This is a genomic window from Ignavigranum ruoffiae (assembly GCF_900110675.1).
Lineage (GTDB): Bacteria > Bacillota > Bacilli > Lactobacillales > Aerococcaceae > Ignavigranum > Ignavigranum ruoffiae.
On sequence record NZ_FOEN01000001.1, the window covers coordinates 1 to 230,686 of the forward strand.

Sequence of the window (230,686 nt, forward strand, 5' to 3'; positions counted from 1 at the left end):
ACTTCAATATCGGATTCCGAATCATTGAGTACATCAATCTCAGATTCTGAATCATTAAGTACTTCAGTATCCGATTCTGAATCATTAAGTACTTCAGTATCCGATTCTGAATCATTAAGTACCTCAGTATCTGACTCTGAATCAATAAGTACCTCAGTATCTAGCTCTGAATCATTAAGTACTTCAGTATCCGACTCTGAATCGTTGAGTACGTCAATTTCTGACTCTGAATCATTAAGTACCTCAGTATCGGATTCTGAATCGTTGAGCACATCGATTTCCGACTCTGAATCATTAAGTACCTCAGTATCGGATTCTGAATCGTTGAGCACATCGATTTCCGACTCTGAATCAGTAAGTACTTCAGTGTCCGACTCTGAATCGTTGAGTACGTCCATCTCAGATTCTGAATCATTAAGTACTTCAGTGTCCGACTCTGAATCATTAAGTACTTCAGTGTCCGACTCTGAATCGTTAAGTACTTCAGTATCCGACTCTGAATCATTAAGTACCTCAGTATCGGATTCTGAATCGTTGAGCACATCGATTTCCGACTCTGAATCATTAAGTACCTCAGTATCGGATTCTGAATCGTTGAGCACATCGATTTCCGACTCTGAATCAGTAAGTACTTCAGTATCCGACTCTGAATCATTAAGTACGTCAATCTCAGACTCTGAATCATTAAGTACATCAATCTCCGACTCTGAATCAGTAAGTACTTCAGTGTCCGACTCTGAATCGTTAAGTACGTCAATTTCTGACTCTGAATCATTGAGTACATCCATCTCCGACTCTGAATCATTAAGTACTTCAGTATCAGATTCAGAATCGTTGAGTACCTCACTCTCCGACTCTGAATCAATAAGTACTTCAGTGTCCGACTCTGAATCGTTAAGTACGTCAATTTCTGACTCTGAATCATTGAGTACATCCATCTCCGACTCTGAATCATTAAGTACTTCAGTATCAGATTCAGAATCGTTGAGTACCTCACTCTCCGACTCTGAATCAATAAGTACCTCAGTATCTAACTCTGAATCGTTGAGTACGTCCATCTCAGATTCAGAATCGTTGAGTACCTCACTCTCCGACTCTGAATCATTAAGTACTTCAGTGTCCGACTCTGAATCGTTAAGTACGTCAATCTCTTATTCGACATCAACGAGCTTGTCAGAATCAGCCAGCACCTCACTATCTAATAGTGTAGTTGTCTCTGAATCAGCGAGCACCTCATTATCTAATAGTGTAGTTGCGTCTGAGTCAGCTAGCACTTCACTATCTAACAGTGTAGTCGCATCTGAGTCAGCGAGCACCTCATTATCTAATAGTGTAGTTGCGTCTGAGTCAGCTAGCACTTCACTATCTAATAGTGTTGTCGCCTCTGAATCACTAAGTATCTCATTATCCAATAGTGTGGTGGCTTCAGAATACTTAAGTACTTCGATTGAAAATTCTGAATCGTTAAGCACATCAATCTCAGCTTCGACATCAACGAGCCTATCAGACTCAGCGAGCATTTCACTATCCAATAGTGTAGTCGCATCTGAGTCAGTGAGCACCTCATTATCAAACAGTGTCGTAGCTTCTGAATCAGCCAGCACCTCATTGTCTAATAGCGTGATAGCCTCCGAGTCAGCGAGCATCTCTGAATCAAACAGCTTGATCGCCTCAGAAATCGCGAGTGCATCAGCGTCAATGAGCCTGTCTGAGTCTATCAGTACATCGTTAAGTCAATCGGCTTCTACTACACCAAGTGAATCAAATAGTCAGTCAGTAAGCCTATCTGAATCTGAATCCATGAGTGCGTCAATCTCAGCGTCCTTAAGTAATTCAGTTTCAGATAATCCGAACCCATCAATGAGTGAATCAGCATCGCTAAGTTTATCAGCCAGCAATTCGCTTTCCGTATCTCTCAGTGATTCTGCTTCAATAAGCCTGTCACTTAATGAGTCTAATTCCGTTAAACCAAGCGAATCAATCAGTAGCTCAACCTCTGAGCTGCCTAGCGAATCTAATACAGAATCAGCGAGTCTCTCTGATTCTCAATCTCTAAGTGAGTCAGCTAGTCTGATCGACTCCACCTCAAATAGCTACTTTGAATCCAATTCTTTACCATCAGTGGAATACCAAGGTATGGCCTTACCATATACGGGTGAAGATAATGGAAACTTAGGACTTTACGGAGCAATATTGACTGGATTAGGATCTTATGCACTTCTCTCAAAGAAAAGGAAAGATTTAAATCGTGGTGAAGAAGGACAACGTTAGTCATTAAGCTTTAATAAATACACGAAGAGACTATCTTAATTAATAAGACAGTCTCTTTGTGTTTATTATGATTGGAATGAATGTTTGCTATGAAAAAGAACCAAATAACTTTGAATTCAGCTTTAAAAAAGAGATTTATTTGTTTATTGACCATTGTTATGATCTACCGCCTAGGCCAAAAAATTCCCTTGCCTTTGTTAGATGTTCAACAGCTGAATCAGAATAATGCCAATAATGATATTTTCTCTATATTTGTAATATTAACCGGGGGGAATATGGATAATTATTCCTTGTTTTCGGTGGGATTAGCTCCTTGGATGACGGCCATGATATTATGGCAAATCTACTCACAGAATAAAAAGAATCAATTAAAAAGATATCCAAAAGATAAAATTGATTTAATTAAATATATCATTTGTTTGCTGATTTCAACGTTTCAATCGGTCGGTGTATATATCATGATTGAAAAAAATAAACTATTGATTGATACTGATTATCCATCGATTTGTACTTTATTGATCCTAGTCATTGTTCTAACTAGTGGTACCTTTCTCTTAGTCTGGTTGGCTAATATCAATACAGAATATGGCTTTGGTGGTATTTCAAGTTTAATTGGAGTCAATGTCATAGTTAGATTTGCAAATAATATTTTTCATATGTTGGTGCAAGTCTCTACATCACAGGACTTATATTTTCAAGTTTCAATAATTCTGATAGCTCTTTTGTTAACCTTACTTTTTCCTGTCTGGATTTTTATTCATTTAATTGAACGCAGATATCCATTAAAAAGGCCAATGATAAATAATAAATATGCCCAGCGAGCCTATATTCCAATTAAGTTGAATACAGCGGGAGCCATGCCGATTATGTTTTCGATATCTTTCTTCATGATTCCCCAATATTTATTAACCATCCTGAATTATATTTTCCCCAAAAATCAAGGGTTGCAATATGCGATGGAACAGATGCGTTTAACAAAACCGTTAGGAATTGTAGTCTACCTATTACTGTTATTTATTCTTTCAATGGGATTTTCGTTTCTGAATTATAATCTGTCAGATTTAGTTGAATCATTGCAAAAAAATGGTGATTATCTATTGGATATCAAACCGGGTCGAATGACTTATCAATTTTTATCTAAGCGATTGCTTAAGTATTCCCTGATTGGTAGTGTATTGCTCATTTTGATATCAGGACTGCCTTTATTGATTTCGCTGGAGAATCCTGACTTATTGAATTTTACCATGTTGCCTGGTTCGCTATTAATTTTAGTTTCAATATTATTCAATTTAATCCAAGAATACGAATTATATCAAATGTCCAATTTATACCAGCCTTTATTTACTTTTTCTAAATTATAAAAGAGGGATAATATGTATATCTTTGTACCGGCACCTGATCAAGAAAATCCTTGGCATTCACCGAGTTTGCCTCATTTTGAGCCAAATAATAGTATGATCTTTGACTCTGTTTTAGGTCGTGCCCAGATGTTTCATCAGTTAGGGGAGGACACTTTACTGTTAATACTGAATTATGCGCCACACTTACGATTGTCCTTGAATAATTACCGTATGACTGGGGTCAAATATATATCATTCTTTGATTGGTTACAAGGATTTGAAGATCGATTGAGTCAGCCGATTCAGCTTGAAGACTTGTCATGGCCTCCAGAATCAGAACTAATTTATACACCTTATCATCTCTTAATTAAGTCTTGCGGACAGATTTATGCTCAAGTCAATTTTAGTCATCAAGGCACCATCATTTATATTGATTTTTTTAGTCAGGGAAATCTAGAGCAGAGAGTTTATCTGGATGATCGTGGTTATTACTCAATGACTGAGGACTATCGAGCGGGAGAAGCAATTCGACGTGTCTACGTTGATCATGCCGGTAAAGAAGTTCTCGTTCATCATCTAGAGAATGATTCTTGTGAATTGACTAAGCCTTATTTGCCATTAGGGTTTCATCGACACTATGCACACTTGAAAGATTTATTAGCAGACTATTTAGATTATGTTATGGCTGAAGCGTTTAGTGTCGAAGATATATTGATTGTTAGTTCACATCAGGCTCACAATGATTTGTTTATCCCATTCTCTCAGCACCGTAAACTCGTTTTCGCTTTTTCATCTTTTGATAGGCAGGCGATTAAAGATTTGTCTGACATAGCCGGAAATCATAAAATCTTGTTCCTAGTTGATAATCAGTCGCTAAAATCGCAATTAGAAGCAGAGTTTTCTCAGTTAGCACAAGCTGACTCGACCAATGAATGCTTAGTCATCCCAGCTTTTGATAGTCGTTTTGAATTAGGAAAGAGCTCACAAATCAGAGAAAACGAGATCATTGTTATTGTTGATAATATGCCTGAACAAGCCGTTCAAGAAATGATTCGATTGCTCAAAACGTGGTTACCTGATGAGAAATATGTATTAAATTTTATTAGCTTTTCAACGAAGCCTAAGTTCAAGCAACTCATAAATCAATGGCAAGCAGAGCATTCAGCGGAGCAGGAAATTAACGAACTGGTCTTAGAAGAAAGTGAAGAAATCATTCATTGGCATGAGATCAGGGATGACGCTGTCTTTATGAAATTAATGGCTACAGCGCGCATGATGATTGATGTCGGAACGGTGCCCCAAGCTTATGCCCAAATGGCCGCTATCAGCGTGGGAATTCCTCAGGTGAATCGACAGTCTAGCGAATTTGTCCATCATGGTAAAAATGGCTATCTCATTGATGATCTAGGTCAGCTTCCTCGGGCAATTAGTTATTTTACGGATGACTTAGAGAAATGGAACCAAGCTTTAATCTATAATGTCCGCTTGATTGAGACCTACGGCAGTCATCAGCTTGTCCCAGCCTTAAAGCAGAAATTCGAGGAGTATTTCTATGATTACACCCATTAACGTATTACAGATTGGCGAGGGAATTTGGTCTGTCCCGATATCTTATCAAGAAGTATTAAAATGGACCCAATGTGGTTCAGATGATTTGACCAATTTAGTGGCCGAGGATCGCCAGTTTGATTTAATTATTCTTGAAGAAGCTCTTGAAGATCAGACTTTTGCCATCTTACCCTTGTTAGCCAGTCCTTACCGAGTTTGGATAGATCGGCAAATTGTTAGTGATCTATCGATAGCTGGTCAGCTTTTTTGCCAGAAAATGCAGGCACGTATTGAGGATTTTCGCGCTAAGGATACCTTAATCGAGCAAATCGTTCACTCTTATTTTCCCCGTCCATACGGTGAAAAATTAAAAATGAATACCATCTTCTTTAATGAGCAGTTGGTGGGTAGCAAAGTTTACTATGGCAATAATTACATCAATATCTCAGGGATTCAAACCAAAGATTATGTACAGATTGCAGGGTGGAAACAAACAATCTATAAAGATCCCAATCGTAACTTAGAATTTTGGCTAGAGTATATTGGACCTGCTGGCTTATCTCTTCAACTGAAAGTTTATGAATGGGATCAATATGGCCATCTCTTACAAGAAATTAATTTAGCTCTTTCAGGTCGAGATCCTCTCATCGTCGAGAGCAAACGATATCAAGACGGAACCTATCTTACGGTGAATTTATGGGGTCAAGGGCAGGGCGACCTCTGCTTGGGTGTCCTCCACTGGCGTCATAGTTTAGAGAATGGTTATGCTTTTATTCCAGGAGGTCAGCGGTTTGTGGCAAAAGACCGAAGTGAATTTTTTTATTACTTTTCTCCTGGAAACCTAAAACCTCCTTTAAATGTTTATTTCTCTGGATACCGGCCTCAGGAGGGTTTTGAAGGTTACTTTATGATGAAAGATTTAGAGCATCCTTTTATTCTTTTCAGTGATCCAAGGGTTGAAGGGGGGGCTTTCTACCTTGGCTGTTCAGATTATGAACAAGCTATCTTGCAAGTCATTCAAGGCCAGCTCAATCAATTAGGCTTCAAAGCCAATGATCTAATTCTTTCTGGATTATCGATGGGAACGTTCGCTGCCCTTTATTATGGTTGTCAACTTCAACCACACGCGATTATTATTGGGAAACCTTTAGTGCATATTGATCTAATAGCTCGGCGCACGGCTTTAGAAAGACCCAATGACTTTCTTACGATTCTGGATATTGTGCAAAGAAATCAAGACTTCATTGCTGACGAGTTAGATCCAGATTTAGATCAGAAATTGTTTGAGAAATTAGATCAGGCGCAATTGAGCCAGACAATCGTTGCCATCGCTTATATGTTACAAGATGATTATGATAATCAGGCCCGAAACCAATTGTTGGCCCATCTATCTAAACAGGGAAGCCATATCATCACCAAAGCGTTAGAAGGACGGCATAATGATGATTCTCCTGGTATCTTTGAATGGTTTATTAGCCAATACCGGCGTATACTCGCTAATGATTTTAGAGAGGAGGAGGCAGATGACTAGGGTACAGATTCCTTGGGGGAGTTTGCATCGATCTTCTTTATTATATGGCAGTCAAATTCAGTATGTGGCAGAGAACAAGGTTATCTTCCAGAATACTAATTTACCTTCAGGGATAGCCATTCATCAATGGCATTCTTCCTCGACCTATTATGTTGATAAAAAGGTTGCCAGCTTGCCTTTATTAATTCCTGGTCAACTTTATCGAATAGGTTTACAAGCTCAAAGCCAACCAAATCATAGTGCTTATCTTCGCCTGAAATTCTTCGATATGAGCGGTGACCTCATTGAAGAAAGCTATTTACGTCAAGATTCATCGGAATTTACTTATCCAGAACAAGCCAGTTTTTATCAGATAGACTTATTAGCAGCGGGTTTGCAGCGATTAGAGTTTCATTATTTGTGGATCGAAACAACAGACTCAGTAATGAAGCAAACTAATCAATTCTGGTCACTCGATCAAGAATTGACCGGCTTTGGAGAAAGGTTTGATGACATAGAATGGCAGCGACCTGTGCGTCTAATCTTTCTAGAACCGTCTCATTCAGTGAATCAGAAGTCGATTCATCCAATTATGATCAAATCAATCAATGGGATAGGACTGTCTTTCTCAGAAAATCAATGGTACAGTGATCAGATGTTTGAGCACTTGATGAAATTGGTTTTATTTATCCGGCAACATCAAGCTAAGCTTCGATTTGTGGGTTATGGACCTTATAGTAATTGGTTGGCAGTTTATTATGCGACGATGATTGAGCATGATGGATTAGAAATTAGTTTTGACCGCTTTTCTTGGCAAGAAAATGCTAATTTATACCAGCAAATACACCATCACCCTAAACCTGACTTTGACCATATTCAAAAGAGCTATCAGTTTGCACATTTCTTTGGTTATCAAGGACAAACATCGATTTCCAAACAATATGTTTTTAGTCGCTTGCTTGATTATTCAGTGAATTTAATCTTTATGTTAGAGGATGAGGCGAATCATGGCTAGAAATCAAAATATATTGAGTTTTAATTATTTTCGCTTACAGAAAGTTAGGCGCAGATTAAAGCAAGTGAACCGCTGGCAAAAAAAGATGCGGGATTGTTCAGATACAGAGCTTCAGCAACAGACTAAAGATTACCAAGCAAGGATTCAAGCGGGCGAGAGCTTAGATGATTTATTACCTGAAGCCTTTGCAACAATGCGCGAAGCGGCTTATCGTATATTGGGGATGTTTGCTTATGATGAACAAATTTTAGGTGGCATCGTCATGCACCAAGGTCAAGTAGCAGAAATGTTAACCGGTGAGGGCAAGACTTTGACAGCTTTATTCCCACTTTATCTCCATGCCTTATCTGGCAAGGGGGCCATATTAGTTACGGCCAATGAATATTTGGCCGTGCGTGATGGCAAGGAAATGAGTCCCGTCTTTCGATGGCTGGGGTTAACGACAGCTATCGGTGTGAAAGAAGATAGCAAAGAACCTGATTTTACCGCTGTTCAAAAGAAGAATATTTATAGCGCTGATGTCGTCTATACAACATACAGTACCTTAGGTTTCGACTATTTAATCGAGAATTTAGCCAGTGAACAAGAAGATCAATACATGCGTCCCTTAAATTTTTGTCATCATCGATGAAATCGATTCGGTTCTTTTGGATTCTGCTCAGATGCCTTTAATTATTTCGGGTTCCCCTAGGGTTCAATCCAACTTATATCAACTCTCGGATCAATTTGTCAGAATGTTAGAAGAAGGTCCAGATTTTCGCTTAGATGAAGAACGGGAATCCGTATGGTTGACGGGTCGGGGAATTCAACAAGCCGAAGAATATTTTCAAATCGATAATTTATATCAAAGTAAATATAGCGAACTAAATCGCCATATTCTTCTAGCACTCAAAGCCCATCACTTATTCGAAGAGCATCGAAAATATATTATTGATCAAGGGGAAATTACCTTATTGAATGAAAGTTCTGGTCGTTCCTTACCCGGGACTCGGCTTCAGGCTGGTCAACATCAAGCCATTGAGACCAAAGAATCAGTCAAGTTAACCCAAGAGAAACGAGCCATGGCCTCGATTACTTATCAGAATCTATTCAAAAAATTTAATAGAATGTCGGGCATGTCGGGGACGGTCAAGGTCAGTGAACAAGAATTTAATGAGGTGTATGGTATGGAAGTGATAGCGGTTCCCACCCATCGACCTGTTCAACGTATTGATTATCCTGATCGTATCTATCCAAATTTAGAAGAGAAGATTCTGGCCTCCGTCAAGTTATTGGAAGAAGAACATCACACCGGACGGCCAATTCTGTTAGCCGTCGGCTCTGTTGCCATGTCGAGACTTTATTCTAATATTTTATTACAGAAGGGCATCCCCCATAATGTCCTGAATGCCTATCACATCGCGAAGGAAGCTGAAATCATCGCCATGGCCGGCCACAAAGATGCCGTAACCATTGCGACACCGATGGCTGGTCGGGGCACTGATATTAAGTTAGGACCAGGGGTCGCTGAACTGGGAGGCTTGCTGGTTATCGGCACAGAGAAGATGGTTTCTCAGCGGATAGATTTACAATTAAGAGGCCGGTCAGGTCGTCAAGGCGATCCAGGAGCCAGTGTCTTCTTTGCCTCTTTGGAAGATGACCTGATTCAAAAATGGGGCCTGGTTTCGGATAAAATTCTGTCGAGAAATATTCAGCGAATGAGCCGGTTTAAACGTGGAAAGTATCAGCGACTACTCAACCAAGCTCAAGCGGCCAGTGATTCACATGCTAAAGAAATTCGTCAACAAGCTACGTATATGGATGAAAGTCTTTCGCTTCAACGCGATATGATTTATCGAGAGCGAGAGATTTTGTTAAATGAAGATCATCCGATTCCTTCTCATCAATTACAAGCGATGGCTGAACAGGTGTTTCTAAATTTCCTTGAGAATTCAGTTATTAATCGGCAGACGGTTCAAAATTTTATCGCGTCACATTTAACCTATGAATGGCTAGATCTTGCTGATGAAATTGATTTTAGTGATCAGCTCAGTGTCAAAAATTACTTAATCGAGATTTTTCAATCTGAGTTAACTAAGAAACGCAAAGACCTAAAATCTGACCATGAATATCATGATTTCGTTCGCAAGGCTCTACTTAAAGCGATTGATGTGGGTTGGATTGAGCAAGTAGACTATTTACAACAATTTAAACAAGTTGTAGGTACACGACAATTGGCCCAGAAAAACATTCTCTATGAATATCACTCTGAAGCCTTGAAAAGCTATGAATGGATGTGTGATTATATTTATCAGAAGGCGGTTCGTTATCTATGTTTGAGCTATATCGATACCAATCCACTCGGTGAGATTGTTGTACATTTTGCTTAATTATAGGAGGAGTTATGACAGTCTATAATTTTAATATGGGAATTGGCTGGGCCAGTTCCGGGGTTGAATACGCCCAATATTATCGGAGTTTAGCTTTTGATTATTTAGATGTTGATGCAAAGTTTATTTTCACTGATTTAATATTAAACGAGAATATTCAAACCTTGACAAGCAATATGGGGTTTAAAGACCAACAGGTGATTTGGTTATATCAAGCCTTTTCAGATCTGCCGATTGAAGCCTCATCTTACCGGCTTGATCAGGTTTTGGCCCAATATGTTCAACAACCGATTCGTTTTGAAAGAGCCGCAAATATAATCCGTTATTATTTTAATGAACAGGGAGACTTTCTGACTTGTTATCTTAAGAAGGGCACGAAAGATATTGTGGATCGGGCCGAATTCGTTTCCCGAAATTGTTTAATTCGAAAAGATTATTATGCCAGCCAACTTTATTTGAGTGAATATTATGTTCCTAAAGATAATCAAGCTAAAGTGCGTTGTCGTCAATTTTATAATCAGGATGGCTCGATATCTTTGACTGAAATCATTGATGAAGATAAATCAATTTATCGAATTGATCAAGAGATTTTCTATTCGAAGGCAGAATTAGTGGGCTATTTTATCCTAAATTTATCGTTAACCGAACAAGATATCTTGCTGATTGACCGCAGTGCTGATATTGCTGAACCGATCTTTAGATATCATGGGCCGGCCAAGGTTGGCGTAATTGTCCATGCAGACCATTTTAGCGAACCGAATACAACGGACCAACGAATATTATGGAATAATTATTATGAATATCAATTTATGAATGTGGAAGAGGTTGATTTTATCGTGTGTGCCACTCGGCCTCAAAGTCAACTCTTAGCCAATCAGTTCTGGCATTATTATCAGAAAAAGCCGCTGATCTACACGATTCCGGTAGGAAATTTATTGACAATTAAATCAAATCATAATACGCGTCAACCTTATGCTCTGATCACAGCTTCAAGACTTGCTAAGGAAAAACATATTGATTTAATCATCGAAGCGGTGGTCCAAGCTCGTCGACAGATTCCTCAACTTCGCCTAGATATTTATGGAGAAGGTGGCGAAAGGAGTTCGCTCGAAGAGTTAATTAAAGCTAAGCATGGGCAAGATTATATCCATCTCAAAGGGCATCAAGATTTAAATGACATATATCAGTATTATCAAGCCTATGTTTCAGCTTCCATGTCTGAAGGCTTTGGCTTGACCCTGATGGAGGCGATTGGATCAGGCTTAGCCATGATTGGGTTTGATGTTCGTTATGGTAATCAGAATTTTATTCGTCCGCAGGAGAACGGATATTTATTAGCCTTGGGTGATAAATCCAGACCATATTTTATCGACCAGTTGAGCCAAGCGATCATTCAGTTGTTCTCTGTTGATTTACCACAGATGCAAGCGCGATCTTATCAGTTGGCGGAAGAATTTACCTTAGAAAGAGTCGCAGGAATGTGGCAAGACTTAATCAAGGAGGTTATTCATGCTTAATATTGTAGATCAATTTGGAACGGCCTCGCGTATCTTCTTGACGAGTATGTGGCAAGCTGGATTTAACCATCCCACTTTAGTTCTTGAAGATGATGGTTACCTGCCGGAGAATGTATTCTCTGTTTATCAGTATTTTATGGGTGAGATTGATCAAAACTTTAATTTGAATCAGCAGATACGTACAGCTCGACCTCTTTATTTTAACGAAGTACCGGTTCCTCGTTTCTGGGAAATTTCGGCCGACAACCACTCAGGGCAAATTCATGAGGGACATCATTTGCGAGGCAAAATATTTTATGCTGAACCCTTGCACTTACGCCTAGTTAAACGGGTCGACTGGTATGACGAGACTGGAAATGTACGCTTAGTCGATTGTTATAACAAATTTGGCCGTAAGTTTGGTGAAATGATTTTTGATGCCGATCAAAAACCGGTTCACACGATTTATTATCATCTCGATGGATTCGAGGTGATCGTCTTCAACCATGTGACACAAGATGTCATTTTGAATTACCAGGGGCAAACCTATAAATTTAACGATTATCTTGCATTAGTTCGCTTCTTCTTAGATGAATGTGCAATTAATCAAGAAGAAATTATCTTTAATAGTTTAAGTTATTGTTTCTTTGTCGCCCATACACGAAAACAAGCCAAGCGCAATATCTTATTCTGGCAAGAAGGGATTGGCGACCATTTACCGGGCAATATGCTTACCATGCTGGCCAGTAATCACTATCAAAGCGATATTATTATAGCAAATCCTGTAACTTATCAGAAGATTTTGTCTTTAGTCGATCCAGCGTATCAGCGGAATATTCACTTATTAGGCTATTGTTACCCTCATGCTATCAAGGTCAAAAAAGGACAAAACATCTTAATTTTCACCAATTCGGATCAGATTGAACAGCTTGATAAGATTGTTCATGCTCTCCCTCAATTAGAATTCCAGATCGGAGCCATTACCGAAATGTCTAGTAAACTAATGGCCTTGGAACAAATTGAGAATGTCCAACTCCATCCTAATCTAACTCAGGATAAGATTAACGAGCTATGGGAGCATGGTGATATTTATTTAGATATCAATCGAGGCAATGAAATTTTAGCCGCTGTTGAAACGGCTTATTTACAGAATTTAGTGATTTTTGCTTTTGAGGAAACCATGCATAATGGTGATTATATAGCTGGTCAACATCGATTTAGACTTGACCAGGTGGATCAACTAATCGAAAGATTAGATCAAGTAAGTCAGGATGATCAACAAGCCCAACTAGCCCGTGACAGACAAAGAGTTCATGCCAATGAGATTTCAGTCAAAGAATTCCAGACTGGATTGAAAGGAGTCTTGCAGCGTGAAGAAGCCTAAAAGTCAGCTGGATCATATTATTCAAGAACAGTTAAATGATTTAAAAAGTAAAAAAGTTAAACCTGAAGAAAAGAATTCCCACTATTTTATCAAAATTTTTGGTGGTTTAATTTTTCTAGTGGTGGTTGTTAATTTACTATTGAATATTTTGTAGGCAGGGCTCATGATCGTAGCGATAAGTTTCTGACGATTTAACGGTGTATACGATTTAGCCAGAAAATATGCTAAAAATTATTTGTGATTCGTTAAAATTCATCTTATAATAAGAGACTGTGATAATAAGTCAGGGCTCCACTAGCAATTTTTGCTCGGGATTTGTTATAATAAAACGGTATAGTTATTAGGAGGGAGTTGAATCATGTCAATATTTTCTAAACAACGGATGGGAATCGATTTGGGGACAGCTCAGACGATAATCTATTTGGAAAATAAGGGGATTGTTCTTCGTGAACCAACTGTCTTAGCTCGCAAAACTGATAATCAAGAGATTGTCGCTTTTGGCAAAGAAGCCCAAGACTTGCTTGGCCGGACTTCCGATAAAATTGAATTAGTCCATCCGATTCAGAACGGTACGATTCACTCTTTCAGCTTAACGAAGGAACTCTTGGCCTACTTTATTAAGAAAATGGCTATCCGCCGGATTGGTCGACCTGAAGTCGTGATTGGGGCGCCTGGTCAGATTAGTAAGGTTGAACGCAAAGCCTTGGTCGATGCTCTTCGTGAACTTGGTGTGCATCGAGCTATGATTGTTGATGAGACTTTCGCAGCTGCCTTAGGGGCTAACCTGGCAATTTATGAGCCTAGAGGGCATATGATTGTCGATATTGGGGCTGGCACGACGGATATTGCTAGTATTTCCTATGGGGAAATTATTGCAAATCAAACACTTATGGTGGCGGGTCAACAAATGAACGATAATATTATTTCTTATATTCGTGAACGGACGAATGTCTTGATTGGTCAGCAAACTGCCGAAAGGATAAAACAAGAATTAGGAAATGCGTATTACCAGAATCAGGAAATTGAGCAGACTATGATCATTTCAGGTCAAGGACTGGCTTCGGGAATTCCTGCCGAAATAGAGGTTAAAGAATCTTTGATTGCTTCAGCTTTAGATGAAATCATTCATCAAGTTGTTCTTGCTATGAAAGAGGTGCTCAGCCATACACCTCCGGAGTTATCGGCAGATATCTTTGCCGAAGGCATATATTTATGTGGCGGAGGCGCCCTGTTGAACCGTCTTCCTGAACGTTTACAAACTGAGATTGGCGTACCTGTCAACCTGGTGGATAACCCGCTTGATGTGGTGGCAATTGGGGCGGGAGAACTGGTTAAGAGAATTCATGACTATGCCAGTTTAGCAGAACGATATCAGGCTTAGAAAGAGGTATATAGATGTTTGATAATAAGAAGATCATCGGCTTGCTACTATCTGGGATAGCGATTGTAAGTTTGATTGCATATAGTATGACCACACCGACCAATAATGTTGTTCTATCAGCAGTAAATGATACGGGTGCTTGGGTTGGACGACTCTTCTCTGAACCCGTGAATGTGGTTGTTCGCTTTGTTAATTCTGTTGATACATTGATTAATACATTTGAGGAAAATCAGCAATTAAAGCGAAGTATTGATCAAGTCGATCAATTACAAGTTCGTTTGTCAGATTTAGAAGCCGAAAATGAAAAACTCATCCAAGAGTTGGACTTAAAGAAAGTCTTAAGTCAATTTGATACTGTTTCGGCCACGGTAATCACTCGTAATCCTGATCAATGGATGGAAACCCTTGTCATCAATGTCGGATCGAATGAAGGTGTCAAGACCGACATGGCTGTAATGTCAGGTAAAGGGATGATTGGACGAATTGTTGAAGTCAATCCTAATAGTTCAAAAGTTCTTTTATTAACTTCACAGCAACAGAATGCGGGCAAAGTATCTGCTCGCGTTCAAATTGGTGATGGCAAATCGGCCAATGGGATTGTATCGAGTTTTGATACTAAGACTGGTTACTTCAAGATGACCCAGATTGATCCTAATGCACAGATTAAAGTTGGCGACCGCGTTATTTCTTCTGGATTGGGTGGAATTATCCCTTCAACGCTCTTAATTGGTGAAGTGGCTTCGACCAAGAAAGATGATTATGGTCTATTCCAAGAGGTAGAGATTAAGCCAGCAGGGGAGATGACTGATATTCGCTTTGTTACTGTCATTATCGGCTCTGGAAATCGTGGTGAAGAATAATGGCAAAGAGAAAAGGACAAGGCTTGAAATGGACCGTTCCCTTAGTTTTGTTTTTAGCTATTATTATTGATGCCGCTTTACCCGGTATCTTTCCGACAGCTTTTTTAGGCCAACAACAGATCATTAGCTCTCACTTATTTTTATATTTTGTCGTGACCTTTGCTTTTTATTTCCGTGATGCCAATATTTTGATTAATAGTTTTATTATGGGTTTGTTCTATGATGCGTATAATACAACACTTTTGGGTCTAAATGCGCCTCTCTATCTTATTTGTGCTTATTTGATTCTTAAAGTCAAAAAGTATTTTCCCAAACAAGCTTACATTCATTATATGTTATTTGCGATTACAATTACGCTACTGGATACCTTGTTATATTTCTTCTATCTAGAAATGAATGTGGCAGCCATTTCATTAATTGATTTCTTGGTCAGAAGATTAACCCCGACTTTAATTTTTAATACCGTCCTAGCTATTATTGCCTATTTCCCAACTAAACAATTAATTCGCTGGCTCGGTTATCAAGATTTTATTATTGTTTAATAACCGGCTTTGCCGGTTAATTTTGTATCTTAGCGCTTTTAATGAATGAATTGCTGTAATAAACTCAGCTTTAATATAGGAAAGTAGATGACTATGAAGAAATTAATTGATAACATCTTAGGAACTGAAGCAAAGAAAATTGCGTTTAGTTTTTTTATAGTAATATTCACCGGAAGTGTCTTACTATCTTTGCCTATTTCTAATCAGGTAGGCTCACAAGCCAGCTATTTCGATCATTTATTTATGGCAACTTCTATGGTCTGTGTAACTGGACTCTCGACGGTAGCTGTCGTAGATACCTATACGATTTTTGGTCAGATTGTCTCCATGTTTCTGATGCAAATTGGTGGACTGTCCTTAATGACTTTTGTCTCCATTAGTTTTTATTATTTAAGGCATCATGTCTCCTTGAAGAATCAATATTTGGTTCAGAGCACCATTAACCGTAAGTCGAATTATGACTTGAAGGATTTTGTTCTGACAATGTTGAAATTCACTTTTATGATTGAGGGGGGACTCGCGGTCATTCTAGCTACCCAGTTGATTCCAATTTATGGTGTGTTTAAGGGAATTTTTTCCAGTATTTATATTGCAATTTCAGCTTTTAACAATGCTGGTTTTGATAATTTAGGGTCAACCAGTCTGTTACAATTCAAAGATAATCCAATCGTGCTCTTACCCATAGCGATTACGATTGTTTTTGCCGGTCTTGGCTTTTCGGTCTGGTATGAATTGAAGATTTTGAAGCGCAAATTCTTTACTGCCAGACCGATGTCATTAAAATTATTTTTACGTCGGATTAGTATCCACAGTCGAACGGTAATTTTAACGACATTCTATATTTTGTTAATTGGTACAATTTCTTCTTGGTTATTAGAGTTTAATAATCCTGAAACGATCGGTAATATGTCAATATTGAACCAAGGAGTTAATTCTTTCTTTCAAACTGTGACCATGCGGACTGCTGGCTTTGCTTCTTTAAATTATCAAGAAACTCACCGAGCCACTAATTTAATCTATATTATTCAAATGGTCATTGGGGGCGGTCCTGGGGGAACTGCTGGGGGAATCAAAGTGACCACCTTTGCCATTCTATTTACTTATCTAAGGGCAGAATTGACCGGACGGACTTATCTCACTATCTTTAAACGGTCATTGACCCACGATATTTTCCGGCGAGCTATGAGTGTCTTCTTCTTCTATAGCTTCGCCTTATTAATTGGTTGGTTCCTCTTACTCTTGTCCAATCCGCGCCTAGATTCATTCGATTTACTCTTCGAAGGGGTCAGTGCCTTAAGTACAGTGGGAGTCAGTGCCAATCTGACCGGATTGTTAAATCGATTCGGTCAGGCAGTGATCGTGATGATGATGTTCTTGGGACGGGTAGGTCCATTAACGGTCTTTATGAGTCTTTCACTCCGTCAGCATCAGAATTCAGATATTAAATATGCAGATGCTGATTTGTTAATTGGTTAATTTCTTTAGTTTTTTGGACATTTAGGATTGACCGTCTGCCAGTATTCTGCTATATTATTAATGTTGTATTTGTGCACCCAACTGCAACCGCTCATGTTAAGTTTTAAGTGTTTGGTTGAACCACTTACCATGGCGAGTCTCGGTGTAGGAATTTTTTCCGAAAATTTATATTATAGGAGGTGCGTGAATGTACGCAATTATTAAAACAGGCGGCAAGCAAATCAGAGTTGAAGAAGGACAAACCATCTTCGTCGAAAAACTTGATGTTGCTGAAGGTGACAAGGTTGTTTTTGATCAAGTAGTCTTTGTAGGAGGAGAAACGCCAAAAATTGGTGCTCCTTTAGTCGAAGGTGCTTCTGTTGAAGCTACGGTTGAGAAACAAGGACGTGGTAAGAAAGTGGTAACTTTCAAATACAAACGTCGTAAAGATACTCATCGTAAACAAGGTCATCGTCAACCTTATACTAAACTTACGGTTAACGCAATCAAAGCTTAATGATCAAGATTTGTTTCTCATTAAGGGATAATCAGCAAATTAAACGGGTTGTGATAACGGGTCATGCGGGTTATGCTGATAGTGGCGAGGATATCGTCTGTGCAGCAGTTTCCAGCCAAGCAATCTCAGTAGAGAATTCGCTAGATCAAATTTTACAAATTCCGATGGACATTGAAATTAATGACCAACAGGGGGGCTATCTATCATTGGCCTTACCTGAAATCGATCAAAAGCATAAGATGGATCAAGCCCAACTGTTGTTACGGCATTTAAATCTAGCTTTTGAAGTCCTTGCTGAGAATTATCCTGAATATATAAAGATTAACTATGATAAATTTCAACCTTAAGGAGGTGCCAGGATATGTTAAAGTTAAATTTACAACTATTTGCAACTAAAAAAGGTGGAGGTTCTACTCAAAACGGTCGTGACTCCATCGCTAAACGTTTAGGCGCTAAAGCTGCTGATGGTCAAGCGATTCACGGAGGCTCAATTATTTACCGTCAACGTGGAACTAAAGTTCATGCTGGTAAAAATGTAGGCCGCGGTGGTGACGATACTCTATTCGCTCTAATCGACGGCGTAGTTCGCTTCGAACGTAAAGGTAAGAAAAAAACTCAAGTATCTGTTTATCCTGTAGAAGCTTAAGCTAAAGCATTGGCTGATATCGTTTCAGATCAGTCTGTAAGAACAATAGATTGAAAAGGGGCAAAGCTAGATGATCTGATGATCTAGCCTTGCCTCTTATTTTTTTGAAGAGTATGAAATAGAGAGGCAGAAAAGGCAAATCTGAATAAGTCCAAGCTGCTATCGCTTCAATAGGATTTTTCTGGCTAATTTGACCTACTGTCTTTATAGCAAGAGTTCATTTTGTCGTTGATAAGAATTAGCTAACTTAATAACTTTATTAGTTTTAGTTCGTGAAATTTTTTGGATTTATCGGTATAATATACCTATATTATTATGATTAAGGAGAATGAATGCATGTCAAAAACATTTGCAATTAATGCAGGAAGTTCTAGTTTGAAATTTCAATTGTATGCAATGCCTGAGGAAGAAATTCTGGCAAAAGGCGCGGTTGAACGAATCGGTTTGAATGATTCAATCTTTACCTTGAAATTTAACGGTGAAAAGTTTGAATTGGTTGAAGATATTCCTAACCATAAACGGGCTGTTGAAATCCTCTTTGAACAACTCGAAGCGAACCATATTGTCAATGATTTAAGTGAGATTACCGGTGTAGGCCATCGCGTGGCTGCTGGTGGCGAAATCTTTAAAGATTCAACTGTAATCAACGAAGAAGTTATTGAACAAATTGAAGCGTTGGGCGATTTTGCACCCCTTCACAATCCAGCAGAAGCTGAGGTCATCCGCATTATGAAAGAAAAATTACCTCAGGCTCATATGGTCGCTGTTTTTGACACTTCATTCCACAAAACACTTCCTCCAGTAAACTTCCTTTATAGTTTACCATATGAATATTATACAGATTTCTCTGTACGTAAATATGGAGCACACGGGACCAGCCATCGTTATGTATCCCGTCGTGCTGCTGAAATGTTAGGTAAGAATGTTGAAGACTTGAAGATTATTACTTGCCATTTAGGCAATGGCGCTTCAATTACCGCCGTCGATGGGGGTAAATCTGTTGATACTTCTATGGGATTCACTCCTTTAGCGGGGGTCCAAATGGGAACCCGTTCAGGAGATATTGACGTTTCAATTCTTCCTTTCTTAATGGATAAATTAAATCTGAAATCGATTGATGAAATGATTAATATTCTAAATAAAAAATCTGGAACTTTAGGGATTTCAGGGGTATCTTCTGATATGCGTAACGTTGAAGAAGCTGCTGCTGAGGGTAATGAACGTGCACAATTAGCTTTAGATATGTTCAATAATCGGGTACAAAAATACATTGGTGAATATATTGCAGTGATGAATGGTGTCGATGCGATTGTCTTCACTGCCGGTATTGGTGAGAATTCACCAGAAACCAGAGCGGCTATCATGGATGGTATCAGCTGGTTTGGCGGAACGATTGATTCTGAGAAGAACCAAACACGCGATGAAGCAATTATCTCTACCGACGATTCTAAGATTGCAATCTTAAATATTCCTACCGATGAAGAAGTTGAAATCGCCCGGGATGTAGAACGTTTGAAATAGGCTTATTTTGTTTGAGTCCCAAGGCTCAAAGTAAAGTTAATTAAATTCAAAAATCTTAAACAAGCAAATAATCCGAGTACTTTACTGGTGTCACGTTTTGACGGATACCAGTAAAGTACTCGGATTTTTTTATTTTAGTAGACAGGCGATCTTAATGTTTATCATCTTCTATTCTTGTAAACTATCAAGACTTTATTTTTACCGTTCATGCTTGAAAATATCGGTTATTTGTTTAAATTTAAACTAAGCTTTCAATTTGGTCTAAGAGTTGACTCACATATTGAATGGCTTGCTTAAGCGGTTCAGTCGTCGTCAAGTCTACACCGGCTAATTTAGCTAATTCGATTGGCATTTGACTGCCGCCTAATTTCAATACATTCAACCAGGCGTCTATCGCTGCTTGGTCATAATTTGCAATGCGTTGGCCGACTTGGGTACCGATGGCTAAACCAGCTGAATAGGTATAGGAGTACAGTCCATCAAAGTAATGTGGTTGACGCATCCAAGTTAATTCAGCACCTTCATTAATTTCAACGGCACCAGCCCAGAATTCTTCCAAGCTTTCACGGAAGAATTGATTCAAGCGGTCTGCATTCAGTAATTCACCACGATCTACTGCCTGATAGACTTTTCGTTGATATACTGCTTCGAGTAAGTGAGTGACCATATTGTGGTAGTAAGTGCTTTGAATAAAACTTGCGATTAAGGCCCGTTTTTCTTTATTATTGAGTGGCTGGTTTAATAAGTATTGACAGGTAATCACTTCATTACAAGTTGAAGGAGCTTCGACAAAGAACATGCTTGGTTCATTGACCAGATGAGCTTGATGCTGAGCACTTAAACTAAAATGACCGGCATGGCCGAGCTCATGAGCTAAGACAAGCGCTTCATTTAGCAAACCAGTCCAGTTCAATAAGATATAGGATGGTTTTTGATAAGGAGAAGCACAGAAGCCACCGGTAGATTTAGTTTGATTCATTGGATAGTCAATCCATCGATCAGCAAAAGCCTGGCTAATAATTTGATTGTGAGTTTGGCCCAATGGTTTCAGCGCATTCTGAACCAGTTGACGAGCCTTTTCAACAGTAACTTCGGCTACTTCATCCTGAGAGAACGAAGCCTTAATATCTGCTAAAGATATTTTTGCCAAACCATGTTCTTTGGCCATCATTTTGGCAAAGCGACGCATTACCGGCGCCCATTCATCCATTAAGGTATCAATAATTCGATGATAGGTTGCTTGAGAGACTTGTTGATTATCTAATAAATAGTCAAATACCGAATCAAAACCTCGGAGTGTCGCCATTTTTTTATGGGTTTGAACTAAGTTAATGTAGTTTCTAGCAGCGGTGTGTTGATATTTGGCTAGACCTTGATGAAAGGATTTCCAGGATTGATGACGTACTTCAATGCTTGAATGTGTTTCAAAGTTTCCTTCAAAGGCTGGGAAGGAATTTTGATAACTTTGTCCATCTGCTTGGAAATCTTCGAAGGTCAAATCTTCAAATTTGATGCTGGAGAAGATTTTTTCTTGGCCAAAGAGGGTTCCGGACAGGGCACCGAGGATACTTTCGGTATGGGCATCAAACAAATGTGGCCGTTGTCGTTCTAACTGATCGATATAAGCAACAAAAGGTTTCATTTCGGGCAGTAGTCTTAATTCTTGAAGAATATTTGAATTTTGGCTTAATAATTCTGGCATAAAGAAGGCAGTCTTCTGTTGGAATAGTTCTCCAAGCTCATCAGCCAGAATAACATTTTTTTCATTAATTTCTTGGGTGCGATCCACTGAATAAGCTAAGAAGCCATAAGATTGGGTCCAATTCGAAAGAATCGTTAATTGTTCCAAATCTAAAATAGCTTGACTTGCTACCAGACTTGAATCAATCTTTCCTTGGTACTTATTCTGAAAGTCATTTAAGCCGTTTTTTAAGCGAGCGACATCAGTTTCAAAGGCATTTTGGTCTGGATACAAATGACTGAGGTCCCAGGTAAGTTCAATGGGTAAATCTTCACGTTTTGCTAAAGCCATAATTATCTCCTTATCTCTATAAATCTTATACAAAGTATACCTGTTTTTGTGATCGCTTACAAGATTCTAAATAATCTAGCTGAGATCAGTTTTTAAGAAGACGACTATTGCTATTCAATAAAGTAATCCGTATACTTGCAATGGAAGCGTTTCATATAAAGAGTCACTGAATTTTTACATTAGGGTTTATATAAGGAGGATTATTGTGGATAAGAACTTAGAACGATTTTTTAGATATGTGGGTGTGGATACGCAAGCAAATCCAGCTGCTCGGACTTGTCCCTCATCACCAGGGCAGTTAACTTTAGCAAAGATGGTTGTTGAAGATTTGAAAGAGATTGGCATACAAGATATTAATTTAGATGAACATGGTTATTTATTTGCAACCATTCCGGCCAATGTTGAAGGGGTGCCGACTTTCGGTTTAATTTGTCATTTGGATACCGCACTGGAATTAGGCGGAAAATGTGATCATCCGCAAATCGTCGAATATAGTGGGGGAGATATTCGCTTAAATGATCAGTTCTCTATTAGCGAGAAGGAATTTCCTCAACTCAAAAATGTACTCGGACACACCCTGATTACTACCGATGGAACGAGTTTATTGGGAGCAGATAACAAAGCTGGGATTGTCATCTTATTAGCCGTGGCCGAACATTTATTAAGGCATCCCGAAATTCCTCATGGGGATATTCGTTTAGCGATTACTCCCGATGAAGAAATTGGTCGGGGACCTGAACGCTTCAATGTCGAGAAATTCGCCGCTGATTTTGCATACACTGTTGATGGTGGAGCGATTGGTGGGATGGAATATGAGAACTTTAATGCCGCTTCAGCCCATATTTCGATTCAAGGTAAGAGTGTCCATCCAGGTTCAGCTAAAAACATATTAATTAATGCATTGAGAGTAGCTTTAGAAATTGAAAGTATGTTGCCAGTTGAACAGAAGCCTGAGTATACGGAGAATTATGAAGGTTTCTTTATGTTAGACATTATTCAAGGGTCTGTGGATTCCGCTGAGATGGACTACATTATTCGCGACCATGATTTAAATAAATTTAAGGCAAAGAAAGACTTTTTACAATCGATCGTAGACTTCCTCAATAATAAATACGGTGACATTATTGAATTGGAATTTGAAGATTCTTATTATAATATGCGCGAGAAAATTGAACCGATGATGGGAATTATTGATATGTTAGCTCAATCGATGCGTGATGTCGGTGTTGAACCTGACATTAAACCGATCCGAGGAGGATCTGATGGGGCTCAATTATCCTATATGGGACTACCTTGTCCTAATATGTTTACCGGTGGCTATAATTTCCATGGTCGCTATGAATTCCTCTCAGTCGATGAAATGAATAAAGCGATTGAAGTCATTATCAAACTGGCAGAAAATAATGTTCACTGGCCGCACAAGATTTAGCGCAGTAATCTGCCTGGATGTAAGAATTTGATGAGGAATTATAATTAACCTGAAACAAAGCCAATGAAATAGGCATTTGATTATGAGAGGAAACATCATAATTGTTTTCTCTCTATAAGCCTATTGACACGCTAATGAAAACGCTTTATATTGAAGTTAGTTCATTAGAAAGAGGTAGTTTCATGGAAAAGACCAAAAAGAAAAAATTTAGGATTCCCTCCGCATTTTCGATCTTATTTATTCTTATTATTATTGTGGCTATTGTCACTTGGCTCATTCCAGCAGGAAAATATGATGTCAATGAGAGTGGTCAATATATAGCGGGAACTTATCAGGTCATTGAGTCAAATCCTCAGAGTATATGGGATATTTTCTTGTCACCAGTTTATGGGATGGTCGGCGGCGAGAAGAATCCTCTACCAGCCATTGGGGTAGCGTTCTTTATTTTGATGATCGGTGGTTTCCTCGGGATTGTCAATAAAACAGGGGCGATCAATGCCGGCATTAAATCAATTATTACCAAATACGAAGGCAAAGAGCAATATCTGATTCCGATTTTGATGATTCTTTTCGCCCTTGGCGGATCTACATATGGGATGGCAGAAGAAACCATGGTCTTTTATCCATTATTAATTCCAGTTATGGTCAGTGTGGGCTTCGATAGCCTTACAGCGATTGCGGTCATCTTACTGGGATCAGGCATCGGCTGTCTGGCTTCGACGGTCAATCCATTTGCTGTCGGTATTGCATCCGATATTGCTGGCATTAACATGGCCGAAGGGATCGGTTGGCGGGTCTTAATCTTTATTCTAACCGTGGGTTATACGATTTGGTTTGTCTATGATTATGCTGGAAAAGTTAAGAAGGATCCGAAAAATTCCTTAGTCTATGATAATTTGGCCAATGATTTAGAAGAGTTTAAAGTTCCAGAAGATATCAAACCGATGAATGCCAAACAAAAGGTTGTAATTCGCATCTTTATGGTAACGTTTGTTTTAATGATTGTCGGATTGATTCCTTGGGAGAAATTTGGCATTACTATTTTTACCGATATTAACAATGTGCTAGCCAATACCCCAGGTTTAGAAATTATCTTTAAACATATGACGCCAATTGGACAATGGTATTTGGATGAAATTACGGCCTTATTCTTTGTGTCAGCCTTAATTATTGGCGTTTATTACCGCTTTAGTGAAGATGAATTTATTAGCGCATTTATTGCTGGATGTAATGATATGACAGGAGTAGCTATTATCTGTGCGGTATCTCGGGGAATTCAAGTGGTGATGAATAATGGTCAAATCACTGCGACGGTGCTTCACTGGGGTGAAGGAGCCTTACAAGGACTTTCGCAACAAGTCTTTATTACCATTACATATTTCTTCTATTGTGGGATGTCCTTCTTGATTTCAGGTTCTTCAAGTTTGGCGGGTTCAACCATGGGACTCTTAGGCCCGCTTGGTGAATTTGCCGGTGTAGGTGCGGATACAGTGATTACTGCTTATCATACTGCTTTAGGGATTATCGGTTTAATTACTCCTTCTAGTGTCATCATGATGGCAGCTCTTTCTTTAGCCCATATTGATGTCACCGTCTGGTGGAAATTCTTAAGAAAATTTGTGGTAGTGATTATTGCCATCTGTCTGGGTGTCCTAATTCTTTCTACATATTTCTAATTACTTATATTAAGCCAAGGCTGAACGTGAGCGTTAACTATTTTGCTGGACAAAACAGCTCAGATAGCTCATTGTTTAGCCTTGTTTTTTTGGTATAATGGGGAAAGAATATGAGGTGAATTTATGGGAGCAAATGAATTAATGGACGCGAGTGCCATGGATCGGACGCTGAAACGGATTGCTCATGAGATACTCGAAAGAAATAAATCAGCTGACGATTTGGTCTTATTAGGTGTGAAAACACGGGGAGAATATTTGGCTCAACGTTTACAAAATAAAATCTTCGATATTGATGGGGTAAAAGTTCCTATTGAAGTAGTGGATATCACTTTTTATCGGGATGACTTAACTAAGAAGTCGGCAGATCCTCTAGTTAAACCAGTTCATTGGGATACTCGATTGACTGGCAAGAAGACCGTCATCGTGGATGATGTCCTATTTACTGGCCGAACGGTAAGAGCAGCGATGGATGCGATACTAGAACATTCACGTCCGGATTTAATTCAACTAGCAGTCTTGGTCGATCGGGGGCATCGTGAATTGCCAATCCGAGCTGACTTTGTCGGTAAGAATATTCCGACTTCACAATCTGAACGTGTTCAAGTTGAATTAGTAGAAGTAGATCAAGAGGATCGCGTGTTGATTATTAATTAAAGTTTATTCAAAATGCGCAGAAAGTCAGCGAATTAAAGTCATATAATAGAGAAAAACCTCAGGAAAACCAAATATTTTCCCGAGGTTTATTATTCGTTCATAGATATCTATACTTCTATGTATAAATCATCAAACCGATTTGAAATTAATTTTGCATCAGTATTATTAAAATTGTCGACAGGATGAATTATTGATGCTCATTCTTTTGATTTTGCTGATGTTCTAAGTGTAATTTTTTGAATACATAATAAATAAAGCCAAGTAATAGAAGCATAAATAGCAACCATATGAGTAAGAAAATAAGTTGCTGGTAAAAGAAAATAGCTAGACCAAGTAGGCCATAGATAAATAAGGTTACTGAAAAAAGCAGGATCACTTGAAAATGCTGGGCACCGACATAATCCATCAATGTTTTTTTGTAAAGAAAGAGACTCGCTGATATTATTAAACAGGTCAATGGAAGGGCAATCCAGATGATATTCATATGTTCCTACCTTTCAGGGATATTCTACTAATTATTTTAGACTTTAATCCTAAAAATTCAATGGATATTGGCCTTATTTAGTCTTAAATTACTTGAAGTTGCTTGGTATAGGAATCGTAAATTCCGTTAATTTACGTTAATTTCTTCAAATCAGTCTAAGTGATTCGGAGAATTTAGACAAACAAGCAAAAAAGTCGGCCGAAGCCGACTAGTAAAGTTATCCGGTAGTGCCGTTTCTTAACACATATGTCTTGAACCTGTATGTATATACAGGTGGGCTCCCCACAAGTAGTTTCTGACGTCCAAGTGTAAAAGGCTTGTCATAGTTACTCGATCATAGGATCCCAAGATAAGAATAATTGTTCGGTCCACACAATACGTGTCTCTCGTACACCGCAGACAACTTTCTATGGTTGTATTATAGCACAATTTGTCTGCTTTGCAAGTTTTTTTGCTCAAGCAAGTAGAACAAAGATTGATAGTGTCGCCTTGTAAGGGCTATCATTACGTTTGGTCTTTGGCTTGTTTCTGTTGAATATTCTGATAAATCTTTAGCAGAGCCGCCTCATAATTAGCCGTGGGATCAGCTTTAAAATATTGTTTATCTTTTAAAGCATCTGGCAAATATTGTTGATCTACATAGTGGCCAGGATAATCATGGGGATATTTATAATCAATGCCTCGTCCCAATTTTTTGGCTCCTTGATAGGAAGCATCTCGCAGGTGTTCCGGTACGGGGCCATAGTGACCCGCTTGAATATCTGCCATGGCGGTGTTAATGGCCCGATAGCTGGTATTTGATTTGGGACTTAAAGCCAGTTCCACTGTCGCAAAAGCTAGAGGGATTCTAGCTTCTGGGAGACCTAATTTTTCTGCGGTTTCTACTGCGGCCACAGTTCGCTGAGCGGCTGCTGGATTAGCTAAACCAATGTCTTCAAAGGCGATGACTAATAAGCGTCGACAGGCAATTAATAATTCTCCAGCTTCAAGGAGGACTGCCAGGTAATAAATAGCTGCATCGACATCACTACCGCGAATCGACTTTTGTAAAGCCGAAATCACATCATAATGAGCATCGCCATCTTTATCGTGGGCCATCCGCTTATGTTGCAAACTTTCTTCAGCCACTTCTTGATCAATGACAATCATTCCTTGGTCATTGGCTTGGGTCGAGAGAATCGCTAATTCAAGGGCATTCAAAGCCGAACGTAGATCACCTTGACTGACATGGGCGAAATGATTCAGCACTTCTTCAGAAATATCCACCGAATATTGCCCCATACCTCTTTCTGAATCGGCCAAAGCTCTTTGCAATCCAATCTTAATATCTTCAGGGCTAAGAGGATGAACTTGAAATATTTGTAGCCGACTACGAATAGCAGGATTGATGGCGATATAGGGATTTTCAGTGGTAGCGCCAATTAAGATAATCCGTCCGTTCTCGAGATGGGGGAGAAGATAATCTTGTTTAACCTTATTAAGCCGATGGATTTCATCTAAGAGTAGGATGACACTCCCCGACATTTTGGCTTCTTCGACTACAATTTCAATATCTTTCTTCGAATCGGTGGCAGCGTTTAAAGTTCTAAAAGCGAGGTGAGTGGACCCAGCAATAGCGGCAGCGATGCTGGTTTTACCAGTCCCAGGAGGACCATAGAGAATCATCGATGAGAGACGGTTGGCATCGACCATCCGACGAATGATCTTACCTGATCCGACCAGATGTTGTTGACCAATGACTTGATCAATATTCTGAGGACGCATACGATATGCTAAGGGTTCTTGCACTTAATCCCTCCTTGATTAGCAAGTTTCATTTCTTTCAATAATAAATTATAGCATAGAATTTCTGAACACGATAAAAAGTCAAACACGATTAAAACACCATTTAACTGAATAAGCAGAAATATCCGCACATTCGTTCGTAATTTTCACAAAAGACTAGTATTTAATTGATAAAGATGATATACTATGTCGATTCAAACGAGTAAAGGTCCTTTTGGATCTTTTTTCTACTAAATATATTTCAAATTTATGGTAGGATAGGCTTAGTAATCACGGAGGAGGCTATTATGATATATTTAGATTACGCGGCAACCAATCCGATTCGACCAGAAGTCATCGAATTGATTCAACATAGTTTACAAGAAGAATATGGAAATCCTTCTTCAATTTATCAAATTGGTAAAAAAAGCAAACAAAAATTAAGGCAAGCTCGCGAAGAGATGGCTCAGCTATTAGGTGTCTCAGCGAATGAAATATATTTCACCTCTGGAGCAACAGAAGCTAATAATTGGGCCCTCCGTCAACAAGCTGAACAAGCACGGCAATTAGGTTTTGGCCAACACATTGTAGCGACAGCTATTGAGCATCCTTCCGTTTCTGAAGTACTAAAGCATTTAGAACAGGATGGATTTCGCGTGACCTATTTGAAGCCTAATACAGCAGGAAATTATACAGTCAATGATTTTATCGCTGCGAGTAGCTCAGATACGATTGGCTGGGTTGCTATGGCAATTAACAATGAATTAGGGACTCGCTTACCGATTAAAGATCTTGGTTTAGCGGCTCGCGAACACAATATACCTTGGTTTCATGTCGATACGGTTCAGATGATGGGGCATCTGTCAACAGAGGATGTAGCAGAGTACTGTACGAGTTTTGTTGGCTCTGCTCATAAATTTGCCGGTCCTAAGGGCATCGGCTTCTTAGTTTATCGGCCATGGGATGAACGGATGATCTTAAAACCCTTATTGTTCGGTGGCGGTCAAGAAGCAAAATTACGTTCTGGAACCGAAAATTTACCCTATATACGAGGGATGGTGCACGCTCTTTCCTTATCTACAAAGGAACAAGACCAGGCCAATAAACAGGCCCACACCTATTCTACATATATCGTTGACACCTTGACGGAACAGGGTATTCTCTTTGAAGTGAATGGGGTGGAGACAGATAAAGTTGATCATATTTTGAATCTTTGGTTGCCTGGACGTGAAGCTAGTCAAATTTTGATCCAATTAGATTTAAAGGACATTTATGTTTCAGCTGGATCTGCTTGTTCAGCTGGCTCAGTATCCGATAGCCCAGTTTTACAAGCTTATTATCCCGATCAGAGTGATCGCTGGCATCAAAGCATTCGCATCTCTTATGGTTATCAAACAACGATGGAAGATATTAAAACTTTTACCAAGATATTATTAGAAATACTGGAAAGGAAGTAAAACGTCATGTCATTTCAACAAGAAGCAGAGCTGAAAGGTTTCGATCGAGTATTTAAAGTGAGTCCAGCATGTAAGGCATATACTCTAAGAGATAATGGTTTTATGAAGACAAATTCAGGAAATCATGTCTATAAAAGAGATATGAATGTGGACCATAAACAAGGTTTGATTCTTAAAGTGATGGTTAACAAGGACCTAGATGGCTTATCAATTGCCACAGTGAGCCATAATGAATTGAAGCGCATTGATGTGAGTAAATTAGATAATAATGCCATGTTAGTCGAAAAGATTAATTTTATCTTTGATGGCTTTATCGATCGCAATGTACTCGTAGAAGTGAAGTAAAAGGCGTAGTTTAAGAAAGGAGGGAACCATGTCAGAAAATCAACATAAAAGAGTCGTCGTCGGCATGAGTGGTGGCGTGGATTCTTCTGTGGCGGCATTGTTACTGAAACAAGCAGGCTATGATGTAATTGGTCTGTTTATGAAGAATTGGGACGATACCGATGAGAATGGTTTTTGTACGGCCACTGAGGATTATAATGATGTGGCCTTAGTTGCTGATAAAATCGGTATACCTTATTATAGTGTCAATTTTGAGAAAGAATATTGGAATCGTGTTTTTGAGTATTTTTTGAGTGAATATCGCGCGGGGCGGACCCCTAATCCTGATGTGATGTGTAATAAGGAGATCAAATTCAAAGCCTTCTTAGATTATGCTATGGATTTAGGCGCAGATTATATTGCCATGGGTCACTATGCTCAAGTTCGAAGAGATAATGAGGGTCAAGTCCATTTGTTACGGGGTAGTGACGATAATAAAGATCAGACTTATTTCCTCAATCAATTATCGCAAGAACAATTACAGAAAGTACTGTTCCCCCTAGGTCATCTTGAAAAGAAAGAAGTACGCCAAATTGCTGAAGAAGCAGGCTTAGCGACCGCCCACAAGAAAGATTCAACAGGAATCTGTTTTATCGGTGAACGTAATTTCAATGAATTTCTTGCTGATTACCTCCCAAATCAACCCGGAGAAATGAAGACTCTGGATGGAGAAGTGAAGGGCCATCATATGGGCTTGATGTATTATACAATTGGTCAACGTCACGGCTTAGGCATTGGCGGCGGGACTAAATCGAATGAACCTTGGTTTGTAATCGGCAAAGATTTAGCCTCACGGACGCTCTATGTTGGCCAAGGCTATCATCATGATCATTTATATGCGAATAAATTAACCGCTTCAAATCTTCATTTTACTCAAAATCAGGCTATGCCTAGCGGTTTTACTTGTACTGCAAAATTCCGCTATCGGCAAAAAGATGTACCGGTTCGAGTTGAACTTTCAACCAATCAGACGGAAGCCGTGGTCTACATTGATTCACCGGCTCGGGCGGTAACACCTGGACAAGCCGTTGTCTTCTATGACGGCGAAGAATGTTTGGGCGGAGGTATGATTGATGCGGCCTTTATGCACAATGAACAACGTCAATATGTATAATAGATTATTAAATTCTTAGAACCTTGATTGAGCTGGACGCTCGTCGAGGTTTTTTCATAGTCTTCAAAATATTTGAATATATGAAATGTTGTAAATATAACACAGTTTGCGACCGGCTAAATATTTTGGCCTAAGCTTATTGTTAAATAATCGATGTTTGTTCTGAACCTTTGACTTTGATAGAATAGAGAAATGAAGAGCGGATAGAGGGGTGACGATGGTGGAAAGTGAATTAATCCAAATGATTGGTCAAGTGGATGCTATCTATTTTGAAAATCCAAATAATTTTTATAAAGTAATTCGGGTTCTACTAGATCAATCGGCGAATCCTTCCTGGTCTGCTGATGAAATTGTGATGACGGGACAATTTGCTGCTTTACATTTGGATACCCGTTACGAATTCTGGGGTCGCTTGATTGTCCATCCTAAATACGGAGAACAATTTCAAGTGGTTCGATATCAACAAGTTTCGCCTACGAGTAAGGCTGGTCTGATTGAATATTTATCAAGTGATCGTTTTAAGGGCGTGGGTCAAGTTCTGGCTGAAAGAATTGTCGATCAGTTAGGGATGGATGCCATTGATAAAATCCTCGACGATGCCAGCTGCCTCACAAATATTCAAGGTCTGTCTGAGAAGACAGCGACGAATCTCTTTGAAGTACTTAAAACTTACAAAGGGACTGAACGAATTTTCATTCAATTAAGTCAATGGGGCTTTGGCTCCACGCTCGCTGAGCGGATTTATCAACGTTGGACGGTGGATACCCTAAATGTTATTAAAGAAAATCCATATGAATTGGCGCAAGAAATTGAAGGGATCAGTTTCAATCGGGCTGATGCGATTGCTGAACAATTAGGGGTTGAGGCTTTGTCCTTGCAACGAGTAGTTGCGGGGCTGTATACCGTAGTGGCCGAAAAATGCCTGAGTGAAGGAGATACTTTCGTTGACCAAGCAGAAGCGCTTGAACTGGCGCGTCAACGTCTAGAGAATAGTCGACCGGCTTTAATCCATTCAGACCTACTTGAACAAGCGCTAAATTCGGCCTTGGATCAGGAGCGCTTATTCCGTTATCAAGCGGGTTTGAGTATCGCCAGTTTATATTTGGCTGAGAAGGGGATTGCTCATCGTTTGAAAGATTATATTTCTTATAACGATGTTGAAATATACTCAGAAGCCGAAGTTGATCAGTGTTTAAATCAAGTGAAAGAATTAACCGGGATTGATTATGATTCATCTCAGTTAGCAGCGCTCAAGTTAGCTATCCATTCCCCGTGTTCGATTATTACGGGTGGACCTGGTACCGGAAAGACTACCCTGATTAAAGGGTTGATTCTCTTACATAGTTTATTACACGATTACCCCTTAGAAAAATATATTGCCAAAAAAGAAGCCCTTCCCATCCTCCTCGCTGCGCCTACTGGCCGAGCAGCTCAGCGGATGTCAGAAACCACCGGCTTACCGGCGATGACGATTCATCGGATGTTAGGCTATACCCGTGAGGTACGTCGAGATGATGCCCCAATGACAGAGGAATTAGAGGGGAGTCTATTAATTATTGACGAGATGTCCATGGTGGATACCTGGTTAATGCATTGGTTGATGCAAGCGGTGCCTTATCAGATGCAAATTGTTCTCGTTGGTGATCGTGACCAGTTACCTTCAGTCGGACCAGGTAAGGTTTTCGAAGATCTCATTGAAAGTGATCAGATTCCGACGATTGCGCTACAAAAAATCTATCGCCAAGCCGAAGATTCTTCAATTATCCACCTGGCCCATCAGGTTCGTCAGGGCAAATTACCTGATAATTTCTTAGTCAAACAAACAGACCGGGCTTTTATTCAAGCTTCCAGTCAACAAGTCAGTTTCGTCATCGAACAAGTGGTAGCCAACGCTTATGTGAAAGGGTTCGATAGTCATAATCTGCAAGTATTAGCACCGATGTATAAAGGACCGGCGGGCATTAACGCCTTAAATATAATGTTACAGAACCTTTTAAATCCTGCCCAAGAAAAAAAGCGCCAAATCGAACATTTCGAGCATATATATCGGCGCGGGGATAAAGTGATTCAATTGATTAATAATACCGAAGAAGGGGTCTTCAACGGGGATATCGGCCATATCACGGCAATCTTTACTGAAAAAGAAACAGAATCCAAACAGCCAGAAATTCTAGTTGAGTTTGATGATGATCGTGAGCTAGTCTATCGTAAATCTGATTTAGACCAACTGGCCCTGGCATACTGTACTTCAATTCATAAGGCCCAAGGCTCGGAATATGATTTAGTCATCCTACCCTTAGTGGACCTATACTCACGATTGTTACGAAAAGATATTCTCTATACGGCGATAACTCGAGCGCAGAAGTCTTTAGTGATGATTGGTAATCCTCAATCTTTCTTTAAAGCCGTTCAACAAGAGCAAGAAAAACGTCACACCCATTTACAAACTTGGTTAAAAGAAGTCTTTATAAACCGGACAACTCAGGCGAATTCAATCGCATTCGAGCAAGATGATGTAGAAACTGTGGAGTCAAATTCAGCACCAAGCTCGGCGGAGATAAATTTGCGACTGACCTTGGATAATTATCAAGAGATAGATCCAATGATTGGCATGGGCGATTGCTGTCCGCAAGATTTCTTGGTAGAAACTTTACCTAATAAGCAGAACGAGGAGTAGGTAGGATAAAGGGATAAGTCGCTAAATTGAAAGTCATATCAATTTCAGGAAAGATAAAACTTTCGCCATCTACTTGACCTTGAATGGGTTCTTTAATGATTAAACGCAAGTAATCAGCCACATAGCGCGTCACATGCTTTGAACGATCTTGGTTCTTATGGATGAATACCTTGGCTAAGAGTTCTTTAATCGCCGAAAAATCAATATCATGGTAGAGAATGGTAACCAATTCTGCTCGGTCAGCGCGGGAAAGATTGTCAATTTGGATGCCGCCCCCTAGCATAGGGTTGTTGACGACTGTCGCAATGGAGACATCTTTGTGTGCAATCGATTTGCCGTCGATGATTAAGTGTAGAGGAAATTTCGGAACCGATGATAGGCTCAAAACTAAACCACAAAGATAGGCTAATTTTAGTTTATGGACCAATCGTTTAAGAAAGGGATTCAGTGTAGCCATAAATTCACCCGTTTTTCGGTTAGTGACGGCATCAAAACCAAAGCCCATGGAATTCAGAATAATTCCTGTATGATGATCTAGATGATTTTCATAGGTAAAAATCGGTACATTAACAATCTGCGGATGGAACAACATATTTTCTAGAACATCTTGATAGGTTTGATCTTTTAGCCAAGCCCGGGCAAAATCATTGCCGGTCCCGGTGGGGATATAGTTTACCGGGATGATTCGCTCAATTTCCCATAATGCCTGAACCACGTCATGTAAGGTCCCGTCACCGCCGATAATTAATAGATGATTGTTGTCCGATAAATCAACTTGACAGGCGATTTGTTTAGCCATCAGTCCAGCTTGGTTAACAGCGGTTGTTTGGTGAACTTGGTAGAAAATTTGATAGTGGTCTAGGTACGCTAGAACTTTGCTGAGAATATACTTTCCTTGGCCTTGACCCGAGTTTGGGTGGCATATAATATGGACACGGTTGATCATGAAAAGCCTCTTTTCTTTGAAGTCATCAGCCTTTATTATACGTATTTTCAGCTTATTGTAAAATGAACTTCATAAAAGAGAATGCGACCAATCGAAGTAACAACATGGAGGGGTAAAACTTGTATAAAATGTTAGTCACTGATCTCGATGATACCTTATTAAATTCGGATAATGTCATTTCAGAGCAGAATATTCGTGCCATTCAACAGATGACATCTGCCGGATTCCATTTTGTGATGGCTAGTGGACGCCCCTTAGCTTCTGTCTATCAATTAGCTAAAGAGACAGGATGTAAAGAACAATTATCCTATATCATCGCCTACAATGGGGGAGTGATTTATGATTTAAAGAGAGAGAAAGTTGTTTATCAACAGGGACTCAATCCAGAAGACCAGGAAACATTAATTTCCTTTCTAAATCGTAGCCCTTTAGCTAGCTTAACTTATGACCAGCAGGAGATTGTGATTAATTGGAAGAATGACTATACCCAGATTGAATCCGAATTAACGGGTTTGCCTTGTCGTTATGATGCAGAATTTTTTGAGCAATTGAACGACGTCTTGCCTAAGATGATGGGCGTTGGCGATCCCAAAATTGTTCAACAAATTTATCAAGACTACTCAGGACGCTTTGGTCAGGCAACTCGTTTGACGATTTCCAAACCCTTCTATTTAGAAATTGTCCATCAAGAAGTATCGAAAGGGCGGGCAATCGAGGAAATTGCTCAATTGCTAAACTTAGAGCTTTCAGAAATTATTGGCATGGGTGACAGCTACAATGATTTAGAGATGTTACAGACCAGTGGCAAAGCGGTAGTAGTGGAAAATGGTCATCCAGAGCTTAAGAAAATAGCTGCTGAGATTGCTCCAAGCAATAATCATAATGGTGTGGCTTATATCATCAAAAAATACTTTATTAAAGATTGACAGCAAGGGATTTGCTTGCGTATAATGCAGAGTAAGAGGACATGTTTAATTTACGATTAGAGACGTTTTGTTAGGTGAAAGAAACGATGAATTAAATGCTACCTCACCATTTCTCTTTGAAAAAAGAGCGCCTATCTGCGATATAGAATTGAGATATAATTGACAGGAGTCGTTATAAGCAAGGTGGTACCGCGGTCATCGCCCTTGCGTATAACGGTTCTATTTTTTTGGAGGGATACAATGAAAAAATTAACCAGTGCTCAGATTCGTGATTTGTGGTTGAAATTCTTCGAAAGCAAGGGCCATGAGGTCCGACCAAGTGCGTCATTAATTCCAATAAATGACCCTACTTTGCTTTGGATTAATTCGGGCGTCGCTACACTAAAGAAATATTTTGATGGTAGTGAAGTTCCAGAGAATCCACGGATTACCAATTCACAAAAATCAATCCGGACCAACGATATTGAAAATGTAGGGGTTACCGCGCGTCACCATACTTTATTTGAAATGCTAGGGAATTTCTCTGTCGGTGATTATTTCAAAGAAGAAGCCATTCCTTGGGCTTGGGAATTTCTAACGGGTAAAGAATGGTTAGCCTTTGAACCTGAACGCTTGTATGTGACCTACTATCCAGAAGATGTCGAAACTAAGGCTTTGTGGGAAGCGATAGAAGGTTTTGATCCGAGCCATTTAGTGCCGGTAGAGGACAATTTCTGGGATATTGGTGCCGGTCCTTGTGGTCCCGATACTGAAATTTTCTACGATCGGGGGGCGAAGTATAGCAATCTAGCAGAAGAAGATCCAGAAAATTATCCCGGCGGGGAGAATGAGCGTTGGTTAGAAATTTGGAACTTAGTCTTCTCAGAATTCAATCATATGCCTGATGATACTTATCAACCTTTACCTCATAAGAACGTCGATACTGGGGCAGGTCTTGAACGGTTAACTTCAGTGATTCAAGATACACCTACCAATTTTGAGACGGATCTCTTTATGCCAATTATTCAGGCATTAGAATCCATGGCTGATCACCATCAGTATGCTGAAGCGAGTGAGAAGATTAAAACAAGTTTTAAAGTTATTGCTGACCACATTCGTGCGGTGGCCTTTGCTATTAGCGATGGGGCCCTTCCATCTAATGAAGGACGAGGCTACATTATTCGTCGCTTAATTCGTCGCTCAGTGATGCATGGTCGCCGTTTAGGCATTCAAGGTCTATTCCTGGCGAAATTGGTACCCGTCATTAGCGATATTATGGGAAGCTATTATCAAGAGCTGCATGATAAGATTGAATTTGTTCAAGAGGTCTTAACGTCCGAAGAAGAACGATTCCATGAAACCATTGAAGAAGGTGAAATGCAACTCGAAGAGTTAATGACAGAGTTAAAAGAGAATGGTATTCAAGAAATTCCTGGTGATCAAGCTTTCACACTTTATGATACTTTTGGTTTTCCATTGGAATTAACCCAAGAAATGGCGGTGGACCATGGTTTTACTGTCGATGTGGAAGGTTTCGAAGCGGAGATGGAACAACAAAGAGAACGTGCCCGCAATGCCCGCAGTCAAGAATCAAGTATGAATATTCAATCGGCTATATTAACTGAAATTGATTCTGATTTTGATTTTGTGGGTTATCATCAATTGGAAACGGATGCGTCTATTTTATATATTATTCAAGAAGATCAATTATTGGATAAGTATGAAGGACCTCAAGGGGCGTGGTTGGTATTTAATCGTTCACCATTCTATGCAGAAATGGGTGGACAAATTGCAGATCAGGGTGGTCTTTATGATGGCTTTGATTTAATTGCATCGATTAAAGATGTCAAAAAGATGCCAAATGGTCAATTTATGCACAAAGTTGAAGAGACCAGCATGCCTTTACTAAAGAATCAATCCTATACTTTACGTGTAGATCCGACAGCTCGTCAAAAAACCAATCAAAATCATACAGCGACTCACTTATTACACCAAGGACTTAAACAAATCTTGGGACCTCATGCCAACCAAGCGGGCTCTTATGTAGGACCTGATCGACTTCGTTTCGACTTCTCGCACTTTGGTAAGGTTACTAAAGAAGAATTGGATGCCATCAGTGAATATGTTAACCAGATGATTAACCAAGCTATTCCGGTAGATATTAGTGAAATGCCAATTGATGAAGCTAAAGCCTTAGGAGCGATGGCCCTCTTCGGCGAAAAATATGGCGATATCGTTCGTGTTGTGAATATCGGTGGCGAATCGATTGAATTATGTGGGGGAACTCATGTTAATAATACCCAACAAATCGCGACCTTTAAGATCCTTTCTGAATCAGGAATTGGCGCGGGAATTCGAAGAATCGAAGCTTTGACAGGTCAGGCTGCTATTGATTATTACCGTGCTGAAGAAACTATCTTGGAGCAAATCCAAGAACAACTTAAAGTGGGACAAACCGATCAAATTCTGTATCGGTTGAGCCAATTACAAGAACAAATTAAAGATCAAGATCATGAAATTCAAAGCTTAATGGCCAAACTTCTTCAACAAGAATCAAACAAAATCTTTGACCAAGTAGAAACAGTCGGAGAATTGACCTATATTGCCGCTCGAGTAGATAATCAAAGTAGTGAATCCCTACGTAATTTAGGCGATCAATGGCGCCAAAAAAACGTATCTAACCTGCTCATTCTGGTATCTAATAACGAAGGTAAAGTCGTCTTAAATGTCTTTGCTGATGATATGGCCATTGACCAAGGTGTCAAGGCTGGTGATCTAATCAAGCCGTTGGCTAAGATGGTCGGCGGAGGCGGAGGTGGCCGTCCTCAAATGGCTCAAGCCGGTGGTAAATCACCCGAAAAGATTGACAGTATGTTAGACCAAGTGGCCGAGACAATTGCTAGCTTTACAGAAGAATAAATTGAAAAATGTTTTCTTATGGGCTTAAATCGTGTATGATATAGTCTAGAGAAAGGTGCGGTGAGCTTATGAAGTCTTTGGACGAAACAATATTATTTAAATTAGATGATTTAAATCAACACACCGTTCGAGAAACTCTCGAAATTGTATATCAAGCCTTGGAAGAAAAAGGTTACGATCCAGTGAATCAAATTGTGGGTTACCTAATGTCTGGTGATCCAGCTTATATTCCGCGTCATAATGATGCGCGTAATTTGATTCGTCGTCATGAACGCGATGAAATTATGGAAAAATTAATTGAATTCTACATAAATAAAGAGGAGAAATAATGGCCTATCGTCGAATTATGGGCCTAGATGTGGGATCGGTGACGATTGGTGTCGCTTTGTCTGATTTAATGGGCTGGACGGCCCAAGGATTAGAGACCATCCGTATTAATGAAAGCCAAAATGATTTTGGCTTTGACCGGTTGGCAGAAATTATACAAACAGAAAATATTGAAACGGTAGTCATTGGGCTGCCGAAGAATATGAATAACACGATTGGTCCCCGTGCTGAAGCCTCGCTGGCTTTTGGCCAAAGATTGAAGCAACGTTTCCCTCAGTTAACGATTGAGTATCAAGATGAGCGATTGACCACTGTACAAGCCGAGCGCTTTCTGATTCAAGAAGGAAATGTTCGTCGGCGTAAACGAAAGCAAGTAATCGATAAAATGGCGGCAGTAATGATTCTACAAAATTATCTAGACCGACAAACAAAATAAAGGAGTAGCGAAGATGACAGAACATAATCACCATAATCACGAAGAAGCAGAATACATTACCCTGGTTGACGAAGAAGGTAATGAAACCCTTTATGAAATTCTCTTTACTTTTGAATCAGATGAATTCAATAAACAATATGTCTTGCTTTATCCAGCAGGTACGCTGGATGAAGAAGATGTTGAATTGCAAGCCTTCGCTTATGAAGAGGATGAAGAAGGACTCTCTGGTAATCTCATCCCGATTGAAAGCGACGCTGAATGGGATATGGTGGAAGAAGTCCTTAATACTTTCCTAGCAGAAGACGAAGAGGCATAATTGTCAAATCTATCCTGATAGAATCCGATCTAGCTTTGCCTAGGTCGGATTCTTGATATTCTAAAAGGAAGCCTTGGAGAAATAAAAACAAAGCAACTAGCCAGTTTCCTCAAAGTTTGATATAATCTTCAAATAAATTAATGTACGATAAAGGAGGCACTATGACGAGAAAGAATCTAAAGATCATTCGTCAGCAGGCCAAGGAAAACGAGAACAACTTGGTCAAAGAACGTCTGTGGACCGACCGAATTGTACGTTGGGTCATTGTTTCACTCGTAGTGATTACATTAAGCCTGATCTTATTTGGCTATTTTTATATTCATAATAGTTTGCAAGCAGTCAATAAGAAACAAGACAGCCCGATAGAAGTTACTATTCCAATGGGGTCTGGTTCAGCCGATGTCGCAAAGATTTTGGCGGACAACAATATTATTAGAAATGCTGATATCTTTACATATTATTTGAAGTTTAATAATGATCAGGAATTACAAGCAGGTCATTATAAATTTACACAAGCCATGGATGCTGACCAAGTTATTGCTACTTTACAAGCAGGCGGCGAGCCAATCTTTGTCGATGCGGATACCAAACTGACCGTAATCGAAGGGATGCAATTAGAAGAAATTGCCAAAATGGTTGGAGAACAAACAGCCATTAGTCAAGAAGAATTTCTAAAGAAAGCTAATGATCCAGCTTTTATTAAGCAATTACAAGGAAAATATCCATCTTTCCTCGAGGGATTACTGGATTATGAAGATCTTAAATATCCTTTAGAAGGCTACATCTTTCCAGCGACCTATGATTATTTTGCGGGGATGTCAGTTGATGATTTAATTACGGATATGGTGGGTTCAGCTAATCTTGTCTATCAATCTTATGTAGAAGATTTAGTGAATACTAATTTGACTTACCATGAAGTATTGACCTTGGCTTCGATTATTGAAAAAGAGGCTAATACGGTTGAAGACCGGGGTCTGGTTTCAGGCGTTTTTTATAATCGTTTAGCTGCTGAAATGCCTTTGGAAAGTGATATTACTGTACTTTATGCTTTAGGTGAACATAAAGAATTCGTTAGCTTAAAAGATATTGAAGTGGATTCGCCTTATAATCTTTATCAGCATACTGGCTTAGGTCCAGGGCCTTTTAATACACCAAGTAGAACTTCCATCGAAGCAGCTATCTATCCAACTTGGAATGACTATTATTATTTCGTCGCTGACCTAGATACTGGCGATATTTATTATTCAGTGACCCTAGAAGAACATCAAGCTTTGGTGGAAGAATATGTGAACAGCAGACAGACGACGGAATCAACTGCTTCTGAGTCGGAAGAAGAAAGTCAAGAATAGCCGAGCTAATTTTCGGCTTGAGTTTGAATAGGTCTAAACTCGAATTCACTCGCTATAATCTACTCACAGATTATGGTGAGTGAATTCCTTATGATAACTAGGAATAATGTATGTTTGGAGGAGAACGATGCCGAAAAAACCTATTGTAATTGGAGTCACCGGAGGATCAGGAAGTGGAAAATCTTCGGTAAGTCAACAAATTTTAGCACAATTTTCTGATGTTTCAGTCATGCTCCTTCAACAAGATTATTATTATAAAGACCAAAGTCAGATTCCCTTCGAAGAACGACTTCGGACAAATTATGACCATCCACTAGCTTTTGATCGTGATTTGTTCTATAATCACTTAGTTCATTTGATTTCAGGGCAATCGATTGAGAAACCAGTTTATGATTATGCCCTCCATACGCGTAGTGATCAAGTGATTCATGAAGAACCTCGGGATGTGATTATCGTTGAAGGCATTCTAGTGTTGGAAGATGAACGTCTCCGAGATTTGATGGACATTAAAGTATACGTTGATACGGATGATGATGTCCGCTTAGCCCGCCGGATCGTTCGTGATATTAAAGAAAGAGGGCGGACCGTTGATTCGGTAGTCAATCAATATTTAGAAGTCGTTAAACCGATGCACCATCAGTTTATCGAACCAACCAAACGTTATGCGGATATTATTGTCCCTGAAGGTGGTTACAATCAAGTAGCCATTGATTTACTCACTACAAAAATAGCAACAATTTTAAGTTAATTTAAAGGAGATAATGTAAGATGGATCAAAAAGTTTACCCAATGACACTTGAAGGCAAAGAAAAACTCGAAGCTGAGTTAGAAGATTTAAAAGTAAATAAACGTAAAGAAATTATTGAGCGCATTAAGATTGCCCGCTCATTTGGCGATTTATCAGAAAATTCAGAATATGAATCAGCTAAAGATGAACAAGCTTTTGTTGAAGGTCGAATTTCTAATCTTGAAAATATGATTCGTTTTGCTGAAATTATTGATGACCGCCACGTCGCTTCCGATGAAGTGACCCTCGGACGGAAAATTACTTTTATGGAATTACCAGATGGTGATGAAGAATCATACACCATTGTTGGTAGTGCCGAAGCCGATCCGATGGAATTTAAAATCTCAAATGATTCACCGATTGCTCAAGCCCTACTCGGGAAAAAAATTGGTGATAAAGTAACCATTGAAACGCCAGGTGGAAGCTTTGATGTAGAAATTACCAAAGTCGAACAAGCCTTATAATTGAACTGATAAAGATGTTGATGATTCGTTCATTAACATCTTTTTTTATTAATCATGGTTATCATGGTTTAAAAGCATGGTATAATGAGGATAATTAGGGGTGAAAATATGCACTATTTAAAAAAGAATATTTTTATGGTGGTCGCTTTTTGCCTGATTTTAATATTGTTTGAAATATTCACCCAGTATTCATATTTAGCCCTCTTTGCGACCGGATTTTTAACCATCATTATTTCTTTATTTATAAAAAGTAAAATCATTCAGCGGACTTTATTACTGTTTGGCGCCTTTCTCTCTCTTTTAGCTATCTTCATTACGCATTCGATCTGGCTTTTAATATTAGCGATTGTCCTAATTTGGATTTTGTTTCAAACAGAGGATGGCCATGAATTTGTTTACTCTGGTGATCGCTGGATTCATCCCTTTCAAGGGGAGATGACCTATCACGATGTTGTTGTACGCCGCCAAAGTCAACAAAGAACCTTGATGACTCGCAAGCCTCTCAATATGTGGTTGAAAGAACAACAGGGTGACAGCTATTATGATCAGGACATCAACCTGGTCTTTCTGGGTGGAAATACCATTCTAGATTTCGCCAATAGTTTTATGGCGGATGGAGAGCACACCGTGGTGATTCGTCGAATTTATGGGCGAACTAGGATAATACTACCTAAAGATGTCGCTTTAAAAATTAATGTCAGTGTGGTATCAGGCCGGGTAGTCTTTGAACAACAGAGCTATCAATTACAAGCTGAGAATTTTCAATGGTTAAGTCCGCAATATTCGACTGCGAGCCGACGGATTAATCTGATTGCTTCTCTTGTTTTTGGCGATATCGAGGTGATTATCTTATGAATCTGCGTTTATGGTTCCACATTTTTCTAACTCAGCTTGTTTTCACGGTAAGTATTTTATGTGTCTGTATCGGTTTAGCCATCTATGCTTTTGATTGCTTTACACTCACAGAATTTATAGCTTTTAAAGTGTTTGATCTCAATGTTTTTGGATTAATGTTAGCTGCGTTGATTGCTATTTCAGCGATTTATTCATTTCTCTTAAGCATTCAACTGATGACACCCTATGAAGAACTTCGGGCCAAGATTAACTGGTTAGCTTTAGGAAAGTATCATCATGCTATTTTCAATCGGCCGACCGATCGTCATTCTTGGTACGAACCTTATGATTCTTTACAAGAAGAAATTCTCGAATTAAGAGATAAGATGCTCCAGTATTCAAAAGACTTACAAGAGTTATCAGCAGCCCCTATCTTTGTTGGCGAAGAGACGCGAGAAGAAATTGTGGAGCATGAGCGACACCGGATTGCTCGAGAGCTTCATGATTCGGTCAGCCAGCAACTATTTGCGGCCACGATGATGATTTCGGCGGTCCATGAACAATTAGGTCAGGATGACTCGAATACTATGCTTTCGCAAATTTCCTTGATTGAAGAAGTGATTGGCAATGCTCAAACTGAAATGCGTGCCTTACTCCTCCATCTTCGACCTGTCGAGCTTTCCAATAAATCCCTTAAAGAAGGGATCGAACAGTTACTGGTTGAATTACAAACGAAAGTTCCCTTGGAAATTCATTGGGAATTAGACAATGTTCGTCTAGAAACCGGGATTGAAGACCACCTCTTTCGGATTTGCCAAGAGGCTATTTCAAATACCTTAAGACATGCTAAAGCACAGTCGATGGAAGTATATCTCTCACAAAATTTAGATGCAGTCCATTTGAAAATTCGTGATGATGGTCAGGGCTTTGATCCAGAGGCTAACCATCAACATGGAAGATATGGCTTAATGAATATTAAAGAACGGGTAACCAATATGGGTGGGACCTTAAAGATTATCAGTCGTAAGCAACAAGGAACTGTCATAGATATTAGTGTGCCAAACTCAAGTAAAGAATCTCAATCAGGAGGTAGCAGATGATTAGTGTATTATTAGTAGATGATCATGAAATGGTTCGTTTAGGAGTCTCTGCCTATTTAGCGGCTCAAGCGGATATTGAAGTCGTTGCTGAAGCAGAGAATGGACTGATGGGCTATCACAAAGCGCTGGAATTAAGACCGGATATCATTCTAATGGATTTAGTCATGGATGTGATGGATGGCGTTGAAGCCACACAAAAGATTCTTGCCGAATGGCCTGAAGCAAAGATTATTATTGTCACTTCATTTATTGATGATGAGAAAGTTTATCCGGCCATGGAAGCAGGCGCCAAGTCCTATTTATTGAAGACTTCTTCAGCACAAGAAATCGCACAAGCGATTCGTTCGACATTCCAGGGTGAACAGGTTATCGGCCCTGAAGTCAGTCAGAAGATGATTGCCAAACAAGATGCGGAGAATCAGCATCATCTTCATGATGATTTAACCCGGCGAGAAATCGAAGTCCTGCAGTTAATTGCCCAAGGAAAGAGCAATCAGGAAATCGCCGATGAATTGTTTATCACCCTTAAGACTGTAAAGACACACGTATCCAATATTCTGGCTAAATTGGAAGTGAGCGATCGGACTCAAGCCACCATTTATGCCTTTCACCATCATTTAGTTGAAGAAGTCAAATAATATGAGGAGGAATTTCCATGAAGATTTCGATTGTACCCCGTGCTGCTCAATGGTTTGAAGAGGAAGTTGGCTTACCTGAAGGATGTGGGATTCGCTTTAAAGCTCGGCTCTATGGGAATTCACAAATTATGAAAGGTTATGCCTTAGGTTTCGAACCGAATCAACCGAGTCCAGATACCCAGACCGTCTTGCGAACGGACCATGGCTTGTTATTATTCATTGAAGATGATGATTTATGGTTTTTTGATGGCCACGATTTGTTGATTGATTTTGATGAGGAATTGAAAGAACCTAAGTATATTTACCAACTTCCAACAGATCAGCAATAGATTCTTTGCTGATAAATCCACAAAATTCTCATTTTTCATTGACATTCTAATTATTTTATAATATATTGAAAAAGTAATAAAAAAGAAAGGAGAAATAATCATGAGCACATTTGTTTTTAGCCAAAATAATATAGTAATATTTCTTCTTTCAGCCTTTCAGACTTTCTCTTTGTTCAAATAAGTTGAATAAAGGAGACCTAGTGAATGCTTTTTGAAGGAGTATTTAACTAGGTCTTTTTTCTATGGAAATTTTGCTTAGGTTGAAGAAATAGATTGAGAAGGAAAGGAAAGCCAAATGATAAACAGTTTGTGGAAATTTATCAAAGAAAATCCTAAGGTCTATTTATTAGGGGTCTTTCTTGCCGTTATTGGTGCAGGATTTTATGTGACTAATAATTATATGATTCAGTTGTTTGTGGATGGGATTGTTGCTGCCAGTTTAACTTGGCCTCAATTAAAACTTTATGCCAGTATCTTTGCCTTGGTTGCTTTAGCGAATTATGTGAATGATTTGGTACTGGTTCGAATATTATTCAAACAATCGTATTTATTTCAGAATGCCTTGCGCATGAAAACCTTTGAACGCTTATTAACTTTTAAGAAGCCTTTTTTTCAAAGTTTTCGTTCCGGGGATTTGATGACCCGATTAACGTCAGATGTCGATCAGCTAGGTAATACGATGACTTATGGTGTATTATTAATTATTGTTGACGGGCTTTGGATGCTTATGTTATTAACTTATTTAATTGTTATGGTCTCTTGGCGATTGACCCTGATTAGTGTGTTTCCATTAGTGTTTTTTGGTTTAGGTGTTTTCTTTTTGGGGAAAGTCGTCGACCAGCGATACACTGAAAGTCGGGATGCTGTCGCCGAGTTATCAAATCAAGTTTTAGAAGTGGTTGAAGGGGTCCGGGTAATGCGGGCATACGGACGGCGAGACTTGGAGCAAGCCAAATTTCAAGAGAAAACCCAGGCAGTGACCGATAAATTTAATCATCTCTATTTGGCCAATGCCCTATATACACCATTGATACGTTTCTTCTCGGGATTGAGTGTGCTGGTAAGTATTGGCTATGGTAGTCAATTAGTCAGCCAAGCGGATATGAGCGTAGGCCAACTGGTAGCATTTCAAATTTATTTAGGCATGTTTTTATATACTATCTGGGGGATTTCCGATATTTTTGCCTTGTATCAAACGGGCAAGGTATCTTTTAGGAAGATTCAAGAAATTATTGAGCATGATAATCCAGTTGAGGCTTCAGGTCAGCAAGCGCTAGAAACTTTCGACAAAATCACCTTCGATGATTATTACTTTACTTATCCGAGCGAAGCGGAACCCACTTTAAAAGGAATCAGTCTAGCCTTGAAGAAAGGCCAAACCCTAGGTATTGTGGGTAAAACGGGGTCCGGGAAAACAACCTTAATCGCTCAGTTCTTACGCCAGTATCCGGTCGATCAAGAAGGACGAATTATGATTAATGACCAGGCGATTCAGTCTTATCGTATCCAAGAGATTGAAGGCTTAATTGGTTATGTTCCTCAAGATCACGTGCTCTTCTCAAAGACGGTTCGCGAAAATATCTTATTTGGTAATGACCAGGCTGGAGAAGAAGAATTTAATCAAGCGGTCGCCGGGGCTGACTTCCAGAAAGATATATCCCACTTGTCCCAAGGGTTTGACACCTTAATTGGAGAAAAGGGGGTTGCCATCTCGGGAGGACAAAAGCAACGGGTTTCGATTGCTCGCGCTTTGATTCGTCAACCTGAATTACTGATCCTCGATGATTCATTATCGGCTGTCGATGCGAAGACAGAACAGGCCATTATTCACCAAATTCAGAATATTCGCCGGGGTAAGACCAATATCATCGTCACCCACCGACTTTCTGCGGTGATGGAAGCCGATAGTATCATTGTCTTGGACGATGGAAGAATTATTGAACAGGGCAGTGCACAAGAGCTGTTAATGCATCATGGTTGGTTTAAAGAACAGTTTGACCGCCAACAAATGGAGGGCAAATCATGAAAGTTTTTATAAGATTAATTAAATATATCCGTTATCGTTGGGGGCAGTTCTTGATTGGGACAATCTTGTCAGTTGCCTCAGCAGGCTTAGCTATTTATGGACCGATGATTGCCAGTCGCTTAATTGACCGCGTAGCTGATGGAGCCAAAAGTGGCCAGATGCTATCCTTGAAAGCCCTCTGGCCAGATTTATTCTTTTATTTCATGATTATGAGTGTAGGTATTCTGTTGGCCTATGCTTCTTTCCTGATTCTGGCGAGATCTTCTAATGCTATTTCCAAGATGATTCGCGATCAAGCCCATCAACATATGCAGCGCTTACCGATTTCTTTCTTTGACGATAAGCCCGCAGGTAAAATTTCGGCCCGAATTGTTAATGATACCGAAACTCTGTTACAAAATTTCTATATGAATTTTATGAATCAAATTCTTCTAAATTTAGTCATGGTGGTGGGAACTTATATTGCCCTATATTCAGTGAGTCCACAAATTGGTCTGACCCTATTGGTACTCTTGCCGATCATTGTCATTTGGCAATGGTTATATATTAAGTGGGTTCAGCCAATTAATTTAAAATGGCGGGAGATTATTAGTCAACAAAATAGTCAGATAGCCGAGATGATTCATGGAATTTCAATTGTCCAACTCTTTCAAAGACAAGCAACGGTTCGCGAAGAATTCGCGCAAACAAATCAAGCTTGGTTAAAGACACGCTATGACCAGATTAATATTGAAACCTTACTTTCCTGGAATTTTTCTGAGTTATTAAGGAATCTAGTGATTTTTGCCATAATGTTCTATCTAGGTCGGCAATTTACTGAAGGGATCTTTGGCTATAGTGTTGGGACACTCTACTTACTCATTGAATATACTACGAGATTATTCGATCCGATTACCATGATTGTCCGTTTAAGTTCCTTTGTCCAACTGGCTTTAGCCGCTGGGACTCGAATCTTTGAATTATTAGATACGCCATTAGAGGAAGATGCTGACCAAGAAATTAGGGTAGATGACGGTCATATCCGATTCGATTCAGTTTCATTCGCCTATAACGACGATTGGGTCTTACAAGATTTAAACTTTGAGGTTCAGCCCGGGCAAACCGTGGGTTTAGTGGGCCATACCGGTTCAGGCAAGTCTTCAATTATTAACTTACTCTTTCGCTTTTATGATCCGCAAAAGGGTCAGATTCTAATTGATGGACAAGCGATTGATCAATATCGTCGTGAGAGTTTACGTCAATCGATGGGGATTGTCTTGCAAGAGCCTTATTTATTCTCAGGAACGATTGCTTCTAATGTCTCAATGAACGATCCAGAAATTGGTCCTGAGAAAGTTGTAGAAGCCCTCCAACAGGTGGGGGCGATTCCTTTAATTGATAAATTGGAGAAGGGGATTGAAGAGCCAGTCGTTGAAAAGGGCCAAAGCCTATCCTCAGGAGAACGTCAATTGATTTCATTTGCGCGAGCGCTAGCCTGTGATCCTAAGATTCTAATCTTGGATGAAGCGACTTCTCATATTGATTCGGAAACGGAAGATGTGATTCAACACGCGATGGAAGTAGTGAAGGCGGGCCGGACGACCTTGATTGTGGCTCACCGCTTATCAACGATTCAACAAGCAGATTTAATCCTGGTCTTAGACCAAGGTCGAATTATTGAGCGGGGCAACCATCAAGAATTATTGGCACAAGGTGGCCAATATGCTGAGATGTATCACATGCAGGCTCAGGTATAAGTCTCTCAGCGCTAATAATTTACTGGATTAAATTTAACCCTAAGCAATAAATTTTGGATGATTTAGGGTGAGAGTATTGATAATTAATCATTAAAGTTGTTCGTAAAATCCGCCAAAAGAATCACAGGGTATGAGTATTGGAAATTAGCAAGCAAAAAAGGACTAGTCACATTGCTAGTCCTTTTGTTAATTAATCTGTGTACGATTATTATCAAAAGTATCTTATGGTAACATGAAAAATTCATGGTTTCCATGACACTTTTAGCTTTGATTAGGGATCATATTTCCTATAAACATGATTATATCAAGCTTTATGAGATGTTTTCAAACTTAACAAATTCAAAAAATGGAGATGAGGAGAGTCGAACTCCTGTCCAAATATTCCGCCACTTACAACTCTACGCCAATAGTTTATTCTTTACTTTAGCATCAAGCTAGCTGATAAACACGCATCACTTGTAGCGAGTCTGGTCGTCTCTTTTCTATGAAGCAGACGGATTCATAGAACGTATCCCACTGAATTTGAGACCGGGAACTAACACATGGGCGATGCTAGGCCGATCTTTGCCCGCAGTTTTTAGGCTGCTAAAGCAAAATTGTTGTTTGTTGTTTTTGCAGTTATATTTAACTGTAACGTTTTTAGGAAGACGTAACCTTCCTGACGCATCATAAGCTCGAAAATACCTGTCGAAACCATGACATCCCCGAGATTATATTCTCCATTATATGGTAGAATTCAATATTTGTCAAAATTCAAGCACTGCTGACCGGTACTTTTAAAATAGCGGACCCATTTTCATCGTTATTTAATCGTGAGCGAATGTTAAGTCATTATTCACTTAGTTATATTAGAGATGATTTAACCTGACTCTGATTTTCTGTCTTGCTTAATTTTCTATTTTTGCGATAATATAGCAATAGACATATTCACCAAATGAAAGGGGGGCCCATTATTAAAGATTATTGGACGATTTCAGAACTTGCTGATGAATTTGAGGTAACTCGTCGAACGATCCGCTACCATCTGCAACAAATTGGTGGAGGGCAAGAAAAGAATGCCTCAGGAATGATTATTATTTCGGCAGATGAAAGGCAAGCCCTCCTCCTAAGGATTAAGGGAGAAGAAATTAAAGAAGATATTAGTCGGAAAATGGACACAAAAAATGAGCGTATCAAGAAATTAAATGAAGCCGTTCATTATTTAAAACAATTATTAGAAGCAGAAAAAATCTCGACTCAACAGAAGACTCAAGAATTAGATCGATTGACTAGTATCCTGGAAGAAAAAGATCAACAATTGGCTCAGTATAAGCAACAACAGCAATTTCTGCAAGAACAATTGACGAGTCAGTTGCAATTGCTCGATCAAGAACAGCAATTGCATCTACATACTAAGTCAGAGTTAGATCGAAGCCGCCAGTCCCAATTAGCCCTAGAAGAAGAAATTCAAAGTAAGGATGATCGATCTTGGTGGCAGCGTTTATTCTTACCTTGAGAGCTGATTAATCAGTATGGGTTCTTGATAACCGACTGAGCAGAAAATCAGAATTATTGCATCTTATTATAAATTTAGTTTTATTGGGCGGATGCTAGGTCAAATAATATTTATTCGCTAATATTTTCACTTTTTTGATCGGCTTTTATAGCCTTTGAAGGAGGCAATTCGTTATTTTCAAAGAAATGCTGATGGTTCAATCAAATCTTGAATCTTGCGCCAAGGAAACAAAGAAAGCATAAAATATTTAGTCGATAGTGACAAATCATGAAGAATCCAAAATAGGAAGCCTCAGTAGGGCTTCCTTTTTGAATATAGTTTATTTAAAATGATTCGGCTTCAATAAATTCTTGGTGTTGAGCAACATCATCCGTATGATAGATGACTAAGCGAATCTCTTCTTCAGAAAGCACTGGTAATTCTGCTAAGGCATCATTTAAAGCATGATCATCAGCAAAGTCTTCTACTTTTAAGCCTGCTTTTGCTAATTGTTTAGCTTGATAAGGACTTAGATCATCATAGTTGATAACCCCTTTATCAATTAGGATGTGATATAGTTCTTTGTAATTGTCGGCAGAAGCTGTCCAGCACATCCGTTTTGTAGCGTCTTTACCTACCCATTTAATCATTGTATCTTCCTTTCAGTCGGTCTTATTGATAATTATTGTAACATTATTTTATAAAAAATAAAGACTTTTCGCAATTATGTTGCATTATTTATTTTTAAATGTTTTGTAAGTTGTGGAATGGGCCTTTAGACGGACGGCAGAATCGTTGTGATCTAGTATGATTTTATCGTAAAATGAACCAGGAGGGATTTGATGAGCGAATGGATCAATGATTTTAAAAAACTCGGAAAGTTTTTGCTTTACTTTTTAGCGAGTGTTTTCACTATATTTATCATCAATCAATTTATTACTTTGTATAATTTCTTACGCTACTTGCATCCGCTTCTCGCTGTAATCGTCACAATCATCGGATTGGGAATCTTGATTTATTATGGTGTCAGGTTGTATCAGCAGCTGGCCAATAATCAAGCTATTATCGATATCGACCAAGATTCTACGGCTGAAGAAGTTGAAGAGTATTATCGTCAAATGCGCTTACACCTGGAGAAATATATCCAAACAGATGCGGAAACTGAATCTTTAAGTGATGAAGAGGCAGTGGCTATCTATCTGCAAGAATTAGACCAGTTAACTACCCCGATGATCTTAGAGAATGCCAATGCCATTTTCCTTTCAACTGCTATTTCTCAAAATGGGGTATTGGATAGTTTCGTGGTCCTTTTCTCCATGATTCGTATGGTTTGGCAGTTAGCCAATGTCTATCATACTCGTCCTTCACTCATTAGCTTATTGAAGCTTTATGTCGAAGTCGCTTCAGTGGTATTGATGGCGCGGACGATCGAAGATGCTGATTTAATTGAGTATCAAATTGAGCCACTGATGACTTCGATTATTGGGGAATCAATTGCTTCGGCGATTCCAGGTATGGTGCCTATTTCTAATTTAATTGTCAGCTCCTTAATGGAGGGAGCGGTCAACGCTTTCCTAACGTTGAGGGTCGGTATTATTAGCCAAGATTATCTTAAAGGAGCCCATAGTAGCAGTCGACAAGGAATCCGCCGCTCAGCTTCGATGCAGGCTGTTAAATATATGGGCAGTATCCTAAAAACAAATAGTAAAATCGTGATAGAAAGTATAGGTCGGACGATTAAAAGAGCAGGTGTAGATAGTACAAAAAAATGGTTTAAATGAGGCAGTGGGACCTCAACGAGCAACCATTAAGTCATCAGAGCAAATATTTTTCAACATTGACGCATTCAACGCCATCCTCTAAATAGATCTCTGAGCAAATTTGGTAACCTAGGGATTGATAAAAGGGGAGGGCAGTGCAATCTGCATGAATCAGACAATGTTTAAGACCATGTTCTCGGCCAAGTTGTTCGATAGCTTGGACTATTTGAGTAGCTAGTCCTTGTCCTCGATAAGATTTAAGCGTGGCTAATCGAGAAACTCGAAATGTCTGTTCATCATCTTGAAGATAGCGTCCGGTTGCGACAGGAAGATTCTGGTCGTAGATGACAATATAGGGAGGGCGATCGAGGTCAATTTGATCAAATTCTTCCTCCGCCTTGATGCCTTGCTCGAGTACAAAGACTTGGTAACGAATGAAGAATGCGGCAGCTTGTTGCCAGCGCTCTGAATTAATTCTAAGTTCCATTTGAACACCTTTCTTTGCTATAATACAGTTTGAATGAAATAAATTTGTTTTTATCTTAGCATATTTTATGAGATAAGGTATAGAAGGAGAATATTATGTTCCAGAAAAAGAATCGTCCACCTATGAGTTCTAAAGAGAAGAAGTGGTGGATTTTTGGTTTAATTCTATTAACGATTTTTGTGTTTTTAAATCGCTGTCAACTCGCTCAACATCAAAATTCAAGTCATGCAGTGAGTGACTATCGTTGGCTTACCGAGTAACTGTCAAACTATGCTATTCTAGAAATCTTTGTGATTTTGAGAATTTCGTTATCTTTCATAAATTAAAAAAAGCCGAATACTTAAGTAAGAAAGTTTCTCAAAAAGAGGGTTAACTTTCTACTGAGTATTCGGCTTAATATTTTCCTGAACAATAATTATTTGATGTTTTGAATATGATGGATGAATCCTAATTATATCGTAACCATCGGCTTAACACGTTTTACCCCGTCAAAAAATAAGGTTCGCGATTAAGACGATAATTGGTAAGGAAATCAAGGTTCGTTCAATAAAAATAACAAAAATTTCCCAAAGGTTAACGGGTAATTTAGAACCAAGAATCACTGCACCTGTTTCGGAAAGATAGATGAGTTGAACAACAGATAGGCTGGCAATTATAAAACGGGTCATCGGATTTTGAATTTCTGCAGCCATGATTGAAGGCACCACCATGTCGGCAAAACCAACAATCACAGTTTGACTCGCTGCCTGAGCTTCTGGGACTTGTAAGAGTTGGAGCAGAGGGAGAAATGGTTTACCCAACCAGGTAAAGATTTCTGTATTTTCCGATAGGATTAAAGCCATGGTACCTACAGCCATAATAATTGGAATCACACTCAACCATAAATTAACGATAGTTTTGATAGCCCGATTGAAATAAGCCCAGACACTGCCATTTTTTTTGGCTTTGCGGATAGCTAATCTTAAGGCCCATTGAGAACGACTATATCCATCCGGAATGACATCACCATCTAAATCTTCGGGATGAGCAAGTCTTTGTTCAGATTTTCTCGATAAGGGTGGCAGGTGGGGAATAATTAAAGCACAGCAAATGCCGGATAATACGACGGTCAAATAGTAAAAACCAAAATAATCTGTCAGGTCAACGTTTTGTAAGACGACTAAACAGAATGTGATCGATACCGCAGAGAAAGTTGTCGCAATAATCGAAGCTTCTTTCTCAGTATAATATCCTTGTTCATATTGACTGCTCGTTAAGGTGACGCCAATGGTTCCGTCACCCACCCAGGAAGCTACACAATCCACGGCTGAACGACCGGGAAGATCAAACAAGGGGCGCATAATTTTGGTCAAGTATACACCAACAAATTCGAGTAAACCAAACTCGGTCAGAAATGGTAGGATAAAAGCGGCTACTAAGAAAATAGTAAAGAGACCACCAATTAAGTCGTTTAAGATGAGACCGCCGGTGCTTTCAGACCAAATAACTTCGGGTCCTAATTTAAAAGCAGTCAGCCAAGCGAAGAGCATACCAATCGCTCTGACAACCATCCAAAACCATGAAATATGCCCGACTTCATTTAAGAGTGGATGTTCTTTCAAGAATTTAGGTTTAAATTGACTCCCTACGATAGAAATCAAAAAAGAAAGTGTAATAATACACAATATCAGATAGGGAATAGGAACCACTCGGTCGATTCCTTGATAAATCCAATTTGAAAGCACAGAGACGGCAACGGTCGTACTTCCTTCATAAGTAAACGGGGTCATTAACAACAATATACCAACGAGAGATGGGATAACAAATTGAAACACATCCTGGTTAGTATAGTCTTCTTTATTCATACATACCTCCATATTTATTTTAGACTGTGAATCAATGCATTATATTTTAGACCAATAAGAAAACAATTACAAATGGAATCCAATGAGAACGTGTTCATCGGAATTAAATTCAGATGAACTTTATCTTAAAAGCTGACCAAGTAAAATATAGAAGAATTTAAGAAAGTAAAGCTTGCATTCGCTATCCAGGATGGTAACATAAATGTAACAAATTATGCGGGGGAATAATGGTGGATGCTTGGATAAAAATAAATAAGAAAAGAATTTGGTATGGTTTTGCACTTTTTCTTACGACAATATTGGTTATTTTATATTTTGTTCCAATGAACTTTCCGAGTCGAGTTCAACGAGCCCAGGCTTTAATGAATGAAATATATCAAGATGAGCAAGAAATTTATTTAGCAGAGAATGTAACCATCCACAAAATTCAAGATTTAATGAATGTAACCAATCGCTTAGCTGGGGATGTTGGTCAGGATTTACAGACCAAAGCCAATCTAGCTCTATGTAAATTTCGTAATCTACAGAAGATTAAATATTTTGTTGATAGTCAACACACTGATATCAATAATCCTAAACTAGAGCAGGTTAGCCTGAATGCCGAGTTGAGTCCAGAATTATGGGCTAAACATAAAGACTTGTATGTCTGGCCTGTTCAGGATGCTTTCACTCAACAAATTGATCATATCTATGAATTAGTTGAAGAGGCTTGGTTACCCTTGAATCAAGCTCATCAATTGGTTAATGATTTGGCAGACCTGCCAGCCAAAGACAATCAACAAGTCCTCAAGCAAGTGCAAACCATGCTAAATATAGAAGAATTGTTGAATCAAGCTGCTGACCAAGGTCTAAAAGAAAAAATTAACCAACAGTATCTGCAAAAAGTTGACCACTATATGCAATCGATGTTGCAAGATCCCGACAAATTTTCAGATCAGATTTTAAGTAATCTTTATCAAGCGGATGCGGTGCTTCCTTATATAATGGATACTCCTCTTGACTATCGACCTAAAGTGGCGGTTACTTTTGATGATGGTCCTAATGAAGATTTTACGCCACAAATTCTAGATATCTTGGATAAGTACCAAATTAAAGCAACTTTCTTTGTCGTCGGACGGAATGTCGATCAAGTCCCCCAAGTAGCTCAAGAAATCATCGCGCGGGGTCATGATATCGGCAATCATTCTTATAGTCATCCTACTTTTCTAGAAATGACTGATGATGAAATTTTATGGGAAATTAATGCTACTCAGGATATTATCGAAAATCATACCGGCTATCGGCCTAAATTATATCGGATGCCGTTTGGTGATGGGGGCCGTCATGTTTATGAATTAATCGATAATATGACTTCGACCATGTGGAATACGGATACCAATGACTGGTATTTCGAGACACCTGAGGAAATCTATGAATATACCTTGCCTCAATTTGATCGGGATATGCTGATGTTAATGCATGATACCTCACAAAAATCTGTCGATGCTTTTGAACAAATCCTTCAAGCTTTGGTTGATCAGAATTATAAATTTGTTAGTCCTAACGAATTAGAATTTAATGAACGGTATCGGGAAATTGGAAATTATGCCCAGTACGAGTAAGTTTGTTTAGCAAAAAGGCTAGTGTTACAAGCAATCATCAGTAAAAAGCACACTCAAAATCTCTTTCTCTAAGAGTATTGAGTGTGCTAATTTGTTATTCTTGATTAGAATCATTCAGGACATCCTTAAAATGGTCAGTTCGACCATAGGCTTTGAGTCGGAATTGCCCATCACGGTATTCGACAATTGATACCGAAGCATTATCGAGGGGCTCTTTTTTATTAAAATCGGCAATCAGACCATTGAGGAGGTTACGAATGGTCATCCCGTGACAAACGACTAATATAGTCTGATTTGTTCCTGCATGCTTATTGAGTAATTGCAGTAGGCCAGACTCAACCCGTTGCCAGAATTCGACATAATTCTCAGCATGATGATAAGGGTCTAATTCTTTAATGGTGTTTAATATATATTGAATTTCAGCTTCTGAACCTTGAGGTAAATCATATTTAATCGAAGTAGACTTAATTAATTGGGGCCAGACATCTTTGGCAATTTGTCCTTCAAAGCTGCCAAAGAACACTTCACGAAATTCTTTCATCGGTACAATTTTTAACCCTTCATTGAACTGGTTTTCTTCTAAGAGGATTAAAGCTGTATCAATGGTTCGTTGAAGGTCACTGGTATAAACCGCATCGAATTTAACATCAGCTAAACCTCGACCACTACGGTGTACATTCTCAATGCCTTTAGGGGTTAAGGGAGCATTGGACCAACCCTGCATCCGATCATAAAAATTAAAATAGGTCTCTCCATGTCTTACAAAATAAAAAGTAACTCCATTTGACATAATTCTGCCTCCTCATTTCTCTTAGATTTATTATAACGATGTTTTGAACTTAAGTCTAAAGAAAGTCGCTTGTTTTAAGATGAAATCAATTCGGCTTTGTGATAATCTTAGTAAATAAAAGGGGGGCAATTAAGTGGAGAAAAGTCAGAATATTTGGTCGAGACTCTTAAAAACTTACCGAGATAATAGCGAACAACTTCGCTTCGGCTCCTATGCAGCAGAAATGTCATTCTATGTCATTTGGGCCATGGTACCAATTCTTTTGGCCTTAGCGAATGTGATTGCCATTCTTCCAATCAAGACAGCGGACATTTTAGCCATGATGCGGAATTTCGTACCGGCGGAAGTTCAATCAATTTTATTGCCAATTTTACAAGGTTATTTGGAGAATACTTCACCTGGTGTTTTTTCTTTGGGGTTAATTATTTCACTGTGGCCGGCCTCCAATGTCTTCAATACTTTACAGCGTGTCTTTAATGAAATTTATAAAGTAGAACCCCGCAAGAATTTACTGATTTCTCGTGGCTTTGCTTATCTTTTTACGATTTTTATGGTATTATTAATTTTTGCAGTGACCTCTTTATTAGTGTTTGGCGAGAGTATTTTACATTTAGTTGAACAAAGATTGCCAGATTATTCTGGCTTAGTTTCCTTAATTGTTCAACAGGGTTGGATATTTGGGGTCATCCTCGTCTTTTGTTTGTTAGTCTTGATGTACTATATCATTCCGAATGTCCACCGACCACTGAAATACGCTTTGCCGGGAGCCATTTTTTCTTTTGTAGGAATCTTTTTGATTTCGCAATTATTTACAATATATCTTTCTTTTGCGGGCAACAGTATCTCGAATCAAACACTAGGGATTTTTATTATTTTAATGATTTGGCTCTATTTCAACTCGATGGTATTATGTGTGGGGGCTTATTTAAATGTATTCTATTACGATTTCAAAAATCCGAAAGCTGATCCATTTGCCCCATATCAAGGTGAGATTATAATCGATAAGAGTGACGGGTTTATCAGTCATCAGCCGGTGCTCAAAGATCAGATAAGTATTGTAAAGACTGACAGTGATAGGAGTAAAATAAATGAAGGCAACTAGACAAATGGTGCGACAACAAGAGTCTCGCATCGACTATGGGATTATTCTTAGTGTATTAATATTGGCGATTATTGGCATTGTCAGTGTCTATGCCACTACCCATTTAATTCAGGGACAAGATTTACGTCCGACCTTAATGCATGCCTTGTGGTATGGGGTGGGAGCCCTAGTCATTATCTTCACCATACAATTAGATAGTGAACAATATTGGAAGATAGCCAGGTTGCTCTATGGCTTTGGCATTTTGCTGCTGATTCTTGTACTTTTATTCCATGATCGCCAGTTGGCCTTGGAGACTGGAGCGAAATCATGGTTTAGAGTGGGAAATGTTTCTTTCCAACCTTCGGAAGTTTTTAAACCTGCTTATACCGTGTTTCTGGCTCGTTTGGTCACTGAACATAATGCGTCAAATCTGCATCGCAGCCTGCGGTCCGATTTTATCCTCTTAGGAAAAATTGCCTTATGTGCGCTCCCGCCGATGGTCTTAATTCAAATTCAGAATGACTTAGGGACTAATTTGGTTATCATCTCAATCACTGCTGGAATTATATTAATTTCAGGGATTAGTTGGAAGATATTGTTACCGATTATCTTAATTGCTGTTATTGGTGGCGGTAGTTTGATTATTCTAGCCGGATTTTACCCTCATATCTTAGTGGATTCTGGTTTATTTGATACTTATCAGATGGCCCGGATTCAAAACTGGTTGAATCCATTTGGCGATACCCAGGGTTCAGGCTATCAATTGGCTCAAAGTATTAAGGCTGTCGGTTCAGGTCAACTCAGTGGCAAGGGCTTTGGTTTTTCGGAAGTTTCTGTGCCGGTTCGAGAATCTGACTTTATCTTTACGACGATAGCTGAGAATTTTGGCTTTTTGGGCGCCTCAGTCCTCTTATTTGTTTATTTTGTTTTGATTTACCAGATGGTACAAACCTGCTTTGAGACAAAAAATGAATTTTATGCTTATATTTCTACTGGAATTATTTCGATGATTCTGTTCCATATTTTTGAGAATATAGGCATGACTATTGGTTTATTACCGATTACTGGGATCCCGCTTCCTTTTGTATCACAAGGGGGATCAGCCTTGTTAAGTAATATGATTGGTGTAGGCTTAATTCTGTCAATGCGCTATCACCATCGAAATTATAAATTTGCCCTAACAGAAGATTATTTTTGAGGTGTATGATGAAAAAAGATAAAGAGTTATTATATAAATTGATTGAAGGAAAATTAAATCGAGTTTATTTGCATCCAGATACTCTTGCGGAGATTGGAGAAGTTGAATATATAAATTTACATGCTGCAGGTCCCGTCGAAGCGGGTCAGGTGGTGGCTAATATTGAAGCGGAGAAAGCTGCCATTGAAATCCCGATTGAAAAAACGGGAGCGATTGTCAAGACGAATGCTTCAGTGGAGGCCATGCCCCAAATATTATCTTTAAATAAGGCCGATGAGAATTGGTTGTTTGAATTTGAAGAAGCATAAAATAAAGCATCCTGGCCAGGTTATCGCTGAAGTGTCCGCTTAAGACAACTTCATGAACGGGTCATGGATGCTTTGTTTGTTAATTATTGGGCCGATTTTCGACTGCGACAGACTAAATCTTCAAACAATTTAGCTTGTTCTTGGTTAACCGCTAGCTGGATTTCAGGATGCCATTGGACGGCTAGTAGGCTATGATCTTGATCGATATATTCAATCGCTTCAATAATATGATCAGAACTATAAGCGGTTGCCTTTAGCGGACTAGCTAGTTGGTCAATGGCTTGGTGATGATAGGAGTTGACCAAGGAAGTCGACCCGATAAGGGTTGACAGATATGATGATGCGTCAATGCGAACCAAGTGATGCCCCTGTCTTAAATCACTTTTTTGCCGATGTTGTAGATGGATCTGGTCAAGTTGTTGAATCTCTTGATGGAGGCTGCCGCCGAAGTAGACATTAATAAGTTGAAATCCACGACAAACACCCAAGATTGCTTTCTGTTGTTGAATGGCTTGATCCAGTAAAGATAATTCGAAACGGTCTCGCTCCATATTGACGGGACCCAGATTTGGTTGAACCTCTTGCTTGTAAAGTAAAGGGTGAATATCTTCACCACCACTGAAGATGATGCCATCAACTTTATTGATCAATTCTTGAGCAATACTCTGGTCGAGAAGTGGAAGAGTGACCGGAATGCCACCGGCTTGATATACCGCCTGACTGAAATCTTGTAAACTATAGCTATAATGCCATTGAATGTTAGAATTTTTTTCAGTTTCTTGCATGATGTTTCCAGTAATACCAATCAAAGGTTTCATCATTTTTCTCCTTTTTGTTAAATCATAGCTAAGCTAAAAGAAGAGGTCAACCTAGCTAAACGGATTGAGATTATTTATACTTAAAGAGAGGTGACAGGATGGATTATCAGAGAGTCATGACAGAATTGCATCAGGGTAAGCTGGCTCCGGTGTATTACTTACAAGGAAGTGAGAAGTACTTAATTGATCAGTTCTTAAAGCAATTATTTAATACTTTAGAGAAGGATCAAGCACTAGATATTATGCAAATCGATTTAGAAGAAGAGTCAATCCAGTCAGTCATCGATGAAGCTAATATGTTTTCCTTCTTTGCTGATCAGCGGATTATCATTGTCGATAATGCCTCTTTCTTAGCTAACCAAAGTCCGCTTAAACTTAATAAGACAGAAGAGAAAAACTTATCAGAATATATCAGCTCACCAAATTCAGCGACGGTTGTCGTCTTTTTGTCCCGGCAGGATCAGATTGACCGTAGACGTAAATTAAGTCAGCTATTTACTAAGCAGACGCTCTTAGTGGATGTGACCCCATTAGATGAACGCCAGGTAGATCGTTTTGTGCGGGAATATTTAAGGTCCAGTGAAATAAAACTTGGCAAGCATGCCCTTGATGAATTGCTAATTCGTGTCAATTACCAATTAAGTTTGGCGATGATTGAATTAGAGAAATTACATACATTTGCCTTATCAGGACAGGAACTTTCGGTCGAGAATGTCCGTCAATTAGTGCCTAGAAGTCTTGAAACGGATGTCTTTGAACTTTCAACTGCAGTCAGCCAAGGAAAAGTCAACCAAGCCATCCAAATCTATCAAGACCTACTGCTGATGAAGAATGAACCCATTGCCTTGCATGCTTTGTTGGTCAGTCAATTTCGCTTAATTTTACAAGTCAAGTTATTGAAAGAGCGGGGCATGATGCCTGGTCAAATGGCAGAATATTTGAGTGTCCATCCTTATCGGGTTAAACTGGCCTATCAGACAAGCCAGCGCAAAACCTTGCCAGCTTTGTTAGCTTTGTATGATGATTTTGCTGAGATAGATTATCAGATGAAGATGGGAATCGGCCAGGCAGAAAATCATTTCTATCTCTTGTTAACTAAAATTGTCTCTAGCTGAGGATAGAACCTAGTAAAAGAAGGTATAAAAAAAGGTTGAAAGCCAACTTTCAACCTAAATGCCTTTATTTATTCAATTTAGCTAATTTTGAAATATCACGAGCAGCTTTATTTGCGTGAATTAAACCTTTATTCGCAGAATTTTCAATTTGTTTCACAGCTGCTTTAAATAAATCAGCTTGATTTCCTTCACCAGATTCAACCGCAAGTTTGAAGTTTTTAATCGCCCGACGCATGCGAGAAATTTGAGCAGTGTTGCGATCTGATTTAACAGCCGTTTGACGAACACGTTTAATGGTTTGGACAGTATTTGCCAAGGAATTCACCTCTTTCATAATTATTGCGTTTTGTAACTCTATCAGAATTATTAAAGCGAGTCAACAGACATTATTATAACTTATTCAAAAGTACAAAAGCAATCATAAATTTTCGGATTTTATAGCATTATATTGGATGAAGCGTTATACTAAGATGCGAACGCTTGTTCTAGAGAGGAAAGGGTCCATGGATCAATTTAAATTAAAATTACCTTTTCAACCGAGTGGGGATCAACCCCAGGCAATTGATAGTTTGACTCAGGGAATTGAAGACGGCCAGCGCGAGCAGATTCTTTTAGGGGCAACGGGGACAGGAAAGACCTTTACCATTGCTAATGTTATTCAGAATGTTAACAAACCGACCTTGGTTTTAGCCCATAATAAAACTTTGGCTGGTCAATTATATTCTGAATTGCTAGAATTTTTCCCCGATAATGCGGTCGAATACTTTGTGTCATACTATGATTATTATCAACCTGAGGCGTATGTACCTTCTTCGGATTCTTATATCGAGAAGGAAGCCAGTGTTAACGATGAAATTGATCGATTACGCCATTCAGCTTCTTCCGCTTTAATCGAAAGACGCGATGTGATTGTGGTGGCTTCTGTTTCCTGTATTTATGGTTTAGTCGATCCACAAATGTATCGCGACCAAGTCTTGTCTTTGCGCAAGGGTCAAGAAATTGCTCGAGAAGATGTGATTGCTCGTCTGGTCGATATGCAATTTGTTCGCAATGATTTTGATTTCCAACGGGGGACCTTCCGCGTTCGTGGTGATGTGGTTGAAATTTTCTTAGCTTCTAGGGAGAGTCAGGTGCTACGCATTGAATGGTTTGGTAATGAAATTGAACGCATCCGCGAAGTGGATGTTTTAACCGGTGAAATTAAATCTGAAGTGGATCATTTTCCTATTTTTCCAGCGACTCACTTTGTGGCCAATACCCAACAAATTGTCCGCGCGGTCGAATCGATTCGTGCGGAGCTTGAAGAGCAGTTAGCCTACTTAAGGGGAGAGAATAAACTTCTTGAAGCCCAACGTTTGGAACAACGAACTAATTATGATATTGAGATGCTGCTTGAAATGGGTTATACCAATGGTATAGAGAATTATTCACGTCATATGGATGGACGTAAGCCCGGGGAACAGCCTTTCACCTTGCTAGATTTCTTCCCGGACGATTATTTAATTGTAGTAGATGAATCGCATATGACCATGCCTCAGATTCGCGGTATGTATAATGGTGACCGCGCACGTAAGCAACAGTTGATTGACTATGGTTTCAGATTACCGAGTGCCCTAGATAACCGGCCATTAAGGTTAGAAGAATTTGAGGAACATGTGAATCAGATTGTCTATATTTCAGCAACTCCGGGTCCTTATGAGTTAGAACATACTAACGGAGAATATGTTGAACAAATCATTCGACCCACTGGCTTGTTGGATCCTCTAGTTGAAGTTCGGCCGATAAAAGGGCAGATTGATGATATCGTTGGCGAAATTAATCAACGAGTGGAGAAGGGTGAGCGGGTCTTTATCACTACTTTAACTAAGAAGATGTCGGAGGATTTGACCGATTACTTAAAAGAACTTGATATTAAAGTGAAATACTTGCATAGTGATATCAAAACCCTGGAACGGACTGAAATTATTCGTGATCTGCGTTTAGGCGTTTTTGATGTATTGGTCGGGATTAATTTATTGAGAGAGGGTCTCGATGTACCTGAAGTTTCATTAGTAGTCATTCTTGATGCAGACAAAGAAGGTTTCTTGCGCAGTGAACGAGCTTTAGTCCAAACGATTGGTCGAGCTGCTCGGAATGCTGAAGGAAGGGTCATTATGTATGCTGATACCATGACTGATTCAATGCAGCGAGCCATCGATGAAACTAATCGACGTCGCAGTATTCAGCTGGAATATAACCGGGTACACCATATCACGCCCAAGACAATTAAGAAAGAAGTGCGTGATCTCATTCGGATTACCCATGAAGTTGAGCCTGAGAATAAAGAGCAAGATCTGCTTGGTCAGTTCCGTAAAATGTCTGCTCAACAAAGAGAAGAACAATTGGAAGTGTTACAATTACAAATGCGCCAATATGCTAAAGATTTAAACTTTGAGGCAGCGGCTGACTTGCGCGATATTATTATTGAATTACAAACAATTTACAAAAAAAATAAGCGCAAGTAAGGGATTTGTGTTAGTATAAGTGTCTAAGTTTTGATATGAAATTTGTGGGGGTGTTATTTTGGCTCAATTTCCGTCCAGGATAAAAAGTTTTGAAGGATTAAAAGGCTTCGCTGTGGCGATGGTAATTTTCTATCATCTATTTCCAAATTATGTTCCAGGCGGGTTCTTAATGGTAAATACCTTCTTGGTGCTTGGTGGTTATTTCTTCGCCTATAAAATGGAGAAGCACCAGCCAGTCGACCAGAAAACAAATTACCCGGCCATTGGTCGCTATCTTTTAAAAACTTTTGAGCGTTTATTCCTGCCACTTTTATGGATGATGATGATAATTGTTCTGGGCTTTGTACTATTTAAACCGATTGAATTGCATTATATCCGCAATGATATGCTTTCTGCGCTAGCATTTGTGAGTAATTGGTATCAAATTTTCTCAGATCAATCTTATTTTGTCCAAATGACCAATGCGACACCATTTACTCATCTCTGGTACAATGCCATCTATCTTCAATCCTTCATTCTGGCAATTCCTTTATTTTTACTGACCAAGCGCTTTAAGTTCTCTTTGCCTGCCAAGGGAATTTTTTGGGCGATCATAGTTATTCTAAGTCATAGTCTGATGTTGTTTCTTTATAAGCCAGGAGATGATCCGACTAGGGTTTATTATGGTTTAGACACTCGGTTTTCATCTTTTGCTTTAGGGATGGCAACGGCCTATAGTTTGCCGACCATCTTAAATTATTTACAGAACTTGAAACATCGCAAAAGTTTTTATTCAATCTTTGCCGTGTTGGTTACAGGATTGACCCTGTTCTTTGTCTTGACCACGAAAGATAATTCGGCATGGACCTATGAATTAGTGATGACTTATTTTAATTTGATTTCCATGTTTCTTCTATGGTTAATTACGATTAATCCACCGATTACACGTTTTTTCTGGGGCAATCCGATTTTTGATGTTATTGGTAAGCGGTCCTATTCGTATTATCTCTGGTATTATCCAGTGATTGTCATCATGATGGGGCAATTCCGCCGTTTCAATGGTAATATGCTAATGATTAATAGTCTCAGTATTTTAGGGATTATTTTCTTCGGCGAAGTGACTTATCGCTTGGCAGAGAGACCGATTTGGCAGATTCCTTTCGCCAATCAATGGGATTGGCATAAGAATTTGGCTCTGTTAAAAGATCGGACCCAACCGAAAAAATGGTTTGCTCGCTGTGTGTTTTCAGGACTATTCTGTCTAGCTTTGATTGGCTTCGGCTTTGCCGTGTTTAATAGTCGCAATGATAAACGGGTTGCTTTGTTCGAACTAGAGTATCAAACCTATCGCTTTGCGCCAAACATGCTCAAAGAGGCCTATCCGGCTGAAAAACCGCTAATCAAAGTCAAAGATGAGATCAAGGATTTAGACCAGCATTTTGCGACTCGGGTCAGCCGTCAAGCTGATCAAGAAGATACGGTCAAATCGTTGACGGATCATTATATTAAGAATCGAGAAAATGAACGTTTGGTCAATTATCTGGTAAATGTGAAACAAGATCAGATTCAAGCTTTTCTTGATCGACTCAATGAGAATCAGGGACTCTTTGATGAATTAGAAGCTTTTCATCCAACTGTCGTTGAAAACTTAAGTAAAGAAGAGCTACTTTTCGCCACTGAAGTACCAATGACATTATTTGGTGATTCGATTGTCAGCATTAATGGTATAAATACCTTAGAAATTTTCTTGAATGGGAATTATTATGGTCAGGGTAGTTTACAAATTTGGGATGCAATTCCTATTTATAAACAAATGCTTGCCGATGGTGAGGTTCAAGAAAATGTGGTCATTAATTTGGGCACCAATGCCAGTTTAGACCGACCAGCCTTAGACGAGATGATTGAATTATCTGGTGACCGTCAGGTATTCTTTATTAATACAAATTCTCGTGTTCAACATATTGATGAAGTCAATCGATTAATTAAGGAAGTGGCTGAGGACTATCCAAATGTCCACGAAATTGATTGGCATAGTTATCAAGAGGGTCACCCTGATTGGTATGGCGAGGATGAGATCCACCATTCACCATTAGGTATGGAACACTTTACCATTATTATTGCGAAGACCCTTTATAAAGTTTTGCAAGAAAGTCACTAAAAAGACTTGATTATTAAATTTAAGTAGGTTACACTATTTGAGTGGCTGTTTGTTGCTATCTTTTGCATCGACGAACGAAGCTGCGAAGCAATTATTAAGCCCCATGCTCAGATTAACGAATCACCAACGTTTTTCTTAGCATTGGGACTATTTTTAAAAAGAAAGAGGTGAAATGAGATGGCATTGACTAAAGAAATGAAACAACAAATTATTGCTGATTATGCTACTCATGAAGGAGATACTGGTTCTCCAGAAGTACAAATTGCATTGTTAACACATGATATTAATTCATTAAATGAACATATTCATACCCATAAGAAAGATTTCCATTCTTATCGTGGGCTTATGAAGAAAATCGGTCATCGTCGTAACTTGTTAGCATACTTACGTGAGAACGATGTACAACGTTACCGTGAATTAATCCAACGTTTAGGATTACGTCGCTAATCAACATCATCAGGACAGCTTTTGTCCTGATTTTTTTGCGTCTTGAGATATTATTATGTTAAAATGTTTGTTGGGAGTTCGTTAGCTTAGCTAGCTTGCTACTATACAAGTATGAGTTTTTTATCCGATTAAAAGATTGATATTTGTTTAGTAGTCTCCCAATTCATAACAAAGGAGAACTAGAATGACAAAACATGTATTTGAAACAGAATGGGGCGGGCGTAAATTGGTTGTAGAAACCGGTCATGTAGCTCAACAAGCCAATGCAGCCGTCTTAGTTCGCTATGGTGATACAGTAGTTCTAACTGCTGTAGTCGGTGAGAAAGAAGCTAAAGAAAATCAAGACTTCTTTCCTTTGACCGTAAATTATGAGGAAAAAATGTACGCTGTCGGAAAAATTCCAGGTGGCTACATTAAACGAGAAGGGCGTCCTTCTGAACATGCTACCTTGACTGCCAGATTGATTGACCGGCCGATTCGTCCGATGTTCCCAGAAGGTTTCTTTAATGAAGTCCAAGTCATTAATACTGTCCTATCAGTGGATCAAGATAATACGCCGGAAATGGCCGCCATGCTAGGATCATCCTTAGCCTTAACCATTTCTGATATTCCTTTTGATGGTCCCATTGCCGGTGTTCATGTTGGCCGTGTTGATGGTAAATTTGTGATTAATCCTTCTGTTGAACAAAAAGCAGCCTCAGATCTAGATTTAACCGTGGCTGGTTCTAAAACAGCCATTAACATGGTGGAATCATCCGCTCAAGAATTATCAGAAGAAGTGATGCTTGGAGCCTTATTATTTGGCCACCAAGCAATTCAAGAATTATGTCGCTTCCAAGAAGATATCCGGTCAGCGATTGGCCAAGAGAAGATGGCAGTGGATCTCAGACAAATTGATCCGATCCTGTTAGCTGAGATTCAAGAGCAATACAATCCGCTGATGACCGAAGCTATTCAAACCTTTGATAAATTGGAGCGGGAAGCCAATATTCAAGCCGTCAAAGAAAAAATTCATGATGATTATCAAGCTCGCTGGTCTGAGGAAGAAGAGCTTGACCAAAAATTGCAACAAATTATTGCAATTGCTGATCAATTAGAATTCGATGAAGTACGTCGCTTAATTACAGATGATAAGGTTCGTCCGGATGGTCGACGAATCGATGAAATTCGTCCTTTATCTTCTGAAGTGGCTTTCCTACCTCGGGCTCATGGGTCAGCTTTATTTACTCGAGGACAAACTCAAGCTTTATCAGCACTAACGCTCGCGCCATTAAGTGAACAACAATCTTTAGACGGTCTAGGCTTAGAAGAATCACGTCGCTTTATGCATCATTATAATTTCCCTCAATATTCAGTCGGGTCAACCGGCCGCTATGGTTCACCTGGTCGACGTGAGATTGGTCATGGGGCATTAGGACATCGCGCCATTGAACCGATCCTTCCGAGCGAAGAAGACTTTCCATATGCCATTCGTTTGGTTGCTGAAGTTTTAGAATCGAATGGGTCTTCTTCTCAGGCTTCCATTTGTGCGGGAATCTTAGCCTTAATGGATGGCGGTGTGCCCATTAAAGCACCGGTTGCTGGAATTGCTATGGGCTTAATGATGAATCCAAATGATGAAAGTAAGTATACTATTTTAACAGATATCCAAGGATTGGAAGATCATTTGGGTGATATGGACTTTAAGGTTGCAGGTAGCCGCCAAGGGATTACGGCCTTACAGATGGATATTAAGATTAAGGGCATTACTGAACAAATCTTGCGTGAATCGCTGGCACAAGCTCGGATCGCCCGGATGCAATTATTAGACCATCTTGCTTCAACGATTGCTGCTCCTCGTCCAGATTTAAGTCCTTATGCACCGAAGATAGAAATGATGAAGATTGACCCGGACCAAATTAAAGTGGTAATTGGTAAGGGTGGTGAAACCATCAATAAAATTATTGATGAAACAGGTGTCAAGATTGATATCGACGATGATGGCAACCTATCAATCGCTTCAAGTGATCAAGCGATGATTGATCGGGCCAAAGAAATAATTGAAATCTTAACGCATGAAATCGTTGCTGGTGAAGTCTATGAAGGGGTCGTTAAACGGATTGAGAAGTTCGGTGCTTTTGTAGAAATCCTGCCGAAAAAAGAAGGCATGATTCATATCTCTGAACTAGAACATCATCGGGTAGCTAAAGTTGAAGACGTGTTAGCGATTGGTGATCGGGTTAAAGTCAAGGTCATGGAAATTGATCCACGAGGCCGAATTAATCTTTCCCGTAAAGCCTTACTAGAAAGAGAAAAATAGGAATCTATCAAGACATACTCTAGTATGTTGATATCGTTGATTGTTTTTAGGACCTGGAAATCTGATTTATTAGACAGCAAAAAGATTTATAGAGACAAAAATGCCCCCCTAAAGTTGGCTGCATGGTTCAACTTTAGGGGGCATTCGATTTTATAAAAATTTTCTGGTTTCTGTCTATTTATCGCTGAATTTTCGTTTGAACAACCATAACAATAGCTTATTAGGTCATAGCAGACAGCCCTTCTACTAATTTTGTACTTCAAACTTCTGCGTAAAGCCATAATATATGCCGATTAAAATCAGAGAGGCAGATAGATAAATTTCAGTTAAATGATCTGTTACAAAATTAAAGATATTCATTAATTTATTAATATCTAATAATTGAAATTGTTCTGAAGTAAGAATCATCGTTGATAGGCCAGAAATAATTGGAACTAAAATTAGCGGTATTAATATTTTCCAACCAATTTTATAAAAGCTGTAAGATAGAATCGCATAAAAGAGCATTTTGGCTAACATAATGAAGTAATCTTGCCAGTTTAAGCTTTGGAAAGCCAATTGAAATAGATTTGCTGAGGAATCCGTCGTAGCAATATCCCCGAACTTATTCAAATAAAGAGATAGACCGGCAATGATTAAATAAATCGGTATATTAATTAGAAAATAATAACGCCGGCTAATCCCTAGACGTAAGGCCGAATCGTAGTATGAAAGGCCATCGAAAATTGGTATTAAGAAACTCAAAAAGTAAACAAATAACATGAAAATGACTGCTAGATCGTAAATATCAGGCATTGTACTAAAGATAAATCCGCTCCCAGGCGCCTTTAAGAAAAAGTCAATTACTAAGCCTAAAAGTAGCAAAAATAAAGTAAAGTAGCTTCCATATTTAAAAGATTCTAAGAGTTGTATTTTTCTAAGTGTGAGTGCACGTTTCATATTATCCCTCCATTAAATAATTAAAGAGTGCTTGCAAACCCAGTGAATCGACCTTGCCACCCGCTTGGTGAATCTGTTCGATTTCATCTTTGCTTAAATCATCATAGATATCAATAGTTTCTAAACCAGATAAGTTTTCTTGGTGAATAATATTCTTGTTGTTAAGCTGATAATTGATGACTCGATAAGCTTTGTTTTGAATCTCGCTTAAGGGCTGATGCATTAATATTTTGGCATCTTTTAACATAATGACATCGGTTAAGTAAGGTTCAATTTCTTGGATTAGATGAGTTGATAGAATAAACATGCGCGGATGTTGTTGATGGTCTTCAATTAGATGCCGGAAGAATATTTGCCGGTTGACTGAATCCAATCCGTTCGTTGGTTCATCGAGAATGGTAATGGCCGAGCGGCTAGCTAAACCTAGTATATTTTGTATCAGGGTTTTATTACCGGTAGATAGTTTGCTAAATTTACTTTTCTGGTCTAAGTGAAAGTCGGCTAACATCTTCTTGGCGAAATCCAGATCGAAATTAGCAAACAATTGTTGATATACTTTTAATAGTTTATTGATTTTACCTTGGAAAAGATGATTGTTTTTGTAAATATCCCCACCGACATAGATGAGCTGACTTAAAGCTTCAGGATTATCTTTGAGATTTTGTCCATTGAGCTCAATTCGTCCCCGATATGTCGGGATCATGTTATAGAGCATACGCATCATCGTGGTTTTGCCGGCTCCGTTACGACCCAATAGACCATAAATTCCTTCTTGATTATTTAACTCGAGATTAATATTATATAAAACCATGTTTTTACCATAAGCTTTCTCCAACTCAATCATTTTTAGCATGGTATTCCTCCTTAATCATTTGTTCTAATTCTGTCATTGAAATATCTAACTGCTGGGCTTCAAGGATAAATTCAGGTAACAAAGTGTGCATGAAACGCTTTTTTCGTTCTTGGCGAATAATCGCCAGAGCTTCTTCACTAACAAACATACCTAAACCTCTTTTCTTAAATAGGATTCCCTGATCGACAAGGGCATTAAGTCCCTTACCAGCCGTTGCCGGATTGACTTGCATAATTCTAGAAAAATCATTCATCGAAGGAACTTGATCTTCCGCCTTTAGGTGACCTTGAAGAATTTCGTTCTCTATGTATCTCGAAATTTGCAGATAGATGGGGATATCCTTAATCATTGCTTCACCTCGCTCTACTAGATAACTGGCTAGTTACTTAACCAACTAACCGCTGGAGCTATCATAACTGAGGTTTTTTAATTTTGCAAGGGATTTTTAACTTTTAGTCATAATTTTATATTTATCCGCTAATTATGCTATAATGAATAAGTGTTTAAACAAGTGACAGTTATTAAAATATATATTATGAGGTGAATTATGAGTTTGATTAGAGTGATCCCGCTTGGCGGCATCCGCGAAGAAGGGAAGAATATGTATGTTATCGAGGTGAATGAATCGATCTTTATTCTGGACTGTGGTTTAGTCTATCCAGAAGATGAGATGCTGGGGATTGATGCAGTGATTCCCGACTTTTCTTATATTGAAGAGAACAAGGATCGGGTGCTAGGTATTTTCTTAACCCATGGCCATGAAGATGCCGTGGGTGCTTTATCTTATTTATTAAAGAAAGTAGACGCACCGGTCTTCGGTACGGAATTGACCATTGAATTGGCAACCATCTCAGCCAAAAATAAAGGATTACAAGATCGGGTCGAAAATTTCTTTATTATCGATGAAGACACTGAAATTGAATTTGAAGATGCAACGATTTCTTTCTTTAAGACCACCCATACTATTCCAGATTCTGTGGGAATCGTCTTGAAGACCGATGAAGGATCGATTGTGTATACAGGTGATTTTAAATTTGATCCCAATGCCTCACCTTTATACCAGACTGATTTCTCCCGCCTGACAAAAATTGGTGACGATCAAGTCTTGCTTTTATTAAGTGATTCAGCGAATGCTGAGAACCAAGAATTGAACGTCAATGATTTGAAGATAGTTGAAGAATTAGAGTCGGTTTTTTATAATGCTGAAGGTCGGGTTATTGTTGCTTGTATAGGTTCCAATATTTCGCGAATTCAACAAGTCTTTGATGCTGCTCAACGCAGTCAGCGCCGGGTCTTTATTACTGGAGATAATTTAATTGATATTGTGGATACATCCATTCAACTTGGCAAAATTTATTTACCAAGTAAGGACGTCATCGGCCAAATGAAAGACCTTAAGAAGACAGATGATGATGAGATTGTGGTCTTAGAGACAGGCGATATTGGTGAACCCATCAAGGCATTAGAGATGATGGCTCGGCATAAACATAAGCAAGTCAACTTAAAAGAAGGGGATCTGGTTTATATCGCCACCACCCCATCCATTAGTGTCGAGACCACCTTAGCTAAAACCAAGGACCTGATTTATCGGGCCGGGGCTGAAGTGAAGACGATTACGGATCATTATCGGGTTTCCGGTCATGCGAGTCAGAATGATTTGAAACTGATGCTGAACTTTCTTAAACCACAATATTTGTTGCCAGTGAATGGCGAGTCACGGATGTTGGCTGCCCATGCTAAATTAGCGAAAGAACTGGGTTATGACGATTTCCATATCTTTTTACCTCAAAATGGAGATATCTTAGAGTATAAAAAAGGAAATATTAGTCTAGCCGGTCAAGTTCCTGCCGGGGATGTCTTGGTGGATGGATTAGGAGTCGGTGATATTGGCAACGTAGTTCTCCGCGATCGCAGAGTCTTGAGTGAAGATGGTATTTTTATCGTAGTAGCAACTATTTCCCGTCGTTTAAAACGGGTCCTAGTCGGTCCCCAAATTTCTTCTCGTGGCTTTGTTTATATGAAAACCTCGATTGATTTGATTCAAATGTGTTCAGATATGACTTTAGATGTTCTAGAAGACCATTTAGCTCGATCTGATTTTGATTGGGGCGAGTTAAAGGCTGATTTAAGAGAAAAGTTAGGAAAATTCTTGTTCAAAGAAACTCAACGACGCCCTGTAGTTCTACCAATCATTATGGAAGCTTCGAGTTATCAACCTAAAGATGAGTAAGGAGAGTCGAATGAATAGAAGAATATTTCGTCAACTTATTGAGTTGCTAATCGCAAGTATCTTAAGTTTAGTCATTGTTTGGCTGACCCGCCAATCTTTGGAGATGGATGGGGTTTATTTTGAAGCTTTGGGGCTAATACCTTTAATCTGGTTGACCTTGAGGTATGGAGCTCCTTTGGGAATTCTTTCTGGAGCCTTAACCGGCTTTGTCCTCGGTTCAATAGATTATGGATTCAATCACTTGGCTGTTATTTTTGTCTATGCGGTATTACCTTTACTTTTTGTCGGTTTAGCGGGCTTTTTCAGCAAATATACGCAAAAGACTTTGAATAATCGTCGTTTGTCTTCGACTTATTTAAATATCTCCACCGCTACCTTCATTGTGACTGTGGTCTTTAGCCTACTGAAGGCCAACATACTTGCTAAGGTGGTTGAATTTCCGATCTTAGCGAATTTGACTCAAGTATCATTTTGGCTGGGTCTACTGGCTTTGGTCGCCTTGATGAGTCTTATTTTGTGTCTGTTAGCAAAGTTCCAACCAAAACTGATAATTCCCAAACGCAGTAAATTCTTGAATCGTCATGAGACGAGTTCACTCTTAAATGACTAGAAACAGAAAAAACGCTTCACCTAGGAAGTCCTATGGGACACATTTTCTAGGGAAGCGTATTTTTATTTCAATATGCCTTATTTGTTTGGTTCAATAAAAATTTAAGATTTTTTAAAGCAAACTTATTCGCTAACAAATCCAGCATGTTACTGGGTTAGTATGAGTCGATGGTTTTGACGGAAAGAATCTGTTCGGTAAAAATGTTAAAACTTTCTTCAGTGTAGGCTTCACGCAAAAGAATACTGCGATCTGCCGAAATTGGAGCCTCAACATAAACCAAGCTGGTTTCTTCTTGAATCTGCTCTTGTCCATCATAATATTCGTAGGTAATCCAAATCGGTTCGAGAGAAACGAAATGTTCATGGAGTAGATGCTCGATTAACAAGAGATTCATAATGGTAGGTTGAGGATATCCTTGAGGTTGACTCAGAAAAGGGGCCATCCATTGATGGAATTGTTTTTTTAATGTATAGGTTAATTTTTCTTGTGAGAGTTCCATGTTATTCCTCCTGTATAATCACGAACATGTGTTTGCATTTATAGTATACGAACACATGTTCTTGTTGTCAAGTAGTTTTATTTGTTGGGCTTAATTTAGCTTAGGTGTTTTTATTTATTAATAGGATTTGTTATAATCAACTATGGATTAATTTGCGGAGGTGAAATCATGGTTAATAAAACGTTGGAAATCATTAAAAATATTGAAGACGAAGCTCAGGCGATCCAAGAAAGTTACCAAAAACAAGTTGCTGAATTTCAGCAAAAATTAGACCTGAAACTTCAGAATCAATCCGAAACGTTTCAAACCGATATTCAAAAAGAAGCCCTGACTTTAGAGGACAGTCTGAAGAAAGAATCAGAACAAGCCCAGCTTGATTTAGAAAAAACTATTGAACACTATCAAAAACGTAGTCAAGAAGCGATTCAAGAGAAGAAGGATACTTTGACTGACTACATTATCGATCGAATAATTCAAAGATATTCTTAATACTAGAAGAAGAGGTGATTGAATGGACGAATTTGATAAATTAAAACGTTCCGTCATTGAACAAGCCGAACAAAAGGGAAAAGAATATTATCAACGAGAAGTTCGGAAATTAGAACAAAGCTATAAGGAAAAGTTCAATGATTTGAATCGGTCTTATGAAGAGAATCGTCAACAAGCCTTGGCTAAGGTAAGACATCATCATGACCGTCTCATCCAACAAATTCAGAACAAAGAGCGTCAAACTTCCTTAGTATCTAAACAAGAAATTTTGACTAGCCTATTTGAAGAAACAGTGCATAAAATGACTCAGTGGACAGTTGAAGATGAGACCCGTTTTATTCAAAGAATACTTAATAAATATCAAGGACAACCTTTGACTTTGCTTTTAGGCCAAAAGACATTAGCTAAATTCTCTCAGAGAGATCTTGATCAACTGCAAAAAGAATTTCCCAATATTCAGATAAGCCAGGAATCGATTTCTGGTCAAGCTGGTTTTAAATTGGTTATGAACCAAATTGACTATAATTATTTATATGCTGATTTAGTGAAGGATAGTCAAAGAGAGATTAGCAGTGATATTGCTCAGCGAATCTTTGTAGAATCTGATGCAGAGTAAAGAAAGTAGGTGACTTCAATGGCAACAACCTATAAAATTGGGATCATTGGAAATAAGGATGCCATTTTACCGTTTCGTATCATTGGCTTCGATATATATCCGGTATTGACTGCCAGTGAAGCGAAAGAAACGATTAAACAATTAGCAGAGGAGAATTATGGTATTATCTATCTTACCGAAGACTTTGCCCAACAGATTCCTGATACCATAAAATATTACGATACACAAGTAACCCCTGCGATTATTCTCTTGCCGAGTCATCGGGGGAATTTAGGGATTGGTTTACAAAGAATTCAGGATAATGTTGAAAAAGCTGTTGGTGCAAATATATTGTAGGGAGGAACTATATTGAGTAAAGGTACAATCATAAAAGTTTCTGGACCATTGATCGAAGCTTCTGGAATGGCTGATGCTAATATTCAGGACATTTGTCGGGTCGGAGACCTCGGACTCATTGGTGAAATTATTCAAATGCACGGGGACGTAGCTTCCATTCAAGTTTATGAAGAAACATCAGGAGTAGGGCCGGGAGAATCGGTCGAATCGACACATAAACCATTGTCGGTTGAATTAGGCCCTGGCTTGATGTCGCAAATGTTCGATGGAATTCAACGACCGTTAAATACTTTCAAAGAAAAAACTCAATCAGACTACTTGGAAAGAGGGGTCGTTGTTCCGGTCCTTGACCAAGATAAGTTTTGGGAATTCACGGCCCAGAAGAAGGTTGGCGATCAAGTGTCGGCTGGAGATATTCTTGGGGTTGTCCAAGAAACTGAAGTTGTTGAACACCGGATAATGGTTCCTTATGGTATTGAAGGAACCGTAGCTTCTATTCAGTCCGGTAGTTTTACAGTCAAAGATAATGTTTATCAAATTGAACTCGCCAACGGTGAAGTGTACGAAGGCAGTCTGGTTCAAACTTGGCCAGTTCGACGAGGTCGTCCCTATGCTCGCAAATTAAAACCTTTGAAACCACTGGTAACCGGTCAACGGGTTATCGACACCTTCTTCCCCGTTGCTAAAGGTGGGGCAGCAGCGATCCCTGGACCTTTTGGGGCAGGGAAGACGGTTATTCAACACCAGGTTGCCAAATTCTCCGATGTGGATATTGTGGTCTATGTTGGGTGTGGTGAACGGGGAAATGAAATGACTGAAGTATTAAACGAGTTTCCTTCTTTAATTGACCCAAACACAGGGAAATCTTTGATGGAGCGGACCATTCTGATTGCTAATACTTCCAATATGCCGGTGGCAGCGCGGGAGGCCTCGATCTATACTGGGATTACCATTGCTGAATATTTCCGTGATATGGGCTATTCAGTAGCCATCATGGCCGATTCAACCTCTCGTTGGGCTGAAGCCTTGCGGGAAATGTCAGGACGTTTAGAAGAAATGCCAGGGGACGAAGGATATCCTGCTTATCTAGGCTCCCGTTTGGCTGAATATTATGAACGATCTGGACTCATTGAAACCCTGGGTTCACCGGGCCGGGTAGGTTCAGTCACAGCAATCTCAGCCGTATCACCTCCAGGCGGAGATACCTCTGAACCGGTAACCCAAAATACCTTACGCGTATGTAAAGTATTCTGGGGATTAGATGCTAAGTTAGCTCAAAAACGTCACTTCCCATCTGTCCACTGGCTAGATTCTTATTCATTATATAGTGACGAGATTGGTCGCTATATTGACGAACAAACCAATTCCAATTGGTCAGTTAAAGTTCGTAAAGCAATGAATATCTTACAAAAAGAAAATGAATTAGAAGAAATTGTGCGCTTGGTAGGGATTGAGTCTTTATCAGACCGTGACCGAATTACCATGAATACAGCGCGGATGTTACGTGAAGACTACTTACAACAAAATGCCTATGATACGGTGGATACCTTTACTTCGTTCAATAAACAAACTGCTTTATTAACTAATATTTTATATTTCGATGAAAAAGCTCAAGAAGCGATTCAATTAGGGGCCTACTTACAAGACGTTATGGGTGGAACCGTTGAGTTGCGTGACCGGATTGCTCGTAGCAAGTTTATTGAAGAAGAGCGCTTAAATGACATTGAAAATCTGAAAAATGAGATTGAAACAACCTTAAGAGATATTCTCCAATCTGGAGGTGACCAAGCATGACAGAAATTAAAGAATATCGTACAGTTAGTCAAATCGAAGGACCTTTGATGCAAGTTGAAGGGGTCAAAGGAGCCAAATATAATGAACTGGTTGAAGTTCAAATGCATGATGGCCAAAGAAGGCAAGGTCAAGTCTTAGAAGTCAACGGCGATTATGCGACCGTTCAATTATTTGAAGGGTCAGCCGGGGTAAACTTACGAGATACTCGTGTTCGCTTTACTGGTAGACCCCAACATCTAGCCGTATCTGAAGATATGGTGGGTCGTATCTTTAATGGGATGGGTAAAGTAATTGATGATGGTCCGGAAATTATCGCTGAGAAAGAATTAAATATTGAGGGCGAAGCAATCAATCCAGTTGCTCGCGAATACCCTGATGAATTTATTCAAACTGGAATTTCAACGATTGATCATTTGAATACCTTAGTTCGGGGTCAAAAGCTACCTATTTTCTCTGGTTCAGGACTTCCTCATAAAGAATTAGCTGCCCAAATTGCCCGGCAAGCAGCGGTGTTGAACTCTGATGATAATTTTGCCGTGGTCTTCGCCGCCATGGGAGTAACCTTTGAAGAGGCGGACTACTTTATGGAGAATCTTCGTGAGTCAGGGGCTTTAGATCGGTCTGTACTATTTATTAACTTGGCAGATGATCCTTCCATTGAACGACTAGCCACTCCAAAGATTGCTTTGACCACAGCGGAATATTTGGCTTTTGAAAAGGATATGCACGTGTTGGTAATTATGACCGATATCACGAACTATTGCGAGGCGCTGCGTGAAGTTTCTGCAGCTCGCCGAGAAGTCCCAGGCCGTCGTGGTTATCCAGGTTATCTGTATACCAATCTGGCAACCCTATATGAGCGAGCCGGGCGAATTGTCGGTAAGGAAGGTTCGGTTACCCAGTTACCTATTTTGACCATGCCAGAGGATGATATTACCCATCCGATTCCCGACTTAACCGGTTATATTACTGAGGGTCAAATTATCCTTTCCCGTGAATTGTATAACAACGGTTTCCGGCCACCGATTGATGTCTTACCTTCCCTATCGCGGTTAAAAGACGACGGAATTGGCGAAGGAAAGACACGCAAGGACCATGAGCCAACCATGAACCAAGTTTTCGCAGCTTATGCTGAAGGTAAACAAGCCAAAGAGCTTTCAGCAGTATTAGGTGAAGCAGCCTTGTCGGAAACTGATAAGAAATACTTGGAGTTTGCGACTCAATTTGAAGAACGTTATGTTGACCAAGGCTTTACCACCAATCGGTCTATCTTTGACACACTGGAATTAGCCTGGGAACTCTTAAATATTCTGCCACGAACCGAATTAAAACGGATTAAAGATCCGATGATTGACGAATTCCTTCCTGGTAAGGAGTGATAATATGGCCAGACTGAATGTCAAACCGACTCGAGGTGAGTTGGCAAAGCTCAAGCAACGATTAAAATTGGCGAGTCGCGGACATAAATTATTAAAGGATAAGCAAGATGAGTTGATGCGTCAATTTATTTTATTAATCCGCCAAAATAATGAAATCCGCAAGCAAGTCGAAGGTCAGCTACTAGATGTCATGCAAGATTTTGTGTTATCAAAAGCCACGCAAAACCAGTTAGCGATTGATGAATTGTTTGCAATACCGGCTAAAAGCACCCAACTTATTATTGAACAAGAAAATATCATGAGTGTGAAGGTTCCTAAGATGTTCACGGATATTCATGAAGAAGATCGGTCAGGAGAGATTGACTATTCTTTCCTAACCTCAAATGCCGGAATGGATGGGGCGATGGCGGCGATTGAAGAAAGTTTGGATGCTTTGCTGAAATTAGCCGAAACAGAAAAAACCTGTCAATTGATGGCGGATGAAATTGAGAAAACTAGACGACGAGTCAATGCTTTAGAATATCGGACCATTCCCGAATTGGAAGAAACAATTTATTTTATTGAAATGAAACTAGAAGAAGCTGAAAGATCAGCCTTAATTCGCATGATGAAAGTCAAAGATATGCGATAAATTATCGTTGAGTAAGTAAGAAATTCAATTTGATAAAGGCATTGGGCAATTTAGAGTGTACTTTCCTTTGATAAAGGTAAGTCCCTTGAATACCCAATGCTTTTTGCTTATTCACTTAAATTCTGATTAAGATTTGAAAAAAGCTGGTTCTTAGGTTTTATCTCAAGATAAAATATGATAGAATGAGTCACTAAGAAGTATTCGCAAAACAAAGGGAGGTCAATATGTCAGATACTCGAGGATTGTTAATCGTTTTATCAGGCCCCTCAGGAGTTGGCAAAGGCACTGTACGTGCTGCAATCTTTGAGGATAATCCCTACGGCTATGTATATTCAGTATCGGCTACTACCAGGCAACAACGACCCGGTGAAATCGATGGTAAAGACTATCATTTTATGAGTAGAGAAGCCTTTGAAGCCTTAATTGAGCAAGAAGCCCTCTTAGAGTATGCTCAGTACGTTGGTAATTATTATGGAACGCCGATGGCAAAAATCGAAGAAGATTTAGCAGCAGGGCACGATGTTTTCTTAGAAATTGAAGTGCAAGGTGCCTTAAAAGTCCGTGAACGGGTAAATCGCGAGGATGCCGTCTTTATTTTCTTAGCACCGCCGAATCTTACTGAACTCGAAGGGCGCTTGGTTGAACGCGGTACAGATGCTCAATCAGTCATCTATGAAAGAATGCAACGCGCGTGTGAAGAAATTGATATGATGCAATATTATGATTATGTTGTTGTTAATGACCAAGTCCCTAAAGCTGTAGCCAAAATTAATGCGATTATTCAGAGTGAACATTTGAAAGTCGAACGTGTTGTCGATCGAATCCATGCTGAAATCCATCAATATTTACAAGGAGGAAATGATTAATATGATGCTATATCCCTCAATTGACCGACTTATCGAGCAAGAGAATTCGGTATATAGTCTCATTATGTTAGCTAGCAAGCGAGCTCGTGAGATGTATGTTGATAAGAATCCACAATTAGAATCCTACCAATCTGTTAAACCGATTGGACAGGCCTTGGAAGAAGTTCAAGCTGGTTTATTATACGTAAAGAGAGACTGAAAATTGTAGACTACTATGTCGGATAATTTATCTGCATGGTAGTTTTCATTTTATTATTGGAGAGTGAGACAATGTTCGCCCAGTTATGTATTGATATTCCAGCTTCGAAAGTTGACCATTTATATACTTATAAAGTTCCAGAAAAATTTTTGGGTGTCATCGAAATTGGCATGCGGGTCCAAGTTCCTTTTGGACCGCGTCAATTAATGGGAATTGTTGTTGAATTAGTCGATCAGATTGAGTTAGACTATGCACTAAAATCAATTAGCAGACTGCTTGATTATCGAGCTTATCTTAACCAAGAACTCATAGATTTAAGTGCTGTCTTAGCTGAAGATTTGCAAACATTTCGAATTGCTGTCCTTAAAGCGATGTTACCTGCCATGTTTAAGGTCAAGTATCAGACTGCTTTTGATATACAAAATAAAGAAGCTATTTATGAATATATGAATACTCAGCAAATCACTACAGACAAAGATTTAACGGCGTTGATGACGCAAGATGATATGGAATCGATTTTTACGAGTCAACAAATTGCTTATTTTCTTAAACAATCTTGGATCGGTCAGAAATATCAAGTGATCGATCAACAAAAAAACTTAAAGCAAACGATTCTTGTACCTAGATTACAAGTTGACCAATATCAGCAGCTTCTCGATCAACTCCCACAAAGCTATCATAAGCAACGTAGAATTCTGGATTACTTGATCAAACGAACGGATAAGGGGCCTATGATTCAGAGCGAGGTCTATGATCAAATTGAGGTCAATCGACAGGATATTCGCAATGCCATTGATAAAGGGTGGCTACTTGAAAGGCAAGAAGAAATCTTTCGCAATCCTTTAGAACAATTGAAGCTCAATCGCAGCTATCCGTTGCCTTTGAAAAAGCAACAACAACAGGCATTTGATCAAATTGTTCCCTTAATAAAAGGAAAAAAAGCAGAAACGATCTTACTCCAAGGGGTAACCGGTTCGGGCAAGACTGAAGTTTATCTACAACTCTTGGATCATGTGATTCAGATGAAAGAGTCAGCCATCTTATTAGTACCAGAAATCGCTTTGACACCACAGATGATTCGCCAAGTTCAAAGTCGATTTCAAGAAGGAGTTGCCGTGCTTCATTCAGGGCTATCCGCCGCCGAAAAGTATGATGAATGGCGGCGGATTGTTGATGGTGAAGTTAACATTGTCGTTGGCGCACGATCATCAATATTTGCACCTTTGAAGCGGCTCGGTTTAATGATTATTGACGAGGAACATGAAACTACTTATAAACAAGGGGATAATCCCCGTTATCATGCTCGAGACATCGCTTTATGGCGGAGTCAATACCATTCTTGTCCCGTGATTCTGGGGTCAGCAACGCCTTCACTTGAATCGAGAGCTCGGGCTCAAAAAGGCAACTATCGCTTGGTTGAGATTACTGAACGAGTCAATCAACGGCCCTTACCTCCGGTTCAGGTTGTTGATATGACCCAGTTAGCCTTGACCGCCCATGCATTAGAAATTTCTCCCTTACTCGAAGAGAAGATTCAAGACCGGCTAAATAAACATCAACAAGTGATCTTATTATTAAATCGACGTGGCTACGCTTCTTATCTCTTGTGTCGCCATTGTGGGTATGTTCTCCAATGTCCAAATTGTGATATTTCATTAACTTACCACAAGGCTGATCAACAGATGAAATGTCATTATTGTGATTATCAAATGAATGTTCCTGATGCTTGTCCTCAATGCCACAGTAATCAATGGACGAGTCAAGGGATGGGAACGCAAAAGATTGTCGAAGTGCTCCAAGAAATCTATCCGCAAGCGAGAATTATCCGTATGGATAATGATACAACCCGTCGAAAAGGAGCCCACGACCGACTTCTTCAACAATTTCGTCAAAGACAAGCCGATATCCTAGTGGGTACGCAGATGATTGCCAAGGGTTTGGATTTCGCCAATGTCAGTTTGGTTGGGGTGATTAATGCAGACGCTTCGCTGAATATTCCTGATTTTCGTGCCAGTGAGCGAACTTTTCAATTATTAACTCAAGTCAGTGGTCGTTCTGGAAGGGGGGAGATCCCCGGCGAAGTCATCATCCAAACTTATAATCCAGACCATTATGTGATTCAGATGGCTCAACAACAGGATTATAATCATTTCTTCCAATTTGAGATGAAATATCGCCATTTAGGTAATTATCCACCATATTACTACTTAACCCTGGTAAAAGTGACTAGTAGTCATCAAGGTCAAGCTTTGTCAGCAATCCATCAAATAAAGCAAAACTTGGCTAAGGCCTTTAAACAGTCTCAGCTTCCCGTCATTATTTTGGGACCGAGCCAGGGCCCAATTGCTCGGCTAAATAATCAATATCATTATCAAATCATCTTAAAATATAAGGCACAAAAAGATTTCAAAAAGTTGCTCAATCAAACCTTGCCTTTATTGGAAGAAAATTTGCCTAAAGAAACCTATTTATCGATCGACCATGAACCCCAATATTTTATTTAAGGAGTGTCTACCATGCGAATTATTTTTATGGGTACCCCTGATTTTGCAGCCGAAATCTTTGATGGCCTATTGACCACGGATCATGAAATTTTAGCTGTAGTTACTCAACCGGATCGACCTAAAGGTCGGAAAAGGATATTAACCCCTTCACCCGTCAAAGTCCTCGCTCAAAAGTATCATTTACCTGTCTTTCAACCAGAAAACATAAAAGGATCTAGTGAAGCTGAGGAACTGACCGCGATGGCGGCTGATTTAATTATTACTGCTGCCTATGGGCAATTTGTGCCAAATTCATTACTAGCTTCAGTTAAGTATTATGCTATTAATGTGCATGCCTCTTTATTGCCTAAATATCGCGGAGGAGCTCCAATTCATTACGCGATTTGGCAAGGAGAAGAGGAGACCGGAATATCCATTATTGAAATGGTCTCACAAATGGATGCGGGAGATATCTTCTATCAACAGGCGATTCCAATTTTGCCAAGTGATGATGTTGGACAACAATTCGCTAAATTGGCGAAATTAGGTCGACAGGCTTTAATAGACTTTTTGCCGAAGTTAGCTTCAGGTGATTTTGAACGACAGCCACAAAATCCAGAACAAGTCAGCTTTGCGCCGATTATTGGCAAAGAAGCTGAACAAATCAACTGGTTCCAGAGTAGCCAGGAGATTGACCAACATATCCGTGCTTTTAGACCTTTTCCTTCTACCTATACTCTTTTAAAGGGTCAGCGGATTAAGATTTGGGCGGGACGGCCGGTAAATTATGCAAACAAATATCAAGCAAGCCCAGGTCAAATAGTAGCCAGTACGGACGATCAATTAATTGTTGCTTGCGGACAGTATACCTTTTTTGCCATTGAAGAATGGCAAGAAAATGGCCGTAAGCGGGTACAGATTAAAGATTACCTTAACGGCAATCCTGCCGATGACTTGATTGGACAGACTTTTAGTTCACCCAAGGAAGGGGCGAGCTCGTGAAGATAAAAAAATCAAGTCAAAAACTGTTTAAGAATAATCCGCGCTTTCAAGCTGTTCTGCTACTTGAGAAAATTTTAATTCAGGGTGGCTATTCCAATGTTCTGTTAAATAAGCAACTGGGTCAAAATTATCTTACAGGGCCCGATAAAACCTTACTGGTTCAATTAGTATATGGTGTGATACAACATTGGCGGACGCTAGAATACTATCTTTCTCCTTATTTGAAAGATAGAAAGCTTGATGACTGGGTTCGTTTACTGTTAGATGTATCCGTCTTTCAATTAGAATATCTTAATCGGATTCCCACCCATGCTGTAGTTAATGAAGCGGTCAAGATTGCTAAGATTCAAGGACATCAGGGATTAGCTAATTTTGTCAACGGTGTCTTAAGAAATTATTTGAGAAAAGGCAAGGCAAGGCTAGAAGTTTTAGATCCAGCGCAAAGATTATCGATCCAATATAGTATGGATCCTTCGATTATCGAAGTTTTGGCCGATTTACTGAATCTGACTGAGTTAGAGAATTTCTTAGCATCATTGTTGGGCCAACCGGCCTTATCCCTACGTATTAATCCCAAGAAGGCGACTCGTCAGCAAATCATGGATGATTTAGCTGAAGAAGGCATTCAAACCCAAGTAAGTTCCTTATCGCCTTATGGAATTAAGGTCTTGAGCGGGGATATTTTCCGTAGTCATGCCTTTGACCAGGGGTTAGTCACTGTACAAGATGAATCTTCCATGCTGGTTGCTCCACTAGGTCAATTGACCGGTCAAGAAATTGTCTTAGATCCGTGTAGCGCTCCTGGTGGCAAAGCGACCCATATTGCGAGTTTGCTAGATACGGGTCATCTGACTGCCTTGGATATTTCTGCTCACAAATTAGACTTGGTCGAACAACATGCTGTCCGTCTTGGCTTGAAGTCGTTAATCGATTGTCAAGTAGCTGATGGACGAAAATTTTATCCACCTGAGGGTTTGATGTATGATAGAATGTATCTAGATGCACCCTGTTCTGGCTTGGGCTTGATGCGCAGAAAACCTGAAATAAAATATCATCAAATTGACGATATTGTCTCAGAATTAAGTCGAATTCAAGCCGAATTAATCGATCATTTAGCACAATTTTTAAAACCGGGTGGAATCTTTATATATAGCACATGCACGTTAACCCGAGCTGAGAATGAACGAATCATTGAAGAATTTCTAGCCAAGCATGATGAATTTGAAATCATGCCGATTGATCCAGATGAAGTTCCTTTAGATAATTTGATTACAGCTGAAGGCTTTGTCCGTATCTGGCCTCATATCAGTGCGACAGATGGCTTCTTTATAGCTCGGTTAACAAAAAATTGATTAAGGAACCATAGAGGTGAAGGAATGAAGATTTCCATAAAATCTAATATTGGGAAGCGACGAGTTTCCAACCAAGATTATGCAGATTATTTTGTCAATGACTATCAACAGGTTTTGTTGGTCCTTTGTGATGGCGTTGGTGGCAACCAAGCAGGAGATGTGGCTAGTCGGATGACCACTGAATTTATCGGAGAGCAGTTTACATCTGGTCAAAACTTGTCTTTGGAAGAAGTGGAAAACTGGTTAGGTAAAGTCATTACTCAGGCTAATCTCCATATTTATCAAGCATCGATGGAATCCGCTAAGTTAGAAGGGATGAGTACCACCTTAGTCTTAGTCTTGATCATTGAAGATCAGCTTTTTATTGCCCATGTAGGTGATTCTAGAGCATATATTTATCGACGAGATGAACTTAAACAAATGACTGAAGACCATTCTTTAGTCAATGAATTAATTCGCTCAGGTGAGATTACTGCTGAAGAAGGGCAATATCACCCGATCCGTAATGTAGTGACTCAATCGATTGGGGGTACAGATACCGTTGCTTATGAAATTAGTCAATTAGCCATTGTCCAAGTTGAGACACTGCTAATCTGTTCAGATGGATTGACCAATATGGTTAGTTTTGAGCAATTAAAGGATAATTTTGACCGTCCACAAGCATCTTTGGATCAACTGGCCCAAGATTTGATTGATCAAGCCAACCAAGCGGGTGGTTTAGATAATATTACAGTGATTTTAGTGCGCGAATTGGAGCAAAAGCGCCTCGAGGAGGTGCCAAATCATGATTGAAATTGGCGATAAATTGTCAGGACGTTATACCATTACCCAGTCTATCGGGCAGGGTGGAATGGCTAATGTCTATTTAGCTCGCGATTTAATTCTAGATCGCGATGTGGCTGTTAAAGTCTTGCGTTATGACTTTCAAGATAATTGCGAGGCGATTCAACGCTTCCAACGTGAGGCGATGGCAGCCAGTCAATTACTTCATCACAATATTGTTGAAGTCTATGATGTTGATCAAGAAGATGGTCAACAATACATTGTGATGGAATATGTCAAAGGAACCGATTTAAAGAAATTTATAAAGAATAATGCCCCTATCTCGCTAGAATTAGTGGTTTCAATTATGAGTCAGATTCTTTCAGCCATTGAGTTGGCTCATAAACATGGAATCATTCACCGAGATATTAAACCACAGAATATTCTGATTACTGAGGACAACCAGGTAAAAATTACCGATTTTGGGATTGCTATTGCCTTGACCGATACATCCATTACTCAAACCAATACCCTTTTGGGCTCTGTCCATTATTTATCACCCGAGCAAGCACGGGGCGGTAATGCTACTATGAAATCGGATATTTATGCCCTTGGTGTTGTCTTATATGAGCTTATTACAGGTTCCGTGCCCTTTGACGGTGAATCCGCTGTCTCAATTGCTTTGAAACACTTTCAAGAGGAATTTCCGCGGATTAAAAGTCGCTTGGATTATGTACCCCAAAGTCTGGAAAATGTAGTTTTAAAAGCTACAGCTAAAGAAGCCCCGAACCGTTATGAATCAGTTAGTGGTATGTTGGCAGATTTAAGCACCAGCTTGTCGACCAGTCGCATGTTTGAAGAACCTTTTCAAGCCCGTGAACTGTTAGAACAAACTCGAGTAGTAGCGCCCCTCAAACCAAGTGAAGCTGAGAAGGTGTTGGCGGAAGTAAGTGCGGAAGTCGAACCTCTCGACGAAAGTAGCTATCAAACTTTTGATACTGTACCACCTATTTCCAAACCCCATCGTAAACGTCATTTCTTACGTGCTGTATTGGTCGCGATCATTCTCATCGCTTTAGCGGTCGGCGCTTACTTTATCTATGATCAAACTGTTCGTTATGTCTCTGTGCCAGATGTTTCTGGATTGTCATTGAGCGAAGCGAACAAAGCCTTAGCTGAAAAAAATCTTAAAGCAGGGCAAGAAAAAAAGACTTGGGATGATAGTTTGCCGGTGGGTACCGTGATTAAAAGTCAACCTGAATCAGGCGAACGTGTCGAGAAAAATCAAACCGTTGACTTAATTGTTAGCAGTGGTAAGCAACAGGTAGAACTTGGCAATTATGTTGGACAACAATATGAACCGATTCGACGTATGTTAACGGAATCGGATTTCATTGTTGACCGCCGAGATTGGGCGACTAGTAATCCGGATGAAGCGGGTATGATTCTTGAACAAAGTATTGCACCAGGGACTCATGTCATTCCAAGTGAGAACCCGATAACAATGTTTGTGGGCAATTATTCAGAATCCACCACCATGCAAGACTTTGAAAATCCTAGCCTATCTTTAGATATGGTTTATCGATTCGCTGAAGGTTATGGTTTAAATGTTGAAGAAGTTTATGAATATAATGACTATTTACCGAAAGACCAAGTCATCAGTCAATCACCTGCTAGTGGGACTCCTTTAGCGCCGGGAGATACGATTCAGGTAGTGGTGTCCCAAGGACCTGAGCAAGAAGAAGTCGTCACAACAAGTCTAGAAGTGTTTCTTGAGTATATACCAACTTATGCCGAGAATGATAAAAATAAAGAAAAACCGCTAGCAAACAAAATTCAAGTCTATATTGGCGATAATAATAACGATATTACAACGGTCGCTCGTGAGTTTGAAATCACTGAATCACAAACCATTAAGATTACTCTCTATATTCCATCCAATGGAACAGGACAGTATCGCGTTTTAAGAGATGGTGAAGTCGTAGAAGAGAGTAATGAGGTTTACCCTCAATAAGTCGTTGATGTCTTGAGGTAAATAAATAGATGTCAGCCACTTAAAATATTTCTAGATATTTAAGTTAAATAGTGTGAACAATTTTGTGTTCTAGGAGATTAGCCCTTGGTTCAGTAATGATGCTGGACCAAGGGCTTAATAGTTTTTCTGATAATCTATCTAAGAATTATGTTATAATTATCTGTGAAAACGGACCGAGGAGGGAGTTTAATGCCGAATCAAGCCATAGAACAAGTGAATATTCAAGAACATATGGGCGTCATTTATCAATCTTTAAGTGGTTTTTATTATGTGTGGGCTGATGGTCGCGAATTTGTGACTAAGGCTAAGGGAGTTTTTCGTCATCAGAATGTAAAACCCATTGTCGGTGATCGTGTTGTCATTGAAGAAAACCTTGACGATCCTGAGTCAGAAAGTCGCTTAATCCATATCCTACCACGAACAAATAGTCTCGTCCGTCCACCGGTGGCTAATGTTGACTATGTGATTTTAGTGATGGCTCTAGTTGAGCCAGATTTTAGTTTTACTCTGTTAGATCAATATTTGGTAAATCTTGAATGGCAAGAAATTAAGGTAAATATCCTCTTAACAAAATATGATTTACTTGTCGATAAATTAGGTCAAGAACAAGCTCAAGCATATGTTAATCAAATTAAGACCATTTATGAAGCGTTAGGCTACAAAGTCTGGATTAAGAGCAAAGAGCAAAGCTTCGTTGAACAATTTAAAGAAAGTCTGCAAAAAGGGATTTATGTGGTAATGGGTCAGTCTGGGGCTGGTAAGTCAACCTTTCTAAACCAGCTCCTGCCTGACGTGAACATCTCGACAGCTGAAATCAGTTCTGCGCTGAATCGGGGACGACATACAACCCGTAAGGTGACCCTTTATCCGGTTGAACAGGCCTTTTTAGCCGATACGCCAGGTTTTTCGGCGATGGACTTACCTTTAATGGGAGCGGCTGACTTGCGATTAACCTTCCCTGAGATAAGATCGTTTGGTCAAGAGTGTCGCTTTAGATCATGTGTCCATGATCAGGAACCAGGCTGTCGGGTTAAAGAGGCGGTTGCCGCTGAAGAAATTGCCGCCAGTCGTTATCAATCCTACTTGATTTTACTGAAACGCATCCGTGATAATCAAGTCAATTATTGAATACTAGAAAGGTGATTCAATGAAAATAGCTCCCTCTATTTTAAGTGCAGATTTTGCTCATTTAGTTCAAGATGTTTCGGCCATGGTCGAAACTGGTGCTGACTATCTCCATATTGACATTATGGATGGTCAATTTGTGCCGAATATTTCTTTTGGACCGATGATTATTTCAACCTTGAGGCCTTATTTTGATTTGACCTTCGATATTCATCTAATGATCGCCCATCCTGAACAATATATTGAAGCGGTGGCTCAAGCAGGTGCCGATATCATTTCGGTTCATGTCGAAGCCAGTCGACACATCCATCGTTTAATTCAAAAGATTAAAGATTTAGGCGTTCAGGCTGGGATTGTGATCAATCCTGGAACACCGGTAAATCAAATTGAGCCAGTCTTGGCTATGGTTGACTTAGTTCTTGTGATGTCAGTAAATCCTGGTTTTGGGGGTCAGCAGTTTATTAAAGCCAGTCTCGATAAAATTGCCACATTGAAAGAATTACGTCAACAACATGATTATCACTACGAGATAGAAGTGGATGGTGGAATCAATCGTGAAACAATCCAAGCGGTTCGTCAGGCTGGTGCAGATGTGGCTGTGGCTGGTTCCTACTTATTTAAAGCTGCCTCCTATGCGCAAGCCATGGCAAGTTTGAAGGAGTGATATTGATGAATAACACTTATCCTTTGATCATAGTTTGTGCTGGGGCCCATCAACCTTCCTTGTACCGCTTGCCGGAAATATTAGCTGAATATTCGGAACATTTTTTTATTGGGGTAGACCGCGGTGCCTTAGAACTGGTTCGAGCTAACTTTCCAATAGATTTGGGGATCGGTGATTTTGATTCTCTGGCTCACCGAGAGAAATTGGAACTCCAAGAGAAGAGCAAAGCTTGGCTAGAGTACCCTTCGGCGAAAGATGATACAGATACTGAGATTGCTTTTGAATGGATTAGCCAACATTATCCCCAGTCTGATATTTGTGTTTTTGGGGCGATTGGCATGGAATCCAGACGTTTAGATCATTTAATTGCTAATTTGTATCTGCCTTATCAACCGCGCTTCCAAGATCTCTTTGATCATACCTACTTTGTTGAGGAAAATTTAAGAATGGCTTGGTATTTTCCTGGCGACCATATTTTGCAAGCAGGCCCTGTTCTGCCTGACTACCTATCCGTGATTAGCTTAACTCCGGTCAAATCCTTAAAGATTGAGGGGGCAAAATATAATTTAGCCAGTCAAGATTTCGACTTTCCCCGAGCACTAGTCAGTAATGAGTTTATTGCTTTGAATCAGCCGATTCATTTATCTTTTAAAGAAGGCTTGATTCTGGTAATCTGGATGAACGAAGAGGAGCGATTTGTATGAAAGCAATAATAGCGATTATTCCAAATTTGCAGGCAAATTTACTAGAAAAAATTAAAAATATCTGTCCTAATTACGAGGTTGAATGGTTTGATCAGATTAATCCGGCTGATTATTCTCTTATCGAGATTATTTTTGGTTGGAATAATCAAGTCAAAGAAAATTTGGACCAGATGAATCAATTGGAATGGGTTCAAGTAGAGTCCGCCGGGGTGGATTATCTTCCCAAAGAAATTATTGAGAATCCAGATTTGATGGTATCGACAACGACCGGCATTCATGCCTCAGCAATTACTGAATCCGTCTTTGCTTATATTTTGGGTAAGGGGAGAGGCCTTTATCAATCACTAAAGGCACAGGAAGATCGGACTTGGTCACCCGTATCCGCTCAACAACTCCATACCTTACCGGGCAAATGTATGTTGATTTTCGGCACCGGGAATATTGGTCAAGAAATTGCCCGAATGGCTTCAGCTTTTGGCATGCGTGTGCGCGGTGTTAACACTAATGGGCGCGATATTGAGAACTTCTCCAAGTGCTATACCTTAGCCAACGCCCGGCGAATGCTGAATACCGCCCATATAGTAGTGAATGCTATGCCTTTAACCAATGAGACAAGGGCCTATTTTAACCGGAAGTTCTTTGCGGATATGAACGATCAAGCCTTATTTATTAATATTGGTAGGGGCGGATCGGTAGTGGAAGACGATCTCTATCAAGCCATCCAAGAGAAAGAAATTGCCGGTGCTTACCTCGATGTTTTCGAGGAAGAACCTTTGTCTGATCGGTCTCCCTTGTGGGCTAGTGAGGGCATTACGATTACCCCTCACATCACTGGCCAGATGCATGATTACCAAGATAAGGTTTTTCCTATTTTTTACGAAAATCTTCAATCTTATTGTCAGACCGGTCAACTCGCTCGCAATCAGCTTGACAAGAGCAAGGGTTATTAATCTAACCAATTAAGACTTAAATGGTCTTTTTTAAACGAATAGGTCGGTCCATCATTCATTTTGGCAAAAAAATAAACCCCGGTACTTCTTTGTTGAAATACCAGGGTTTATTATGGATGATTGCAATTATAGCTTAAAATTAAGCACGTTCTACTAAACCTGATTTAATCGCACGGGCAGAAACCCAAACACGTTTTGGTTTACCGTCAACCATAATTTTAACTTTTTGTAAGTTAGCACCGAAACGGCGTTTAGATTTATTCATAGCGTGTGAACGGTTGTTTCCAGATTTAGCTTTACGTCCTGTATAATAACATACTTTTGCCATACAAGTTCCTCCTTCTCACATAGACCAGCGTCTAATTTTTTCATACTTGAGTAATTTACCATAAGTTAAGTCTAGAATCAAGAATTTATTATAAATTGTCCGGAAAATCTATGAACTCCATGGCTTTGGTCTACTGCTTAAACTATCCTTGTCGCACAGAATATGATATGATAAGTTTGCTATTTTAAGAATGAAAAGGTATGATTTACTATATCTTTTAGACCTAGCTTAGAGGAGGAATAAATAATGGCAATTAATATGACAACGCCAACCGGCCAAATTACCCTAACCAACGAAGCTATCGCAACCGTGGTGGGGGCAGCAGTCATTGATAACTATGGTGTTGTAGGAATGGTAAGTAAAAATTTCTTCCGCGATAATATTATTGAAATTCTTAAAAAAGAAAATTATACCAAGGGAGTCGTCCTAGCTCAAAAAGGAGCGGCGGTCTCGGTCGATGTGTATATCTTAGTAACCTATGGAACGAAAATCTCAGTAATTTGTCGAAATATTCAAGAATCTGTTAAATATCACGTTGAAACAACTCTTGGATTTGAATTAGACTATGTTAACGTCCATGTTCAAGGCGTTAAATTAGATTAAGTAGATACAAAGTCAGGAGGATAACATTGGAATTATTAGAATTAAATGCGACCCAGTTTCAGGATATGATTGTTTCAGGTTCAGAATACTTAACAGAGAATGTAGATTTAGTCAACTCGCTAAACGTGTTTCCTGTCCCCGATGGGGATACAGGAACTAATATGAATATGACATTTATTTCTGGACGGGACTACCTATTGAAAGAAGAAGGAGATCATGTCGGTGAAGCAGCCCTCAACTTAGCTAAAGGGTTATTAATGGGCGCTCGAGGTAATTCAGGCGTGATTCTATCACAAATTTTCCGTGGCTTTTCGCAAGCCATTAAGGAAGAAAAACACTTAGATGCAAAAACCTTCGTCGCTGCCTTCGCTGGTGGGGTGGAGTCGGCCTATAAGGCCGTGATGAAGCCTGTTGAAGGAACCATCTTAACCGTTGCCCGCGAAGCTGCAATCGCCGGTGAGAAACAACTTAAAGAAAGTTCAGATATTATTGAGATCATGCGGGCGATTGTTGATGGGGCGACACTAGCCCTGGAGTCAACTCCTGATTTGTTACCAGTGCTTAAACAAGTCGGTGTGGTAGATAGCGGTGGTAAAGGCTTGCTTTGTATTTATGAAGGCTTTTTAGCTAATTTAACCGGAGAAAAGGTAATCAGTAAGAATAAGGCTGTCAAAGATGAGAGCCATGCTCACGCTATTTTCTCAGAAATGAATGAAGAAATGCCACTACGCATGGAAGATATTACCTTTGGTTTTTGTACTGAAATTATGGTGCGCTTAGATCAGAATAAGAATAACTTTGATGAACAGGACTTTCGTCAAACGTTAAACCAAATGGGCGACTCGCTATTAGTTGTGGCCGATGATGAGATTGTAAAAGTCCATGTCCATACTGAAAACCCAGGTAAAGTCATGCAATTAGGCCAAGAATTTGGTGAATTAATCAAAATCAAAGTCGATAATATGCGCGAACAAGTTAGAGAACTGGAACGCCAAGATCAACAAATCCAACCTCATAGTCAACAGACAGATAAAAAATATGCCATCGTGACTGTTGCTGCCGGAAAAGGTATGATTGAGCTCTTCAAGTCGATGGGAGTGGACTATGTTTTGGCCGGTGGCCAAACGATGAACCCATCCACAGAAGATTTTGTTAAGGCGATTGATCAGTTACATGCAGAAGAAATCATCATCTTGCCTAATAACAAGAATATTATTATGGCGGCCGAACAAGTTAGTCAAGTTTCGGATAAATCGATTCATGTCATCCCAACCAAAACCATTCCACAGGGAATTGCTGCTCTGATTAGCTTTAATCCTGAAATGGATGTTGAATCTAACCTTGAACATATGAGTGAAATGAGTCAATCTATTAAATCAGGTCAAATTACCTATTCAATTCGAGATACAGAAATTGATGGGGTAAACATCAAGAAAGATGATTTTATGGGGATTATTGATAATAAAATCAAATTCTCCCACCCTGAATTGGAAACATGCTTGTTAGAAACCTTATTACAAATGGTGAATGATCATTCAGAATTAGCCACGGTTCTCGTTGGTGAAGATGGTGACCTCGGTCTGGCCGAAGCGACAGCTGATCAAGTGAATCAAGTATTTGCCGATGTTGAATTTGAAATCATTCAAACCGATCAGCCGGTATACCATTATATTATGTCCGTTGAATAAAATGGCTTTGTGAACTCCTATTGTGGCGCAAGCTACTATGGGAGTTTTTCTTTTCTGTATGCTAGGAGTGACATGTTGAATCAACGAAGAAATTGGCATGATCCGATTAGCCAATTAAAAGGCATCGGCCCCAAAAGTTCTGAAAAATTAAACCAGTTAGGTATTTTTACGGTCAAGGATTTATTATTTCATTTTCCTTTTCGTTATGTGAATATCCAACAACGGGATTTGGCGACGGTGTTGGATCAAGAAAAGATCAACCTTGTTGGCACTGTGGTAAGTCCAGCGACGGTTTCATATTTTGGTAAGCGGAAGAATCGCTTGCAATTTAAAATGGCCTTGAGTTCTCAAGAAGTCATTCAAGTCGTCTTCTTTAACCAGGCCTATTTAGCCAAGCAAATTCATCTTGGCCAGAAATTAGCTGTCTACGGGAAATGGCAGGCCAAGCGACAAAGTTTGACTGCAATCAAGTTAATCTCGCAAAGTATGCAGGGACAGGATTATCAAGCAGTCTATCATTTAAAGCAAGGCATCAGTCAGAACCAATTGCTTAGAGCCATTCAATTTGCACTGAATGAATATTGGGAATTTATTCCTGAAATCCTGCCGCAGTCACTTAATCATAAATATCAGTTGCTCCCACTGAAAGAAGCTTTAAAGAATTTGCATTTTCCAACAGATATTGAGCATCATCGCCAAGGGGAACGAAAGATTATCTATCAAGAATTCTTTCTCTTCCAATGGCGAATTCAACAAGCTTCGAAGGATGTCCGTCAGGAGAAAGGCTTATCATTAAAATATGATGTAAATTATTTAAGACAGACGATTGATCAACTGGCTTTTGAACTCACTGATGCACAAAAGCAAGCATTGAATGAAATTTGCTATGATTTATTGGCTCCCTATCCTATGCTAAGACTCCTTCAAGGAGAAGTCGGCAGTGGTAAAACCATCGTCGCTTTTCTCGCTTGTATTGCGGCCTTGAGTAGTGGTCATCAAGCGGCCATCATGGTCCCAACTGAGATCTTAGCCAAACAACATTATGAAGGTTTTATTAGCTTATTTGAACCTTTGGCAAGACAGACCGCTTATCTGGTTTCGGGCCTAAAAAAGACAGAAAAGGAAAGAATTCATCAAGATCTTGCCAGTGGGACCATCAAGCTAGTGATCGGCACCCATGCCTTGATTCAAGATCAGCTTAAATTCAATCGTCTGGGACTCGTGATTATAGACGAACAACACCGATTTGGTGTTGGTCAACGTCAAGCTTTGCTGGCCAAAGCTGGGAGTGAATATCAGTTAAATATCTTACAAATGACTGCTACGCCGATTCCTCGCTCTTTAGCGATGTCTCTGTATGGTCAGATGCAGGTGTCAACGATTGACCAACTCCCTGCAGGTCGCAAGCGGATAATCACCAAAGTGATCACAGCCGATCATATGGATAAACTTTACCAAAAGATTCGGGAACTATTAAGTTTAAATCAACAGATATATTATGTCCTGCCCTTTATTGAAGACTCAGAGAGTTTGACTGAAGTCGAAAGTGTCTCTTCAATTTACCAGCAGTTAAAGGAAATTTTCCCTGATACCAGCATCGGTGTGCTTCATGGTCAGATGAAGAAAGAAGACCAGGAAAGTGTCATGCAGGCCTTTAGCCAGGACCAGCTACAAATTTTAATCGCGACCACGATGATTGAAGTCGGGATTAATGTGCCGAATGCGACCATGATGGTAATCCATTCGGCTGAACGTTTTGGTCTGGCTCAATTACATCAGCTCCGTGGTCGGGTGGGAAGGGGATTACTCCAATCTTATTGTTATTTGGTCGCTAAGCCAACCACTGAACAAGCTAAAGAACGGCTAAATATGATGGAACAAAGTCAGGATGGTTTTGAATTAAGCCAGACAGATATGAAGATTCGGGGGATGGGTGACTTATTGGGTCGGCAACAATCAGGGTTGCCACAATTTCATTACGCCAACCTTTTTGAAGATCAACAGATTCTAGAATTGGCACGTCAGGACGTCATAGCAATTTTAAGTCATCCGCAGCTGATTTCAGCCCAAGAATATGCTGAGCTTCAGCAAATAAGCCAAGAAGTTTCGATAGAAATTTGATATAATTAGAAAGCAATGAAAGTATGGGAGGTCACTATGATTAGAATAGCGCTTGATGCGATGGGAGGCGACTTTTCTCCCCAAGAGGAAGTCAAGGCAGCGATGGCTGCTCTGCAAAAATATGAAGATATGCAAATTTTATTATTTGGCGATCCCGCTCAAATTAAAGAGCAAATAAGCAAACCTCAATTATTGAAAGAAGAACGAATCATTATTATGCCGACCGATGAGATCATTACCATGGAAGATGAGCCCGTCAAGGCCATTCGTCGGAAGAAGAACTCATCGATGGTTAGAGCAGCAAAAGCCGTTAAAGAAGGACAGGCCGACGCTCTAGTATCATCGGGAAATACTGGAGCTTTGTTAGCAGCCGGTTTATTAGTGGTGGGACGGATTAAAGGCATCGATCGACCGGGACTGATGGCGATTATTCCGACTTTGAAAGGGAATCGACCGAATTTTATTTTGATGGATTCAGGTGCCAATGCGGACACCAAAGCGGTCAATCTCCACCAATTTTCAATTATCGCTAACGTCTATGCCCAACAAATTCTTGAAATTCCTCAACCACGCGTTGCCTTGTTAAATAACGGGAGCGAAGCGAGTAAAGGTTCAAGCCTGAGCAAGGAAGCCTTTCAATTATTAAATCATGAAGAACGGATTCATTTTATCGGTAATGTTGAAAGTAAGACTTTATTAGATGGCCCCGCAGATATCGTGATTGCCGATGGCTTTACTGGGAACGCCGTCTTGAAGAACATTGAAGGGGTTGCTACTGGCTTATTAGGCTACATTAAAGATATCTTAACCGAGTCTGGTCTATTGACTAAAATTGGTGGACTGCTCATTAAATCTGCCTTTAAGAAGAAATTACAAATTTTAGATACTTCTAAGGCTGGCGGAGCCGTCTTACTGGGTGTTAAAGCTCCCGTAATTAAAACCCATGGCTCAGCTAAAGCAGAAGCGATTATGTATGGTATCTTTCAAGCGCGAGCGATGGTCGAAGGTCGGGTGGCTGAACGAATTAGCCATCATTTCGACCAAAATAGCTTAGGAAATGATTAAAAACTATAAGTTTAAGTAAGAAAGTTTAGAAATTGCATAGACAAATCTCATAATTGACGGTAGAATGTGGGTATGTTTATTCATCGAAAATTCCGGGGGTGTCGGGTATTGGATGGTAATCAGAATATATTTATGGTCATTAGGCAATTGCTCGTCGATCGGTTCGGTTTGCAAGAAGAGGATATTACGCCAGATTTACATTTAGCTGAAGTAGGAGCGGATTCATTAGATATTATTGAACTCGTGATGGAAGTAGAAAGTAAATATAATATTCAATTCTCTGATAAACAAATCGCTGAAATTCAGACAATTGGAGAAGTGGTCAACTATATTGAAGAACTTAAATAATGGTGTTGGAAGATAAATACAATTTTTAAGACACTGTTTATCAAGCGATAAGCAGTGCTTTTCTTTTAGACACAATAAAAGTGGAGGAAAAATATGGACAGTAATAAAGTTTTGCTTGAAGTAAAAGACTTGCATACTGGTTTTCGGATTAAAGATGATTTCTATGATGCCGTTGATGGTGTGTCTTTTACCTTATCAAAGAATGAAAAACTAGCCATCGTCGGGGAATCAGGTTGTGGTAAGAGTACACTCGCCACTTCCATTGTAGGTCTGCATGATAAGAAAAATACCCGTGAATCGGGTGAAATTATTTATCAAGGCGATAATCTGCTAGATTATAGTGAACGTCAGTTCTTAAATATTCGGGGAGATCAGATTGGTATGATTTTCCAAGACCCTTTGGCTTCATTGAATCCTTTGATGACGATTGAAGCTCAAATTGAAGAACCTTTGTATTTCCATACCAAATTAGATAAGGAACAAAGACGGGCCCGTGTCTTAGAACTCCTTGATCAAGTCGGTATTCAAAATCCCGAACGGATGGCCAAGCAATATCCCCATGAACTTTCTGGGGGGATGCGGCAACGGGTTATTATTGCCATTGCATTAGCTTGTAAGCCTGAAATTATCATTGCCGATGAACCGACAACCGCTTTGGATGTGACTATTCAAGCTCAAATTCTTGACTTACTCAATGATATTCAAGAAGAAACTGAATCAGGAATTATCTTAATTACCCATGATTTGGGCGTAGTTGCAGAGACAGCGGATCGTGTCGCAGTGATGTATGCGGGCCAATTTGTTGAATTGGCTCCAGTTCATGAGCTCTTTAACAATCCTAAACATCCATATACGCGCTCTTTATTGCGGTCTATTCCTCAATCAAATGATTTGGTGGATAACCAATCTGGTGAACTCCATGTAATTCAAGGGGTAGTCCCAACGATTACCAAGTTACCACGGACCGGTTGTCGCTTTGCGCCACGGATTCCTTGGATTCCTGCTGAAGCCCATGAGGAAAATCCAGTCTTGCATGAAGTTTTGCCGGGACATTTTGTCAGATGTACCTGTCATGAACATTTCTTTTTTCCAGAGGAGGGTAAATAATGACTGAATTAATTAAAGTTGAGAATTTAAAAGTCCATTACCCAATTCGGTCTGGATTTTTCAACCGGATTACCGATTATGTTTATGCGGTTGATGGGATAGATTTGTCTTTTGAACAAGGGAAGACCTACGGTTTAGTCGGGGAATCTGGTTCCGGAAAATCGACCATCGGTAAGGCGATTGTGGGCCTCGAGAAAATCACCGAAGGTAACATTTATTATAAAGGCGAAGATGTTTCCAAGAGTGCCCGTGCTCGGCGGTCAGACTACACCAAGAATGTGCAAATGATCTTTCAAGATTCAATGTCTAGTTTTAATCCTAAAAAACGGATTAAAGATATTATGGCCGAACCTTTGCGGAACTTCTCTAAGATGACGCCCGACGAAGAGCGGCGCAAGATTCTTGAATTGTTAGCCATCGTAGGTTTAAGTGAAGAAGCACTGACCAAATATCCTCATCAATTCTCAGGTGGTCAACGTCAACGGATAGGGGTGGCCCGGGCGGTCGCTTTAAATCCTAAGTTAGTCATCGCGGACGAGCCAGTTTCTGCCTTAGACTTGTCTGTTCAAGCCCAAGTCTTGAACTTTATGAAGCAGATTCAAGAAGAATTTAATGTTTCTTATTTATTCATTTCCCATGACCTCGGCGTTGTGCGTCATATGTGTGATGAGATTGCTATCATGTATCGTGGTCGTTTCACTGAGTATGGAGACCGTGATGATATCTATGATTATCCACAACATATCTATACTCGGCGCTTGTTATCGGCGATTCCGAAGATTGACCCGAACGGTCGTGAAGAAACCAAACGTAAACGTTTAATTGTTGAAAAAGAGTATCATCAAAATAAGAATAAATACTATACCCCTGAAGGTCGAGTTTATGACTTGAAAGTGGTCAAAGGAAATCATAAGGTAGCCTTAAAAGATACTCAGTCCATCTCTTTGACGAAGGAGGAAATATAATATGTGGAAAACAATTTTACGTCGGATTATTTTAATGATTCCTCAAATTTTCATTCTGAGTATCATCGTCTTCTTATTAGGCGCCATGTTACCAGGGGATGCTTTGACCGGTTTAATCGATCCGACCATTTCTGCTGAACAAATTGCCCGTCAGAGGGAATTATTAGGTTTGAATAAACCTTGGCCAGAACGTTATATCGATTGGATTAGTAAGGCGATTCGTGGAGATTTTGGTCGAAGCTTTGCCCACAAGATGCCAGTCACCAAAATTATTGGTTTAAGAATTTGGAATACTTTATGGTTATCAATTCTAACGGTGATTTTAACTTATTTGATTGCTTTACCTTTAGGATTATTTGCTGGACGCTATCAGTATTCTGGTTTTGACCGTTTTGTAAACTTATATAATTTTATTTCCTATTCTATTCCGACCTTTGTCCTTGGTTTGTTAATGTTATGGTTGTTTGGCTATACGCTTGGTTGGTTCCCAACTCGAGGTACGATTGGTTCTGGAGTTGAAGTGGGTACCTTATCTCACTCATTATCTCGGCTCTATCATATGATATTGCCAGCCATTACCTTGGCCTTATTAAGTACGACCGGGACGATTCAATATTTGAGAACCGGAGTCATTGATGCCAAGACTCAGGACTATGTCCGGACTGCGCGGGCTAAAGGAGTGCCTGAAGAGAAAATTTATTCTCGTCATATTTTCCGTAATTCACTCTTACCGATTGCTTCCTTTATGGGTTATACCTTGACCGGATTAATTTCTGGTTCAGTTATTACCGAAACCATCTTTACCTATCAAGGAATGGGCGATTTATTCATCACCTCGATTACCGGCCGTGACTTCTCGGTAATGACGGCCTTAGTCTTATTGTTTGGCTTGATGACCTTGCTGGGTACACTGCTGTCGGATATCATTATGGTCTTTGTTGACCCAAGAATTAGAATTCAATAGGAGGATCAAAGATGACACAAGAACAATTAAATGTGGCTCAAGAAGCCAATGTTGTGACAATAGATGAAGAAACACTCCCTCCTATGGGCTTTGAGATTATTAAACGTGAATTTCTACGTGATAAGGTAGCCATGACTGCCTTGATCATATTAGCGGTCATTTTGATTGCTGCTTTTATCTCCCCATTTATTTTCGATGTCAATGAAGTAACACGGGTTGATATTTTTAGTCGTTTTGCTGCTCCAGGAGAAAAGGGCTACTTATTAGGAGCTGATGAAGGTGGCCGAGACATCTTTGCCTTGCTCTTTCTAGGGACTCGAAATTCTGTCTTAATTGGTTTTTCGGTGACGATTATTACCGCCATCATTGGTATTATGCTAGGAATCGTTTCTGGCTATTATGGGGGTATTATAGATGATATAATGATGCGGGTGGTTGACTTTATTATGGTTCTCCCTCAATTTATGATTATCATTGTGATTGTTACCATTGTTGGTCGTTTTAATGCCTGGACCTTGATTTGGGTTATTTCCCTATTTGGTTGGGCTGGAATTACTCGACTATTTCGGACAGCGACTCTGTCTGAAGCTTCTAAAGACTACATCGCTGCCGGTAAAACCATGGGGACTCGCGATCCAGTCATTATGTTTGGTGGCTTGTTACCTAATCTTTCCTCACTGATTATTACCAATTTAACTTTGGCATTTGCTGGAAATATTGGTTTGGAAACTGGTTTATCCTTCTTAGGCTTTGGTTTGCCAGCAGGAACGCCAAGTTTAGGAACCTTGATCTCTTATGCCAACAACCCAGATGTTATTGAGAATAAGATGTGGGTTTGGTTACCAGCTGTAATCGTAATATTGGTTCTGATGTTATGCATTAACTATATCGGTCAAGCCTTACAACGGGCAGCCGATTCTCGACAACGGATTGGTTAAGCATTCAATAATATAGTTGTTTCGAATCTTCAAGTAGATTGCTCTGCTTGAAGATTTTTATTTGGAAATTTATCAAAGAGATGAAGCTGATGGATTAGCCAAGAAAGATCAAATTCAGCCTTTTTCGTAATAGCAATGCTCATTTTCTAGAGACAATCTCATCTTTATTTAATCTTAAGTGATTTAAGGCTAGACATAAATCCTAGATTAAGATATAATTAAAATAAGATTAAGGCGAAAGCCATTATGGAGGTAAAAGGATGAAAAAACTGTTAAAGAAATCTTTTGCATATTCAGCAGCAGCAATGTCATTAGCGGGTGTCTTGGTAAGTCCAGCAAGTCAAGTCTTCGCTCAAGAAGAAAATGAAGAAGGTATTTTAGATTTTGAATCCATCGCAGAAAATGAAGGGGAAGCGATTGAAGGAGGCACTTTGAAATATGCCTTAGTCGGAGACCCTTTTGAAGGATTATTAAACAATATGGTATATGGTGGGAATCCCGATGCAACGATTATTACATTCTTCAACCCAGGTCTTTATGGTTATGATGAAAACTTTGGAATTGATAATTCTGGTTTTGCTGATATTGAATTTAACCAAGAAGAAAAAACGGTAACCATCTCAATCCCTCAAGATGCTAAATGGGATGACGGTGAACCTATTACTATCGATGATGTGATTTTCCCTTATTATGTCATTGGCCATCCTGATTACACTGGAATTCGTTATGGTTCAGACTATGAGAACGTTGAGGGGATGACTGAGTATCACGAAGGAAAAGCCGAAGAAATCTCTGGCTTGGAACGTGTCGATGATTATACTTTGAAAGTTCACTATATCAACTTTAACAACTCACTCTTACAAGCTGGGGGCGGGGTTTCATCTTATATTGAGCCTGAACATATCTTGAAAGATGTGCCAGTCGCTGAACTTGAAGACTCTGAATATGTTCGTCAAAATCCAGTTGGCTTCGGTCCATTTAAAGTTGAATCGGTTACCGCGGGTGAATCTGTCGTCTTAGCGGCCAATGAATACTATTATAAAGGTAAACCTAAGATTGATAAGGTACAAATTGATGTTGTTAACCCAACCTCGGTTGTTGCCGAACTTAAGGCGGGTAATTATGATATTGCTGATTTACCGTCTGACCAATATGAAACATATAAGGATGCTACCAACTTCAAGACGATTGGTATGTTAGAGAATGCCTATACCTATATTGGCTTCAAGATGGGTAAATGGGATGCTGAAAAAGGCGAAGTGGTTTATGATGAAAGCAAAGTTACTTCCAATAAAGCTTTACGTCAAGCCATGGCCTATGCAGTGGATAACAATGCGATTGCTAAAGAATTCTATCATGGTATTCGTCAAGCAGCCAATGCACTCGTTACCCCTAACTTTACGGAAGACTTCTACAATAAAGATCAAGAAGGATACAATTATGATCCAGAAAAAGCTAAACAAATTTTAGCTGATGCTGGTTTTAAAGATAGTAATGGCGATGGCTTCGTTGAAGATCCTAATGGAAAAGAATTTAAGTTAGGTTTTGCTTCAATGTCTGGTGGGGAAACCGCTGAACCATTGGCTCAATATTATATGCAAATGTGGGCTGAAATCGGCGTGAATGTTGAATTAGTTGATGGACGTTTAATGGAATTCAACTCATTCTATGACCGCATTCAAAAAGACGATGAAGCGATTGATATTTATCAAGCTGCTTGGGGAACTGGGGGAGATCCAAATCCTTCTGGCTTATATGGACGAAAAGCCGCTTTCAACTTTACTCGGTGGGCAACTGAAGAAAATGATAAGTTAATTCAAGCGATTGAATCAGATGATTCTTTCGATACTGAATTCCGTAAAAAAGCCTTCTACGATTGGCAAGCTTATGTTCATGAAGAAGTCCCTGTCTTCCCAACACTGTTCCGTTATAAATTAACAGCGGTTAACAATCGGGTAAATAAATATGATGTTACCATCGGTTCTGATCTAGATTGGACGGAAATTTATCTAACTGCTGATGCGCCAGTCGCAGAATAAATTTAATTAACATCAGAATATGTGATAAACAGCCTAGAGCATTTTGTTCTAGGTTGTTTTTTATTGGCTTATAAGTTGTTTGATAAACTGTGAAAGACACTGATAGAATATGGTCATAATAAATTTATAAAAGCGTTAGCCGATGTCAAGTATTTTGATTAAATCGTCCTGTTTTCTCATTTATTTGTTAAATTTTTAATCATTTAGAATTTTGTTGGAATCGTTTCCAAATTCTGTTAGAATGTTCATAGACAAAGATATATCGATATTATATAATGGGAAATATGGTATTGGATTATGTGTAGGAGGTATTTGGATGAAAAAACTATTAAAATCCACGGCGGTTATTTTGGCAGGTTTAAGTTTGGTCGCATGCGGTAATAAGGAAAGTAATCAGGAGCAGGAAACAAATTCTGAAAATGAAGATGGCCTAGTATCATTTGAAACTGAAGTTAAAAACGAGGGAGAGGCTATTGAGGGTGGAACACTGAAATATGCCTTGGTGGGGGATCCTTTTGAAGGATTGTTAAATTCACTAGTATATTCTAAGAATTCGGATGCCCAAATTATTAACTTCTTCAATGAAGGCTTAATTGGTTATGATGAGAACTTCAAGATGGATAATTCTGGGTTTGCCGATATTGAATACGATCAGAAAGCCAAAACAGTGACCCTTTCAATTCCTAAAGATGCCAAATGGGATGATGGAGAACCGATTACCATCGATGATGTGATTTTTCCTTATTATGTGATTGGTCATCCAGATTATAAAGGCATTCGTTATAGTGCAGATTATGAAAATGTCGTTGGGATGAAAGAATACCATGCTGGGGAAACTGATGAAATCGAAGGTTTAGAACGGGTTGACGATTATACCTTAACGATTCATTACATTAACTTTAATAACTCTATGCTGCAAGCAGGTGGTGGCGTTGGTTCATTTATTGAACCGGAGCATTATCTTAAAGATATCGATGTTGCCAATTTTGAGGATGCGCCTGAAGTTCGTCGTAAACCTGTTGGTTTTGGTCCGTTTAAGGTTGAATCAGTCACCCCAGGTGAATCTGTGACTTTTGTAGCTAATGAATACTACTATAAGGGTCGCCCTAAGATTGATAAATTAATCGTCGATGTTGTTTCAGTTAGTTCAGTCGTTGCTGAAATGAGAGCTGGAAACTATGATGTAGCTGATTTACCAGCCGATCAATATGATACTTTCAAGGATGCCAAGAACTTTAAGATTGCCGGTAATCTAATGAATATGTTAACTTATATCGGCTTTAAGCAAGGAACTTGGGAAGATGGTCAAGTTAAGTATGATCCTTCACGGGTTACCTCTAATAAGGCTTTACGTCAAGCCATGGCCTATGCGGTAGATAACAATGCCGTGGCTAAAGAATTCTACGATGGCATTCGAATCGGTGCCAACTCAATGATTACACCGAACTTTACCGAAGAATTCTATAATAAAGATCAAGAAGCTTATAATTATGATCCTGAAAAAGCGAAACAGATCCTAGCAGATGCTGGCTTTAAAGATACTAATGGCGATGGTTTCGTTGAAGATCCAAATGGTAAAGAATTTAAATTAGGCTTTGCGGCTATGTCTGGAGGCGAAACAGCTGATCCAATTGCCCAATACTATATGCAAATGTGGGGCGAAATTGGCATCAATGTTGAATTAGTCGATGGCCGATTAATGGAGCTTAACTCTTTTTATGACCGTTTAGAGAAAGATGATCCAGCGATTGATGTCTTCCAAGCTGCTTACGGTTTGGGCGGTGATCCGAATCCTGCTGGCATTTGGTCGCGAATCAGTGTGATGAACGATCCTCGTTGGGCCACTGAAGAAAATGATAAAATTATTGAAAAAATTAATTCAGATGCGTCATTCGATCCAAAATATAAACAAGAAGCTTTCTATGAATGGCAAGCTTATATGCATGAGGAAGTTCCTGCCTTCCCAACTTTATATCGTTATAATTTGACCGCGGTCAACAATCGAGTTTCTCAATGGGATGTACAGACTGGATCAGACTTGTCACTTTCAGAAATTTATTTAACAGCTGAAGAACCAGACAAAGAATAAAAAAATTTTTGGGCCTGCGGGCCCTTTTTTTATCGATCAATTTGGCGCCTTCAGCATTACATGGTAGAATGACAGAATAAGTAATTAGAATGAGGAAGAGGGATAGGATGACGACACTACTTGAGCATCTCAGTTATTGTTTTGATATAGATATTAAACAGGCAGAATTATATATTACTGCTTTTCAGCATACCTCTTTCGTTCATGAGCAGAAAGGGAATCAGAAACCATATCGGCTAAAATCAAATGAACGCTTGGAATATTTAGGCGATGCAGTCTTAGAATTAATTGTCAGTCAATATTTATTTACTTTTTATCCTGATCAACCTGAGGGATTCTTATCGCGAACTCGGGCAGCTTTGGTTCAGGAAGAAAGCTTGGCCAAGCTAGCTAAGCAGTTGAAGTTCGATCAATTTATTCAATTAGGTAAGGGAGAACGAGCTAACGGGGGCCAATACCGATTTTCTATTCTGTCCGACTGTTTCGAAGCGGTCTTAGGAGCCATATACCTAGATCAAGGTTTTGCTTGCGTGGAACGGATTTTGGTTCATTACTTATTAGAGAACCATCAAGCCCATCTTCAATCCCTGGCCAAAGACTACAAGACTTTGCTCCAAGAAAAATTACAGCAACAAGGAAATATTGACATTGAATATCGTTTAGAAGGTGAAAGTGGGCCAGACCATGCCCGCATCTTTGAGATGGCCTTATATGTAAATAATGAATTTAAAGGGCGAGGTCAAGGTAGGTCTAAGAAACAGGCGGAGATGGCGGCAGCCAAAGCTGCCTTAATGGCTGAATCAGCCTCAAGCACACCATCATAATCAAAGATTAAGCCGAGGAATGGAGTTAGACAAATATGTATTTAGCACGTGTAGAAATGACGGGGTTTAAATCCTTTGCAGATAAAACAATTATTGAATTCGACCGAGGAATGACGGCGGTGGTTGGCCCCAATGGCTCAGGTAAATCAAATTTATCGGAAGCCATTCGTTGGGTATTAGGCGAACAATCTGCCAAAAGTTTACGAGGCAATAAGATGGAAGATGTGATTTTTAACGGTAGCCAAGGGCGAAAACCGGTCAACATTGCTAAAGTAACTTTAGTTTTAAATAATGAAGATCACTATCTTGACTTGGATTTCGCCGAAATTAGTTTAACCCGGTCATATCATCGCAATGGCGATAGTCAGTATTTTATTAATCACGAACCTTGTCGTTTGAAGGATATTGTTGATTTGTTATTGGATTCGGGTCTAGGTAAGAATTCCTTTTCCATTATTTCTCAAGGACAAGTCGAACAAATCTTCTTAAACAAGGCTGAAGAACGGCGTCTAATCTTTGAAGAAGCCGCGGGTGTTCAGAAATATCAATTCCGTAAACAAGAAGCTGAACGGAAATTGTTGAAATCTCAAGATCACTTATCGCGGGTACGTGATATTATCTTTGAGTTAGAACATCAACTCGAACCGCTTCAAAAGCAGAAAGAGAAAGCGATAACCTATCAAGCCTATAAAGAAGATTTAGAAAAACAAGAAATTGCCTTATATACACAGCAAATTCAAGACAGCAAACAAGATTGGGACCAAGAGGCTGAAGCTTTAGACCTACTTAACCAAGAGATCGAACAAGTTGAAGCAATGATTGAAGGCAAGCAGGCCGAACTCATCCAGGCCAAGCATCAATGGCAGAACACCGAGAAAGCCTTAGACCATGAAACCCAAACATACCAGGACTTGATTCAACAATTTGAGCGCCTACAAGGTCAGAAGAATATGCTCACTCAAGAACTTAATTTTAAGGAGAGTCATCAAGCCGACCAAGGTCAACAAGCATTACAGGCTCAAGAGAAGTTAGCCGGTCTAGGTATGGAACAAGAGCAAGTCGAGAAACACTTGCAGCAACTCGAAAAGAAAAGTGTTCAGCTGTCTCAGAAAATCAAACAATACCAAGAGCGTGAACAAGCCCTTGCTTTGTCGGATCAAGCAGCTATGGAAGAAGTAAGAGGCTTAATTATCGAAGCTTATCAAAAAAAGGCGACGGCCAATAATCAGTTAAATGTCCTAGCAGATCAACAACAACGTTTAATTAGGCAAAGGCAAGAACTTCAAGATAGGCTTGAACACAGTGAAAGCCAGAAAGCTGACTATCAATCCCGTCAGGAGCAAATTCAAGAACAAATCCAGCAAGCACAAGCCAGCCAGGAAAGGTTACAAGCAAATCTTGCTGCAAATATTAGGAAATTAGAAGACCTACAGAATCAAGAACAAAGAGCTCGACAAGACCTCTTTGACTATGAACGGCAAATGAACCGCGCTAAGAGTCAGTTTGAAAATTTGAAACAATCGCAAGAAGAATACGTTGGCTATTATGCCGGTGTGCGAACTTTGATGAAAGAAGCCATCCCAGGAATTCATGGACCCGTCGCTGAATTAATCCGGGTTGAGGAGCAATATCAAACCGCAATTGAAATTGCACTCGCAGCAGCTGGTCAAAATCTGGTGGTTGAATCCGACCAGGTAGCCCGTCAAGCGATTGATTTATTAAAACAACGTCGGGCTGGACGAGCGACCTTCCTACCTCTGCCGAATATTAAAGCCCGTTATATAAATCCAGCGATGCTTGAACAAGCTCAGAACTTTCCCGGTTATTTGGGCCTAGCCAGTGATTTCGTCCAATGTCAACCCATTTATCAAGAGATTATTGCGAATCTCTTAGGAACAGTCATGGTGGTCCAAGATCTTAAACACGCGCAAGATTTAGCTAAATTATTGCAATATCGGGCGAAGATTGTCAGTTTAGATGGAGATTTATTATTTCCAGGGGGTTCTTTAACGGGAGGTAAGTACAAAAATAAACAACAATCCATGTTACAAAGAAGACATGATATTGAAGCCGCCCAGAAAGACTATCAAGCTAGCCAGCAAGCTTTACTGACCTTAGAACAAGAAAATCGGGAGAGAAACCAAGCTCTGAAACAACAAGAATCTTTGGTTCAACAAGCTCAAGCAGACTTGCAAACCACTCAACAGCAACGTGAAAACTTAAACTATCAACTGAGACAAATCATTGAAGCGCATAAGCAATGGCAGCAAGCTCGCCAGATTGACCAAAATAAGTTAGCTCAAGATAACCAGGATTTAGTAGCGGTTAAAGTCAATTATCAGCAAGCTCAAGAGCAATTGAAACAGGCGGAAGCTGAGATTCAAGATTTTCAGGAACGATTAGATCAAGCCAATTTAAGTGAAGATGAAAAACAAAAAGAATTACGGCTAATTGAACAAGCGATGAATCAGTTACAGACCGATCAAGCGGTCTTGAAAGTCGAAAAGAATCAAGCCTTCGAAAGAAAAAATCAAATAAACCAAGAAATAGAAGATTTAAAAGCCCGGCTGGGTCACTACAAAGATTTAGCCGACCAACATCAAATTTCTCGACAAGCATTGACCGAGAAACTGAAGCAGGTCGAAGCTGAATTAAGTCAAACGGAACAACAACAAGCTTCGATCAGTCACAGCTTGGTTCAATTAAAAGCAGCAAGAACAGAAAGTCAAGAAGCCATCGATCATATAGAAGATTTACTCAGTCATCAGCAAAGTAAACTGCAAAAAGCTTATCAAAAACAGGCGCGTTATCAAGCGCAAATTGAGAAGCATCAATCATTTATTGATAATTACTTAACCTATCTCAATCAGGAATATCAATTAAGTTTCGAAGCGGCTCTAAAGCGAGCCCAAGCACTGGAGCTTGATGAAGTAAATTTCGATACTGTTCGAGCGTTGAAGCAGCAAATTGAACAGTTAGGACCGGTGAATTTACAGGCGATTGAAGATTATGACCAGCTAAATGAACGCTATCAAGCTTTGACTTACCAAGAGAATGATTTATTAAAAGCGATGGAACAACTTCAAACAACGATAGATGAGATGGATCAAGAGGTCATTCAACGATTTGCTTATACTTTTGAGCAGATTAATCAACAGTTCCAACGAACCTTTCGGGCTTTATTTGCTGGAGGTCAAGCTTCACTTGAGCTTACTCAGCCTGATGATTTGTTGACCACGGGCGTTGACATTCTAGCCCAGCCACCCGGCAAAAAAAAACAGAATCTCGCCTTATTATCGGGGGGAGAAAGGGCATTGACCGCGATTGCGCTCTTGTTTGCGATTTTAGAAACTCGTCCGGTGCCTTTCGTGGTACTTGATGAAGTGGAAGCCGCTTTAGATGATGCCAATGTCTATCGATATGGCGAATATATCCAGAATTTTACTAAGCAGACTCAGTTTATTGTGATTACCCATCGAAAGGGAACGATGGAACACGCCGATGTCCTATATGGGGTCACCATGCAACAATCAGGCATTTCCAAATTAGCTTCAGTCAAACTAAGTGATCGTCAAATAGAAGGAGATAGTGTATGATAAGATTGATTGCGGTGGATTTAGATGGGACCTTGTTAGCTCCGGATAAGTCGCTGTCCGATCATAACCGCCTAGCTTTACATCAAGCAAATGCATTGGGCATTAAGATTGTCATTTGTACTGGACGACCCTATCTGGCTGCTCAGCCTGTCTTAGACCAGTTAGGTTTAAAAAGTGCAGAAGACTATTTGATTACCTTTAATGGTGGCCAGATTCACCGAGCCAGTGATGGCCAAGTGATTTATCGGCAAGCCTTAGACTTTTCAGATTTTCTAATCTGGCAGAAAGAATTAGAGCGGTTGCAACTTCCTTGGCATCCGGTTGATGAAGAATGGGTTTATCAGGCACCGAAGGAAGACAGTCCCTTTCCTTCAATTTATGTTAGCCAAGTAACGACTGCTCCCGCCAAGACCAAAGATTATCAGCTTTTTGGACCAGACAATTATTTCCTGAAATTTGTAGTCGCCACGGACCAAGAATATTTATTACAGCAATTAGAACAATTAAAGCCAGAGTTAGCTGATCAATACGCGATTGTCCACTCCCATCCATTTCAAATTGAAATTAGTAAAGCAGGAGTGTCTAAAGGGAATGCCCTCGCCCGATTGGGTCGACGCTTGCAGATTCCTCCTGAAGAGATGCTAACGATTGGCGACCAGGCCAATGATGCCTCGATGATTAAAATGGCAGGTATCGGCGTAGCGATGGGCAATGCAGCTGCTGAAGTTAAAGCCCAGGCTGATTACGTGACCGCTAGCAATCAGGATAACGGAGTGGCAAAAGCTATTTATCATTTATTAAATATTAGGAGGGGAAATCATGGGATTATTTGATCGAATTAAGCGGGCCTTTACCGGTGAAGATGCTGTTGTTAAAGAAGAATTAAAAGAGAAAGACTCACCCATTGTTTTTGAAAGTTATGACAAAGGAATGGAAAAGACGCGCAAAAACTTCTCAGAGAAGATTGCTGACCTGTTCTCTGGCTTTCGTGAATTAGATGAAGAATTCTATGAAGATTTGGAAGAAGCTTTAATCGGCGCTGATGTTGGTTTTGATATGACCATTGCTTTAACGGATGCTATCCGTGATGAAATCGAAGCTCAGAATGTGTATAAAAGTCAAGATGTTAAACGAGTAATGATTGAGAAGATGGTGGAAATCTATCAACGAGGCGAACAAGTATCTAACCAATTGATTAAGAATCCAGATGGACCGACCGTGATTTTATTTGTCGGCGTGAATGGAGTCGGTAAGACGACTTCTGTCGGCAAAATTGCATATCAACTAAAAGAAGCCGGGCATTCTGTCTTGATGGCCGCAGCCGATACATTCCGGGCTGGGGCGGTTGAACAATTGACGGTTTGGGGTGACCGCCTTAACATTCCAGTAGTGACTGGACGGGATCAAGGAGATCCAGCTTCAGTGGTCTTTGATGCGATTAAGAAAGCAAACACCGAACATTACGATTATTTATTAGTCGATACAGCCGGACGCCTGCAGACTAAAATTCATTTAATGGATGAATTAGCTAAGATTAAACGAATTATCGAACGGGAAAATCCTAATGGAATTCAAGAAGTCCTCTTAGTGCTCGATGCGACTACCGGCCAAAATGCGCTCATCCAAGCTAAGCAATTTAATGAAGCGACTGAAATAACGGGCTTAGTCCTCACAAAACTTGATGGGACAGCCAAGGGTGGGGTGGTGCTTTCCATCCGCTATGAACTTGATATTCCGGTCAAATTCATTGGTTTAGGTGAGAAAGCTCAAGACTTACAAGTCTTTGATAGTGAGCAATATTTCTATAACTTAATTAAAGACGTGATTGAACCTCAATAAGCTGAGCCTGGGTGTTGGACGATTTCAGCTTAATAAATTAATAAAAAAATTCCCACCATCATTCACCAATGCAAAATAAATCCACTTAGTCTGACCCTAACCCTATTGAGTTAAGGTGGACTGAGTGGATTTTCAGTATTTCTCCAACAAATCCTTAGTTTCTTTTAATTAATACGCCACAGAGATCTTGAAATTGCTAGCAATATTAAGGATTGAGTCCTGCGGCAATTGTTTTGAGGTTATATTCCATCATCGAATAATAAGAATCTCCCGTCTCACCTGAAGCGGCGATTGAGTCAGTGAAGATTTTTGCATAGATTGGCCGACCCGTTTCTTGGGCCACCGTCTTCATTGGCCGGTCATCAACACTGGTTTCAACGAAGAGGGAAGGAACTTTCGATGCTTTGATTTGTCGGACCAGGGCTGTGATTTGTTCAGGGGTCCCTTCTTCTTCGGTATTAATTTCCCAGATATAGGCTGAAGGGATGTTATAGGCTTTGGAGAAATATTTAAAACATCCTTCAGAAGTGACGATTAGCTTTTGATCGCTGGGAATATGATCAAAGAGATGGCGAGCTTCTTGGTCTAAAGCTTGTAACTTTTTGGTGTAGTTGGCTAGATTTTCTTGATAAAATTCTGCATGCCCGGGATCAGCTTGGATCAATGTGTCAGCAATATTTTGACAATAAATCACACCATTATTTAAATCTAACCAGGCATGAGGGTCTTCTTTACCGGCTTCATCTTCTCCTTCAAGATAGATTATATCAACTCCAGCTGATACGGCAAAGTAATCTTGGTCAGCAACTTTATTGGCATTTTTGACTAATTTGGTGAACCAGGCTTGGCTGCCATTTTCCAAATTAATCCCATTATAAAAGATTAAATCTGCTTGTTCAGTTTTCTTAACGTCCTCAGGGAGGGGTTCATATTCATGAGGATCTTGGCCAATCGGTACGATGCTATGAACATTGACCCGGTCTTGACCAATTTCTTGGACCATATCGGCCAAAATTGAATTGGTGGTGACAATATTTAAGGGACTTGATTCTTGGGCTAGGGTCAAAGGTGTGGCTAAACAGATCAAAGTTAAGCTGAATACGAAGGAAATCATATATTTTAGTTTATTTTTCATGGTCAATCACTTTCTTTCTATATTTGTTTTGTTTTGGGGCCATAAAGAAACTAAGTAGAAAAAGACTCGCTGAAGTTAAGACGATACAGGCTCCAGCCGCTAAATTGTAATAATAGGCAAACATTAATCCTAAGCCAGCTGATAAGGCGCCGAGGCAGGCGGATAGTATAATCATTGTCTTTAAATGGTTGGTGTATAGATAGGCGGTGGCAGCTGGGGTGATCAACATGGCCACAATCAGAATGGTACCCACACTTTGCATTCCCGTTACAGCAACCATGGTTAATAGAATCATCAAGAGGTAGTGATAATACTCGACTTTCATGCCATAAGCTCGAGCCATTGTAGGATCAAAGGAACTGATCAAGAGCTCCTTAAAGAATAGAATTATCAAAGTCACCACAATTAAGGTCACTAGCCCAGTAACCATCATATCTTCTTTTTGAACGGCTAATATATTGCCAAATAGGATATGGAATAAATCGGTTGAAGACCGGGCAAAACTGATTAAAATCACCCCTAAAGCCAAGAAAGCCGAAAAGGTGATACCAATTGCGGTGTCGGCTTTGATAATCGAATTATTCTTGATATAAGTAATCAGTAGGCCAGCCAATAGGCCAAAGACCAAGGCTCCGTAGTAATAATTTATACCAAATATAAATGAGAGAGCGACTCCGGGCAGGACAGCATGTGAGATAGCATCGCCCATCAAGGACATTCCACGTAAAATAATAAAAGAACCCAAGATGCCAGAGACAATGCCAATCATGATCGCTGTGATTAAAGCATATTGTAAGAATTGGAATTCATTGAGACCGTTGATAAAACTTTGAATCATGATGTCATCTCCTTCATCAAACTGAGCCCATAAGCCCGGTTTAGATTGGTTGAATTTAATACTTGAGCGCTAGGGCCATAGGCTATCAATTGCTTATTTAATAAAATGATGTGATCGAAATAAGCTTCAGCATTTGCCAGATTATGATGGACAATGAAGATGGTCTTGCCTTGTTGACTGAGTTTCTTTAAGACTTCCATAATTTTTTGTTCACTGGTTTGATCAATGCCAATGAAGGGCTCATCTAGGAAAAGATATGGGGCCTCTTGTACTAAACAACGAGCAAAGAGTACCCGTTGGAATTGACCGCCTGATAAGGCCCCTATAGATCGATTGGCCAAATGATCAATAGCTAATTCATTCATGGCTTGGCTGACTTTCCGCCAATCTTCCGCCTTCAGTCGGCGAAATAGTCCCAAGTGTGGATAACGACCTAGGGCGACACATTCTTTGACGGTAATGGGAAAGTTAAAATCAATCAAACTCCGTTGCTCAACATAGGCAATGTTTTTTAATTGTTTATGGGCAGCTTGTTGATCGATCAAAATCTTTCCAGAAAAGGGAATTAATTGAAGGATTGCTTTCAATAAAGTAGATTTCCCCGCACCGTTAGGACCGATAATACCTGTCATCGATCCGTCTTTACTTTGTAGGTTGATGTCCTGTAAGACCGGCCGATCTCTTTGATAAGTAACACTTAAATTTTTAATCTCAATCATCTTACCTTCCTTTCTTATTTAGGCTAACCTAATATTTAATCTGTGACCATCATAACATTAGGTGAACCTAAAATCAATAGGCCTACCTAAAAATTATCTGTTTGTGCCGCTAATGCTTTCATGATAAAATTATGATTGTATATTTCGGCTAGGAGGAAATGAAATGTCGCAAAGTAAAGAAGATTATTTAAAATTTATTTATGAACATAGTCAAGACAGTCTACTTTCAAATAAAGAAATTGCGGCAGGTTTAGGCATTGCTCCTCCTTCAGTGAGTGAAATGATGGCCAAGTTAACTGCTGAAGGGTTGGTTGAATATAAGGCTTATCATGGAGGCAAGCTGACCCCATTAGGAGAAGCACATGCTCGTGATATATTACGTAAGCACGAGATTTGGGAATATTTCTTAGCCCACAAATTAGGCTATGGTCCCAGGGAAGTTCATGAATTAGCTGAAGTATTAGAACATGTGACACCCGCCGATTTAGCCGACCGGCTGGCTCAATATATTAATTTCCCAGAGAAGGGGTGAGCGACCATGTCTTTGGAACGAACCCTTTTGATGAATCAACTTTTTGCTTATTATGGTAACCTGTTGACCGATAAACAAATGGAGATGCTCTCACTCTATTATGAAGAGGATTACTCCTTGGCTGAAATTGCTGAGCATTATCAGATTAGTCGGCAAGGAGTCTTTGATAATATCAAACGTGCAGAACAGGCTTTAGAGAACTATGAAAGTCAATTACATCTTCTGCAATTGCGCAATCGTCGCTTAGAACTCTATCAACAACTCAACCAACAGCTGCAAAACCAACCTAGCCAGCATGTGCTTGATGAGTTGATTAAACTTGAATATGAATTGTAAGGAGTAAAGATTTATGGCATTTGAAGGATTATCTGATCGATTACAAGGGGCAATATCGACGGTTGGTAAGGGAGGTAAGATTACTGAAGCCGACCTCAAACAGATGATGCGTGAAATTCGTCTGGCGCTCTTAGAAGCCGACGTCAATTTCAAAGTTGTGAAGTCATTTGTTAAACGGGTGAACGAACGTTCATTAGGGACCCAAGTATTAGAATCTCTTTCTCCAGCCCAACAAGTTGTCAAGATTGTGGATGAGGAATTAACCCAATTGATGGGGGGCGAACTCGTCCCATTAAACCTAGCTAAGCAACCTCCAACCGTCATCATGATGGCAGGTCTACAAGGGGCCGGTAAGACCACGACTGTTGGTAAATTAGCTAAGTACCTGTACGAGAAAGAAAATATTAAGAAACCTTTGCTGGTAGCTGGCGACGTTTATCGTCCAGCGGCGATTGAGCAATTAAAGACTCTAGGTCAACAATTAAATTTTGAAGTCTTTTCATTGGGAACTTCGGTGTCACCGGTGGAGATTGTCGAACAAGCCTTACGACAAGCACGCATTAACGGCAATGAAGTCGTCTTAATTGATACGGCCGGTCGTCTTCATGTCGATGAGAAGTTAATGCAAGAATTGGCCGATATCAAAGCAGTGGCTCAGCCCGATGAAATTCTATTGACCGTCGATGCGATGACTGGTCAAGATGCATCGAATGTGGCCAAAGCCTTTAATGATGACTTAGATATTACAGGGGTAATTATCACTAAATTAGACGGCGATACCCGGGGCGGGGCAGCCTTATCGATTCGTGAAATTACCCATAAACCGATTAAATTTACTGGTCAAGGTGAGAAGCTCGATGCCCTAGAACCTTTCTATCCAGATCGGATGTCTAGTCGAATCTTAGGCATGGGCGATATGATGACCCTGATCGAGAAAGCTCAGGCAGACTTTGATGAGGCCAAAGCAGCTGAAATGGCCGACAAAATTAAAGATGCTAGCTTTGACTTTAATGATTTTATCGACCAGATGGATCAAGTTAATAAAATGGGGCCAATCAAAGATTTAATCAAGATGATTCCTGGCATGAGCAAAATCAAAGAATTAGATGAGCTGAACGTTGACGAGAAAGATATGGCTCATATCAAAGCCATTGTTCAGTCGATGACACCAGAAGAACGAGAAAATCCTGATCTGATCAGCCAAAGCCGACGGAAACGGATTGCGAAAGGTGCGGGTCAAGATTTAGCCAAAGTCAACCAGTTAATTAAGCAATTTAATCAAAGTCGGCAAATGATGAGCCAAATGTCTAACGGCAAAATGTCGGGTATGAAGAAGATGATGAATCAGTTTGAACAGATGTCTGGTGGGGGTGGCCTACCTGGTCTAGGTGGTGGATTCAACCAAAAGGATTTTATGAGTCCCGAACAATTACAGGCCAAAAGACAAAAAGACAAACTTCGTAAAATGATTAAAAAGAAACGCAGAAAATAATTTTGCCGTAAGTGTCTGTGAATTAGACAATCTTTTGCTTTCAAATGTACAAAGGTAACCGGATATTTATCTAGAAACACACTTAATTTCTAGGTAGATATCCGTTTTTTTATTTTGACCGAGTGATTTACATTGATGTTTTATATTATACTGTTGATTATCTTTTAAGGATGAGTCCAAAATACTTTAAAAATTCCAAGTATTTGTTAATCTATGATTGATTGACCGATAAACGTATTGTCTTAATTTTTCGAAATTAAGTCATTACTGTTATTTTTGACAAAATTTCTAAGAGGTTTTGCGACAAGGGGAACCAGACCCCCAAAGGATACTAAAGTCAAAAGGCTTGCTTTTGAAAATAAGTCGTGGTATATTTACTTCGAATTCGAAATTAACATTTAAAAGGAGCGTATCATAATGAATGAATTAAAAGGTATTCACCACGTTACTGCGATTACTCATGATGTTAAAAAGAACTATCATTTTATGACGCAAATTCTGGGCATGAGATTGGTCAAAAAAACCGTAAATCAAGATGATATTTATACTTACCATACTTTTTATGCTGACAATATGGGGAATCCTGGAACGGATTTAACTTTCTTTGACTTCCCTCAAATTCCGCAAGGAACTCACGGTACTAACTCTATTTCAAGAATTGGTTTACGTGTGCCTAATGATGCAGCCTTAGAGTACTATCGTGATCGGTTTGATCAATATGGGGTTAAACATGAAGGCATTTTCGAATTATACGGATCTAAAATCTTGAAATTTGAAGAAGAAGATGGCCAAAGATATCAATTGTTCTCTGATGAACATGACCATGGTGTACCTGCGGGTACTCCTTGGAAACAAGGGCCAGTTCCAGAAGAATTCGCTATCTATGGTTTAGGTCCGATTGAAATTACCGTCTCTTATTTCGATGATTTTAAGATGTTACTGCAAGAAATTTATGGCATGACGATTCATATTGAAGAAGATGATGTGACTGTCTTTGAAGTGGGCCAAGGGGGTCATGGTGGTCAAGTGATTCTACGCCGTGATACGACCAGTCCGGTAAGTCGCCAAGGTTATGGTGAAATACACCATGTTTCTTTCCGAGTGGAAGACCATGAAGCCATCCAAGCCTGGTTAAATAAATATATGGAACGAAATATTCGTAACTCCGGCTTGGTTGATCGTTTCTTCTTCGAAGCCTTATATGCGAGAATCGGTCATATTTTAGTTGAAATTTCTACGGATGGACCTGGTTTCATGGGCGACGAACCTTATGAGACCCTTGGAGAAAAATTATCCTTACCACCATTTTTAGAAAAAGATCGCGAATATATTGAACGTCAGGTTAAACCATTCAATTCAGTTTGGACCGGTAAAAAAGATTAATGAATCACAATGAGGAGGGTTATGATGGAACATCTATTTAGCCAAGGTCAAGATGCCGAGCATACGTTAATCTTGTTCCATGGCACTGGTGGAAATGAAGAAAGTTTGATTCCGATTGCTCAGACCATAGCCCCTCAGGCAAATTATTTGGCAATTCGTGGTGAAATTAACGAACAAGGGTATCTTCGCTTTTTTAGACGTTATGATGATGGCTCTTACGACCTAGAAAATCTGGACCAACAGGGACGAAAAATTAATGATTTTCTAAATTGGGCCAGTGATCATTATCATTTTGATTTGACTCAGGCCATCTTTGTCGGCTTTTCAAATGGGTCAAATATAGCCAGTCATCTCTTGTTTCAATTAGGAAGCCCTGTGAAGCGAGCCATCTTAATGGCTCCTTTGTATCCCTTGGATTTTAACCCTGAATTAGATTTGTCCAGTAAAGAAATATTTTTGTCGATGGGTAAACAAGATCCTTTATGTTCTATGGAACAAAATCAGGCCTTGTTGGCAAAGCTTGAACAAGCTCAAGCTCATGTCCAATATACTTGGGTGAACAGTCATGAAGTTACTTTGAATAGTTTGAGTGAAATTAAACAATGGTTAGTAAATCTTGGCATAGCTTAAAGTATTCAACCCATGAAAAATTCTAAAAATCATCTATGCGATAAATTTACAAAAAAATTCAAGCTGTAAAGTAAAAGTACTTTACAGCTTATTTATTTTCTGTTAATATATCATCTTGTAAGATTGAACTGAAAGAGGTGAAATGAATGTCTGTAAAAATTCGTTTAAAACGTATGGGTTCTAAGAAACGTCCTTTCTACCGTGTGGTTGTAGCGGATTCTCGTTCTCCACGTGATGGTCGTATTATTGAACAAATTGGTACTTACAATCCAGTTTCTGAACCAAAAGAAGTTAAGATTGATGAAAGCTTAGCACTTAAATGGTTACAACAAGGTGCCCAACCTTCTGACACAGTGCGTACTTTATTATCTGCTCAAGGAATTATGAAGAAATTCCATGACGGTAAATTAGAAAAATAATGCTAATATTCATGCCTTACAATGATTAGAAAAGGTGAGATAATGCCAAATATCGAGAAACTTATTAGAACGATGGTCGAACCGATAATTCAATATCCTGAAGATTTTGTGATTGAAATTAAAGATACGGATGAATTCAAAGAGTATCATCTTCTGCTAAATCCGGAAGATATTGGTAGAGTCATTGGACGAAAAGGCCGGGTTATTCGAGCTATTCGTACCATTGTATACAGCATTCGTAATAAAAATGAAAAACGTAGTCGCATTGTAGTTCAAGATGAAGTTGAAGAGCAAGATTAGCATTGCCAGCCAAACAATCTGACTTTCTAGCAGGTTCACTTGATAGAAAATAGATTTCGTTTGAATTCAACTTTAGCTTGTGTTTGAGATCTACTGGATAACCCTTAGGCAAGACATTGTCTGAGTGGTTAACCAGGTGGGTCTTTTTTTATGGAGGAATTTTTTCTTGTTATAGCAGTGTGGATAACTTTGCTAAAAAAATGAATACTCTTGGAATCCATTTAGGTCAGGGCAGCCAGAAGAGTGACCACTAAATATGTGTTGGTTATGGCTGCAATAAGTTATAATAGAAGGAGATTGGGGGAAGAAGATGGATAAAATACGTATTGCTCGAATTGTGAATACATTTGGGATTAAGGGTGAATTGAAAGTATTAGCGGAGACCGATTTTCCAGAACAACGCTTTGCTAAGGGACAGACCGTATATTTGATCAATCAAGAAAATCAACTAGCCGCAAAGATTGAAACCGCCCGTCTCCATAAGGGTTCATATATTGTTAAGTTTCAAGGGATTGAGCAGATCAATGACGTAGAGTCGTATAAAGGGGGTTGGCTGGCGATTAATGCTGGCCAACAAGAGGATCTGGCGGAAGATGCTTATTATTACCATCAGATTATTGGCTTAGAAGTGCTGACTACTGAGGGCGAAAAGATTGGCAAGATTAAAGATATACTTGCTTTGGGATCAAATGACGTCTGGGTCGTTCAACGAAAACAAGCCAAAGATGTCTTAATTCCTTATATTGATGACGTGGTTAAAGAAGTGAATCTTGAGAATTCAACGGTGACCATAGAATTAATGGAAGGACTTATGGATGATGAAGATTGATGTTTTGACCCTCTTCCCGGAAATGTTTGCACCGATGAATTATTCCATGATGGGTCAAGCGCAAGAGCGTGGCTTGTTAGAGTTCCAGGCTCATGATTTTCGTCAATATGCGGTAAATAAACATGGGCATGTTGATGATTATCCTTATGGTGGCGGGGCCGGCATGCTCCTTAGGGTGGAGCCCATTGTGGCCATGTTAGAAGAACTACAGCGTCAACATGGCCGTCCTAATCGGATCATCCTAACTGATCCAGCGGGGCAACCCTTTAGTCAAGATTTAGCCCAAGAGTGGTCTAATGATCAGTATTTAATCTTTATCTGTGGTCACTATGAAGGCTTTGATGAAAGAGTCCGCCACTATGTGACTGACCAAGTTTCCCTAGGAGATTATGTCTTGACTAACGGCGAATTACCGACCATGGTCATGATGGATGCTGTTGTGCGCTTAATCCCTGAAGTCGTTGGCAATGCTGACTCATTAATCCATGAATCTCATCAACAATGTTTGTTAGAATATCCACAATACACCCGTCCCCAGAATTTCCGTGGGATGGAAGTCCCGCCGGTCTTACTAAGCGGCCATCACGAGCATATCGAACGTTGGCGACGCAAGGAGGCGCTCCGCAAAACCTGGCATCACCGACCTGATCTACTGAAACAAGGGTCCCTATCCGACGAAGATCAACGCCTCTTAGATCAAATCCAGCGAGAAGATTCAACGTCTAAGATCTCATCGACAAGCCAGCAAAAGCAAAAACCTTAAGAAAAGTAAAATTGTCCTTTACAATCGCGATGATTTCTGTATAATTGTAAGAGTGGTTTCACCACATGAATACGAATATTCCGCTGAATGCTAGGCATTGAATGAATATTTTGGGAGGAGAAAAAAGATGAGTCGTAATCCAATTATCGAAAAAGTTACTCAATCACAATTGCGTAATGATATTCCTGAATTCCGTGCTGGAGACACTGTCCGTGTCTATGCCTTGATCGTTGAAGGTGAACGCGAACGGGTTCAGTTATTCGAAGGCTTAGTGATTAAACGCCGTGGTGCTGGAATCAGCGAAACTTATACAGTTCGTAAGATTTCCAATGGTGTTGGGGTTGAACGTACATTCCCATTACATACACCACGTGTTCAAAAGATTGAAGTACTTCGCAAGGGTCGCGTTAGACGAGCTAAACTTTACTATATTCGTAAGTTGGCTGGTAAAGCTGCCCGGATTAAAGAACGTTCTTAATCTAATTAACCAAGATTTGGTCTTTGACCGGGTCTTGGTTTTTTTGTTGGAATGAACTTCCATAGTTGGAAATAATATTCGATATGATATACTTAGAGCAAATATTGAAAAGAACAGGTGGCTAAAAAATGTCGAAGATTCAAGAAAATTTTGAACAAAAATTAAAATCAGTGGATATTCCTTTTAATTATCAAGAAATAGAGGATGGGCACCACCTTTATCGCTTTACTTATCAGCTGAGCAAAAGTCGAAAAGTCATTGTTGAAGTGATTATTCAGGAAGCAGAGACCGACTTTGTGGATGGACAAATCATCTATCGTCAATTACATCAACTGGCCGATCGAAGCCTGGAAACAAAGGCCCTAAGCCTATTGAACGACTTAAATGGGATGCGAACAGGTTATTATGCGCTCTATTTAGCTGGCGATGGCGAAATTTTCTTAAGAAACTTGGTTCGACTTGGTCAAGATCCAGAAGCTTTCTATGAAACGATTGTGATGGGATCTGCAATTGCTAAGGCATTAATTCCTGATATTACCCGAGCTCTGGGTAAACCGGCAGAATAAAGGCGGTAGGACAAGATGTTTAATCGGTATTTGGCCAAATCCCGGCTGTTTAATTTGGCTTTCCATGGTTTGATTGTGATTTTTGCAGCGCTTTGTTTTGGGATTGCCTTGAACTTTTTCTACATTCCTGGCGATATTTACTCGGCTGGAATTTTAGGTTTTGCCCAATTAATTGCCTATGTGATCAATCATTTCACCAGTATTCCTTGGCAGGCCCAGACAGGGACGGTTAACTTAATTATCAACATTCCATTAATTATCTTGGGCTTTATGAAATTGGGCAAACGCTTTACCTTGCTAACCTTGGCTGTAGTGTTCGCCACTTCTATCATCTCTAATATGATTCCAGTGATTCCAATTTCTTCAAATCCGATGTTAAATGGTGTGGTTGGGGGCGTCCTGTGTGGGACTGCGGTCGGTGTCTGTGTCAAATATGGCATGTCAACTGGCGGATTAGATATTGTGAGTGTCGTCTTAAATCGCAAGACCGGTCTCAATGTCGGCTCACTGTCATTGATTATGAATTCCTTGCTCTTATTTGGCGTCGGTTATGTTTATGAATGGGAATTAGCCCTATACACTTTGATTGCCATGTATGTTAATTCTCGCATGGTCAATGCGATTAACAATAATGATCAACGCTTGACGGCCTTTATCATTACCGAAAATATTGATGATGTGGTTAGCTCTCTCTATCAACATATTCACCGAGGAATTACTGTTATCGATGGACGGGGAGGCTATAAACGGTCACCACGAAAGATTATCATGGTGGTCATCAACCGTTACGAACTTTATGATCTCCAATCGGCTGTGCATCTTAGTGACCCCAAAGCCTTTGTCAATATTGTTCAATCTCAATATGTAGGCGGAAATTTCCTCAATCGCCAACAACAAGATTTATTGAGAGAGCGTAAGCAAACCTTGAAAATTAAATAATAAAAAGCGGAGAAGCTAGCTAGATACCTTTCTGGCTATACTTTCCCGCTATTTTTTTATGGTTATATTTTAGAACCGAGTATATTAAGCTATTTGGTTAATAGCAATAAAATATTCTAATCAAAGGCTTGAGGTAAATAGGCCTGCAAATCAAAATATTTTATCAGATATTTGGCCAAGCCATCTGCTTGGTTGCTATATTCGGTGACATCATTGGCAATGGCTTTGACTTCTTCAGTTCCATTGGCCATAGCGACGCCAAGACCGGCGTAATCTAGCATTTCAAGATCATTATTCTCGTCACCAAAGGCAAGAATCTTTTGACGAGGAATATGATAGAAATCAGCAATGCGTTTGACCCCGACGGCTTTGTTAATTCCTACGCTAACAATTTCTAATAAAGGCAGAATCCCGCCCCAAGTCCGAATCGAAACTTGGTCGCCATAATGTTCCAAGACGCGGTCGCGAACCAGGGCTTGTTTCTCTTCTGGACAGAAGATAGCGAGCGCGGTTGGATTCTCAGTTAAGCTGCGGCGAGATAAGAGCTCAATCTTAGCTCGATCTTTGGGATAGAAGGGTGAATCAGGAATATTGAGCGTGGAGGAGAAGAGACGGTCTTTCCCTTCAACGGTTAACATATCGATTCCTAATTCATCCTGCCGAGAGAATAAATCGAAAGCCAATTCCTTATCGAGTTCATTATGATAGTGCCCTAACCATTCAGCCTTGTCAGGAAAATGGCACAAGGCACCGTTGAAATTCACCATTGGCGATTGTAAACCAATCTGATAATAAATATCCTTTGAATTGCGGAAAGGTCTTCCGGTGACGATACAGACCATGTGTCCCATTCTGTCCAATAGACGAAGGGTTTGAATCGTTAATAGACTCACTTTGGATTCATTATTTAAAGTGGTTCCGTCTAAATCAATCGTGATTAAATGTTGTTCCATGTGCAGAACTCCTTTCACTTACCGATCGATTATATCGAATTTCGTCAATGAGCTCAATCCTTGGAATTTGAATGATGGAAATTTTACTTCAAATTTGTTACATTATGATTAACCTAGAAAAGGGTGAAACAATGAAAAATGAACAATTATACAAAGCCTTAGAAAAAGTCATTGACCCTGAATTGGGCATTGATATTGTCAATTTGGGTTTAATTTATGATATTGATTTTGATGAACAAGGAACTGCCAAGGTGCTGATGACCTTAACCACCATGGGCTGCCCATTAATCGATATGATTGCCTTTGATATTGAAAGAGCCTTGTTAGCAGTCGATGGAGTTGAGAAAGTTGAGATTGAATTGACCTTTGATCCGGCCTGGTCGATTGATCGGATGAGTCGCTATGCCAAGATTGCTTTAGGAGTGTCCCTATGATCCAAATTTCTCAAGAAAAGATTCAACACATCCCCGTTATACGGATTAATTTGCAGGATCAGACTCAGCAAGATCAGCAATCTGTAGTTATCGCCTACCATGGCTGGACACATTCGAAAGATGAAGATGTATTACTAGGGATTGAGCTGGCCAAACAAGGATTTATGGTGATCATGCCCGATGCCCCTCAACATGGCGATTACCCACATCGGCAAATTCCAGTCAATCCCATGATTTTTCCTGAAATATTATTAGCTGCGGTCAACGATGTTTCTTTAATTTTAGATGAAATCCAGACGAAAAATTCTGATCATTCAGCGATTTATATCTGTGGAATTTCTATGGGAGGAATCATTACTGGCATGTGTTTAAGTAGGTATCCTCAGCTTAACGGGGCAGGTATATTGATGGGGGCCACTCATCCTAGTGGTTTTATTCAAGCTTTAATTGAACATTACCAAGTGCCTGCTGAATTGGTTCAACAAGCACAAATTCAAGAAGCAATCCGACAACTTCAAGCTTTGGATTTATCTCTTCATCCAGATCACTTAGGGAATCGGCCTTTATATCTTTGGCACGCTCAGAACGATAGTACGGTTCCATACCGTTTCAATCAGGATTTAATCACTTATCTAGAATCCCAGCCCTTAGTCAAAGATCGAAAAATTCAAATTGATCAAACAGGGGGTCATAAGGTCCCTTATCAACGAATGATTGAATTGGCTAACTTTTTTAAGCAAGTTGATCAGTAAAAAGTGTTGACCTTTCCTGACCAATGCGTTATACTATGATTAAGCTCAAGTCTGAGCTTAGTTTTTTACTTTGAAAAGTTTGACTATTATTGACATTAGAAAAAGGGGTGTCAAGATGATTGATAAAATGACGACAACCATGCAAACAACTTTGGGCCAAGCTCAAAATATTGCCATGGTTCGTAAACATCAAATGATCGACCTATATCATCTTTGGCTGGCTTTTTTACAGCCAGACCATCTAGCCTATCAATGGTATGATGAACTGGGAATCGATTTGAAAGAGTTTAAGAAATTTATTGAACAACAAATTGACAAAATCGCTATCGTTGAAGGAAGCAATATTGCTTATGGTCAACAGATTTCACCGAGTTTGAACCGGCTTTTAGCCGATGCCGGTCAATTGGCTGAAGAACGTGGTGACCAGTACTTGGCTACTGAAATTGTTATGTTAGCTATTTATAAACAGAAAAATCATCCGATTACCGAATATTTATTAAATCATCAATTGGATGAAAACAAATTCTTAGCAAGAATCGAAAGTTTGAGAGGGGGAGAAAGTGTGACTCAACAAAATCAAGAAGAAACTTATGAAGCCTTGAGTAAATATGCGATTAACTTAAATGATGCGGTAAAGCAGAATAAATTAGATCCAGTCATTGGTCGGGACGAGGAAATCCGCGATGTCATTCGGATATTAACCCGCAAAACAAAGAACAATCCGGTGCTAATTGGTGAACCCGGTGTAGGTAAAACCGCCATCGTTGAAGGACTAGCTCAACGGATTGTTCGTAAAGACGTGCCAGAAAATTTAAAAGAAAAACAACTCTGGTCACTGGATATGGGAGCTCTGATTGCTGGAGCCAAATATCGGGGCGAGTTTGAAGAACGATTAAAAGCCGTCTTGAAAGAAGTTAAAGATTCCGAAGGCGAGATTCTATTATTTATTGATGAAATCCATAATATTGTCGGCGCTGGTAAAACTGAGGGATCGATGGATGCGGGGAATCTCTTGAAACCGATGCTAGCTCGGGGTGAATTGCACATGATTGGGGCAACAACTCTCGATGAATACCGGCAAAATTTCGAAAAAGATAAAGCCTTAGAACGTCGGTTCCAACGAGTATTGGTTAAAGAGCCGGATGTGGAAGATACCATTACAATTCTTCGAGGACTTAAAGAACGCTTTGAGATTCACCATGGGGTCAATATTCACGACAATGCCTTAGTATCGGCGGCGGTTCTTTCTAACCGCTATATCACCGACCGTTTCCTTCCAGATAAGGCGATTGACCTCGTTGATGAAGCCTGTGCGACCATTCGGATGGAATTGAATTCTATGCCGGTTGAAATTGATATAGTGCGCAGAAAATTAATGACGTTAGAAATCGAAGAAGCGGCCTTAAAGAAAGAAACCGATGAAGCCAGCAAGAAGCGTTTGGCGATTCTTCAAGAAGAATTAGCCGAATATCGTGAACAGATGGAACAACTTCAATTACGCTGGGTTAAGGAGAAGGAATCGGTCAATGCTTTAAGGGATAAACGGCAAGCCTTAGATGAAGCGCGTCATGCTTTAGAAGAAGCTGAAAGTGAGTATGATTTAGAGAAAGCTGCTGAATTACGTCATGGACGAATTCCTCAATTAGAGAAAGAATTGCGCACACTTGAAGCTTTTCAAGAAGAACACGCTTCTGAAAGTCGTCTAACTCAAGAAGTGGTCACCGAAGATGAAATCGCCAAAGTAGTTGGTCGTCTAACCGGAATTCCGGTAGCTCGCTTGGTTGAAGGAGAACGAGAAAAATTACTTCATTTAGGCGAAACCTTACATCGTCGGGTAGTGGGCCAAGATGAAGCGATCGAATTGGTATCAGAAGCGGTCTTAAGATCGCGGGCTGGTATCCAAGACCCTAACCGGCCGATTGGTTCCTTCTTATTCTTAGGTCCAACAGGTGTTGGGAAGACTGAACTAGCTAAATCACTGGCAGAGAATTTATTTGACAGTGAAGACCATATGGTGCGTTTGGATATGTCTGAATATATGGAGAAACATTCCGTATCGCGTTTGGTGGGTGCACCTCCAGGATATATCGGCCACGATGAAGGTGGACAACTTACCGAAGCTGTTCGCCGATCACCATACACCATCTTATTATTGGATGAAATTGAAAAAGCCCATCCCGATGTCTTCAATATTCTGCTACAAGTGTTGGATGACGGACGATTAACCGATTCAAAAGGTCGAGTGGTTGATTTCAAAAATACCGTCGTGATTATGACCAGTAACTTAGGTTCTGATCTGTTACTTGAAGGCGTTGATGACCAAGGTCAAATTGATCCAGAAACCCAAATGCAAGTCAAAACTCTACTTCGTGGGCACTTTAAACCAGAATTTCTAAACCGAGTGGATGATATCGTCTTATTCTCTCCACTGACTAAAGACAATATGAAGGGCATTGTTAATAAGTTCATGGCGGAATTAATTCACCGTCTAGCGGATCAAGATATCACGTTAAGTGTGAGTGAAGCTGTTAACCAATGGCTGGCTGATGAAGGTTATGATCCGGTCTACGGAGCTCGACCACTGAAACGTTTTATTACTAAACAAGTTGAAACTCCATTAGCCAAGGCCATCATCGCAGGTGAAATCTTGCCGAACACTCAGGTAGAAATCGATTTAGAAGATAACCAAATCGTCTTTAATACATTGTAGTAGTCTGAAATAAACATGACTTATAAATCCTAGATTGAAATGCTGGGGTTTATAAGTCTTTTTTGTTTTGAGAAAGAATAGGCTGTAGGTAAGTAGTGGATAAGCTCGAAATGGGAGACCAAATAATATGAATTCTTAGCTCTAATTATAATTTTTGTTTAGATGATCTTTCTTCATTTCTCTTGTAGTTATTTCAAAAACTTGTCATAATAGCTATACATCTATAGAGAGGGTAAGTGAATGAAAGATATTAAAAAGATTGATCGATTGATTCTAAAGTATTTGTTACTTTTGGGCTTATTAGCCATTATTTTATTGAATCTAAATTGGCTTCATGGTTTTCTGTTAGCTTTACTGAATATCTTGCGACCGATTATTTTGGGCTTTGTCTTAGCCTATATTGTGAATATCTTAATGGTCAAGATTGAAGCCTTGCTGGCTCCCCGAAGTCGGCAAAATTGGCTACAGAAAATTCGCCGTCCCTTGGCCATGGTGTTGTCCTATATTTTGATTGTTTTAGTTATTTATTTGGTACTTTCTCTAATTATTCCGCAATTATATTCGGTAATTGTTGAGTTTATTGACCTGATTCCTTTAATTTTGACCTCTATTAAACAATGGGTCATAGAGAACGAAAATCTTATCCCACAATTGCGGACAGCCATTGAGAACGCTGATGTTCAAGTCGACCAGATTATGGCTAATCTTTGGAATGTGGCCAATGATTTTACCAGTAATATTGTAGGTACGACCTTGACGACGGTTGGATCTGTCTTTGCTTTATTAGTGAATGGTTTGTTATCTTTTATGATCTCACTATATGTACTCTTGGCGAAAGAAAGACTAGCTAGCCAAAGTTCGCGCATTCTACATGCTTATTTACCTCAATCCTGGGTCAAGAGAATCTTCTATGTCTTAGATATTGTTAATGATTCTTTCAAACATTTTATTAGTGGCGAAGTGGTGGAAGCTTTCATTCTAGGCATTATGGTGACTCTGGGGATGTGGGTCTTGCAATTCCCATATGCTGGCATGATTGGGGCACTCACAGGTTTCACCGCTTTGATTCCCTTAGTGGGGGCTTACATTTCAGGGATTATCGGCTTTCTCTTGATATTTGTGCAGGATCCTTTGCAAGGTTTGATGTTTTTAGTCTTTATTATTATCTTACAGCAAGTCGAGGGGAACTTAATCTATCCTAAAGTAGTCGGAAGTTCGCTGGGATTACCTGGGATTTGGGTACTTATTTCGATTACACTAGGCGGTGGCCTTTGGGGTGTGGTTGGTATGTTAATTGCAGTACCGCTAGTTTCAGCAATCTATCGCTTGATTGCGAATGATGTTCATCAGCGGGAAAGTGGAATTCCTCTCATTGACGAGGATAATCGAGGGTAGTTTTAATAAATCTGTGATATACTTTTTTTAAGAAAGGGGGAGTCTGATGATTGTATTGCTCTTGGGAATTGCTTGTTTAGTGGCTTCACTTTTTTATAAACGCAAAATTTTCTGGATGCTGCTTGCTTTGCTTTGTTTTGCCTTTCATTTTGAAGTATTTGTCATGACAGGTTCAGCGAGCAATATTAATTTTTCTTCACAGAATTTCATGAGTTTTATTTGTTATCTTTTGGGTATTGTGATGATCTGGACCGAGTTATACATTCCCGATTTTGGGGTATTAGGCATGATCGGCAGCTTTACCAGTGTCTTCGGTTTGTATATGTATCATGATGATTGGCTCAGGGTCTTAATGATTGTCTTAGCGGTGCTGGTATTGATTGGTTTGGAATGCCTCTTCTTTATCAAGGCTGGTCGACAATTTGAGGTTCCCTCGATGTTTGTACTCGATCAACGTTTAGGCAAGGCAGAAGGCTATTCAAGTCATCAAGATTATCCTGAAATTATCGGTTTAATCGGGACAGTGGTGATGGACCTTCGTCCGGTCGGACGTGGTCGGTTTAACGGTGAGACATATGAAATTATTAGTCAACAAGGATTTATTGCTAAAGGTCGCGCGGTTCGGATTGTTAAAGTGACGAATGGATCAATTTATGTGATTGAGGAGGAAGCTTAAATGGATGAAGTATTTAATAGTGGAAATACGGGTTGGATGACCTTCGCCATTGTTATTATTGCGATATTAATTTTATTAATCATATTCTTTCGGTTTGTGCCGATTGGTTTATGGATTACGGCTTACTTTTCCGGGGCCAAAGTTTCCATCGGAAATTTAGTAGGGATGCGACTCAGAAGGGTGGCTCCATCAGAAATTATTCGCCCTTTAATCAAGGCGACCAAAGCCGGTTTAGATTTAACAACCAATGAATTAGAAGCCCATCATTTAGCTGGTGGTGATATCAACCAAGTGGTCGATGCCTTGATTGCCGCTCAACGGGCCAACATCGATTTGGAGTTTGAGCGAGCTGCCGCCATTGATTTAGCTGGACGAAATGTATTCGAAGCCGTTCAGGTCTCAGTCAATCCTAAAGTGATTGAGACGCCTGTGATTGCCGGGGTGGCAATGAACGGGATCGAAGTTATGGCTAAAGCCAAGGTAACCGTCCGGGCTAATATTGAGCGTCTGGTCGGAGGTGCCGGTGAAGAAACAATCATTGCCCGGGTTGGTGAAGGGATTGTAACTACGGTGGGTTCTTCTGAAACTCACTCGATTGTCCTAGAAAATCCGGATTCCATCTCCCAGACTATTCTTCGTAAAGGTTTAGATGCCGGGACAGCGTTTGAAATTCTATCCATCGATATTGCTGACGTCGATGTGGGGCGTAATATCGGTGCTAAATTACAAGCAGATCAAGCCAATGCCGATAAGAATGTAGCCCAAGCTAAGGCCGAAGAACGTCGCGCCTTCGCCGTAGCCGAAGAACAAGAAATGTTAGCAGAAGTTCAACGGATGAGAGCCAAGGTGGTTGAATCTCAAGCTGAGGTACCTTTGGCGATGGCTGAAGCTTTCCGTAAAGGTCAACTGGGTGTGATGGATTACTATAAATTGAAGAATATTGAATCCGATACGAATATGAGAGAATCTATTGCTGGAACTGGTGAGAAGAGCAACAATCAACAAGAAAAGAGGTCCTAATCATGTTTGCCATAATTGGCCTGATCGTGGATGTACTTGTTTTTGTCGGAGTCTTCCGTCTGTTGTCCAATTTACTGAAGCGGGCCAAGGATAAAGAGAAAGAATCAGAAACGACCGCTTTAAACTCTTTGCAGAATTATATTCCTGAAATCAAAAAATCAGCGAACCATACCCAACGCATCGAACAGGTGGATCCAAACCTAAGTCATCGATTGCAACAAGATTTACGCCAGAGACAGGCAGCCGCCCAACAAGTCCGACAAAAGAAAATCAAAGTGAAGGAAGAACCGCTTCAACCACTTGTAGAACCTGAGGTAGAAAATAAGGATTCCATGATGCTTGTGGTTGAGAACCAGGCTGACCAGACAAAAACTCAGGCGCCAAAAGTCGGATCGGATTTGATAAGCTCAGCCCAAGATTTACGTCGCGCAGTGATTCTTAAAGAAATTCTTGATAAGCCTTTAGCTATTCGAGAAGAATGGTAAAGGTACAATCATTTACTAAAACAAGATTCGTAGATTAACTTAGACAAGTTCCATAGAAAAATAGGAATTGTGGTTGCAAATAAAAGGTAGATACCATATAATATGAGACGGTGTAAAAACCAAAACACACGCTTATTAATAGTTGATGGGGTGCTTTCTCACGGGAGTTCATCGACTAGTCGCGATAAGCGGAGGAAAAAACCAAAATGGAGGAAATAGAATGTCTGTTATATCTATGAAGTCTTTATTAGAAGCAGGTGTTCACTTTGGACACCAAACTCGTCGTTGGAACCCTAAGATGAAACGTTACATCTTTACTGAACGTAACGGCATCTACATCATTGATTTACAAAAAACTGTAAAATTGATTGATGAAGCTTATAACTTTGTTCGTGATGAAGTAGCCAACGGAGCTGTTGTCTTGTTCGTAGGAACTAAGAAACAAGCTCAACAAGCGATTGAAGAACAAGCTATTCGTTGCGGTCAATATTATATTAACCACCGTTGGTTAGGTGGATTATTAACCAACTGGGAAACAATTCAAGCCTCAATCAAACGCTTGAAATCTATTGAAAAGATGGAAGAAGATGGTACTTTTGATGTCCTTCCTAAGAAAGAAGTTCAAGAATTACGTAAAGAGCTTGCTCGCTTAGAAGCTAACTTGGGCGGTATCAAAGATATGCCACGGATTCCAGATATTATCTACATTGTGGATCCTCGCAAAGAACATATTGCGATTCAAGAAGCACATAAATTACATATTCCTATCGTAGGAATGGTTGATACGAACTGTGATCCTGATGAAATCGACTATGTAATTCCTTCAAATGATGATGCAATTCGTGCCATTAAGTTAATCACTACTGGCATTGCTGATGCAGTTGTTGAAGGTAACCAAGGCGAAGCCAATGATGTAGAAGAAGAAAATTCTGACAAACAATTCTTCGATAACTTATTCGAATCAGAAGAAGCAAGCTCAGAACAAGCATAAGGATTTTAACAAAGTCTTAAATCAGGAGTACTTGGGTCTAATCACCTTAGGCCTGGCTTAAGACTTTTTTAATAAACTTTTTTAGATAATTCAAGGAGGATGTATTAAATGGCTAAGATTAGCGCAAAACAAGTTAAAGAATTACGTGATATGACCGGTGTAGGTATGATGGCTGCCAAGAAAGCTTTAATGGAAGTGGATGGAGATATTGACAAAGCTGTAGACTTCTTAAGAGCTAAAGGTGTCGATACGATGGCTAAGAAAGCAGATCGCATTGCTGCAGAAGGTTTAGCAGCAACTTATGTATCTGGTAATACTGCAGCCATTGTTGAAGTTAACTCTGAAACTGACTTTGTTGCCAAGAATGAAAGCTTCCAAGAAATGGTTGAAAAGATTGTTAAAACCATTGTTGAACAAAAACCAGCCGACAATGAAGCGGTACTTGGTTTGGACGTGGATGGCCAAACAGTTAAAGACTTGATTATTGAAAATACATCCAAAATTGGTGAAAAATTATCTTTCCGTCGTTTTGCAATTTTAGAAAAAACTGACAATGATGTATTTGGTGAATATATCCATGCGGGCGGACGGATTGCTGCCTTAGTACTCGTTGAAGGTATGCAAGATGAAGAAATGGCTAAAGATGTAGCAATGCATGTGGCCGCAATTAATCCACAATATGTATCAGCTGACCAAGTACCTCAAGAAGTTTATGACCATGAAAAACAAATCCAAACTGAAAAATCATTAGCCGAAGGCAAACCAGCCAATATCGTAGAAAAAATGGTTGAAGGTCGGATGGGCAAATTCTTAGCTGAAATTTCCTTAGTCGACCAACCTTTCGTTAAAGATAGCGCCTTGACTGTAGCTAAATACTTGGCTGAAAAAGGTGGAAAAGCTAAATCCTTTGTACGTTTTGAAGTAGGCGAAGGTATGGAAAAACGTAACGACGATTTTGCAGCTGAAGTTGCTTCACAAATGGGCAAATAATTAAGCTTAATTCAACCCCAGTTATACTGGGGTTATTTTTTAGAAAAAGGAAGGGTCGAAGGAAATGGCAAATACTAAGTATTCACGAGTGATTTTAAAACTCAGTGGTGAAGCCATTGCAGGTGAAAATGGTTTTGGAATTAATCCTAAAGTTATCACAGAAATGGTCAAGGAAGTTAAAGACGTCCATGATTTAGGCGTTGAAATTGCCATCGTGGTCGGTGGTGGAAATATTTGGCGCGGTAGCATTGGCGAAGAAATGGGTATGGAACGGGCTCAGGCGGATTATATGGGTATGCTGGCAACTATCATGAATGCCTTAGCTTTACAAGACGTCTTAGAGAACCATGGTGTGCCGACTCGGGTTCAAACATCCGTAGAGATGCGTCAAATTGCTGAACCATATATTCGGCGCCGAGCCATTCGTCACTTAGAAAAAGGTCGGGTGGTGATTTTTGCTGGGGGAACAGGAAATCCTTACTTTACAACGGACACCACGGCTGCCTTGAGAGCTGCCGAAATTAATGCCGAAGTGATCTTGATGGCCAAGAATAATGTTGACGGCGTCTATGATTCCGATCCAAGATTAAATGAATCTGCACAGAAATTTGAAGAGTTAACCCACTTAGATGTCATCAGTAAGGGACTTAAAGTGATGGATGCAACAGCTTCTTCCTTAAGTATGGATAACGATATTCCATTGGTTGTTTTTAACTTGAATGTTCCTGGCAATATCCGCCGTGTGATTCTAGGAGAGAATATCGGGACTACTGTAAAAGGACACGAATAATTTATTTGCGTCTTGTTAAATAAGGGGCTTAATTTGCAAAACAAATAAACCAGCTTAAAGGTTAGGCGTGTTATTCATGGTTAAAATATGATAAAATGATAGTAACTACTAATTTATAAACAGGAGGAAGTCTCATATGACCCCAGATTCGTTACTGAAATCAAGTAAAGATAGAATGCAAAAATCAATCGATGCTTACCAACGTGAAGTTGGGACCATCCGTGCTGGTGTAGCTAATGCAAGTATTTTAGACCGAGTAATGGTCAACTATTATGGTGCGCCGACCCCATTAAACCAATTAGCGGGTATTTCAATTCCAGAAGCGCGCATGTTAGTGGTTTCACCTTATGACAAGTCAAGTATTGGTGATGTTGAGAAGGCTATCTTGACTTCCGATATCGGTATTACCCCGAATAACGACGGCGATGTGATTCGTTTAGTAATCCCAGCTTTAACCAAAGAACGTCGTGCTGAATTAGTCAAAATTGTCGGTGCTGAACAAGAAAAAGCGAAGATTTCAGTACGTAATATTCGCCGAGATGCAATCGATGATGCCAAGAAACTTGAAAAAGATGGCGACATCACCGAAGACGACTTACATAATTTTGAAAAAGACATTCAAGTGGTCACTGACCAAGCGACCAAAGAAATTGATCGTATTACTGCTGAAAAAGAAGACGAAATTATGAATGATTAGAACTATCATCAAGATTAAACCAAGCTAAGTGAGTCTACTTAGCTTTTTTTATTTTATATCAGCATACATTTTTAAGGATTTTTGTTATAATATCAATTAATGTAAAAGAGTGGAGGGTGGCGAATGAATCTTCAGCAACAAAAGATGCCCCAGCATGTGGCGATGATAATGGATGGAAATGGTCGTTGGGCCAAATCACGGCTAATGCCACGAACGGTAGGTCATAAAGCCGGTGTTGATACCATTAAGCGGATTGCGATTCATGCCCACAAATTAGGTATTAAGCTATTAACTTTATATGCTTTTTCTACTGAGAACTGGGGGCGTCCCGTCGAAGAAGTCAAATATCTAATGAATCTACCCCAGCTTTTCTTTAAATCCTTTATGCCTGAATTAATGGAACATCAGGTGAAAGTGGAAACGATCGGGAATGTTCAAGCATTGCCTGAAGCCACCCTGGAGATTCTAGAACAAGCCAAGGCACAAACGGCTAATAATTCTGGCTTAATCTTAAATTTTGCCATTAATTATGGGGGGCAAGAAGAGCTAACCCAGGCCTGTCGAAGCCTAGCCAATCAAGTGCAAAAAGGTCAATTGCAACCAGACCAGATAGATTCAATGATGATTCAAAATCAATTAACCACCGCAAAATTTGGTCCTTTAGCTTTACCCGATTTAGTCATTCGCACCAGTGGTGAATTGCGTTTGAGTAATTTCCTTTTATGGCAATTAGCTTACAGTGAGTTATATTTTACCGATACCCTGTGGCCAGATTTTAGAGAAGATGATTTTGATCAAGCCTTAGCTTCCTATCAGCAACGGCAACGACGGTTTGGCAAAGTCAAAGAAAGTGAGTAGCAGATATCTATGAAAACTAGAGTCATTTCGGCGGTGATTGCGGTCGCGGTCTTTATTCCCTTTATTATCTTAGGGGGTGGCTATTTTGCTTTTATTATGGCACTCTTGGGATTATTGGCTCTTAAAGAATTAGCCGATATGAAACAAATTAATTATCGCAATTTGGTTGGGATTACCGCATCAATCGGTCTCTTGGCCATTCTGGTACCTAGCCATTATATTGCCATCCTCTCTCAATTTGTAAATAAGGATTATTTATTTTATATTTGTTGCCTTCTATTATTAGTCATTACTGTGTTTAAATCCGATGAATTTAATTTTGATCATGCAGCGGTTTTGATGCTGGGCGCCATTTATATAGGCTATGGCTTTCATTTTTTGATTGTGATTCGGGATATGGGGATTGATACCCTAATGTATCAATTTTTAGTTATTTGGGCGACAGATTCGGGCGCCTACCTAGTAGGTCGACGTTTCGGTGCCACCAAATTGGCACCAACTGTTTCGCCAAATAAGACAGTGGAAGGTCTAGCAGGTGGCTTATTACTTGCTAGCCTGGTGGGAGGGCTATATAATTACTTAGTTCAACCCAATTTAGGCGATATTCATCATGTTTGGATGTTAACCCTGGCCATGTCGATGTTCGGTCAATTAGGTGATTTAGTTGAATCAGCCTTTAAGAGGCATTTTGGTGTCAAGGATTCCGGTCAATTTCTGCCGGGCCATGGAGGCGTCCTGGATCGCTTCGACTCATCGATTTTTACCAGCTTCTTGTTAATGATTTGGATGAATTTATTTAGATAGGATGTTAACCAATGAAATCAATACTTGTTTTTTTACTTGTTTTCTCAATCATTGTGGTCATTCATGAGTTTGGGCACTATTTCTTTGCCAAAAGGGCGGGAATTCTGGTGCGTGAGTTCTCTTTAGGCATGGGACCAAAGTTATTCTCTAATCAAGGCAAAGATGGTACAACTTATACGATTCGGATGCTCCCATTAGGTGGATACGTTCGTTTAGCTGGCCTGAATGATGAGGAAGATATCGAGCCCGGCATGCAAGTCGCTCTGAGTTTGAATCAAGCTGGCCAGGTAGAAACGATCCATTTGAATGAGGATCCTTTGGCTGTCGATACATTGATTGGTCGCGTGAATCAAGTCGATTTGGCGCGAGCGATGGAGATTGAACTGATTCCGATCGGACAAGATCAGATTCAGCGTTTATCCGTGTCGAAGCGTGCTAATATTATTGAGAAAGATGGAACAAAGATTCCAGTCGCACCGATTGAACGACGTTATGAGTCGGCCTCCGTTGGTCATAAGATTTTGACAAATTTTGCCGGTCCTTTGAATAATTTTATTCTTTCAATTCTCTTATTTACTGTGATAGGTTTCATGATAGGTGAGAAGACAACGGATCAGTGGAATATCGGTCAAGTTACTGAGAATTCTGCAGCGGCCAAAGCTGGTTTGCAAGCAGGAGATATTATTGTTGCTTTAGATGACCAGCCAATTGGTAGTTGGGAAGACTTAGTCGAGAAGACCCGATCTATGCCTGGTCAAACAGTATCGGTGACAGTCGACCGCGATCAACAAGAATTTGAGACTTCGATGACGATCGGTCAGGCGAAAGATGAACAAACCGGAGAAACCTACGGCCAAATGGGGATTTATCAAGGTTATGTGACTGAACCCATGTCGCTCTCTGAGAAAATTACCTATGGTTTCAGTCAGACATTCTTAGTGATTGCGATGGTCTTTAAAGCGATTATGGCCTGGTTCACCAAAGGTTTTTCAATTAATGATTTGGGTGGGCCAGTGGCGATGGCACAGATGACTCAGGAAGTGGTGACCTATGGTTTCGTGCCCGTCCTCGCTTTTATGGCCATGTTAAGTGCCAACTTAGGTTTTATGAATTTATTACCGATTCCGGCGCTCGATGGCGGTAAGATTATCTTGAATCTGATCGAAGGAGTGCGAGGTAAGCCACTGTCTCAAGAGAAGGAAGGAATCATTACTTTAATTGGAATTAGTTTATTAATCATTCTGATGGTCTTAGTCACCTGGAATGATATCATGCGTTTATTTTAAGCAGTTTGGTAGGTCAAAGTATTTTGACCTACTTTTTGTGAGAAGGGGATTCAATGGCTGATCAACGAAATTTATTTGAATACTTAATGGATCAAATTGGTTTGGATATTAAGGAATTTGATGAGAATTTTCAATTGGCCCAGATTAATCATGTGGATGTATTCACTGATTCGCGGCAATGGCATTTCTATGTGGACCTTCCTCAGCGAATTTCAATCGAGGCTTATCAGATTTTCTTGTTTCGTATGAAGCAGAGTTTTGATGATATTGCTGAAATTTCTGTTCATTGGCATTTTGCTGATAATCAAGTTACAGATGAAGACATTCAGATGGCTTTTCAAGCGGTATCTTCGATTCTGGTCAAAGACAGTCCTTATCTGCGTTCAAATTTGGATAAAGCTAAATTATCCTATGGGCACCGGGTTTTTCATCTGGGTTTAGCGGATAGTCAGGCGATTGAAATCTTTCAATCGCGTTATCATCAAGCCTTCTTGAATGAATTAGCAAATTTTGCCATTGAGGATGTTGATATTCTTTATGAATTGGATGAAGACTTGCAGCATCAAGTTCTGGAAGATTATCAAGAGCGTCAAATTCAAGCCCGGGAAGCCTTACAAGCTGAGGCGCAAGAAATTCAGGTCAAACTTCAAGAACAAAAACAAAGCGCTCCGGTTGTAGATGCTGAGATTGACCCCATCGGCAAGGATATTCCAGCCGGTCCACTGTGTCCTATGATTGATTTAGAAGATAATCAGTTCAAACAAATTATTGAAGGTTATGTTTTTTCTTCTGAAATTCGGGAATTAAGAAGCGGAAGTCAACTCCTACTCTTAAATGTGACGGATTATACCAGCTCAGTTCAAGTTAAATTGATGTCGGGTCGACGGATTAGACCTGCCCAATTACAGCAATATAAACAAGGGGATTGGTTACGCTTGGAAGGTGATATGGTTCCAGATAACTATACCAATGAATTATACTTCCGTCCGCGGAGTCTCCGACATATCAGTCATAGTGAGCGCCAAGATCTGGCAAAAGATGGAGAAAAACGAGTAGAACTTCACAGTCATACACAAATGTCTCAATTAGATGCCACCAATTCAGCCAGTGATTTAATAAAACAAGCAGCGAAGTGGGGACATTCGGCGATTGCTATTACCGATCATGCGACGGTCCAAGCGTTTCCTGAAGCATATAACGTTGGTCGCGAGCAAGGTATTAAAGTCATTTTTGGCATGGAAGCTTATGTGGTGAATGATGGAGAGCCGGTGGTCTATCAGCCAGAGGAACGGAACCTTAAAGAAGCCACCTATGTCGTGTTTGACTTGGAGACAACGGGATTATCGGCTGTTTATGATTCTATTATTGAGATTGGCGCGGTCAAAATGCATCAAGGACAGGTTATTGATCGCTTCGAGTCCTTTATGGATCCTGGTCATCCTTTATCAGCCTTTACTACCGAATTAACCGGAATTAGTGATGCAGATGTTCAAGGTGCTCCCGATGTAGAGACCGTCTTGAAGCAATTCTGGGAATTCTGCCAAGGGTCGATATTGGTAGCCCATAATGCCAGCTTTGACATGGGCTTTATTAATCATGTCTATAAACAAATGGGCAAAGGTCCGATTCCTTGTCCAACGATTGATACTTTAGAACTTTCCCGGCTAGTCAACCCAGATTTGCGGGCTCATGGTTTAAAAGTATTGACCAAACGATACCAAATTAATCTGGAGCAACACCACCGGGCCGTTTATGACTCGGAAGCGACCGGTTATCTCTTATTCAAGCTACTGGCCCAAGCTGAAGAACAATTCCAAATGACTTCTTTAATCCAACTCAATGAAGATATGGGCAATAAGGAAGCCTTCAAGAATGCTAAACCTTTTCATGTGAGTATTTTGGTTAAAGAACAGACAGGGCTCAAAGATTTATTTAAGTTAGTTTCGGTCTCAAATGTGAAGTATTTTTATCGGACACCAAGAATTCCCCGTCAATTATTGGAGAAGTATCGCCAGGGGCTTTTAATCGGATCGGCTTGTGCCGAAGGAGAACTCTTTACGACGATGATGCAGAAAGGCTATGAAGAGGCTGAGAAGTTAGTCGACTTTTATGACTATATTGAGATTCTGCCTCCATCGGCTTATCAGCATTTAATTGATGAAGGCTTGGTTCAATCTGCAGCTGCTCTTCAAGAGATAATTCAAGATTTAATTCGCCTTGGTCAGCAGCATCAAATCCCAGTTGTTGCTACTGGCAATGTTCATTATTTAGAGAAGAAGGATGCCATCTATCGCGAAGTTATCAAGAGTTCTTTGAAGGTAAATGCCCACCGTCAATTAAATCTACCAGACTTGCATTTTAGAACAACGGATGAAATGTTGGCCGAGTTTGCTTTTCTAGGACAGGAAGAAGCCTTTGATTTAGTGGTCAGACAATCGCAGGCCATCGCCGAGAGTATTGCCGAGATTGAAGTGATTAAAGCCGACTTGTATCCACCAAAAATTGAAGGTGCCGAAGAAGAAATTAAGAAGATGTCTTATCAACGGGCGAAAGAGTTGTATGGCGATCCATTGCCTGAAATCGTAGAGAAGCGCTTAGAAAAAGAACTCAGTTCAATTATTGGCAATGGCTTTGCCGTTATTTACCTGATATCTCAAAAATTGGTTCACAAATCAAACCATGATGGGTATCTAGTCGGTTCTCGTGGATCGGTGGGTTCAAGTTTAGTAGCCACGATGACCGGAATTACGGAAGTGAATCCTTTGGCACCGCATTATTATTGTCCGGATTGCCATTACAGTGAGTTCTTTACCGAAGGGGAGTATGGATCCGGCTATGACCTCCCTGATAAAATGTGTCCTCATTGTCAAAAAGCCTTAAAACGTGAAGGGCAGGATATTCCTTTTGAGACTTTCTTAGGGTTTAATGGGGATAAGGTTCCCGATATTGATTTAAACTTCTCCGGAGATTATCAATCCCGTGCCCATGCTTATACCAAAGATTTGTTTGGTGAAGATTATGTCTACCGGGCTGGAACGATTGGTACGGTAGCTCAAAAAACCGCCCTCGGTTATGTCCGAGGTTATCTGGAACATCAGGATAAGTCCTTACCTAGTGCGGAAAGAGAACGGCTGGCCTATGGTATTGCTGGGGTTAAAAGAACCACCGGTCAGCACCCCGGCGGGATTATTGTTATCCCTGATTATATGGACGTTTTCGATTTTACGCCAATTCAGTATCCAGCCGATGATCAGAATGCAGAATGGCGGACGACCCATTTTGATTTCCATTCGATTGATAATAACGTCTTAAAATTAGATATTCTAGGTCATGATGATCCAACGATGATTCGTATGTTGCAAGATTTAAGTGGCATTAATCCAATTGATATTCCGCCAGATGATGAGAAAGTGATGCAACTTTTCCAGGGAACAGAAGTGATGGGGGTTAGTCCCGATCAGATATATTCTGATACGGGTACACTGGGAATTCCTGAATTTGGCACCAACTTCGTTCGGGGGATGGTTTCGGAAACCAAACCGAAGACCTTTGCCGAATTATTGAAGATTTCTGGACTTTCACACGGGACGGATGTGTGGTTGGGCAATGCCCAGGAATTAATTCGCCAAAAGATCGTCCCATTTGCCGATGTGATCGGCTGCCGGGATGACATCATGGTGTCACTCATCCAATATGGACTGCCGGAGAAATTATCCTTTGATATTATGGAGCGAGTCCGTAAGGGGCGCGGCATACCGGAAGATTGGCAAGAAACCATGCGAGAATATCAAGTACCTGAATGGTATATCGAATCTTGTCTTAAAATTAAATATATGTTCCCTAAAGCCCATGCGGCAGCCTATGTTTTAATGGCTCTCAGGGTGGCTTATTTCAAGGTATATCATCCTATTTATTATTATGCGGCTTATTTCTCAGTCCGAGCCAAAGAATTTGATATTCTTGCCATGTATCAAGGAAAAGAAATGGTTAAACGACGGATTCGCGATATCCGTGAGAAAGGTTTTGGCGCCACCAACAAAGAAACACTCTTATTAACTGAATTAGAAATTGCGAATGAGATGTTAGAACGGGGCTTATCTTTTAAGATGGTTGATTTGAATAAATCCGATGCTAGAAACTTTGTTATTGAAGGTGACGCCCTGATTCCACCATTCAGAGCGATTCCTGGTTTGGGGACTTCGGTGGCCGATCAGATTGTCCAAGCCCGTCAACAGGCACCATTTATTTCCAAAGAAGATTTACAAAAGCGGGGTAAGGTCTCAAAATCCTTGATTGAGTATTTAGACGATAATGGCGTCCTACAAGGTTTACCTGACGAAGATCAATTAAGTCTTTTTTAAGTCAAGACCGAGTCGTTGCTTGAATCAAATGTTTAAAAAGCAGAAAACTTGAAAATAGCTAGAATTCGAAGTAAAATAGTTCTTGTAATAAATAATCATTGATGAAATGAAAGGACGATGGTTGATGGTAAAAATTGGTGTCGTTGTTGGAAGTTTACGTAAGGAATCTTATGCACGTAAGTGGGCCAAGAATTTTACTGAATTATTCCCGAGTGAGGCTGAAATTACTTTTATCGAGATTGGTAAGCTACCGCTATACAATGAAGAATACGATCAACAAGATATTCCCGAATATAATGAATTTAGAAAAGCTGTCTCAGAACAAGATGCGATTATCTTCTCAACCCCAGAATACAATCGTTCTGTGCCAGGCGTCTTAAAAAATGCGATTGATGTGGGCTCACGTCCAGCAGGCCAAGCTGTGTGGACTGGTAAACCTGCCATGATTATGTCTCATTCTGTGTCAGGGATCTCTGGAGCCAATGCGGTTCAAGCTTTGCGGCCAAGTCTAGCTTTCTTAAATATGCCGGTAATGGGACAACCCGAAGTTTATTTAGCAAAATCTGCTGAATTCTTTGATGAAGAAGGTAAATTAAACAACGAAGGCACGCGTAAATTCTTACAATCCGTTGCTGATAGCTTTATGGCTCATATTGAGAAACATGGTTAATCAAGACTTAATGTTAGAACATAAATAAAAATAGCTCGAGTATAAAATCTGTGACCAAGATTTTATTGCTCGAGTTTTTTGCGCTAAAAAACTTGTGCTTGAATCATCAATAAATCCAAATAAATATTTAGTAAAGAATTGGGCTCTTTGTTGAACTCGTCTAAGAGTTCACGTATAATTAATTTATAAAATATTTGGAGGGAAACCATGAAAAAAATTGTAAACCTAATTTCAGTTTTCTTTTTGTTGGCTCTATCTTTTGTCGGTTTAACGTCAGTAGTATCTGCCCAAGATGCTCAAGAAATTGACACTCTGAGAGTTGCCTTTGTACCATCACGTGATCCAGAAGAAATTATTACTGCGACTGAACCTTTGAAACAATTATTAATAGATGAATTGGCTAAGGAAGGTTTCAATGTGAAGAATGTTGAAATCACGGTCGGAACCAATTACGAGGCAGTCGGCGAAGCTATGGCTGCAGGAACCGCTGATGTTGGTTTAATTCCTGGCGGTACCTATGTCCTATTCTCAGATGATGTTGAAGTCCTATTAACTGCAACACGTAAAGGCTTAAGCAAGGATTCAGAAACTGCCAAAGATTGGAACGATGGCAAGGATACTGAACAAGTAGACAAGCAAGTCACTTATTACAAAGGTTTAGTTATTGCTGGTCCTTCCAAGAAAGGTCAAGAATTGGCCGAAAAAGTTAATAATGGTGAAGAATTAACTTGGGAAGATTTAGATAGTGCTAATTGGAGTGTGATGTCTTCATCATCTTCTTCAGGTTATATCTATCCATCTATTTGGTTAAAAGAAAACTTTGGTAAACCTTTATCCGATCTATCTAATATTGTTCAAGCAGAATCTTATGGGTCATCCGTTGCGCGTTTAGCTTCTGAACAAGTTGATATTGTGGTTGGTTTCGCTGACTTACGGATGGACAATGCTGACGCTTGGACTTCTGAAATGGGTCGTGAGAAATCAATCTGGGAAGAAACTAATGTCATTGGGGTTACTCCAAATGTTTATAATGATACAGTATCCGTATCAAAAACTTCAGAAATCATGTCTGATGAACTAAAAGAAGCATTGAAGAAAGCTTTCATTAATATTGCTCAAACCGATGAAGGTAAAGAAGTTATTGCAATCTACAATCATGAAGGCTACCAAGAAGCTTCAGATGCTGATTATGATACAGAACGTGAAGCTCAAAAAGTGCTTAAAGAAGCCGAAGGACAAAATTAAGTCGGGTTAGATTAGATAAATTAATCAAGACTTGAGAAAAACCGAATATTAATCTTTATCATCAGTGACCTTTCACTGACCTAACGGATAGGATAGAGGTTATATTCGGTTTTTCTATGTTTTTGAAATAGAAAGAGGCAGACGATGATAAAATTTACAAATGTTTCAAAACAATATCCCAATGGGGTGATGGGGCTTAAAAATATTAATTTAACCATTGATCAGGGTGAATTTGTCGGGATTATCGGTTTGTCGGGTGCCGGTAAATCGACCTTAATTCGCACAATCAATCGAATGCATCCCATCACTGAAGGTGAACTGATTGTTAATGACATCAATGTCAGTGAGCTCAAAGGCAAAAGCTTGAGAAAGTTTCGCCGTCAGATTGGTATGATTTTCCAATCCTTCAACTTGGTAACCCGAGCCAAAGTGATTAATAATGTCTTAACTGCATTGGTGCCGGATCTGCCTTTCTGGCGAGTATTGGTAGGTTATTATACCAAAGATGAACAAATTAAAGCCCTACAAGCTTTGGATCGGGTAGGAATCTTGGATAAAGCCTATACCCGGGTGGATCAATTATCTGGGGGACAACAACAACGAGTGGCCTTAGCACGCACGATTGCCCAAGATCCTCAAATTATTCTAGCAGATGAACCGGTAGCAGCTTTAGACCCGGTCACAGCCAATGTGGTGATGAATGACTTTAAACGGATTAATCAAGATGATAATATTACAGTTCTGATTAATATTCACCATGTGGAATTGGCTTTAGAATTCTGTGATCGAATCATTGGAATTCGTGATGGCGAGATTGTTTATGATGGACCAGCCGATCAAGTGACTGGTCAGGTCCTAGATTTAATTTATAAAGGTCAGCCTATTGAGAAGGAGGCCATCTAATGAATCACCGACCTAGAAAATTCTGGCCACAGAAGGAAATAACTTTGCCCAATGGCAAAACAGTTTATAAATCTTATTCGTTGGTACCAATCATTCTTCTTATCATCGTGCTCTTATTTTATGGGGCGATGGAGATGACAGGATTTAATCTTCAAACCTTATTAAAGCGGGGGAATCAATTCTTCGTGATTTTAAAAAGGATGTACCCACCTAATCAAGACTTTATCAAGAATGTCCTACCGCCATTAATTGATACGATTAAGATGTCTGTATTAGGAACTGTGATAGGCTCCGTCCTAGCTATTCCGATTGCCATCTTGGCTGCCAGTAATTTATCAATAAATATCTGGGTTTCTTCCTTGATGAAATTTATTTTGTCCTTTATTCGGACGATGCCAACCTTAGTGACGGCCCTGATTTTGACATATATTTTTGGTTTAGGAACCTTTGCCGGGACCATTGCCATTGCTATTTTTACTTTTTCATTTGTGGGTAAACAGCTTTATGAAGCGATTGAGACAGCCGATCTGCTTCCTTATGAAGCCTTAGAGGCTTTAGGAGCTGGTAAAATTCGTTCCTTCTTAGCCGCCTTGGCTCCTCAAGTCTTGCCTGCCTATCTTTCAGTGAGTCTTTATACCTTTGAAGGGAACGTACGTCATGCGGCCATCTTGGGTTATGTCGGTGCCGGCGGGATTGGAATTATTTTGAATGAAAATATTGCCTGGCGCCAATATGATAATGTGGGTATGATTTTGATTTGCCTATTTATCACGGTTGCCATCATTGAAAGTTTTAGCCGTTATCTTAGACGTAAACTCACTTAAAGGAGGGTAAAGATGATTGATCGAATTAATGAAATGTATGAGAAACGAAGTCGCCATACCTGGCAGACCCTAGCTTGGACCGTCTTTACCATTGGGGTGGTGGCTTGGTCCTTGACCACGGTCGACCAAGTACAGTTAAGTTCTAATGGGGGTAAGATTGCCGCCGGGATTATGAACGGGATTCTCTCGCCGGACAAGAATTTATTGTTTAATGTCACTAAGAAATCTGTCCCATTCTTATTACTAGAAACGATGGCTATCGCCTTCTTAGGAACCATCGTTGGCACTGTTTTTTCTTTTCCTTTAGCTTTCCTAGCTTCCAAAAGAGTCGTCCCCACACCAGTAATGATCGTTACTCGAGTCCTAATTATGGCGATCCGTACTATTCCTGGCTTTGTCTATGGACTCATGTTTATCCGGGTAACTGGACCAGGGGCCTTTGCTGGATTGATGACTTTGTCTGTAACTTCAATTGGAATGATTACGAAATTATTTAGTGAAACAATCGATGATATGGATACCTCGATTTTAGAGGCTTTAGATGCTGCGGGTTGTAATGGCTTTGAGAAGATTCGTTGTGGGATTCTTCCTCAATTATGGTCCAGTCTCTTATCTACCGTGGTCTTTCGGTTCGATATGAATTTACGTGATGCTACTATTTTGGGCTTGGTAGGAGCCGGGGGGATTGGAGCACCTTTGATCTTTGCCATGTCTTCATATCGATGGAATGAAGTCGGCGCCATTCTGATTGGTTTAATTATACTCATCTTAATTGTCGAGTATTGCTCAACCTATATTCGCAAACGACTCGCTCATGGCTAAGTAAGAGACGGAGTTGATGACAAGGATTAGACCTTGCCCAGCCTAGCAAATTGTGTTAATATTAACTTGTATCAAAATGACGTGTGGAGTGAGCGGTAACGCTCGCTCTTTTTATTGGCATAGTAGAATTCTAAAATGAGGTGAAAAATGAGTACAATTATTGATAAGGTAACGCCTATTGTAGAAGAAATCGTGAACGATTTACACGCCAAGTTAGTGGATATTGAATATGTTAAGGAAGGTAAGAGCTGGTTTTTAAGAGTGTATGCCGATAAGGAGAACGGAATCGATCTAGATGATTGTGCTTTGATTAGTGAACAACTCAGTCTAGCTCTGGATCAACTTGACCCAGATCCATTTCCTTCAGCTTATTATTTAGAAGTGTCTTCACCAGGGGTGGAGCGCCCGCTGAAGACGCAAGAGGATATGCTGGCAGCGATTGATCAGTATATTCACTTAGACTATTATAGTCCGCAATATAAACAGAAATTTCATGAAGGTTTCTTGCGCGCCGTTGATGAAGAGACTTACCAAATTGAAATCATGGATAAGACTCGTAAGAAACTCTTAGACATTCCTAAAAAAAGTGTCGCTAAAGCGCGCCTAGCTGTTAAATTTTAGAATATTTGAGGTGATAGAATGAGCAAAGAACTAGTTCAAGCCATGGATCTATTAGAAGAAGAAAAAGGGATTAATCGTGAAATTATCAAGGAAGCCTTAGAAACGGCCTTAGAATTGGCCTATAAGAAAAATTATGGCCAAGCTCAGAATGTTGAAGTAGATTTCAATCTAGAAACAGGCGATATTAAAGTCTATTCAGTCAAGGAAGTAGTAGAAACTAATTTTGATTCTACTTTAGAGATTAGTTTAGAAGAAGCTCGTCAAATTAATCGAGTTTACGAAATTGGCGACCATATTAAATTTGAAGTCACACCCAAGGATTTCGGTCGGATTGCCACGCAAACAGCAAAACATGTTGTCATGCAACGGATTCGCGAAGCTGAACGCGATATTATTTACAATGAATATATCCAATATGAAGATGAAATATTAACTGGAACGATCGAACGCATTGATAACCGTTTTGTCTATGTGAATTTAGGTAAGGTAGAAGCGGTTATGCCAATTCGTGAACAAATTCCGGGCGAAACCTTTACCATGGACCAGCGGATTAAAGTGTATGTGGTCAAAGTGGATAAGACTACTCGAGGACCACAGATTGTAGTGAGTCGTTCTCATGAAGATTTCCTTCGCCGTCTATTTGAGCAACAAGTTCCTGAGATTTATGAAGGGATTGTTGAAATCATGGCCATCGCTCGTGAAGCTGGCGACCGAGCCAAGGTCGCTGTTCGCTCTAGAGATCCTCAGGTGGATCCAGTAGGAACATGTGTCGGCCAAGGCGGTCAACGGGTTCAAACGATAGTCAGTGAACTGCATGGCGAGAATATGGATATTATTGAATATCATGAAGATCCATCCATCTTTATTAAGAACGCCATGAATCCTGCAGATGTGGTCGATGTATTCTTCCAGGAAGAAGATAACGTGGCTTTAGTCGTGGTGCCAGATTATCAATTATCCTTAGCCATCGGTAAAAAAGGACAAAATGCACGGTTAGCAGCTCGACTCACTGGTCACAAAATTGATATTAAATCAGAATCAGCCTATGAAGAATATTTAACCGAGTTACAAGAAGAACCTAAGGAAGAGATTCTGGCTGATGTGGAAAATGAAGAATTAGACCCAGCAAATGAAATGAATCTAGTAAGCGAAGATTCAACGCTGACCAATGAGAATAGCAATTTAGCCTCAGACTCAGTGGATGAGATTGATTCAGCAACCATTGATAATGATGAGCTTGCTTTAGAAGACGATTCAGAGACTATAGAAGATTCTGAGACAGAAATAGAATAGAAAAGAGGAAGATCGATGGCAAAACAAGGACAAAAAACTAAAAAAATTCCCATGCGCCGTTGTGTCGTTTCTCAAGAGATGTTTCCTAAAAAAGAACTCGTGCGAATTGTAAAAAATAAAGAGGGCGAGATTTTTATTGATCCCACTGGAAAACAAAATGGTCGCGGCGCCTATGTTGGTTTAGAACCTAAACTCGTACAGAAAGCTAAAAAACAAAAAACTTTTGATAAAGTCTTTGGCATGAGCATTAGTGAAGCGTTCTATGATGAACTCTATGAATATGTTGACCGGCAAAAAGCAAGGAAAGAATTATTCAATGAATCATGATAAAGCATTAAAATTATTGGGTTTGGCTTTAAGAGCAGGCAAGCTTGTGCACGGAGATGAAGCGGTAGAGAAAGCTGTGAAGCGTGATAAAGTCGCCTGTATCATCCTAGCCAAAGATATTAGTCAAGCGACTTATAGTCGTTATCAACGTTTAAGCCAAGTCCACCATGTTCCCTGCATAAATAATTTTACGCGAGATGAATTAAGTCATGCTCTGAATAAGAGTCGGTCCATCTTAGGAATTACAGATCGAGGAATGTCGGCGAAATTTTTATCTTATCAGACTGGAGAAGAACGTATATGAATGAATAACAGGAAGGTGATTTCATGACATCAAAACGCATCTATGAATTTGCAAAAGAAAATAACCATTCGAGTAAAGAAATTCTTGAATTAGCTAAGAAGAAAGGCCTTGAATTTGGTAGTCACATGTCTTCAATGACAGATAAGGAACAAGACATTCTACTAAAGGCATTGAAAAGTTCAGGACCTAGCGTAAAGGCTAGCCCAAAATCCGACAAAAAAACTAAGCAAACCGAACAAAAAGGACCGTCCAAGACTAAACAAGGAAAGGCCCGAAAAGAAAGCCAAAAAGACGGAAAACATAAGGAATCTGCCCAAGAAGCGAGTCAGAAAAAACGTTCTTCGCAACGTAAAGATCACCGCCAGAAGGGACAAAGAGCGGACCAATCGCAAACTCATCGTGGTCAAGATTCTCATTCTAAAGATGAGCCGCTTCGTCGTCGCCGCCATCGCCGAGGACATCGTCGTCCACAAGCCGAAACACCTTCAAAAGGCATTACCAAACGTAAGCATAAAGATTTGCCAGAAGTATTCGAATACAGTGAAGGCATGAATATCCAAGATATTGCTAAAATCTTCCACCGAGATGCGACAGAAATCATTAAGAAATTAATGATGCTTGGGGTAATGGCTAATCAAAACCAAGCCCTATCCAAAGATGTCATCGAATTAATTGCCTTAGAATATGGCGTTGAAGCCAAAGAAAAAGTAGTCATTGATATGACTGACTTGGATCAATTCTTCGAAGAAGATGAAGAGAATGTGGACCAACTTGAAGAACGTCCCGCAGTGGTTACGATTATGGGGCATGTCGACCATGGAAAGACCACCTTGCTAGATCAACTGCGCCATAGTCGAGTGACTGAAGGAGAAGCGGGCGGTATTACTCAACATATTGGGGCATATCAAATTAATAGTGATGGTAAAATTATCACTTTCTTAGATACTCCTGGACATGAGGCCTTTACCACTATGCGGGCGCGTGGTGCCGATGTGACCGATATTGCTATCATCGTCGTTGCTGCCGATGACGGCGTCATGCCTCAAACCGTAGAAGCGATTAACCATGCTAAAGCCGCTGAGGTTCCAGTTATTGTAGCGGTCAATAAGATTGACAAACCAACCGCCAATCCTGATCGGGTCAAGCAAGAATTAACCGAGCATGGTTTAATTCCTGAAGAATGGGGCGGAGACACTATCTTTGTTGAAATCTCGGCCAAATTTAATAAGAATATCGAAGAACTTTTAGAGATGATTCTGTTAGTGGCTGAGGTTCGAGAATTACAGGCGAATCCAGAAAGAATGGCAGTAGGTTCTGTGATTGAAGCCCGTTTGGACAAGGGTCAAGGACCCACAGCGACCCTTCTAGTACAAAATGGAACTTTAAATATTGGTGATCCAATTGTGATTGGTAATACGTATGGACGAGTAAGAACCATGGTCAATGATCAAGGACGTCGAATTAAACACGCTGGTCCATCAACGCCAGTTGAAATTACGGGGCTCAATGATGCGCCACAAGCCGGAGATTTATTTGTAGTCTTTGAAGATGAGAAGACTGCCCGTCAAGCCGGTGAAGAACGTGCTCAAAAAGCCTTGCAAGAATCACGCAATGCTAACCAGAAAGTGACCTTAGATAATCTCTTCCAAAGCTTACAAGAGGGCGAACTTAAGACGGTGAATATTATTATCAAGGCGGATGTCCAAGGATCTGTAGAAGCTTTGGCCGCTTCCCTGCAAAAAATTCAAGTGGAAGGGGTCAATGTATCCATTGTCCATAGTGCCGTCGGTGCTATCAATGAATCAGACGTATCATTAGCTGTGGCTTCTGAAGCGATTATCGTTGGTTTCAATGTTCGACCAACCGCTCAAGCGCGTTCACAAGCTGAAAGCCAAGAAGTCGATATTCGCTTGTACCGGGTGATTTATCAAGCGATTGAAGAAATCGAATCCGCGATGAAAGGCCTACTCGATCCAGAATTTGAAGAAGAAATTCAAGGTCAGGCTCAAGTCCGTGAAACCTTCGTCGTATCTAAGGTTGGAACCATTGCCGGAGCATTTGTGACTGATGGTTACATTCAACGTAATAGCCAAGTCCGTTTGATTCGTGACAATATTGTGATTCATGACGGCGAAATTGCTAGCCTTAAACGATTCCAAGATGATGCACGTGAAGTGAAGAAAGGCTTCGAATGTGGTATTATGTTAGAAAGCTTTAATGATATTAAAGTTGATGATGTGATTGAAGCCTATCATATGGTTGAAATCGAACGTAAATAAATACAAAGGAGGATGTCACCATGACAAACTATCGGGTGGGACGAGTAAGACAAGAAATTCTCAAAGAAATTAGCGACATATTAATGCGCGTGGTCAAGGATCCCCGAGTAGAAGGGGTGACGATTACCGATGTCGATTTAACGGGCGATTTATCTGAAGCGACCGTATATTTCTCTACTTTGTCCGACAAGGCTGGCGAAAGACAAAAGACCCAAGCTGGTTTAGATGCCGCCACTGGTTTAGTCCGCAAAGAAATTGCCAAACGAATTAAACTGTATAAGGCGCCTGAAATTAAATTTGTCCGTGACAGCTCAATTGACTATGGTCAACGCATTGATCAGTTGCTAGATAAATTGCATTAAGAAGACCAGGATTAATCGGGCTAAGCTCACTAGCTTATCAATGATCGACCAAGTGTTTGCTGTTCTAATTTGACAGTGAACACTTGGTCTTTTTGCTGTATGATGAAGTTGGTTGAGCTGAGGATTTTTACTTCTATATATATGTAGACTTTGGCTCAATACTGATTAGCATAAAGTGGCTAGCTTATTAATCGTTAAGCTGCTAATAAAATCGTCGAATGTTGCCGATCAGGCTGAGTTAGATTAAAGAATTTCAGCTGAATTCATTATTTTTTAAGCAAATATTCCAATATCTTTTAATTTTCATAGAGGCTGTAGATGAACTTTGATATAATAATCCCATGCACAGAGGTGATGAGATGTTAGATGGAATATTAGTCGTCTGGAAAGAAGCCGGTATGACCAGTCATGATGTCGTCTTTAAATTAAGAAAAATTCTAAGAATGAAAAAAATCGGCCATACAGGTACTCTAGATCCGGAAGTTGAAGGAGTCCTGGTAGTCTGTTTAGGTCAAGCGACGAAGCTGGTTGAATTTCTGATGTCTGGTCACAAAATTTATCAAGGAGAAGTGACGCTAGGTTGGTCAACGGAGACGGAAGATCATACTGGTAAGCTCGTTGAAAGAAAACCTGTCTTGCAAGCACTTGATGAGTCGCTGGTTGATTCAGTTATGGCGACATTTAAAGGGAAGATAACCCAAATCCCTCCTTATTATTCGGCAGTTAAAGTGAACGGACGCAAGTTATATGAATATGCACGTCAAGGTATGAAAGTGGAACGACCGCAACGCCAGATTGAGATATATCAACTCAATCGATTGAGTCCAATTAAGTATGATGCGGACAGCCAATCCTGTTCCTGGAAATTTGACGTTGAGTGCAGTAAGGGAACTTTTGTCCGTACCTTGGCGGTTGATATTGGTCGCGCGCTCGGTTATCCAGCTCATATGTCGGCCTTGGAGCGCTTAGCGAGTTCAGGCTATCATGACCAACAAGCATTAACTTTAGCTGAAATTGAACAAGTCTACCAAGAGGGGCGAATCGAAGAATATATCCAGCCGATTGAAACAGCTTTGACTGAGTTCCCTCAACTGACGATTAGTGAACATGATTATGAATTAGTGAAACACGGTAGTGTCTTACCGGCTGACTATTTTGGTTCTTTGATTGATCAACCCTGTTGTTTAATCTACCAAGACCGCCTAGTAGCAATGTATTATGGCCATCCTCAACGACCAGGATGGATTAAACCACGAAAAATGTTTCGATAGAAAGAGTGTGACTATGCAAGTAATTTATTTAAGCCATCCCTATGATTCGGCGCAAATCTTCTCCCAACCCTTAGTAATGGCTTTGGGTTTTTTTGACGGGGTGCATTTGGGTCATCAGACGGTCATCGAGCAAGCTAGAATTCGGGCCCGACAAGAACAGATTCCTTTAGCCGTCATGACCTTTGATCAGCATCCGAAGATTATTTACACGGGGATTTCACCTTATTCGGTCACTTATTTGTCTACACTCAAACGTAAAATTGAGTTAATGGAAGACCTAGGGGTAGATATTCTCTATATCGTGCGCTATGATCACAATTTTGGCCATCAAAAACCGCAAGAATTTGTTGACAACTATATCGTCGGACTTCATAGCCGAGTCGTGGTGGCTGGATTTGATTATACTTATGGTCCGAAAGAAATTGCCAATATGGATACACTGATTGACCATAGTCGGGGTCGTTTTGAGATTATCAAAGTTGAAGAACAAGTGATGCACCAACATAAGATTGGTTCTTCATCAATCAAGGAATTATTAAGTGACGGGCAAATTGAACTGGCTAATCATGAATTAGGTTATGCTTACCAGACTTCAGGTATTGTGATTCATGGGGATAAACGTGGTCGTAAGATGGGGTATCCGACAGCAAATATTGAGACCTCTTCTCAAGAACTCTTACCAGGTTTAGGAATTTATGTCGTCGAATTTTATTATAACCAGCGTTGGTATCAGGGGATGGCTTCTATTGGTTATAATATTAGCTTTGCAGGTAAGCGTGGTTTGCGCTGTGAGATTAATATTTTTGATTTTGATGAGGATATTTATGGTCGCAGCGTTAAGATTCGCTGGCATCGTTATTTACGTGGTGAGATTAAATTTAATTCTGCAGATGAACTTGTGCAACAATTAGAACAAGATAAGATTCAAGCGATGAATTTTTTTAAGTCTTGTGATTAGGAGGCTTAACATGAAACAAACCTTACGGTCAATTTTTCTAGTTTTATTAGGGTCTTTAATTTTTGCGATTGCCTTAAATTCGATTAACATTCCCAATGAATTGGGTGAGGGGGGCGTTACTGGTCTGACCTTATTATTCTATTATACGCTTGGCATTAAACCGGCCCTCTCCAATATTATCATTAATAGTCTGGTCATCTTTATTGGCTGGAAATACTTGGATCGAATTACGATTTATTACACCTTTCTTTCCATCTTTGCTTTGTCTTTCTTCTTGCATTATATTCATTTACCTTTATTTATTCCTTCAAATACCCTATTAGCTTCCGTTGCTTCAGGTTTCCTAATTGGAGTGGGTATCAGTTTAGTTATTTATGGTCGTGGTACGACTGCAGGGTCTGACATTATTGCCATGATTATGAATAAATATGTAGGCATTAGTATTCCGATTGCTCTCTTGATGATCGATTGTATGATTGTCATTCCTTTAACCTATGCTATTGGCTTAGAAAAAGGAGTTCTCACGGTAATCGCTCTTTATACTACTAGTAAGATTATGAATTTCTTACTGGAAGGATCGAATCCGAAGCGCGCTTTCTTGATTATTTCAGACCACCATGAAGAAATTGCCAAGAAGATTACCGAAGAAATCAATCGAGGCGTGACTATCTTGAATGGCTACGGCTATTATTCTAAGAAACAGCGTAACAGTCTATATATTGTAGTTAATCGATTTCAGATTCTCCCTACCCAAAAAATTATCTATGATATCGATCCTCGCGCCTTTGTGACGATTACCGACGTTCAGCAAGTACTCGGGGAAGGCTTCTCATTTTATTCAGGAACTGAAGACCAATTAGAGGATTAGCACTTTGTTATGCAGAGTGCTAATTTTTTTACTAAAAAGCAGGGTTTTACCTTGACAATCTTATGGGAAAGGGTTATTATAATGACAGTTAGCACTTTAATAATTCGAGTGCTAACAAAGAGGTGAATACATGTTAACCCAAAGACAAAAGGAAGTGTTACAACTCATTATTGAACTTTATAGTCGCTTTGAGGAACCGATTGGTTCTAAGACCCTGTTAAAAGAATCCTATTTAACAGTCAGTCCCGCGACAATTCGTAATGATATGGTGGCACTAGAACAGGAAGGCTTTCTGAATAAAGCCCATAGTTCTAGTGGCCGGATTCCTTCGAATGAAGGCTATCGTTATTACGTCCAAGGTCTTATGTATACCCAGGATGCACCGACTTTTAAACACGAAGATTTGTTGGCTGTTGAACGGTTAATGGCCGAGGATTATTATGATCCCAGTCAGCTTGGTCAATTGGTGCTTGAAATGCTGGTGGAACATTCTGGATACAGTGGTTTTATCTTAAGGCAGAATAATGAACGTCATTATTTTGAAGAATTGAAACTCGTACCGATTGCCGGTAATCGAGTGATTGCAATGTTGGTCGTCGATTCAGGTCGGCTAGATCATCAAATTATTGATCTACCGATGGCATTATCTCTAGAAGAGATTGATAAGGTGAATCAATTGATCAATGAGGAGCTGAAAGGTTCTTTATTAGAAGAAGCTTATCAGCGTTTGAAGCTTTCGATTCCATTACAAATTCAACGCTTAATCGGTTATCAGATTGATGTTTCGGATCTAGTGGAACAGACTTTAAGGCAATTGAAGACCCACCAATATAAAGTGATTGGCAAGTTAAATCTATTTGATTTAATGGAGACTCAATTGAGTGTTTCAACGATGAAACATTTGTTTCAACTCATCGATGGTTCTAAAGAATTATACGATTTGATTGAACAAGGCAAAAATGGCGTCAATGTGTTATTTGGTTTTGAATTTGCACCTCAAACTTTAGCCAATATTTCTATTGTATATGTCAAATTTAACTATGGTCACCAGCGGATCTGTATAGGTTTAGTGGGACCGTCAACGATGCATTATGATCGAGTCATCTCGATTATGCAACAAATGACAGCTAAATTTATGAATTAATTTGAGGAGGGTGACTATGAGTGAACATGAAGCACATAAGCAGCATGAAGAAGAGGTTGAAAATATAGATTCAACCCAGCAAGAAACTAAGGACAATCAAAGTCAAGATACTGAGTCAAGGATGACAGAAGAAGATTTGATTCAAGAGACAGAGGCTCAGGCCACTGAATCAGTAGATTCACAGATGGAAGCAACTGAGAAAGAGCCTGATTTAATTGAGCAATTACAAGCAAAGAATGAGGAGTTAGAAGATCGAACCTTGCGCTTGCAAGCCGAGATCAATAACATTCAGAAAAGAAATGCACGTGAGCGTTCTCTAGCGGCCAAATATCGGTCACAAAACTTAGCCAGCAATCTGTTAGAAGTTCTTGATAATTTGGAACGAGCTTTGGCGACGGAGACGACATCAGAAGATGCTCAAGCACTTAAGCAAGGCGTGGAAATGGTGCACAAGCAATTCATTGCAGCCTTTAACCAGGAGAAAATCACTGTAGTTGATCCTCTAGGACAAGAGTTTGATCCAAACCTACATCAAGCTATCAGTGTGATGCCCGGGGGCGACCAGTATCCAGCCAACACCGTGATGCAAGTATTACAAAAAGGTTATCAATTAGATGATCGTATTCTTCGACCAGCCATGGTCATTGTTGCAGAAGAAACTTCCAACGCAGAAGATAAATAATTAAGAAAAAGGAGATAGATATTATGTCTAAAATTATCGGAATTGACTTAGGTACTACTAACTCTGCCGTTTCAGTCTTAGAAGGCGGCGAAGCTAAAATTATTCCAAACCCAGAAGGTAATCGTACAACTCCATCTGTGGTTGCTTTCAAGAATGATGAAGTTCAAGTCGGTGAAGTAGCTAAGCGCCAAGCAGTAACTAATCCAGATACTGTTTCATCTATTAAACGTCATATGGGTGAAGGTTCTTACAAAGTATCCATGGGTGGTAAAGACTATACACCGCAAGAAATCTCAGCCATGATTCTACAATATCTTAAAGGATATGCCGAAGATTATTTAGGTGAGAAAGTTACTAAGGCTGTTATCACCGTACCAGCCTATTTCAATGATGCTCAACGTCAAGCAACGAAAGATGCTGGTAAAATCGCCGGTTTAGAAGTTGAACGGATTGTCAACGAACCGACAGCCGCTGCTTTAGCTTACGGTCTAGATAAGACTGAAGAAGACGAAAAAATCTTGGTATTCGACCTTGGTGGGGGTACCTTTGACGTGTCTATCCTAGAACTCGGTGAAGGTGTCTTCGATGTATTATCTACCTCTGGTGATAACCAATTAGGTGGGGATGACTTCGATAACAAAATTATTGACTATCTCGTCGAAGACTTCAAGAAAGCTCAAGGCATCGACTTATCCAAAGATAAAATGGCAATGCAACGTTTGAAAGATGCTGCCGAAAAAGCTAAAAAAGATTTATCTGGGGTAACGAGCACTCAAATTAGCTTACCATTCATTACTGCTTCTGCTGATGGTCCATTGCATTTAGAAACGAGCTTAACCCGGGCGAAATTTGATGAACTGACTGATGAACTGGTTGAAAGAACGAAGAAACCAGTGCGTCAAGCCTTGAAAGATGCAGGTCTGTCTGCTTCTGATTTAGACCAAGTTATCTTGGTCGGTGGATCTACCCGTATTCCAGCAGTGGTCGAAGCCGTTCGTAAAGAAACAGGTAAAGAACCTAATAAATCAGTGAACCCAGATGAAGTTGTAGCCATGGGAGCTGCCATTCAAGGTGGCGTTATTTCTGGGGATGTCAAAGATATCGTTCTTCTAGACGTTACACCATTGTCATTAGGTATCGAAACAATGGGTGGGGTCTTCACTAAACTGATTGATCGTAACACCACCATCCCAACCTCAAAATCACAAGTGTTCTCGACCGCTGCCGACAATCAACCAGCTGTAGATGTTCACGTGCTACAAGGGGAACGTGAAATGGCGGCCGATAACAAGACTTTGGGTCGTTTCCAATTAACTGATATTCCGGCAGCTCCACGTGGTATTCCACAAATCGAAGTGACCTTTGATATCGATAAGAATGGTATTGTGAATGTCTCTGCTAAAGACTTAGGCACTCAAAAAGAACAATCGATTACCATTAAATCTTCTTCAGGTCTGACCGATGAAGAAATCGATCGTATGATTAAAGATGCTGAAGCCAATGCAGAATCTGATAAGAAACGTCGTGAAGAAGCTGATCTTCGCAACGAAGCTGATCAATTAATCTTCACTACCAATAAGACTTTAGAAGAACTTAAGGATAAAGTATCTGAAGAAGAAGTGAAGAAAGCTGAAACTGCCCGTGATGAATTACAAGCAGCGATTGATGCCAATGATTTAGAAGAAATCAAATCTAAACGTGATGCTTTAACTGAAGTCGTACAAAACTTATCCGTTAAATTATATGAACAAGCTGCTCAAGCAACCCAAGATGCGCAAGCTAATAGCGATCAAACTGAATCAAGTTCAGATGACAATGTGGTCGATGCTGAATTTGAAGAAGTTGACGATGAAGAGTAATCTTTCTTAGAAGATCGATTTTAAATAGCCAAGGGGGATCCCTTGGCTATCTTAAATAAAAGGAGGGAAACGAATGGCTGATAAAAGAGATTATTATGATGTCTTAGGTGTCTCCCGTGACGCCTCAGATAGTGAGATAAAGAAAGCCTATCGTAAATTATCAAAAAAATACCATCCTGATATTAATAAAGAAGCTGGCGCTGAGGAGAAATTCAAGGAAATTGCAGAAGCCTATGAAGTCCTGAGTGATGACCAAAAAAGAGCAGCCTATGATCAATATGGACATGCTTCGACAGATCCTAACTTTGGAGCTGGTTTTGGAGGCTTTGGAGGTTTCGGTGGCTTTAATACAGGATCCAGTCAATTTACTGGCTTCGAAGATATCTTCGACTCTTTCTTTGGCGGTGGTGGACGTAGCAGACAGCGGGCCAATGCGCCGAGCAAGGGAGCCGATTTACAATATCGCTTAAATATCAGTTTTGAAGATGCTATCTTTGGTACCGAGAAGACGATTAAGTATCATCGTCAAGAAGAGTGCCATACTTGTCATGGTACCGGGGCTAAAGAAGGGACTTCACCCGTTACCTGTTCTCGCTGTCATGGTAGTGGAGCGGTTCAAGTGGAACAGAATACACCATTTGGTCGGGTTATGACTCAAACCGTCTGTCCAGTCTGCCAAGGCACAGGTAAAGAGATCAAAGAAAAATGTGAAACCTGTCATGGTTCAGGGATTGAAAGTAAAGAACATTCGGTTAAAGTATCCGTTCCCGCAGGGGTGGAAGACGGTCAACAACTTCGCTTAAGTGGTCAAGGTGAAGCGGGTAAGAATGGTGGACCTTATGGTGATTTATATGTCGTCTTTGTGGTTGAACCGAGCAAAGAATTTGTCCGTGAAGGAACCGAAATTTACTATAGTCTACCCATCTCATTCGTTCAAGCTGCCTTAGGCGATGAAGTGAAAGTTCCAACTGTTCATGGTGCCGTTAAACTTAAGATTCCGGCCGGAACCCAAACCGGAACCAGTTTCCGTTTAAGAGGCAAGGGTGCTAGCAATATACGTGGGACGCGAACGGGTGACCAACACGTTGAAGTGACCATCGTCACTCCTAAACAATTAAATAAACGCGAACGTGAATTGTATGAAGCCCTAGCCAAAGAATCGGGCAAGGAGATCAAGAAAGATGATCATTCTTTCTTTGGTCGGATGAAGGATATGTTTGATTCGGAATAATTTGGCCATCTTTAACTGAGATCGTTAACTACTGACTACGATGACGGCAAGATCCGTCTGTCGTAGTCTTTTTATCTATGATGAATTATTTCTGTGAAATTAGGGTACTGTCCTGTGACTTAGGAGCCTCTATTCATTCCTGTCTTCTGGCCCTGCTGAGGAATTCTTGCGATAAACCATGCAAGATATTAATCCATCTTTTCAGCGATGGTCTCTGAAGTGAGGCATCATCATGATTTTTTGTTTTCGATTGGTTTTAGGGAGAAGAGGAGAAAAAGTAAGCCCAATCACTAACAAAAGTTTTCTATATTTGTAACATATGTTTGACAACTCTAGAGATCGACTAGAATCTTTATAGAATAAACTAGGATTTTTTTCAATATTTTGCTATAGTTAAGAGTGAGATATTGCGACAAGCAATCGTATGATAAGAAAGTTGGCTAAAAATATGGACATCGAAAAATTAAAACAAAGACAAGAAAAAATAAGAAATTTCTCAATTATTGCCCATATTGACCATGGGAAATCCACTTTAGCGGATCGAATTCTTCAACAGACGCAGACAGTCGCTGAACGTGATATGCAGAATCAACTGTTAGATTCAATGGATTTGGAACGTGAACGTGGAATTACCATTAAATTGAATGCCGTCGAATTGACCTACCAAGCCAAAGACGGTCAGGAATATATTTTTCACTTGATTGATACACCCGGGCACGTCGATTTTACCTATGAAGTTTCACGGTCCTTGGCTGCTTGCGAAGGCGCTATTCTAGTCGTCGATGCGGCCCAAGGGATTGAAGCTCAAACCTTGGCCAATGTTTACCTAGCCTTGGATAATGATTTAGAGATTCTCCCAGTCATTAATAAAATTGACTTACCGGCGGCGGATCCTGAGAAAGTACAAATGGAAATTGAAGACATCATCGGTATCGATGCTTCTGAAGCCGTTTATGCCTCAGCTAAAGCGGGAATCGGGATTGAAGAAATTCTGGAACAAATTGTGGAGAAAGTTCCTGCGCCTCAAGGGGATATTGAAGCTCCTCTGCAAGCCTTAATCTTTGACTCAGCCTATGACGCTTATCGGGGCGTCGTCCTAAATATTCGTGTATTGAATGGAATGGTTAAGCCGGGGGATACGATTCAGTTAATGTCTAATGGCAAGACTTTTGAAGTCGTTGAAGTGGGTATCTTCTCACCGAAGCCCATTCAACGCGAGGCCTTAATGGTGGGGGATGTGGGTTATCTTACCGCCGCAATTAAGACCATTCAGGATACTCGGGTAGGGGATACGATTACCTTAGCTGATTATCCAGCTGCAGAAAGTTTACCAGGTTATCGTAAATTGAATCCAATGGTGTATGCGGGTCTATACCCGGTGGATTCTTCGGATTACAACGATTTACGTGAATCCTTGGAGAAATTACAACTGAATGATGCCTCGCTAGAATTTGAAGCCGAGACTTCTCAGGCTTTAGGCTTTGGCTTCCGTACCGGCTTCTTAGGCCTATTGCATATGGATGTCATTCAAGAACGACTAGAACGTGAATTCGATCTAGATTTAATTGTTACGGCGCCATCTGTTATTTATAAAGTGATGCAAACCGATGGCTCAGAGATTATCGTTGATAACCCTTCGGAAATGCCCGATCCAACCTTAATTGAAGCCATCTACGAGCCTTATGTTGAAGCAACGATTATGGTTCCCAATGACTTTGTTGGCGCGGTAATGGAACTCTGCGAACGCAAACGGGGAGATTTCAAGACCTTAGATTATTTAGATGAATATCGGGTCAACGTGGTATATTCGATGCCGATGGCTGAAATTATCTTTGACTTCTTCGATCGGCTTAAATCCAATACTAAAGGATATGCTTCCTTAGACTACCACATCACCGGTTATCAGACTTCTAAATTAGTCAAACTGGATATCTTGCTCAATGGCGAAATTATCGATGCTTTCTCTACCATTGTCCATAAAGATTTCGCTTATAATCGGGGCAAAGTCTTAGCTGATAAATTGAAAGAAATTATCCCCCGTCAAATGTTTGAGGTGCCGATTCAAGCGGCCATTGGCCATAAGATTATTGCTCGGACAACGATCAAAGCATATCGCAAGGACGTCACCGCCAAATTATATGGGGGCGACGTCTCACGGCGTAAGAAATTACTAGAGAAACAAAAAGCCGGAAAAAAACGGATGAAAGCAGTTGGCTCGGTTGAGATTCCTCAAGAAGCCTTTATGGCGGTGCTACAAATGGATGAAGAATAAATCAAAATGATTTTAAAAAGTGTCGTTCAGTCGTGCATCATTTTATTCAACCAGCTTATTGTCTACCTGCTGATAAATTTTAATTCACTATCATTGATTAACTAAACAGATAAAATAAAAAAGACGGATTTTCTCACAGTAGCGTTCCAATGAAAGAACTACTCCCAAGAAAATCCGTCTTTAAAAGGTTAATGGGTTAAGGCACTAGGCTTTTTTCTTATCGTCATCGAAGAATTTCTCCCAAATGAGTCCCAAGATAAATAAGCCAACGATATTAAAGATTTTACGTTTAAGTTGTTTTTTCATAATCAATCTCCTTTGTCTCGACAATAGTGAACCTTTACTCTATAACATCAGTATACTATCTTTCGTCTTTTTCTACCAATGTTTTGCTGAGTAGGCGATTTGTGCCGAAGATGTTAACTTGAATGAAGCGCCGATATTTAATCGATTTGAGCTATTTTTTCGGGGAAAACGATGGACAAATGACCTAAAAAAGTTTATGGTAATATTAATGTATTAAAAGAAGCATGCTTGCTTGCAAGCCAATCAATTAAAGAAATGAGGATGAGTATGGGAGCACATTTGTTGTTAGCTTACTTTCAACAGTTGATGGCCATGGCAAATCTATTATTACCGGCCACGGGTGAAGGGAATAATCTAGTGATGATTATCGTCGGCGTGGTAATTGTCATTGCTGCAATTGCTTTGTTTGTTTCTGGACGCAAAAAGAAATAATTAAGCTGAATTCAGACTAGGTCCCTGGACTTAGTCTTTTTTTGAAGGGGTGGAAGAACATGTGGAAAGATGCATTAGCTGACTATTTTAATAGTGAGGATTATCAATGTTTGAAGGCTTCATTGGATCATGAATATGAATTCGAGGAGGTTTATCCGCCACGGGCCGAAATTAGTCGGGCTTTAATGTTGACACCATTAGAACAAGTCAAGGTAGTCATTCTAGGTCAAGACCCTTATCATGGGACTCATCAAGCCAATGGTTTAGCCTTCTCTGTCAATTCAGGAATCGACCTACCACCTTCTTTACGCAATATATACAAAGAATTGAGTGATGATTTAGGGCATGAGTTGGTCGCCGATGGTGATTTGACCTGTTGGGCTCAACAAGGGGTCTTATTGCTTAACCGGGTGTTAACAGTGCGAGCTGGGCAGGCCAATTCTCACTCACAGATCGGTTGGCAGAGCTTTACTGATGCAGTCATACGCTTGTTAGTTAATCAGGAACGGCCCTTGGTCTTTATCCTGTGGGGCAAGCAAGCCCAAAGCATTATCCCTTTAATTCCTAATCATCATTGTATTATTCAAAGCCCACACCCAAGTCCCTTATCAGCTTATCGGGGATTTTTTGGCTCGCGTCCTTTTAGTCGGGCGAATCATTTCTTAGCAGCCCAGGGAATTAGTCCGATAGATTGGTTATGTATTCATCAAGGTCACTTAAATCAGAAGGAGTCAGTATGAAAGAACTGGTTGTCGAGAACTTACATAAATCGTATGGTATTAAGAATTTACTTAGTGGGGTGGATTTCGCTATTCGTGATGGCGACCGGGTCGGCTTAATTGGTCCTAATGGAACTGGTAAAAGCTCTTTCCTTAAAGTACTAGCAGGCCAAGATACTTATGATCAGGGAGAGATTAGTCAGCCTAATAAATATACCATTGCTTATCTAGCTCAAAATCCTCAATTTAATCCAAATCAGACCATTTTGCAGGCGGTCTACCAAAGTGATCATCCCTTAATTCAATTGAATTTAGCTTATCAAGAAGCTGTAGAAGCCTTACAAGCAGATCCGGAGAACCCTGCCTTATTTAAGCAATTCAATGCTTTAACGGATCAGATGACCTTGCAGAATGCCTGGGATGTTGATGTAAGAGCGAAGACTATCCTCAATCAATTAGGATTGACTCAGTTGAATCGTAAACTCCAAGGCTTGTCTGGAGGTGAATTTAAACGGGTTGGCTTGGCTCAAGTCCTCATTAGTGAACCTGATTTGTTAATTTTAGATGAGCCGACGAACCATCTGGATATTCCGGCGATTGAATGGCTGGAGAAATATCTGGCGGATTATAAGGGAGCCTTGCTCTTAGTCACCCATGATCGCTATTTCTTAGACCGGGTGGTTAATAAAATTGTTGAATTAAGGCATGGCCATTTTAGAGAATACAGTGGGACCTATCAAGATTATTTAACTAAACGTACTGAACAACAAGAAATTCAACATAAGTTATATGAGAAACAGAACAAACTCTATCAACAAGAATTGGCTTGGATGCGCACGGGGGCAAGGGCCAGAACGACTAAACAACAGGCTCGGATCGATCGCTTCCAAGACCTCGCTCAAGACATCAAAGACCGTCCTCAAGACCAAGCTGGTATAGCTTTTGAATTTGACCAACAAAGGATTGGCAAGCAAATTATTGAAATGGAGGATGTTTCGATAAGTGTCGCAGCTAAGCCGGTGATTAATCATTTCACCAAAACCTTTATCAAGGGAGATTGTTTGGGAATTATTGGGCCTAATGGAATCGGTAAGACTAGCTTCTTAAATGCCTTGGCCGGATTTCTACCCGTCGACCATGGGCGGATTGAGATGGGCCAGACAGTCCGTTTGGCTTATTATCGACAAATGGATGAAGATTTACCCGCCGATCAGCGAATTTTGACTTATTTGAGCCGGGTCGCCGATCATTTCAAACGACCTGATGGGAGTATGGTCAGTGCCTCTTCCATGTTAGAACGGTTCAATTTCCCACGCGAGAGTCATGGCTCCTTAATTGGCCAACTTTCTGGGGGTGAACGGCGTCGACTCTATTTATTAAGTCTATTGATTCAGGAACCCAATGTCTTGTTATTGGACGAGCCGACCAATGATTTAGATATTGATACTTTGACAGTTCTAGAGGACTATCTCAGCGATTTTGCCGGCGTAGTGATTATTGTCTCTCATGATCGCTACTTCTTAGACAAAATTGTCAATCAGGTGTTATGCCTGCAAGGTTCAGGAAGCTATCAATTAGCTTATGGCAATTATAGTGATTATCATGCCAGTCGATTGGCTACTAAATCTAATCAACTTAAAGAAGAACCGACTAGCCCAGCCAAAGATCAAACGATTAAAGAGGGTAAAAGTAAGTCCGGATTGACTTATTTGGAGAAGAAAGAATGGGCAAGCATCGAAGAGGAGATCGAACGTTATGACTTGCTTATCCAAAGCTTAGAAGATAAAATGAATGCACATGGAAGCGATTTAGATAAATTATTAGACTGGCAGCAAGAATTGGATCAGGCTAATGAAATGCTTCTACATTTGTATGAACGCTATGATTATTTAAGTGACAAAGTGTAAGGAGGAGGATCATGCAAGCCTATCTTGATTTAGTAGAGAAAGTATTAAACGAAGGTCATCGCAAAGATGATCGAACGGGCGTAGGGACTCTAAGTTTATTTGGCTATCAGATGCGTTTCGATCTGAACCAAGGCTTCCCATTATTAACGACAAAACGAGTGCCATTCTCTCTAGTGAAGAGTGAACTCTTATGGTTCTTAAGAGGGGATTCTAATATTCGTTATTTATTAGAACATCAGAACCATATTTGGGATGAATGGGCTTTCGAGAAATATGTAGCCAGTGAGGATTATCGTGGTCCCGATATGACCGATTTCGGTTTAAGAGCTGAGCAAGACCCTAAATTTAAGAAAGTCTACCAAGAAGAAATGAGCAAATTTCAACAGAAGGTTCTGGCAGATCAGAAATTTGCTGAGAAGTATGGTGATCTGGGCCGGGTCTATGGACGCCAATGGCGGTCCTGGCAGAAACGCGATGGCCAGACTATTGACCAGATTAGCCAAGTCATCGAGAACATTCGTAACCATCCAGATTCACGACGCTTGATTGTGTCGGCGTGGAATCCAGAAGATGTGCCGGATATGGCCTTGCCACCTTGTCACACTCTCTTTCAATTCTATGTACAGGATCAGAAATTATCCTGTCAACTCTATCAACGTTCGGCAGATATCTTTCTTGGGGTGCCTTTTAATATAGCCTCTTATGCCTTATTAACCCACTTGATTGCTCGAGAAACTGGCTTAGAAGTCGACGAATTTGTCCATACCCTTGGTGATGCACATCTTTACTTGAATCACCTTGACCAAGCCAAGACCCTCTTACAAAGACAACCTAAACCTTTGCCGCAACTAGAAATTACCTCAAATCGGCCTTTAGATCAGTTGGAGATGGAAGATATTCAGCTACATAATTATCAGCCACATCCAACCATCAAAGCGCCGATTGCGGTATAAATATGAAAGGATGATAAAATGCTTACTTTAGTATATGCACAAGACTTGAATGGAGCGATCGGTTATGAGAATCACTTGCCATGGACATTACCTAAAGATGTTAAATTCTTTAAAGAAGTAACCATGGGCCATCCAATTCTAATGGGTAGAAAAACCTTCGACTCATTAAATCAACGTTTGCTTCCTGGCCGTCAATCGGTGGTAGTGACCCGCGATCAAGAATACGGCAAGGATATTGAAGGGTTGACGGTCGTTCATAGTATCGATGAAATTCTGGAATTAGGCAAAGACCAAGAAATTATGGTCATTGGCGGCGCAGAAGTATTTAAGATGGTCTGGGAACATACGGATCAAATCATTCGTACCCTGATCGAGGATAAATTCTCAGCGGATACCTTCATGCCAGAATTAGACCGGAAAGAATGGCGGTTAAGTAAGGTTATTGTTGGTGAAGTGGATGAGAAGAATCCTTATAAACACCAATTTGAATGGTGGCAACGTCGTGAACCAGCATCTGAGTAAGGATCTTAGTATTGGTATTCTTGGAGTCGGCAACATGGGGGCAGCTTTCGCGCGGATATTTCGTCGCGTCTATCCTGGGCTAAGCATCAACCTATATAATCGCTCCTGGCCCAAAGTCGAAAGACTCAGTCAGGAAATTCAAGCTTCCGCTTTTCAACGTGATCGACTGGCTGAATTTATCAATCAATCGGATTATATTTTTGTTGGCGTGAAGCCTAAAGACGTTCCCTCATTATTCGAACAACTGATGTCCTTAGATTTGGATTTATCTGGTCACCTTTGGATTTCGATGGCCGTCGGCCTGAATTTGAAATCTTTGGCCGAATTCAGTTCGTCTGAACTTGCTTGGGCTCGAATTATGCCCAACACTCCCATTGAAATTGGCCAGGGGTATCTGACCATTTGTTTTAATGAAAGGGTCCAAGAAGATTCTCAAGCAGTATTGATTGATTTATTAACTAGCACGGGCCAGGTAGCCAAGATTGAAGAAGATTTGTTTGCGATTAGTAGCGCAGTTGCTGGGTCTGGGCCTGCCTTTATCTACCAACTTATCGAAGCGATGGCTGATGCCGGGGTTCGTCATGGCTTAGCCCGCCAAGATGCGATTAAGATGGCTAGCCAGACCGTTAAAGGTGCAGCGAGCATGGTCTTAGAAAATCAGCAACACCCTGCACTATTAAAAGATCAAGTAACGAGTCCTGGTGGGACTACAATTGAAGGCCTTTGTCAACTGGAAGAACGCGGTTTCCGCTCGGCGATCATTGAAGCAATTCAAGCAACCTATCTTAAAGCGCGTGACTGATAATCAATCTAAGACTAGGAAATAAGTTCTTGAGCGATCTACAAGCAGACATTTGAATAATTTTAAAAAGCGACTATTCAGCAAATCAATGAACTGCTGTTTAGTCGCTTTTTAATATATCTGGCTTAGCTGAATCAGTCATGGTCATAGTTTGATGAGACTTAAGCCAATCATAAATTTATTTAGACGTAATAGTAGATGCTTAAGAACATCATCAAGGCTGCTAAGTTTACAAATAAGTGCCAGATTATATGCATCCATTTATTGTGTTTCATCGCATAGAAGTAAGTTCCCAGCGAGTAAATTAAACCACCTAAGGCTAATAAATAGAGTCCGGGTCTGGGAATGGTTTGCCAGAGCGGATAGATTAATAAGGCGCCTAACCAGCCCATCAATAAGTACAGTGCCGTCGATAATTTGGGGAAGCGATTGGTCCATCCGACTTCAAAGACAATACCAATCACTGCTAATGACCAAATTATCAAGGTAGCAATCCAATTATATGGGGCTGACAGGGCCAAGGTAAGGTAAGGTGTAAATGTCCCGGCAATTAATAAATAGATTGAAGCGTGGTCAAACTTTTGTAAGAGGGGGCGAAGTTTGCTGAATGAGAAACTATGATAGAGGGTAGAATTTAAAAAAAGACAAATTAGGGATATGCCATAGACCATATAGGCGGTTAGCGCCCATTTATGAGAAGCAGCTAAGCCTTTATGAATTAAGTAGAATAGGGCTAGCCCACTTAAAATACAGGGGATGCCGTGGGTCACTGCATTAAGAACTTCGATCGTAATTTCTTGTCGTTTACTCAGACCGAAACGATACTTCATATACTCACCTCATTTGTTTATATTCTAACTCAGATCTGCTTAAATTTCACGGAAAGTTATGAAGAAAACGGAAATTTATTATTTTATCATCTTATCGCATCAATTTCCGAAAAGATTTAATAAGCTTAATCCGGATGAACCAAGCTCATCAATTAAAATCATTGACAATATGATCCTCTATAAGGTAGTGTAAATGTAAGATCAGCTTGTTTATAATGATTTCATGCTATAATATTTCAATAGGAATACTGAGGAGGGAATCGATGGGACTGCGAAATCAATCAAGGCCAGAAACTTCATGGATCGGGCGTTCGATCCGTGGAATCCTCATGTTTATTGGTGTGTTAGCGATTGGGCTGGTGATATATTATGTACTCAATCAAACTTGGCAGCAACCGCTATTGGTGCAATCAGATAGTCAGGAACATACTACAGCAACCACCTCTGACCAAGTTAAGCTTGAACTTCCTGAAGAAACAATTAATCACTTTATCCAATCAACCATTGAGAAGAATCAGATTGACTTAACTCTGAAATGGCAAGATGGCTTGGTTCAAGGCGAAATTCCGCTTAATTTCCAAGGTCAATCAATGACGGCGAAGTTTACTGGGGTTTTTACTATCTACAATCAACAATTAGCGATTCAACTGCAATCGATTAAATTAGGTTCTTTCCCTTTACCACTAAATCAAGCCTATCAGAATATTAAGAACCAATTGCAATTACCAGCTGCCTTCGAGCCTTTGGCTAACCAAGCGCTGATTGTGATTGATTTAGCTCAATTATTACAAATTCCAGACCATCAACAGGTCATGGTCCAGGAAATCAAGCCGGAAGCCGGCCAGATTATTCTTCTATATTTCTTTAATGTTGATGATGTATTATAATTCTATCAGGAGGCTAGTATGAGACCAAGTTTTTATCAATATATTCAGCGTTTCTATGATCCCACGGCCAATGATCCCCAAAGTCGCTTAGCCAATGCGATTCATGAGGATCAAGCGTTCCCTAAACAAGCCGATGATTTTGATCAAATATCAACTTATCTCGAACACACACCTACTTATAGCCGGCTGATGTTAGCTTTCGATGAGGCCTGGCTAAATTATCAAGCAGAGAATTAGGAGGATTATATGAGTATCCATATTGCAGCAAAGCAAAAAGAAATTGCAAGATATGTTCTGTTTCCAGGAGACCCACTAAGAGCGAAATATATTGCTGAGAATTACCTAGATGATGTTCATCAATACAATACCGTACGTAATATGTTTGGCTATACTGGCAAGTATCAAGGGGTGCCAGTGTCAGTTCAAGGATCCGGCATGGGCATTCCTTCAGCGATGATCTATGCTGAAGAGCTATATCATGATTATCAGGTTGATACGATTATTCGGATTGGTTCGGCAGGGGCGCTTCAAGAGCAAGTCAAAGTTCGTGATCTGGTCTTTGGCCAGGGGGCCAGCACGGATTCAAGCGTGCTTCAACATACATTCGCAGGACAAGCACATTATTCTGCGATTGCTTCGTTTGATGTCTTGGATACCGCTTTTCATATTGCCCAACAGAAAATAGCCAAGGAACAGCTTCATGTGGGCAACTTATTCTCAAGTGATCGATTCTATAATGAAGAATTAGATAAAGGTAAACTAGCCAATTATGGCATGTTAGCCGTAGAAATGGAAGCGGCAGGTCTTTATCTAACCGCGGCCAAATATCAGCGTCGAGCTTTGGCTCTATGCACCATTTCAGATCACATCTTGACGGGGGAAGAAACGACGGCCTTAGAACGGCAGACTACCTTTACCCAGATGATGGAAATCGCTTTACAGACGGTTGTCCAACTGGCTGATTCGGCATCAAATTAAGGAGTGATAGGATGAGTAAGCGAAGACCAGCAAAGAAATTCATTCTTTGGCTCATCGTGATGTTGACGATGATCGTGACCCCTGTTCAAGGGATTCAAGCTCAAGGAGGATTGGATTGGCTTTTTGGTAATGAAGGTCGGGCGAGTCAAGAACTGTCAGATAAGGATTTACAGATGTTAAATGATTTGTACCGAAATCTCAAGGGCTTATATATCGAAGATATTCCTAAGGAACAACTTTTAGAAGGGGCAATGAAGGGCATGGTCTCAGCCTTAGGCGACCCTTATTCTGAATTTCTCAATGCCGAAGAAAGTCAGGTCTATGAAGAGACAGCCGAGGGATCATTCTCTGGAGTGGGAATTCAATTCATGGCAAATAATGGTGTGATGACTGTCATTTCAGCCGTGGATGGAACGCCAGCGAGTAAAGCAGGTATTCGACCTAATGATGTCATTCTGAAAGCAGACGACCAGGAATTGACCGATATGGACACCCAAGAGGTTATCAACTTAATTCGTGGCCCCGTAGGTAGCGAGGTAACCTTGACGATTCAACGCGCTGATCAGACTTTTGATGTCACCTTGACTCGTGAAGAAATTCCGATAACAACGGTAGATGGTGAGATCGATCGCCAAGATAAAGAAATCGGCAAGATTAAGATTAGCCAATTCAATGGCACAACCTATGATGAGTTGGTCGAAACTGTCGAACAATTGAGACAAAAAGGAGCCAAGCGCTTTGTCTTTGACTTGCGTTACAATCCTGGTGGACTGCTAGACCAAGCCTTGGAAATCTCCAACATGTTTCTAAAGGATGGCGATGTTATTATGCAAATGCAAGAAGGGCAGGCTAAGGCAATCTCCTATCAAGCCAGTGATAAGGATTATGGGGATTTCCAAATTAGCGAACCTTATGTCCTCTTGGTCAACGAAGGATCGGCCAGTGCCAGCGAAATCCTAACTGGAGCAATTAAAGAAAATACCAAGGCACCGATTGTTGGGGTAACTACCTTTGGTAAAGGATCTGTCCAAACCTTCACCAACAGTAATAGTCTGGGAGAACTTAAAATCACCTTTGCCAAATGGTTGCTACCTTCAGGAACCTGGATTCATGAGACCGGGATTGAACCGACCGATCAGGTCGAAGCTGCCTCAGTTGAAACAGCCATATTGATTAATCCTGAAAGCACTTTGAAACTGGGTGAAGTCAGTCCAGAGGTTGAAAGCTTGGGATTGAGTCTAGAAGCTTTAGGTTATCTGAAAGAGCCTAAGAAATACTTTGATGAACAGATGGAAGCTGCAGTGAAAGCCTTCCAAAAAGACCACGATTTAAAAGAGACAGGTCAAGTTGAAGGAGAAACCACTCAAATTCTGACTGAACAGATTCGTGATTACTTAGAAACTCATGATAAACAGTATGAAAAGGCTGTTGAAATTCTCAATGAATATGCTGGACAAGAAAAAGAGCAAGAGGCAGCCTAATGTTTCGACTATGAAATTCATCATTTGCAATATAATTGCTTAAGAAAATTCGCATTATGGGATTAGCTCGCTAGGTTGATAGCGAATCCTTAAGGCAACTTAAAATTTTATCAGATCCACGCTTCAGACCGAATCGTTAAGCTGGCGACTAGGAGAAGAAAGGTGGATCTTTTTTTATGATGTGTGCTGAAGCGTAGCTAATTCTGGGAGGTTTCAGTCGATAGATTGAAGCCCTAGTTTTGCAGAATTGGATGATTGATTCATTAAATTTATTTCACAGGTAATATTTTATGCAGATTAAGAGAGGATGAAAGAGATGGCACGAACTATTCAATGGTTTCCGGGACACATGGCTAAAGCGCAACGTGAAGCTAAAGAAAAAATGCAATTAGTGGATGTTGTGCTAGAAATGGTGGATGCTCGAATTCCCCAATCCAGTCAAAATCCCGTAGTTCAAGAAATTATTGGTTCAAAACCCAATATTCTGGTCTTAAATAAAGCGGATATGGCCGAAGCAAAGTTGAACCAAACTTGGATTGAATATTTTCAAGAACAAGGGCGACAAGCGATTGCCATTGACGCCCAACATAATCGAGGCCTTAAGCATCTACAACAAGCGATTAAAGATCAAATGGCACCGGTGTTTGAACAAAGAAGGCTAAAGGGAATTAAAGACCGACCGATTCGCTTGATGATTCTGGGAATCCCCAATGTAGGAAAATCAACTTTAATCAATCGATTCGTCGGTAAGAATCAAGCGATTACCGGAAATAAACCCGGAGTCACCAAAAAACAACGCTGGCTCAAGTTTGCTAAAGAATTCGAACTCTTGGACACTCCAGGGATTCTCTGGCCTAAATTCGATGACCCGGCCGTAGGGATAAAATTAGCGATTACCGGAGCAATCAAAGATGACTTGTTATACCATGATGATTTGGCGCTTTATTTGCTTGAGACCTTGGTGAAGTATGCTCCCCAGCGCTTAGCAGAGACTTATAAAGTAAATCAGTCAGAGATAGAACAATTATCGACCGTCGATTTATTGCTACTATTGACTGAGAAGTTAGGCTTTAAAGATGATTATGACCAAGCTAGTCAAAAAATTATCCAAGACTACCGACAATTAAAATTGGGGCAGCTAACACTAGACCGGGTGACCTATGGCGACGATTAAAGAAATTAAAGAAATACTTGTCCAAATTAATCGGCTTGACGATCCAAGACTTGCAACTTTCAGGAAGGACTCGCGTAAAGGTGTATCTAAATTAGTAGATCAACGCATAAAATCAATTAAAGAGTTAATCAAATTAAAAGAAGAACATTCAAAAAGACAAGAATTCGAAATTAAACTCTATAACGAAGGAATCAATTGGATTGCAGGCCTAGATGAAGTTGGTCGGGGCCCGTTGGCTGGTCCTGTGGTAGCGGCGGCAGTTATTTTACCCCGAGATGTTGAGTCTTTAATCGGTATTGATGATTCTAAAAGACTAAATGCTAAGAAACGCCAGAAATTGGAACATGCTATCCAAGAGATTGCCTTAGATTATGCTTATGGGGTGGTCGATAATGATGTCATTGATCAAGTAAATATTTATCAAGCAAGTAAATTAGCTATGTTATCAGCTCTCAATCAGTTAAAGTTAAAACCTGATCACTTATTAATTGATGCCATGGAATTAAACAGTCCGATTCCGCAGACTTCGATGATTAAAGGGGATCAAAGATCAGTATCGATTGCCGCAGCCGCGATATTGGCTAAAGAATATCGTGACCGCTTAATGGGTGAATTGGACCAACTATACCCACACTATGATTTCAAGCATAATGTGGGTTACGGAACGGCCCATCATATGCAAGCCCTTAAGGATTTTGGACCCTGTCCAATCCACCGGCGAAGTTTCGCACCGGTAAAATCATTCGGCAATGATTAATATCTAACTCGATCTTGTTAGGATGAGTGTGTATCTGTCCCTTTGGGTGATATCAAATGAATATTTCTTTAAAGGAAGAACTTATCTTAATGCAAATGACTGGTTTCTCTTATAAGTCTCGCTATAATTATTGGCAGTGGCGGATAAAGCAAGAAACCAATGACGAAAGCTTCTTTCCCTGCTTTATACAGCGTTTGTACCAGTTCTTTAAAGCTGATCTGCAATGCTTAGATAAGATTAAACAAGTGAGTCAATTCTCTGCTTGGTCGCTGCTAAGAAGTTGGCAAGCTCAATCGCTCATGATTGGTGAACCAGCCTATCCGAAACTATGGTATGAAATTAATCAACCTCCTTTGATTATATATTATCAAGGTTGCTTGCCTATCTTAGCTAAACCACTGATTAGTATCGTTGGCACAAGGCAGATTACATCTTATGGTCAGGAAATTTGCCAGAGACTTGTCCAATCAATCATTGAGTGTGGCTGGGTATGTGTCTCTGGACTAGCAAAGGGGATTGATGCCTGTGTCCATCAAACGGCATTGAGTTATCAAGATCAATCGACCATTGCAATCATTCCCTCGGGTTGGGACAAGATATATCCAAGCGCTCATCAGTCGCTAGCAGATCATCTGCGGGCCAAGCATTTGGTTCTGAGCGAATTCTTACCCCATTGGCCTGCACGGAAGCATCAATTTATTATGCGCAATCGCTTATTAGCGGGTATCGCGCCGGTAACCTTGGTGATTGAAGCTGCCAAGCGGAGTGGGAGCTTAATTACGGCTAACTTTGCCTTACAAGCTAATCGGGAAGTGATGGCGCTTCCGGGGCGAATTACGGATAAACAAGCCCAAGGATGTAACCAATTGATTGAGGCCGGTGCTTGCCCCATCCTATCGGTAGAACAAGTATTAGATGAACTCTCTTCCTTAATGTACCGGCAAGGCTATTTGAAAGTAAATCAGGAATAAATTAATAAAAAGAGTTTGACAGATCTTTAACTTTCATCTAATATAGGGGCAATTTCAAATATATAATAGAAAGGATGGGACTCATTGGCCTATAAAAACTTAGTGATTGTTGAGTCTCCCACCAAAGCCAAAACAATCGATAAATATCTAGGAAGAAATTATAAAGTGGTGGCCAGTAAGGGTCATTTGCGTGATCTACCTAAGAGTAGAATGGGTGTCAATCTGGATCACCAATTTGAACCTGACTATATCACGATTCGGGGACGCGGCGATACGGTTAAAGAGTTAAAGAAACTAGCCAATAAAGCAGAACACGTCTATCTGGCAGCCGACCCGGACCGTGAAGGGGAAGCCATTGCTTGGCATTTGAATCATTTATTATCTTTAGATGAGACGAGTAAAAATCGAGTCGTCTTCAATGAAATTACCAAAGAAGCCGTTAAAGAAGCTTTTAAACAACCGAGACAAATTGACTATGATTTGGTCAATGCTCAACAAGCCCGACGCATCTTGGACCGCATTGTGGGCTATTCCATCTCGCCATTATTATGGAAGAAAGTTAAACGAGGCTTGAGTGCTGGCCGGGTACAATCGACCACGCTTAAGATTATTATTGACCGTGAAGAAGAGATTCGTAACTTCAAACCGGAAGAATATTGGACCCTACCCATTAAATTTAAGAAAGGCCGGAGCCAATTCGAGGCCAATTTCTATGGACTAGATGGTGAGAAGGTTGATTTGAAGTCTGAAGCCGATGTTAAGAAGATTGAAGAGAAATTAAAGCTAAAAGAAACATTCGAAGTCAAGAATCTGGTTGAAAAAGAACGTAAACGGAAAGCTTTAGCGCCTTTTACTACTTCAACCCTTCAACAAGAGGCTTCGAATCGATTGAACTTTAGAACCGGCAAGACGATGATGATTGCTCAACAGCTTTATGAAGGGATTAACCTAGGTAAAGGATCGGTCGGTCTAATCACTTATATGCGTACTGATTCGACACGAATTTCGGCCAATGCCAAGACCGCAGCTCAAGCCTATATTAAGGAGAACTATGGTGCCGAGTACCAAGGGCCTGGTCAAGGTGGAACGCATCAAAAAGGGGCTCAAGATGCCCATGAGGCGATTCGTCCTTCGGATGTCAAGCTGGCTCCTGACCAAATTGCTGATAAATTAAGCAAGGATCAGTTGCGACTGTATTCTTTAATTTGGGCTCGTTTTGTAGCCAGTCAGATGGCAGACGCCGTCTTTGATACGGTTCGAGCAGATATTGAACAAAATGGCGTCCAATTCCGGGCTAACGGTCAAAGAATTAAATTTGAAGGCTTCTTAAAGGTCTATCACTTTAGTAAACCCAAGGATAATATTCTGCCAGAACTGGCTCAAGGCGATCTGGTTAAAGCTGTATCAATGGAAGGGGAACAACATTTTACCCAACCGCCGGCTCGATACAATGAGGCTAGCCTAGTTAAGACTCTGGAAGAATTAGGAATCGGTCGTCCTTCAACCTATGCGCCAACCTTAGAAACACTTCGTAAAAGATACTATGTCAAGATGGTTGCCAAGCGCTTCGAACCGACTGAATTAGGTGAGATTGTCAATAGTATCATGAAAGAGTATTTCCCGGATATTGTAAACACCGACTTTACCGCCGAAATGGAGCAACAGCTCGATGATATTGAAATTGGTAAACGTGAGTGGGTAGCTGTCCTCAATCAATTCTATCAGCCATTTGCAGATGAATTGGATAAGGCAGAAAATCAAATGGATAAGATTGAAATTAAAGATGAACCTGCTGGATTCAAATGTCCCGAATGTGGTAGCGATATGGTGATTAAGATCGGCCGCTTTGGCAAATTCTATGCATGTTCCAATTTCCCTGATTGTCGGCATACCGAAGCGATTGTTAAGAAGATCGGTGTCACCTGTCCTAAATGTGGCCAAGGCGATGTTGTGGAACGCAAATCAGCGAAGAATCGAATTTTCTATGGGTGCAGTCGATATCCTGACTGCGATTTCGCTTCTTGGGATAAACCGATTGGTCGTAACTGTCCGAAATGTGAGCATTACTTAGTAGAGAAAGTCAGCCGTAAAGGCAGTCAAGTCGTATGTAGCCATTGCGATTATAAAGAAGATTTGCTAAATTAATAAATTGACTTTGGCTCTTTGTCAATGAGCGTTGCTATATCGATGAAGGCGATTGAACAAATCAATCGCCTTTTTATGTACACTTTTTTAGGTTTAACGGTGGCTATGTTGATTGTTAAATCTGCCATCAAAATTGGTTTTTACTAGGAATTGGATTAATCGTTCTTTTTGCTGTAGTATTTAAATTAGGACAAGAGCTTTGGCACAAATTTCAGATCCATCATTAAAATCTAGCCACTGTGTATAATTTTTAAACAACATGAGGAGGAAATACTGTGTGGAAATCCGCGCTCAATAAAATGTTATGGGGTCTATTAGTGATTTTTGCCTTTAGATTTTTTTCGGATATGTTTACAGGGACGCCATTTAATCCTCAGTGGTATTTGACTGCTTTTCTCATTATTTTAGTAACTACACTTATTAGCACTGAAGCTATAATTTTATACAAACGGCATAAGCATTGAATTTTGCCTCCTACTTATATTTTGATTCTTGATTTCCGTTAGATTCGTTTGATAGCGAATTTAGCGGTTTTTCTTATTTTTCAAAATCATATTTCTAACTTGATGAACCGGGATAAGACTGCCTTTGAAAATAAAATCCTTCTTCTTAGATTCACAGAAATTTCCTGTGATTTCTGTCAGAATATGATAAGATAGTAGACAGATTTAAGGAGTGGGTCTAATCGAGATGGATCATTATATTCATGATTTTATTAACTATCTTCGGGTTGAACGGCGCTATTCTGAACGGACGGTCGAAGCCTATCAGAAGGATCTAAGTCAGTTCCATGACTTTCTTCGCGGATCGGGTGGCGGAGAACTGCAAGAGATCGCCTATCAAGATATCCGACTTTATTTGGCCCATCTCAGTGAGAAGGGGATGCAACGGACTTCGATTGCCCGTCATCTCTCGACTTTACGCTCATTTTTTCGTTATGCTTTGAGTCAGGACCTGATCCAAGATAATCCAGTAGATTTGATTCAATTTCAAGTCAAAAAGCAACACTTGCCCGACTTTTTCTATAAAGATGAAATGGAAGCATTGTTTGCAAGTTTCGACCAGGTGGATTATGCTAATAAGTCAAGGGACTTGGCAATTTTGGAGCTGTTTTATGCGACAGGGATGCGGGTGAGTGAACTCTGTCAATTGCAATTAAATCAGTTGGATTTCCAGGTTCAGCTGGTTCGCGTTATTGGTAAAGGGAATAAAGAGCGAATTGTTCCAGTAGGGGATCAAGCCATGGCTAGACTTCAAGAATATATCGATACTTTAAGACCACAATTATTAGCTCACAAGCCGGATCCAGACAATCATACCGTATTCTTATCAGATAAGGGGCTACCGATTCAAGCCCAACAAGTTCGCTATATTCTCCAGAGTATCGTCGAGCGCAGTGCTTTACATCTACAAATTCATCCACATAAATTGAGACACACCTTTGCCACCCATTTATTAAATCATGGAGCTGATCTACGTAGTGTCCAAGAATTATTAGGCCACGAAGATTTGAGTTCCACTCAGATCTATACCCATATCTCTAAACAAGAACTGCGGAAATCATATTTGGCAGCGCATCCGCGGGCCCAAAGACAAAGAAAGAAGGATAATGATTTATGACAACAATCTGTGCCGTAAAGAAAAATAACCAACTCGCGATGGCTGGGGATGGTCAAGTTACCCTCGGTGAGACGGTAATTATGAAACAAGGTGCGAAGAAATTACGACGAATCTATAACGATCAAGTTGTGATTGGCTTTGCTGGGGGTGTGGCCGATGCCATTACCCTATCTGAAATGTTTGAAGATAAGCTTAAACAATATAACGGACAGCTTTCTCGTGCCGCCGTCGAAGTAGCCAAACAATGGCGGACGGACCGCAGTCTGCAGAAACTCGAAGCCTTATTGATTGTAATGAACCAGGAAGAATTACTTTTGGTGAGTGGGACGGGTGAAATCATTAGTCCCGATGATGGAATCTTGACCATTGGTTCAGGTGGGAATTATGCCCTAGCGGCTGCTCGAGCCTTAGTACGTAATTCTGAAACCTTATCTGCCGCTGAAATTGCCCGCCAAGCATTGACAATTGCTAGCGAAATTGATGTCTATACCAATAATCAGATTCTAGTAGAATCTTTTGACTAGGAGGGATGATATGTCATTAAGTCCAAGAAAAATTGTTGCCGAACTCAATAAATATATTATTGGTCAAGATGCCGCGAAGAAATCCGTTGCCATTGCCTTACAAAATCGGATCCGCCGCTTGAAACTGGATGCTCAAATGCAAAAGGAAGTTAAACCTAAGAACCTACTTATGATTGGCCCCACGGGGGTCGGAAAGACAGAGATTGCCCGACGTCTAGCTGATATTGCTCAAGCTCCGTTTATTAAAGTTGAAGCCACCAAGTATACAGAAGTCGGTTATGTCGGTCGAGATGTGGAATCCATGGTTCGTGATTTGATGGAGAATGCGATTCGCATCATTAAGAAACAAAAGCATGAAGAAGTCCGCGATCAAGCTGAGAATCTAGCCATCGAGCGGCTGGCTAAAGCACTAAAACCCGGTCGTAAGAAGGCTAAAGCGACGCCGAATGTGCCAGCTGGACTGGGTGGTTTGACTGAGATGTTTAAGCAATTTGGCGGTGAAGGGGTTCAAGAAGAAGAGGAAGAAGTGACCGATGAAATTGCAGCGACCCGTCGACAAATCCGGCAACAAATCCGGCAGGGTCTATTGGATAATACCGAAGTGACGATTCAGCTAGATGAGAAGAAATTACAAATGACCAGCCTCAATCCAGCCATGGAACAAATGATGGATTTACAAGATTCGCTCAATGCTTTTAAACCAAAGAAGAAGATTGAACGCACTGTGACGGTCAAAGAAGCGCTGAAATTATTAACCGAAGAAGAAGCGGATAAGTTGGTCAACCAAGACGATATTCATCAAAAAGCCCTTGCCTTAGCCGAATCTTCTGGTATTATTTTTATCGATGAGATGGATAAGATAGCTTCTCAAGGTCAAAATTCGGGCGAAGTTAGCCGCCAAGGGGTGCAGCGTGACATTTTGCCAATTGTTGAGGGCAGTGCCATTCAAACGAAATATGGTATTATTCAAACGGACCATATTCTCTTTATTGGTTCGGGAGCTTTCCATGTGTCTAAACCTTCCGATTTGATCCCTGAATTGCAAGGGCGTTTCCCAATTCGGGTTCACCTAGAAGATCTTAAAGAGGAAGATTTCCGGCGTATCTTAACTGAACCGGAGAATGCTTTGGTTAAACAATATCAAGCTTTACTGACGACCGATGGGGTTGATTTGCGCTTCACGGATGATGCGATTACCACCATGGCACGCTATGCCGTCAAACTCAACCAGGAGAATGATAATATTGGTGCCCGTCGCTTACACACCATTCTTGAAACGCTTTTGGAAGATTTATTATTCGAAGCCACTGATATGCAGATGGGCGAGATAGAGATTAATCAATCTTATGTTGAGAACAAATTAGAAAACATTATCGAAAATAGAGACTTAAGTCACTATATTTTATAAAAACAGGAGGCTTGCAGGTGATCATTCTTGAAAACAAAGAGCTAATGGTGACCATTAGCGAAATGGGGGCAGAAATCCAGTCAATTATTCATAAAGATTCCGGCCATGAGTTTATCTGGCAGGCCGATCCCAAACATTGGAATCGGTCGAGTCCAGTCTTATTTCCCAATGTAGGGACCTTTAAGGATAATAGTTATACTTATCAAGGAATGGAATATCAATTAGGCCGTCATGGATTTGCGCGTGACTTAGAGTTTACCGTGCAGAATGTCTTATCTCATTCGGCGAGCTTCTATTTGAAGAATTCGGCGGAAACCCTGCAGTATTATCCATTTGAATTCTCTTTACAAATTTCATATATCCTCTTTTATAATCAAATTACGGTGTCTTATGAAGTCCTAAATCCTTCTGAGAAACATGATTTGTATTATAGTATTGGCGCCCATCCGGCTTTCAACGTAGCGCATCGGCGCAATATTCGGGGTCAAGAAGAATTTGATCAGGTGGCGATTGAAATTCAACCAGAAGGGCATTATTTGCGTATTCCTTTAAATCGAAAGGGCTTGACCCGGCAACGGCGGGCCAAATATGAGAAAGCCGGCTATCATGAGTTGAAGCACCTTGATTTCAAACAAGATGCAATTATCTATCAAATTGGTCAACAAACTTCAGTGACCCTCCATGATCCAGAGAATCATGCCCGGGTTATCCTCAAACCCCATCAAATGGAATGGCTAGGAATTTGGTCTACTTATCCGACCTTTTCGCCTTTTGTCTGCTTAGAACCTTGGGCGGGTATTGCCGATGATGAAGCCAGTGATGGGAACTTAGTGCACAAACAAGGCATTCGCCTAGCTAAGCCCCACGAAATGATGAATCATAGCTATACCATGGATTTTGTCATGGATGAATATTAAAAAAGCGCGAGGCGACCATTTCTGGCAGTCTCGCGTTTCTTCATGTATGACGGATTAATTACGTTTCTTAATCATCTCTTGGATTTTGCGCAAGAAACCATCTAAGAAACCGAGTTGACGATGATAGGCGAGTCCCCAAGAAATCATCGGTTCTTGTCCGGTTCTCAAGCGTTGAATATTGGCTCGGTGACGGTAAACCATTAATAAATAGATGACGAAGAAACCAAGTTTAAAGACGGATAACGGATGAGAAATGATAATATAAAGGGTAGCGGCCCCATAGCTTAGTAAAGCCGAGAAACTCATCAAACTCGTCACATATAAAATTAAGAACAGACAAATCACTTGGGCGAGGGCTAACGGGAAATTAATGGCCAACAAAGCACCGATCGAAGTAGCCACCATCTTACCTCCTTTGAAATTGGCAAAGACAGGGTAGGCATGGCCAATGACACAGGCTAAGGCGGTAAAGATTATAATTTCTGGCTGGTCTTTAAAGAACAAACTCGCTAAAGATACGGGGATCCAGCCTTTAAGCACATCGATTAAGGCTACAATTACAGCAGCCTTGAGGCCGAAGTTGCGGCCGATGTTTGTCGATCCGCTATTTCCACTGCCTAGATGACGGATATCAATTTTATGGTTGGCTAAGGAATACCAAACCCCAGTTGGCACAGAGCCTAACAAATAGGACAATAAGATAAAAATTAGACCTAAAAATGAAAAATTAAAATTAGTATTCATAAGACCCTCCTTAGTATGGTATCATTTTATCATATTGACATAAAAAGTACTTCATAAATAAATAAAAACTATAAGAAATTCATACCTTTTTGCTAAATAAGGTAAATTTAATGACTGAGTAGGAGTGACTCCATGGTAGTCGATAACACGCTGAATAGCTATAATGATGACGCCATACAAATTCTAGAAGGCCTGGACGCAGTTCGTAAACGTCCAGGTATGTATATTGGTTCAACGGATCAACGAGGCTTACACCATCTCATCTATGAGATTGTAGATAATGCAGTCGATGAAGTCTTATCCGGCTTTGCTGATTCGATCCAAGTAATTCTCCATGAGGATGGGAGTATTGAAGTAGCAGATAACGGTCGGGGGATGCCGATTGGTCAGCACGAATCTGGCGTGCCGACCATCCAAGTCATCTTCACCATCCTTCATGCTGGTGGTAAATTTGGTCAAGGCGGCTATAAATCTGCTGGTGGTCTCCATGGGGTGGGGGCCAGTGTGGTTAACGCCTTATCTTCTTGGTTAACAGTGGATGTTCAACGGGATGGCTATAATTATCGCATGACCTTTAAGAATGGTGGCCATCCCCAAGGCAAACTCGTCAAAACCAAGATCAATAATAAGAAGGTTCATGGTACTCAGGTACGTTTTATGCCTGATGCGGAAGTCTTTGGTAAGCGGACCGTCGATTATGAAGTCATCAAGGAGAGAATTCGCGAATCGGCTTTTTTACTGAAAGATCTGACCATCTCGATTGAAGACCGCCGTCAACCCGCGGAAGAAGAAGGATCATTTAAATCTGAAGTCTTCCATTATGACCAAGGACTGGGGGATTTCATTGGCTATTTAAATGAAGAAAAAGAAGTCTTAGGGGAAATTGGCCTGTTCTCGACAGAAGTAGACGGTTTTGAAATTGACTTTGCCTTTCAATATAATGACGGTTATTCGGAAACCATTCTTTCTTTCGCCAACAATGTCCGGACAAGTGGGGGAGGAAGTCATGAAACAGGTCTAAAATCCGGCATGACCAAAGCTTTCAACGATTATGCGCGAAAAGTTGGCCTCTTGAAAGATAAAGACAGAAATTTGGAAGGATCTGATGTACGGGAAGGCTTAACAGCTATTATCTCAATTCGGGTACCCGAACAATATCTGCAATTTGAAGGGCAAACCAAAGAGAAACTAGGAACTCCTAAGGCGCGGTCACTGGTGGATAATGCGATTTATGAATTTCTGACCTTGTATTTAAATGAGAATGGTAATTTCTCTCAAATGATTCTAAAGAAAGCCATCCGTGCTCGGGAGACCCGCGAAGCTGCCCGTAAGGCTCGGGATGCTGCCCGATCTGGTAGTAAGAAATCTCAGCAAGAACGCTTAATTTCTGGTAAATTAACCAAAGCTCAGTCTAAGGACACGAGCAAGAATGAGTTATATTTGGTCGAAGGAGATTCGGCTGGTGGCTCAGCTAAATTAGGTCGCGACCGGCGGTATCAAGCGATATTACCTCTGCGTGGTAAGGTCATTAATACTGAAAAAGCATCGATCCAAGATATTATGAAGAATGAAGAGATTAACACCATGATTTATACAATCGGCGCTGGCGTAGGGGCTGATTTTAATTTGGCTGATGCGAATTATGACAAGATTATTATTATGACGGATGCGGATACTGATGGGGCTCACATTCAGGTTTTATTATTGACTTTCTTTTACCGATATATGAAGCCATTGCTGGAGGCGGGTCGAGTTTATCTGGCTATGCCGCCCTTATACAAAGTATCTAAGGGCAAGGGTAAGAAAGAAGTGATTGAATATGCCTGGACGGATGAAGAACTGACCGACAAAATTAAATTAGTCGGTAAAGGCTATCAATTGCAACGATACAAAGGTTTAGGAGAAATGAATGCTGAACAATTGTGGGAAACAACCATGAATCCAGAAAGTCGCTTGTTAATCAGAGTAACGATTGAAGATATGGCCATGTCCGAACGACGCTTGACCACCTTAATGGGGGCCAAAGTTGATCCGCGGAGACAATGGATTGAAGAACATGTCAAATTTACCTTAAATGAAGAAGATACCTTGTTGAATGCCAAGAGCCAGGATGCCACAGAGAAGATTACGGCTCAAATCGAAGATGAATCGGCATCAAAATCTATTCAACCGGCGGATCTTCAGCTGAACTTATTTGGGGAGGAGGATGAATAGTGCCTGCGCATCAAGAAAATATTCAAGAAATGTCTTTCTCCAATGTGATTGGAGACCGTTTTGGTCGGTATTCAAAATATATTATTCAAGACCGGGCGTTGCCGGATATTCGTGATGGGTTGAAGCCGGTTCAACGTCGAATACTTTATGCGATGTATCGCGATCGCAATACCCAGGATCATCCTTATCGGAAATCGGCGAAGACGGTCGGGAACGTGATTGGGAATTATCATCCTCATGGGGACACTTCGGTGTATGATGCCATGGTCCGGATGAGTCAATCATGGAAGAACCGAGAACCCTTAATTGATATGCATGGGAATAACGGGTCGATGGATGGTGACCCTGCTGCGGCCATGCGTTATACTGAAGCTCGTTTGACTGCGATTGCTGCGGAACTCTTAGAAGATATTGATGCGGAGACCGTCGATCACGCGCTAAACTTTGATGATAGTTTAGAAGAGCCTGTTGTTTTACCGGCTAAATTTCCTAATCTCTTAGTCAATGGAGCCACTGGAATCTCAGCCGGTTATGCTACCGATATTCCACCGCATAATTTAAGCGAAGTGATTGATGCCCTTATCTATCTTTTGCAACATCCGACATGTAAGTTAGCTGACTTATTGAAATTTATCAAAGGGCCTGATTTTCCTACTGGAGCCATTATCATGGGCGCTAAAGACTTAGCCGAAGTCTATCGGACAGGTCGAGGCAAAGTGGTGATGCGTGCCAAGACCGAGATTGAACCCCTTCGTGGTAATAAGTCACAGATTGTAGCGACTGAATTGCCTTATGAGGTCAATAAATTGAAATTAATCCAACGGATCGATGAAATTCGCTTGCAAGGTAAGATTGAGGGGATTGCTGAAGTGCGCGATGAATCTGACCGCAAGGGACTCAGAATTGTTGTTGAATTAAAACGTGATGCCGATAGCGACGGTATTTTGAATTACTTATTAAAGAATACCGATTTACAAATGAATTATAACTTTAATATGGTGGCCATCCACGAGAATCGACCGATTCAGGCCAGTCTACCTATACTCTTGCAGGCCTACTTAGGTCATCGCCAAGAAGTTATCCGACGCCGGACCCAATATCAACAGAAAGTCGACAGCAAACGGCTTCATATTGTTGATGGACTGATTCGACTGGTCTCGATCTTAGATGAAGTCATTCAAGCGATTCGAGCTAGCCAGAACAAGCAGGATGCCAAAGAGAATCTTCAAAAGAATTTCGATTTTACCGCTCAACAAGCCGAAGCAATCGTCAATTTACAACTGTATCGTCTGACCAATACCGATATTGTTGACTTACAGAATGAACGCTTGGAACTCAATGAGCGCTTAATGATGTACCAACAAATTCTAAGCCATGAGAAAGTGCTGAATAAAGTCTTAATTGATGAATTAAAGGATATTAAGAAGCGTTATGGCAGTCCACGCCTGACTCAAGTAGAAGAAGAGGTTGAAGAAATCTCGGTAGATACTAGTCTCTTAGTGACCGAGGAATCGGTAGTGGTCACCGTGACCAAGAATGGTTATTACAAACGGACCAGCCTGCGATCCTATCAATCTTCAGATATAGATAGTATTGGTGTGGCAGATTTGGATCAGCTGATCTTTGCCCAAGTCTTGTCGACCTACGATGCCTTAGTAATGATCACGACTCAGGGGAATTATATCCATATTCCTGTCTATGAACTCCCTGAAATTAAATGGAAAGATATTGGTGTCCATCTTTCCCAGCATTATATATTGGCTGAGAATGAAAATATTTTGGCGGCCTTTGTCGGGATCGGTGGCATTGAAGATCCGGAAAAAGAGGTCACTCAACCCATCGAAGATGAACTATTATTAACCAGTCAGCAAGGGATGACCAAGCGGATTAAGCTGAGTGATTTGACAACTTATCGAAGTTATAAGTCACGGACCAGTCAAGCCATGGTCTTAAATTCAGGCGACCAATTAGTTTCCGCTGATCGGGTTAAGGCTGAGGGCGATCAAGAAGTCTTGATATTAACCCATCGATCTTATGTCATCCGCTATCCCTTAGCCGAAGTTTCTTTATATGGGCCAAAGGCCAAGGGTGTCAAGGCGATCAATCTTAAGAAAGATGACTATATCATCGCTAGCACCGTCATCAATTCAATCAATGAGCAAACAAGTGTGATGATATTCACCCAAAAGGGACATATTAAACAATTTAAGCCGGAAATCATTCCGCTAACCAAAAGAGGCGGACGGGGCTTACTCCTCTTAAAAGAATTGAAACGAGATCCTCATCGTGTGCTCTATGCCAGCCCATTATATCAGCCTCAAGATCAAGTCAGAGTCTTGGGCGATACAGGCCAGGATATTTACTTGAGCCAGGCTGATGTTCCTTTATCAGAACGTTTAAGCAATGGTTCAAGCCTGACTAATCTTGCCCAATTGGGTCAAGTCATTGCCTTTACGACTGATCCTTTGAAGGCCCTAAAGCAGAGTGAGAATATTTCTTAAGTTTTCATCGGGCACTAAATAGTGTAAAATATGTATGTAAATTAATTTAGGAGGCATAAGAATGACAAAATATTTAGTATTTGGCCATAAAAATCCGGATACCGACGCAATCAGTGCGGCGATTGCAATGAGTTATTTCCTAGAGAAGTCGGGTGAAGAAGCTGAACCCGTTGCTTTAGGTTCAGTGAATGATGAGACAGCCTTTGCTTTGAAGAAATTTAACTGTGAAGCTCCACGGGTCGTGAGTCAAGTCAGCCAAGAAGTTAATCATGTGGCTTTAGTAGACCATAACGAACCGCAACAATCGGTAGAGGACCTGGGTCAAGTTCAAGTTGATTACGTGGTTGACCACCACCGTATTCAAGGATTTGAAACAGCGCAACCTCTTTATTATCGAGCAGAACCGATTGGCTGTACGTCAACAATATTATACAAGCTCTTCAAGGAACACGATTTTGATATTCCGCAAGCGATTGCTGGCTTGATGCTTTCCGCGATTATTTCTGACACCTTACTCTTTAAGTCTCCAACCTCAACTCATCAAGATAAAGATGCGGCTGTGGAATTGGCTAAGATTGCCGATGTGAACTTAGAAGAATATGGTCTCGAACTATTGAAATCTGGAACCAATTTAGACAGTAAGTCAGAGGCAGATATAGTGAATGGTGATGCAAAGAACTTCACTATGGCTGGGCGTAATGTCCGCGTCTCTCAAGTCAATGTTGTTGGCTTCGACGATATTCTAACCCGTAAAGATGCTGTATTAACCCAAATGAAAACGGATATGGACGCTTACAACTATGACTTATCCTTATTAGTGATTACTGATATTTTGGAATCGACTTCCTTAGGATTGGTCCAAGGTAAAGATGCTGAATTCATTGAGAAAGCTTTTGCGGGTCAAATTTCAGACCAAGCAATTAGTTTGCCAGGCGTGGTTTCTCGGAAGAAACAAGTCGTTCCTCAATTAACTCAAGCTTTTGAACAATAAAAGTATTAATCATTAAATAGAAGAAAGCCAAGCTCCGTGATGAATGACATCCATGGAGTTTGGCTTTTTGAATTAGAGCTGATCCATTTGTTCAAGTTGTTGAACCAATTCGCTTTCGGGTGTGGCATAATAAGTGGTCTGTCCTTCATAAATGACAAAGCCAGGCTTTGCACCATTGGGCTTGCGCAGATGTTTAACCTGTACCGCATCAACTGGGACATTGGCTGAATCTTTAGCCCGAGAGAAATAGGCGGCAATGGCAGCCGCTTCTTGAAAACTTGTCGAACTTGGTTGACTATTGGCAATGATGACATGGGCGCCCGGAATATCCTTGCTATGTAACCACCAAAATTGCTTATTGGATTTCTTAAGGCTAAGCTCATCATTTTGCCGATTATTCCGTCCCACATAGATGTCATCCCCATCTGAGGATTTAAAGTGACGAGGTTGGGATCCAGTTTGAGCGCGTTTTTTAATCGAAGATTTCTTGCGCCGTAAGTAATGTTGTTCAATGAGTTCATCTTTGATATCTTCAATATCGGTCAAGTCAGCCTGTTCGACTTGGAGGAGAATCCCTTCAAGGTAGGCATTTTCAGCTTGAGTGATCGCTTTTTGACGGTCAATATATTTTAAGGAATCCCGGTACTTGGCATAGCGTTTGAAGTAGGCTTGGCTGTTCTCGATGGCAGATTTACGAACATCGAGGGCAATCTCTAAGGGCTCGTTATCTTGATAGTAATTAGGTAAGGAAACTGAACTTTCTCCTTTATGAATATCATGGGCATAGGCGGCTAGCAGTTCTCCAGCGATGCGATAATTTTCAGCGTTCGCTGCCACTTGACGATCTTTGTTAAGTTTTTCCAATTTTTTGTGATTCCGGTTCAAGACTTGTTTGATCGTTTGTAAGATATCGCCTGAAAGTTGCTGAACGCGGTCATGGTGGACCCGGTGTTGATAGTAACGATCGACCAGGCTTGATAAGGAATCGAAGCCCTGACCAGTTTCCTCTAAATAATCTAAGGCCATCAAATAATACAGAGGTTTAGTTCGGTCTAAGTACAAAGTAGGTTGGCCATCTTGAACTTGTTGGCGAAAAGCTTGCAAAGCGCGGTAGGGGCTAAAGGCTTGCGCTTGTAGCCAATAGCTTAATTGCTGCTTTCCTTCTCTGCCTAAGCCTTGAATGACCTGATTTGCTTTGCCTGCTTTGATCGTTTCGCCATGTTTGAGAGCGAAAGTTAATAAGTCGTCTTCTGACATAGCAAGAATATTCTCTTGTTGATCTTGGCTCGGTGGAAATCGATAGTTAGCCCCGGCCTGTAGACTCCGGTAAGAATTCAGCGAAGCGGGAACATGTTTGATACAATCAATAATCACTTGTTTCTGGCTATCAACGAGAACGATATTTGAATGGCGACCCATTAATTCAAAAATCAGTTGATAAGGCCGACGGTCGCCTAATTCATCTCGACCGCTCAGTTCAAAGATTACAATCCGATCGTTGTCGACTTGACGAATATCGAGAATGGTTGAATTTTCGATATGTTTACGTAATAGCATGTTGAACATGGGCGCTTTTTGGGGATTAGCCGGGCGTTCCTGACTTAGATGGAGGCGATAATAGACGGGATGAATCGATGCTACCAAGCGCGAATTTTTGCCTTGGGCTCGAATCTGTATATGTAATTCCTGTTCAAACGGCTGGTATATTTTATGAATTCGACCCTTTAATAATTGTTGCCGAAGCTCTTCAACCATCACATGCGTAAAAAATCCATCAAAAGACATTCAATCACTCCTTAGTGAAGTATAAGCATATAAATCATAGCATAATAATAAATTGTATTAGGGTTAAACCATCCTTAATCATGAATTGAGACTTGACTCTACTGTTAAAGATGGTATGATAAAATCAATTTAAAGAAAGGGGCAAGGTCCATGTCTACAACAAATACATTATATATGAACTGGCAAAGCTGGCATAGATAGGTTGTAAACTTGGACATTCCATGGATACAACCCAGTTTTTGATGAACTGAATTGTATCTATGTGGCTCATCATAGTTTACCACATAGGCAGGCACTATGTGGTTATTTTTATACTAACCCATGGTGTGGGTTAGTATTTTTTATTAGAAAGAAGGATTTTATGAAGGCCCTTAAGAAACTATTCATTGCTTGCGCTCTATTATTATCGTTAGTTGTTCCACCGACTGTTTCAGCCCAGCACCAGAATAGAGAAGATTTAAAGATTGTGATTGTTCAGTTGGTTACTCACCCATCTTTAGATGCCATTCGTCAAGGTTTTATCGAAGAATTAGATCAGCAGGGTTACCAGACTGGCCAAGATTTAACCCTAATTGAATTAAATGCAGAAGGGGACATGAACCTCTTAAATACTTTAGCGAAACAAGCGGTCCATGAAGAACCAGACTATATTATTGCCATCACAACGCCCGTGGCCCAGGCTATTCAGAAAGTGACCACAGATTTTCCAGTAGTTCTTGCTGGGATTACTGACCCTGTGGGTGCTGATTTAGTCGATCGCTTGGAAGAACCCGGCGGAAATATTTCAGGAATCAGTGATTTAATTCCGATTGAAGCACAGATTGACTATATTCAGGAACTGTATCCTTCAGCCAAGACCTTGGGCTTCATCTATTCGCAAGGTGAAGATAACTCAGAAGCAGAAGTCCGTCGTGCCGAACAAGCAGCCCAAGCTAAGGGATATTCTGTGGTTACCCAAGGTATTAGTTCAGCGATTGATATGCAGAAAGTGGCCCAACAACTTCTAGGTCAAGTGGATGCCGTGTATGTGGGTTCAGATAATACCATTGCCAGTGCCTTTGAAAGCTTAGTCAAAGAAGCGGATAAAGTGCATAAGCCTATTTTCTCACCAGTTGAACCGATGATTGAACAAGGAGCTTTGGCCGGGTTAGCGATTGACCAGAAAGAAATTGGTCAGAAATCGGCCCAATTCTTAATCCGTCTTGAAGATCAAAATCTGGATATTGGCCAACAAGCAATTGAAATGATGGAGAACTATCGACCGATGGTCAATGAGCAAGTGGCTAAGAAATATTTACAAGACCAGGTTTCACCTGAACGACCTGCGAGCGGCCAGGCATCCAGTTTCAGACTTTATTTAAATGCGATCGGTCAAGGTTTGCTGTGGGCTATCATGGGCTTGGGACTCTTCATTAGCTTTAGAATCTTGAAATTTGCCGATCTGACTTCTGAAGCTTCCTTTACCATTGGTGCTGCCACCAGTCTAGTCCTCTTACGGCAAGGCGTTCATCCCTTACTGGTCATTCTCTTAGCCATCTTGATGGGGAGTCTAGCAGGACTTATGACAGCGATTTTGATGACTGCCTTTGATATTCCCGGCCTGTTAGCGAGTATTATCAGCTTAACCGCCCTATATTCAATTAATTTGCGTTTAATGGGGCGACCTAATCTCAGTCTTCGAGGGGCTCCTTCAATTTTTGAATTATTGGGAAATTTCGGTATTAGTGGATTAAGTAGTATCTTTGTCGTGGGTATTTTGGTCTCGGCAGGGCTTATCTTCTTTCTAATCAGCTTCTTCCGCACGGATGTGGGCCAAGCCTTAATTGCGACCGGGGATAATGAATTAATGGCTAAATCTCTAGGAATTCACGTGAATCAGATGAAAGTCTTAGCCTTGATGCTATCCAATGGCTTTATCGCCTTATGTGGGAGTCTGGTCAGCCAGAATAATGGCTTTGCTGATGTTTCGATGGGAACCGGAACCGTGGTTATTGCCTTATCAGCCATTGTAATCGGCGAGGTTGTGATCCACCATGAGATTACCTTAGCTAAGCGGTTAGCTGCCATCGTCGTTGGCGCGATTATTTATCAATTAATCTTAACCTTTGTCTTACAACTCGGTTTCCAACCCAATGATTTTAAATTAATTTCTGCCTTAGTTCTGGCCTTATTCTTAGCTTTGCCCAAATTACGGCGCAAACAGAAAGATTACTTGGCCAAAATTAAACAAGGAGGTCGCATTTAATGGCAACTTTGCGTATAAATCATCTTCATAAGTCCTTCATCAATAAATTTGGCGAACGGATTGCCGGTCTCCATGATATCAATCTAAGGGTTGGGGAAGGAGAGATTGTCGGTATCGTCGGTACTAACGGGGCCGGCAAATCGACCTTAATGAATTGCTTGACGGGACAAATTCCGATCGATTCTGGTCAAATATTTATCGATGAAGAGCAAGTGGATCGCTGGGGACAAATCAAACTGGCCAAGTATATTGGCCGAGTCTTTCAAGACCCGCGCCTAGGCACAGCGCCACGGATGACTGTCTTTGAAAATCTGATGCTAGCTAAGAAACGGGGCCAGGCTAGAACTTTAAAACGGTCTTTGACACCAACGAATTATCAAGAGCTTCAGGACTATTTAAGTCAATTTCATTTAAATCTTGATCAACGCTTAGACCTGCCGATTGAGAATTTATCCGGTGGTCAAAGACAGATTATTGCCTTGATGATGGCAACCTTACAAAAACCTAAAATATTGATCCTCGATGAACATACGGCCGCTTTAGATCCTCGAACAGCAAAACAGGTTATGCAGATGTCTTATCAGATGATTCGTCAACTGAATTTAACTAGTTTTATGATCACTCACCAACTGCAAGATGCTTTAGACTATTCCGACCGTTTGTTAGTGCTTCACCAAGGACGAATTGTAAACCAATATGCTAAAGATGACTTAGCGTCCTTAACCACAACTGATTTATTCCGTCGTTTAGAAGAATTGATGGAGACGGATCGCTAAGCCCTGATTAATGATTGATACTTTTGGCGTAAGTCGATGGACTGACCCCAAATTCCTTGCGGAAGGCACGGGAAAAGTATTGAATCGAGCCATAACCCAGCTTCTCGGCAATTTCGGTAATCGATTGGCTAGTATGTTGCATTAATTCTTTGCTGCGTTGCAGACGAATTTGATTAATAAATGTTTTTGGCGAACAATTTGCCTGACTCAGGAAAAGATTCTGAACTGTTGAACGCGATAAGTCAAAATGCTTCACCAAATCTGCGACTTCATTCCGTTCTTCAATATTTTCCTTGAGGTAAGCTACCATTTCTTTAAATAAATCATTCTCGTAATTGGACCGCATTGATGAAAGGGCAGTATTCTGTCGGTCTTTCTCATGACGTAAGGAACGGATGAGGAAATTATAGATAAAATTTATCAACTTATCTTTAAAATAAGAGCTCTGTTCAACTTGCGAGGTTTGAATTTCTTGAATTTCCTTCAGCAATTGATTATCATGGACAAACAGTCTTTGAACCTGGTTATATAATTGCTTATCTAAGCCTTGACAAGCGAAGGTAAAGGTTAGGATTTTGGCTTGCTTACCCGTTAGATGGTGGATACTCGCTTTTTGTTGCGGATAGGTCAAGAAAGCTTGACCCTGATCCAATTCAAGATGGTGATTTAATAAATCGAGTTGGATGCCCCCCTCGACGACCATTATCAAATTAAATGATGAATGATCTAGTATCAACGGAGGATGGTGGGGCAATAATTCAGCGGATCCGACACTGTAGAGATTGTCTATCTGCAAGTGAGGTGTCCAATCCTGAACACTAATCGCTTTAAGACGGCTATATGTTTCTGGCATATCTTTATCTTGAGCCTGTAGAAAAATCGTACATTCAGGCGTTAAGGCAATCGTATTGAAGTAAACCCCAGCAGGGACTTGAATCGATCCGCTGAGAATGTAGGCCTTAAGCCCCACCAATTCATCAGGTCGATTAGTCAAAATAATTAATGCCTGGCCCATGTTCGCGCTGACATAGACAGGTTGTTGAAATTTAAAGAGGATATGGGTAGAATGCTTCTTGATGGTTAATAAATATTTATTGGACCAGGAAAGTCCCTTCTCTTGGGGATTAATCACTGAAAATAAGCTGTTCTGTGTTTCTTTGTTGGTAAATAGGTACATAATTAATCCTCCTTTACTAATTATATCCATATTATCCTTAATAAGGATAAATTGCTAGTTTTATTAATAAAGACAACATTTTTGCAAGCAAAATTAGGCTTGCGCCCCTCAAGTTTTTAAAGTATTATACTCAAATAGTAATGAACGATAGTGAAAGGACGAGTTAGGAATGTCAAGTATTGAAGTAGCTTTAGTTGATGAGCATTTTATGCATGGCAAAGTGGCAGTCAGCTGGTGTAGTTATTGGGATAGTCATTTAATCATTGTGGTTAATGATGAATTGGTGGGTGACAAGACACGCCAAGGTCTCTTAGAAATGGCTGTTCCGGATGAAATCTCGACTCGTTTTTACTCGATAGAGAAGGCTATTCGTAAATTAAGTAAACTCGATGCCGACAAACGAGCAGTAATCATCACCAAAACCTTGGATGACCTGTTGGCATTAACGGATGCGGGTATCTTTATTCCAAGGGTAGTATTAAGCAGTATTCCTTTTGAGAATGGGGATTTATCTGTGACGCCGGATTTAAGTCTGTCTGCTGAACATATTGCTGCTTTACGTTTATTACAGAATCAAGGAGTTTCGATTGAGTCGCGCCAGACCCCAGAAGATGAAGTTAGTCGGCTAGCATTGTAATGTTAAATGCTAACTATCCTTATAAATATTGATTTAAGCCTATTTTTCGCTCTTTTTTCGAAAAATAGGCTTTTTACTTGACAATATTTTCAGCTTATCTTGTGACTTAGAGCTAAGTAGGGTATGATTAAGCTATTAAATAATGTAATACTGTGGATTATGCTGAAAGAGGTAAATCAAATGAAAAAAGCAACAACCATACTCAAATTTATATTCCTTTGTGGGTTGGCTTTTTTAATGACAGCTTGTCAAAATCAAGCCAATCGCTCAAATCAAGATCAGGAAAACAGCCAAGCTTCTGAAATTGTTCAAGAATCGACGACCGAAGCAGTTCCAGACCGATACGTGACCGTGCGATCCATTGGTGATATTTTGCTCCATGATTATGTTTACTGGGATGGAGCGACTCCAGATGGATCTTACAACTTTGATAAAATGTTCACCCAGGTTAAACCATACTTAGAGAACGCTGATATCACCACGGCCAATATGGAAACCATCGTGGCCGGCTCAAAATTAGGGGTCTCTTCTTATCCCGTGTTTAATGCTCCAGAACAAATCATCGATACCTTAAAGAACGTTGGGGTAGATATCGTTAATAATGCAACCAATCATACCATGGACTGGGGACCGGAAGGGGCACTGGCATCAATTGCTACGCTCAAAGAAAAAGGCATGCCATATGTTGGCTCTTATGAAAGTTGGGACGATTATAACACCCCACGGGTGCTAGATGTTAATGGGGTTAAAGTCGGTTTTCTGGCTTATACCTATGGCCTAAACGGCAATTATCTCCCAGAAGATCAAACTTATTTGGCGACTTTGATTGATAATGAGTTGATTCGTTTGGAGATAGAACGTTTAAAGAAATTCTGTGATGTTTCTATTGTAATATTCCATATTGGTGAAGAGAATGATTTCTATCCAAGTGCTTGGCAAGAAGAAGTCTTTAATGTTGCTAAAGAGGCTGGGGCTAACTTCGTTATTGGGGGCCATCCTCATGTCTTGCAGCCAGGTATTATTTGGAATGAATCGCAAGCAGGATTCTACTCACATGGGAACTTCTTATCTGGTCAGGTTCAATTAGATCAGAAGGTTGGATCTATCTGGGAATATCGCTTCAAGATCGACAGTAATAATAAAGTAACCATTGATCAGATGCGCATGATGCCAACTTATAATCCTGGCTATCCTGAATTTGCTAATTATTCGGTCCTACCATTGGCAGATGCTGCTGACTTAGGGGTTGTAGATGTGCCTGCTAAGTTTGCCGAACTTAAAGATCGAATCCAGACTTATAACCCAGAGATTGAAGTTGTTGAATATTTAGATTAATTGAGCAACATAAGAATAACAATTCGAATTATATTGATAAGAAAACAGCTACAAAGATTGGACTGATTCGCGAATCGGGGGCACAACTTTGTGGTTGTTTTCTTTTTTAGCTTAGCAAGTCTGCTTTTAGACTTATCTGCTTGATTATACAAGTTGAATTATTTTATCACAAAATATTGACTAAGAAAGACGTGAATATCTTGAGGGAATTACTGATCTTTGAGATCAGTAAATTTTTGCGACCCCATAATTTATTACCAGAAAAATTATTTCAATAATTTAATAATTTTATTCGTATTTTGTCTACTTCTTGTCTAATTATCCTTGAGAATATTAGAAGGAGATTTTATTGCGAATGAAGTGGATAAAGCTTGTATGGATAAGTTGCTTATTAATGACTAAGATAGTGGAAGCTGAGGAATATGAAAGTATTGAACTTGAAGATCCCTATATTTTGACCCAAGAACTGCCAATCGCTGATATTAATCGTGAAGACTGTATTCAACTAATTCGAGGTGGAGATCAAGCGCAAGAGGAAGATGAATCTATTACTTTGAAACTAGAAGAATTGCGAGCTGAACTCAAAGAATTAGAAGAAAGTTACCAAGCTCTCAACCTTCAGATCGAAAGATTAGAACAAGGAGATCAAGACTCATTGGGCCAACTCAATAGTCAAATGGAGGAGTTAATCGATCAGATATATCAAGAAGCAAGCCAGCTTCCAAGCTTTCAAGAATTAGCTCAAGAAGATCAACTGGACTGGCTGAGCCAAGATGCTCGTGTCCTAGCATTAGAAGAACAAATGAATGAGATTGAGAATGAAATCAATCACTTAATTGCGCAACGCGATGCGATTGAATCTCGCCATCAACAAGTGGCTTTTGATATCGAAACGTTGGAAGAACGCATCAATCAACAGGAAGATGATAAATTACAACAGAACCAATGCTTACTCTATCCTTATTCAAGTCCTTATTACCAAGACGAACTGGGATTGACTGATATGGAAGGTAGCGATTTAGGACAATATCTGACCAAAATCGATCAAAAATTAGCCAAATTGGTCCCTAAAGCATACCAAGGGGTAACTTTCGCTAATATTCATCAAACTTACCAAGATTTGCTAACATCTCAACAAGCGTCAAATTTATCTATAAATAAAGTACCAGTCGTTTTTAATGAAGCGCAGTTAGCTGACTATCAATATGCTAAAGAAATGGGTCTCAATGAATTACAATTGATCGCTAGTTACGCATATGCCCAGTATCAAAAAGACCATAATTTTTCACGTTATCAGGAAAGTTATCACGATTTATGGCAACTAAAAGAAGAGCAGTTTCTATATTTTGTTGCCATTAATGAAGAGCATTTTACTCAAATTAAAGCAAGTCTGGCCGACTTCTTAAACCATAAGCAATACAGTGATGAGACCAGCATTGCTAAGCTAAAGACCCTCCATCAACGCTACCAAATCAAATTGGTTATTTTTGACCAAGATCAGGGCCTTTGGCAAAGTGTTCCCAATGATCAGACGGGCTTCTCAGCTGAGCCACTCTTGGAGACTAGTCCTGAATCCTTCGCCTCAAGTAACTCAGCGACGACATCAGAAGACCAATCATCTTCTATTGAAGAAGGCTTAATCAGTCCTTCAGAAGATTCAATCGACCAGCATGAGAAATTGAGCCAATTAAAGGATAAATTGAAAAAGAAAGGGAAAAAGACCCCCACAAAAAATTTAACACACAACCAAGCAAAGGGAAAAGAAAAACCAGCTAAAAAAGAAAAAGACAGCAAACCTTTAGCGCTTCCGACGACGGGAGAAGTTGCGGGAATCAATCGCATCTTGCTTGGACTACTTATTATTGGACTCGCCGGAGTCTTGCTTATTCATCGCCATAAACGTAAACAAGCCCGAAAACAAGATGATATCTCACTCGACTAAACATTTTGTTCGCTGAATTGATGAAAGAAGCGTATACTTAAGAGTGTAAGGAGGATGTTTATGTCAAATATACAGGAACAACTTGATTCATTTACTTCAATTGATCCAGCCAAAGCTGAAAGTTTAATACAAGAAAGAAACGGGAATATTATCTTTGTCGGTCGGCCAAATTGTCCATTCTGCCAAAAGTTTATCCCTAAGCTCTATCAAGTAGCCCAAGAACATCAACTAAATGTTTATTATTTGTTCTCACAAGACCCACGTTATGCCAAAGAAATCCAAGACTTCCGCCAAAAATATGGCGTTGAAACGGTGCCCGGTTTAATCTATGCTGGCGAAGAAGTCAAAGTCCGTTGTGATAGCTCGATGACTGAAACTAAGATTGCCGAATTTGTGCAGGCTTAACTTTTAGATTCATAACAAAAAACACAAATCCTTCCTTAGACGGAGGGATTTTTATGTTTTTGCGATAAACTATTTAAGTAAAGGAGGGGGCTTATGAATTATCATTTCATCCATCGATGCCTCTGGGCTTATCGCCAATATTTTAAAAGTCAAATCAAATTATTAAGTATCATGTTCTTAATGTTTGCCGGTGGATTATCACTAATGAATGTTTCTCATCCGATCTTACTGGCTTTCGGGATTAGCTTGGTTGATGCACTTCCTTTATTAGGTAGTGGTATCATCTTCATTCCTTGGATCATAATTTGTCTCCTTCAAGGTCAGTTAACATTGACCGTTGCCTTATTTACTTTGTGGCTGACTAGCTTTATCTTGCGCCAAGTGATGGAGAATTATTTGCTTGGCAAAGATTTTGCTGTTCCTTTTTACTTACCGATATTTCTGGTAATTCTCTGTAGTCTGGTATTTAATGTCTTTGCCTGGCTGGCTATTCCTTTATTGCTTCCCTTAGTCGCGGTGCTATATCATTGGTTGAAAGATCAAAAAACCTATTAAAAAGAGAAAATAAGGAGAACAATTAGAGACTTACCATATAATCTAATCTATGTTAGAATGAATATGTAAGAAATAGGAGAGGGTGTTGGTCATGCCACATACAGTCTATACGAATTATTGGATTAATCGGCGGAACGAAGTTCAGAAAGAACACGGAAGTTATGAAACAGAAGAAGAAGCTTTGGCAGGAATCAAAGCTTGGTGGGAATTGCAAAACGATAATTACCGCGATGTTCAAGAAATTCGCACCAATACTGGTGCTTTAGAGATTACCTATGGCGATGATAACTACTATTATCGAATTGAACCTCGAGTGATTCATGAATCACTTCCTAGCCGAAAATATCGGCTGATGTCCAGTGGCGAAATCATGTCTAAACGCAAGCAACTTAATCTTGATGATGAAACCTTATTATTTGACGAATTAGCAGAACCTCATCGAGATCGAATCATTGTGGCCATGGCTGATAGCAAAAAAGCGAAGGAATGGCTTTATACCAATAGTGGTAAACCTATTTTAAATATTCAAGAATACTTAGCTACCCGACAAGCAAAATAAATTAGATTTAATGGTGTTCGTATAACTCAGAATCTCGCTGAAATATCAGTGGGATTCTTTTTTTCGACTTTAATTTTATTTCAGATTTATTCTCTAAGTAACATTGATGGAAACTATAAATAAATCTCAAACCTGATAAATTGCAGCAAAATCTTGCTATCGTTATAATATGACTATGATAAAACGGTTGCAGGAGGGAATAGGATGCGTGAAATCTTACCCAATCTTTATAGTTTTTCGATTACTTTGCCCAATAGTCCGCTTAAACAGATTAATTCCTATGTCATCAAAGGTTCGGAACGCAATGTCCTCTTTGACACGGCTTATAATTTACCCCAATGTCAAGCGGCTCTCCTCGCTGGGCTAGCTGAACTGGATTTAAAGATCGAGGATATGGACTTGGTACTCACTCATTTACATGCTGACCATACTGGGTTGACACACTTGTTTAGTGATGCAGGTTGTCGGATCTATGCCAATCCGATAGATGCCACTTATGCCAATGGCATGGTGAGTGGTAAATATTGGCATCTGATGGATAGTTTTCGCCTTTTATACGGCATGCATGAAGATGAATTACAAATTATGGATAATCCCGGCTATCGTTATCAATTGGCTCATCCTTTTGACTATATTCCTCTCAATATAGGTGAGAAGTTCAGTGTGGGGGACTATCATTTTGAGATCCTGGACTTGATGGGGCACACGCCGGGGCATATCGGCCTTTATGATCAAGATAAACAGATTATCTTCAGTGCGGATACAGTCCTTGACCCAATGACTCCAAATATTACTTATTGGGGGGCTCAATATCCTAGTATCCTGGGTGCTTACTTGAATACTTTAAGACGGTTGAAATCTTTACCGCTAAAATTAATGTTTGCCACTCATCGTAAAATTATTGACTCACCGAAGCAACGTATGGATCAGATTATTCAGCATCATTATGAACGGATGCAGGAAATCTTAGATGCCATGGAAATTGGCCAGGCTTATACCATTCGCGATATTTCGGCCAAAATCAGTTGGCGCATCAAAGCCGAGAGTTGGGAGGATTTTCCTAAGAGTCAGAAATGGTTCGCTGCTGGAGAAACCATGGCCCATGCAGAATATTTGGCTAATCTATCCTATTTGGAGCTAACTAAAGTGTCGGGAACACTTTATTTTAAGAAAGTCCGTCAACAGATTGATTTGGCAGATTTTGCATAAGTTATATAGTGAATAGTCACTAGATATTGACCTAAGCAGCATTCTCTTGATGAATAGAACTTGTTAGATAAATTGCCCCTTCGTTAGTCAGAAAATAGAAGGCTAAGCAAGTTAAATTCCATCATCAAGCAATCTGTAGGGGTAGTATCTAGTCTTTTTATGCTCAAAAATCATCTCTGAGCAAGATATATGAAGAGGAAATCAAGTCATCCTGAACCATAAGTGGTATTTTACCTGAGCCAATCATATGTTACTAAAATTATTTCATTATATTAGCAAAAGTATATTAGTTCGAAGAATTCTTCGCATATGTTACAATTTTAATAAGTAAAATTTATCATTATTCTCATGATAATTTCAGAATGAAAGGGTGAGGCGATGAATTCGAAAAATCGATCCATTTTTCAATTTATTGTATATAGTTTATTTGGTATTTTTATGTTTTTTGTTCCGATTCAGATTGGTGAGACCAATACCATTCCCATCGATCATATTGTCGCGCGCATTCAGAGTATTCCGAATCTAACCTTAGTGACGGGGTCCTTGTTGATTATTGTGGGAAGTATCTTACCTTTTGTAACGGGGTCATGGAAGAAGAATAACATTACTCGGATTCTTTCCTTGATCCAGATTACGGCGATTCCTTTCTTAGCCATGTATCTCTTTAAAATTGGACCTCAAGATTTATTGAAGGAAGATATGATTCCCTTTATCTTTGAGAAGATTGTCACCCCGGTAACGACCATTATTCCGATCGGGGCTGTCTTCTTGGCTTTTATTGTTTCTTATGGGTTAATGGAATTCATTGGGGTGCTGATGCGACCGATTATGGTGCCTTTATTTAGGACACCGGGACGAAGTGCGGTAGATGCAGTGGCTTCTTTTGTCGGCTCGTATTCAATCGCCTTATTAATTACCAACCGGGTCTATAAGGAAGGGCGTTATAATCAACGGGAGGCGGCTATTATTGCGACTGGCTTCTCAACGGTTTCAGCGACTTTCATGATTATTGTCGCCAAGACAGCGGGGTTGATGGATCAATGGCTCTTGTATTTTACGACCACGATTATCGTGACCTTTGTGGTCACCATGTTAACCACACGCATTTATCCCTTGGCTACTAAATCAACGACGTATTATCCAGAAGCCACCCCTGAAATTGAACAAGACGTCAAAGCTGATCGACTCAAAGTGGCCTGGCAAGAAGCACTCGCCGTGTCTGCTCAAGCGCCTAATTTAATCGATAATATTGTTTCAAATTTCAAAGATGGCCTGACCATGTCGGTTAAAATTGCCCCATCCTTAATGTCAGTGGGTATCTTGTCACTGATTCTAGCTCAATATACACCACTATTCGACTGGCTGGGTTATATCTTCTATCCGATTACCTGGCTAGTCAGATTGCCAGAAGCCATGTTAGCCGCCAAGGCAGCCGCCTTGAGTATTGCTGAGATGTTCTTACCGACCTTGTTGGTAGTTAATGCTGCCGAACCGGTGCGTTATGTCATTGCCATTGTTTCAATCTCTGAAATACTATTCTTCTCCGCCTCGATTCCTTGTATCATGGCGACCGAAATTCCCTTAAATATTAAAGACTTCTTAATCATCTGGTTTGAACGGGTCGTCTTATCTATCTTAATTGCCACACCTTTAGTATATTGGTTATTTATTTAAGTTTATTAGAATAGACAGGAGACAAGGGAGAATTACCAACGGTTATTCTCCCTTTGTTTTGTATGAGCAGAACCTGTAATCAAGCGTATCGTTTGCATCTCATCGATGACAAAGTTACCATCAAATGATGAAGATGGTGCAATCCATGTCAATATCTAATTCTCAGATCAATAGTAAAGGAGCATGGGATGATTGAATTTAAAAATGTAAGTAAAATCTACCAGGACAAGCCAGTAGTCAAACAGTTAAACTTAAAGATTGAAAAAGGTGAATTCTTTGTCTTAGTAGGCCAAAGTGGGAGTGGAAAGACCACAACCCTGAAGATGATTAATCGCTTGATTGAACCTGAAGAAGGGGTTATTTACAAGGATGGTCGCGATATACAGTTCTATGAGTTACGCCCCCTCCGCTTAGAGATTGGTTACGTCTTACAACAGATTGCTTTATTTCCGAATATGACCGTAGCCGAGAATATTAGCCTCATCCCCGAAATGAAAAAATGGCCCAAAACTAAACGATTGACCGAATGTAAGATACTCCTAGAGAAAGTCGATCTTGATCCAGATACCTATTTGAATCGATTACCTAAAGATTTATCGGGTGGCGAACAGCAAAGGGTAGGTATCTTAAGGAGTATTATTTCTCACCCTGATATTCTTTTGATGGATGAACCTTTCTCTGCGCTAGATCCTATTTCACGGAGTCAACTGCAAGAATTAATTAAACAACTTCATCAAGAATTGAAGATGACCATTGTCTTTGTAACGCATGATATGAATGAAGCCTGTTTATTGGCTGATCGAATTGGTGTTATGAAAGACGGCGAGATGATTCAAGTCGGCAGTGTCGACCAAGTACGTGACCATCCAGCTAATCAGTGGGTGGAAGAATTATTTCATGGGGGAGGGGAAGGAGCATGACCTCTTTGATTCAAACCTTTCAAGAACGATTCGCCGACTGGCTAGTAGCTTTAGGCCAACATTTACAAATATCCTTGTTTGCCTTATTACTCGCCATTGTCATAGCGATCCCATTAGCCATTCTTTTGACTAATTATCCACGTTTGCGTCAAATAGCTGTGCAGATTGCAGGTGTATTTCAGACCATTCCTTCCTTAGCCTTATTAGGTTTGTTAATTCCAATTCTGGGGATTGGGACCGGATCGGCAGTCACTGCTCTGGTTGTCTATGGAATGTTTCCCATATTGCAGAATACCTTGACGGGTCTAGTGAATTTAGATCCTAATCTGGTCGAAGCTGCCAAGGCTTTTGGTATGACGAAGTGGGAACGCCTGAAGAAATTTGAACTGGCCTTAGCGATGCCAGTCATTATCTCAGGCATCCGCACCTCGGCGGTATTAATTATTGGTACGGCGACTCTGGCAGCTTTAATTGGTGCCGGTGGCTTAGGAAGTTTTATTCTATTAGGGATTGACCGTCATAATATGGATCTGATTCTAATCGGCGCCATCTCTTCGGCCCTGTTAGCCATCCTATTTTCTAGTTTTATTGCTTTCTTGGAGAAGAAGTCCCTTAAGCAGATTTTCTTAGCCTTTCTCGTCTTAATCATGGCTTTAGGCGCTTCCTATGGGCCAAAATATTTGAATAAAATGACCGGCCAATCGGATGAAGTGGTCATTGCGGGTAAACTAGGCCCTGAACCAGAAATTCTAATCAATATGTATAAATTATTGATTGAAGATCAGACCGATTTAAGCGTGCGATTGGAACCAAATTTCGGCAAAACAAGTTTCTTGTATGAAGCCTTAAAGGCCAAACAAGTGGATATTTATCCTGAATTTACCGGAACCATTGCTTACAGTTTATTAGCCGATGTTCCCCCAAGTAGTACCGATCCTGAAGAAGTTTATCGTTTGGCCAAGGAAGGCATTGCTGAACAAGATCAATTGGATTATCTCTTACCGATGCAATATCAGAATACTTATGCCTTAGCCATGCAGGAAGATCTCGCTCAAGATCAGCATATCGAAAAGATTTCGGATCTTAAAAAGATTGAAAAACAAATTCAGGCCGGTTTTACTTTGGAATTTAATGACCGACCTGATGGAAATTTGGGCTTGCAGTCGAAATATGGCTTAAACTTACAAGTCTCAACCTTTGAACCCGCACTGCGTTATCAAGCCATTCAAGAAGGGCAGATTCAATTGATTGATGCCTATTCCACGGACAGTGAATTACTTGAATATGGTTTGCGGGTGTTAGAAGATGATCAGCAACTCTTTCCGCCTTATCAGGGAGCCCCTCTACTAAGACCTGGTTTATTGAAAGACCATCCAGAACTTGAGGATTGTCTCAATCAATTAGCCGGAAAAATCAGTGAAGAAGAAATGCGGCAGATGAATTATCAGGTCAAGGTCGATGGTAAATCTGCTGCTGAAGTTGCTGAAGAATACCTTAAATCGCAAAATTTATTAAGCCGCTAAATCATTAAACAGTTGTCGAATTTATTGTGATAGATGCTGAAAGAAGAGTATATTTCTGTTACTAAAATAAACCCAGCCATTTAAAAGCTTGACTAATTTCTGTGTAGGACAGATTGAGCTTTTAATATGCTGGGTTTAATGCTATTAAAAGGTCACTAGAGGAGAATAGCAAGTTAACAAGAAATCGTTCTATTCCGATAATCCTCTGCCTTTTATTTCTTCGCTTGGCGAAAGCTTTCCAAGTAGTGGTCGACCAATTCACTGCTAAGATCTTCCTGATAATACCTGGATTGTAACTTGCCCTCATCAAAGTACAATTGGTCTAATTTACTGACTTCATCAGTCGCCTGATTATAGAATTCCACCAGAATCCCATCTTGGTAACGGGAGAAATTGAGTTTGTTTTTTTTGTAAGGAGAGGGTCAGGACCGACATAATTCCATCCGAGCCGAGGAAATACTCATCAGGATCTAGATCGCTCTGGCGAGCTGATTGGTAAAGTCTTTCAGGAACCCATTAATTTGGTTCATAGTCTCCGTCAATAATCTATCGGCATCTTCCGGAAGTCGACGATCTTGATAGTCATCATTTAGTTGATCAATTAATTCTTCTTGAGTCATCTTACATCCTCCTATCTATAAGTATATTTTATAACTTTTGAGCGAAAATGCCCATAAATTAGCTTATATTAAGATTTAATGCACTTTTCTTTTTTTATTATAATTTTTAGTAATTTTATCATTATTTTAATTAATGATTAGGGCTAGCAATTTAAATTGACTATTAGATTCTATCGGTTAAAATATAGGGGAAAGCGCTATCATCTAATTTCATTTTAATGAATTAGGACTTTTCTAAGATAAGGCCATATCTTAGGTACTTCATAAAGAAAGAAGGAAAGATATGACAGAATTTATTAATAAAAAAAGATTTGATAACACTTTAGTGAATGGATTAGTGGCATTTATTTCTGTATTTATTACGGCTAATGTGTTTTGGATTGTTTTCTCACAGCTATTTAAATTTATATTTACGTTAATCAGCGGATCTGCCCTTAATCGCTTAAGCCCTGAATTAGCCAGTGCTTGGATGACCGTTGCTGTCGAAGGCGCCTTCTTTTGGTTAGTGATTACACCATGGATTTGGATGGCCTTAAATCTAGGTAATCCAGGGAAATATGACCATGGTATTAAGCAGCCCGGGGTAGGGCTTAGATATCTCTTAAGAAGTATGCTTTGGGGATTGATTGCCTTTTTCGTCTTTACTATCTTCCTAGGCTTCTGGTGGGAACCATTTAGTTTAACTTATTTATTCCGTCCTGAGAATGATCAAGCTGCCAGCATTGCCATCAAGAGCTTTACTGCTTTGAACTTCTTTGCTTTAGCAGCTATTCTGGCTCAAATTCCATCTGTTTCGTTATTTGGTAAGTGGCCCGCTCAGTTATTTACAGATGATCCTAAAACGATTGGCTTTATCAATTTCTCCTTGAGTTTGGGCATTGCCATCTTAGTCTGGTTAGGCATCATGATTCCTGGATTTATGGAACCGATTGAATATATGGGCCAAGCGATCACTCGTAACCCATGGGGAGGTTGGCATGGTGAACTAGCTTGGTTCCAACTTTTTATCTTATTCTTCTTAATTCCAGCCGAAGGATTTGCCTTGTATCCTCAACGTTGGATTACGCGTAAACAGCCTTGGTCTGGTTTGGTCGGTCTGGTCATTGCTATGTTGGCCGCTTTTGTCCTGCATCCTGTCCTTAAAACAATCTTAGCTCCGATTGCAAGTGCAGCGAATCTGCCTGACAATGATTTGATGGTCGCATCTTTTGCCCTGTCAATCATCAATGTGATGTTAACCTGGCATCAACTTTTTGAAGATTATCCTCATATTGATCAAGTAGGGGGGCATGAAGGGCGACGCATTCTACGTCAATTTATCATCGTGATCGTTCTTGGATCTATCTTCGGTTTGATTTGGCCATTTATTTGGCAACTTCTGCCTCTGGCTGGCAATGACCTTGGTTTAGGTCATCCAGTATTAGGACTAATTGCCGGACACTTTGTTTATATGATGCCAATGTTATATACTGGAACCGGATTTGACCGCTGGCCAGTCAATCAGAATGTTGATCAGTAGTAAACTTATAATTATGGCTTTCTTTTTACCACGCTTTCGGGCGTGGTTTTTGTGTTATGATGGATTAGGAGGGATAGAGATGACGTTTACGATGATTAAAGGAGACATTACTGAATTTCAAGGAGATGCGATTGTTAATGCGGCCAATGAGTCTTTACTTGGCGGTGGGGGCGTTGATGGGGCGATTCATCGGGCGGCTGGACCCGAATTATTAGAGGAATGTCGTAAATTAGGTGGCTGCCGGCCTGGTCAGGCAAAGCTTACCAAAGCCTATCAACTACCGGTTAAATATGTCATTCATACCGTAGGTCCCCGCTATCGAGGGGGTCAATACGGTGAGGCTCAGATTTTAATCGCTTGTTATCAGAATAGTTTGGCATTAGCCGATCAATATGGCTGTCAGTCCATTGCTTTTCCCTTAATTTCTGCTGGGGTTTTTGCTTATCCCTATGAAGAAGCGGTTCAAATTGCTCAAGATTCGATTGAAGGATTTTTAAAGAAGCACAACTCTGAGATGGACGTGTATTTAGTATTGTTTGATCAATAAGTTCATCATCAGGATGTATTTTTATAAATGCTTTGATCAGCTTAATCCATAACTTTTCATTTTTGAGAATGAGCTGATTTTGTTACATTCAACATAGAATAAATTTAAGAAAAGGTGTCATTTCCGCCTCAAAAAATGTTATAATTTGTGGTCGAAATGATTAATTAGGGGGATAGATATGACGAATCATTGGCAAGAATTATTGTTGGCCTTTCTGGTGACCTTATTAGCGGGACTTTCAACCGGAATTGGTAGTTTAGTCGTGTACCGTAAACGTGAATTAAATACTAACTTCTTGGCCGGGTCGCTAGGTTTCTCAGCTGGAGTCATGTTGTATCTCTCTTTGATTGAAATCTTACCAGAATCTCGAGTAGCCTTGGCCGAAATTTATGGCGACCGCCTAGGACTAATTTATACCACTCTAGCTTTTTTCGCTGGCATGATTATCTTAATTGCAATTAACCGATTTGTTCCCAGCCCAGATTTCTTTAAATCTAGTTTAAATCATCAACATGCTGATCCTACTTTAAGTTCTGGGGAACTTTATCGGGTAGGGATTCTAACCATGTTGGCAATTGCCATTCATAATTTTCCCGAAGGATTTGCTAATTTTATTGGCACTTTACATAATCCGGCGCTAGGGCTGCGTTTAAGTTTAGCGATTGCAATCCATAATATTCCTGAAGGAATCTCGGTAGCGATTCCGATTTATTTTGCGACCGCAAATCGGCGTAAGGCTGTTCGAATTTCCTTCCTGTCCGGGGTTTCAGAACCCTTGGGAGCATTATTAGGATTTCTTTTATTTAGACAGTTTATTTCAGAAGCAACTTTTGGCGTACTTTTTGCCATGATTGCTGGGATTATGACCTATATCTCAATCGATGAATTATTACCGATTGCTGAGAAATATGGAGACCATAAATTTGTAATCCGTGGTATTCTAACAGGAATGGCAGTCATTGCCCTGAGCCTAGTCATCTAGTTATCAATCTAATCCAATACAATTTATCCTATCAAATTTTGCTTGGTAGGTTTTTTCATATAGTTTGCATGTATATAGTCATAATGAGAAAGGAAATGGCATGGAAGTAAGAGAATTATTGAATATTTTAACCGTTGCAGAAAGGCTTAAAGATACCACGCGTCATTGCTATACTTCACAAGGGCGCCAGGAAAGTGTGGCAGAGCATACTTGGATGATGAGCCTCATCGCTTTATTATTAATGGATGAATTCGAAGAGGTGGATATGAATAAAGTGATTCGTATGTGTATTATTCATGATTTAGGGGAATGCTTTACCCAAGATATTCCTGCTTTTGCCAAAAATCAAGACCATCGGGACAAAGAAGAACAATTACTCAACCAGTGGCTCGATAGTTTTCCTACCTATCAAGCCCAAGCCTTCAAGGCATTATTTGTTGAAATGGCAGAACGACAAAGCTTAGAAGCCAAGGTTTATAAGGCTATAGACAGCTTAGAAGCCTTGATTCAGCATAACTTCTCTGACTTATCAACTTGGTCGGAGAATGAATTGGACTTTAACTTACACTATGGCGACGACAAGGTTGAATTCTCACCCTATTTCACGACTTTAAGAGAAGCCATCCGCCAAGATATGCTAGAGAAGATTGGCCAGAGACAAAGGGGAGCAGGGAAATGAAAAATTAACTCAAAAATACAAGAGTAGAGGATCTACGTATTGATCTTCCACTCTTGTATTGTTTTATTTGTTCATATTTTGTCTGTATTGGTAGAGGAAATTGGGCCAATCGGTTTCAATGACATTTGCTCCTAATTGATACATTTGCCCCCAGCCTTGATCCGGATTCTCAAATAAGGAGTAATCATCTTCACGGCCAAAGAAAAAGGGTTTGTCTTTCCCTAACTTCTCCCCATCCATCAGGATAATTTGTTGATTTGCTTGCAACTCTTTGATAAATTTATCATCTAGTAGGTCAGTGTTGGCATTAAGTAGAATCATTTCAATACCAATCAGTTGAATTTGCTTTAAATCTTTAACTCGGTAATAATCCTCTTGACAATGGGCAATGGGAAGATAGGCTATTTTTTGATTCGTTTTATTTAAGGCTTTGAGATAGTCATAACCGTCACCTGCTAAGTTATTTTTCAAGAAACAACGATCGATGACATTATATTTTTTAAAAATTTCAAAAAATTGAGGATCATCCCAATACCACCATGATCGGTCAATATTTATCATCTTATCTTTCGGAAACCAAGCTAAATAGTCTTCTAAGCGCTCAACTTTGTAATTCGATTCCAGGCCAATTGAATTTCGTTGATAAACGGCTTCAATCTCGTCGGAATATAAGTCATGAAAATGACGATCTAAGCCAAGTAATTGAGCTTCTTGGGTCGAATGGAAGAGATAATAGATATGGTCTTTAGAGCGACAGACATCCAATTCAATAATATCAGCTCCAGCCATAAAGGCCAATTGAGTAGATTGACGCGTATTTTCAATAATATTGCCACCTCTAAAGCCTCGATGAGCCATAATAAGGAAAGGGAATACTTGAGCGCTTCGTTGAATATATGATAGGTTCATGATTTATCCTTTCTGCCAACGTGATTCTTTCAAATTGGAAGTTACATAGACGATGGCGGCACCTAAAGAGAAGACAAACATAATCGCTGATAAGGCGGCCGCTCGTTCATAAGACATATACGCGTTAAACTGATCATAGAGGGCAATCCCTAACATTCTAGGATGGGTACCACCCAGCAAATACGGGGTGGTAAAAGACCCAATATTCGACATAAAGACAAAGGTCATAGCTACTAGGATGTCTTTATAGGAAAGCGGGAGAATGATTTTCTTTAAGATATCGAAATGACTGGACCCTATATCGCGTGCTGCTTCAATATAAGAGTCTTTCACATTGGATAGGGAGGCAAGAATAATTAAAGTAGAAAAGGGGATGTTAAACCAAAGATTCATGAACAGTATGGCTTTCTCGGAATACATCCAGCCCAAGTTAAAATTTAGACCAAACAGAGAAGCTATTCGAGAGACGACGCCCCCATCCATAATTAAGACCAGAACGGATTGCACGGCAACGAGCCCAGGAATAAAGCGAGGAATTAAGGTTAATTTCCCAATAACTTTGGCAATCCAACTATTAGAGAAACGTAGATAGAGGGCTAGGAAGAATCCGATCATCCCAGTAAATATAACCGTTTCAAAAACAATCTTTAAGGTATATAAAATATTAGCTCGTTGAATGTCATCGGTAAAAAAATAGCTATAATTATCCCAAGTAAACTGACCGGTCTCTGGATGAGTGAATGATAGCACTAAGGCGTTAAAGACAGGATATGCAACAAAAATGGCAATGACTAGGAAAGCAGGAAGTACCATTAAATAGGGTGTCCATTTATTCTCCATGAAGCAAACCCTCCTTATTGAAGGATAAACTGTGGTCATAGTCAAAACTAATCGCGTCACCTTCAATTAAATCCAGTGCCTGGTTACGTTGTTGATAGGACTTATAGTGTTGGCCCTGGCTGTCTTCAATTTCTAAGAGGGTATAATGACCTAAAATCATCTTATGCACTAAGATTGCTTGATGACTAAATTGGTCTTTTCTACCGACTTTAATGGCTTCGGGTCGTATTGCTAGGGTATGGTCTCCTTGAGAAATCAGGTTCATCGCCCCAATAAAATTGGCTACAAATAAATTTTCAGGATGGTCATATATTTGATCAGGGCTCCCAATTTGAGCAATATTACCTTGATTCATGACGACAATACGGTCAGAGATGGCCATAGCTTCCTCTTGGTCATGAGTCACGAAGATGACAGTGATTTTTAGCGTTTGTTGAATACGTTTAAGTTCTTCACGCATCTCTTGACGGATTTTGGCATCTAAAGCAGAGAAAGGCTCATCGAGTAATAAGACTTCGGGTTCTAATAATAAAGAACGGGCAATTGCAATTCGTTGTTGCTGACCTCCTGATAGTTGAGCCGGAAATTTATCTTCCATACCCACTAGCTTAACCATTTTTAGCATCTGATGGATTCTTTCTTTAATGTCATTTTTCTTGAGCTTACGTAATTTCAAACCAAATGCTAGATTCTCATAAACAGTCATATGTGGCCATAAATTATAGGATTGAAAGACCATCCCAGTTGGCCGGTGCTCTGGTTCAAGCGGAGTTACATCTTGCTGATCAATCAGAATTTGACCTGAAGTCGGCTTAATAAAGCCACCAATCGCGCGAAGAATCGTCGTCTTTCCACATCCAGAGGGACCAAGCAGGGTTAGAATTTCATGTTCATAAATATCTAAATTAATATCACGAACCCCATCACCATTTGAGAAAATTTTAGATAAATTTTGAATTTGTACTTTAGTTTTCATAAAGACTCCTTTATTTCATCTGAAATCCTTTGCCAAGGGCATCGGAAGAGATATATTTGCGAAAGACTCTAAGGAAAATTAAGGTTGGAATCATTAATATTAAGGCGAAAACGGCTCCAGCTGTTGGCGGGTATTGCATAATGACCCCATACATCGCCGTTGCCATCGTATTAATCTCAGGGAAACCGACTAATAGAGTACCTTGGGCTTCTTCAAGTGAGCCTAGGAACGTATACATCGATGCCACCGCAATCCCCGGCATGGCTAAAGGCAGGGTAATTTTCCGAAATACAGTGAAGGGAGACGCACCCACATCACGACCCGCTTCTTCTTGCTGACGATGAATCGCTCGAAAAGCACCTGAAGGTAACCAAACCATAAACATTAAGGTATTAATCATATGAACCAAGATAACACCTGGCAAAGTTCCCATTAATTTCAATTTATAAAAGATAATCCCCATAGAGATATAAAGGCCCATCTTGGGAAAGGCATTCCCTAACAGGAAAGAAAACATGAAAAACTTGCGTCCAGGGAAATTATAGCGAGCAATCGCATAAGCAGCGGGTAAACAAATGATCAAGGATACAATGGTAGTGATGGTTGCAACAATGAGCGAAGTCCCAATTGAAGAGACTAGATTCTCCTGACTGAGGACAAAATTCCACCATTCAAAACCAAACTCTTGGGGAATAACATTAGGATAGCGATATATATTAGCGAAAGCTATCATTAAGTTGTTGACTAAGGGGCCATAGAAGAAAAGCAAAAAAATCGCAAAGAAGATAAATTCAAAGAATTTTTTAGGACCTATCGCATAATAGAAACGCCGCGGAGACATCATAAAGATCAATCCTTCCTAAATGATTAAAAAACAAACGGGCAAGATATGTTGATCTTTGCCCGTTAAGGTTAATTTAAGTAAATCTTGGGAGCAAAAATGAAACAAAGTTAGAGCATAGTATCATCAGAAAGCAGAAATTATTCTAATGTACCGATTTCGCTATCCCATTTTTCATATAGTTTGGTAGTCAGATCCCCAATTGAAGCGCGACGGAAAGCTTCCACCGAAATATCTTTTAACATTTCAGCATTTTTACTTTCAAATTGTGTTTCGACTAAAGGAATGGCAGCTAATTCATCTAATAGGATTTGTTGAGCCTCATCTGAAAGCATGAAATTCATTACTGCATAAACGCCCTCAGACTTAGAACCAATGTTAGGCATTGCAAATGTAACTAAATTTCCGGTAAATGAAGGGTCGATTTGAGCAATCTTAGTCGTTTCAGGTAAGCGACCTTCTGTAGTTTGAGAAATAGCCATATCAGCCCAAGCAGGAATCATGTCAACTTGTTGGTTAGCCAATAAATCTAAAGTTCCTTGGTTCTTATGAGGGTAAACTGTCTTACCACCAGATTGATATAAGTAAGGGTGAAGTTCTTTTAATAAATCGAATCCTTGAGTCCATTGTTCCATATTGGCTTCATCAGCAGATTGAAGGGCGGCTTCATCTAAGAAGTTATAAATAGCTGTTACCGCAAAAGAACCTCCAGCTCCACCTGAAGAAGGTGTATTGTAAGCAAATTTGCCAGGATGATCCTTAATCCATTGGTATAATTCTTCTGCAGTTTTAGGAACTTCTTTAACACGTTCAGAGTCATAAGCGAGTACTACGGTGGTTCCACGGTATGGTGACAAAAACTCTTTGCCTTCAGCTAATTCAGCAGCCACACGTTCAATATTAGGAATTTTAGAGAAATCAAGCGGAACAAAAACATCTTCCACTTCATTGGTATAAGCTTTGAATTCATCAGCACCCAGTTCAATAATGTCATAGTCTGTGTCTGTTTCACCAGCCTTAGCAGCAGCCAGGACACGATCTCGAAGACCTTGAACCCCAGAACCAGAAGTAATCCATTGGATTTCTAATTCATATTTTTTACCATCTTCTGAAGCATTAAATTTATCTTTGACAGATTCTAAGGCCATTTTTACGTTATCAGAACCAGATCCCCAAAGCGTGATTTTTTCTTTTTCAGCAGCATTGACGTTAACGAATGACGAAGCTAAAGTACCGATTGCTAAGGACAATGTTAGGGCTTTTGCAATAAATTTTTTCATGAAGATGCTCCTTTATAAATTTATATAAGAAGTATATCAAGTCAAAATTAAAACATTGTAAATTTTTGTCGGTAGGATTGTAAATTTTAAGTAAATGAAATGTAAAGCTGAACGAGCAAGATTATTAAAGTTTATTGATTAATAGAAGTGGTAAAAAGCTCTTAATGAAGTTGTGATTAAAATGATTAATCAAAATTTCGATTAGAATTCAATTTCAGAATAAACGCATGGTAAGATTCCAAGCTGGATTAAAAAGATTCATATAGAATATCTTTTTAATATTTTGTTGATAATACATATTATGTTAACTAAAATAAATAAAAATATACCTTGGTTTTAGACTGATTTCCCTCTCAGTTTTTTGAAGAACAATTAGCTGATTGTTTTCCATTTGCATGCTAGAATCATGTGCGAAATTTAATAGCTAATAATAATACCCGTATTTATAAGGAGCCCTCTATGATTTATTACAGATTCTAAGGAGCCAGTCTGTGTTAAAATATATTTTAGTTAAGTAAATAATGGTGAACGAGCCTATTCGATCAAGGATTAAAACAAGAAAATCATTATTAATTTCATAAATTAAAAGTCAAATTAATTCAATACAGTATTTTTAGATCCTTTGTAATATCTTTACTAGCTATGTTTTCTATATTTTTTTATATTGCTGTCCATTTGCTGCCGCCAATTACTTTCACTATGATTTTAGGATTCTATATTTTAACGATGTATTTATTTACATATATGATACAATTTACTCAAAATATTATAACCGTTAATAATTTTAAACAGGAGATGCTTTATGAATAAATTTGTGATTATGATTAAAAATAATTTGTTGACGTTATCTGTCATCTTCTTAATGCTGATTACTAGAATTTTTGTTTTTCCTGTTTATTCGATTGATGGGGCTTCAATGGATTACACCTTACAACATAATGAAAAAGTGATGGGAATCAAAATGTTCGACGTTGAGAGATTTGATATTGTCATTGTTCAAGTACCTGAAGCCAATAAACGTTATGTTAAAAGAGTAATCGGCTTGCCCGGTGATAAAATAGAATATAAAAATGATCAGTTGTTTATCAATGGAGAATTTATTGAGGAAGCATTTTTATCTGAGAAGAAAAAAGAATGGGACTTGTTTACAGATGATTTCACTGTCGAAAAAGTCCCTAATGGTGAGTATTTTATTATGGGGGATAATCGTAGAAATTCTATAGATAGTCGACACATCGGCACTGTCAGTCGGAATCAAGTCATTTCCAAGGTCATTCTAATCTACTGGCCTCTTGATAAGATTAAAATCCTCAATGAGTAAAATATGACTCACTTCCCTACTCACTTTCTTAATACGAGCCAGCTTCAAAATGAATTCACACAAAATAAAAATTATTTGATATAGGCCGAAATCTAGTTAGCAGGATTTCATTATGAATAAATTTTACTTTCATGAATTAATAAGAACGATCTATCCCATCATCTTTACTTCTAAGATATATAGAGTTAAAAGTCAGAAATCCAATGCTGAAATATATTATAGCTTGTAAAACAAATAACAAAATTTCGATAAAATTAATATGGTTATTGGCTACAATGTTTGTACTTAATTGAATACCTCGTTTGATGGGCAGAATATCTCCAACAAAAATAGCCCATTTCGGCAAACTTTCATCATCAATAATTGCACCACTGAAAAATAATAAAAAATATGAGATTAGAGATTCAAAGGAAGCAACTTTAGTATATTTTAAAGTCAAACCAACTAAGAAGAGTGTGAATCCTAAGATTCCTACAGAGCTAATGCAGAAAATTAATAAGATTCTGAAATCAAAAAATAAATTGATTTGAAATATCATCTTGATAATAAGAAAGATCATTTGAACTTTAAGGAAATTTATCAGAAACCAGACTAAAGATTTTATAAGTATAATATATTCGAATTTAATAGGTTTAATGAGTAATTGTTCAAGTGTCCCCATTTGTTTTTCAGTTGAAATTGAAACGGAAGCCTCGCTAATTAAGGAACTTAATAAATACCAATAAATAAAACCAATATAAACACTCTGACTGTTATTAAATTTATTTATGATGATAAGTATTGCAAAAATAAAAAAGGTGATAATCATTTCCACTAAGTGATCCGGATAATATGTTTTTAATTCAATTAAGTATTTTTTTATTTCAGCTTGAAAATAACTAATCATAACATCCTCCAGAATATAAATCTTTTAAAATGTTTTCAAGTGAATTTTGTGCTTTCTTAATTTCTTGGATAGAAGACATATTATCATCTAGATCACTCAAAATTTTTTGAGTATCAGATGAAGTTAGATCATAAAATTTAATGGAATGATTATTGAGAAAAGTATAATTATACTTTAGTTGCAATTCCTTTATTATCTTTTCGGTATTCTCCGTCAGATTCATGACAATATAGAAAAAATTCTTGTGGTTAGAATTCATTTTTTTGAGATCTCCGTATAATCCATCGAAGAGAATTTTTGCTTTGTCGATAATAATGATATTATCAGATAATTTTTCTATAATATTTGCTTGATGGCTTGTTAAAATAATTGTTTGGTGGTTATCACAAGATGATTCTTTAATCTTGTTGCAAATAGTCTCCGTACTTTCGAAATCTAAGCCTAAAGTGGGTTCATCCAAAAATAAAATGGACGGTTTATTCATCAATGCAATAATTAAAGATAATTTTTGTAACATGCCTCGAGAATAATTGCCACAAGGTTTATTAATTGATTGACTGAGGTTGAATTCTTTTATCATTTTTTGAATATGGGGACTATTATATTTCAGCTTAGATTTTTGCAGAGACAAAAAGTACTCAATATTTTGTTTACCAGTTAAATAATAATAAAGGTTATCCACGCTTTCCAGAACGGCTGCTGTATGCTGGTAATAATCATGTTTAAGGTTCTTTATATTTTCATTTTTGAAAAAGATATTACCTTTAGTAGGATGAATCATATTTAATAACAGTTTTATTAAAGTAGTTTTTCCTGATCCATTTTTTCCTAAAATAGTTGTTATTTTTCCTTCTTCTATCTCTAGATTTATTTCGGATAAGACAATATTGTCATCGTATTTTTTTGTTAAATTGTTTACAGTTAAAATTTTATTCGACATTTTTTTCACCGAAATAATAGTTTAGTGCCATATCAATATCGTTATTTTTCAAATCATTTAATGGACATTTGAAATTTTTGTTGTTTTTTTGATAGAGGCAACCCCCATCACATATTGGAAGGAGTTGGCAATCCATACATACCTCAAAGTGATTATCAATTTCTATAAACTCAGCTTGCTTTATATTAAAATATTCAGAACCATATAGATTGACATGTGATTGTTTATATTGTGGAATTCCAACCGCTTCTATACATGCATATAAATATCCATCAGCTCCAATTGTATAATTGTTTTTTTGAAAAAGAGAGCAAGCCAAATAAGTATCACGGTAAAATGGTTGAAATTGATACCCATATCTTTCAGATAATTGATGAATATCTTTCCAAATAGTTTGAAAATTAGAAATAGTATTTTGATTTTTTTTTGCTTTTGTATCAATTACAAAACTATACATGATAGGATAGTAAATTTGTTTTTCTCTTAAATCTAGTAATAATTCTTCAATATATTTGTAATTCAATTGGTTTAAATTACAATTTAAGGAAACATTTACACCAGGAAAATATTGTTGCATTTTTTTTAGGTTTCTAATAATTGTTTGGTAGCTACCTCTGTTATTATTATCTTTTCTTAGATAATCATGTATTTTTTGAGGTCCATCAAGGGTAATCATAAAATTATTTAAACCTAGTTTGAATAATTTTTTTAAGATTCTTTTATTTCCATATGTTCCATTAGTAACGATACTATAAATAATATTGTTACAATTTTTATTTATAGTTTTCATTATTTGTAAAATTTTTTCACTGTGTAATGTTGGTTCTCCGCCTATAAAACACACATCAAGCGCTTCGGGTTTTATTTTTCTTTTAACTTTAATTATAAAATTATTTACTTGATTTAAAGTTATATCATTCATTATTATTTTTTTATTAATGACATTTTGATAACAATAACTACAGCTTAAATTACAATCATAATTTAAGTGAATTACAAATCTACAAATTTTATCACTATATTTATACATTTCTCTTTGTATTTCATATTTATTATAATCAAAAAATTTATTTTCACAAATAATATCTAAATTTTTTAGAGAATCAATTTGATCACTATTCAGTTGTTCTAACAAATACTCATTAGATTTTCCTTTTATTTCAAAATCAAAAGCAACACTGATCACAGACTTATTTATCAAATGAAAAATATTTAGTGTATTTTTTTGTAAATTATAATTTATTACAGCAAATTTAGAAAAATGCATCTTTATACTCCTTATTTAATAAGTTAATATAATTAACTTGATTTACAAATTTAACAATTTTATCATTAAGTATTTTTTTATCTTTATGATAATTATATGAGATTTGATTAATGTGTTTTTCAATAATTTCACTAAAGTCACATTCTTCTGTCAACAATTTTTTTTCAAATTTAAGAGGATATTTTAGCAAATAATAATTTTTTATAGAAAAGAATTCTTGACAAACTTCCTTTATTGACGAATAAAAATTAATTTCATTTAATAAATTTATATTTATTGACAAGTCTTGTGCTTTGTGTAGAATTTGAAAAGGTACTCCTTTTCTAAGTAAAACAAATTTGAATTCGTTAAAAGCTTCTAAATTACATCTTGCAATACTTGGATCTATTAAATAATAAGAAATATAAGGCAAAGTAGCTTTTAGAGGTATTAAGTTTTCTTTCTTAAAATCTTCTTTTTTCAAGATAATTGATAACTTATTTTTGCTAAAGCACTGGTTTTTAACGATATAATTAATGTATTTAATATAATCAAAGTTTTCTTCAACAATAAAACCGTTTACTACTAAATTACGTAAATCTTTTAAAAAAATTTGATTAATGCTTTTTCTATCAGAAATACTTTGATAAATATCTTTTTTTATAGAAGTTTTCTCCCCTGTTACTGAGTTATATAAGATTAAATTTTTTTTATTAGAAATCATAATAACGAAATTATTTAATCTCATTTTTAAATACTCCTTTTAAATCATTTAAATTTTTTACGGTTTTTATATTATTTTGTATTTTGTAATTTAATTCTTCTATATTTTTTTCTGGACAGATAAAATAATCGAATTTATCATTATTATCTAAAAAAAAGACAATTTTTCTGAAAACGCGCCTACTTCAATGACATTCCCTTCTAAGTCAATCTCTCCTGTTATTAAGATGTTAAGATGATCTGCAAGATTGAACTGTAACTTGGAAAAAATTCCGAGTCCTGCCGAAGTCCCATCTTTTTGCATACTAGAATTAGTAAAATGTATATGGAATTTTTCCCTTTTTTGTTCTAAGTTTCTATAAGTTGTCAAAGCTAAGAGACATGAATCTAATAATTCTTGTCCTATACTTCCTGTAAATACATCTTCATTTAGATATGATTCTTTTATTTGTATTTCAAAATAATTTATATTATTTCTATTACTAATTGCTGGAACAAAAAATCTCATATTTACCTCCATATAAACGTTAGCGTATACATGATATTTTTATGTACCTACTTTTACTTTATTTCTCTGCGTTTTTTTGCAACATGAATATTCTTTGGCTAGATCCACAGAATTTTTCTTGTTTTTTTCTATTTTAACTTCTGGAATTAATTTTTTTGGTTTCATAATAACCTCCATTAAAATCGAATGTATACGCTAACATATTGATTGTACCATTTTAAACTGCTTTATCAATAGCGATTCTCAACATTATTATTTAATGAAGCCTTTATTTTGTTAATAAGGCTATTTCCAATTTTTTACTAATCTTATAAATTCAAACAACCGTGTCTTTCGTTATTGTATGATAATTTTTATTCATTTAATTAATTTCATACGTATACTCATAGATTGAATATAATATGGATATGGCTAGCCAGCTGACGGTAGTTGCTAGGATAGCTGTCTCAGGATTGATAAATTGACTCAAAATTAACAAGCATAATGCGAAAGGAATGCTTAAGACTGCCATCAGATGGTGGGTCTTTCGCCAATTCTTTTCGCTATTTCGCGTACTGGGAATACGAATCCCGATGAAAGCATTATAATCGAGATGTTCTACCAAAACGCCCAGTAACACCATGAAGATGGCAATAAGATATATTTCGTAATGTTGGACATGTTGAAATAATAGGACAAAAATTAACACGCAGTATAAAGCAAGATTAAGATGCTTGCTGTACGCAGCGGCACCATCTCTATAATTTTCGACGATTAAGTATAAGAAATATGCTAGACACAAGACGGTTTTAAACACAGGATTTGGGATAACAAGCATTAAAGCAAGCACCAACAAGACGATCCACTTTTGTAAATTATTCATGCAATCCCCGCTTTCCAAATTTTATTTCACTACTATTATAACAAACCTATTCATTCAATGGTTCAACTTAAGGACAAAATCTGAATATTGATGTCAAACAAAGGCTCGCTTCATCATAAAAAACCTGTGAATAATTTATACGCAAAAATTAACTTAGCGATCGTATTTTTAAATCAAAATCAATATATTATCAACCTCCCCTATTTATTACCGAAATGTATCACTTAAGGGAGTTTTTTTGTTAATGAGATTTTCTTTCTAAGGTTAATAGGGCTTGCTTGCGGTCTAGTCCACCCGCGTACCCGGTTAATTGTTGTTGACTGCCAATGACCCGGTGGCAAGGAATCAGGATGGAAATTGGATTATGGCCGACTGCTCCACCAACCGCCCTCGCCGAAGTAGTTTTATAAGGAAAATCCTGGTTAAGTTGGTCAGCAATCTGCTGATAAGTTATGGTTTGTCCATAGGGAATCTGTTGTAAAAGGTGCAAAACCCTTAGTTGATAAGGCGTCGCTTCTGGTTTCACTGGTGGGAGAGCAAGTTTAGGTAGATCGCCATTAAAATATTCCGTTAAATAATTTATGGCAAGTTGAATGATTGGCGTAACTTGTTCTGGAATTTCTTCCAAGTTATAGCCTTTCGCATAATACTTCTGCCCTACAAACCAAAGTCCCTTGATAGCTTGCTTATCTGCGATAATCAGCAAGTCACCCAAGGGCGATGTTTGATAACTTTTGGATAACATCTCTAACACTTCCCTTTTTTCGTATATGAATGGCACTATTAATTATATAAATTTTCTCACCGGTCGTCGATGTCAGATTAGACTGGATATATTTCTAAAGATTAGACTGGATATATCTCTAAATAACGTTGTTCACTTGAATAACCCGGTTTCTGATCAAGATATTCTTCCAGAATTTGTCCATCTTTCAAGAACAATATATGCCGAGTTAGTTTATCAATCTCACTCAATGTATGTGAAGATAGTAAAATTGTAGTCCCTGACTGATGTAGTTGTTTGAAAAGCTGCCGTGTTTCAATGACCGCTTGAGGATCTAATCCGTTAAATGGTTCATCTAGAATCATAATTTTTGGCTGGTTTAGGGTGGCTAAAGCTAACAACATTTTTTGTTTCATTCCTAATGAATATTCTTGAATTTGTCGGTGAATATAATCGGTCATTTGGAACGCAGTCACTGCTTCTTGCAACCGTTTGTCAGAGAGTCGATATAAGTGACCTGCATAAGTCAAATGATCCCAACCCGTCAGATAAGGATATAAAATACTATTGTCTTTGAGAAAACTAACCTGATTAAAAATTCGATAATCTTTGACGGATTGATCTAATAATTTTACATAACCTGAAGAAGGATTGAGTAAGTTAACCATAATGTTTAATAAGGTAGATTTTCCCGATCCATTGGGTCCTACCAAGGCTACAATTTCAGGTTGATCTATCGTAAAATTAATATCCTTTAGGACAAGATGGTGATGAAATGATTTAGCAAGCTGTTTAACTTCAATCACAGTCATTATGCTTTCACCTCCAGCAATCTATTCTTACGTATTCGTTGATAGGTTAAAAAGTAAAAAATAGCCGACCAAATAATGAGAACAAATAATGATTGAAACAAGGAACTATTAGTCCATTGAAACGGAACCATAATAGAACCATCAAGTACTTTGCAACCATTTAAATGAGCAAATGGAAAATAAATTGTCAAGTTATTGGGAATCACTTGTCCAAAGTAGTAGCCTAAAACAAGAAGAAGACTCGTAAGTATTGATGTCGTGAGTTGTTTGGGAATATAGGTTGATAGGAAAGCCATGAGGTTCAGAATAAAAAGACTGGAAACAATATACCAGATACAATAATTTACAAACCAATTACCTAAATTTAGCCAATGAAAGCTATTGTCAAAGTAGGTTAAGATGTTTGGATGCGCTAGTAATTGATCATAATAAACTAAGGGAAACTCCCATTGTCCAAATCCACGACGACTCATCCCCAAAACGAATAATACCAGAATCGCTAGGCTAAAATATTTGAAGGCTTGAACCATTTGGGCGTATATCTTATCAAAATGAATTCTTTTAGGATTATTTGGTAACGTATATAACCAATAAAGATGTTCATACCGATCGCCTTCATTGTTATATGCCCCGCCCATAAAGCAAACGAGGAGTAGAATGCAAAAGAGATCGAAGCGAAAAACAGAAACAAACCGATACACCAGTCCAAGAAAGGATTGGTCGGCTGCCTGATAGGTTAATTGGTCTTGAAGTCGATCAGCAGGATTAACAGCCTCGTCATAAGGAGTCAGCGTAATGGCAGTACCTAATATTGGAGGAATTTCCCGTTCTTGAAAAGCTAGCAAACGTTGACTAGATAATTTATAGGCAAAATCAGAAGGAAAGTCGCCAGTTGGATAATATTGATATCGCGGGAAATAACGCAAACCATCTGTAGCAGAATCAATGGTTGAATAAGGATTGAAGTACATAATAAGTTCATCTTGAAAACTTTGATAAAAGTGATTAGTTTCACCGTTTCTGAAAGCTGCCTGTCGATTCTTGATGGTTTGATAACTTTGATCAAAAAATTCCATGGTCTCATTTAAATGTTGTTTTTGATAATTTAATTGTGAGATAAAATTCGGATCCGTTTCTTTTTGTTCAGCCACTTCAATTAACTTGATTTTAGCTGAAAAATCGTCGTGGATAAGTTGATAATCTTGTTCGAAAAATGGTGCACTCACAAAAACTTCTTCACTATGTTGATCTTGTCTAAGTATGAAGACAAAACAAGAAAAGATTACCATGATGATTAAAAGATAAGATATGAGATTAGCAAAATATGCTTTTAATTTACGACTTTCAAATTGTAGACTGCCAAATTTCTTTGTATTGTGCGATTTAGTTGTTCCAACAGCTCTCCATCTTGGTTTAGCTTTAGAAAATTTATTACGGGGATATAAATAATAGGCGCTAAAAAAGAAACAGAGGCTAATAATCAGCCAAATGATGATGACTGGCCATCGAATTTGCTGATCGATATATTGATAGGTTGCTCGATTTTGTTGAATCAATTCTGTAAAAGAAAATTGTTTGAGGACAGTTTTTCCAAGGTATTGATTCTGTATATCTTGATAAAAAGAATTGAGATTCTGTTGAAACCATGGCATAAATTGAGTCATCATGCTGATAAAACCCGTAGTAGCTGTAAAAATTAACCAAGATACACGCTCTTGACGAAAAATACTGGCGATGCATAAGGCTAAATTTAGGCAGAATAAAGTCTTTAAGAAAAATATAGCCCAACATGTAATCAAAATTTGCCAAGCTGGTTGGTAAATATCCTGGATATTAAGGACGCGTAAGGGATAATTGATATCTCCTAGACCTTGATGCGTGACCATTGCTATTGAAGCGGTTATCAAAGTTACCAACAAAATATATATCAATGCCAGACTAAATGTTAATGGTAAATAAGTCATTAATAGATGACGTCGCTTGGTAGGTAAGGTCCATCGCCACTGGTGATGCATCCTTCCTAAATCTTCAGTGGCTAGCATTAGAATCATTAAACTAATAAAAATAATAGGAATATTTCCGAATAAAAAATCAAATCCATATATTAGCTGACTAACTGCTCCGTTCTGGCCACTGGATATTTTGGGATCAGTTTGTTGATTAAGATAATCTGCCAAGTGTTGGCCATAAGTTAGCAAGGCCTCTTCATAAGTATTTAAGTGAATTTGATCGATTTCAATCCCCTCTTGTAAATACTTGATAAAGATATTCCACTGGCTACTTTGATAACCTTGACTGCTAGTATATTCTTGGTAATTCTGATCTTCTGTCATTGAATAAAAGTGAGCTTGACCGGGACTGATTTGTTGGTTTTGCCGAAGATCTTCAATGTAGTCGCCAGTATTTGGCCGAAATACGGAAATTAATTGGACATAATATGATTCAAAGATACTCTGAGGATTTTGTTCACTAGAATGGGTTTGCAATTGAAAGTGATTAAATATCGATAAGATTGTAGCAATCGCTAACAATACATAGATTAATTTCCGCTTTATCAATCGACGAAACTCAAAGATGATAGACCCCATCATTCCCCTTCTCTCTTATATATTTTATATAATTTTTCATCCATACCTCGTTTAGTACAATTAGAAGTAGCACATATCTTTTATGGTGATTTGTTGATTGCTCAAAGAGGACTCGTTTCTAGATTGCAATATTGTAATCGATTTCATTTTTATTATAGCAAGTCCTTTTCTTTTTACAAGGCTTTGTTGCCGCCTTCCTTATTGAAAAACTCATTAAGATTTGCTATGCTATTGTCAAGTTATAACTTGACAAGGTGGTGAGGCGATGTTTGCGCCGCAAAAATTAAAAGCGATTCGTTTAAATCGGGGCATATCTCAAGTTGAAGTCGCACGACATCTTGGAGTAACCCGCTCGGCTTATTCCAGTTGGGAAACGGGGACCTATCAGCCGAATCGCAAGAACTTACAGGCCTTAAGTGACTATTATCAAGTGGATATTACTTATTTCGAAGCCGAAACAGAATTTATTCACCGCTATTTGGTCTTGAATGCTGAGAATCGGCAGCGAGTCTTGGCCCATGCCCGTCAACTTTATCTCAGCCAACTCGTCCCCTATAAGGTCCATGCCCGCTTGTCCGCCGGATTGGGTGACTTTTATATGGAGAATTATGACTATGATACAGTCTATTTTGACCATGATTATACGTATGATATTGCTTCTTGGATTCATGGGGACTCGATGCAACCCCGCTATCAAGATGGTGAGGTTGCTCTGATTCGGGCACAAGGTTTTGATATAGCTGGTGCTGTCTATGCCGTTGTTTATAATGAGGAAACCTTTATTAAGAAAGTATATCTTGAAGAACATCAAGTCAGACTGGTTTCTTTGAACCCAGCTTATGCCGATATCTATGCTCCCTTAGATCAAGTTCGGATAGTAGGGCCGGTAGTCCATACCTTCAAGCCACTCGAGGTTGATTACCATGATTAGATTTGATTATCAACGTGAACCCCATTCAGACATAGCCTTTATTGATATGAAATCTTTCTATGCCAGTGTCGAATGTGTAGAGCGTGGCCTCCATCCCCTAAAAACTTGCCTCTGCGTGATGAGTCGGGCGGACAATGCTAGTGGTTTAATCTTAGCCAGCTCTCCTCTATTTAAACAGGTGTATGGTAAGCAAAATGTAGGACGAAGCTATGATTTGCCCTTTGATGTGCGAACCCGTAAATTCTCATATCGGAACGCGAAACGTCAGGGCTTGCCGATGACCCATGAATATATTCAGTATATTGAATCATGGGCTCAACGAACTTTGATTGTCCCTCCGCGAATGGCCTATTATATCCAAGAAAATCTTAAAATCTTAAAAGTCCTACAGAAGTATGCGCCCAATAGCGATATTCATCCCTATTCTATTGATGAAGCTTTTATTGACTTAAGCAAATCTCTTAATTATTTCCAACCTAATCCTAACAAGTCTCGACGGGAGAAATTAGATACGATCAGTGCACAAATCCAACGAGACATTCGTCTAGCCACGGGTATCTTCTCTACGGTAGGAATGAGCAATGCTAACCCCCTCTTAGCAAAATTAGCGCTCGATAATGAAGCCAAGCACACACCAACCATGCGTGCGAATTGGTCTTATGAAGATGTAGAAAGTAAAGTCTGGGCGTTAGAACATTTAACAGATTTCTGGGGGATTGGTAGCCGGACGGAACGCCGCTTAAATTGTCTGGGGATTGATAGCGTCAGGGCCTTGGCTCAGGCAAATCCAGAGATATTGAAGAAAGAATTTGGGGTCATTGGTCTCCAATTGTGGTTTCATGCTCATGGCATCGATGAGAGTAAACTTTCCCGACCTTATCGAACGAAAAGCAAGGGCTTAGGCAATTCTCAGGTCTTACCTCGCGATTATACCCAGAAGGATCAAATCGAACTTGTTCTCCTCGAGATGGCTGAGCAAGTGGCGATTCGTTTGCGACGTGCTCATAAGAAGACAACTAACGTGGCAATCTATTTAGGCTTTAGTAGGGAAACCCCTCTGCCTTCTTTACAGGCAAGTCAGAAGATTGATCCGAGTCAGAGTACTGCCGAACTGCGTCGTCATGTGCGAACCCTCTTTCGTCAACGTTATCAAGGGGGAGCAGTCCGTTCAATCGGCGTTCGTTTCGGCCAATTGGTCGATGAGGCTTACCAAGTGTATTCTTTATTTGAAGACCCAACGCTGAAGGACAAGCAAGCACGCTTAGAACAAACCATGGATCAGATTCGTGATCAATTTGGTTTTCTGGCGATTCAGCGCAGTTCTATCTTATTAGAAGGATCGCGGACTCAAGAACGTAGTAGCTTAGTAGGAGGTCATGCCGGTGGCTTGGATGGAATTCAATGATAATGACAGAGTTGATCGGAGCTATCTGCCCTATAAATCTGCTCGGGAATATCAAGATCGGGGCATGGCTAAATGGATGGGATTCTTTCTATCGGAACACAACTCAGCCTTAAAGCAAGCTCAGACTGTCTCGAGAGAATCGCCGATGATGGCAGAATCGGATAAATTACTTGCCTTGACTCAGTTATTCTTATCCCAGCAATTGGCCGAATTATCTACGGTAGATCCGCTGATGCATTACCAAGGTCGGGTCAGTGACTATAATGATCAAAGTATTTACTTTACAACTAAGGAAGGAATTAAATATATTCCTTTGCAACAAATTAGGTCATTAACTTTACTGGAGGAATTCGATGATGACTGATTTGAAGATGGCTACCATTCAATTTGATTATTTCCAGGGAAATTATGCCCAATTCGAGGCCGATTTTAATCGATTCTCTACCCTTACAACCCCCTTGACCTTCATGACGGATGATCTTTTGCGCTTTATGCATAGTCATCAACTTACTTATTTTCGCTTAAATGCGAAGAATGCTAGCGATGGCCGTGACCATTATTTTCTCTTTGATTTGCTCGCCATCAATCCGCAAAAGACCGTCTTTACCTATTCGTATCTGGGACATGACGATCACCCCCCTACTTCTAAAAAAAGGGAGTGATTAGCCTCTGACTGAAAAAAAGCGGCTTATTTGTTCAGTCAATAGCTATGAACACAACTATAACTTTAAAATTATAATAAGATAAAATATTTTAATAAGTTTGCTGTTTTTTATTGAAAAAGCTTCCATCCCTTGTTAGGATAAAGATGTTCTTAAAAGGTTGAAGGAGGAAACTTATGGAAGTGAAAGAAAAGAAACAATTTAAAACGCCTCACACCTATGTGATTATCTTCGCAATTGTGGTGTTGGCTTGGCTATTAACTTTTATGATTCCAGCCGGTAAATACACGACCCAAGAGATGGAATATCAGGGATCACAAGGCAGTACTTTTACTCGGACGGTCCTGATTCAAGATTCTTTCCGTTACATGCATCCCTTGAAAGAGGATGTCTTGCGTCAGAAATTAGGTCAAGTGAGCCAAAATCAAAATTTCCTTAAAGAGAATGAAGTGGATCAAACAGCTTTGGCCGATTTGTTGAACTCTGGAGAAACCCTGACCTTCGCCAATCTGGAGGGGGTCGGTCTGGATGAGGATGAGTTATATCAAACATTTGGTCAAGCAATCTATGATCAAAGTCAAACTTTACATAAGACTGCCAAAGTCTGGGGAACAGAAGATCATTATGGTTTCGGCTTCTTGAACTATATCTTCGAAGGGCTAGTCACGGGAGATCGTTACGGGTCGGCTATCGGTATCGTCGCCCTGTTACTGGTTGTCGGTGGGGCTTTTGGTATTATCATGCGGACTGGCGCGATTGATGCGGGCATCTATGCCTTTGTTCAAAATGCCCAAGGCTATGAATTCATGGCGCTACCCTTAATTTTCTTTATGTTCTCTTTTGCTGGTGCCACTTTTGGTGCTTCAGAGCAAGTCATTCCGTTTGTGATGATTATTGCCCCCTTCTGTGTGGCCATTGGTTATGACTCGCTCACGGCTGTGACCATTACTTTTGCCGCTTCGCAGATTGGCAATGCTTGTTCTTGGATGAGTCCCTTCTCCATTGCGATTGCTCAAGGGATTGCTGGCCTACCTGCTTTATCTGGGGCCGGTTTCCGGATTATTATGTGGATTGTTATTACCAGTCTTTCATGTATGTATACCATGCTTTATGCCAAGAGAATTAAAGCCCATCCAGAAACATCTCTGACTTATGAGTCGGATCATTATTTCCGCAATCATCAAGAAGAAAGTCAAGAATCCACACCTGAATTTTTATTAGCTCATAAAATAATTCTTGCCGAGCTGTTATTAGGTCTAGCTTGGATTGTTTATGGGGTCATGTCGTTAGAATATTCTATTCCCGAATTAGCTTCTCAATTCTTCTTGATGGGACTGGTTACGGGGATTACTGCTTTAATCTTCAAATTAGATAACCTTACAGTCAACGACCTGGCTTTTGCATTTAAAGATGGAATTTCTGACTTAGCGCCAACCGCAGTGGTGGTGGGAATGGCCAAGGGGATCTTATTAGTCCTTGGTGGCGCTGATGCGGGTAGCTTCTCAGCTTTGAACACGATTCTCTATCATGTGGGCAATGCCTTAGGTAACCTTTCATCCCTAGTCGGTGCCTATGCCATGTATCTATTCCAAAGTGTCTTTAATTTAGTCGTCACATCCAACTCGGGTCAAGCTGCCTTAACCATGCCGATTATGGCCCCCTTAGCGGATATTGTTGGCGTCTCTCGCCAAATTGCAGTCTTGGCTTTCCAATTGGGTTCAGGTTTTGTGGATACTTTCACCCCTGTCTCTGCCAGTCTAGTGGGTTGTCTAGCAGCTGCCCGAATCGATTGGAGTCGTTGGGCGAAATTCCAAATTAAGATGCAAGGCGTGCTATTCATCTTAGGTATTATCTTTATATCTATTGCCTATGCTATTAGTTATCAATAAGAGCTAGAAGGAGTAAATCAATGAAATTAATTAAGAATGTCCAAGTTTATGCCCCCCAACCTCAGGGTAAGCAAGATATCTTACTGGCAGGTGGGGAAATCATCGCAATGGCTGATCATTTAGATATCAGTGAGGATGCTTTAGAGCTGGAAATTATTGATGGACAAGGTATGATTGCTTGTCCTGGGTTTATTGATGCGCATTTCCATCTCTTGGGTGGAGGTGGCGAGAATGGCTATCAGAATCGAACTCCCGAAGTTCAATTAACTGACTTGACCCTGGCTGGGGTTACTACGGCTTGTGGACTGTTAGGAACGGATGGTGAGGGTCGTGATGATGTCGCATTAATTGCTAAAGCCCATGCCCTTGATATTGAAGGGATTTCAACTTATGTCTATATCGGTAATTATCGTTTGCCAGTCAAGACAGTTACCGACTCGATTATTAAAGACATGATGGTAATTGATAAAGCAATCGGTATTGGCGAAATTGCCATTGCTGACCACCGTAATGGCGCCCCTACCCTGGAACAATTTACCCATGCGGCTGCGGATGCTCGGGTGGGCGGATTGTTAACTGGGAAAGCTGGAGTAGTGAATATTCATGTAGGACCCGGTCAAAGTAAACTTGATTTAATTTTCCAAGCCTTAGAAACGACGGATATCCCGATTGCGACCTTCTATCCTACCCATATTGGGCGCAGTCAAGAATTAGTAGATGAAGCCTTAAAATTTGCTGAAATGGGTGGAGTCTTTGATGTCACTGGAAGTGAAGATCCAGATCAAACCCAAGCATTAGACGGAGAGATTCCTTTCCGTAAGATTCTTCGTCAAGTCTTAGACAAGGGGCTAAACCCAACTTGTATTACCCTAACTTCAGACGGACAAGGAAGTTTACCTGTCTTCGACGCTGCTGGTAATTTCTTAAGAATCGGCGTCGCTAGTTCGCGGTCACTCTTAATCGGTGTCAAAGAAGCCGTTCAACGAGAAGATATTCCGCTAGAAATCGCCCTACAGACTGTAACGTCCAATGTGGCTCAAATCTTGAAACTCCAAGATAAAGGCAGTCTAAAAGTCGGTTATGATGCTGATATCTTGTTATTGGATCCTGAAAGTTTAGATATTCAGACCGTCATTGCTAAAGGTCAAGTGATGGTAGAGAACGGAGAAGCCATTCGCTTTGGTACTTTTGAGAAAGCTTAATCAATTTGATTAAAAGACTAGACAAGTAAAATATTAAACCAAAACTCGGCCAACTTGGGATCAGCTGACCCTAAGTTGACCGAGTTTGTTATGTCTGGAGAATTTTGCCGAGTCTTATTTTGCCAATTGTGCTTATAATATTAGGAACGACTTGAGGCGTCACTGTGTTTTATTGTAGATAATCGAGTGTGGCCAGAATAAAAGCTTGAACAGCCACGATTAACTGGCTTTCGTCCA

At 39.6% G+C, this 230,686-nt stretch carries 215 protein-coding genes, 2 other RNA genes, 2 pseudogenes and 1 other annotated feature (1 of these 220 cut by a window edge); of the genes and pseudogenes, 174 read left to right on the forward strand and 45 right to left on the reverse strand.

Going from position 1 to position 230,686, the window contains the following annotated elements; genetic code table 11:
• Both BMX34_RS09905 and BMX34_RS09910 read right to left on the reverse strand, forming a co-directional pair.
• Positions 1 to 1,058 (reverse strand): annotated as a pseudogene (locus BMX34_RS09905) (hypothetical protein); the annotation flags it as partial.
• Between the two features lie 93 nt (positions 1,059 to 1,151).
• Complete coding sequence (locus BMX34_RS09910; RefSeq protein ID WP_143440710.1) at positions 1,152 to 1,562, reverse strand: hypothetical protein; 411 nt, start codon at positions 1,560 to 1,562, stop codon at positions 1,152 to 1,154.
• 136 nt (positions 1,563 to 1,698) lie between these two features.
• Here BMX34_RS09910 and BMX34_RS09915 point away from each other — a divergent pair, with 136 nt between their 5' ends.
• The 17 genes and pseudogenes from BMX34_RS09915 (at position 1,699) to BMX34_RS00085 (ending at position 19,855) form a co-directional block, all read left to right on the forward strand.
• Positions 1,699 to 2,271 (forward strand): LPXTG cell wall anchor domain-containing protein, encoded by a 573-nt coding sequence (locus tag BMX34_RS09915; protein ID WP_143440711.1) that lies wholly within the window; start codon positions 1,699 to 1,701, stop codon positions 2,269 to 2,271.
• Between the two features lie 89 nt (positions 2,272 to 2,360).
• Positions 2,361 to 3,632, forward strand: coding sequence for an accessory Sec system protein translocase subunit SecY2 (gene secY2, locus BMX34_RS00015; RefSeq protein ID WP_159428793.1), 1,272 nt, complete (start codon positions 2,361 to 2,363; stop codon positions 3,630 to 3,632).
• Positions 3,633 to 3,644: 12 nt separating this feature from the next.
• Entirely contained in the window at positions 3,645 to 5,180 is a 1,536-nt protein-coding gene (gene asp1, locus BMX34_RS00020) for an accessory Sec system protein Asp1 (RefSeq protein ID WP_092569491.1), read from the forward strand.
• Positions 5,164 to 6,690, forward strand: coding sequence for an accessory Sec system protein Asp2 (asp2, locus tag BMX34_RS00025; RefSeq protein ID WP_092569493.1), 1,527 nt, complete (start codon positions 5,164 to 5,166; stop codon positions 6,688 to 6,690). Before asp1 ends, asp2 begins: the two co-directional genes overlap by 17 nt.
• Complete coding sequence (gene asp3, locus BMX34_RS00030) at positions 6,683 to 7,684, forward strand: accessory Sec system protein Asp3 (RefSeq protein WP_159428794.1); 1,002 nt, start codon at positions 6,683 to 6,685, stop codon at positions 7,682 to 7,684. The genes asp2 and asp3 overlap by 8 nt, the downstream gene beginning before the upstream one ends.
• Positions 7,677 to 10,053 (forward strand): annotated as a pseudogene (secA2, locus tag BMX34_RS00035) (accessory Sec system translocase SecA2). Before asp3 ends, secA2 begins: the two are co-directional and overlap by 8 nt.
• A gap of 14 nt (positions 10,054 to 10,067) precedes the next feature.
• The gene (gene gtfA / locus BMX34_RS00040; protein ID WP_092569502.1) at positions 10,068 to 11,570 is read left to right on the forward strand and encodes an accessory Sec system glycosyltransferase GtfA; all 1,503 of its coding nucleotides are present in this window, start codon (positions 10,068 to 10,070) and stop codon (positions 11,568 to 11,570) included.
• On the forward strand, positions 11,563 to 12,933 hold the full coding sequence (gene gtfB, locus BMX34_RS00045) for an accessory Sec system glycosylation chaperone GtfB (RefSeq protein ID WP_092569504.1): 1,371 nt from the start codon (positions 11,563 to 11,565) through the stop codon (positions 12,931 to 12,933). Before gtfA ends, gtfB begins: the two co-directional genes overlap by 8 nt.
• Entirely contained in the window at positions 12,920 to 13,087 is a 168-nt protein-coding gene (locus tag BMX34_RS09680) for a hypothetical protein (protein WP_159428795.1), read from the forward strand. The genes gtfB and BMX34_RS09680 overlap by 14 nt, the downstream gene beginning before the upstream one ends.
• Positions 13,088 to 13,291: 204 nt before the next feature.
• Positions 13,292 to 14,314: a rod shape-determining protein gene (mreB, locus tag BMX34_RS00050; protein WP_092569506.1), complete on the forward strand. Its 1,023-nt coding sequence runs from the start codon at positions 13,292 to 13,294 to the stop codon at positions 14,312 to 14,314.
• Between the two features lie 14 nt (positions 14,315 to 14,328).
• The gene (gene mreC, locus BMX34_RS00055) at positions 14,329 to 15,174 is read left to right on the forward strand and encodes a rod shape-determining protein MreC (protein ID WP_092569508.1); all 846 of its coding nucleotides are present in this window, start codon (positions 14,329 to 14,331) and stop codon (positions 15,172 to 15,174) included.
• Positions 15,174 to 15,716, forward strand: coding sequence for a rod shape-determining protein MreD (gene mreD / locus BMX34_RS00060; protein ID WP_092569510.1), 543 nt, complete (start codon positions 15,174 to 15,176; stop codon positions 15,714 to 15,716). The genes mreC and mreD overlap by 1 nt, the downstream gene beginning before the upstream one ends.
• A gap of 93 nt (positions 15,717 to 15,809) precedes the next feature.
• Positions 15,810 to 17,192, forward strand: coding sequence for a TrkH family potassium uptake protein (locus BMX34_RS00065; protein ID WP_159428796.1), 1,383 nt, complete (start codon positions 15,810 to 15,812; stop codon positions 17,190 to 17,192).
• Between the two features lie 75 nt (positions 17,193 to 17,267).
• Positions 17,268 to 17,342, forward strand: a sequence feature (ribosomal protein L21 leader region).
• Between the two features lie 37 nt (positions 17,343 to 17,379).
• On the forward strand, positions 17,380 to 17,688 hold the full coding sequence (rplU, locus tag BMX34_RS00070) for a 50S ribosomal protein L21 (RefSeq protein WP_092569514.1): 309 nt from the start codon (positions 17,380 to 17,382) through the stop codon (positions 17,686 to 17,688).
• Positions 17,688 to 18,035 (forward strand): ribosomal-processing cysteine protease Prp, encoded by a 348-nt coding sequence (locus tag BMX34_RS00075; protein ID WP_092569516.1) that lies wholly within the window; start codon positions 17,688 to 17,690, stop codon positions 18,033 to 18,035. Before rplU ends, BMX34_RS00075 begins: the two co-directional genes overlap by 1 nt.
• A gap of 14 nt (positions 18,036 to 18,049) precedes the next feature.
• Positions 18,050 to 18,334, forward strand: coding sequence for a 50S ribosomal protein L27 (gene rpmA, locus BMX34_RS00080; protein WP_092569518.1), 285 nt, complete (start codon positions 18,050 to 18,052; stop codon positions 18,332 to 18,334).
• A gap of 336 nt (positions 18,335 to 18,670) precedes the next feature.
• Positions 18,671 to 19,855 (forward strand): acetate/propionate family kinase, encoded by a 1,185-nt coding sequence (locus BMX34_RS00085; RefSeq protein WP_092569520.1) that lies wholly within the window; start codon positions 18,671 to 18,673, stop codon positions 19,853 to 19,855.
• A 238-nt stretch (positions 19,856 to 20,093) separates the two neighbouring features.
• Here BMX34_RS00085 and pepF read toward each other — a convergent pair whose 3' ends face one another.
• On the reverse strand, positions 20,094 to 21,887 hold the full coding sequence (pepF, locus tag BMX34_RS00090) for an oligoendopeptidase F (protein ID WP_092569522.1): 1,794 nt from the start codon (positions 21,885 to 21,887) through the stop codon (positions 20,094 to 20,096).
• 205 nt (positions 21,888 to 22,092) lie between these two features.
• Here pepF and pepT point away from each other — a divergent pair, with 205 nt between their 5' ends.
• The 3 genes from pepT (at position 22,093) to pyrR (ending at position 25,646) form a co-directional block, all read left to right on the forward strand.
• Positions 22,093 to 23,316, forward strand: a complete 1,224-nt coding sequence (gene pepT / locus BMX34_RS00095) for a peptidase T (protein ID WP_092569524.1) — start codon at positions 22,093 to 22,095, stop codon at positions 23,314 to 23,316.
• A 182-nt stretch (positions 23,317 to 23,498) separates the two neighbouring features.
• Positions 23,499 to 24,992, forward strand: a complete 1,494-nt coding sequence (locus BMX34_RS00100) for a YfcC family protein (protein ID WP_092569526.1) — start codon at positions 23,499 to 23,501, stop codon at positions 24,990 to 24,992.
• Between the two features lie 123 nt (positions 24,993 to 25,115).
• Positions 25,116 to 25,646, forward strand: coding sequence for a bifunctional pyr operon transcriptional regulator/uracil phosphoribosyltransferase PyrR (gene pyrR / locus BMX34_RS00105; RefSeq protein ID WP_092569528.1), 531 nt, complete (start codon positions 25,116 to 25,118; stop codon positions 25,644 to 25,646).
• Between the two features lie 187 nt (positions 25,647 to 25,833).
• Here the strand turns inward: pyrR and BMX34_RS00110 are convergent, their stop codons facing one another.
• From BMX34_RS00110 to BMX34_RS00120, 3 genes are all read right to left on the reverse strand, one after another.
• Positions 25,834 to 26,130, reverse strand: coding sequence for a hypothetical protein (locus BMX34_RS00110; RefSeq protein ID WP_092569529.1), 297 nt, complete (start codon positions 26,128 to 26,130; stop codon positions 25,834 to 25,836).
• 214 nt (positions 26,131 to 26,344) lie between these two features.
• Positions 26,345 to 26,535, reverse strand: a non-coding RNA gene (gene ssrS / locus BMX34_RS00115) — 6S RNA.
• Between the two features lie 99 nt (positions 26,536 to 26,634).
• Entirely contained in the window at positions 26,635 to 27,918 is a 1,284-nt protein-coding gene (locus tag BMX34_RS00120) for a replication-associated recombination protein A (protein ID WP_092569531.1), read from the reverse strand.
• Positions 27,919 to 28,202: 284 nt separating this feature from the next.
• Between BMX34_RS00120 and BMX34_RS00125 the strand changes: the two genes are divergently transcribed.
• The 4 genes from BMX34_RS00125 to recD2 all read left to right on the forward strand — a co-directional run bounded on the left by BMX34_RS00125 (position 28,203) and on the right by recD2 (position 33,526).
• Positions 28,203 to 29,351: a cysteine desulfurase family protein gene (locus BMX34_RS00125; protein ID WP_092569533.1), complete on the forward strand. Its 1,149-nt coding sequence runs from the start codon at positions 28,203 to 28,205 to the stop codon at positions 29,349 to 29,351.
• 6 nt (positions 29,352 to 29,357) lie between these two features.
• Positions 29,358 to 29,696 (forward strand): cysteine desulfurase, encoded by a 339-nt coding sequence (locus BMX34_RS00130; RefSeq protein WP_092569535.1) that lies wholly within the window; start codon positions 29,358 to 29,360, stop codon positions 29,694 to 29,696.
• A gap of 28 nt (positions 29,697 to 29,724) precedes the next feature.
• Positions 29,725 to 30,849 carry a tRNA 2-thiouridine(34) synthase MnmA gene (mnmA, locus tag BMX34_RS00135; RefSeq protein ID WP_092569538.1) on the forward strand — a complete coding sequence of 375 codons (1,125 nt, stop codon included), beginning with the start codon at positions 29,725 to 29,727 and terminating at the stop codon, positions 30,847 to 30,849.
• 217 nt (positions 30,850 to 31,066) lie between these two features.
• Positions 31,067 to 33,526 (forward strand): SF1B family DNA helicase RecD2, encoded by a 2,460-nt coding sequence (recD2, locus tag BMX34_RS00140; protein ID WP_092569540.1) that lies wholly within the window; start codon positions 31,067 to 31,069, stop codon positions 33,524 to 33,526.
• Here the strand turns inward: recD2 and BMX34_RS00145 are convergent.
• Positions 33,504 to 34,472, reverse strand: a complete 969-nt coding sequence (locus BMX34_RS00145; protein WP_092569542.1) for a diacylglycerol/lipid kinase family protein — start codon at positions 34,470 to 34,472, stop codon at positions 33,504 to 33,506. The genes recD2 and BMX34_RS00145 overlap by 23 nt on opposite strands.
• Positions 34,473 to 34,600: 128 nt before the next feature.
• Between BMX34_RS00145 and BMX34_RS00150 the strand changes: the two genes are divergently transcribed.
• The 14 genes from BMX34_RS00150 (at position 34,601) to BMX34_RS00215 (ending at position 48,638) form a co-directional block, all read left to right on the forward strand.
• On the forward strand, positions 34,601 to 35,398 hold the full coding sequence (locus BMX34_RS00150; RefSeq protein WP_234971656.1) for a Cof-type HAD-IIB family hydrolase: 798 nt from the start codon (positions 34,601 to 34,603) through the stop codon (positions 35,396 to 35,398).
• A gap of 240 nt (positions 35,399 to 35,638) precedes the next feature.
• The gene (alaS, locus tag BMX34_RS00155; RefSeq protein ID WP_092569546.1) at positions 35,639 to 38,296 is read left to right on the forward strand and encodes an alanine--tRNA ligase; all 2,658 of its coding nucleotides are present in this window, start codon (positions 35,639 to 35,641) and stop codon (positions 38,294 to 38,296) included.
• 68 nt (positions 38,297 to 38,364) lie between these two features.
• On the forward strand, positions 38,365 to 38,625 hold the full coding sequence (locus BMX34_RS00160; RefSeq protein ID WP_092569548.1) for an IreB family regulatory phosphoprotein: 261 nt from the start codon (positions 38,365 to 38,367) through the stop codon (positions 38,623 to 38,625).
• Entirely contained in the window at positions 38,625 to 39,059 is a 435-nt protein-coding gene (gene ruvX / locus BMX34_RS00165; RefSeq protein WP_092569550.1) for a Holliday junction resolvase RuvX, read from the forward strand. Before BMX34_RS00160 ends, ruvX begins: the two co-directional genes overlap by 1 nt.
• A 13-nt stretch (positions 39,060 to 39,072) precedes the next feature.
• Positions 39,073 to 39,375, forward strand: a complete 303-nt coding sequence (locus tag BMX34_RS00170) for a DUF1292 domain-containing protein (protein ID WP_092569552.1) — start codon at positions 39,073 to 39,075, stop codon at positions 39,373 to 39,375.
• A gap of 161 nt (positions 39,376 to 39,536) precedes the next feature.
• Positions 39,537 to 40,724 (forward strand): endolytic transglycosylase MltG, encoded by a 1,188-nt coding sequence (gene mltG, locus BMX34_RS00175; RefSeq protein WP_092569554.1) that lies wholly within the window; start codon positions 39,537 to 39,539, stop codon positions 40,722 to 40,724.
• Positions 40,725 to 40,851: 127 nt separating this feature from the next.
• Positions 40,852 to 41,472: a uridine kinase gene (gene udk / locus BMX34_RS00180; protein WP_092569557.1), complete on the forward strand. Its 621-nt coding sequence runs from the start codon at positions 40,852 to 40,854 to the stop codon at positions 41,470 to 41,472.
• 20 nt (positions 41,473 to 41,492) lie between these two features.
• A complete protein-coding gene (gene greA, locus BMX34_RS00185; RefSeq protein ID WP_092569558.1) occupies positions 41,493 to 41,975 on the forward strand; it encodes a transcription elongation factor GreA in 483 nt (160 codons plus the stop codon).
• 108 nt (positions 41,976 to 42,083) lie between these two features.
• Positions 42,084 to 42,830 (forward strand): cell wall-active antibiotics response protein LiaF, encoded by a 747-nt coding sequence (liaF, locus tag BMX34_RS00190; RefSeq protein ID WP_159428797.1) that lies wholly within the window; start codon positions 42,084 to 42,086, stop codon positions 42,828 to 42,830.
• Positions 42,827 to 43,909, forward strand: a complete 1,083-nt coding sequence (locus tag BMX34_RS00195; protein ID WP_092569562.1) for a sensor histidine kinase — start codon at positions 42,827 to 42,829, stop codon at positions 43,907 to 43,909. Before liaF ends, BMX34_RS00195 begins: the two co-directional genes overlap by 4 nt.
• Positions 43,906 to 44,547: a response regulator transcription factor gene (locus BMX34_RS00200; RefSeq protein ID WP_092569564.1), complete on the forward strand. Its 642-nt coding sequence runs from the start codon at positions 43,906 to 43,908 to the stop codon at positions 44,545 to 44,547. Before BMX34_RS00195 ends, BMX34_RS00200 begins: the two co-directional genes overlap by 4 nt.
• A 17-nt stretch (positions 44,548 to 44,564) precedes the next feature.
• On the forward strand, positions 44,565 to 44,876 hold the full coding sequence (locus BMX34_RS00205) for a HesB/YadR/YfhF family protein (RefSeq protein WP_092569566.1): 312 nt from the start codon (positions 44,565 to 44,567) through the stop codon (positions 44,874 to 44,876).
• Positions 44,877 to 45,171: 295 nt separating this feature from the next.
• Positions 45,172 to 46,902 (forward strand): ABC transporter ATP-binding protein, encoded by a 1,731-nt coding sequence (locus tag BMX34_RS00210; protein ID WP_092569568.1) that lies wholly within the window; start codon positions 45,172 to 45,174, stop codon positions 46,900 to 46,902.
• Entirely contained in the window at positions 46,899 to 48,638 is a 1,740-nt protein-coding gene (locus BMX34_RS00215; protein WP_092569570.1) for an ABC transporter ATP-binding protein, read from the forward strand. The genes BMX34_RS00210 and BMX34_RS00215 overlap by 4 nt, the downstream gene beginning before the upstream one ends.
• Before the next feature lie 344 nt (positions 48,639 to 48,982).
• Here the strand turns inward: BMX34_RS00215 and ssrA are convergent.
• Positions 48,983 to 49,344, reverse strand: a transfer-messenger RNA (tmRNA) gene (ssrA, locus tag BMX34_RS00220).
• A 228-nt stretch (positions 49,345 to 49,572) separates the two neighbouring features.
• Between ssrA and BMX34_RS00225 the strand changes: the two genes are divergently transcribed.
• Positions 49,573 to 50,133, forward strand: coding sequence for a helix-turn-helix domain-containing protein (locus tag BMX34_RS00225; protein ID WP_092569572.1), 561 nt, complete (start codon positions 49,573 to 49,575; stop codon positions 50,131 to 50,133).
• Between the two features lie 323 nt (positions 50,134 to 50,456).
• On the opposite strand, the gene BMX34_RS00230 is transcribed toward BMX34_RS00225, so the two are convergent.
• Complete coding sequence (locus BMX34_RS00230) at positions 50,457 to 50,762, reverse strand: hypothetical protein (RefSeq protein WP_092569574.1); 306 nt, start codon at positions 50,760 to 50,762, stop codon at positions 50,457 to 50,459.
• 192 nt (positions 50,763 to 50,954) lie between these two features.
• On the opposite strand from BMX34_RS00230, the gene BMX34_RS00235 reads away from it, so the two are divergent.
• The gene (locus BMX34_RS00235; protein WP_092569576.1) at positions 50,955 to 51,893 is read left to right on the forward strand and encodes a DUF697 domain-containing protein; all 939 of its coding nucleotides are present in this window, start codon (positions 50,955 to 50,957) and stop codon (positions 51,891 to 51,893) included.
• 34 nt (positions 51,894 to 51,927) lie between these two features.
• On the opposite strand, the gene BMX34_RS00240 is transcribed toward BMX34_RS00235, so the two are convergent.
• Positions 51,928 to 52,359, reverse strand: coding sequence for a GNAT family N-acetyltransferase (locus tag BMX34_RS00240; RefSeq protein ID WP_092569578.1), 432 nt, complete (start codon positions 52,357 to 52,359; stop codon positions 51,928 to 51,930).
• Between the two features lie 95 nt (positions 52,360 to 52,454).
• Here BMX34_RS00240 and BMX34_RS09685 point away from each other — a divergent pair, with 95 nt between their 5' ends.
• A complete protein-coding gene (locus BMX34_RS09685) occupies positions 52,455 to 52,619 on the forward strand; it encodes a hypothetical protein (RefSeq protein ID WP_159428798.1) in 165 nt (54 codons plus the stop codon).
• Between the two features lie 228 nt (positions 52,620 to 52,847).
• Here the strand turns inward: BMX34_RS09685 and BMX34_RS00245 are convergent, their stop codons facing one another.
• Positions 52,848 to 54,203, reverse strand: coding sequence for a YjiH family protein (locus tag BMX34_RS00245; RefSeq protein ID WP_092569580.1), 1,356 nt, complete (start codon positions 54,201 to 54,203; stop codon positions 52,848 to 52,850).
• A 227-nt stretch (positions 54,204 to 54,430) separates the two neighbouring features.
• On the opposite strand from BMX34_RS00245, the gene BMX34_RS00250 reads away from it, so the two are divergent.
• A complete protein-coding gene (locus BMX34_RS00250; protein WP_092569582.1) occupies positions 54,431 to 55,804 on the forward strand; it encodes a polysaccharide deacetylase family protein in 1,374 nt (457 codons plus the stop codon).
• A 94-nt stretch (positions 55,805 to 55,898) separates the two neighbouring features.
• Here the strand turns inward: BMX34_RS00250 and BMX34_RS00255 are convergent, their stop codons facing one another.
• Complete coding sequence (locus BMX34_RS00255) at positions 55,899 to 56,594, reverse strand: histidine phosphatase family protein (RefSeq protein WP_092569584.1); 696 nt, start codon at positions 56,592 to 56,594, stop codon at positions 55,899 to 55,901.
• Positions 56,595 to 56,727: 133 nt separating this feature from the next.
• Between BMX34_RS00255 and BMX34_RS00260 the strand changes: the two genes are divergently transcribed.
• From BMX34_RS00260 to BMX34_RS00270, 3 genes are read left to right on the forward strand one after another with little or no spacing between them, the layout of a single operon-like run.
• Positions 56,728 to 57,696 (forward strand): YihY/virulence factor BrkB family protein, encoded by a 969-nt coding sequence (locus BMX34_RS00260; protein ID WP_092569586.1) that lies wholly within the window; start codon positions 56,728 to 56,730, stop codon positions 57,694 to 57,696.
• The gene (locus tag BMX34_RS00265) at positions 57,683 to 58,876 is read left to right on the forward strand and encodes an FtsW/RodA/SpoVE family cell cycle protein (protein ID WP_092569588.1); all 1,194 of its coding nucleotides are present in this window, start codon (positions 57,683 to 57,685) and stop codon (positions 58,874 to 58,876) included. The genes BMX34_RS00260 and BMX34_RS00265 overlap by 14 nt, the downstream gene beginning before the upstream one ends.
• An 8-nt stretch (positions 58,877 to 58,884) precedes the next feature.
• Positions 58,885 to 59,184, forward strand: a complete 300-nt coding sequence (locus tag BMX34_RS00270; protein WP_159428799.1) for a biotin/lipoyl-containing protein — start codon at positions 58,885 to 58,887, stop codon at positions 59,182 to 59,184.
• Positions 59,185 to 59,267: 83 nt separating this feature from the next.
• Here BMX34_RS00270 and BMX34_RS00275 read toward each other — a convergent pair whose 3' ends face one another.
• Positions 59,268 to 60,002, reverse strand: a complete 735-nt coding sequence (locus tag BMX34_RS00275) for a gamma-glutamyl-gamma-aminobutyrate hydrolase family protein (RefSeq protein WP_159428800.1) — start codon at positions 60,000 to 60,002, stop codon at positions 59,268 to 59,270.
• Positions 60,003 to 60,100: 98 nt separating this feature from the next.
• Here BMX34_RS00275 and holA point away from each other — a divergent pair, with 98 nt between their 5' ends.
• Positions 60,101 to 61,117 (forward strand): DNA polymerase III subunit delta, encoded by a 1,017-nt coding sequence (holA, locus tag BMX34_RS00280; RefSeq protein WP_092569595.1) that lies wholly within the window; start codon positions 60,101 to 60,103, stop codon positions 61,115 to 61,117.
• A gap of 64 nt (positions 61,118 to 61,181) precedes the next feature.
• On the opposite strand, the gene rpsT is transcribed toward holA, so the two are convergent.
• Positions 61,182 to 61,433, reverse strand: a complete 252-nt coding sequence (gene rpsT / locus BMX34_RS00285) for a 30S ribosomal protein S20 (RefSeq protein ID WP_234971648.1) — start codon at positions 61,431 to 61,433, stop codon at positions 61,182 to 61,184.
• Between the two features lie 187 nt (positions 61,434 to 61,620).
• Between rpsT and uvrB the strand changes: the two genes are divergently transcribed.
• From uvrB to pnp, 4 genes are all read left to right on the forward strand, one after another.
• Entirely contained in the window at positions 61,621 to 63,621 is a 2,001-nt protein-coding gene (gene uvrB / locus BMX34_RS00290; RefSeq protein ID WP_092569599.1) for an excinuclease ABC subunit UvrB, read from the forward strand.
• 58 nt (positions 63,622 to 63,679) lie between these two features.
• A complete protein-coding gene (locus BMX34_RS00295; RefSeq protein WP_092569601.1) occupies positions 63,680 to 65,758 on the forward strand; it encodes an acyltransferase family protein in 2,079 nt (692 codons plus the stop codon).
• Between the two features lie 177 nt (positions 65,759 to 65,935).
• A complete protein-coding gene (rpsO, locus tag BMX34_RS00300) occupies positions 65,936 to 66,205 on the forward strand; it encodes a 30S ribosomal protein S15 (protein WP_092569603.1) in 270 nt (89 codons plus the stop codon).
• Positions 66,206 to 66,389: 184 nt separating this feature from the next.
• Positions 66,390 to 68,504, forward strand: coding sequence for a polyribonucleotide nucleotidyltransferase (gene pnp, locus BMX34_RS00305; RefSeq protein ID WP_092569605.1), 2,115 nt, complete (start codon positions 66,390 to 66,392; stop codon positions 68,502 to 68,504).
• A gap of 246 nt (positions 68,505 to 68,750) precedes the next feature.
• Here pnp and BMX34_RS00310 read toward each other — a convergent pair whose 3' ends face one another.
• Genes BMX34_RS00310 through BMX34_RS00320 form a run of 3 tightly spaced genes read right to left on the reverse strand, consistent with a single transcriptional unit; the run spans position 68,751 to position 70,645 of the window.
• Positions 68,751 to 69,443 carry a hypothetical protein gene (locus BMX34_RS00310; RefSeq protein WP_092569607.1) on the reverse strand — a complete coding sequence of 231 codons (693 nt, stop codon included), beginning with the start codon at positions 69,441 to 69,443 and terminating at the stop codon, positions 68,751 to 68,753.
• 1 nt (position 69,444) lies between these two features.
• Positions 69,445 to 70,296, reverse strand: a complete 852-nt coding sequence (locus tag BMX34_RS00315) for an ATP-binding cassette domain-containing protein (protein WP_092569609.1) — start codon at positions 70,294 to 70,296, stop codon at positions 69,445 to 69,447.
• Positions 70,280 to 70,645 (reverse strand): GntR family transcriptional regulator, encoded by a 366-nt coding sequence (locus tag BMX34_RS00320; RefSeq protein ID WP_092569611.1) that lies wholly within the window; start codon positions 70,643 to 70,645, stop codon positions 70,280 to 70,282. Before BMX34_RS00320 ends, BMX34_RS00315 begins: the two co-directional genes overlap by 17 nt.
• Before the next feature lie 198 nt (positions 70,646 to 70,843).
• Here BMX34_RS00320 and BMX34_RS00325 point away from each other — a divergent pair, with 198 nt between their 5' ends.
• Positions 70,844 to 72,526 (forward strand): ribonuclease J, encoded by a 1,683-nt coding sequence (locus BMX34_RS00325; protein ID WP_092569613.1) that lies wholly within the window; start codon positions 70,844 to 70,846, stop codon positions 72,524 to 72,526.
• A 10-nt stretch (positions 72,527 to 72,536) separates the two neighbouring features.
• On the forward strand, positions 72,537 to 73,136 hold the full coding sequence (locus tag BMX34_RS00330; protein ID WP_159428801.1) for an energy-coupled thiamine transporter ThiT: 600 nt from the start codon (positions 72,537 to 72,539) through the stop codon (positions 73,134 to 73,136).
• Between the two features lie 154 nt (positions 73,137 to 73,290).
• On the opposite strand, the gene BMX34_RS00335 is transcribed toward BMX34_RS00330, so the two are convergent.
• Positions 73,291 to 73,635 carry a hypothetical protein gene (locus BMX34_RS00335; protein ID WP_092569617.1) on the reverse strand — a complete coding sequence of 115 codons (345 nt, stop codon included), beginning with the start codon at positions 73,633 to 73,635 and terminating at the stop codon, positions 73,291 to 73,293.
• A gap of 168 nt (positions 73,636 to 73,803) precedes the next feature.
• Here BMX34_RS00335 and BMX34_RS00340 point away from each other — a divergent pair, with 168 nt between their 5' ends.
• The 17 genes from BMX34_RS00340 (at position 73,804) to BMX34_RS00420 (ending at position 91,022) form a co-directional block, all read left to right on the forward strand.
• Entirely contained in the window at positions 73,804 to 74,124 is a 321-nt protein-coding gene (locus BMX34_RS00340) for a hypothetical protein (RefSeq protein WP_092569619.1), read from the forward strand.
• A gap of 22 nt (positions 74,125 to 74,146) precedes the next feature.
• Positions 74,147 to 74,740 carry a hypothetical protein gene (locus tag BMX34_RS00345; RefSeq protein WP_092569621.1) on the forward strand — a complete coding sequence of 198 codons (594 nt, stop codon included), beginning with the start codon at positions 74,147 to 74,149 and terminating at the stop codon, positions 74,738 to 74,740.
• A gap of 18 nt (positions 74,741 to 74,758) precedes the next feature.
• The gene (locus BMX34_RS00350) at positions 74,759 to 75,076 is read left to right on the forward strand and encodes a V-type ATP synthase subunit F (protein WP_092569623.1); all 318 of its coding nucleotides are present in this window, start codon (positions 74,759 to 74,761) and stop codon (positions 75,074 to 75,076) included.
• Positions 75,077 to 75,088: 12 nt separating this feature from the next.
• On the forward strand, positions 75,089 to 76,870 hold the full coding sequence (locus tag BMX34_RS00355) for a V-type ATP synthase subunit A (protein ID WP_092569625.1): 1,782 nt from the start codon (positions 75,089 to 75,091) through the stop codon (positions 76,868 to 76,870).
• Complete coding sequence (locus tag BMX34_RS00360) at positions 76,867 to 78,249, forward strand: V-type ATP synthase subunit B (protein ID WP_092569627.1); 1,383 nt, start codon at positions 76,867 to 76,869, stop codon at positions 78,247 to 78,249. Before BMX34_RS00355 ends, BMX34_RS00360 begins: the two co-directional genes overlap by 4 nt.
• Before the next feature lie 4 nt (positions 78,250 to 78,253).
• On the forward strand, positions 78,254 to 78,880 hold the full coding sequence (locus tag BMX34_RS00365; RefSeq protein WP_092569629.1) for a V-type ATP synthase subunit D: 627 nt from the start codon (positions 78,254 to 78,256) through the stop codon (positions 78,878 to 78,880).
• Positions 78,881 to 79,104: 224 nt separating this feature from the next.
• Positions 79,105 to 79,746 (forward strand): guanylate kinase, encoded by a 642-nt coding sequence (gmk, locus tag BMX34_RS00370; RefSeq protein WP_092569631.1) that lies wholly within the window; start codon positions 79,105 to 79,107, stop codon positions 79,744 to 79,746.
• A 1-nt stretch (position 79,747) separates the two neighbouring features.
• Positions 79,748 to 79,945 (forward strand): DNA-directed RNA polymerase subunit omega, encoded by a 198-nt coding sequence (gene rpoZ, locus BMX34_RS00375; protein ID WP_092570275.1) that lies wholly within the window; start codon positions 79,748 to 79,750, stop codon positions 79,943 to 79,945.
• A gap of 71 nt (positions 79,946 to 80,016) precedes the next feature.
• On the forward strand, positions 80,017 to 82,449 hold the full coding sequence (gene priA / locus BMX34_RS00380; RefSeq protein WP_092569633.1) for a primosomal protein N': 2,433 nt from the start codon (positions 80,017 to 80,019) through the stop codon (positions 82,447 to 82,449).
• Positions 82,450 to 82,461: 12 nt separating this feature from the next.
• Positions 82,462 to 83,430 (forward strand): methionyl-tRNA formyltransferase, encoded by a 969-nt coding sequence (gene fmt, locus BMX34_RS00385; RefSeq protein ID WP_092569635.1) that lies wholly within the window; start codon positions 82,462 to 82,464, stop codon positions 83,428 to 83,430.
• Complete coding sequence (gene rsmB / locus BMX34_RS00390; RefSeq protein WP_092569637.1) at positions 83,427 to 84,782, forward strand: 16S rRNA (cytosine(967)-C(5))-methyltransferase RsmB; 1,356 nt, start codon at positions 83,427 to 83,429, stop codon at positions 84,780 to 84,782. The genes fmt and rsmB overlap by 4 nt, the downstream gene beginning before the upstream one ends.
• Before the next feature lie 24 nt (positions 84,783 to 84,806).
• Entirely contained in the window at positions 84,807 to 85,574 is a 768-nt protein-coding gene (locus BMX34_RS00395) for a Stp1/IreP family PP2C-type Ser/Thr phosphatase (protein WP_092569639.1), read from the forward strand.
• Complete coding sequence (gene pknB / locus BMX34_RS00400; RefSeq protein WP_092569641.1) at positions 85,567 to 87,558, forward strand: Stk1 family PASTA domain-containing Ser/Thr kinase; 1,992 nt, start codon at positions 85,567 to 85,569, stop codon at positions 87,556 to 87,558. Before BMX34_RS00395 ends, pknB begins: the two co-directional genes overlap by 8 nt.
• Before the next feature lie 210 nt (positions 87,559 to 87,768).
• The gene (rsgA, locus tag BMX34_RS00405; RefSeq protein ID WP_234971649.1) at positions 87,769 to 88,707 is read left to right on the forward strand and encodes a ribosome small subunit-dependent GTPase A; all 939 of its coding nucleotides are present in this window, start codon (positions 87,769 to 87,771) and stop codon (positions 88,705 to 88,707) included.
• A gap of 19 nt (positions 88,708 to 88,726) precedes the next feature.
• Entirely contained in the window at positions 88,727 to 89,368 is a 642-nt protein-coding gene (gene rpe, locus BMX34_RS00410) for a ribulose-phosphate 3-epimerase (protein ID WP_092569643.1), read from the forward strand.
• A 5-nt stretch (positions 89,369 to 89,373) separates the two neighbouring features.
• Positions 89,374 to 90,072, forward strand: a complete 699-nt coding sequence (locus tag BMX34_RS00415; protein ID WP_092569645.1) for a thiamine diphosphokinase — start codon at positions 89,374 to 89,376, stop codon at positions 90,070 to 90,072.
• Positions 90,069 to 91,022 carry an NAD(P)-dependent oxidoreductase gene (locus BMX34_RS00420; RefSeq protein ID WP_092569647.1) on the forward strand — a complete coding sequence of 318 codons (954 nt, stop codon included), beginning with the start codon at positions 90,069 to 90,071 and terminating at the stop codon, positions 91,020 to 91,022. Before BMX34_RS00415 ends, BMX34_RS00420 begins: the two co-directional genes overlap by 4 nt.
• Before the next feature lie 139 nt (positions 91,023 to 91,161).
• On the opposite strand, the gene rpmB is transcribed toward BMX34_RS00420, so the two are convergent.
• Positions 91,162 to 91,350: a 50S ribosomal protein L28 gene (gene rpmB / locus BMX34_RS00425; RefSeq protein ID WP_092569649.1), complete on the reverse strand. Its 189-nt coding sequence runs from the start codon at positions 91,348 to 91,350 to the stop codon at positions 91,162 to 91,164.
• 246 nt (positions 91,351 to 91,596) lie between these two features.
• Here rpmB and BMX34_RS00430 point away from each other — a divergent pair, with 246 nt between their 5' ends.
• From BMX34_RS00430 to ftsY, 15 genes are all read left to right on the forward strand, one after another.
• Positions 91,597 to 91,953, forward strand: a complete 357-nt coding sequence (locus BMX34_RS00430) for an Asp23/Gls24 family envelope stress response protein (RefSeq protein WP_092569651.1) — start codon at positions 91,597 to 91,599, stop codon at positions 91,951 to 91,953.
• A gap of 26 nt (positions 91,954 to 91,979) precedes the next feature.
• The gene (locus tag BMX34_RS00435; RefSeq protein WP_092569653.1) at positions 91,980 to 93,641 is read left to right on the forward strand and encodes a DAK2 domain-containing protein; all 1,662 of its coding nucleotides are present in this window, start codon (positions 91,980 to 91,982) and stop codon (positions 93,639 to 93,641) included.
• A 72-nt stretch (positions 93,642 to 93,713) separates the two neighbouring features.
• Entirely contained in the window at positions 93,714 to 95,762 is a 2,049-nt protein-coding gene (recG, locus tag BMX34_RS00440) for an ATP-dependent DNA helicase RecG (RefSeq protein ID WP_092569656.1), read from the forward strand.
• A gap of 39 nt (positions 95,763 to 95,801) precedes the next feature.
• Positions 95,802 to 96,827 carry a phosphate acyltransferase PlsX gene (plsX, locus tag BMX34_RS00445; RefSeq protein ID WP_092570279.1) on the forward strand — a complete coding sequence of 342 codons (1,026 nt, stop codon included), beginning with the start codon at positions 95,802 to 95,804 and terminating at the stop codon, positions 96,825 to 96,827.
• 72 nt (positions 96,828 to 96,899) lie between these two features.
• Positions 96,900 to 97,175 carry an acyl carrier protein gene (locus BMX34_RS00450; protein ID WP_092569658.1) on the forward strand — a complete coding sequence of 92 codons (276 nt, stop codon included), beginning with the start codon at positions 96,900 to 96,902 and terminating at the stop codon, positions 97,173 to 97,175.
• 93 nt (positions 97,176 to 97,268) lie between these two features.
• The gene (locus BMX34_RS00455) at positions 97,269 to 98,282 is read left to right on the forward strand and encodes an ABC transporter ATP-binding protein (RefSeq protein ID WP_092569660.1); all 1,014 of its coding nucleotides are present in this window, start codon (positions 97,269 to 97,271) and stop codon (positions 98,280 to 98,282) included.
• On the forward strand, positions 98,282 to 99,247 hold the full coding sequence (locus tag BMX34_RS00460; protein WP_092569662.1) for an ATP-binding cassette domain-containing protein: 966 nt from the start codon (positions 98,282 to 98,284) through the stop codon (positions 99,245 to 99,247). The genes BMX34_RS00455 and BMX34_RS00460 overlap by 1 nt, the downstream gene beginning before the upstream one ends.
• Before the next feature lies 1 nt (position 99,248).
• Positions 99,249 to 100,211, forward strand: a complete 963-nt coding sequence (gene opp4B, locus BMX34_RS00465) for an oligopeptide ABC transporter permease (protein WP_092569664.1) — start codon at positions 99,249 to 99,251, stop codon at positions 100,209 to 100,211.
• Positions 100,212 to 100,222: 11 nt separating this feature from the next.
• A complete protein-coding gene (locus BMX34_RS00470) occupies positions 100,223 to 101,149 on the forward strand; it encodes an ABC transporter permease (RefSeq protein ID WP_092569666.1) in 927 nt (308 codons plus the stop codon).
• 260 nt (positions 101,150 to 101,409) lie between these two features.
• Positions 101,410 to 103,188 (forward strand): oligopeptide ABC transporter substrate-binding protein, encoded by a 1,779-nt coding sequence (locus BMX34_RS00475; RefSeq protein ID WP_092569668.1) that lies wholly within the window; start codon positions 101,410 to 101,412, stop codon positions 103,186 to 103,188.
• Positions 103,189 to 103,504: 316 nt separating this feature from the next.
• Positions 103,505 to 105,277 carry an oligopeptide ABC transporter substrate-binding protein gene (locus BMX34_RS00480; RefSeq protein WP_092569670.1) on the forward strand — a complete coding sequence of 591 codons (1,773 nt, stop codon included), beginning with the start codon at positions 103,505 to 103,507 and terminating at the stop codon, positions 105,275 to 105,277.
• A 107-nt stretch (positions 105,278 to 105,384) separates the two neighbouring features.
• Positions 105,385 to 106,101, forward strand: coding sequence for a ribonuclease III (rnc, locus tag BMX34_RS00485; RefSeq protein WP_092569672.1), 717 nt, complete (start codon positions 105,385 to 105,387; stop codon positions 106,099 to 106,101).
• A gap of 35 nt (positions 106,102 to 106,136) precedes the next feature.
• On the forward strand, positions 106,137 to 109,697 hold the full coding sequence (gene smc / locus BMX34_RS00490; protein WP_092569674.1) for a chromosome segregation protein SMC: 3,561 nt from the start codon (positions 106,137 to 106,139) through the stop codon (positions 109,695 to 109,697).
• Positions 109,694 to 110,530 carry a Cof-type HAD-IIB family hydrolase gene (locus tag BMX34_RS00495; protein WP_092569676.1) on the forward strand — a complete coding sequence of 279 codons (837 nt, stop codon included), beginning with the start codon at positions 109,694 to 109,696 and terminating at the stop codon, positions 110,528 to 110,530. The genes smc and BMX34_RS00495 overlap by 4 nt, the downstream gene beginning before the upstream one ends.
• On the forward strand, positions 110,517 to 111,536 hold the full coding sequence (gene ftsY, locus BMX34_RS00500) for a signal recognition particle-docking protein FtsY (RefSeq protein WP_092569678.1): 1,020 nt from the start codon (positions 110,517 to 110,519) through the stop codon (positions 111,534 to 111,536). The genes BMX34_RS00495 and ftsY overlap by 14 nt, the downstream gene beginning before the upstream one ends.
• Positions 111,537 to 111,741: 205 nt before the next feature.
• Here the strand turns inward: ftsY and BMX34_RS00505 are convergent, their stop codons facing one another.
• Genes BMX34_RS00505 through BMX34_RS00515 form a run of 3 tightly spaced genes read right to left on the reverse strand, consistent with a single transcriptional unit; the run spans position 111,742 to position 114,228 of the window.
• On the reverse strand, positions 111,742 to 112,671 hold the full coding sequence (locus BMX34_RS00505; protein ID WP_092569680.1) for a metal ABC transporter substrate-binding protein: 930 nt from the start codon (positions 112,669 to 112,671) through the stop codon (positions 111,742 to 111,744).
• The gene (locus BMX34_RS00510) at positions 112,661 to 113,509 is read right to left on the reverse strand and encodes a metal ABC transporter permease (RefSeq protein ID WP_092569682.1); all 849 of its coding nucleotides are present in this window, start codon (positions 113,507 to 113,509) and stop codon (positions 112,661 to 112,663) included. The genes BMX34_RS00505 and BMX34_RS00510 overlap by 11 nt, the downstream gene beginning before the upstream one ends.
• Positions 113,506 to 114,228 (reverse strand): metal ABC transporter ATP-binding protein, encoded by a 723-nt coding sequence (locus BMX34_RS00515; RefSeq protein ID WP_092569684.1) that lies wholly within the window; start codon positions 114,226 to 114,228, stop codon positions 113,506 to 113,508. Before BMX34_RS00515 ends, BMX34_RS00510 begins: the two co-directional genes overlap by 4 nt.
• 163 nt (positions 114,229 to 114,391) lie before the next feature.
• On the opposite strand from BMX34_RS00515, the gene BMX34_RS00520 reads away from it, so the two are divergent.
• From BMX34_RS00520 to BMX34_RS00575, 12 genes are all read left to right on the forward strand, one after another.
• Positions 114,392 to 114,760, forward strand: coding sequence for a metal-dependent transcriptional regulator (locus tag BMX34_RS00520; protein ID WP_092569686.1), 369 nt, complete (start codon positions 114,392 to 114,394; stop codon positions 114,758 to 114,760).
• Between the two features lie 6 nt (positions 114,761 to 114,766).
• On the forward strand, positions 114,767 to 115,096 hold the full coding sequence (gene ylxM, locus BMX34_RS00525; protein WP_092569688.1) for a YlxM family DNA-binding protein: 330 nt from the start codon (positions 114,767 to 114,769) through the stop codon (positions 115,094 to 115,096).
• A 13-nt stretch (positions 115,097 to 115,109) separates the two neighbouring features.
• Positions 115,110 to 116,588, forward strand: coding sequence for a signal recognition particle protein (ffh, locus tag BMX34_RS00530; RefSeq protein ID WP_092569690.1), 1,479 nt, complete (start codon positions 115,110 to 115,112; stop codon positions 116,586 to 116,588).
• A gap of 417 nt (positions 116,589 to 117,005) precedes the next feature.
• On the forward strand, positions 117,006 to 117,971 hold the full coding sequence (locus BMX34_RS00535) for a VOC family protein (RefSeq protein ID WP_200793390.1): 966 nt from the start codon (positions 117,006 to 117,008) through the stop codon (positions 117,969 to 117,971).
• A gap of 24 nt (positions 117,972 to 117,995) precedes the next feature.
• On the forward strand, positions 117,996 to 118,601 hold the full coding sequence (locus BMX34_RS00540; RefSeq protein ID WP_092569694.1) for an alpha/beta hydrolase: 606 nt from the start codon (positions 117,996 to 117,998) through the stop codon (positions 118,599 to 118,601).
• 146 nt (positions 118,602 to 118,747) lie between these two features.
• Positions 118,748 to 119,020, forward strand: a complete 273-nt coding sequence (gene rpsP / locus BMX34_RS00545; protein WP_092569696.1) for a 30S ribosomal protein S16 — start codon at positions 118,748 to 118,750, stop codon at positions 119,018 to 119,020.
• Positions 119,021 to 119,062: 42 nt separating this feature from the next.
• The gene (locus tag BMX34_RS00550; RefSeq protein ID WP_092569698.1) at positions 119,063 to 119,320 is read left to right on the forward strand and encodes a KH domain-containing protein; all 258 of its coding nucleotides are present in this window, start codon (positions 119,063 to 119,065) and stop codon (positions 119,318 to 119,320) included.
• A gap of 310 nt (positions 119,321 to 119,630) precedes the next feature.
• A complete protein-coding gene (gene rimM, locus BMX34_RS00555) occupies positions 119,631 to 120,149 on the forward strand; it encodes a ribosome maturation factor RimM (RefSeq protein WP_092569700.1) in 519 nt (172 codons plus the stop codon).
• A complete protein-coding gene (gene trmD, locus BMX34_RS00560; RefSeq protein ID WP_092570281.1) occupies positions 120,139 to 120,912 on the forward strand; it encodes a tRNA (guanosine(37)-N1)-methyltransferase TrmD in 774 nt (257 codons plus the stop codon). Before rimM ends, trmD begins: the two co-directional genes overlap by 11 nt.
• 127 nt (positions 120,913 to 121,039) lie before the next feature.
• Entirely contained in the window at positions 121,040 to 121,390 is a 351-nt protein-coding gene (gene rplS / locus BMX34_RS00565; protein WP_092569702.1) for a 50S ribosomal protein L19, read from the forward strand.
• Positions 121,391 to 121,518: 128 nt separating this feature from the next.
• Positions 121,519 to 121,956, forward strand: a complete 438-nt coding sequence (locus BMX34_RS00570) for a hypothetical protein (protein ID WP_092569705.1) — start codon at positions 121,519 to 121,521, stop codon at positions 121,954 to 121,956.
• 15 nt (positions 121,957 to 121,971) lie between these two features.
• Positions 121,972 to 122,895, forward strand: a complete 924-nt coding sequence (locus tag BMX34_RS00575) for a YitT family protein (protein ID WP_092569707.1) — start codon at positions 121,972 to 121,974, stop codon at positions 122,893 to 122,895.
• A gap of 116 nt (positions 122,896 to 123,011) precedes the next feature.
• Here the strand turns inward: BMX34_RS00575 and BMX34_RS00580 are convergent, their stop codons facing one another.
• Positions 123,012 to 123,848 (reverse strand): Cof-type HAD-IIB family hydrolase, encoded by an 837-nt coding sequence (locus BMX34_RS00580; RefSeq protein ID WP_092569709.1) that lies wholly within the window; start codon positions 123,846 to 123,848, stop codon positions 123,012 to 123,014.
• Between the two features lie 131 nt (positions 123,849 to 123,979).
• Here BMX34_RS00580 and BMX34_RS00585 point away from each other — a divergent pair, with 131 nt between their 5' ends.
• The 40 genes from BMX34_RS00585 (at position 123,980) to proC (ending at position 167,673) form a co-directional block, all read left to right on the forward strand.
• Positions 123,980 to 124,282, forward strand: coding sequence for a metal-sulfur cluster assembly factor (locus BMX34_RS00585; protein ID WP_327077504.1), 303 nt, complete (start codon positions 123,980 to 123,982; stop codon positions 124,280 to 124,282).
• The gene (locus BMX34_RS00590; protein ID WP_092569711.1) at positions 124,279 to 125,034 is read left to right on the forward strand and encodes an alpha/beta fold hydrolase; all 756 of its coding nucleotides are present in this window, start codon (positions 124,279 to 124,281) and stop codon (positions 125,032 to 125,034) included. The genes BMX34_RS00585 and BMX34_RS00590 overlap by 4 nt, the downstream gene beginning before the upstream one ends.
• 115 nt (positions 125,035 to 125,149) lie before the next feature.
• Positions 125,150 to 127,744: an ATP-dependent chaperone ClpB gene (clpB, locus tag BMX34_RS00595; RefSeq protein ID WP_092569713.1), complete on the forward strand. Its 2,595-nt coding sequence runs from the start codon at positions 125,150 to 125,152 to the stop codon at positions 127,742 to 127,744.
• Positions 127,745 to 127,984: 240 nt separating this feature from the next.
• The gene (locus BMX34_RS00600) at positions 127,985 to 129,139 is read left to right on the forward strand and encodes an AI-2E family transporter (RefSeq protein ID WP_092569715.1); all 1,155 of its coding nucleotides are present in this window, start codon (positions 127,985 to 127,987) and stop codon (positions 129,137 to 129,139) included.
• A 46-nt stretch (positions 129,140 to 129,185) separates the two neighbouring features.
• Positions 129,186 to 129,815 (forward strand): NfeD family protein, encoded by a 630-nt coding sequence (locus BMX34_RS00605; RefSeq protein ID WP_092569717.1) that lies wholly within the window; start codon positions 129,186 to 129,188, stop codon positions 129,813 to 129,815.
• A gap of 36 nt (positions 129,816 to 129,851) precedes the next feature.
• On the forward strand, positions 129,852 to 130,835 hold the full coding sequence (gene floA, locus BMX34_RS00610) for a flotillin-like protein FloA (protein ID WP_200793395.1): 984 nt from the start codon (positions 129,852 to 129,854) through the stop codon (positions 130,833 to 130,835).
• Positions 130,836 to 130,837: 2 nt separating this feature from the next.
• Complete coding sequence (locus tag BMX34_RS00615; RefSeq protein WP_092569721.1) at positions 130,838 to 131,320, forward strand: hypothetical protein; 483 nt, start codon at positions 130,838 to 130,840, stop codon at positions 131,318 to 131,320.
• Between the two features lie 220 nt (positions 131,321 to 131,540).
• A complete protein-coding gene (gene rpsB, locus BMX34_RS00620; protein WP_092569723.1) occupies positions 131,541 to 132,311 on the forward strand; it encodes a 30S ribosomal protein S2 in 771 nt (256 codons plus the stop codon).
• A 108-nt stretch (positions 132,312 to 132,419) separates the two neighbouring features.
• On the forward strand, positions 132,420 to 133,301 hold the full coding sequence (gene tsf, locus BMX34_RS00625; RefSeq protein ID WP_092569725.1) for a translation elongation factor Ts: 882 nt from the start codon (positions 132,420 to 132,422) through the stop codon (positions 133,299 to 133,301).
• A 64-nt stretch (positions 133,302 to 133,365) separates the two neighbouring features.
• Positions 133,366 to 134,091 (forward strand): UMP kinase, encoded by a 726-nt coding sequence (pyrH, locus tag BMX34_RS00630; RefSeq protein WP_092569727.1) that lies wholly within the window; start codon positions 133,366 to 133,368, stop codon positions 134,089 to 134,091.
• 136 nt (positions 134,092 to 134,227) lie between these two features.
• Positions 134,228 to 134,788, forward strand: a complete 561-nt coding sequence (gene frr, locus BMX34_RS00635; protein ID WP_092569729.1) for a ribosome recycling factor — start codon at positions 134,228 to 134,230, stop codon at positions 134,786 to 134,788.
• Positions 134,789 to 134,911: 123 nt separating this feature from the next.
• Positions 134,912 to 135,646, forward strand: a complete 735-nt coding sequence (locus BMX34_RS00640) for an isoprenyl transferase (RefSeq protein ID WP_092569731.1) — start codon at positions 134,912 to 134,914, stop codon at positions 135,644 to 135,646.
• Between the two features lie 9 nt (positions 135,647 to 135,655).
• Positions 135,656 to 136,450, forward strand: coding sequence for a phosphatidate cytidylyltransferase (locus BMX34_RS00645; RefSeq protein ID WP_092569733.1), 795 nt, complete (start codon positions 135,656 to 135,658; stop codon positions 136,448 to 136,450).
• A gap of 11 nt (positions 136,451 to 136,461) precedes the next feature.
• Positions 136,462 to 137,736, forward strand: coding sequence for an RIP metalloprotease RseP (rseP, locus tag BMX34_RS00650; protein ID WP_092569735.1), 1,275 nt, complete (start codon positions 136,462 to 136,464; stop codon positions 137,734 to 137,736).
• 53 nt (positions 137,737 to 137,789) lie between these two features.
• On the forward strand, positions 137,790 to 142,097 hold the full coding sequence (locus tag BMX34_RS00655; protein WP_092569737.1) for a PolC-type DNA polymerase III: 4,308 nt from the start codon (positions 137,790 to 137,792) through the stop codon (positions 142,095 to 142,097).
• A gap of 124 nt (positions 142,098 to 142,221) precedes the next feature.
• Positions 142,222 to 142,767 (forward strand): NADPH-dependent FMN reductase, encoded by a 546-nt coding sequence (locus BMX34_RS00660; protein ID WP_092569739.1) that lies wholly within the window; start codon positions 142,222 to 142,224, stop codon positions 142,765 to 142,767.
• 207 nt (positions 142,768 to 142,974) lie between these two features.
• Positions 142,975 to 144,012, forward strand: a complete 1,038-nt coding sequence (locus tag BMX34_RS00665) for a phosphate/phosphite/phosphonate ABC transporter substrate-binding protein (RefSeq protein ID WP_092569741.1) — start codon at positions 142,975 to 142,977, stop codon at positions 144,010 to 144,012.
• A 144-nt stretch (positions 144,013 to 144,156) separates the two neighbouring features.
• On the forward strand, positions 144,157 to 144,915 hold the full coding sequence (gene phnC, locus BMX34_RS00670) for a phosphonate ABC transporter ATP-binding protein (protein WP_092569743.1): 759 nt from the start codon (positions 144,157 to 144,159) through the stop codon (positions 144,913 to 144,915).
• Entirely contained in the window at positions 144,915 to 145,739 is an 825-nt protein-coding gene (phnE, locus tag BMX34_RS00675; protein WP_092569745.1) for a phosphonate ABC transporter, permease protein PhnE, read from the forward strand. The genes phnC and phnE (BMX34_RS00675) overlap by 1 nt, the downstream gene beginning before the upstream one ends.
• 12 nt (positions 145,740 to 145,751) lie before the next feature.
• Complete coding sequence (phnE, locus tag BMX34_RS00680; protein WP_092569747.1) at positions 145,752 to 146,561, forward strand: phosphonate ABC transporter, permease protein PhnE; 810 nt, start codon at positions 145,752 to 145,754, stop codon at positions 146,559 to 146,561.
• Positions 146,562 to 146,708: 147 nt separating this feature from the next.
• On the forward strand, positions 146,709 to 147,182 hold the full coding sequence (gene rimP, locus BMX34_RS00685; RefSeq protein WP_092569749.1) for a ribosome maturation factor RimP: 474 nt from the start codon (positions 146,709 to 146,711) through the stop codon (positions 147,180 to 147,182).
• A gap of 18 nt (positions 147,183 to 147,200) precedes the next feature.
• Entirely contained in the window at positions 147,201 to 148,475 is a 1,275-nt protein-coding gene (gene nusA, locus BMX34_RS00690; protein WP_092569751.1) for a transcription termination factor NusA, read from the forward strand.
• A 15-nt stretch (positions 148,476 to 148,490) separates the two neighbouring features.
• Positions 148,491 to 148,802 carry an RNase P modulator RnpM gene (rnpM, locus tag BMX34_RS00695; protein WP_092569753.1) on the forward strand — a complete coding sequence of 104 codons (312 nt, stop codon included), beginning with the start codon at positions 148,491 to 148,493 and terminating at the stop codon, positions 148,800 to 148,802.
• On the forward strand, positions 148,792 to 149,106 hold the full coding sequence (locus BMX34_RS00700) for a L7Ae/L30e/S12e/Gadd45 family ribosomal protein (protein ID WP_092569755.1): 315 nt from the start codon (positions 148,792 to 148,794) through the stop codon (positions 149,104 to 149,106). The genes rnpM and BMX34_RS00700 overlap by 11 nt, the downstream gene beginning before the upstream one ends.
• A 23-nt stretch (positions 149,107 to 149,129) precedes the next feature.
• Complete coding sequence (gene infB / locus BMX34_RS00705; RefSeq protein ID WP_092569757.1) at positions 149,130 to 151,385, forward strand: translation initiation factor IF-2; 2,256 nt, start codon at positions 149,130 to 149,132, stop codon at positions 151,383 to 151,385.
• Between the two features lie 20 nt (positions 151,386 to 151,405).
• Complete coding sequence (gene rbfA, locus BMX34_RS00710; protein WP_092569759.1) at positions 151,406 to 151,747, forward strand: 30S ribosome-binding factor RbfA; 342 nt, start codon at positions 151,406 to 151,408, stop codon at positions 151,745 to 151,747.
• Positions 151,748 to 152,106: 359 nt separating this feature from the next.
• Positions 152,107 to 153,018, forward strand: a complete 912-nt coding sequence (truB, locus tag BMX34_RS00715; RefSeq protein WP_092569761.1) for a tRNA pseudouridine(55) synthase TruB — start codon at positions 152,107 to 152,109, stop codon at positions 153,016 to 153,018.
• A 13-nt stretch (positions 153,019 to 153,031) separates the two neighbouring features.
• Positions 153,032 to 153,976: a riboflavin biosynthesis protein RibF gene (gene ribF / locus BMX34_RS00720; RefSeq protein ID WP_092569764.1), complete on the forward strand. Its 945-nt coding sequence runs from the start codon at positions 153,032 to 153,034 to the stop codon at positions 153,974 to 153,976.
• A 10-nt stretch (positions 153,977 to 153,986) separates the two neighbouring features.
• Entirely contained in the window at positions 153,987 to 154,844 is an 858-nt protein-coding gene (locus BMX34_RS00725; RefSeq protein ID WP_092569766.1) for a YitT family protein, read from the forward strand.
• Between the two features lie 130 nt (positions 154,845 to 154,974).
• Positions 154,975 to 155,988 (forward strand): heat-inducible transcriptional repressor HrcA, encoded by a 1,014-nt coding sequence (hrcA, locus tag BMX34_RS00730; protein WP_092569768.1) that lies wholly within the window; start codon positions 154,975 to 154,977, stop codon positions 155,986 to 155,988.
• 16 nt (positions 155,989 to 156,004) lie between these two features.
• Positions 156,005 to 156,670 carry a nucleotide exchange factor GrpE gene (gene grpE / locus BMX34_RS00735; protein WP_092569770.1) on the forward strand — a complete coding sequence of 222 codons (666 nt, stop codon included), beginning with the start codon at positions 156,005 to 156,007 and terminating at the stop codon, positions 156,668 to 156,670.
• Between the two features lie 23 nt (positions 156,671 to 156,693).
• A complete protein-coding gene (dnaK, locus tag BMX34_RS00740; protein WP_092569772.1) occupies positions 156,694 to 158,529 on the forward strand; it encodes a molecular chaperone DnaK in 1,836 nt (611 codons plus the stop codon).
• A 73-nt stretch (positions 158,530 to 158,602) separates the two neighbouring features.
• Entirely contained in the window at positions 158,603 to 159,760 is a 1,158-nt protein-coding gene (gene dnaJ / locus BMX34_RS00745; RefSeq protein ID WP_092569774.1) for a molecular chaperone DnaJ, read from the forward strand.
• Between the two features lie 448 nt (positions 159,761 to 160,208).
• The gene (gene lepA, locus BMX34_RS00750; RefSeq protein WP_092569776.1) at positions 160,209 to 162,032 is read left to right on the forward strand and encodes a translation elongation factor 4; all 1,824 of its coding nucleotides are present in this window, start codon (positions 160,209 to 160,211) and stop codon (positions 162,030 to 162,032) included.
• A gap of 573 nt (positions 162,033 to 162,605) precedes the next feature.
• The gene (locus tag BMX34_RS00755) at positions 162,606 to 162,770 is read left to right on the forward strand and encodes an LPXTG cell wall anchor domain-containing protein (RefSeq protein ID WP_159428802.1); all 165 of its coding nucleotides are present in this window, start codon (positions 162,606 to 162,608) and stop codon (positions 162,768 to 162,770) included.
• A 59-nt stretch (positions 162,771 to 162,829) separates the two neighbouring features.
• Positions 162,830 to 163,510, forward strand: a complete 681-nt coding sequence (locus tag BMX34_RS00760) for a uracil-DNA glycosylase (protein WP_092569780.1) — start codon at positions 162,830 to 162,832, stop codon at positions 163,508 to 163,510.
• On the forward strand, positions 163,507 to 165,396 hold the full coding sequence (locus BMX34_RS00765) for an ABC-F family ATP-binding cassette domain-containing protein (protein WP_092569782.1): 1,890 nt from the start codon (positions 163,507 to 163,509) through the stop codon (positions 165,394 to 165,396). The genes BMX34_RS00760 and BMX34_RS00765 overlap by 4 nt, the downstream gene beginning before the upstream one ends.
• 8 nt (positions 165,397 to 165,404) lie before the next feature.
• The gene (locus tag BMX34_RS00770; protein ID WP_200793396.1) at positions 165,405 to 166,349 is read left to right on the forward strand and encodes a thymidylate synthase; all 945 of its coding nucleotides are present in this window, start codon (positions 165,405 to 165,407) and stop codon (positions 166,347 to 166,349) included.
• 18 nt (positions 166,350 to 166,367) lie between these two features.
• On the forward strand, positions 166,368 to 166,871 hold the full coding sequence (locus tag BMX34_RS00775; protein ID WP_092569786.1) for a dihydrofolate reductase: 504 nt from the start codon (positions 166,368 to 166,370) through the stop codon (positions 166,869 to 166,871).
• Complete coding sequence (gene proC, locus BMX34_RS00780) at positions 166,852 to 167,673, forward strand: pyrroline-5-carboxylate reductase (RefSeq protein WP_159428803.1); 822 nt, start codon at positions 166,852 to 166,854, stop codon at positions 167,671 to 167,673. The genes BMX34_RS00775 and proC overlap by 20 nt, the downstream gene beginning before the upstream one ends.
• Positions 167,674 to 167,855: 182 nt before the next feature.
• Here the strand turns inward: proC and trhA are convergent, their stop codons facing one another.
• Positions 167,856 to 168,503: a PAQR family membrane homeostasis protein TrhA gene (gene trhA / locus BMX34_RS00785; protein ID WP_092569790.1), complete on the reverse strand. Its 648-nt coding sequence runs from the start codon at positions 168,501 to 168,503 to the stop codon at positions 167,856 to 167,858.
• Positions 168,504 to 168,766: 263 nt separating this feature from the next.
• On the opposite strand from trhA, the gene BMX34_RS00790 reads away from it, so the two are divergent.
• From BMX34_RS00790 to BMX34_RS00850, 12 genes are all read left to right on the forward strand, one after another.
• Entirely contained in the window at positions 168,767 to 169,390 is a 624-nt protein-coding gene (locus BMX34_RS00790) for a hypothetical protein (RefSeq protein ID WP_092569792.1), read from the forward strand.
• Between the two features lie 18 nt (positions 169,391 to 169,408).
• Entirely contained in the window at positions 169,409 to 169,627 is a 219-nt protein-coding gene (locus BMX34_RS00795) for a YozE family protein (protein ID WP_092569794.1), read from the forward strand.
• Between the two features lie 9 nt (positions 169,628 to 169,636).
• Positions 169,637 to 170,368 (forward strand): purine-nucleoside phosphorylase, encoded by a 732-nt coding sequence (gene deoD / locus BMX34_RS00800; RefSeq protein ID WP_092569796.1) that lies wholly within the window; start codon positions 169,637 to 169,639, stop codon positions 170,366 to 170,368.
• Positions 170,369 to 170,379: 11 nt separating this feature from the next.
• On the forward strand, positions 170,380 to 171,849 hold the full coding sequence (locus BMX34_RS00805) for a S41 family peptidase (RefSeq protein ID WP_092569798.1): 1,470 nt from the start codon (positions 170,380 to 170,382) through the stop codon (positions 171,847 to 171,849).
• A gap of 316 nt (positions 171,850 to 172,165) precedes the next feature.
• Positions 172,166 to 173,023, forward strand: coding sequence for a ribosome biogenesis GTPase YlqF (ylqF, locus tag BMX34_RS00810; RefSeq protein ID WP_092569800.1), 858 nt, complete (start codon positions 172,166 to 172,168; stop codon positions 173,021 to 173,023).
• Entirely contained in the window at positions 173,010 to 173,780 is a 771-nt protein-coding gene (locus tag BMX34_RS00815; protein WP_092569802.1) for a ribonuclease HII, read from the forward strand. The genes ylqF and BMX34_RS00815 overlap by 14 nt, the downstream gene beginning before the upstream one ends.
• Positions 173,781 to 173,836: 56 nt before the next feature.
• Complete coding sequence (gene dprA, locus BMX34_RS00820) at positions 173,837 to 174,751, forward strand: DNA-processing protein DprA (protein WP_092569804.1); 915 nt, start codon at positions 173,837 to 173,839, stop codon at positions 174,749 to 174,751.
• 84 nt (positions 174,752 to 174,835) lie between these two features.
• Positions 174,836 to 176,896, forward strand: a complete 2,061-nt coding sequence (gene topA, locus BMX34_RS00825) for a type I DNA topoisomerase (RefSeq protein ID WP_092569806.1) — start codon at positions 174,836 to 174,838, stop codon at positions 176,894 to 176,896.
• A gap of 690 nt (positions 176,897 to 177,586) precedes the next feature.
• Positions 177,587 to 178,516: a tyrosine recombinase XerC gene (xerC, locus tag BMX34_RS00835; RefSeq protein WP_092569810.1), complete on the forward strand. Its 930-nt coding sequence runs from the start codon at positions 177,587 to 177,589 to the stop codon at positions 178,514 to 178,516.
• Entirely contained in the window at positions 178,513 to 179,040 is a 528-nt protein-coding gene (gene hslV, locus BMX34_RS00840; protein ID WP_092569812.1) for an HslVU peptidase proteolytic subunit, read from the forward strand. Before xerC ends, hslV begins: the two co-directional genes overlap by 4 nt.
• Before the next feature lie 10 nt (positions 179,041 to 179,050).
• Positions 179,051 to 180,448 carry an ATP-dependent protease ATPase subunit HslU gene (hslU, locus tag BMX34_RS00845; RefSeq protein ID WP_092569814.1) on the forward strand — a complete coding sequence of 466 codons (1,398 nt, stop codon included), beginning with the start codon at positions 179,051 to 179,053 and terminating at the stop codon, positions 180,446 to 180,448.
• 17 nt (positions 180,449 to 180,465) lie between these two features.
• Entirely contained in the window at positions 180,466 to 181,365 is a 900-nt protein-coding gene (locus BMX34_RS00850; protein ID WP_092569816.1) for an aldose 1-epimerase family protein, read from the forward strand.
• Between the two features lie 54 nt (positions 181,366 to 181,419).
• Here BMX34_RS00850 and plsY read toward each other — a convergent pair whose 3' ends face one another.
• Positions 181,420 to 182,109 carry a glycerol-3-phosphate 1-O-acyltransferase PlsY gene (gene plsY / locus BMX34_RS00855; protein ID WP_092569818.1) on the reverse strand — a complete coding sequence of 230 codons (690 nt, stop codon included), beginning with the start codon at positions 182,107 to 182,109 and terminating at the stop codon, positions 181,420 to 181,422.
• 132 nt (positions 182,110 to 182,241) lie between these two features.
• Between plsY and parE the strand changes: the two genes are divergently transcribed.
• The 3 genes from parE to BMX34_RS00870 all read left to right on the forward strand — a co-directional run bounded on the left by parE (position 182,242) and on the right by BMX34_RS00870 (position 187,815).
• The gene (parE, locus tag BMX34_RS00860) at positions 182,242 to 184,323 is read left to right on the forward strand and encodes a DNA topoisomerase IV subunit B (protein ID WP_092569820.1); all 2,082 of its coding nucleotides are present in this window, start codon (positions 182,242 to 182,244) and stop codon (positions 184,321 to 184,323) included.
• A gap of 29 nt (positions 184,324 to 184,352) precedes the next feature.
• Complete coding sequence (gene parC / locus BMX34_RS00865) at positions 184,353 to 186,824, forward strand: DNA topoisomerase IV subunit A (protein WP_092570285.1); 2,472 nt, start codon at positions 184,353 to 184,355, stop codon at positions 186,822 to 186,824.
• 61 nt (positions 186,825 to 186,885) lie between these two features.
• The gene (locus BMX34_RS00870) at positions 186,886 to 187,815 is read left to right on the forward strand and encodes a manganese-dependent inorganic pyrophosphatase (protein ID WP_092569822.1); all 930 of its coding nucleotides are present in this window, start codon (positions 186,886 to 186,888) and stop codon (positions 187,813 to 187,815) included.
• Between the two features lie 72 nt (positions 187,816 to 187,887).
• On the opposite strand, the gene BMX34_RS00875 is transcribed toward BMX34_RS00870, so the two are convergent.
• Complete coding sequence (locus tag BMX34_RS00875; RefSeq protein ID WP_092569824.1) at positions 187,888 to 189,600, reverse strand: Rqc2 family fibronectin-binding protein; 1,713 nt, start codon at positions 189,598 to 189,600, stop codon at positions 187,888 to 187,890.
• Positions 189,601 to 189,961: 361 nt separating this feature from the next.
• On the opposite strand from BMX34_RS00875, the gene BMX34_RS00880 reads away from it, so the two are divergent.
• Together BMX34_RS00880 and BMX34_RS00885 are read left to right on the forward strand one after the other, a co-directional pair.
• Entirely contained in the window at positions 189,962 to 191,845 is a 1,884-nt protein-coding gene (locus BMX34_RS00880) for an ABC transporter substrate binding protein (RefSeq protein ID WP_092569826.1), read from the forward strand.
• Positions 191,845 to 192,621, forward strand: a complete 777-nt coding sequence (locus BMX34_RS00885) for an ABC transporter ATP-binding protein (RefSeq protein WP_092569828.1) — start codon at positions 191,845 to 191,847, stop codon at positions 192,619 to 192,621. The genes BMX34_RS00880 and BMX34_RS00885 overlap by 1 nt, the downstream gene beginning before the upstream one ends.
• 7 nt (positions 192,622 to 192,628) lie before the next feature.
• On the opposite strand, the gene BMX34_RS00890 is transcribed toward BMX34_RS00885, so the two are convergent.
• Positions 192,629 to 193,798 carry an AraC family transcriptional regulator gene (locus tag BMX34_RS00890; RefSeq protein WP_159428804.1) on the reverse strand — a complete coding sequence of 390 codons (1,170 nt, stop codon included), beginning with the start codon at positions 193,796 to 193,798 and terminating at the stop codon, positions 192,629 to 192,631.
• Positions 193,799 to 193,967: 169 nt separating this feature from the next.
• On the opposite strand from BMX34_RS00890, the gene BMX34_RS00895 reads away from it, so the two are divergent.
• From BMX34_RS00895 to BMX34_RS00940, 10 genes are all read left to right on the forward strand, one after another.
• Complete coding sequence (locus BMX34_RS00895) at positions 193,968 to 194,435, forward strand: PTS sugar transporter subunit IIB (RefSeq protein ID WP_092569832.1); 468 nt, start codon at positions 193,968 to 193,970, stop codon at positions 194,433 to 194,435.
• Between the two features lie 180 nt (positions 194,436 to 194,615).
• Complete coding sequence (locus tag BMX34_RS00900; RefSeq protein ID WP_159428805.1) at positions 194,616 to 195,770, forward strand: CapA family protein; 1,155 nt, start codon at positions 194,616 to 194,618, stop codon at positions 195,768 to 195,770.
• A gap of 394 nt (positions 195,771 to 196,164) precedes the next feature.
• Positions 196,165 to 197,712 carry an LPXTG cell wall anchor domain-containing protein gene (locus BMX34_RS00905; protein WP_159428806.1) on the forward strand — a complete coding sequence of 516 codons (1,548 nt, stop codon included), beginning with the start codon at positions 196,165 to 196,167 and terminating at the stop codon, positions 197,710 to 197,712.
• Positions 197,713 to 197,772: 60 nt separating this feature from the next.
• Positions 197,773 to 198,117, forward strand: coding sequence for a DUF6568 family protein (traF, locus tag BMX34_RS00910; RefSeq protein ID WP_092569838.1), 345 nt, complete (start codon positions 197,773 to 197,775; stop codon positions 198,115 to 198,117).
• 93 nt (positions 198,118 to 198,210) lie between these two features.
• Entirely contained in the window at positions 198,211 to 198,672 is a 462-nt protein-coding gene (locus BMX34_RS00915; protein ID WP_092569840.1) for an AI-2E family transporter, read from the forward strand.
• Between the two features lie 91 nt (positions 198,673 to 198,763).
• The gene (locus BMX34_RS00920; protein WP_092569842.1) at positions 198,764 to 199,231 is read left to right on the forward strand and encodes a hypothetical protein; all 468 of its coding nucleotides are present in this window, start codon (positions 198,764 to 198,766) and stop codon (positions 199,229 to 199,231) included.
• Positions 199,232 to 199,435: 204 nt separating this feature from the next.
• A complete protein-coding gene (locus BMX34_RS00925) occupies positions 199,436 to 200,440 on the forward strand; it encodes an MBL fold metallo-hydrolase (protein WP_092569844.1) in 1,005 nt (334 codons plus the stop codon).
• Positions 200,441 to 200,818: 378 nt separating this feature from the next.
• On the forward strand, positions 200,819 to 202,114 hold the full coding sequence (locus BMX34_RS00930) for a YjiH family protein (protein ID WP_092569846.1): 1,296 nt from the start codon (positions 200,819 to 200,821) through the stop codon (positions 202,112 to 202,114).
• 188 nt (positions 202,115 to 202,302) lie between these two features.
• Entirely contained in the window at positions 202,303 to 203,034 is a 732-nt protein-coding gene (locus BMX34_RS00935; protein WP_092569848.1) for an ATP-binding cassette domain-containing protein, read from the forward strand.
• Positions 203,031 to 204,557 (forward strand): ABC transporter permease/substrate-binding protein, encoded by a 1,527-nt coding sequence (locus BMX34_RS00940; protein ID WP_092569850.1) that lies wholly within the window; start codon positions 203,031 to 203,033, stop codon positions 204,555 to 204,557. The genes BMX34_RS00935 and BMX34_RS00940 overlap by 4 nt, the downstream gene beginning before the upstream one ends.
• A gap of 212 nt (positions 204,558 to 204,769) precedes the next feature.
• Here the strand turns inward: BMX34_RS00940 and BMX34_RS09690 are convergent, their stop codons facing one another.
• Together BMX34_RS09690 and BMX34_RS09695 are read right to left on the reverse strand one after the other, a co-directional pair.
• Positions 204,770 to 204,922: a hypothetical protein gene (locus BMX34_RS09690; protein WP_159428807.1), complete on the reverse strand. Its 153-nt coding sequence runs from the start codon at positions 204,920 to 204,922 to the stop codon at positions 204,770 to 204,772.
• Positions 204,923 to 205,027: 105 nt separating this feature from the next.
• Positions 205,028 to 205,177 (reverse strand): hypothetical protein, encoded by a 150-nt coding sequence (locus BMX34_RS09695; RefSeq protein ID WP_159428808.1) that lies wholly within the window; start codon positions 205,175 to 205,177, stop codon positions 205,028 to 205,030.
• A 283-nt stretch (positions 205,178 to 205,460) separates the two neighbouring features.
• On the opposite strand from BMX34_RS09695, the gene BMX34_RS00945 reads away from it, so the two are divergent.
• From BMX34_RS00945 to BMX34_RS00960, 4 genes are all read left to right on the forward strand, one after another.
• On the forward strand, positions 205,461 to 206,696 hold the full coding sequence (locus BMX34_RS00945; protein ID WP_092569852.1) for a hypothetical protein: 1,236 nt from the start codon (positions 205,461 to 205,463) through the stop codon (positions 206,694 to 206,696).
• A gap of 79 nt (positions 206,697 to 206,775) precedes the next feature.
• Complete coding sequence (locus BMX34_RS00950; RefSeq protein WP_092569854.1) at positions 206,776 to 207,243, forward strand: O-acetyl-ADP-ribose deacetylase; 468 nt, start codon at positions 206,776 to 206,778, stop codon at positions 207,241 to 207,243.
• A 178-nt stretch (positions 207,244 to 207,421) separates the two neighbouring features.
• Positions 207,422 to 208,225, forward strand: a complete 804-nt coding sequence (gene zupT, locus BMX34_RS00955) for a zinc transporter ZupT (protein WP_092569856.1) — start codon at positions 207,422 to 207,424, stop codon at positions 208,223 to 208,225.
• A 100-nt stretch (positions 208,226 to 208,325) separates the two neighbouring features.
• Positions 208,326 to 208,904: an HD domain-containing protein gene (locus BMX34_RS00960; RefSeq protein WP_092569858.1), complete on the forward strand. Its 579-nt coding sequence runs from the start codon at positions 208,326 to 208,328 to the stop codon at positions 208,902 to 208,904.
• 63 nt (positions 208,905 to 208,967) lie between these two features.
• Here the strand turns inward: BMX34_RS00960 and BMX34_RS00965 are convergent, their stop codons facing one another.
• The 5 genes from BMX34_RS00965 to BMX34_RS00985 all read right to left on the reverse strand — a co-directional run bounded on the left by BMX34_RS00965 (position 208,968) and on the right by BMX34_RS00985 (position 213,750).
• Complete coding sequence (locus BMX34_RS00965; protein ID WP_092569860.1) at positions 208,968 to 209,813, reverse strand: glycerophosphodiester phosphodiesterase family protein; 846 nt, start codon at positions 209,811 to 209,813, stop codon at positions 208,968 to 208,970.
• Positions 209,814 to 209,816: 3 nt separating this feature from the next.
• Positions 209,817 to 210,653, reverse strand: coding sequence for an ABC transporter permease (locus BMX34_RS00970; protein WP_092569862.1), 837 nt, complete (start codon positions 210,651 to 210,653; stop codon positions 209,817 to 209,819).
• Positions 210,643 to 211,629: an ABC transporter ATP-binding protein gene (locus BMX34_RS00975; RefSeq protein WP_092569864.1), complete on the reverse strand. Its 987-nt coding sequence runs from the start codon at positions 211,627 to 211,629 to the stop codon at positions 210,643 to 210,645. Before BMX34_RS00975 ends, BMX34_RS00970 begins: the two co-directional genes overlap by 11 nt.
• Positions 211,630 to 211,639: 10 nt before the next feature.
• Positions 211,640 to 212,473, reverse strand: coding sequence for an ABC transporter permease (locus tag BMX34_RS00980; RefSeq protein WP_092569866.1), 834 nt, complete (start codon positions 212,471 to 212,473; stop codon positions 211,640 to 211,642).
• 137 nt (positions 212,474 to 212,610) lie between these two features.
• Entirely contained in the window at positions 212,611 to 213,750 is a 1,140-nt protein-coding gene (locus BMX34_RS00985) for an extracellular solute-binding protein (protein ID WP_092569868.1), read from the reverse strand.
• A gap of 802 nt (positions 213,751 to 214,552) precedes the next feature.
• Here BMX34_RS00985 and lepB point away from each other — a divergent pair.
• Positions 214,553 to 215,071 carry a signal peptidase I gene (gene lepB / locus BMX34_RS00990; protein ID WP_092569870.1) on the forward strand — a complete coding sequence of 173 codons (519 nt, stop codon included), beginning with the start codon at positions 214,553 to 214,555 and terminating at the stop codon, positions 215,069 to 215,071.
• A gap of 136 nt (positions 215,072 to 215,207) precedes the next feature.
• Here lepB and BMX34_RS00995 read toward each other — a convergent pair whose 3' ends face one another.
• From BMX34_RS00995 to BMX34_RS01035, 10 genes are all read right to left on the reverse strand, one after another.
• Positions 215,208 to 215,957, reverse strand: a complete 750-nt coding sequence (locus BMX34_RS00995) for an ABC transporter permease (RefSeq protein WP_092569872.1) — start codon at positions 215,955 to 215,957, stop codon at positions 215,208 to 215,210.
• Entirely contained in the window at positions 215,950 to 216,897 is a 948-nt protein-coding gene (locus BMX34_RS01000; RefSeq protein WP_092569874.1) for an ABC transporter ATP-binding protein, read from the reverse strand. The genes BMX34_RS00995 and BMX34_RS01000 overlap by 8 nt, the downstream gene beginning before the upstream one ends.
• Positions 216,887 to 218,164 (reverse strand): radical SAM/SPASM domain-containing protein, encoded by a 1,278-nt coding sequence (locus tag BMX34_RS01005; protein ID WP_092569876.1) that lies wholly within the window; start codon positions 218,162 to 218,164, stop codon positions 216,887 to 216,889. Before BMX34_RS01005 ends, BMX34_RS01000 begins: the two co-directional genes overlap by 11 nt.
• Positions 218,151 to 218,891, reverse strand: coding sequence for a hypothetical protein (locus BMX34_RS01010; RefSeq protein ID WP_092569878.1), 741 nt, complete (start codon positions 218,889 to 218,891; stop codon positions 218,151 to 218,153). The genes BMX34_RS01005 and BMX34_RS01010 overlap by 14 nt, the downstream gene beginning before the upstream one ends.
• Before the next feature lie 123 nt (positions 218,892 to 219,014).
• Positions 219,015 to 219,374: a S16 family serine protease gene (locus BMX34_RS01015; RefSeq protein ID WP_159428809.1), complete on the reverse strand. Its 360-nt coding sequence runs from the start codon at positions 219,372 to 219,374 to the stop codon at positions 219,015 to 219,017.
• A gap of 39 nt (positions 219,375 to 219,413) precedes the next feature.
• On the reverse strand, positions 219,414 to 219,539 hold the full coding sequence (locus BMX34_RS09920; RefSeq protein WP_268766594.1) for a hypothetical protein: 126 nt from the start codon (positions 219,537 to 219,539) through the stop codon (positions 219,414 to 219,416).
• Between the two features lie 196 nt (positions 219,540 to 219,735).
• On the reverse strand, positions 219,736 to 220,236 hold the full coding sequence (locus tag BMX34_RS01020) for an SdpI family protein (protein ID WP_092569882.1): 501 nt from the start codon (positions 220,234 to 220,236) through the stop codon (positions 219,736 to 219,738).
• 241 nt (positions 220,237 to 220,477) lie between these two features.
• Positions 220,478 to 220,981 (reverse strand): methylated-DNA--[protein]-cysteine S-methyltransferase, encoded by a 504-nt coding sequence (locus BMX34_RS01025; RefSeq protein ID WP_092569885.1) that lies wholly within the window; start codon positions 220,979 to 220,981, stop codon positions 220,478 to 220,480.
• A 101-nt stretch (positions 220,982 to 221,082) separates the two neighbouring features.
• Positions 221,083 to 221,772 (reverse strand): ABC transporter ATP-binding protein, encoded by a 690-nt coding sequence (locus BMX34_RS01030; RefSeq protein WP_092569887.1) that lies wholly within the window; start codon positions 221,770 to 221,772, stop codon positions 221,083 to 221,085.
• Positions 221,772 to 224,363, reverse strand: coding sequence for a hypothetical protein (locus BMX34_RS01035; protein WP_143440714.1), 2,592 nt, complete (start codon positions 224,361 to 224,363; stop codon positions 221,772 to 221,774). The genes BMX34_RS01030 and BMX34_RS01035 overlap by 1 nt, the downstream gene beginning before the upstream one ends.
• 262 nt (positions 224,364 to 224,625) lie before the next feature.
• On the opposite strand from BMX34_RS01035, the gene BMX34_RS01040 reads away from it, so the two are divergent.
• The 6 genes from BMX34_RS01040 to iadA all read left to right on the forward strand — a co-directional run bounded on the left by BMX34_RS01040 (position 224,626) and on the right by iadA (position 230,449).
• A complete protein-coding gene (locus BMX34_RS01040; protein WP_092569891.1) occupies positions 224,626 to 225,291 on the forward strand; it encodes a LexA family transcriptional regulator in 666 nt (221 codons plus the stop codon).
• Positions 225,284 to 226,696 carry a Y-family DNA polymerase gene (locus BMX34_RS01045; protein ID WP_092569893.1) on the forward strand — a complete coding sequence of 471 codons (1,413 nt, stop codon included), beginning with the start codon at positions 225,284 to 225,286 and terminating at the stop codon, positions 226,694 to 226,696. Before BMX34_RS01040 ends, BMX34_RS01045 begins: the two co-directional genes overlap by 8 nt.
• On the forward strand, positions 226,683 to 227,060 hold the full coding sequence (locus BMX34_RS01050) for a hypothetical protein (protein WP_234971659.1): 378 nt from the start codon (positions 226,683 to 226,685) through the stop codon (positions 227,058 to 227,060). Before BMX34_RS01045 ends, BMX34_RS01050 begins: the two co-directional genes overlap by 14 nt.
• Complete coding sequence (locus BMX34_RS01055; protein ID WP_092569897.1) at positions 227,050 to 227,358, forward strand: DUF5960 family protein; 309 nt, start codon at positions 227,050 to 227,052, stop codon at positions 227,356 to 227,358. Before BMX34_RS01050 ends, BMX34_RS01055 begins: the two co-directional genes overlap by 11 nt.
• Before the next feature lie 176 nt (positions 227,359 to 227,534).
• The gene (gene yfcC / locus BMX34_RS01060; RefSeq protein WP_092569899.1) at positions 227,535 to 229,247 is read left to right on the forward strand and encodes a putative basic amino acid antiporter YfcC; all 1,713 of its coding nucleotides are present in this window, start codon (positions 227,535 to 227,537) and stop codon (positions 229,245 to 229,247) included.
• Between the two features lie 20 nt (positions 229,248 to 229,267).
• On the forward strand, positions 229,268 to 230,449 hold the full coding sequence (gene iadA, locus BMX34_RS01065) for a beta-aspartyl-peptidase (RefSeq protein ID WP_092569901.1): 1,182 nt from the start codon (positions 229,268 to 229,270) through the stop codon (positions 230,447 to 230,449).
• A gap of 169 nt (positions 230,450 to 230,618) precedes the next feature.
• Here the strand turns inward: iadA and BMX34_RS01070 are convergent, their stop codons facing one another.
• Positions 230,619 to 230,686 carry the 3' end of a M20 metallopeptidase family protein gene (locus BMX34_RS01070; protein WP_092569903.1) on the reverse strand. It continues 1,135 nt past the right edge of the window, so 68 of the gene's 1,203 nt are visible here — the last part of the coding sequence; the start codon falls outside the window, past its right edge; it ends in the stop codon at positions 230,619 to 230,621.

Excerpts from the sequence above, each read along its gene's own strand:
- BMX34_RS09915 (WP_143440711.1), top strand. The coding sequence starts at position 1,699 with ATGAGCCTGTCTGAGTCTATCAGTACATCGTTAAGTCAATCGGCTTCT.
- secY2 (WP_159428793.1), top strand. The coding sequence starts at position 2,361 with ATGAAAAAGAACCAAATAACTTTGAATTCAGCTTTAAAAAAGAGATTT.
- asp1 (WP_092569491.1), top strand. The coding sequence starts at position 3,645 with ATGTATATCTTTGTACCGGCACCTGATCAAGAAAATCCTTGGCATTCA.
- asp2 (WP_092569493.1), top strand. The coding sequence starts at position 5,164 with ATGATTACACCCATTAACGTATTACAGATTGGCGAGGGAATTTGGTCT.
- asp3 (WP_159428794.1), top strand. The coding sequence starts at position 6,683 with ATGACTAGGGTACAGATTCCTTGGGGGAGTTTGCATCGATCTTCTTTA.
- gtfA (WP_092569502.1), top strand. The coding sequence starts at position 10,068 with ATGACAGTCTATAATTTTAATATGGGAATTGGCTGGGCCAGTTCCGGG.
- gtfB (WP_092569504.1), top strand. The coding sequence starts at position 11,563 with ATGCTTAATATTGTAGATCAATTTGGAACGGCCTCGCGTATCTTCTTG.
- mreB (WP_092569506.1), top strand. The coding sequence starts at position 13,292 with ATGTCAATATTTTCTAAACAACGGATGGGAATCGATTTGGGGACAGCT.
- mreC (WP_092569508.1), top strand. The coding sequence starts at position 14,329 with ATGTTTGATAATAAGAAGATCATCGGCTTGCTACTATCTGGGATAGCG.
- mreD (WP_092569510.1), top strand. The coding sequence starts at position 15,174 with ATGGCAAAGAGAAAAGGACAAGGCTTGAAATGGACCGTTCCCTTAGTT.
- BMX34_RS00065 (WP_159428796.1), top strand. The coding sequence starts at position 15,810 with ATGAAGAAATTAATTGATAACATCTTAGGAACTGAAGCAAAGAAAATT.
- rplU (WP_092569514.1), top strand. The coding sequence starts at position 17,380 with ATGTACGCAATTATTAAAACAGGCGGCAAGCAAATCAGAGTTGAAGAA.
- BMX34_RS00075 (WP_092569516.1), top strand. The coding sequence starts at position 17,688 with ATGATCAAGATTTGTTTCTCATTAAGGGATAATCAGCAAATTAAACGG.
- rpmA (WP_092569518.1), top strand. The coding sequence starts at position 18,050 with ATGTTAAAGTTAAATTTACAACTATTTGCAACTAAAAAAGGTGGAGGT.
- BMX34_RS00085 (WP_092569520.1), top strand. The coding sequence starts at position 18,671 with ATGTCAAAAACATTTGCAATTAATGCAGGAAGTTCTAGTTTGAAATTT.
- pepF (WP_092569522.1), bottom strand. The coding sequence starts at position 21,887 with ATGGCTTTAGCAAAACGTGAAGATTTACCCATTGAACTTACCTGGGAC.
- BMX34_RS00100 (WP_092569526.1), top strand. The coding sequence starts at position 23,499 with ATGGAAAAGACCAAAAAGAAAAAATTTAGGATTCCCTCCGCATTTTCG.
- pyrR (WP_092569528.1), top strand. The coding sequence starts at position 25,116 with ATGGGAGCAAATGAATTAATGGACGCGAGTGCCATGGATCGGACGCTG.
- BMX34_RS00110 (WP_092569529.1), bottom strand. The coding sequence starts at position 26,130 with ATGAATATCATCTGGATTGCCCTTCCATTGACCTGTTTAATAATATCA.
- BMX34_RS00125 (WP_092569533.1), top strand. The coding sequence starts at position 28,203 with ATGATATATTTAGATTACGCGGCAACCAATCCGATTCGACCAGAAGTC.
- BMX34_RS00130 (WP_092569535.1), top strand. The coding sequence starts at position 29,358 with ATGTCATTTCAACAAGAAGCAGAGCTGAAAGGTTTCGATCGAGTATTT.
- mnmA (WP_092569538.1), top strand. The coding sequence starts at position 29,725 with ATGTCAGAAAATCAACATAAAAGAGTCGTCGTCGGCATGAGTGGTGGC.
- recD2 (WP_092569540.1), top strand. The coding sequence starts at position 31,067 with ATGGTGGAAAGTGAATTAATCCAAATGATTGGTCAAGTGGATGCTATC.
- BMX34_RS00145 (WP_092569542.1), bottom strand. The coding sequence starts at position 34,472 with ATGATCAACCGTGTCCATATTATATGCCACCCAAACTCGGGTCAAGGC.
- BMX34_RS00150 (WP_234971656.1), top strand. The coding sequence starts at position 34,601 with ATGTTAGTCACTGATCTCGATGATACCTTATTAAATTCGGATAATGTC.
- alaS (WP_092569546.1), top strand. The coding sequence starts at position 35,639 with ATGAAAAAATTAACCAGTGCTCAGATTCGTGATTTGTGGTTGAAATTC.
- BMX34_RS00160 (WP_092569548.1), top strand. The coding sequence starts at position 38,365 with ATGAAGTCTTTGGACGAAACAATATTATTTAAATTAGATGATTTAAAT.
- ruvX (WP_092569550.1), top strand. The coding sequence starts at position 38,625 with ATGGCCTATCGTCGAATTATGGGCCTAGATGTGGGATCGGTGACGATT.
- BMX34_RS00170 (WP_092569552.1), top strand. The coding sequence starts at position 39,073 with ATGACAGAACATAATCACCATAATCACGAAGAAGCAGAATACATTACC.
- mltG (WP_092569554.1), top strand. The coding sequence starts at position 39,537 with ATGACGAGAAAGAATCTAAAGATCATTCGTCAGCAGGCCAAGGAAAAC.
- udk (WP_092569557.1), top strand. The coding sequence starts at position 40,852 with ATGCCGAAAAAACCTATTGTAATTGGAGTCACCGGAGGATCAGGAAGT.
- greA (WP_092569558.1), top strand. The coding sequence starts at position 41,493 with ATGGATCAAAAAGTTTACCCAATGACACTTGAAGGCAAAGAAAAACTC.
- liaF (WP_159428797.1), top strand. The coding sequence starts at position 42,084 with ATGCACTATTTAAAAAAGAATATTTTTATGGTGGTCGCTTTTTGCCTG.
- BMX34_RS00195 (WP_092569562.1), top strand. The coding sequence starts at position 42,827 with ATGAATCTGCGTTTATGGTTCCACATTTTTCTAACTCAGCTTGTTTTC.
- BMX34_RS00200 (WP_092569564.1), top strand. The coding sequence starts at position 43,906 with ATGATTAGTGTATTATTAGTAGATGATCATGAAATGGTTCGTTTAGGA.
- BMX34_RS00205 (WP_092569566.1), top strand. The coding sequence starts at position 44,565 with ATGAAGATTTCGATTGTACCCCGTGCTGCTCAATGGTTTGAAGAGGAA.
- BMX34_RS00210 (WP_092569568.1), top strand. The coding sequence starts at position 45,172 with ATGATAAACAGTTTGTGGAAATTTATCAAAGAAAATCCTAAGGTCTAT.
- BMX34_RS00215 (WP_092569570.1), top strand. The coding sequence starts at position 46,899 with ATGAAAGTTTTTATAAGATTAATTAAATATATCCGTTATCGTTGGGGG.
- BMX34_RS00225 (WP_092569572.1), top strand. The coding sequence starts at position 49,573 with ATGAAAGGGGGGCCCATTATTAAAGATTATTGGACGATTTCAGAACTT.
- BMX34_RS00230 (WP_092569574.1), bottom strand. The coding sequence starts at position 50,762 with ATGATTAAATGGGTAGGTAAAGACGCTACAAAACGGATGTGCTGGACA.
- BMX34_RS00235 (WP_092569576.1), top strand. The coding sequence starts at position 50,955 with ATGAGCGAATGGATCAATGATTTTAAAAAACTCGGAAAGTTTTTGCTT.
- BMX34_RS00240 (WP_092569578.1), bottom strand. The coding sequence starts at position 52,359 with ATGGAACTTAGAATTAATTCAGAGCGCTGGCAACAAGCTGCCGCATTC.
- BMX34_RS09685 (WP_159428798.1), top strand. The coding sequence starts at position 52,455 with ATGTTCCAGAAAAAGAATCGTCCACCTATGAGTTCTAAAGAGAAGAAG.
- BMX34_RS00245 (WP_092569580.1), bottom strand. The coding sequence starts at position 54,203 with ATGAATAAAGAAGACTATACTAACCAGGATGTGTTTCAATTTGTTATC.
- BMX34_RS00250 (WP_092569582.1), top strand. The coding sequence starts at position 54,431 with ATGGTGGATGCTTGGATAAAAATAAATAAGAAAAGAATTTGGTATGGT.
- BMX34_RS00255 (WP_092569584.1), bottom strand. The coding sequence starts at position 56,594 with ATGTCAAATGGAGTTACTTTTTATTTTGTAAGACATGGAGAGACCTAT.
- BMX34_RS00265 (WP_092569588.1), top strand. The coding sequence starts at position 57,683 with ATGAAGGCAACTAGACAAATGGTGCGACAACAAGAGTCTCGCATCGAC.
- BMX34_RS00270 (WP_159428799.1), top strand. The coding sequence starts at position 58,885 with ATGAAAAAAGATAAAGAGTTATTATATAAATTGATTGAAGGAAAATTA.
- BMX34_RS00275 (WP_159428800.1), bottom strand. The coding sequence starts at position 60,002 with ATGAAACCTTTGATTGGTATTACTGGAAACATCATGCAAGAAACTGAA.
- holA (WP_092569595.1), top strand. The coding sequence starts at position 60,101 with ATGGATTATCAGAGAGTCATGACAGAATTGCATCAGGGTAAGCTGGCT.
- uvrB (WP_092569599.1), top strand. The coding sequence starts at position 61,621 with ATGGATCAATTTAAATTAAAATTACCTTTTCAACCGAGTGGGGATCAA.
- rpsO (WP_092569603.1), top strand. The coding sequence starts at position 65,936 with ATGGCATTGACTAAAGAAATGAAACAACAAATTATTGCTGATTATGCT.
- pnp (WP_092569605.1), top strand. The coding sequence starts at position 66,390 with ATGACAAAACATGTATTTGAAACAGAATGGGGCGGGCGTAAATTGGTT.
- BMX34_RS00310 (WP_092569607.1), bottom strand. The coding sequence starts at position 69,443 with ATGAAACGTGCACTCACACTTAGAAAAATACAACTCTTAGAATCTTTT.
- BMX34_RS00315 (WP_092569609.1), bottom strand. The coding sequence starts at position 70,296 with ATGCTAAAAATGATTGAGTTGGAGAAAGCTTATGGTAAAAACATGGTT.
- BMX34_RS00320 (WP_092569611.1), bottom strand. The coding sequence starts at position 70,645 with ATGATTAAGGATATCCCCATCTATCTGCAAATTTCGAGATACATAGAG.
- BMX34_RS00325 (WP_092569613.1), top strand. The coding sequence starts at position 70,844 with ATGAGTTTGATTAGAGTGATCCCGCTTGGCGGCATCCGCGAAGAAGGG.
- BMX34_RS00330 (WP_159428801.1), top strand. The coding sequence starts at position 72,537 with ATGAATAGAAGAATATTTCGTCAACTTATTGAGTTGCTAATCGCAAGT.
- BMX34_RS00335 (WP_092569617.1), bottom strand. The coding sequence starts at position 73,635 with ATGGAACTCTCACAAGAAAAATTAACCTATACATTAAAAAAACAATTC.
- BMX34_RS00340 (WP_092569619.1), top strand. The coding sequence starts at position 73,804 with ATGGTTAATAAAACGTTGGAAATCATTAAAAATATTGAAGACGAAGCT.
- BMX34_RS00345 (WP_092569621.1), top strand. The coding sequence starts at position 74,147 with ATGGACGAATTTGATAAATTAAAACGTTCCGTCATTGAACAAGCCGAA.
- BMX34_RS00350 (WP_092569623.1), top strand. The coding sequence starts at position 74,759 with ATGGCAACAACCTATAAAATTGGGATCATTGGAAATAAGGATGCCATT.
- BMX34_RS00360 (WP_092569627.1), top strand. The coding sequence starts at position 76,867 with ATGACAGAAATTAAAGAATATCGTACAGTTAGTCAAATCGAAGGACCT.
- BMX34_RS00365 (WP_092569629.1), top strand. The coding sequence starts at position 78,254 with ATGGCCAGACTGAATGTCAAACCGACTCGAGGTGAGTTGGCAAAGCTC.
- gmk (WP_092569631.1), top strand. The coding sequence starts at position 79,105 with ATGTCAGATACTCGAGGATTGTTAATCGTTTTATCAGGCCCCTCAGGA.
- rpoZ (WP_092570275.1), top strand. The coding sequence starts at position 79,748 with ATGATGCTATATCCCTCAATTGACCGACTTATCGAGCAAGAGAATTCG.
- priA (WP_092569633.1), top strand. The coding sequence starts at position 80,017 with ATGTTCGCCCAGTTATGTATTGATATTCCAGCTTCGAAAGTTGACCAT.
- fmt (WP_092569635.1), top strand. The coding sequence starts at position 82,462 with ATGCGAATTATTTTTATGGGTACCCCTGATTTTGCAGCCGAAATCTTT.
- BMX34_RS00395 (WP_092569639.1), top strand. The coding sequence starts at position 84,807 with ATGAAGATTTCCATAAAATCTAATATTGGGAAGCGACGAGTTTCCAAC.
- pknB (WP_092569641.1), top strand. The coding sequence starts at position 85,567 with ATGATTGAAATTGGCGATAAATTGTCAGGACGTTATACCATTACCCAG.
- rsgA (WP_234971649.1), top strand. The coding sequence starts at position 87,769 with ATGCCGAATCAAGCCATAGAACAAGTGAATATTCAAGAACATATGGGC.
- rpe (WP_092569643.1), top strand. The coding sequence starts at position 88,727 with ATGAAAATAGCTCCCTCTATTTTAAGTGCAGATTTTGCTCATTTAGTT.
- BMX34_RS00415 (WP_092569645.1), top strand. The coding sequence starts at position 89,374 with ATGAATAACACTTATCCTTTGATCATAGTTTGTGCTGGGGCCCATCAA.
- BMX34_RS00420 (WP_092569647.1), top strand. The coding sequence starts at position 90,069 with ATGAAAGCAATAATAGCGATTATTCCAAATTTGCAGGCAAATTTACTA.
- rpmB (WP_092569649.1), bottom strand. The coding sequence starts at position 91,350 with ATGGCAAAAGTATGTTATTATACAGGACGTAAAGCTAAATCTGGAAAC.
- BMX34_RS00430 (WP_092569651.1), top strand. The coding sequence starts at position 91,597 with ATGGCAATTAATATGACAACGCCAACCGGCCAAATTACCCTAACCAAC.
- recG (WP_092569656.1), top strand. The coding sequence starts at position 93,714 with ATGTTGAATCAACGAAGAAATTGGCATGATCCGATTAGCCAATTAAAA.
- BMX34_RS00450 (WP_092569658.1), top strand. The coding sequence starts at position 96,900 with ATGTTTATTCATCGAAAATTCCGGGGGTGTCGGGTATTGGATGGTAAT.
- BMX34_RS00455 (WP_092569660.1), top strand. The coding sequence starts at position 97,269 with ATGGACAGTAATAAAGTTTTGCTTGAAGTAAAAGACTTGCATACTGGT.
- BMX34_RS00460 (WP_092569662.1), top strand. The coding sequence starts at position 98,282 with ATGACTGAATTAATTAAAGTTGAGAATTTAAAAGTCCATTACCCAATT.
- opp4B (WP_092569664.1), top strand. The coding sequence starts at position 99,249 with ATGTGGAAAACAATTTTACGTCGGATTATTTTAATGATTCCTCAAATT.
- BMX34_RS00470 (WP_092569666.1), top strand. The coding sequence starts at position 100,223 with ATGACACAAGAACAATTAAATGTGGCTCAAGAAGCCAATGTTGTGACA.
- BMX34_RS00475 (WP_092569668.1), top strand. The coding sequence starts at position 101,410 with ATGAAAAAACTGTTAAAGAAATCTTTTGCATATTCAGCAGCAGCAATG.
- BMX34_RS00480 (WP_092569670.1), top strand. The coding sequence starts at position 103,505 with ATGAAAAAACTATTAAAATCCACGGCGGTTATTTTGGCAGGTTTAAGT.
- rnc (WP_092569672.1), top strand. The coding sequence starts at position 105,385 with ATGACGACACTACTTGAGCATCTCAGTTATTGTTTTGATATAGATATT.
- smc (WP_092569674.1), top strand. The coding sequence starts at position 106,137 with ATGTATTTAGCACGTGTAGAAATGACGGGGTTTAAATCCTTTGCAGAT.
- BMX34_RS00495 (WP_092569676.1), top strand. The coding sequence starts at position 109,694 with ATGATAAGATTGATTGCGGTGGATTTAGATGGGACCTTGTTAGCTCCG.
- ftsY (WP_092569678.1), top strand. The coding sequence starts at position 110,517 with ATGGGATTATTTGATCGAATTAAGCGGGCCTTTACCGGTGAAGATGCT.
- BMX34_RS00505 (WP_092569680.1), bottom strand. The coding sequence starts at position 112,671 with ATGAAAAATAAACTAAAATATATGATTTCCTTCGTATTCAGCTTAACT.
- BMX34_RS00510 (WP_092569682.1), bottom strand. The coding sequence starts at position 113,509 with ATGATTCAAAGTTTTATCAACGGTCTCAATGAATTCCAATTCTTACAA.
- BMX34_RS00515 (WP_092569684.1), bottom strand. The coding sequence starts at position 114,228 with ATGATTGAGATTAAAAATTTAAGTGTTACTTATCAAAGAGATCGGCCG.
- BMX34_RS00520 (WP_092569686.1), top strand. The coding sequence starts at position 114,392 with ATGTCGCAAAGTAAAGAAGATTATTTAAAATTTATTTATGAACATAGT.
- ylxM (WP_092569688.1), top strand. The coding sequence starts at position 114,767 with ATGTCTTTGGAACGAACCCTTTTGATGAATCAACTTTTTGCTTATTAT.
- ffh (WP_092569690.1), top strand. The coding sequence starts at position 115,110 with ATGGCATTTGAAGGATTATCTGATCGATTACAAGGGGCAATATCGACG.
- BMX34_RS00535 (WP_200793390.1), top strand. The coding sequence starts at position 117,006 with ATGAATGAATTAAAAGGTATTCACCACGTTACTGCGATTACTCATGAT.
- BMX34_RS00540 (WP_092569694.1), top strand. The coding sequence starts at position 117,996 with ATGGAACATCTATTTAGCCAAGGTCAAGATGCCGAGCATACGTTAATC.
- rpsP (WP_092569696.1), top strand. The coding sequence starts at position 118,748 with ATGTCTGTAAAAATTCGTTTAAAACGTATGGGTTCTAAGAAACGTCCT.
- BMX34_RS00550 (WP_092569698.1), top strand. The coding sequence starts at position 119,063 with ATGCCAAATATCGAGAAACTTATTAGAACGATGGTCGAACCGATAATT.
- rimM (WP_092569700.1), top strand. The coding sequence starts at position 119,631 with ATGGATAAAATACGTATTGCTCGAATTGTGAATACATTTGGGATTAAG.
- trmD (WP_092570281.1), top strand. The coding sequence starts at position 120,139 with ATGAAGATTGATGTTTTGACCCTCTTCCCGGAAATGTTTGCACCGATG.
- rplS (WP_092569702.1), top strand. The coding sequence starts at position 121,040 with ATGAGTCGTAATCCAATTATCGAAAAAGTTACTCAATCACAATTGCGT.
- BMX34_RS00570 (WP_092569705.1), top strand. The coding sequence starts at position 121,519 with ATGTCGAAGATTCAAGAAAATTTTGAACAAAAATTAAAATCAGTGGAT.
- BMX34_RS00575 (WP_092569707.1), top strand. The coding sequence starts at position 121,972 with ATGTTTAATCGGTATTTGGCCAAATCCCGGCTGTTTAATTTGGCTTTC.
- BMX34_RS00580 (WP_092569709.1), bottom strand. The coding sequence starts at position 123,848 with ATGGAACAACATTTAATCACGATTGATTTAGACGGAACCACTTTAAAT.
- BMX34_RS00585 (WP_327077504.1), top strand. The coding sequence starts at position 123,980 with ATGAAAAATGAACAATTATACAAAGCCTTAGAAAAAGTCATTGACCCT.
- BMX34_RS00590 (WP_092569711.1), top strand. The coding sequence starts at position 124,279 with ATGATCCAAATTTCTCAAGAAAAGATTCAACACATCCCCGTTATACGG.
- clpB (WP_092569713.1), top strand. The coding sequence starts at position 125,150 with ATGATTGATAAAATGACGACAACCATGCAAACAACTTTGGGCCAAGCT.
- BMX34_RS00600 (WP_092569715.1), top strand. The coding sequence starts at position 127,985 with ATGAAAGATATTAAAAAGATTGATCGATTGATTCTAAAGTATTTGTTA.
- BMX34_RS00605 (WP_092569717.1), top strand. The coding sequence starts at position 129,186 with ATGATTGTATTGCTCTTGGGAATTGCTTGTTTAGTGGCTTCACTTTTT.
- floA (WP_200793395.1), top strand. The coding sequence starts at position 129,852 with ATGACCTTCGCCATTGTTATTATTGCGATATTAATTTTATTAATCATA.
- BMX34_RS00615 (WP_092569721.1), top strand. The coding sequence starts at position 130,838 with ATGTTTGCCATAATTGGCCTGATCGTGGATGTACTTGTTTTTGTCGGA.
- rpsB (WP_092569723.1), top strand. The coding sequence starts at position 131,541 with ATGTCTGTTATATCTATGAAGTCTTTATTAGAAGCAGGTGTTCACTTT.
- tsf (WP_092569725.1), top strand. The coding sequence starts at position 132,420 with ATGGCTAAGATTAGCGCAAAACAAGTTAAAGAATTACGTGATATGACC.
- pyrH (WP_092569727.1), top strand. The coding sequence starts at position 133,366 with ATGGCAAATACTAAGTATTCACGAGTGATTTTAAAACTCAGTGGTGAA.
- frr (WP_092569729.1), top strand. The coding sequence starts at position 134,228 with ATGACCCCAGATTCGTTACTGAAATCAAGTAAAGATAGAATGCAAAAA.
- BMX34_RS00640 (WP_092569731.1), top strand. The coding sequence starts at position 134,912 with ATGAATCTTCAGCAACAAAAGATGCCCCAGCATGTGGCGATGATAATG.
- BMX34_RS00645 (WP_092569733.1), top strand. The coding sequence starts at position 135,656 with ATGAAAACTAGAGTCATTTCGGCGGTGATTGCGGTCGCGGTCTTTATT.
- rseP (WP_092569735.1), top strand. The coding sequence starts at position 136,462 with ATGAAATCAATACTTGTTTTTTTACTTGTTTTCTCAATCATTGTGGTC.
- BMX34_RS00655 (WP_092569737.1), top strand. The coding sequence starts at position 137,790 with ATGGCTGATCAACGAAATTTATTTGAATACTTAATGGATCAAATTGGT.
- BMX34_RS00660 (WP_092569739.1), top strand. The coding sequence starts at position 142,222 with ATGGTAAAAATTGGTGTCGTTGTTGGAAGTTTACGTAAGGAATCTTAT.
- BMX34_RS00665 (WP_092569741.1), top strand. The coding sequence starts at position 142,975 with ATGAAAAAAATTGTAAACCTAATTTCAGTTTTCTTTTTGTTGGCTCTA.
- phnC (WP_092569743.1), top strand. The coding sequence starts at position 144,157 with ATGATAAAATTTACAAATGTTTCAAAACAATATCCCAATGGGGTGATG.
- phnE (WP_092569745.1), top strand. The coding sequence starts at position 144,915 with ATGAATCACCGACCTAGAAAATTCTGGCCACAGAAGGAAATAACTTTG.
- phnE (WP_092569747.1), top strand. The coding sequence starts at position 145,752 with ATGATTGATCGAATTAATGAAATGTATGAGAAACGAAGTCGCCATACC.
- rimP (WP_092569749.1), top strand. The coding sequence starts at position 146,709 with ATGAGTACAATTATTGATAAGGTAACGCCTATTGTAGAAGAAATCGTG.
- nusA (WP_092569751.1), top strand. The coding sequence starts at position 147,201 with ATGAGCAAAGAACTAGTTCAAGCCATGGATCTATTAGAAGAAGAAAAA.
- rnpM (WP_092569753.1), top strand. The coding sequence starts at position 148,491 with ATGGCAAAACAAGGACAAAAAACTAAAAAAATTCCCATGCGCCGTTGT.
- BMX34_RS00700 (WP_092569755.1), top strand. The coding sequence starts at position 148,792 with ATGAATCATGATAAAGCATTAAAATTATTGGGTTTGGCTTTAAGAGCA.
- infB (WP_092569757.1), top strand. The coding sequence starts at position 149,130 with ATGACATCAAAACGCATCTATGAATTTGCAAAAGAAAATAACCATTCG.
- rbfA (WP_092569759.1), top strand. The coding sequence starts at position 151,406 with ATGACAAACTATCGGGTGGGACGAGTAAGACAAGAAATTCTCAAAGAA.
- truB (WP_092569761.1), top strand. The coding sequence starts at position 152,107 with ATGTTAGATGGAATATTAGTCGTCTGGAAAGAAGCCGGTATGACCAGT.
- ribF (WP_092569764.1), top strand. The coding sequence starts at position 153,032 with ATGCAAGTAATTTATTTAAGCCATCCCTATGATTCGGCGCAAATCTTC.
- BMX34_RS00725 (WP_092569766.1), top strand. The coding sequence starts at position 153,987 with ATGAAACAAACCTTACGGTCAATTTTTCTAGTTTTATTAGGGTCTTTA.
- hrcA (WP_092569768.1), top strand. The coding sequence starts at position 154,975 with ATGTTAACCCAAAGACAAAAGGAAGTGTTACAACTCATTATTGAACTT.
- grpE (WP_092569770.1), top strand. The coding sequence starts at position 156,005 with ATGAGTGAACATGAAGCACATAAGCAGCATGAAGAAGAGGTTGAAAAT.
- dnaK (WP_092569772.1), top strand. The coding sequence starts at position 156,694 with ATGTCTAAAATTATCGGAATTGACTTAGGTACTACTAACTCTGCCGTT.
- dnaJ (WP_092569774.1), top strand. The coding sequence starts at position 158,603 with ATGGCTGATAAAAGAGATTATTATGATGTCTTAGGTGTCTCCCGTGAC.
- lepA (WP_092569776.1), top strand. The coding sequence starts at position 160,209 with ATGGACATCGAAAAATTAAAACAAAGACAAGAAAAAATAAGAAATTTC.
- BMX34_RS00755 (WP_159428802.1), top strand. The coding sequence starts at position 162,606 with ATGGGAGCACATTTGTTGTTAGCTTACTTTCAACAGTTGATGGCCATG.
- BMX34_RS00760 (WP_092569780.1), top strand. The coding sequence starts at position 162,830 with ATGTGGAAAGATGCATTAGCTGACTATTTTAATAGTGAGGATTATCAA.
- BMX34_RS00765 (WP_092569782.1), top strand. The coding sequence starts at position 163,507 with ATGAAAGAACTGGTTGTCGAGAACTTACATAAATCGTATGGTATTAAG.
- BMX34_RS00775 (WP_092569786.1), top strand. The coding sequence starts at position 166,368 with ATGCTTACTTTAGTATATGCACAAGACTTGAATGGAGCGATCGGTTAT.
- trhA (WP_092569790.1), bottom strand. The coding sequence starts at position 168,503 with ATGAAGTATCGTTTCGGTCTGAGTAAACGACAAGAAATTACGATCGAA.
- BMX34_RS00790 (WP_092569792.1), top strand. The coding sequence starts at position 168,767 with ATGGGACTGCGAAATCAATCAAGGCCAGAAACTTCATGGATCGGGCGT.
- BMX34_RS00795 (WP_092569794.1), top strand. The coding sequence starts at position 169,409 with ATGAGACCAAGTTTTTATCAATATATTCAGCGTTTCTATGATCCCACG.
- deoD (WP_092569796.1), top strand. The coding sequence starts at position 169,637 with ATGAGTATCCATATTGCAGCAAAGCAAAAAGAAATTGCAAGATATGTT.
- BMX34_RS00805 (WP_092569798.1), top strand. The coding sequence starts at position 170,380 with ATGAGTAAGCGAAGACCAGCAAAGAAATTCATTCTTTGGCTCATCGTG.
- ylqF (WP_092569800.1), top strand. The coding sequence starts at position 172,166 with ATGGCACGAACTATTCAATGGTTTCCGGGACACATGGCTAAAGCGCAA.
- BMX34_RS00815 (WP_092569802.1), top strand. The coding sequence starts at position 173,010 with ATGGCGACGATTAAAGAAATTAAAGAAATACTTGTCCAAATTAATCGG.
- dprA (WP_092569804.1), top strand. The coding sequence starts at position 173,837 with ATGAATATTTCTTTAAAGGAAGAACTTATCTTAATGCAAATGACTGGT.
- xerC (WP_092569810.1), top strand. The coding sequence starts at position 177,587 with ATGGATCATTATATTCATGATTTTATTAACTATCTTCGGGTTGAACGG.
- hslV (WP_092569812.1), top strand. The coding sequence starts at position 178,513 with ATGACAACAATCTGTGCCGTAAAGAAAAATAACCAACTCGCGATGGCT.
- hslU (WP_092569814.1), top strand. The coding sequence starts at position 179,051 with ATGTCATTAAGTCCAAGAAAAATTGTTGCCGAACTCAATAAATATATT.
- plsY (WP_092569818.1), bottom strand. The coding sequence starts at position 182,109 with ATGAATACTAATTTTAATTTTTCATTTTTAGGTCTAATTTTTATCTTA.
- parE (WP_092569820.1), top strand. The coding sequence starts at position 182,242 with ATGGTAGTCGATAACACGCTGAATAGCTATAATGATGACGCCATACAA.
- parC (WP_092570285.1), top strand. The coding sequence starts at position 184,353 with ATGTCTTTCTCCAATGTGATTGGAGACCGTTTTGGTCGGTATTCAAAA.
- BMX34_RS00870 (WP_092569822.1), top strand. The coding sequence starts at position 186,886 with ATGACAAAATATTTAGTATTTGGCCATAAAAATCCGGATACCGACGCA.
- BMX34_RS00875 (WP_092569824.1), bottom strand. The coding sequence starts at position 189,600 with ATGTCTTTTGATGGATTTTTTACGCATGTGATGGTTGAAGAGCTTCGG.
- BMX34_RS00880 (WP_092569826.1), top strand. The coding sequence starts at position 189,962 with ATGAAGGCCCTTAAGAAACTATTCATTGCTTGCGCTCTATTATTATCG.
- BMX34_RS00885 (WP_092569828.1), top strand. The coding sequence starts at position 191,845 with ATGGCAACTTTGCGTATAAATCATCTTCATAAGTCCTTCATCAATAAA.
- BMX34_RS00890 (WP_159428804.1), bottom strand. The coding sequence starts at position 193,798 with ATGTACCTATTTACCAACAAAGAAACACAGAACAGCTTATTTTCAGTG.
- BMX34_RS00895 (WP_092569832.1), top strand. The coding sequence starts at position 193,968 with ATGTCAAGTATTGAAGTAGCTTTAGTTGATGAGCATTTTATGCATGGC.
- BMX34_RS00900 (WP_159428805.1), top strand. The coding sequence starts at position 194,616 with ATGAAAAAAGCAACAACCATACTCAAATTTATATTCCTTTGTGGGTTG.
- BMX34_RS00905 (WP_159428806.1), top strand. The coding sequence starts at position 196,165 with ATGACTAAGATAGTGGAAGCTGAGGAATATGAAAGTATTGAACTTGAA.
- traF (WP_092569838.1), top strand. The coding sequence starts at position 197,773 with ATGTCAAATATACAGGAACAACTTGATTCATTTACTTCAATTGATCCA.
- BMX34_RS00915 (WP_092569840.1), top strand. The coding sequence starts at position 198,211 with ATGAATTATCATTTCATCCATCGATGCCTCTGGGCTTATCGCCAATAT.
- BMX34_RS00920 (WP_092569842.1), top strand. The coding sequence starts at position 198,764 with ATGCCACATACAGTCTATACGAATTATTGGATTAATCGGCGGAACGAA.
- BMX34_RS00925 (WP_092569844.1), top strand. The coding sequence starts at position 199,436 with ATGCGTGAAATCTTACCCAATCTTTATAGTTTTTCGATTACTTTGCCC.
- BMX34_RS00930 (WP_092569846.1), top strand. The coding sequence starts at position 200,819 with ATGAATTCGAAAAATCGATCCATTTTTCAATTTATTGTATATAGTTTA.
- BMX34_RS00935 (WP_092569848.1), top strand. The coding sequence starts at position 202,303 with ATGATTGAATTTAAAAATGTAAGTAAAATCTACCAGGACAAGCCAGTA.
- BMX34_RS00940 (WP_092569850.1), top strand. The coding sequence starts at position 203,031 with ATGACCTCTTTGATTCAAACCTTTCAAGAACGATTCGCCGACTGGCTA.
- BMX34_RS09695 (WP_159428808.1), bottom strand. The coding sequence starts at position 205,177 with ATGACTCAAGAAGAATTAATTGATCAACTAAATGATGACTATCAAGAT.
- BMX34_RS00945 (WP_092569852.1), top strand. The coding sequence starts at position 205,461 with ATGACAGAATTTATTAATAAAAAAAGATTTGATAACACTTTAGTGAAT.
- BMX34_RS00950 (WP_092569854.1), top strand. The coding sequence starts at position 206,776 with ATGACGTTTACGATGATTAAAGGAGACATTACTGAATTTCAAGGAGAT.
- zupT (WP_092569856.1), top strand. The coding sequence starts at position 207,422 with ATGACGAATCATTGGCAAGAATTATTGTTGGCCTTTCTGGTGACCTTA.
- BMX34_RS00960 (WP_092569858.1), top strand. The coding sequence starts at position 208,326 with ATGGAAGTAAGAGAATTATTGAATATTTTAACCGTTGCAGAAAGGCTT.
- BMX34_RS00965 (WP_092569860.1), bottom strand. The coding sequence starts at position 209,813 with ATGAACCTATCATATATTCAACGAAGCGCTCAAGTATTCCCTTTCCTT.
- BMX34_RS00970 (WP_092569862.1), bottom strand. The coding sequence starts at position 210,653 with ATGGAGAATAAATGGACACCCTATTTAATGGTACTTCCTGCTTTCCTA.
- BMX34_RS00975 (WP_092569864.1), bottom strand. The coding sequence starts at position 211,629 with ATGAAAACTAAAGTACAAATTCAAAATTTATCTAAAATTTTCTCAAAT.
- BMX34_RS00980 (WP_092569866.1), bottom strand. The coding sequence starts at position 212,473 with ATGATGTCTCCGCGGCGTTTCTATTATGCGATAGGTCCTAAAAAATTC.
- BMX34_RS00985 (WP_092569868.1), bottom strand. The coding sequence starts at position 213,750 with ATGAAAAAATTTATTGCAAAAGCCCTAACATTGTCCTTAGCAATCGGT.
- lepB (WP_092569870.1), top strand. The coding sequence starts at position 214,553 with ATGAATAAATTTGTGATTATGATTAAAAATAATTTGTTGACGTTATCT.
- BMX34_RS00995 (WP_092569872.1), bottom strand. The coding sequence starts at position 215,957 with ATGATTAGTTATTTTCAAGCTGAAATAAAAAAATACTTAATTGAATTA.
- BMX34_RS01000 (WP_092569874.1), bottom strand. The coding sequence starts at position 216,897 with ATGTCGAATAAAATTTTAACTGTAAACAATTTAACAAAAAAATACGAT.
- BMX34_RS01005 (WP_092569876.1), bottom strand. The coding sequence starts at position 218,164 with ATGCATTTTTCTAAATTTGCTGTAATAAATTATAATTTACAAAAAAAT.
- BMX34_RS01010 (WP_092569878.1), bottom strand. The coding sequence starts at position 218,891 with ATGAGATTAAATAATTTCGTTATTATGATTTCTAATAAAAAAAATTTA.
- BMX34_RS01015 (WP_159428809.1), bottom strand. The coding sequence starts at position 219,374 with ATGAGATTTTTTGTTCCAGCAATTAGTAATAGAAATAATATAAATTAT.
- BMX34_RS09920 (WP_268766594.1), bottom strand. The coding sequence starts at position 219,539 with ATGAAACCAAAAAAATTAATTCCAGAAGTTAAAATAGAAAAAAACAAG.
- BMX34_RS01020 (WP_092569882.1), bottom strand. The coding sequence starts at position 220,236 with ATGAATAATTTACAAAAGTGGATCGTCTTGTTGGTGCTTGCTTTAATG.
- BMX34_RS01025 (WP_092569885.1), bottom strand. The coding sequence starts at position 220,981 with ATGTTATCCAAAAGTTATCAAACATCGCCCTTGGGTGACTTGCTGATT.
- BMX34_RS01030 (WP_092569887.1), bottom strand. The coding sequence starts at position 221,772 with ATGACTGTGATTGAAGTTAAACAGCTTGCTAAATCATTTCATCACCAT.
- BMX34_RS01035 (WP_143440714.1), bottom strand. The coding sequence starts at position 224,363 with ATGATGGGGTCTATCATCTTTGAGTTTCGTCGATTGATAAAGCGGAAA.
- BMX34_RS01040 (WP_092569891.1), top strand. The coding sequence starts at position 224,626 with ATGTTTGCGCCGCAAAAATTAAAAGCGATTCGTTTAAATCGGGGCATA.
- BMX34_RS01045 (WP_092569893.1), top strand. The coding sequence starts at position 225,284 with ATGATTAGATTTGATTATCAACGTGAACCCCATTCAGACATAGCCTTT.
- BMX34_RS01050 (WP_234971659.1), top strand. The coding sequence starts at position 226,683 with ATGGAATTCAATGATAATGACAGAGTTGATCGGAGCTATCTGCCCTAT.
- BMX34_RS01055 (WP_092569897.1), top strand. The coding sequence starts at position 227,050 with ATGATGACTGATTTGAAGATGGCTACCATTCAATTTGATTATTTCCAG.
- yfcC (WP_092569899.1), top strand. The coding sequence starts at position 227,535 with ATGGAAGTGAAAGAAAAGAAACAATTTAAAACGCCTCACACCTATGTG.
- iadA (WP_092569901.1), top strand. The coding sequence starts at position 229,268 with ATGAAATTAATTAAGAATGTCCAAGTTTATGCCCCCCAACCTCAGGGT.